General features: G+C 63.6%; 192 protein-coding genes and 2 pseudogenes (2 of these 194 cut by a window edge). 80 read left to right on the top strand and 114 right to left on the bottom strand.

Going from position 1 to position 230,686, the window contains the following annotated elements:
* Positions 1 to 200, top strand: partial view of a VCBS domain-containing protein gene (locus K3F49_RS03185; protein WP_234679436.1) — the end only. It extends 3,145 nt beyond the left edge of the window; the window shows 200 of its 3,345 coding nt (coding positions 3,146-3,345); its start codon lies beyond the left edge, outside the window; the stop codon is at positions 198 to 200.
* 42 nt (positions 201 to 242) lie between these two features.
* On the opposite strand, the gene K3F49_RS03190 is transcribed toward K3F49_RS03185, so the two are convergent.
* The 5 genes from K3F49_RS03190 to fliL all read right to left on the bottom strand — a co-directional run bounded on the left by K3F49_RS03190 (position 243) and on the right by fliL (position 3,963).
* The gene (locus K3F49_RS03190) at positions 243 to 440 is read right to left on the bottom strand and encodes a hypothetical protein (RefSeq protein WP_234679437.1); all 198 of its coding nucleotides are present in this window, start codon (positions 438 to 440) and stop codon (positions 243 to 245) included.
* Between the two features lie 578 nt (positions 441 to 1,018).
* Entirely contained in the window at positions 1,019 to 1,777 is a 759-nt protein-coding gene (locus K3F49_RS03195) for a MotE family protein (protein ID WP_234679439.1), read from the bottom strand.
* Positions 1,778 to 1,786: 9 nt separating this feature from the next.
* The gene (locus K3F49_RS03200; RefSeq protein ID WP_234679442.1) at positions 1,787 to 2,233 is read right to left on the bottom strand and encodes a DUF6468 domain-containing protein; all 447 of its coding nucleotides are present in this window, start codon (positions 2,231 to 2,233) and stop codon (positions 1,787 to 1,789) included.
* Positions 2,230 to 3,432: a flagellar motor switch protein FliM gene (gene fliM, locus K3F49_RS03205; RefSeq protein ID WP_234679444.1), complete on the bottom strand. Its 1,203-nt coding sequence runs from the start codon at positions 3,430 to 3,432 to the stop codon at positions 2,230 to 2,232. Before fliM ends, K3F49_RS03200 begins: the two co-directional genes overlap by 4 nt.
* 30 nt (positions 3,433 to 3,462) lie before the next feature.
* On the bottom strand, positions 3,463 to 3,963 hold the full coding sequence (gene fliL / locus K3F49_RS03210) for a flagellar basal body-associated protein FliL (RefSeq protein ID WP_234679446.1): 501 nt from the start codon (positions 3,961 to 3,963) through the stop codon (positions 3,463 to 3,465).
* Positions 3,964 to 4,350: 387 nt separating this feature from the next.
* Here fliL and flgF point away from each other — a divergent pair, with 387 nt between their 5' ends.
* From flgF to flgH, 4 genes are read left to right on the top strand one after another with little or no spacing between them, the layout of a single operon-like run.
* Positions 4,351 to 5,112 carry a flagellar basal-body rod protein FlgF gene (gene flgF, locus K3F49_RS03215; protein WP_234679448.1) on the top strand — a complete coding sequence of 254 codons (762 nt, stop codon included), beginning with the start codon at positions 4,351 to 4,353 and terminating at the stop codon, positions 5,110 to 5,112.
* Positions 5,113 to 5,128: 16 nt separating this feature from the next.
* Positions 5,129 to 5,917: a flagellar basal-body rod protein FlgG gene (flgG, locus tag K3F49_RS03220; RefSeq protein WP_234679450.1), complete on the top strand. Its 789-nt coding sequence runs from the start codon at positions 5,129 to 5,131 to the stop codon at positions 5,915 to 5,917.
* Between the two features lie 10 nt (positions 5,918 to 5,927).
* The gene (flgA, locus tag K3F49_RS03225; protein WP_234679451.1) at positions 5,928 to 7,061 is read left to right on the top strand and encodes a flagellar basal body P-ring formation chaperone FlgA; all 1,134 of its coding nucleotides are present in this window, start codon (positions 5,928 to 5,930) and stop codon (positions 7,059 to 7,061) included.
* A 9-nt stretch (positions 7,062 to 7,070) separates the two neighbouring features.
* Positions 7,071 to 7,835 (top strand): flagellar basal body L-ring protein FlgH, encoded by a 765-nt coding sequence (gene flgH / locus K3F49_RS03230; RefSeq protein WP_234679452.1) that lies wholly within the window; start codon positions 7,071 to 7,073, stop codon positions 7,833 to 7,835.
* 165 nt (positions 7,836 to 8,000) lie between these two features.
* Here the strand turns inward: flgH and K3F49_RS03235 are convergent, their stop codons facing one another.
* The 4 genes from K3F49_RS03235 to K3F49_RS03250 form a co-directional block, all read right to left on the bottom strand.
* A complete protein-coding gene (locus tag K3F49_RS03235) occupies positions 8,001 to 8,780 on the bottom strand; it encodes a 2-keto-4-pentenoate hydratase (protein ID WP_234679453.1) in 780 nt (259 codons plus the stop codon).
* A 430-nt stretch (positions 8,781 to 9,210) separates the two neighbouring features.
* Complete coding sequence (locus K3F49_RS03240) at positions 9,211 to 10,020, bottom strand: phytanoyl-CoA dioxygenase family protein (protein ID WP_234679455.1); 810 nt, start codon at positions 10,018 to 10,020, stop codon at positions 9,211 to 9,213.
* 267 nt (positions 10,021 to 10,287) lie between these two features.
* Positions 10,288 to 10,653: an RNA polymerase-binding protein DksA gene (dksA, locus tag K3F49_RS03245; RefSeq protein WP_008142458.1), complete on the bottom strand. Its 366-nt coding sequence runs from the start codon at positions 10,651 to 10,653 to the stop codon at positions 10,288 to 10,290.
* Between the two features lie 215 nt (positions 10,654 to 10,868).
* Positions 10,869 to 11,480 carry an NAD(P)-dependent oxidoreductase gene (locus tag K3F49_RS03250; protein ID WP_234679456.1) on the bottom strand — a complete coding sequence of 204 codons (612 nt, stop codon included), beginning with the start codon at positions 11,478 to 11,480 and terminating at the stop codon, positions 10,869 to 10,871.
* A 133-nt stretch (positions 11,481 to 11,613) separates the two neighbouring features.
* Between K3F49_RS03250 and K3F49_RS03255 the strand changes: the two genes are divergently transcribed.
* Positions 11,614 to 11,985 (top strand): winged helix-turn-helix transcriptional regulator, encoded by a 372-nt coding sequence (locus tag K3F49_RS03255; RefSeq protein ID WP_234679457.1) that lies wholly within the window; start codon positions 11,614 to 11,616, stop codon positions 11,983 to 11,985.
* A gap of 12 nt (positions 11,986 to 11,997) precedes the next feature.
* On the opposite strand, the gene K3F49_RS03260 is transcribed toward K3F49_RS03255, so the two are convergent.
* Positions 11,998 to 12,411: a flagellar assembly protein FliX gene (locus K3F49_RS03260; RefSeq protein WP_234679458.1), complete on the bottom strand. Its 414-nt coding sequence runs from the start codon at positions 12,409 to 12,411 to the stop codon at positions 11,998 to 12,000.
* A 269-nt stretch (positions 12,412 to 12,680) separates the two neighbouring features.
* Here K3F49_RS03260 and K3F49_RS03265 point away from each other — a divergent pair, with 269 nt between their 5' ends.
* From K3F49_RS03265 to K3F49_RS03280, 4 genes are all read left to right on the top strand, one after another.
* Positions 12,681 to 13,805 (top strand): flagellar basal body P-ring protein FlgI, encoded by a 1,125-nt coding sequence (locus tag K3F49_RS03265; RefSeq protein WP_234679460.1) that lies wholly within the window; start codon positions 12,681 to 12,683, stop codon positions 13,803 to 13,805.
* Positions 13,805 to 14,188 carry a flagellar assembly peptidoglycan hydrolase FlgJ gene (gene flgJ / locus K3F49_RS03270; RefSeq protein ID WP_187434851.1) on the top strand — a complete coding sequence of 128 codons (384 nt, stop codon included), beginning with the start codon at positions 13,805 to 13,807 and terminating at the stop codon, positions 14,186 to 14,188. Before K3F49_RS03265 ends, flgJ begins: the two co-directional genes overlap by 1 nt.
* Before the next feature lie 11 nt (positions 14,189 to 14,199).
* Entirely contained in the window at positions 14,200 to 14,697 is a 498-nt protein-coding gene (locus K3F49_RS03275) for a hypothetical protein (protein ID WP_234679461.1), read from the top strand.
* A 161-nt stretch (positions 14,698 to 14,858) separates the two neighbouring features.
* Positions 14,859 to 15,218 carry a hypothetical protein gene (locus tag K3F49_RS03280; protein WP_234679462.1) on the top strand — a complete coding sequence of 120 codons (360 nt, stop codon included), beginning with the start codon at positions 14,859 to 14,861 and terminating at the stop codon, positions 15,216 to 15,218.
* A gap of 3 nt (positions 15,219 to 15,221) precedes the next feature.
* Here the strand turns inward: K3F49_RS03280 and K3F49_RS03285 are convergent, their stop codons facing one another.
* From K3F49_RS03285 to K3F49_RS03300, 4 genes are all read right to left on the bottom strand, one after another.
* Positions 15,222 to 15,587, bottom strand: coding sequence for a hypothetical protein (locus K3F49_RS03285; RefSeq protein ID WP_234679463.1), 366 nt, complete (start codon positions 15,585 to 15,587; stop codon positions 15,222 to 15,224).
* A gap of 12 nt (positions 15,588 to 15,599) precedes the next feature.
* On the bottom strand, positions 15,600 to 15,968 hold the full coding sequence (gene flaF / locus K3F49_RS03290) for a flagellar biosynthesis regulator FlaF (protein WP_234679464.1): 369 nt from the start codon (positions 15,966 to 15,968) through the stop codon (positions 15,600 to 15,602).
* A gap of 287 nt (positions 15,969 to 16,255) precedes the next feature.
* A complete protein-coding gene (locus K3F49_RS03295) occupies positions 16,256 to 17,830 on the bottom strand; it encodes a flagellin N-terminal helical domain-containing protein (RefSeq protein WP_234679465.1) in 1,575 nt (524 codons plus the stop codon).
* A gap of 244 nt (positions 17,831 to 18,074) precedes the next feature.
* Positions 18,075 to 19,646 (bottom strand): flagellin N-terminal helical domain-containing protein, encoded by a 1,572-nt coding sequence (locus K3F49_RS03300; protein ID WP_234679466.1) that lies wholly within the window; start codon positions 19,644 to 19,646, stop codon positions 18,075 to 18,077.
* A gap of 323 nt (positions 19,647 to 19,969) precedes the next feature.
* Here K3F49_RS03300 and flbT point away from each other — a divergent pair, with 323 nt between their 5' ends.
* Complete coding sequence (gene flbT, locus K3F49_RS03305) at positions 19,970 to 20,401, top strand: flagellar biosynthesis repressor FlbT (RefSeq protein ID WP_234679467.1); 432 nt, start codon at positions 19,970 to 19,972, stop codon at positions 20,399 to 20,401.
* Between the two features lie 73 nt (positions 20,402 to 20,474).
* Here the strand turns inward: flbT and K3F49_RS03310 are convergent, their stop codons facing one another.
* The 9 genes from K3F49_RS03310 to K3F49_RS03350 all read right to left on the bottom strand — a co-directional run bounded on the left by K3F49_RS03310 (position 20,475) and on the right by K3F49_RS03350 (position 34,084).
* Positions 20,475 to 21,971 (bottom strand): pyridoxal phosphate-dependent decarboxylase family protein, encoded by a 1,497-nt coding sequence (locus K3F49_RS03310; protein ID WP_234679468.1) that lies wholly within the window; start codon positions 21,969 to 21,971, stop codon positions 20,475 to 20,477.
* Complete coding sequence (locus tag K3F49_RS03315) at positions 21,968 to 23,203, bottom strand: ATP-grasp domain-containing protein (protein ID WP_234679469.1); 1,236 nt, start codon at positions 23,201 to 23,203, stop codon at positions 21,968 to 21,970. The genes K3F49_RS03310 and K3F49_RS03315 overlap by 4 nt, the downstream gene beginning before the upstream one ends.
* 16 nt (positions 23,204 to 23,219) lie before the next feature.
* Positions 23,220 to 24,824, bottom strand: a complete 1,605-nt coding sequence (locus tag K3F49_RS03320) for a hypothetical protein (RefSeq protein ID WP_234679470.1) — start codon at positions 24,822 to 24,824, stop codon at positions 23,220 to 23,222.
* A gap of 10 nt (positions 24,825 to 24,834) precedes the next feature.
* Positions 24,835 to 25,620, bottom strand: coding sequence for a hypothetical protein (locus K3F49_RS03325; protein ID WP_234679471.1), 786 nt, complete (start codon positions 25,618 to 25,620; stop codon positions 24,835 to 24,837).
* Positions 25,621 to 25,691: 71 nt separating this feature from the next.
* Complete coding sequence (locus K3F49_RS03330) at positions 25,692 to 27,599, bottom strand: flagellar protein (protein ID WP_234679472.1); 1,908 nt, start codon at positions 27,597 to 27,599, stop codon at positions 25,692 to 25,694.
* Between the two features lie 18 nt (positions 27,600 to 27,617).
* Positions 27,618 to 29,498 carry a flagellar hook-associated protein FlgK gene (flgK, locus tag K3F49_RS03335; protein ID WP_234679473.1) on the bottom strand — a complete coding sequence of 627 codons (1,881 nt, stop codon included), beginning with the start codon at positions 29,496 to 29,498 and terminating at the stop codon, positions 27,618 to 27,620.
* A 34-nt stretch (positions 29,499 to 29,532) separates the two neighbouring features.
* Positions 29,533 to 31,797: a flagellar hook-basal body complex protein gene (locus K3F49_RS03340; protein WP_234679474.1), complete on the bottom strand. Its 2,265-nt coding sequence runs from the start codon at positions 31,795 to 31,797 to the stop codon at positions 29,533 to 29,535.
* 239 nt (positions 31,798 to 32,036) lie between these two features.
* On the bottom strand, positions 32,037 to 32,537 hold the full coding sequence (gene msrB, locus K3F49_RS03345; protein WP_234679475.1) for a peptide-methionine (R)-S-oxide reductase MsrB: 501 nt from the start codon (positions 32,535 to 32,537) through the stop codon (positions 32,037 to 32,039).
* A gap of 101 nt (positions 32,538 to 32,638) precedes the next feature.
* Positions 32,639 to 34,084: an NAD(P)/FAD-dependent oxidoreductase gene (locus K3F49_RS03350; RefSeq protein WP_234679476.1), complete on the bottom strand. Its 1,446-nt coding sequence runs from the start codon at positions 34,082 to 34,084 to the stop codon at positions 32,639 to 32,641.
* Between the two features lie 110 nt (positions 34,085 to 34,194).
* Here K3F49_RS03350 and K3F49_RS03355 point away from each other — a divergent pair, with 110 nt between their 5' ends.
* The 3 genes from K3F49_RS03355 (at position 34,195) to K3F49_RS03365 (ending at position 35,755) form a co-directional block, all read left to right on the top strand.
* A complete protein-coding gene (locus K3F49_RS03355; RefSeq protein ID WP_234679477.1) occupies positions 34,195 to 34,731 on the top strand; it encodes a SixA phosphatase family protein in 537 nt (178 codons plus the stop codon).
* Positions 34,732 to 34,787: 56 nt separating this feature from the next.
* The gene (locus K3F49_RS03360) at positions 34,788 to 35,213 is read left to right on the top strand and encodes a universal stress protein (RefSeq protein WP_234679478.1); all 426 of its coding nucleotides are present in this window, start codon (positions 34,788 to 34,790) and stop codon (positions 35,211 to 35,213) included.
* 80 nt (positions 35,214 to 35,293) lie between these two features.
* Complete coding sequence (locus tag K3F49_RS03365) at positions 35,294 to 35,755, top strand: hypothetical protein (protein ID WP_234679479.1); 462 nt, start codon at positions 35,294 to 35,296, stop codon at positions 35,753 to 35,755.
* Positions 35,756 to 35,885: 130 nt separating this feature from the next.
* Here the strand turns inward: K3F49_RS03365 and K3F49_RS03370 are convergent, their stop codons facing one another.
* Positions 35,886 to 36,122, bottom strand: a complete 237-nt coding sequence (locus K3F49_RS03370) for a DUF1127 domain-containing protein (RefSeq protein WP_234679480.1) — start codon at positions 36,120 to 36,122, stop codon at positions 35,886 to 35,888.
* A 186-nt stretch (positions 36,123 to 36,308) separates the two neighbouring features.
* Between K3F49_RS03370 and K3F49_RS03375 the strand changes: the two genes are divergently transcribed.
* Complete coding sequence (locus tag K3F49_RS03375; RefSeq protein ID WP_234679481.1) at positions 36,309 to 37,652, top strand: aminotransferase-like domain-containing protein; 1,344 nt, start codon at positions 36,309 to 36,311, stop codon at positions 37,650 to 37,652.
* A gap of 11 nt (positions 37,653 to 37,663) precedes the next feature.
* Here the strand turns inward: K3F49_RS03375 and K3F49_RS03380 are convergent, their stop codons facing one another.
* Positions 37,664 to 38,263 carry a YdcF family protein gene (locus K3F49_RS03380; RefSeq protein ID WP_234679482.1) on the bottom strand — a complete coding sequence of 200 codons (600 nt, stop codon included), beginning with the start codon at positions 38,261 to 38,263 and terminating at the stop codon, positions 37,664 to 37,666.
* Between the two features lie 166 nt (positions 38,264 to 38,429).
* Entirely contained in the window at positions 38,430 to 39,017 is a 588-nt protein-coding gene (locus tag K3F49_RS03385) for a hypothetical protein (protein WP_234679483.1), read from the bottom strand.
* Between the two features lie 60 nt (positions 39,018 to 39,077).
* Between K3F49_RS03385 and K3F49_RS03390 the strand changes: the two genes are divergently transcribed.
* Positions 39,078 to 39,512, top strand: coding sequence for a hypothetical protein (locus tag K3F49_RS03390; protein ID WP_234679484.1), 435 nt, complete (start codon positions 39,078 to 39,080; stop codon positions 39,510 to 39,512).
* A 6-nt stretch (positions 39,513 to 39,518) separates the two neighbouring features.
* Here the strand turns inward: K3F49_RS03390 and K3F49_RS03395 are convergent, their stop codons facing one another.
* From K3F49_RS03395 to K3F49_RS03405, 3 genes are all read right to left on the bottom strand, one after another.
* Positions 39,519 to 41,918, bottom strand: a complete 2,400-nt coding sequence (locus K3F49_RS03395) for a bifunctional diguanylate cyclase/phosphodiesterase (RefSeq protein ID WP_234679485.1) — start codon at positions 41,916 to 41,918, stop codon at positions 39,519 to 39,521.
* Between the two features lie 105 nt (positions 41,919 to 42,023).
* Positions 42,024 to 43,439: an MFS transporter gene (locus K3F49_RS03400; RefSeq protein WP_234679486.1), complete on the bottom strand. Its 1,416-nt coding sequence runs from the start codon at positions 43,437 to 43,439 to the stop codon at positions 42,024 to 42,026.
* A 139-nt stretch (positions 43,440 to 43,578) separates the two neighbouring features.
* Positions 43,579 to 44,085 (bottom strand): YciE/YciF ferroxidase family protein, encoded by a 507-nt coding sequence (locus K3F49_RS03405; protein WP_234679487.1) that lies wholly within the window; start codon positions 44,083 to 44,085, stop codon positions 43,579 to 43,581.
* 425 nt (positions 44,086 to 44,510) lie between these two features.
* Here K3F49_RS03405 and K3F49_RS03410 point away from each other — a divergent pair, with 425 nt between their 5' ends.
* From K3F49_RS03410 to garD, 8 genes are all read left to right on the top strand, one after another.
* Complete coding sequence (locus K3F49_RS03410; RefSeq protein WP_234679488.1) at positions 44,511 to 45,593, top strand: lysylphosphatidylglycerol synthase transmembrane domain-containing protein; 1,083 nt, start codon at positions 44,511 to 44,513, stop codon at positions 45,591 to 45,593.
* A gap of 110 nt (positions 45,594 to 45,703) precedes the next feature.
* Complete coding sequence (locus tag K3F49_RS03415; protein ID WP_234679489.1) at positions 45,704 to 47,656, top strand: SGNH/GDSL hydrolase family protein; 1,953 nt, start codon at positions 45,704 to 45,706, stop codon at positions 47,654 to 47,656.
* A gap of 239 nt (positions 47,657 to 47,895) precedes the next feature.
* On the top strand, positions 47,896 to 49,236 hold the full coding sequence (locus tag K3F49_RS03420; protein ID WP_234679490.1) for an MFS transporter: 1,341 nt from the start codon (positions 47,896 to 47,898) through the stop codon (positions 49,234 to 49,236).
* 127 nt (positions 49,237 to 49,363) lie between these two features.
* Positions 49,364 to 50,269, top strand: a complete 906-nt coding sequence (locus K3F49_RS03425) for a LysR substrate-binding domain-containing protein (RefSeq protein ID WP_234679491.1) — start codon at positions 49,364 to 49,366, stop codon at positions 50,267 to 50,269.
* Positions 50,270 to 50,396: 127 nt separating this feature from the next.
* Complete coding sequence (gene kdgD, locus K3F49_RS03430; protein WP_234679492.1) at positions 50,397 to 51,341, top strand: 5-dehydro-4-deoxyglucarate dehydratase; 945 nt, start codon at positions 50,397 to 50,399, stop codon at positions 51,339 to 51,341.
* A gap of 26 nt (positions 51,342 to 51,367) precedes the next feature.
* Positions 51,368 to 52,726: a glucarate dehydratase gene (gudD, locus tag K3F49_RS03435; protein WP_234679493.1), complete on the top strand. Its 1,359-nt coding sequence runs from the start codon at positions 51,368 to 51,370 to the stop codon at positions 52,724 to 52,726.
* Between the two features lie 18 nt (positions 52,727 to 52,744).
* On the top strand, positions 52,745 to 54,193 hold the full coding sequence (locus K3F49_RS03440) for an aldehyde dehydrogenase family protein (protein ID WP_234679494.1): 1,449 nt from the start codon (positions 52,745 to 52,747) through the stop codon (positions 54,191 to 54,193).
* Positions 54,194 to 54,317: 124 nt separating this feature from the next.
* On the top strand, positions 54,318 to 55,859 hold the full coding sequence (gene garD, locus K3F49_RS03445) for a galactarate dehydratase (protein ID WP_234679495.1): 1,542 nt from the start codon (positions 54,318 to 54,320) through the stop codon (positions 55,857 to 55,859).
* Between the two features lie 12 nt (positions 55,860 to 55,871).
* On the opposite strand, the gene K3F49_RS03450 is transcribed toward garD, so the two are convergent.
* Complete coding sequence (locus K3F49_RS03450) at positions 55,872 to 56,612, bottom strand: hypothetical protein (RefSeq protein ID WP_234679496.1); 741 nt, start codon at positions 56,610 to 56,612, stop codon at positions 55,872 to 55,874.
* A gap of 6 nt (positions 56,613 to 56,618) precedes the next feature.
* On the bottom strand, positions 56,619 to 57,512 hold the full coding sequence (locus tag K3F49_RS03455) for a MipA/OmpV family protein (protein ID WP_234679497.1): 894 nt from the start codon (positions 57,510 to 57,512) through the stop codon (positions 56,619 to 56,621).
* 350 nt (positions 57,513 to 57,862) lie between these two features.
* Here K3F49_RS03455 and K3F49_RS39145 point away from each other — a divergent pair, with 350 nt between their 5' ends.
* Together K3F49_RS39145 and K3F49_RS03465 are read left to right on the top strand one after the other, a co-directional pair.
* Complete coding sequence (locus K3F49_RS39145) at positions 57,863 to 58,543, top strand: response regulator transcription factor (RefSeq protein WP_234679498.1); 681 nt, start codon at positions 57,863 to 57,865, stop codon at positions 58,541 to 58,543.
* Positions 58,540 to 59,904: a sensor histidine kinase gene (locus tag K3F49_RS03465; RefSeq protein WP_234679499.1), complete on the top strand. Its 1,365-nt coding sequence runs from the start codon at positions 58,540 to 58,542 to the stop codon at positions 59,902 to 59,904. Before K3F49_RS39145 ends, K3F49_RS03465 begins: the two co-directional genes overlap by 4 nt.
* Positions 59,905 to 59,911: 7 nt before the next feature.
* Here the strand turns inward: K3F49_RS03465 and K3F49_RS03470 are convergent, their stop codons facing one another.
* Positions 59,912 to 60,268: a hypothetical protein gene (locus tag K3F49_RS03470; protein WP_234679500.1), complete on the bottom strand. Its 357-nt coding sequence runs from the start codon at positions 60,266 to 60,268 to the stop codon at positions 59,912 to 59,914.
* A gap of 352 nt (positions 60,269 to 60,620) precedes the next feature.
* Here K3F49_RS03470 and K3F49_RS03475 point away from each other — a divergent pair, with 352 nt between their 5' ends.
* Positions 60,621 to 61,763: a hypothetical protein gene (locus K3F49_RS03475; protein ID WP_234679501.1), complete on the top strand. Its 1,143-nt coding sequence runs from the start codon at positions 60,621 to 60,623 to the stop codon at positions 61,761 to 61,763.
* A gap of 30 nt (positions 61,764 to 61,793) precedes the next feature.
* Here the strand turns inward: K3F49_RS03475 and K3F49_RS03480 are convergent, their stop codons facing one another.
* Positions 61,794 to 62,396 carry a DUF2147 domain-containing protein gene (locus K3F49_RS03480; RefSeq protein ID WP_234679502.1) on the bottom strand — a complete coding sequence of 201 codons (603 nt, stop codon included), beginning with the start codon at positions 62,394 to 62,396 and terminating at the stop codon, positions 61,794 to 61,796.
* Positions 62,397 to 62,504: 108 nt separating this feature from the next.
* Complete coding sequence (locus tag K3F49_RS03485) at positions 62,505 to 63,533, bottom strand: NAD(P)/FAD-dependent oxidoreductase (RefSeq protein WP_234679503.1); 1,029 nt, start codon at positions 63,531 to 63,533, stop codon at positions 62,505 to 62,507.
* Positions 63,534 to 63,715: 182 nt separating this feature from the next.
* On the opposite strand from K3F49_RS03485, the gene K3F49_RS03490 reads away from it, so the two are divergent.
* The gene (locus K3F49_RS03490) at positions 63,716 to 64,183 is read left to right on the top strand and encodes an acyl-CoA thioesterase (protein WP_234679504.1); all 468 of its coding nucleotides are present in this window, start codon (positions 63,716 to 63,718) and stop codon (positions 64,181 to 64,183) included.
* A gap of 11 nt (positions 64,184 to 64,194) precedes the next feature.
* Here K3F49_RS03490 and K3F49_RS03495 read toward each other — a convergent pair whose 3' ends face one another.
* Together K3F49_RS03495 and K3F49_RS03500 are read right to left on the bottom strand one after the other, a co-directional pair.
* Positions 64,195 to 64,515 (bottom strand): 2Fe-2S iron-sulfur cluster-binding protein, encoded by a 321-nt coding sequence (locus K3F49_RS03495; protein WP_148775221.1) that lies wholly within the window; start codon positions 64,513 to 64,515, stop codon positions 64,195 to 64,197.
* A 164-nt stretch (positions 64,516 to 64,679) separates the two neighbouring features.
* Complete coding sequence (locus K3F49_RS03500; protein ID WP_234679505.1) at positions 64,680 to 65,024, bottom strand: Hpt domain-containing protein; 345 nt, start codon at positions 65,022 to 65,024, stop codon at positions 64,680 to 64,682.
* A gap of 421 nt (positions 65,025 to 65,445) precedes the next feature.
* On the opposite strand from K3F49_RS03500, the gene K3F49_RS03505 reads away from it, so the two are divergent.
* A complete protein-coding gene (locus tag K3F49_RS03505) occupies positions 65,446 to 71,082 on the top strand; it encodes an apolipoprotein A1/A4/E family protein (protein WP_234679506.1) in 5,637 nt (1,878 codons plus the stop codon).
* A 114-nt stretch (positions 71,083 to 71,196) separates the two neighbouring features.
* Here K3F49_RS03505 and K3F49_RS03510 read toward each other — a convergent pair whose 3' ends face one another.
* Genes K3F49_RS03510 through K3F49_RS03520 form a run of 3 tightly spaced genes read right to left on the bottom strand, consistent with a single transcriptional unit; the run spans position 71,197 to position 74,010 of the window.
* Positions 71,197 to 72,075, bottom strand: coding sequence for an MlaD family protein (locus K3F49_RS03510; RefSeq protein WP_234679507.1), 879 nt, complete (start codon positions 72,073 to 72,075; stop codon positions 71,197 to 71,199).
* Positions 72,076 to 72,091: 16 nt separating this feature from the next.
* On the bottom strand, positions 72,092 to 72,874 hold the full coding sequence (locus tag K3F49_RS03515) for an ABC transporter ATP-binding protein (protein WP_234679508.1): 783 nt from the start codon (positions 72,872 to 72,874) through the stop codon (positions 72,092 to 72,094).
* Between the two features lie 2 nt (positions 72,875 to 72,876).
* The gene (locus K3F49_RS03520; protein ID WP_234679509.1) at positions 72,877 to 74,010 is read right to left on the bottom strand and encodes an MlaE family ABC transporter permease; all 1,134 of its coding nucleotides are present in this window, start codon (positions 74,008 to 74,010) and stop codon (positions 72,877 to 72,879) included.
* 134 nt (positions 74,011 to 74,144) lie between these two features.
* Here K3F49_RS03520 and dgcA point away from each other — a divergent pair, with 134 nt between their 5' ends.
* Positions 74,145 to 75,140, top strand: coding sequence for an N-acetyl-D-Glu racemase DgcA (gene dgcA, locus K3F49_RS03525; protein WP_234679510.1), 996 nt, complete (start codon positions 74,145 to 74,147; stop codon positions 75,138 to 75,140).
* Here the strand turns inward: dgcA and K3F49_RS03530 are convergent.
* Positions 75,110 to 76,306, bottom strand: coding sequence for an MFS transporter (locus K3F49_RS03530; RefSeq protein WP_234679511.1), 1,197 nt, complete (start codon positions 76,304 to 76,306; stop codon positions 75,110 to 75,112). The genes dgcA and K3F49_RS03530 overlap by 31 nt on opposite strands.
* A gap of 75 nt (positions 76,307 to 76,381) precedes the next feature.
* Between K3F49_RS03530 and K3F49_RS03535 the strand changes: the two genes are divergently transcribed.
* The gene (locus tag K3F49_RS03535; RefSeq protein ID WP_234679512.1) at positions 76,382 to 77,734 is read left to right on the top strand and encodes a hypothetical protein; all 1,353 of its coding nucleotides are present in this window, start codon (positions 76,382 to 76,384) and stop codon (positions 77,732 to 77,734) included.
* Between the two features lie 246 nt (positions 77,735 to 77,980).
* Positions 77,981 to 79,762 carry a caspase family protein gene (locus tag K3F49_RS03540; RefSeq protein ID WP_234679513.1) on the top strand — a complete coding sequence of 594 codons (1,782 nt, stop codon included), beginning with the start codon at positions 77,981 to 77,983 and terminating at the stop codon, positions 79,760 to 79,762.
* A 74-nt stretch (positions 79,763 to 79,836) separates the two neighbouring features.
* On the opposite strand, the gene K3F49_RS03545 is transcribed toward K3F49_RS03540, so the two are convergent.
* From K3F49_RS03545 to thiD, 4 genes are all read right to left on the bottom strand, one after another.
* Entirely contained in the window at positions 79,837 to 80,820 is a 984-nt protein-coding gene (locus K3F49_RS03545; protein ID WP_234679514.1) for a threonine/serine dehydratase, read from the bottom strand.
* Positions 80,821 to 80,918: 98 nt separating this feature from the next.
* Complete coding sequence (locus tag K3F49_RS03550) at positions 80,919 to 81,977, bottom strand: glycosyltransferase family 4 protein (RefSeq protein ID WP_234679515.1); 1,059 nt, start codon at positions 81,975 to 81,977, stop codon at positions 80,919 to 80,921.
* Positions 81,977 to 82,789: a UDP-2,3-diacylglucosamine diphosphatase gene (locus K3F49_RS03555; protein WP_234679516.1), complete on the bottom strand. Its 813-nt coding sequence runs from the start codon at positions 82,787 to 82,789 to the stop codon at positions 81,977 to 81,979. Before K3F49_RS03555 ends, K3F49_RS03550 begins: the two co-directional genes overlap by 1 nt.
* A gap of 217 nt (positions 82,790 to 83,006) precedes the next feature.
* A complete protein-coding gene (gene thiD, locus K3F49_RS03560; RefSeq protein WP_234679517.1) occupies positions 83,007 to 83,807 on the bottom strand; it encodes a bifunctional hydroxymethylpyrimidine kinase/phosphomethylpyrimidine kinase in 801 nt (266 codons plus the stop codon).
* Between the two features lie 306 nt (positions 83,808 to 84,113).
* Here thiD and K3F49_RS03565 point away from each other — a divergent pair, with 306 nt between their 5' ends.
* The gene (locus tag K3F49_RS03565) at positions 84,114 to 86,093 is read left to right on the top strand and encodes a hybrid sensor histidine kinase/response regulator (protein WP_234679518.1); all 1,980 of its coding nucleotides are present in this window, start codon (positions 84,114 to 84,116) and stop codon (positions 86,091 to 86,093) included.
* Between the two features lie 115 nt (positions 86,094 to 86,208).
* Positions 86,209 to 86,454, top strand: coding sequence for an Lrp/AsnC ligand binding domain-containing protein (locus K3F49_RS03570; RefSeq protein WP_015684892.1), 246 nt, complete (start codon positions 86,209 to 86,211; stop codon positions 86,452 to 86,454).
* 45 nt (positions 86,455 to 86,499) lie between these two features.
* Here the strand turns inward: K3F49_RS03570 and K3F49_RS03575 are convergent, their stop codons facing one another.
* Positions 86,500 to 87,426 (bottom strand): c-type cytochrome, encoded by a 927-nt coding sequence (locus K3F49_RS03575; RefSeq protein ID WP_234679519.1) that lies wholly within the window; start codon positions 87,424 to 87,426, stop codon positions 86,500 to 86,502.
* A gap of 153 nt (positions 87,427 to 87,579) precedes the next feature.
* Between K3F49_RS03575 and K3F49_RS03580 the strand changes: the two genes are divergently transcribed.
* Positions 87,580 to 87,999 (top strand): CHRD domain-containing protein, encoded by a 420-nt coding sequence (locus tag K3F49_RS03580; protein WP_234679520.1) that lies wholly within the window; start codon positions 87,580 to 87,582, stop codon positions 87,997 to 87,999.
* Positions 88,000 to 88,071: 72 nt separating this feature from the next.
* On the opposite strand, the gene K3F49_RS03585 is transcribed toward K3F49_RS03580, so the two are convergent.
* Positions 88,072 to 88,338, bottom strand: a complete 267-nt coding sequence (locus tag K3F49_RS03585; protein ID WP_234679521.1) for a class I SAM-dependent methyltransferase — start codon at positions 88,336 to 88,338, stop codon at positions 88,072 to 88,074.
* On the opposite strand from K3F49_RS03585, the gene K3F49_RS03590 reads away from it, so the two are divergent.
* Positions 88,337 to 88,726 (top strand): VF_A0006 family four-cysteine protein, encoded by a 390-nt coding sequence (locus tag K3F49_RS03590; RefSeq protein WP_234679522.1) that lies wholly within the window; start codon positions 88,337 to 88,339, stop codon positions 88,724 to 88,726. The genes K3F49_RS03585 and K3F49_RS03590 overlap by 2 nt on opposite strands.
* 7 nt (positions 88,727 to 88,733) lie before the next feature.
* Here the strand turns inward: K3F49_RS03590 and K3F49_RS03595 are convergent, their stop codons facing one another.
* The 3 genes from K3F49_RS03595 to K3F49_RS03605 form a co-directional block, all read right to left on the bottom strand.
* Entirely contained in the window at positions 88,734 to 90,017 is a 1,284-nt protein-coding gene (locus K3F49_RS03595) for a cystathionine gamma-synthase family protein (RefSeq protein ID WP_234679523.1), read from the bottom strand.
* Between the two features lie 191 nt (positions 90,018 to 90,208).
* Positions 90,209 to 90,658 carry a cytochrome c gene (locus K3F49_RS03600; protein WP_234679524.1) on the bottom strand — a complete coding sequence of 150 codons (450 nt, stop codon included), beginning with the start codon at positions 90,656 to 90,658 and terminating at the stop codon, positions 90,209 to 90,211.
* Positions 90,659 to 90,754: 96 nt separating this feature from the next.
* Positions 90,755 to 93,064 carry a xanthine dehydrogenase family protein molybdopterin-binding subunit gene (locus tag K3F49_RS03605; RefSeq protein ID WP_234679525.1) on the bottom strand — a complete coding sequence of 770 codons (2,310 nt, stop codon included), beginning with the start codon at positions 93,062 to 93,064 and terminating at the stop codon, positions 90,755 to 90,757.
* Positions 93,065 to 93,296: 232 nt separating this feature from the next.
* On the opposite strand from K3F49_RS03605, the gene K3F49_RS03610 reads away from it, so the two are divergent.
* A complete protein-coding gene (locus tag K3F49_RS03610; RefSeq protein ID WP_234679526.1) occupies positions 93,297 to 94,826 on the top strand; it encodes a hypothetical protein in 1,530 nt (509 codons plus the stop codon).
* Between the two features lie 25 nt (positions 94,827 to 94,851).
* On the opposite strand, the gene K3F49_RS03615 is transcribed toward K3F49_RS03610, so the two are convergent.
* The 8 genes and pseudogenes from K3F49_RS03615 to K3F49_RS03650 all read right to left on the bottom strand — a co-directional run.
* A complete protein-coding gene (locus tag K3F49_RS03615; protein ID WP_234679527.1) occupies positions 94,852 to 95,454 on the bottom strand; it encodes a class I SAM-dependent methyltransferase in 603 nt (200 codons plus the stop codon).
* The gene (locus tag K3F49_RS03620) at positions 95,454 to 96,491 is read right to left on the bottom strand and encodes a glycosyltransferase family 2 protein (RefSeq protein WP_452100715.1); all 1,038 of its coding nucleotides are present in this window, start codon (positions 96,489 to 96,491) and stop codon (positions 95,454 to 95,456) included. The genes K3F49_RS03615 and K3F49_RS03620 overlap by 1 nt, the downstream gene beginning before the upstream one ends.
* A 405-nt stretch (positions 96,492 to 96,896) precedes the next feature.
* Complete coding sequence (locus tag K3F49_RS03625) at positions 96,897 to 97,289, bottom strand: DUF1127 domain-containing protein (RefSeq protein ID WP_234679529.1); 393 nt, start codon at positions 97,287 to 97,289, stop codon at positions 96,897 to 96,899.
* Positions 97,290 to 97,550: 261 nt separating this feature from the next.
* Positions 97,551 to 99,077, bottom strand: a complete 1,527-nt coding sequence (gene murJ, locus K3F49_RS03630; protein WP_234679530.1) for a murein biosynthesis integral membrane protein MurJ — start codon at positions 99,075 to 99,077, stop codon at positions 97,551 to 97,553.
* A gap of 47 nt (positions 99,078 to 99,124) precedes the next feature.
* Positions 99,125 to 100,276 (bottom strand): DegT/DnrJ/EryC1/StrS family aminotransferase, encoded by a 1,152-nt coding sequence (locus K3F49_RS03635; RefSeq protein ID WP_234680562.1) that lies wholly within the window; start codon positions 100,274 to 100,276, stop codon positions 99,125 to 99,127.
* Positions 100,277 to 100,328: 52 nt separating this feature from the next.
* Entirely contained in the window at positions 100,329 to 101,333 is a 1,005-nt protein-coding gene (locus K3F49_RS03640; RefSeq protein WP_234679531.1) for a Gfo/Idh/MocA family protein, read from the bottom strand.
* 182 nt (positions 101,334 to 101,515) lie between these two features.
* Entirely contained in the window at positions 101,516 to 102,928 is a 1,413-nt protein-coding gene (locus tag K3F49_RS03645) for a mannose-1-phosphate guanylyltransferase/mannose-6-phosphate isomerase (protein WP_234679532.1), read from the bottom strand.
* A 52-nt stretch (positions 102,929 to 102,980) separates the two neighbouring features.
* A pseudogene (locus tag K3F49_RS03650) lies at positions 102,981 to 103,247 on the bottom strand (NAD-dependent epimerase/dehydratase family protein); the annotation flags it as partial.
* Between the two features lie 270 nt (positions 103,248 to 103,517).
* Here K3F49_RS03650 and K3F49_RS03655 point away from each other — a divergent pair.
* Together K3F49_RS03655 and K3F49_RS03660 are read left to right on the top strand one after the other, a co-directional pair.
* Positions 103,518 to 104,477 (top strand): lysylphosphatidylglycerol synthase transmembrane domain-containing protein, encoded by a 960-nt coding sequence (locus K3F49_RS03655; RefSeq protein ID WP_234679533.1) that lies wholly within the window; start codon positions 103,518 to 103,520, stop codon positions 104,475 to 104,477.
* 8 nt (positions 104,478 to 104,485) lie between these two features.
* The gene (locus K3F49_RS03660) at positions 104,486 to 105,481 is read left to right on the top strand and encodes an MraY family glycosyltransferase (RefSeq protein ID WP_234680563.1); all 996 of its coding nucleotides are present in this window, start codon (positions 104,486 to 104,488) and stop codon (positions 105,479 to 105,481) included.
* Here K3F49_RS03660 and K3F49_RS03665 read toward each other — a convergent pair.
* The 6 genes from K3F49_RS03665 to rfaD all read right to left on the bottom strand — a co-directional run bounded on the left by K3F49_RS03665 (position 105,469) and on the right by rfaD (position 113,411).
* On the bottom strand, positions 105,469 to 106,416 hold the full coding sequence (locus tag K3F49_RS03665) for an NAD-dependent epimerase/dehydratase family protein (RefSeq protein ID WP_234679534.1): 948 nt from the start codon (positions 106,414 to 106,416) through the stop codon (positions 105,469 to 105,471). The two genes, K3F49_RS03660 and K3F49_RS03665, sit on opposite strands and share 13 nt — an antisense overlap.
* A gap of 2 nt (positions 106,417 to 106,418) precedes the next feature.
* Complete coding sequence (locus K3F49_RS03670) at positions 106,419 to 107,633, bottom strand: glycosyltransferase family 4 protein (protein ID WP_234679535.1); 1,215 nt, start codon at positions 107,631 to 107,633, stop codon at positions 106,419 to 106,421.
* Between the two features lie 2 nt (positions 107,634 to 107,635).
* On the bottom strand, positions 107,636 to 109,549 hold the full coding sequence (locus tag K3F49_RS03675; protein ID WP_234679536.1) for a nucleoside-diphosphate sugar epimerase/dehydratase: 1,914 nt from the start codon (positions 109,547 to 109,549) through the stop codon (positions 107,636 to 107,638).
* A gap of 85 nt (positions 109,550 to 109,634) precedes the next feature.
* Positions 109,635 to 110,921: an O-antigen ligase family protein gene (locus tag K3F49_RS03680; protein WP_452100353.1), complete on the bottom strand. Its 1,287-nt coding sequence runs from the start codon at positions 110,919 to 110,921 to the stop codon at positions 109,635 to 109,637.
* Positions 110,918 to 112,402, bottom strand: coding sequence for a D-glycero-beta-D-manno-heptose-7-phosphate kinase (gene rfaE1, locus K3F49_RS03685; RefSeq protein ID WP_234680565.1), 1,485 nt, complete (start codon positions 112,400 to 112,402; stop codon positions 110,918 to 110,920). Before rfaE1 ends, K3F49_RS03680 begins: the two co-directional genes overlap by 4 nt.
* A gap of 28 nt (positions 112,403 to 112,430) precedes the next feature.
* Entirely contained in the window at positions 112,431 to 113,411 is a 981-nt protein-coding gene (rfaD, locus tag K3F49_RS03690) for an ADP-glyceromanno-heptose 6-epimerase (RefSeq protein WP_234679537.1), read from the bottom strand.
* A 174-nt stretch (positions 113,412 to 113,585) separates the two neighbouring features.
* On the opposite strand from rfaD, the gene waaF reads away from it, so the two are divergent.
* Both waaF and K3F49_RS03700 read left to right on the top strand, forming a co-directional pair.
* On the top strand, positions 113,586 to 114,656 hold the full coding sequence (gene waaF, locus K3F49_RS03695; protein WP_234679538.1) for a lipopolysaccharide heptosyltransferase II: 1,071 nt from the start codon (positions 113,586 to 113,588) through the stop codon (positions 114,654 to 114,656).
* Positions 114,649 to 115,179 carry a D-glycero-alpha-D-manno-heptose-1,7-bisphosphate 7-phosphatase gene (locus K3F49_RS03700; protein WP_234679539.1) on the top strand — a complete coding sequence of 177 codons (531 nt, stop codon included), beginning with the start codon at positions 114,649 to 114,651 and terminating at the stop codon, positions 115,177 to 115,179. Before waaF ends, K3F49_RS03700 begins: the two co-directional genes overlap by 8 nt.
* 96 nt (positions 115,180 to 115,275) lie before the next feature.
* On the opposite strand, the gene K3F49_RS03705 is transcribed toward K3F49_RS03700, so the two are convergent.
* Positions 115,276 to 116,313 (bottom strand): glycosyltransferase family 4 protein, encoded by a 1,038-nt coding sequence (locus K3F49_RS03705; protein WP_234679540.1) that lies wholly within the window; start codon positions 116,311 to 116,313, stop codon positions 115,276 to 115,278.
* A gap of 125 nt (positions 116,314 to 116,438) precedes the next feature.
* Here K3F49_RS03705 and galE point away from each other — a divergent pair, with 125 nt between their 5' ends.
* The 3 genes from galE to K3F49_RS03720 all read left to right on the top strand — a co-directional run bounded on the left by galE (position 116,439) and on the right by K3F49_RS03720 (position 120,112).
* A complete protein-coding gene (galE, locus tag K3F49_RS03710) occupies positions 116,439 to 117,452 on the top strand; it encodes a UDP-glucose 4-epimerase GalE (RefSeq protein WP_234679541.1) in 1,014 nt (337 codons plus the stop codon).
* Positions 117,453 to 117,571: 119 nt separating this feature from the next.
* A complete protein-coding gene (locus K3F49_RS03715; RefSeq protein WP_234679542.1) occupies positions 117,572 to 119,374 on the top strand; it encodes an ABC transporter ATP-binding protein in 1,803 nt (600 codons plus the stop codon).
* A gap of 36 nt (positions 119,375 to 119,410) precedes the next feature.
* A complete protein-coding gene (locus K3F49_RS03720) occupies positions 119,411 to 120,112 on the top strand; it encodes a fumarylacetoacetate hydrolase family protein (RefSeq protein WP_234679543.1) in 702 nt (233 codons plus the stop codon).
* 57 nt (positions 120,113 to 120,169) lie between these two features.
* On the opposite strand, the gene K3F49_RS03725 is transcribed toward K3F49_RS03720, so the two are convergent.
* From K3F49_RS03725 to K3F49_RS03760, 8 genes are all read right to left on the bottom strand, one after another.
* Positions 120,170 to 121,510, bottom strand: coding sequence for an MFS transporter (locus tag K3F49_RS03725; protein WP_234679544.1), 1,341 nt, complete (start codon positions 121,508 to 121,510; stop codon positions 120,170 to 120,172).
* A 126-nt stretch (positions 121,511 to 121,636) separates the two neighbouring features.
* Positions 121,637 to 122,095, bottom strand: a complete 459-nt coding sequence (locus K3F49_RS03730; RefSeq protein WP_234679545.1) for a YybH family protein — start codon at positions 122,093 to 122,095, stop codon at positions 121,637 to 121,639.
* A 107-nt stretch (positions 122,096 to 122,202) separates the two neighbouring features.
* Positions 122,203 to 123,132, bottom strand: a complete 930-nt coding sequence (locus K3F49_RS03735; protein ID WP_234679546.1) for an aspartyl/asparaginyl beta-hydroxylase domain-containing protein — start codon at positions 123,130 to 123,132, stop codon at positions 122,203 to 122,205.
* A 144-nt stretch (positions 123,133 to 123,276) separates the two neighbouring features.
* Positions 123,277 to 123,432: a hypothetical protein gene (locus K3F49_RS03740; RefSeq protein ID WP_014493894.1), complete on the bottom strand. Its 156-nt coding sequence runs from the start codon at positions 123,430 to 123,432 to the stop codon at positions 123,277 to 123,279.
* A 149-nt stretch (positions 123,433 to 123,581) separates the two neighbouring features.
* Positions 123,582 to 125,042, bottom strand: a complete 1,461-nt coding sequence (locus tag K3F49_RS03745; RefSeq protein ID WP_234679547.1) for a flavin-containing monooxygenase — start codon at positions 125,040 to 125,042, stop codon at positions 123,582 to 123,584.
* Positions 125,043 to 125,202: 160 nt separating this feature from the next.
* The gene (gene ahcY / locus K3F49_RS03750) at positions 125,203 to 126,624 is read right to left on the bottom strand and encodes an adenosylhomocysteinase (RefSeq protein WP_234679548.1); all 1,422 of its coding nucleotides are present in this window, start codon (positions 126,622 to 126,624) and stop codon (positions 125,203 to 125,205) included.
* A 119-nt stretch (positions 126,625 to 126,743) separates the two neighbouring features.
* The gene (metK, locus tag K3F49_RS03755; RefSeq protein WP_234679549.1) at positions 126,744 to 127,940 is read right to left on the bottom strand and encodes a methionine adenosyltransferase; all 1,197 of its coding nucleotides are present in this window, start codon (positions 127,938 to 127,940) and stop codon (positions 126,744 to 126,746) included.
* Positions 127,941 to 127,999: 59 nt separating this feature from the next.
* Positions 128,000 to 129,355 (bottom strand): hypothetical protein, encoded by a 1,356-nt coding sequence (locus tag K3F49_RS03760; RefSeq protein ID WP_234679550.1) that lies wholly within the window; start codon positions 129,353 to 129,355, stop codon positions 128,000 to 128,002.
* Between the two features lie 175 nt (positions 129,356 to 129,530).
* Between K3F49_RS03760 and K3F49_RS03765 the strand changes: the two genes are divergently transcribed.
* Positions 129,531 to 131,249 (top strand): caspase family protein, encoded by a 1,719-nt coding sequence (locus K3F49_RS03765; protein WP_234679551.1) that lies wholly within the window; start codon positions 129,531 to 129,533, stop codon positions 131,247 to 131,249.
* A gap of 171 nt (positions 131,250 to 131,420) precedes the next feature.
* On the opposite strand, the gene K3F49_RS03770 is transcribed toward K3F49_RS03765, so the two are convergent.
* From K3F49_RS03770 to K3F49_RS03795, 6 genes are all read right to left on the bottom strand, one after another.
* Positions 131,421 to 132,539, bottom strand: coding sequence for a cobalamin-independent methionine synthase II family protein (locus tag K3F49_RS03770; RefSeq protein ID WP_234679552.1), 1,119 nt, complete (start codon positions 132,537 to 132,539; stop codon positions 131,421 to 131,423).
* 18 nt (positions 132,540 to 132,557) lie between these two features.
* Positions 132,558 to 133,277: an ABC transporter ATP-binding protein gene (locus K3F49_RS03775; protein WP_234679553.1), complete on the bottom strand. Its 720-nt coding sequence runs from the start codon at positions 133,275 to 133,277 to the stop codon at positions 132,558 to 132,560.
* Positions 133,270 to 134,025 (bottom strand): ABC transporter ATP-binding protein, encoded by a 756-nt coding sequence (locus K3F49_RS03780; protein ID WP_234679554.1) that lies wholly within the window; start codon positions 134,023 to 134,025, stop codon positions 133,270 to 133,272. The genes K3F49_RS03775 and K3F49_RS03780 overlap by 8 nt, the downstream gene beginning before the upstream one ends.
* A complete protein-coding gene (locus tag K3F49_RS03785) occupies positions 134,022 to 135,050 on the bottom strand; it encodes a branched-chain amino acid ABC transporter permease (RefSeq protein WP_234679555.1) in 1,029 nt (342 codons plus the stop codon). Before K3F49_RS03785 ends, K3F49_RS03780 begins: the two co-directional genes overlap by 4 nt.
* A gap of 8 nt (positions 135,051 to 135,058) precedes the next feature.
* Positions 135,059 to 135,928: a branched-chain amino acid ABC transporter permease gene (locus K3F49_RS03790; RefSeq protein WP_234679556.1), complete on the bottom strand. Its 870-nt coding sequence runs from the start codon at positions 135,926 to 135,928 to the stop codon at positions 135,059 to 135,061.
* A gap of 167 nt (positions 135,929 to 136,095) precedes the next feature.
* Positions 136,096 to 137,286, bottom strand: a complete 1,191-nt coding sequence (locus K3F49_RS03795) for an ABC transporter substrate-binding protein (protein WP_234679557.1) — start codon at positions 137,284 to 137,286, stop codon at positions 136,096 to 136,098.
* 532 nt (positions 137,287 to 137,818) lie between these two features.
* On the opposite strand from K3F49_RS03795, the gene K3F49_RS03800 reads away from it, so the two are divergent.
* Positions 137,819 to 138,103, top strand: coding sequence for a hypothetical protein (locus K3F49_RS03800; protein WP_452100362.1), 285 nt, complete (start codon positions 137,819 to 137,821; stop codon positions 138,101 to 138,103).
* 45 nt (positions 138,104 to 138,148) lie between these two features.
* Here the strand turns inward: K3F49_RS03800 and purU are convergent, their stop codons facing one another.
* Positions 138,149 to 139,012, bottom strand: coding sequence for a formyltetrahydrofolate deformylase (gene purU / locus K3F49_RS03805; RefSeq protein WP_234679559.1), 864 nt, complete (start codon positions 139,010 to 139,012; stop codon positions 138,149 to 138,151).
* A 145-nt stretch (positions 139,013 to 139,157) separates the two neighbouring features.
* On the opposite strand from purU, the gene K3F49_RS03810 reads away from it, so the two are divergent.
* Together K3F49_RS03810 and K3F49_RS03815 are read left to right on the top strand one after the other, a co-directional pair.
* Positions 139,158 to 140,000, top strand: coding sequence for a uroporphyrinogen-III synthase (locus tag K3F49_RS03810; RefSeq protein WP_234679560.1), 843 nt, complete (start codon positions 139,158 to 139,160; stop codon positions 139,998 to 140,000).
* A 119-nt stretch (positions 140,001 to 140,119) separates the two neighbouring features.
* Entirely contained in the window at positions 140,120 to 141,376 is a 1,257-nt protein-coding gene (locus tag K3F49_RS03815) for an MFS transporter (protein WP_234679561.1), read from the top strand.
* Here the strand turns inward: K3F49_RS03815 and K3F49_RS03820 are convergent.
* Positions 141,373 to 142,047 carry a Crp/Fnr family transcriptional regulator gene (locus tag K3F49_RS03820; RefSeq protein WP_234679562.1) on the bottom strand — a complete coding sequence of 225 codons (675 nt, stop codon included), beginning with the start codon at positions 142,045 to 142,047 and terminating at the stop codon, positions 141,373 to 141,375. The genes K3F49_RS03815 and K3F49_RS03820 overlap by 4 nt on opposite strands.
* A gap of 338 nt (positions 142,048 to 142,385) precedes the next feature.
* Between K3F49_RS03820 and K3F49_RS03825 the strand changes: the two genes are divergently transcribed.
* The 6 genes from K3F49_RS03825 to K3F49_RS03850 all read left to right on the top strand — a co-directional run bounded on the left by K3F49_RS03825 (position 142,386) and on the right by K3F49_RS03850 (position 149,630).
* Positions 142,386 to 143,207 (top strand): ABC transporter ATP-binding protein, encoded by an 822-nt coding sequence (locus K3F49_RS03825; protein ID WP_234679563.1) that lies wholly within the window; start codon positions 142,386 to 142,388, stop codon positions 143,205 to 143,207.
* The gene (locus K3F49_RS03830) at positions 143,204 to 145,135 is read left to right on the top strand and encodes a long-chain fatty acid--CoA ligase (protein ID WP_234679564.1); all 1,932 of its coding nucleotides are present in this window, start codon (positions 143,204 to 143,206) and stop codon (positions 145,133 to 145,135) included. Before K3F49_RS03825 ends, K3F49_RS03830 begins: the two co-directional genes overlap by 4 nt.
* A gap of 211 nt (positions 145,136 to 145,346) precedes the next feature.
* Positions 145,347 to 146,240 carry a branched-chain amino acid ABC transporter permease gene (locus tag K3F49_RS03835; protein WP_234679565.1) on the top strand — a complete coding sequence of 298 codons (894 nt, stop codon included), beginning with the start codon at positions 145,347 to 145,349 and terminating at the stop codon, positions 146,238 to 146,240.
* Between the two features lie 3 nt (positions 146,241 to 146,243).
* Entirely contained in the window at positions 146,244 to 147,317 is a 1,074-nt protein-coding gene (locus K3F49_RS03840; protein ID WP_234679566.1) for a branched-chain amino acid ABC transporter permease, read from the top strand.
* A gap of 43 nt (positions 147,318 to 147,360) precedes the next feature.
* The gene (locus K3F49_RS03845) at positions 147,361 to 148,644 is read left to right on the top strand and encodes an ABC transporter substrate-binding protein (protein ID WP_234679567.1); all 1,284 of its coding nucleotides are present in this window, start codon (positions 147,361 to 147,363) and stop codon (positions 148,642 to 148,644) included.
* 146 nt (positions 148,645 to 148,790) lie between these two features.
* The gene (locus K3F49_RS03850; RefSeq protein ID WP_234679568.1) at positions 148,791 to 149,630 is read left to right on the top strand and encodes an ABC transporter ATP-binding protein; all 840 of its coding nucleotides are present in this window, start codon (positions 148,791 to 148,793) and stop codon (positions 149,628 to 149,630) included.
* Positions 149,631 to 149,695: 65 nt separating this feature from the next.
* On the opposite strand, the gene K3F49_RS03855 is transcribed toward K3F49_RS03850, so the two are convergent.
* Positions 149,696 to 150,847: an AGE family epimerase/isomerase gene (locus K3F49_RS03855; RefSeq protein WP_234679569.1), complete on the bottom strand. Its 1,152-nt coding sequence runs from the start codon at positions 150,845 to 150,847 to the stop codon at positions 149,696 to 149,698.
* Positions 150,848 to 150,933: 86 nt separating this feature from the next.
* On the opposite strand from K3F49_RS03855, the gene K3F49_RS03860 reads away from it, so the two are divergent.
* The 7 genes from K3F49_RS03860 to K3F49_RS03895 all read left to right on the top strand — a co-directional run bounded on the left by K3F49_RS03860 (position 150,934) and on the right by K3F49_RS03895 (position 162,796).
* Entirely contained in the window at positions 150,934 to 152,157 is a 1,224-nt protein-coding gene (locus K3F49_RS03860) for a phenylacetate--CoA ligase family protein (RefSeq protein WP_234679570.1), read from the top strand.
* A 1,032-nt stretch (positions 152,158 to 153,189) separates the two neighbouring features.
* Positions 153,190 to 156,255, top strand: coding sequence for a M10 family metallopeptidase C-terminal domain-containing protein (locus K3F49_RS03870; RefSeq protein ID WP_346657294.1), 3,066 nt, complete (start codon positions 153,190 to 153,192; stop codon positions 156,253 to 156,255).
* A 1,114-nt stretch (positions 156,256 to 157,369) separates the two neighbouring features.
* Positions 157,370 to 158,545 (top strand): putative sugar O-methyltransferase, encoded by a 1,176-nt coding sequence (locus tag K3F49_RS03875; protein ID WP_234679573.1) that lies wholly within the window; start codon positions 157,370 to 157,372, stop codon positions 158,543 to 158,545.
* Between the two features lie 430 nt (positions 158,546 to 158,975).
* Positions 158,976 to 159,386, top strand: coding sequence for an IS66-like element accessory protein TnpA (gene tnpA, locus K3F49_RS03880; RefSeq protein ID WP_234679574.1), 411 nt, complete (start codon positions 158,976 to 158,978; stop codon positions 159,384 to 159,386).
* A complete protein-coding gene (gene tnpB, locus K3F49_RS03885; RefSeq protein WP_234679575.1) occupies positions 159,383 to 159,730 on the top strand; it encodes an IS66 family insertion sequence element accessory protein TnpB in 348 nt (115 codons plus the stop codon). Before tnpA ends, tnpB begins: the two co-directional genes overlap by 4 nt.
* 14 nt (positions 159,731 to 159,744) lie before the next feature.
* Positions 159,745 to 161,279 (top strand): IS66 family transposase gene (tnpC, locus tag K3F49_RS03890; protein ID WP_234680566.1). Its coding sequence is split into 2 segments (ribosomal slippage): positions 159,745 to 161,089 and positions 161,089 to 161,279, totalling 1,536 coding nucleotides; the frame shifts between segments, so codons are not numbered across the junction.
* Positions 161,280 to 161,797: 518 nt separating this feature from the next.
* Complete coding sequence (locus tag K3F49_RS03895; protein WP_234679576.1) at positions 161,798 to 162,796, top strand: hypothetical protein; 999 nt, start codon at positions 161,798 to 161,800, stop codon at positions 162,794 to 162,796.
* A 220-nt stretch (positions 162,797 to 163,016) separates the two neighbouring features.
* On the opposite strand, the gene K3F49_RS03900 is transcribed toward K3F49_RS03895, so the two are convergent.
* From K3F49_RS03900 to K3F49_RS03945, 10 genes are all read right to left on the bottom strand, one after another.
* Positions 163,017 to 163,871 (bottom strand): NAD-dependent epimerase/dehydratase family protein, encoded by an 855-nt coding sequence (locus tag K3F49_RS03900; RefSeq protein WP_234679577.1) that lies wholly within the window; start codon positions 163,869 to 163,871, stop codon positions 163,017 to 163,019.
* Positions 163,868 to 165,091: a class I SAM-dependent methyltransferase gene (locus K3F49_RS03905; protein ID WP_234679578.1), complete on the bottom strand. Its 1,224-nt coding sequence runs from the start codon at positions 165,089 to 165,091 to the stop codon at positions 163,868 to 163,870. Before K3F49_RS03905 ends, K3F49_RS03900 begins: the two co-directional genes overlap by 4 nt.
* Positions 165,088 to 165,639 (bottom strand): dTDP-4-dehydrorhamnose 3,5-epimerase, encoded by a 552-nt coding sequence (gene rfbC, locus K3F49_RS03910; protein WP_234679579.1) that lies wholly within the window; start codon positions 165,637 to 165,639, stop codon positions 165,088 to 165,090. The genes K3F49_RS03905 and rfbC overlap by 4 nt, the downstream gene beginning before the upstream one ends.
* Positions 165,636 to 166,721 (bottom strand): CDP-glucose 4,6-dehydratase, encoded by a 1,086-nt coding sequence (gene rfbG, locus K3F49_RS03915; RefSeq protein WP_234679580.1) that lies wholly within the window; start codon positions 166,719 to 166,721, stop codon positions 165,636 to 165,638. The genes rfbC and rfbG overlap by 4 nt, the downstream gene beginning before the upstream one ends.
* Positions 166,721 to 167,488: a glucose-1-phosphate cytidylyltransferase gene (rfbF, locus tag K3F49_RS03920; RefSeq protein WP_234679581.1), complete on the bottom strand. Its 768-nt coding sequence runs from the start codon at positions 167,486 to 167,488 to the stop codon at positions 166,721 to 166,723. The genes rfbG and rfbF overlap by 1 nt, the downstream gene beginning before the upstream one ends.
* A gap of 179 nt (positions 167,489 to 167,667) precedes the next feature.
* Positions 167,668 to 173,250, bottom strand: a complete 5,583-nt coding sequence (locus tag K3F49_RS03925; protein ID WP_234679582.1) for a rhamnosyltransferase WsaF family glycosyltransferase — start codon at positions 173,248 to 173,250, stop codon at positions 167,668 to 167,670.
* Complete coding sequence (locus K3F49_RS03930) at positions 173,243 to 174,610, bottom strand: ABC transporter ATP-binding protein (RefSeq protein ID WP_234679583.1); 1,368 nt, start codon at positions 174,608 to 174,610, stop codon at positions 173,243 to 173,245. Before K3F49_RS03930 ends, K3F49_RS03925 begins: the two co-directional genes overlap by 8 nt.
* Positions 174,600 to 175,418, bottom strand: a complete 819-nt coding sequence (locus K3F49_RS03935) for an ABC transporter permease (RefSeq protein ID WP_234679584.1) — start codon at positions 175,416 to 175,418, stop codon at positions 174,600 to 174,602. The genes K3F49_RS03930 and K3F49_RS03935 overlap by 11 nt, the downstream gene beginning before the upstream one ends.
* 360 nt (positions 175,419 to 175,778) lie before the next feature.
* Complete coding sequence (locus K3F49_RS03940) at positions 175,779 to 176,873, bottom strand: hypothetical protein (RefSeq protein WP_234679585.1); 1,095 nt, start codon at positions 176,871 to 176,873, stop codon at positions 175,779 to 175,781.
* Positions 176,874 to 177,376: 503 nt separating this feature from the next.
* On the bottom strand, positions 177,377 to 178,309 hold the full coding sequence (locus K3F49_RS03945; protein WP_234679586.1) for a glycosyltransferase family 2 protein: 933 nt from the start codon (positions 178,307 to 178,309) through the stop codon (positions 177,377 to 177,379).
* 136 nt (positions 178,310 to 178,445) lie between these two features.
* Here K3F49_RS03945 and K3F49_RS03950 point away from each other — a divergent pair, with 136 nt between their 5' ends.
* The 6 genes from K3F49_RS03950 (at position 178,446) to K3F49_RS03975 (ending at position 184,933) form a co-directional block, all read left to right on the top strand.
* Positions 178,446 to 179,774: a hypothetical protein gene (locus tag K3F49_RS03950; RefSeq protein WP_234679587.1), complete on the top strand. Its 1,329-nt coding sequence runs from the start codon at positions 178,446 to 178,448 to the stop codon at positions 179,772 to 179,774.
* 405 nt (positions 179,775 to 180,179) lie between these two features.
* Entirely contained in the window at positions 180,180 to 181,292 is a 1,113-nt protein-coding gene (locus tag K3F49_RS03955) for a CgeB family protein (protein WP_234679588.1), read from the top strand.
* Between the two features lie 107 nt (positions 181,293 to 181,399).
* A complete protein-coding gene (locus tag K3F49_RS03960; RefSeq protein ID WP_234679589.1) occupies positions 181,400 to 181,846 on the top strand; it encodes a cupin domain-containing protein in 447 nt (148 codons plus the stop codon).
* Entirely contained in the window at positions 181,843 to 182,964 is a 1,122-nt protein-coding gene (locus K3F49_RS03965; RefSeq protein WP_234679590.1) for a DegT/DnrJ/EryC1/StrS family aminotransferase, read from the top strand. Before K3F49_RS03960 ends, K3F49_RS03965 begins: the two co-directional genes overlap by 4 nt.
* Entirely contained in the window at positions 182,961 to 183,728 is a 768-nt protein-coding gene (locus K3F49_RS03970; RefSeq protein ID WP_234679591.1) for a class I SAM-dependent DNA methyltransferase, read from the top strand. Before K3F49_RS03965 ends, K3F49_RS03970 begins: the two co-directional genes overlap by 4 nt.
* A complete protein-coding gene (locus tag K3F49_RS03975) occupies positions 183,725 to 184,933 on the top strand; it encodes a glycosyltransferase family 4 protein (RefSeq protein ID WP_234679592.1) in 1,209 nt (402 codons plus the stop codon). Before K3F49_RS03970 ends, K3F49_RS03975 begins: the two co-directional genes overlap by 4 nt.
* 9 nt (positions 184,934 to 184,942) lie before the next feature.
* Here K3F49_RS03975 and K3F49_RS03980 read toward each other — a convergent pair whose 3' ends face one another.
* The gene (locus tag K3F49_RS03980; protein ID WP_234679593.1) at positions 184,943 to 186,523 is read right to left on the bottom strand and encodes a lipopolysaccharide biosynthesis protein; all 1,581 of its coding nucleotides are present in this window, start codon (positions 186,521 to 186,523) and stop codon (positions 184,943 to 184,945) included.
* A gap of 20 nt (positions 186,524 to 186,543) precedes the next feature.
* Positions 186,544 to 187,245, bottom strand: a complete 702-nt coding sequence (locus K3F49_RS03985) for a hypothetical protein (RefSeq protein WP_234679594.1) — start codon at positions 187,243 to 187,245, stop codon at positions 186,544 to 186,546.
* A 306-nt stretch (positions 187,246 to 187,551) separates the two neighbouring features.
* Here K3F49_RS03985 and K3F49_RS03990 point away from each other — a divergent pair, with 306 nt between their 5' ends.
* The gene (locus tag K3F49_RS03990) at positions 187,552 to 191,151 is read left to right on the top strand and encodes an autotransporter domain-containing protein (RefSeq protein WP_234679595.1); all 3,600 of its coding nucleotides are present in this window, start codon (positions 187,552 to 187,554) and stop codon (positions 191,149 to 191,151) included.
* 66 nt (positions 191,152 to 191,217) lie between these two features.
* On the opposite strand, the gene gspM is transcribed toward K3F49_RS03990, so the two are convergent.
* From gspM to K3F49_RS04035, 9 genes are all read right to left on the bottom strand, one after another.
* Positions 191,218 to 191,811: a type II secretion system protein GspM gene (gene gspM, locus K3F49_RS03995; protein ID WP_234679596.1), complete on the bottom strand. Its 594-nt coding sequence runs from the start codon at positions 191,809 to 191,811 to the stop codon at positions 191,218 to 191,220.
* Complete coding sequence (locus K3F49_RS04000) at positions 191,808 to 192,845, bottom strand: PilN domain-containing protein (protein WP_234679597.1); 1,038 nt, start codon at positions 192,843 to 192,845, stop codon at positions 191,808 to 191,810. Before K3F49_RS04000 ends, gspM begins: the two co-directional genes overlap by 4 nt.
* A gap of 1 nt (position 192,846) precedes the next feature.
* Positions 192,847 to 193,821, bottom strand: coding sequence for a type II secretion system minor pseudopilin (locus K3F49_RS04005; protein WP_234679598.1), 975 nt, complete (start codon positions 193,819 to 193,821; stop codon positions 192,847 to 192,849).
* Positions 193,818 to 194,525 (bottom strand): general secretion pathway protein GspJ, encoded by a 708-nt coding sequence (locus K3F49_RS04010; protein WP_234679599.1) that lies wholly within the window; start codon positions 194,523 to 194,525, stop codon positions 193,818 to 193,820. Before K3F49_RS04010 ends, K3F49_RS04005 begins: the two co-directional genes overlap by 4 nt.
* A gap of 20 nt (positions 194,526 to 194,545) precedes the next feature.
* A complete protein-coding gene (locus K3F49_RS04015) occupies positions 194,546 to 194,944 on the bottom strand; it encodes a type IV pilus modification PilV family protein (RefSeq protein WP_234679600.1) in 399 nt (132 codons plus the stop codon).
* Positions 194,922 to 195,446: a prepilin-type N-terminal cleavage/methylation domain-containing protein gene (locus tag K3F49_RS04020; RefSeq protein WP_234679601.1), complete on the bottom strand. Its 525-nt coding sequence runs from the start codon at positions 195,444 to 195,446 to the stop codon at positions 194,922 to 194,924. The genes K3F49_RS04015 and K3F49_RS04020 overlap by 23 nt, the downstream gene beginning before the upstream one ends.
* A complete protein-coding gene (gene gspG, locus K3F49_RS04025) occupies positions 195,409 to 195,864 on the bottom strand; it encodes a type II secretion system major pseudopilin GspG (RefSeq protein WP_234679602.1) in 456 nt (151 codons plus the stop codon). The genes K3F49_RS04020 and gspG overlap by 38 nt, the downstream gene beginning before the upstream one ends.
* 23 nt (positions 195,865 to 195,887) lie before the next feature.
* The gene (locus K3F49_RS04030; protein WP_234679603.1) at positions 195,888 to 197,099 is read right to left on the bottom strand and encodes a type II secretion system F family protein; all 1,212 of its coding nucleotides are present in this window, start codon (positions 197,097 to 197,099) and stop codon (positions 195,888 to 195,890) included.
* Between the two features lie 215 nt (positions 197,100 to 197,314).
* Positions 197,315 to 199,000, bottom strand: a complete 1,686-nt coding sequence (locus K3F49_RS04035; RefSeq protein ID WP_249794630.1) for a GspE/PulE family protein — start codon at positions 198,998 to 199,000, stop codon at positions 197,315 to 197,317.
* A 138-nt stretch (positions 199,001 to 199,138) separates the two neighbouring features.
* Between K3F49_RS04035 and gspD the strand changes: the two genes are divergently transcribed.
* Together gspD and K3F49_RS04045 are read left to right on the top strand one after the other, a co-directional pair.
* Entirely contained in the window at positions 199,139 to 201,517 is a 2,379-nt protein-coding gene (gene gspD, locus K3F49_RS04040; RefSeq protein WP_234679604.1) for a type II secretion system secretin GspD, read from the top strand.
* 4 nt (positions 201,518 to 201,521) lie between these two features.
* Positions 201,522 to 202,118, top strand: a complete 597-nt coding sequence (locus K3F49_RS04045; RefSeq protein ID WP_234679605.1) for a prepilin peptidase — start codon at positions 201,522 to 201,524, stop codon at positions 202,116 to 202,118.
* Between the two features lie 135 nt (positions 202,119 to 202,253).
* Here K3F49_RS04045 and K3F49_RS04050 read toward each other — a convergent pair whose 3' ends face one another.
* Positions 202,254 to 202,799, bottom strand: coding sequence for a tetratricopeptide repeat protein (locus K3F49_RS04050; protein WP_234679606.1), 546 nt, complete (start codon positions 202,797 to 202,799; stop codon positions 202,254 to 202,256).
* A 345-nt stretch (positions 202,800 to 203,144) separates the two neighbouring features.
* Between K3F49_RS04050 and K3F49_RS04055 the strand changes: the two genes are divergently transcribed.
* Both K3F49_RS04055 and K3F49_RS04060 read left to right on the top strand, forming a co-directional pair.
* Positions 203,145 to 203,357, top strand: coding sequence for a hypothetical protein (locus K3F49_RS04055; RefSeq protein ID WP_346657295.1), 213 nt, complete (start codon positions 203,145 to 203,147; stop codon positions 203,355 to 203,357).
* 159 nt (positions 203,358 to 203,516) lie between these two features.
* The gene (locus K3F49_RS04060; RefSeq protein ID WP_234679608.1) at positions 203,517 to 204,710 is read left to right on the top strand and encodes a CaiB/BaiF CoA transferase family protein; all 1,194 of its coding nucleotides are present in this window, start codon (positions 203,517 to 203,519) and stop codon (positions 204,708 to 204,710) included.
* A 31-nt stretch (positions 204,711 to 204,741) separates the two neighbouring features.
* On the opposite strand, the gene K3F49_RS04065 is transcribed toward K3F49_RS04060, so the two are convergent.
* From K3F49_RS04065 to K3F49_RS04095, 7 genes are all read right to left on the bottom strand, one after another.
* A complete protein-coding gene (locus K3F49_RS04065) occupies positions 204,742 to 206,259 on the bottom strand; it encodes a tripartite tricarboxylate transporter permease (protein ID WP_234679609.1) in 1,518 nt (505 codons plus the stop codon).
* A gap of 11 nt (positions 206,260 to 206,270) precedes the next feature.
* The gene (locus K3F49_RS04070; protein ID WP_234679610.1) at positions 206,271 to 206,813 is read right to left on the bottom strand and encodes a tripartite tricarboxylate transporter TctB family protein; all 543 of its coding nucleotides are present in this window, start codon (positions 206,811 to 206,813) and stop codon (positions 206,271 to 206,273) included.
* 72 nt (positions 206,814 to 206,885) lie between these two features.
* Positions 206,886 to 207,872, bottom strand: coding sequence for a tripartite tricarboxylate transporter substrate binding protein (locus K3F49_RS04075; RefSeq protein WP_234679611.1), 987 nt, complete (start codon positions 207,870 to 207,872; stop codon positions 206,886 to 206,888).
* A 130-nt stretch (positions 207,873 to 208,002) separates the two neighbouring features.
* On the bottom strand, positions 208,003 to 208,800 hold the full coding sequence (locus K3F49_RS04080) for an enoyl-CoA hydratase/isomerase family protein (protein ID WP_234679612.1): 798 nt from the start codon (positions 208,798 to 208,800) through the stop codon (positions 208,003 to 208,005).
* Between the two features lie 41 nt (positions 208,801 to 208,841).
* Entirely contained in the window at positions 208,842 to 210,041 is a 1,200-nt protein-coding gene (locus tag K3F49_RS04085) for a pyridoxal-phosphate-dependent aminotransferase family protein (RefSeq protein ID WP_234679613.1), read from the bottom strand.
* Positions 210,042 to 210,151: 110 nt separating this feature from the next.
* Positions 210,152 to 211,435, bottom strand: coding sequence for an MFS transporter (locus K3F49_RS04090; protein ID WP_234679614.1), 1,284 nt, complete (start codon positions 211,433 to 211,435; stop codon positions 210,152 to 210,154).
* A 54-nt stretch (positions 211,436 to 211,489) separates the two neighbouring features.
* On the bottom strand, positions 211,490 to 212,692 hold the full coding sequence (locus K3F49_RS04095) for a pyridoxal-phosphate-dependent aminotransferase family protein (RefSeq protein WP_234679615.1): 1,203 nt from the start codon (positions 212,690 to 212,692) through the stop codon (positions 211,490 to 211,492).
* A 133-nt stretch (positions 212,693 to 212,825) separates the two neighbouring features.
* On the opposite strand from K3F49_RS04095, the gene K3F49_RS04100 reads away from it, so the two are divergent.
* The 3 genes from K3F49_RS04100 (at position 212,826) to K3F49_RS04110 (ending at position 217,067) form a co-directional block, all read left to right on the top strand.
* Complete coding sequence (locus K3F49_RS04100; protein WP_234679616.1) at positions 212,826 to 213,563, top strand: GntR family transcriptional regulator; 738 nt, start codon at positions 212,826 to 212,828, stop codon at positions 213,561 to 213,563.
* Positions 213,564 to 213,670: 107 nt separating this feature from the next.
* Entirely contained in the window at positions 213,671 to 216,646 is a 2,976-nt protein-coding gene (locus K3F49_RS04105; RefSeq protein ID WP_234679617.1) for an FAD-binding and (Fe-S)-binding domain-containing protein, read from the top strand.
* A complete protein-coding gene (locus K3F49_RS04110; RefSeq protein WP_234679618.1) occupies positions 216,639 to 217,067 on the top strand; it encodes a GlcG/HbpS family heme-binding protein in 429 nt (142 codons plus the stop codon). The genes K3F49_RS04105 and K3F49_RS04110 overlap by 8 nt, the downstream gene beginning before the upstream one ends.
* Before the next feature lie 2,089 nt (positions 217,068 to 219,156).
* On the opposite strand, the pseudogene K3F49_RS04115 reads toward K3F49_RS04110, so the two are convergent.
* Positions 219,157 to 221,094: pseudogene (locus K3F49_RS04115) on the bottom strand (ParB/RepB/Spo0J family partition protein); the annotation flags it as partial.
* A gap of 145 nt (positions 221,095 to 221,239) precedes the next feature.
* Positions 221,240 to 222,157, bottom strand: a complete 918-nt coding sequence (locus K3F49_RS04120; protein WP_234679619.1) for an ArdC family protein — start codon at positions 222,155 to 222,157, stop codon at positions 221,240 to 221,242.
* Positions 222,158 to 223,753: 1,596 nt separating this feature from the next.
* Here K3F49_RS04120 and K3F49_RS04125 point away from each other — a divergent pair.
* Entirely contained in the window at positions 223,754 to 224,992 is a 1,239-nt protein-coding gene (locus K3F49_RS04125) for a site-specific integrase (protein WP_234679620.1), read from the top strand.
* A 47-nt stretch (positions 224,993 to 225,039) separates the two neighbouring features.
* On the opposite strand, the gene K3F49_RS04130 is transcribed toward K3F49_RS04125, so the two are convergent.
* Positions 225,040 to 225,822, bottom strand: coding sequence for an enoyl-CoA hydratase/isomerase family protein (locus tag K3F49_RS04130; protein ID WP_234679621.1), 783 nt, complete (start codon positions 225,820 to 225,822; stop codon positions 225,040 to 225,042).
* A 132-nt stretch (positions 225,823 to 225,954) separates the two neighbouring features.
* On the bottom strand, positions 225,955 to 228,045 hold the full coding sequence (locus K3F49_RS04135) for a molybdopterin oxidoreductase family protein (protein ID WP_234679622.1): 2,091 nt from the start codon (positions 228,043 to 228,045) through the stop codon (positions 225,955 to 225,957).
* On the opposite strand from K3F49_RS04135, the gene K3F49_RS04140 reads away from it, so the two are divergent.
* The 4 genes from K3F49_RS04140 to K3F49_RS04155 all read left to right on the top strand — a co-directional run.
* Positions 228,044 to 228,211, top strand: a complete 168-nt coding sequence (locus K3F49_RS04140) for a hypothetical protein (protein WP_234679623.1) — start codon at positions 228,044 to 228,046, stop codon at positions 228,209 to 228,211. The two genes, K3F49_RS04135 and K3F49_RS04140, sit on opposite strands and share 2 nt — an antisense overlap.
* A gap of 86 nt (positions 228,212 to 228,297) precedes the next feature.
* Complete coding sequence (locus K3F49_RS04145; RefSeq protein ID WP_234680568.1) at positions 228,298 to 229,254, top strand: tripartite tricarboxylate transporter substrate binding protein; 957 nt, start codon at positions 228,298 to 228,300, stop codon at positions 229,252 to 229,254.
* Between the two features lie 13 nt (positions 229,255 to 229,267).
* Positions 229,268 to 229,738 (top strand): (2Fe-2S)-binding protein, encoded by a 471-nt coding sequence (locus K3F49_RS04150; protein ID WP_234679624.1) that lies wholly within the window; start codon positions 229,268 to 229,270, stop codon positions 229,736 to 229,738.
* Positions 229,735 to 230,686 carry the 5' portion of a xanthine dehydrogenase family protein molybdopterin-binding subunit gene (locus K3F49_RS04155; protein WP_234679625.1) on the top strand. Its footprint extends 1,178 nt past the window's final position, so the window shows 952 of its 2,130 coding nt (coding positions 1-952); the start codon lies at positions 229,735 to 229,737; the stop codon falls past the right edge of the window. The genes K3F49_RS04150 and K3F49_RS04155 overlap by 4 nt, the downstream gene beginning before the upstream one ends.

Genomic DNA, 230,686 nt, shown 5'->3' on the forward strand with positions numbered 1-230,686 from the left:
CTGATTTCATCAACCCGGAGCCGGAGCACGCCGCGGCGTGGACGCGAGCTGGTGCGGACGCCGAAGCACACCAAAGGTCGACGACGCAAACGAACGAGCTGTCGGTGCACTGGCACGAGGCGGCCGAAGCGTCCGCCACCGAGCCACGACATTGGGGATTTGGCGCGGCTGCGCACGCAGCGCACGACCTGATCGTGTGATGGTGCCCCGGGGCGACGCGACCCTGCAGAGTGCGACACCGCCTAATCCAGCTCTCGGATGCGATCCGCCGCAGCGGAATTGTCCTGCGAGAAAACTTCGCCGGCGCCATCGGTTTCGTCCGGGGGCGGCAATACGTGCTGATGATTCAGCGTGGATGTCCAGGCGCACGTCATTGCAGCGATGAGCAGACGGTTGACGGCCTCGATTGCGCGTTCCGCTGCGGACGAGCAGTAGTTCATTGCTCCCTCCCGCGCCGCTGATTTACGAATGCGTCAAGCTAGGACTGCCCGCACAAAACAAGTGTATTTCAGTTCACATTTGCACGCGTCAACTCATCGCACCTTTACAAGGTGAAGCTCGCATCCACTGCATCCGCAACGCGAATCTGCGGCACAGCTCGGCTCGCAGCGACGGCGAACTGATCAACGGGGTTGGTGGATTGCCGCGCGCGCCTCGTACAACCCCCGAGCCATTGCGGACAATGAGCGACTCAGAACGAGATGATGACGTCGCCGCGACGCGAATTCGGATTGGTCATTGGGGGTCGATCGATGCGCGGAGAAGCCGATTGCATTGTGTGCAGCAGAGCGAGAGCACTGGTGGGCGTCGTTCCAATCGCTGGCGGATACGCCATGAAGCTTTATGAATGCGCGGACTGCCACAGCACGCTTAGTCTCGTGACCCGGGTCGCGAACGTGGCGTTTGTCAGCCCGCAATTGAAGACGGCTCTTCCCGGCAAGGCTGGGCTGAGCTGACGACGGCCAACCCGGTCGCACGCACCGCTCACCCGGCGCCTGCGAAGTAGACGCGCAAGCCCTCAATTCGGCTTTTGCGTCGGCTTGCCGTCGATCTTGGGGAGATCACCGGCGGAAGCAGCCTGATCGCCGCCTCCATTGGCGCGGCGGGCCATCTCGACGGTCAGCCGCTCGGCGGCTTCCGACGACATCAGTCCCAGGATATCGGACATCTTGCGCGGGGCGATCGCCGAGGCGATCTCGATCAGCACACCCATTTCCAGGCGGTCGAACACCCGCGCGGCGTCCTTGGGCTTCATGCTCTCATACATGGTCACGAGGCCCTTCAAGCGCTGGGCCTCGGCGGCCTTCTGCTCAGCCTGGGTCGCGGTGATGCGGGATTCCACCGCCTTCATCTCCTCGACCTTGCCCTCGATGCGCTTCTCGGCAGACTTCAACAGGTTTTCGCGGATATCGATCTCGCGCTGGCGGGACTCGATCTCCTGGCGGCGCGCCTGCAGGCGTTCCAGGATCGCGCGCTCCGAGGCCGAGACCTGCGGCTGGGCCTCGTCCATCTTGACAGGGGTGCCCTCGAGCTTGGTCTCGGGCGCGGCCGGCGTCGGCGCTTCCTTCGGCGCTCCCTGCGTCGAGCCGGTGATGTCGGGGTCCTCGCCTCCGGGAAAATTCAAATTCTCCTGCGCCCAGGACTTCTTCAGCGCTTTCGGCTGGTAGTCGAAGACATAGCCGCCATTGATCACGAGGCCCGCCACTTTCAGCGTGGCGAGACCTGCGACCGCAACCAGGACGACCGGAATGACGCGGATGTTACGGAAGGACTTCATATCCTGACTTTATGCGGCAAGACCGTTGGACCTTCGGCGCTCCGAGAAGGCCTCAGCGGCCGCGGCCACCGCCTTCGCCGCCGACGGCTTGGCGACAGGGGCGGCTGCGGCTTCCGGATTCGTGACGGGGCGCGCCGCGATCGCGATCTTGGAGAGGCGGCGCACCACGTTGTCGGCTTCGCCGAGCTGTTTGTGGAGCTGGTCGGACATCTGCGTGGCGGCAGCCAGCTGGCTGCCGAGATTCTCGTTGACGTCGCGCACCGCGAGCTTGAGTCCGCCGATCGCGCGCTCGGCGATCTCGGTCGCGGTGATGAGCTCGCCGATGACAGCCTTCAGCGAATGCTCATCCGCCTTCAGCCGCGTCAGCCGCTTGTTGAGCAGGATGCAGTAGCCGATCGTGAGCATCAGCAGGATAGCCACCAGCGTCTCGATCGCCATTCCTAGGGAGTGGTTCATGGGGCCTCCATCAGCTTGTTCTGTTCGTCCACCTTCTCGAACATCGCAAGTGTCGTACTTGGCTTGCGCAGGGGTTTCGTCACGCGGATCGCAACGCGCTCTCCGACCCGACCCATGCGTCCTTCGGTGATCGTGACGTCGCCGCAGCGCACGGTGACGTTGGCATCGGCGCGCATGTCCAGCGGCAGCGTGTCGCCGACCTTCAGCCGCATCAGCTGCTTGAGCGGAATATCGGCCTCGTAGAGCACGGCGTCGACGGAGATCTCGGCCTGGTTGATCTCGGTGGCAAAATGCCCCTCCCAGATCGTGTCGCGGCCAAACTTTTCGCCCATGAACATCTGGAGCAGGACGGCCCGGATCGGTTCGATGGTGGCGTAGGGAAGCAGCAGCTCGATGTTGCCGCCGCGATCTTCCATGTCGATGCGCAGGCGCACCAGGATGGCAGCGTTGGCGGGACGGCTGATCGCGGCGAAACGCGGGTTGGTCTCGAGCCGGTCGATCGTGAAGGTCACCGGCGACAGCGGCCGGAACGCCTGTTCGGCATCGGCCAGCACCACCTCGACCAGGCGCTTGACCAGCTCGGTCTCGATCGTGGTGTAGGGCCGGCCCTCGATGCGGAGCTGGCTCGCGCCGCGGCGACCGCCGAGCAACACGTCGATCATCGAATAGATCAGGCTGGAGTCGACCACCGCCATGCCGAAATTGTCCCACTCCTCGGCCTTGAACACCGAGAGCACGGCAGGCAGCGGGATCGAGTTCATGTAGTCGCCGAAGCGCACCGAAGTGATGCGGTCGAGCGAGACTTCGACGTTGTCGGAGGTGAAATTGCGCAACGAGGTCGTCAGCAACCGCACCAAACGGTCGAAGACGATTTCGAGCATCGGCAGGCGCTCGTAGGAGACCATCGCCGAATCGATGATCGCACGGATGCCGGAATGGTCGTCGAGCGTGACGTCGCCGACGGTGAAGCCGAGGAGATTGTCGATCTCCTCCTGCGACAGCACCCGCTCGCCGGAATTCTTGCCAGTTCCGAGATCGCGGCTGCCATCCTCGACCATGGCCGCCCATTGCAGGGCCATGGTCTCCGAGAGTTCGTTTTCGGCAGCAGCCTTCGCGGCCTCCGCGGGATCCTCGGAATCGAGCGACGCCTCCCATTGGGCGGCAATCGCATCCTGGTCCATCTGCTCGTTGCCGGCCATGACGCTAGCCCGTACCCTTCCGCAGCATCCTCACTGGAGCACGACTTCCTTGAACAGCACCGCGCTGACCTGGACCGGCGCGACCGCGGCGTTGACGCGCTTGGTCAGCTCTTCCTTGAGGCGGAAGATGCCGGCCGAGCCGTTGAGGTCGGAGGAGCGCAGCTCGCGCACATAGGTCTGGAAGATGTCGGTGACGCGCGGCATCGTCGGCTTGATCGCCTCGACCTGCTTCTCTTCCTTCAGCTCGAGCACGATCTTGAGCTTCAGATATTGCACGCGTTCGCCGGGCGCGCCGGCGAGGTTGACCATCATGTCGGGCACTTCGACGAATACCGGCGGCTTCGGCGGGAGCGCGGCCTCGGCGTGATGCTCGGCGTCGCCATGACGGAAGAACAGGAACCAGGTCGCCGCACCGCCGCCAAGCACGAGCAGCGCGCCGACGAGGATCAGGATCAGCTTGAACTTGCTCTTGGGGGCAGCGGCTTCCGCGCCTTCGGCGGCTGCGCCGCCTTCCGCTTCATTCTCTGCCATGATCGTCCGGGCTCGCTCATCTCAAAAAGTGCGAAAGAGCGAAGCCTCCTGGCAGACAGTGACGCGATACAAATGCCCCAGCGCAAAGCGCTCCTCTTACAAGCAAACGCTACGGTAATAATGGTTAACGGAACCTTTCGATTGGGCCTCAGCTAGGAAAAATCTGCCGGGCAAACATGGCTAACAGAACCTTTCTGCCCCCCGCCCGCGCCGCCGGAAAACAGCCAAACCATTGTAACTCCATATTATTTCGAGTTGGCACGGCTTTCGCTGAGAGAGAGGGGCGAGACCGAACGGTTTGGGAGAACCCGACGGCCTCGTTCACGGGATCGGCCAAGGCGCTTGGGAGAGCGAAATGGCGGATCTCACGCAAGGGGAGATTGACCGATGCAGAATGCGCTTCTGATCGGCTTGTCACGGCAGATGACGTTGGAACGGCAGATGGATGTCATCGCCAACAACGTCGCCAATGCCAACACCAACGGCTTCAAGGCCGACCATTCGCTGTTCGAGGAATACCTCAACTCGAACGCGCATGAGGACAATTTCGTCAGCTCCGACCGCCGGGTCTCCTATGTGCAGGACCGCGGCACTTACCGCGACGTCGGCCAGGGGCCGATGGAGGCGACCAACAACCCGCTCGACATGGCGATCAACGGCAACGCCTTTTTCGCCGTGCAGGCCAATGGCGCCGAGCGCTACACCCGCGACGGCAAGTTCGCGCTGAGCAGCACCGGCCAGCTCATGACCTCCGACGGCAATCTCGTGCTCGGCACCGGCGGCCCGATCGTGTTCCAGCCGACCGACCACGACATCAACGTCGCCGCCGACGGCACCGTGACCGTGCTCGAAGGCACGGCCAAGATCGACTCGATCCGCGGCAAGATCCGCATGGTGACGTTCGACGATCCGGCCAAGCTGATCAAGCTCGGCGCCAATCTCTATGGCGCCGGCTCCGCCAACCAGCAGACCGACAGCAAGTCCACCCTGCAGCAGGGCTACATCGAGAAGTCGAACGTGAATTCGGTCGGCGAGATGAGCCGCATGGTCGAGGTGATGCGCAGCTACACCGCAGTCGCCAACCTGCTCCAGCAGCAGAGCGACCTCCACAAATCGGCGATCGAAAAGCTCGCCGACGTTCCGGCCTGATTAGGGGACCATTGACATGCAAGCGCTCCACACCGCTGCGACCGGAATGGCGGCACAGGAACTGAACGTTCAGGTGATTTCCAACAACATCGCCAACCTGCGCACCACCGGCTTCAAGAAGCAGACCGCGGCGTTCCAGGACCTGATCTACGAACACGTCCGCCGCGTCGGCGCGCAGGCCTCGGACCAGGGCACCATCCTCCCGGTCGGCGTCGACATCGGCGGCGGCGTCAAGACCGTCGGCACTCCGCGCAGCATGACGCAGGGCACGCTGTCGCAGACCGGCAACGACCTCGACCTCGCGATGTCCGGCGAAGGCTTCTTCAAGATCCTGATGCCCGACGGCACCTACCAGTACACCCGCGACGGCACGTTCCAGATGGACAACCAGGGCCGCATCGTCACCGCCCAGGGCAACCCGGTGCAGCCGACCATCACGATCCCGAACAACGCCTCGGGCATTACCGTCAACGAGCAGGGCCAGGTGACGGTGACGCTGCCGGGCTCGTCGAGCAACACCGTTCTCGGCCAGATCGGCGTGACCCGTTTCATCAACAAGGCGGGCCTGCAGCCGGTCGGCAGCAACCAGTTCACCGAGACGACCTCGTCCGGCGCGCCGCAGGACGGCACCGCGAACTCCGAAGGCTACGGTAAGATCACGCAAGGCAGCCTCGAGCAGGCCAATGTCGACGTCGTCTCGGAAATGAGCGACCTGATCGCCGCGCAGCGCGCCTACGAGATGAACGCCAAGGTCATCAGCGCCGCCGACCAGATGATGCAGTCGACCACGGCGTTGTTCCGCTGAGGTGATGACCATGATCCGCACCACACTCATCACCGTCTCCGCCCTGCTCGTGCTGGCATTGCCGGCGCAGGCCGCCGACGACGGCATCGCCGTGCCGACGCTGCGTGCCAGCGTCACCGTCACTTCCGACGTGGTGCGGGTCGGCGACCTCATCGACAACGCCGGCTCGGCCGCGCTGATCGCGGTCTATCGCTCGCCCGATCTCGGCACCACCGGCGCGCTGCCGGTTGCCCAGGTCCTCAGCGTGCTCCGCGCCAAGCAGGTGATCGGCGTGATGACCGGCGACATCAAGGAAGTCCAGGTCACGCGGCTTGCCCGCACCTTGGCCAACAAGGATCTCGAAAACGCGGTCGCCTCCGCGCTCGAGCGCCGCTTCGGCCTTGGCGACGCCGCCAACATCGCCGTGACCTTCGACCGCGGCGTTTCCGACATGCGGCTCGATGCCTCCAACACCGGCGCGCTGCAGCCGGTCGCGACCCGCTACGACGCCCGCAGCGGCCGCTTCGACCTCGCCTTCGAGATCAACAACGACAGCAACCCGGCGCCGACCAAGCTGCGCTTGACCGGCACTGCGATCGAGACCGTGGAAGTCGCCGTCCTGACCCGCGACATCGAACGCACCGAGGTGCTGAAATCCTCAGACGTCGCGCAGGAGCGACGGCCAAAGGCCGAAGTGCCGGGCGAGGCCGCCACGCGCGACCGTACCGTCGGCATGCAGCTCCGCCGTCCCATGCGCGCCGGCACGCCGATCCGCGCCGCCGACATCGCCAAGCCCGAATTCGTATCGCGCGACCAGAGCGTCACCGTCATCTACCAGGTCCCCGGAATCTACCTCACCACCCGCGGCAAGGCGATCGAGAGTGGCGCCGAGGGCGACACCGTGAGCGTGCTCAATCTGCAGACCAAGCGTACGCTGACCGGCGTCGTCACCGCCCGTGGCCAGGTGACCGTGCAGGGCGCCAGCCAGTCAGCGCCGATGGAGACTGCGGTCGAGCAGACCTCCTCGCTCAGGCGTGACGAAGCGCCCGCCCCCGTCGACACCGCAGCTCTCCTCCGAAATCTGGTCCAGGCGCCAGCGTCGCCGGCCCAGATCGCAGAGGCCCAGGTTCCGCAAGCTCGCGTCGCGCAAGCTCCAGCCAAGTAAGAGTAAGTCATGTCCGCTTTCAGTTCGGGTTCCCGTCTCCCTCGCGTCATGCTCTCCGGCCTGCTGCTCGCCACTTGCGCGCTCGCAAGCGGCTGCTCCTCGATCGACCGCCTGTCGCAGATCGGCGAGCAACCGAAACTGTCGGCGATCGACAATCCGACGACGCAGCCCGGCTACAAGCCGGTGCAGATGCCGATGCCGAAGCCGGAAGTCGCCTCCTACAATCCGAACTCGCTGTGGCGGAACGGCAGCCGCGCCTTCTTCAAGGATCAACGCGCGACCCATGTCGGCGACCTCCTGACGGTGACGGTCAACTTCACGGACAAGGCCAACATCGCCAACGAGACCCAGCGCAGCCGGACCAGCAAGGAAGATTCAGGGGTCACCGACTTCATCGGCAGCCAGACGATCACGCAGCCGCTGAAGATCCTGCCCGGCCGTATTCTCACCACCGACTCGACGTCCTCCGCTGACGGCAAGGGCTCGGTTCAGCGCCAGGAAGCCTTGCAGACCAACGTCGCCGCCGTCGTGACCCAGGTGCTGCCGAACGGCAACCTCGTGGTCGAAGGCAAGCAGGAGATCCGCGTCAACTACGAAATCCGCGAGCTCGTGGTCGCCGGCATCGTCCGTCCCGAAGACATCCAGAGCGACAACACCATCGATTCCAGCAAGATCGCGCAGGCCCGCATCGCCTACGGCGGCCGCGGCCAGATCACGGACGTGCAGCAGCCGCGCTACGGCCAGCAAGTCATGGACGTGCTGCTGCCCTTCTAAGTCTCTCCCGAGCTCCCACATCGTGTTCGCGAACCTAGGCGCGAACGACGATGTACGACGCGGCCCTCGCCAGCTCCCCTGGCGAGGGCCGCATGTATTTTGGGGTGGCGTTGCCTCAAATGCCGTCATTGCAATGACGGAGAATGTCGGAGCGCTGTGCGCCCCTTACGTAAACTCCGCCTCCACCGTCCCCAGCCCATCCAGCTCCATCCGCACCTTGTCGCCGGCTTTCAGCCACAGCGTCTTCACCAGGCTTCCGGTCAGCACGAGCTGTCCCGCATGCAAACCCTTGCCTTCGGCGGCGAGGTGGTTGGCGAGCCAGGCGAGTGCGTTGTGGGGATGGCCGAGCACGTCGGCGCCGGTGCCGTGGCTGACCTCCTCGCCATTGACGAGGGCGCGGCCCTTGACGGCCTTCAGGTCCGGCACCGACGAGCGCGGAACGGAGGCGCCCAGCACGCAGCCGGCAGCGAAGAAATCGTCGGCGATCAGCGTCGGCGCGCCCATCGTCTCCCATTTCACGTAGCGGTCGTCGACGATCTCGATTGCGGGATGATAGGCCTCGACGGCCTCACCGACCCACTCGGCCGTGAACGGCGCCTCGCCGGCGGCGAGGTTGCGCTTGAGCCGCACGGCGATCTCGCACTCGACGCCGACACGGACATAGTCGGAGGCCGTGAGCTTGACGCCGCTGTCGTGCAGGCCCTTCTGGAACACGCCGCCGCCGCAGGGGTGCGGGATGCCGATATAGTCCTGCATCACCTGGCTTGTGCAGCCGATCTTGTAGCCGACGAGCGGTCCGACATTCTTCAACAGAAGATCATGCAGCGCGCGCTGAACCTCATAGCCCTCGGCTTCATCGGCCGGCGGAACCTCGAGCGCCGCGAGCGGCGCATGGTTGCGCCGCGCCAGCGCGATCGCCTTTGCGGCTTCGAGAATTTTGTCCATCGGCGCCGCCTCCCACGCTACGCACTCCAGAGCGGCACTTCAGCACCCCCGCCCGCGCCTGACAAGCGCCGCTCACCCCTTTACCGGGACGATTACGGGACGCCACCGGCGCTTAAGGAAATATTGAGTTGGTCCAGGGCTTATGGAGAAGCGCACCTTGGCCGTCTCGCCGGTGCCACACGAGGCCCTCAGTGCAGCGATGCGTGAAGCCGCTGCACCGCCGCCTGAAGATGCCGGTCGATCTCCTTGATGCGACTCGCAAAACCTCCCGCATCTAAAGTTAAGGCTGTTTCTCATCCGAACTCATGTGAGCTCCCAGGAGTAGACCTTAGGTCCTTGATCGCGATTCGCTTTTGCGATCCGCGAAGAGGTGCGCCATGTCGTAGCGCCTGAACCGGCACCACGACATGACGACCTCAATCTGGCCGCCTCAGTGGCGGCCAAGCGCGATACGGATCGCGATCTCGACTGGCGAGTAATCGCCATCGGAGCGTTCGAGCCGGTACGGCTCGGCCGGAGGCAGATCCGGCTGCGCCATGAAGCGCGGCGTCTTTCCGCGATGCTTTTGCGCAGCATGCACCAGGAAGGGGTGACACAGATAAACCGTTCCGGCCTCGCCGGTCGCCAGCGCGAGCGGGCAATCGGCGCCCATCTCGTCCAGAACCATGCGCGACCGTCCGGCCTCGCCCGCAGGCGCCAGATAGCGCGCCATCGGCATGTGCGAGCCGACCCTTATCCGCGTCGGCGCATCGTTCTCGCCGACATCAGAGAAAAGGAACAGCATCAACAGCGCGCGGCCGCGCGAGACAATATTGGCCCGCCACGCCGAGAAGTCGCGCCGCTCGTTCGGATCGCAGTCCTCACCGGGAAAGCTGAGGTCGATATGCCAACCGGCGTCGCCGGGATCATCGGGATGCGGGAAGCGCACCGCGAAGGTGCCACCGATGTCCCTGCGCGGCCGCCAGCGGCCGGGTCCGACGATCTGGTCGAACGCGCGATGCAGCACCTTTGTGTTGGCGATCTCCGGAAACGGCGGATTGCCATAGCCGGAGAGCCGGATCACCGGACGCGTCCAGGTCAAGGGATCGTGCTCGCTGCACGGCAGATCGCGCCACAGGATGGCGCGGCCCTGCTCGGCGAGCGCGCGGGGAAAGGCGTTGTCGATTCGGACAAAGCCCTGTTCGATGAATTGCGCAATTTGTGCAGCGCTGAGCGCACGCGAGTCGTCTCGATCGGTCATGATTGTCTCTCAAGCTGTCGCCAGCGGTCGTCGGTCCACGTCATGCGGAACCTGGCCGGCTCATTCGGTTCACTGGAATCCCGCGCGCGAACGCTAGCGGGCTCGATCAGCGCTTCCGTGCGGAAGCGGGATCAGCCCAGGAAGAAAACCGAAGCGATATTGAGAGTGCAAATCATCATGGCGGCGCGAATCTACGCGCCAAACCAGCGGCGCTCAAGCGGCACCGTGAGCCCAAAATCAAAGAGCCGCATCGCTGCGGCCCGGACTCTATTCGTCGCGATAGACCTTCTCGCGTTTCTCGTGGCGCTCCTGCGCTTCCACCGAGAGCGTCGCGATGGGCCGGGCTTCGAGCCGCTTCAAAGAGATCGGCTCGCCGGTGTCCTCGCAATAGCCGTAGGTGTTGTCCTCGATGCGCTGGAGCGCGGCGTCGATCTTGGCGATCAACTTGCGCTGGCGGTCGCGGGCGCGGAGTTCGATGGCGCGGTCGGTTTCGGACGATGCCCGATCGGCGAGATCGGGATGGTTCACGTTCTCCTCCTGCAGAGCCTGCAGGGTGAGCTTGGACTCTTTGAGGATCTCATCCTTCCAGGCGAGGAGCTTCATACGGAAGTACTCCTTCTGCCGGTCGTTCATGAAAGGCTCTTTTTCGGTCGGTCGGTAGTTTTTCAACTTTTCCAAGGGCGGCCTATCTTCTTAAGCAACGACTCGTGAACGGAACGGGGTCCGCTGAGCCGGGGCTTATATAGCTACCCCATGTGACAGACAATATTTCCTTAATAGCGCAGTTAGCGCCCCCAAGCCCTTGCACAGGAAGGTTTATCCGCAAGAGCCCGGGGGCGGTCAAAAGCCTAGTAGCCGACCGTGAAACGCTGCCCCAGATGGGCCGGCTTCTCGATCTCATCGGCGAGCGCGATGGCGTAGTCGGCGAAGCTGATCCAGCTCTTGCCGTTCGCATCTGCGAGAAGCTGATCGGTCCCAAGCCGGAACTTGGTGGTGCGCTCTCCCTCGATGAACAGCGCCGAGGGCGAGAGGAAGGTCCAGTTCAGCTCCTTTTCCTGCCGCAGCAGGTCGAGAAAGGCCCCACCCGCCTCCGCCTCGGCCTTGTATTGGGCCGGAAAATTGGGGGTTGTGACCAGTTTGACGCCGGGAGCGACCTCCAGGCTGCCGGCGCCGCCGACGACCAGGTAGCGCCCAACCTTGGAATCCTTGGCCGCGCCGATCAGCTTGTGCGGATCGCTCGCGAGGAAGTGGACGGAACTGATGGCGACATCGTGCCCGGCCCAGAGCTTGGTCAGGCCGGCCTGGTCGAGCACGTCACCCTTGGCTGGCGTGACGTTCGGCAGGTCTGCGATCTTCTCCGGGTTCCGGGCAATGGCGGTGACGTCATGGCCGCGGCGGGACAGTTCCTTGGTGATCTCCGAACCGGCCCGGCCCGAGGCGCCGGCAACTGCGATTTTCATGGAAGGCTCCTTCGCTTTTGTAGTAACCAATGGTGACTAGATATCGCAAAGGATGCTGGTGTTAAGAGAGCACTTTGTGCTTACCTGATTACGCAGGAGTTACCGTCAAGAACGTCGAGCATGAGGAATTGAGATGAAACCCAACGTCTATGCCGCCGATTGCCCGACGCGCCAGATCCTCGATCGCGTCGGCGACAAATGGGCCGTGCTGATCCTGTTGCTGCTGCGCGAGGAGCCGATGCGCTTCAATCAGTTACGCCGCACGATTGAAGGCATCTCGCAGAAGATGCTGAGCCAGGTTCTCAAGTCGCTCGAACGCGACGGCCTGATCAAGCGCCGCGCCATCGCGACCGTGCCGGTGACGGTCGAATATTCGATCACGCAGCTTGGCGTGACTCTCGCCGCCGCGGTCGATCCGTTGCGCGATTGGGCCGAGGAGAATCTGAAAGACGTGCTCGCCGCCCAGCGCCGCTACGATTCGCAGCAGAAGGAGGAAGCGGCGTAAGGGGGATGACGATCAGCCCTGCCCGGCCTTCGCCAGCTCGACCTCGACGCGCAGCTCGATCTCGGACAGCACGGAATCGAGACCGGAATCGCCGGAGGACGATTTCAGGTTCGCAGCCGCATCGCGCAGCCGCATCACCGTCGACGCATCGAGATTGCCGGACAAGAGTCCCATCTTGAGATCATCGAGCACGTCGAGCGCGGTCTTGCCGCGGGCGACCGAGCGCTTGCGGCGCTCGATCGGATCTTCCTCGATACCTTGCAGCGCGAGCAGCCCGTCGATGTTGGTGGTGGCCTTCGGTGCGCCGGTGCTGCGCGTCTCCTGCGCCGACGACGTGTCGGGCAGCACGAAGGTGCCCGAGCTCGTTCGCCTGGCCTGGCTGGCCGGCGTTCCAAGCGTGGTGCCATTCGGTCCGTAGATGCGCATCGAAGCAATCCGGGTGATCGATGCGCCACATTCGCCGCTTTATGGTTAACGGGACGTAAACGGCCCGGCAAAATCTGCCGGGAGGCGGCAGTTTCGCTCCTCAAGGCGAATGCCGGCTGGCGCAATCCGAAGAGATTTATTTCAACCTATTCAATCGACTAACCCATCTGCCCCGTGTTGGCACAGCGCTCGCAAGGAAAGCGTCGGACCAGCTCGTCATGGGAGTGTCGCAGATGGTCCGAGATATGGGGAGCCTCGGGGAGCAGAGGATGCCAGGCGTTCGTTGGGTGAAGATTCTTGGGGTGGCCTGCGCCGCGCTGTCAGCGCTGGCGCTCTCGGTCGCGTCTGCGAGTGCGACTTCGCGCATCAAGGATCTCGCCAATATCGAAGGCGTGCGGCAGAACCAGCTCATCGGCTACGGCCTCGTCGTCGGCCTTAACGGCACCGGCGACACCCTCAACAACATTCCCTTCACCAAGCAGTCGCTGCAAGCGATGCTCGAGCGCATGGGCGTCAACATCCGCGGCGCCACCATCCGCACCGGCAACGTCGCCGCCGTGATGGTGACCGGCAATCTGCCGGCCTTCGCCACGCAGGGCACGCGCATGGACGTCACCGTCTCCGCGCTCGGCGATGCCAAGGATCTGCGCGGCGGCACCCTGCTCGTCACCCCGCTCCTCGGCGCCGACGGCAACGTCTATGCGGTCGCGCAGGGCTCGCTCGCGATCTCCGGCTTCCAGGCCGAAGGCGAAGCGGCGAAAATCGTGCGGGGCGTTCCGACGGTGGGCCGCATCGCCAACGGCGCCATCATCGAGCGCGAGATCGAATTCGCGCTGAACCGGCTGCCGAACGTGCGGCTCGCGCTGCGCAACGCCGATTTCACCACGGCTAAGCGCATTGCGGCGGCGATCAACGACTATCTCGGTGTCAAGAGCGCCGAGCCGATCGATCCCTCGACGGTGCAATTGACGATTCCGCCGGAGTTCAAGGGCAACGTGGTCGCCTTCCTGACCGAGATCGAGCAGCTGCAGGTCGATCCGGATCTCGCCGCCAAGATCGTCATCGACGAGCGCTCGGGCATCATCGTGATGGGCCGCGACGTCCGCGTCGCCACCGTCGCGGTTGCGCAAGGCAATCTCACGGTGACGATCTCCGAGAGCCCGCAGGTGAGCCAGCCCAACCCGCTGTCGCGGGGCCGGACCGTGGTCACGCCGCGATCGAGCGTCGGCGTCACCGAGGACGGCAAGAAGTTCGCCGTCGTCAAGGACGGCGTCTCGCTGCAGCAGCTCGTCGACGGCCTCAACGGCCTCGGCATCGGCCCACGCGACCTCATCAGCATCCTCCAGGCCATCAAGGCCGCGGGTGCCATCGAAGCCGACATCGAGGTGATGTGATGCAAACCGGCATGCTCAACACCGCGCACGTCGTCACCGCTGCGCTCTCGAACCCCGCCTTCTCCGTGGAAAGCCGCAACGGCCGCCCCGATTTCGAGCTCGCCGCAGCGTTGCAAAAGGTCTCGCCGCAGCAGCAGGCGAAGACGCAGAAGACCGCCACTGACTTCGAGGGCATGTTCCTCAACAGCATGTTCGCGCAGATGACCTCGGGGCTGAAGGGCGAAGGCCCGTTCGGCGACACGCCGGGCACCGGCGTCTGGCGCTCGATGCTGACCGAGCAATATTCCAAGAACTTCGCCAATGCCGGCGGCGTCGGTGTCGCCCGCGACGTCTACCGCACCCTGATCATGCAGCAGGCCAAAACCACTCTTCGTACGGCATAAGGTCAAACGAGATGAACCACTTCAACGCGTCCCGTCAGCCGATGCCAGCGCAGCGCCCGCACAACACGCCCGAGAGCGCCGCTGCGCGCAAGGTCGCCGAGGACTTGATGGACGCGATGAGCGCCCTGCTTGGCCTGATCGAGCGCGAAACCGAGCTCGTCCGCGCCGGCAAGGTCCGCGAAGCGATGGCGATGGAGAGCCAGAAACAGGAGCTGTCGCGGCGCTACGTCGGCGCCGTCAGCCAGTTGAAGGCGAACCAGGCGCAGCTTTCGAAATCCGCGCCCGAGCTGCTCTCGACGCTGCACCGCCACCATGACGCCTTCCGCGCCATGCTTCAGGTCAATCTCACCGTGCTCGCGACCGCGCATGCGGTCTCCGAGAGCGTCGTGCGCGGCGTCAATGCCGAGATCCAGAAGCGCAACGTGCCGAACACCTATACGGCGGCGGGACGCCGCGCCACGCCTGGCCCTCGTCACATCACGCCGCTCGCGGTCAGCCGCACGCTCTGAGCGCAGACAAAAGAACTCCATCCAATTTTACGAAAAACCACGCGGGCAAAGCGTCGCACGGTTAGTCACGTTTGCTTACCCGGTGTTCAATCCTGGTGTTCCATGGTTGCGTATTGAGAGGGGTTGGGATTTGACTCACACGAGGCAACCAGGAGGCTGCCATGAGTACAGATTTCAGCATCAGGCCGGTGGGGATACCGGCCCCGGTACAGATCGTCACGACGTCGAATTCGGCGGCGAACGATGCCGTGCAGACCGATTTGCCGGCGAGCCAGACGGTCGCCGCGAGCGATACCAGCGCGGCTGCGAGCAATGATCTGCAGAGCAATGCGAACATCTCGCGCCAGGTCGTGTTCGACCAGGCGTCCGCATCCATGGTCTTCCAGGTCGTCAACGACCGGACCGATGCCGTGGTCAATCAGTTCCCCGACGAGGCGATGCTGCGCCGGCGAGCCTATTTCCATGCACAGGATCTGAAGTCCGAGCCCACGCGTCCGCTCAATACGGACCTCAGCGCTTGACGATCACGTAGCGCGGGTCGCCACCGCCGTATCGAGATAACTTGAGCCGGTCGCGGGATCAGTCACGACGTTCCTGACCTGTGCCTTGCCGTCACCCGTCAGAATGAACTTCGTGTTGCCGAAGCGAAACGACGAATCCTTGATCAGCACCTGTTGGTACTGCGACGTACCGGCGCTCTCGTAGTGGACCTGTGCCCGAAAGCCGCTGACCTGTGAAATGTTGAGCGAGAACTTCTTGCCGTCGGGATAGGTGCCGGTCCAGTTGCCCTGATAAAGCGTGGAATCGACCGCCGCATATTTCGTGTTGCTCGGGACCGACATGCCGGCCGACTTATACGAGCTCGACAGAATGCTCATCAGGTCAGCCACGACAAACCTCCGTCACGCGCGGCCGGACAGACCAGCAGCGATATTCCTGTTGATCTCGATCAGCGGACGGAAGTGATCGAGCTGCGGGCTCATCTGGAGCGCTGCAGTCTGGCTCAGCACGAACACGCTGATGTTGGCGATCTTCTGCCGGACGTCGAGCGGCTGCGGGTTGTTCTCGCGCATGGCTTCGCTGAGGAAGATGGTCCAGAGCTTGCGATTGAACATCAGCGCCTGCGTGGTCTGCTCACTGAAGGGATCAGCGGCGTTGATCGCGTCCTGGAGCTTGTTGGCTGCCTTCAGCAGGGTCTGCGCCTCGACGTCACGAGGAGATGCGGTGGTCGTTGCAACACGCGCGTAGGCCGAGGCAGCGGAATTCGACATCAATCACCCTGGAAGTTACCTAGCCCATTGAATGCGCTTAAGGATTTCTCGCCCAACCCTAAGCAGCACCGCTTAAAAATTTGCTTACGTGCACAGTTGGAAGCACTCCGGACTATTACGGGTCAGAGAGTCTTCTCGCGAGGTTAGATGCAAGCATGCACACTGTAAACTTGCGTGGCGTGATACGCATCAATCTCGACTAACCCTGTCTTAGCGGTCTCGCTCAAAAGAGCGGCGGAGCATTAGCCCCGCCGCGATATCTCGTAGTGCGATCTTGCGCTGCGGTATTAGCGTAGCAGCTGCAACACGCTCTGCTGCGACTGATTGGCGAGCGACAGCGCGGAGACTGCGATCGATTGGCGGGTCGAGAGCGCCTGACTGTTGGCTGCTTCCTCGTTGGTGTCCGCAAGCGTCAGGTTCGAGGAGCCGGTCTGCAGCACGTTGATCAGGTTCTTGGAGAAGTCCTGGCGGATCTGCACGATCGACAGGTTCGAACCGAGCGACGACGCTTCCGAACGCAGAGTGGTACTGGCCGCGTTGAGCGAAGTCAGAATGGAGTTCGCCGAATTCGAGTCCAGGAAATCAACGCCCTGGTTCAAGGGCGCAAGGCTGAGTCCGGCGTCGTTGAGAGTCACGCCTTGAATGGTCAAGGTCGAACGTCCCGTTTCGTTGAACACGAGCTTGAGCGTATCGCCGTTCAACAGGTTCACGCCGTTGAAGGAGGAGTCTTGTGCAGTGGTGTTGATTTGTGCGAGCACGTTGTTGTACTGCGCGACGAGATTGGCGCGCGTCGCCTGCGAATTCGCGTCCACAACGGGCGGCTGCGCGATCAGACCATAGAAGGGCTGACCGCTCGCCGCCGCCGTGCCGCCGATTGCGCCGATCGTCAAGGAAGCGGCATCGTTGGAGGTCACGATGTTGAGGTGACCCGTCGGGTCGATCGTCGCTTGCAGGTTGTTCGACGCCAGCGCCGCATTGAGCTGATTGAGCGTGGACACCTGCCCGGTGCCGGCGCCGAAGGTGATGCTGGTGGCGGTGCCGCCGCCGGTCGGGCCGATCGTCAAGGTCTTGCCGCTGAGCGGCGGCGGGACGCGGGCGGTGGTGCCGGAGGCGAGGCCGAGCGCCGTGAGCACGTTGCCCGAGCCGGAGATCGCCAGATCCTGGTTCGTACCGGTGCTGAGCACGAGTTGGCCGCCGGAAACGGTCGAGGGCGTCGCAGTTCCGGTGATGCTGTCGATCGCGCTCAGCACGCTCTGCACCGTGAGGGTGCTGCCGGTGCCGATGCCGATCGTGACGTTACCGAACGAGTCGGTCGTTGAAGTGGTCTGCGCGTTCGAGAAGGTGATCGTGTGGCCATCGACGGTCAGGACCGAGCCGTTGACGACAGCGGTGTTGAGGTTAAGCAGCTGGGTCGTCGGCGTAATGTTTGCGCTTCCGCTGTCGGTGACGGTAGTGCCCGTGACCGTGGCGTTGGTGTAGGCACTGCCCAGCAGGTTGTTGGCGGTTGCGCCGGTGATTGCGGCCGCCGTCACGTTGGACTTGGGCGAGTAGCCCGTCGGGCTTTGCAGCACCTGGCTGGCGATCGACTTGGCGCTGTCGACCAGCTTCTGCAGCGAAGTGATGCCGGTATTGGCCGCCTGCAGCACCTGCACGCCGTTGTTGATGCCATCAAGCAGATTGCTGATGTCGCCGGCACGATTGTCGAGCCCCTGGGCGGTGAAGAAGTTGGTCGGGTTGTCCAGGGCCGTATTGACCTTCTTGCCGCTCGCGAGGCGCTGCTGCGTGGTAGCGAGCAGGTCGGCTGTCGACTGCAGAGACAACAGGTTCTGGCGAACTGATGCCGAGAGAACGATGTTGGACATTGGCGGATCTTCCTCTTGAAGCGCGACGCTATACGAATCGGGGGCTCGCCGATCGGGAATCTACTTTTGTCCAGTTTTAGGGGATGTCCTTTAAATTAAGGTTAACGGCGGCTTAAGCCACAAGGTTAACTAGGCGTTAACGCGCCGCGGTTCCCTCGCCTCGCGCGAGCCGCGCCGCGGAACAAAAAAAGCGGCGGGGCCAAAGCCCCGCCGCGATGCAGTGAGTAGCGATTTTGGTCGCGTATCAGCGCAGGAGCTGCAACACGCTCTGCTGCGACTGGTTCGCCAGCGACAGCGCCGAAACCGCGATCGACTGGCGGGTCGACAGCGCCTGGCTGTTGGCCGCTTCCTCGTTGGTGTCGGCCAGCGTCAAGTTGGACGAACCGGTCTGCAGAACGTTGATCAGGTTCTTGTTGAAGTCCTGGCGGATCTGCACCACCGACAGGTTCGAACCCAGCGTCGACGCTTCCGAACGCAGCGAGCTGCTGGCGGTATTGAGCGTGGTCAGGATCTTGTTCGCCGAAGCGTTGTCCAGGAAGTCGGTGCCCGAGGCGAGGCTCGAGATGCCGAGACCGGCGGTGTTGAACGTCACACCGGTGATGCTCAGCGTCGACTTGCCGGTTTCGTTGAACGTCAGCTTCAGCGTGTCACCATTCAGGAGGTTGACGCCGTTGAAGGACGCGTCCTGAGCGGTGGTGTTGATCTGCGCGAGCACGTTGTTGTACTGCGCGACCAGGCCGGCGCGGGCGTTCTGCGAGTTGGTATCCTGCACCGCGTTGGCGAAGGCTCCTGCGCCGAACAGCTTGCCGGAGCCGATCGCCGTGCCGCCGATGATGCTGCTCGTCAGATTCTGCGAGGCTTCATCGTTCGTGGTGGTGATGGTCAGCTGGCCAGTCGTGCTCAGCGAGGCGGTCAGGTTGCTTGAAGCGAGCTTGGTGTTGAGCGCGTCGAGCGTATTAACCTGGTTGGCGCCTGAACCCAACGTAATGGTTTGGGCGGTGCCGCCGTCGATCGAACCGATCGTCAGCGTTTGGCCCGAGAAGGACGACGTCGGCGCCGTGGTGCCAGCGGAGAGGCCAACCTTGGCCAGCGCCGTACCGCCCAGCGTGATGCTGCTGGAGGTGTTGCCGGCGGTGAGCGTCAGCTGGTTGCCGGCGATGGCCGCCGCAGCGGTGCCGCCGCCAAGAGCCGTCTTGATCGCGGCGGTCAGGTCGTCCGTGGTCGCCGCCGTGGTCGCGGTGGTGTTCAGATTGATGGTGCCATCCGCAGCCGTCGTAGAGGCAGCAGTACCAGCGCCGGCAGCCGTGATCTTGATGGTCGTGCCGTTCACGATGATCGTGTCGCCAGCAGCAAAGCTACCGCCAGCCGCTGCCGTCAAGGCCGAAGCGGCGGCAAGAGTGCCGGTCGCGGTGCCGGTCAGGGTGGCGGCGGTGTCCGGGGTGCCGACCAGATTCGCGGCGGTCGCGCCCGCGATAACACCCGAGGTGAAGCTCGACTTAGACGAGTAGCCCGTCGGGCTCTGCAGCACCTGGTTGGCGATCGACTTGGCGCTGTCCACCAGCTTCTGCAGCGAGGTGATGCCGGTGTTGGCAGCCTGAAGAACCTGAACGCCGTTGCCAATACCATCGAGCAGATTGCCGATGTCGCTGGCGCGGTTGTCGAGGCCCTGAGCGGTGAAGAAGTTGGTCGGATTGTCGAGAGCCGAGTTCACCTTCCGGCCAGTCGACAGACGGGACTGGGTGGTGGCGAGGAGGTCGGCTGTGGACTGGAGGGAGAGCAGGTTCTGGCGAACCGAAGCGGAGAGAACGACGGACATACTGTTACCTTTCTGGTAGCTATGCGTCCTATCTGACCTTGATTGGCCAGACGACCGCCGGACCGTGCGTCCAAGCCTCTAACAATCCGTGAAATGAACCCCGCCAGTTTTTCCGCGCCGGCGCTCGACACCCCCTCGTGAGTGCAACGGACGAACCGGGACGCCACCCAAAGTATTGAGATCGCTTTTCTTTTCGCCGCACCGGACGTCGTTTACGACCCGTTAACTATGTTGCGCAAGGATCGGCTCCAAATCACGGCCGATCGCCCTCAATGCGCGAGCACGGCGACGGTTCGTTAAAACAGGGTTGATGGAGAACTGGCATGGCCCTCAAGGTCGAGCTCAGGCCGCACGAACGCATCATCGTCGGCAACTGCGTTATCACCAACACCGACCAGCGCGCCCGCCTTCTGATCGACGGCGACAACGTGCCGATCCTGCGCGAGCGCGACATCCTCACGCCCGAGACCGCCGACACACCGGCCAAGCTCGTTTATCTCGCGGTCCAGCTCATGTACATCTCGCCGGACCCACAAACCCAGCACGGCACCTACTTCAACCTGGTGCGCGACATCGTCACCGCCATACCGAGCGCCTGGCCGATCATCGAAGAGATCAACAACCACATCATGAGCGGCGATCTCTACCGGGCACTGAAGGATGCCCGCAAGCTGATCGCGTATGAAGCCAAGCTGCGTGAGCAGTTCGAGGCTGCCCATCCCAAGGGCGAAGGTGACGTCAGCTCGGCCGCCTGAACGCTCCACCTACCCCAACGAAAAACGCCCCGGACGAGGTCCGGGGCGTTTTTGTTTCCGAAGCCTTCGCTCGTCACTGCGCCGCGAGCGGCGGCGCCTCGACGTCGATCAACCCGCCGGTCCGCCGCCTACCAAACCTGATCACGGCCGACACCAGCGCGTCGATATCCGTCTCCGCGGTGCGATGATTGACGATCGCCGCGCGGATCGCGAACCTGCCGTCCAGCGTCGTGCCTGACGGTGCGGCCATGCCCGACTCCTGGACATCGCCGACGATCTCCCGGTTGATCGCATCGTCGGCGCGATAGCGGAAACAGACGATGTTGAGATTGACCGGCGCGAGCAGCTCGAGCCGGGGCTCGGCGAGCACGCGCGTCTCGAGATATCTTGCGAGCGCGCAGCTGCGCGCGATCGCCGCACCAAGCCGGTCGGTACCGAATGTCTTCAGTGTGAACCACGTCTTCAGCGCGCGGAAACCGCGCGACAGATCCGGACCGAGATCGCACGGCCAGACAGCACCGCCCGCAAGCCCCCTCGCCTCGCGGCTCAGATAGGCCGCCGGCTGCGCGAAGGCCTGCCGATGCCGTTCGCCGTCGCGCACCAGCAGGAAGCCGGCGTCATAGGGCACCTGCCCCCATTTGTGGAAGTCGAGCGCGATCGAATCCGCAAGTTCGATCCCCTCGAGCAGCGGCGCAAGCTCAGGCGAGAGGATCGCGAGCGCACCGAAGGCGCCATCGACGTGGAACCAGAGGCCTTCTTCGCGGCACAGACCCGCGATTGCCTTGAGATCGTCGATCGCACCGATGTCGACCGTGCCGGCGGACGCCGTGACCAGGAACGGCCTGAAGCCGACTTCGCGATCGATCGCGATCTGCGCGCGCAGCGCGGCGACATCGATGCGATGATCGGCATCGACATCGATCTTGCGCAGCGTATCGGTGCCGAAGCCTGCGATGTCCATCGCGCGGGAGATGCAGCCATGCGCGGCCTTTGACGCGTAGGCCGTGAGCAGCGCGCCGTCATTGCCGATGCCGTGCTGCCGCGCCAGCGCGCCGAGCGCGCTCGTGCGCGCAACCAGCACGGCCATCAGATTGGCCATCGACGTACCGGTGACGAAAATGCCGCTCGCACCTTGCGGAAAGCCGAACAGGCCGCGCATCCACTCGACGAGCTGGCGCTCGATCTCGATCGGCATGTGATCGCGGCCGCCGAGATTGGCGTTGAGGCCAGCCGCGAGCATCTCCGCGACCATGCCGACGGCGGTGCCGCCGCCATGCACCCAGCCCATGAAGCCGGGATGAACGTTGCCGGTCGCGTAAGGCGCGACGTGCTCGGAGAATTCGCGATAGACGTCAGCGAGAGAAGTTGCTTCACGCGGCACGTCGGTCCGGACTGCCGCGCGAACCTCGTCGGGGATCGGCTGCCAGACCGGACGCGCGCGGACATTGGCGATGCCATCGATCGCCTCGTCCAGCATGCGATGGGCCAGTGCACGAAACTCGCTCCAGTCCTGCGGATCGAGCGATCCGCTCGTGACAGATGCCTGCGTGTTGCGGATGATCTCGTTCATGCTGCAGTCACCACGGCCGCTTTTGCGCGCCGCGACAGCATCGCCGTGAACGCGGCAAAAATCTTGCGCATCTGCGGCGGCTTGTACGGAAACACCACCGGCGAATCCATATTGTGGACGACGGCGGTGTTGTCGGCCTCGAACACCAGAAGCTCGCCATTCTGGTTCTCGGCGCAATCGACGATGAAATAATCGAGGCCGACGCGCCGGCTCATTTCGTCGAGCGCGTTCTTGTGACGTGCTGCGAAGGCGCGATCGAAGTCTTGCATGAAGATGGCTTCTTCAGCGCGCTTCTCCTCGCTGAACGCCATGTAGGCGTTGAGATACCAGATGTCCCAACGATCGGCGATCGCCATATGGCAGGCATAAGGTTTGCCGTCGACCACGGTGAGACGAATTTTGCGATAGAGCCCATCGGGACCCGCGTAATTGACGAAACGCGCGACGAAGAAGTCCTGCTCCTGCCGCTCGGCAAGATAGGCTGCCAGCGCCGCCGCATCGTCGACCTTCGCAAGCCCGACGCCGGCATGCGTGCCGCGCGGCCGTGCGATCATCGGAAAGTGCAATTCGCCCGAGATTTCCGCGCAAGCGATCCGTCCTTCCGAGAGAGCCGTCAATTGCGCACGGGTCGCGTTGGCGGTCACTGGAATATCGAGACCGGGGATATCAGCCAGCAACCGATAGAGCTTGTCGCGATCGAGATTGCCGATCAGTTCGGGGCGATTGAGCAGCGGCCGCGGCCAGCGCGACGCGGCTTTCTCGATCGACGTCAGCGCTTCGCGGCATTCCTCGGAATCGGATGCGACCACGATGGCAACGTCGTGATCAGGCAGCGTTTCCGGCAGACCCTTGTCCTTGGTCACATAGAGCGTCAGGAGCTCGATATCGGAGCCTTCGAGCAAGAATTCGATCGGCGTGTTGCCGCCCATGTCGATGTCGGCCGCAAGCGCAAGCACGCGCAGGCCCGGCTTCGGAGCCGCAGAGGGCGTACGAAACAATTGGTGGAAGGAGAGCACCTCGGACTGGATCACGAGCCCGGCTTCCTTCTCGCCCATCAGCTGGGCAATCAGCGACAGATCGAGGCCCTCGCCCGCCTGCGCCGTCCCCTCCGCGATCCGCGCCAATAGTCGCTCGCGCAATGGGTGCAGATCGATGCCCTCGAAGGCCTGGCGGGTCAAATGCGCAAAGCCGATACGGTCGGCAAAGTTCGGCGCGGCAAGCGGATGCAACATCTCACACCTATAGAGGCTACGCCGGCACAGCGGCGGTATGGTCAAGCAGCAGCTCGGTCTTCACCAGGACGTGGGCGATGCGATCGAGGATGTGCTGCAGATTGCGTTGCGCTTGCGCGCTGTCGGACGACCAGGCGTCGGTGACGAGCCGTGCGCCGATGCACAGACGCAGCGCAGCCTGCGGCACACCGTCCGGTTGCTCGAGCCGCACCGGCTGGCCGACGAGACACCGTTGTGCGACGACCTGCCGGTCGGCTGCGCTCCCGACAATGTCATCGTTCATGTCACGCGCCAGCGCGCGATGGACGGCGCTGGTGTCGGCGATGGACACCGGCTTGCCGTTACGTATCGGGATGAATGGAAAGATCGTAGGCTGCGCGAATTCCTCGTCATCCGCATCCGCCTTGTCGAAGGCTGCCGGTACGGCGCGCAGCGACGGCGACAGCGCGATCATGCTGTCGATGCCGGCCGCAAGCTCGGCCAGCGCCCTGGCGCGGAACGCCCCGGGCACGGCATAGTAGTTGCCGATCTCGGCCAGCGCTGCTTCCCAGCGCAACCATTGGCCGAAATTCGGACGGCGTTCGAAGCGCGAGCGCAGCGCCGTCCAATTCATCGGCCAGTCGCAGCGGCCGACATAGTCGAAGAAGCCCGGCGCAATTCCCTCGATCCGGTCGAGCGCGCGCGACAAACCCTTCGGCACCAGCAGTGCACCGCTGAAGGCAGGCCCGCCAAAGAACTTCGAACCGGTGATCAGCACCATGTAGCCGCGATCGAGATAAGACCGCAGTCGGCGGCGGCCGAGTCGCGCCTGACAGGCATCGACCACGACCTGAACCTTTCGCGGCCAGCGCCGCGCGATCTCATCGAGACAGGCGGCACTCGGCGCGCGCCAGCCGAGCTTTGACGAATCCATGGTGTGCAACAAAACGCGCCGGCCTTGCGCGAGGCTGTCCTCGATTGCACGCATGACCGCGGCATCCGCGTCGGTGCGCATCGCGGGGCCCGACGTGGCGTCGAGCAGCGGTATGGCGATGCTGTCGCCGGAGAGGCCCGCGATCGCAGCGTCCTTGCGCACCGCAGCGCCGCTCGCCGTCAACGCACTGAAGTGGTGCCCGCGCGCGGTATGCGCCGTGCCGCTGCCGGTCTGGTCGGCCCCGACCACGATGGACACCGGCGGTCCGCCGAGCGCCGCGCGCGCCAGGAACAGGGCATGGAGCTGGGAATCGGTACCCGATGGCGAGAACACGACATCGACGCGCGGGGGGAGCTGGAAGTGCCCACGCAATTCGTCGCGCATGTCCTCGCAGCGCCGGTCAAAGGCGATCTCGACTTCGTCGAACAGCGATTTGTGGACCAGCTCTTCGCGCGCCAGCGCGGCACGGTCATAGCCTGCCTGCGAGATCGTCGATGCGGTAGATGAAGCGAAATTCCAGATCTCGGGTTCGGGCGACGGCGCGCAGCCATAGGCATTGACGCGTTCCTTCGGGTCGAGCGCCAGCCGCTGGTCGCCGCCGGAGACGAGCAGCGTATCCAGCGGCGTGAAGAGATCACGCAGGCGATAGCGCGAGCCGCCCTCGAACGCTCGCTCGATCTCTGCGAGGTGGGATGTGCCGATGCTCATCCCGACAGGCTCACGCCGCGTCGGCCGCCGCCGCTGCGGGCGCGGCTGCGAATTGCGAGGCGATATCACCATGGAACACCGACGGACCGACGTGGTCGAGCGAGCTCTGGATGTCGGCCCAGATCTCGCCGCCAATATCGGTCCAGCGCTTGCAGAAGGCGAAGTCTTCCGAGAGATACGTGCCGGTCGCCGGATCGATCATGCATTCGAACAGCGCGAACCGGTTCTGGCTCGCGACCAGCGTGTCATGCGAATGCTCGCGGAAGAATTGCAGATTGGCGTAGTCCGGATGACGGCACATTGCCTCCAGCGCCTGGCGCCGGATCATCAGGAAGCCGGTGCCGGCATAGCGCACCCGGGTGAAGCCGTTGACCACCACGATGCGATCGGGATCCTCGATCTCGAGCACGTAGTCGAGCGAGGCCGCCGTGACGTCGGTCCGTCCCGCCTTGATTGCGCGGGTCGCCTTGTCCCAATTGACCCGCTTGATCGGATAGCACCCGGCGACAACGTCGGCGCCGGATTCGATCAGCCTGAACACCTGCTCCGGCCTGAAGCCGATATCGGCGTCGATGAACAGGAAATGCGTTGCGTCCGGATCGTCCAGGAACATCGCAACCAGATTGGCCCGCGCGCGCGTGATCAGCGCGTCGCCGTCGCGCAAGTGCACCTTGAGCCCGAGATTGGACATGCCGTGTACGGCGCGCTGGAGCGCGAAGATCGAGCTCGCGTAAATGCTCGACACCTGCCCGCCGAAGCAGGGCGTCGCTACCACCAGTTGCATCTTGTCCGACATCGACGGCTCCGCGCGCCCCAAATCCTCACCAAGAGGTAAAGAAGCATGGTTAACGGCGCCTTAATGCGCCCTTACAGGAACTTGACCAGCGAGAGCTGCGCGAGGTTCGCGGTCGTCTGGTAGGACGCCTGGAGCGCGTTCTGGAGCGACAGGATTTCGCTCGCGACCTGGTCGGGCGAGGCCGACTCCGCCTGATCGACGATGCTCTGGAGCTGCGCCTTGGCCTGGGTCTGGCGCGTGCTCGCGTCCTTCATGGTGTTCTGGGCCATCGCAATGTCGGTCTGGATGTCCTCGATCTTCTGCTGCCCGGCCTGCGGAGTCAGCGCCTGCGTCGTGCGCAGGCTCAGCGCTGCGACTTGCGCGCCCGAATATTGCCCGGTCGGCGAGGTCGAGAACGTGCCGTACACGGCGATCGCCTGCAACTGCTTGCGGATCGCGTCCTCGTCGGCCTGCGCGCCATATTGCACCGTGACGGAATCGTCGACCCGCGCCACCGCGGTCGAGCGCGCCGAGCCCGGACCGTCATTGCCGGTGTACCATTTCACTGTCGTGGCCGAGCCGTTGACAAGCGTCGTCGCCGAGCTTGCCGGCGACGAGCCGACCCGCAGCGGCGGCTGCGTGGCGGTGATCGGCGTTGAACTGAAGCCGAGCGCGCCGAGCGCGGCGGTCGCGCCCGGGGTCGAGCCCGAGATGCTCAGGCTCGCGGCATCGTCGGTGTTGATCGTGATCGAGCCGCCATGGATCGTCGACGGCCGCGAGGTGCCCGTGATGGCGTCGATCTTGCTCATCAGGGTCTGGATGCTGTCGGTGACGTTGAGCTGGTTGCCGGTCGCGCCCGCGGCGACGAAGCTCAGCGTGGTGCCGTTGACGGTGATGCTGTCGCCGGCGGAGAAGCCCGGCGCAATCGAGTTCGAGGGCGAGGTGCCTGACAGCGCGGTGGTGCCGCTGATCGGTGCCGCCGCCTGGCTGGTCTTGGCAGCGCCGATCGCCGAGCTGTCGGTGTTGAAGAAATTGTCGCCGGCGGTGACGGCCGATGCCGCCACCAGCGAGGTGTTGGCGAGCTTCGTGATCGCGGTGTTCAGGGCCGCATTGAAGTTCGTCGCCGTAGTAACTGGGTTGGGTGCAACGGGCGGAACGGCAGTGGGATTGCCAGTGTCGATCGCAAAGCTGCCGACCGGCACCGGTGTCGCAGTGCTCGCGGTCAGGTCGACCTGTTCAGTCGAGCCGTCCGGCAGCGAGAACTGAACACTGATCTTGTCGCCGTTATTGGGGGGCGTGGCGCCGAAACTGACCGAGAACGACACCGGCGAGCCGCTCGGACCGGTGACCGTCGCGCCCGTCAGGGTCGACGAAACCGCGGATATCTTCAGCCCGAATGGCGATGCCGGGCTGTCTTCCGCGACCTGCACCGAGGTCGTGCTCGGCTGCGACTGCACCAGCCGCCCCATGCCGTTGGCGCCGAGGTCGGCGGCCTGGCGCTCCGCCATGACGGCCTTCAGGCCCGCCTGCGTCGTGGTGCCGTTGATGATGTCACTGGCATTGGCGACCGACTGCGTGTTGTAGGCGGTCCCGGAGAACAGATAGCGGTTGCCCGACTGCGTGTTGAGGACGCCGACCATCGAGCCGAACTGCGCGGCGGCGGTGTTCTGCGCCACCGTCTGACCGTTGACGTTGAGATCCTGCGACGAAGTGGACGAGCCAGTCTGCACCGTGTTGCGGATCGTGGTCAGCGACTGCAGCGCGGTGTTGGCGAGGTTGATGTTGACGTTGACGTTGGTGATGGTGTCGGTATAGGCGGCGATGTTCGAAAGCTGCGCGCGCGAGGCGATCGCAAAACCTTCGTTGGTCCCCATGCCGGAATAATTCTGCGACAGCTTGCCGGTCGAGAGCTGCGTCGACAGGTCGGTGAGCTGCTGATTGATGTTGCGAATCTGCGCGCCGAGGACCGATGAACCGTAATTGATGCTGCTGATCGACATGTTTCAGAGCCCTACTGATTACCCTTGAGCCTGGATCAACGTGTTCATCATGCTCTGCACCACCGACATCACGTGGGCGTTGGCGGCATAGGCATTCTGAAGCTGGATCAGGTTCGACATCTCCGAGTCCAGATTGACGCTGGAGGTCGAGTTGAACTTGGCTTGCAGCGTCGAGACCACGACGCTCTGGCCCTGCTGGAGCGCGGTCGCCTGGGTCGAGGCGTTGGCCTGCACGCTCAGGAATTGCTGCAGATAGTTCGAGACGCTGCCGCTAAACGGCTGGCTCGCCGAACCGAGACCGGTCTGCGGCGAATAGGAAAACACCGTGTTGGTGAGCTGCGAATAGAGATAGTCCGAGCGCGTGGTATCGCCGGTGGGCGTCACCGGCGAGGTGCTGTAGACCGACAGCTTGGTCGGATCGGTGACCAGTGACGGGTTGACCGAAATGCGTCCGGCAAGGCCGGTCATCTGCGAACCCGACGCGGTGATCGCACCGGTGTAGAGCGCCGTGCTGCCGTCGGTGAACAGCGGCAGTTGCGGGCTGCCCGAGGTCAGCGACGAGACCGTCTTGGTGCTCGATGCCGAAGTGATCTTGGCGAGGCCGCTGTTGTCATCCGTGACGCGCAGCGTCGTCGCGGTCGCAGGCGACGGAGCCGCGGAAAAGGTCAGGTGCGAGCCCGGCAGCGCGCCGTTGAGCGCCGCCGCGATCGCGCCCATGCCGCCCGAAAAATTGACGCCGACCTGCATCGGATTGGAGTTGGTGGCGTTCTGCAGCGGCAGCGCCGCCGGATCGGTCACGTTCACCAGCGTGATCTGGCGCTGGGTGTTGGTGGAGTCCGTATAGGCGATGTTGACAGTGTTGCCCGGCTGCGCGCCAGCGAGATCGACGTCGAAGCCGGCAGGCGGACCGGACACGGTGGCGCCCGCCGTGGTCTTGTCCGACAGCGCGCTCGACATCGTCGCGGCGAGCTGGTCGACCTGGTTCTGCGCCTGCACCAGCGTCTGGTCGCGCAGCTTCAGGTCGGCCGCGATCTGGCCGGAGGAGACGACATTGTTGGCGGCGACATCGATGGACGAGCCGTTCGGCAGCTTGATGGTGAGCGCACCGACCCCGGACTTTGCCGGATCGATGTTGTAGAGCGACGTCGCCCCCAGCGTCCCGGCAGATGTGAAGGAGAATTGCGAGGCAAGCCCCGCGCCGACCAGCTGGATGCCTGTGGTGGTGTAGATGTTGGTCTGGTTCGATCCGTCGGTGGTGACGCGGACGTCGACATATTTCGAGAGCGTGTTGATGGCCTGATCGCGCTGGTCCATCAGGGTCGCCGCGGACGGATCGGTCGGCGCCAGGCCCTGGAGCTTGGTGTTGATGTCGGCGATCTGGCTCATCGCCGCGTTAGCGGCTTGCGACGAGGTGCTGAGATCCTGCTCGACGTTCGAGCGCAGCGACTGGATGCCCTTGGTGGTGACGTTGAGCTGCGTCGCCAGCGACTGCGCGGCGCCGAGCGCGACCGTCTGCGCCGACGACGAGCCTGCGTTGGTCGAGAGCGCCTGGAGCGAAGAGGTGAAATTGTTCAGCGCTGTTTCGAGCGTGCCGCTGTTGCCGGGCGTGCCATAGACATTCTGAAGCTGCTTCAGAATGTTGGCCATCTGGTCGGCATAGCCGCTGCCGCCGGTCTCGGTGCGCAGCTGGTTCAGCACATAGCTGTCGATGTCGCGGCTGACGCCGGTCGTCTTCGCCGTCGAGCCGAAATCACCGGTGGTGACTTCGATCTGGTTCGCCGTCTGGGCAACGTAACCCGGCGTCTGCGAGTTTGCGACGTTCGACGAGACGATCGACAGCGCGGCCTGGTTGGCACGCAGACCGCTCATCGCACTGGCAAGGGCTGAACTCAAACCCATCTTACTTGCCGCCTTTGGTTACGTTACGCGCCAATCAGCGCAACACGTTCAGGAGGTCCTGGACCATCGAGTTCGCCGTCGTGATCACCTTGGTGTTGGCCGAATAGGCCTGCTGGGTCACGATCAGCTTGGTGAACTCGTCGGCGATGTCGGTGTTGGATCCCTCCAGCGACGAGCCGCTGATGGTGCCCGAGGCGCCGGCGATCGCCGGACCCGATTGGTCGGTGACGGCATAGGCGCCACCATCCATCGCCTTGAGGTAGTTGGTGCCGTTGAAGTGCGACAGCGTCACCTGCGCGAGGTCGAGATTCTGGCCGTTGGAGAATGTGCCGACCACCAGACCGTTGTTGCTGACGGAGACCGAACGGAGCTGGCCAGCGGCGTAGCCGTTCTGCGTGATTGTGTTGATGGTGACCGCGCCGCTGGTGCTCGCGTATTGCGTCAGGCCACCCGAGGAGATGTTGAGAGCAACCGAGCCGAGCGATTGCCCGCTGACGGTGACGTTGCTGAGCGTGATGCCCGAACCGGCCGGTGAGGAGAGCGAACCGTCAGCCGCGAAAGTGAACGACTGTCCCGCGTTCACCCAGCCGACCGTCGTGCCGGTCGCATTCGGGTCGGTCTGGTAAAACAGGTTCCAGCTATCGGTATGGCCGGCGCCCAGCGATGCGCTGTCCGTCTTGGCCCAGCGCAATTGCAGATTCACCGGCGTGCCCGCCGCGTTGTATGCGGTCACCGCGCCACCGCTGATCGATTCCTTGGTGAAGGTCGCAATGTCGTTGCCGACCACGGTGCCCGTGCCGGCGGTACCGCCGCCGCCGCGGCTCTTGGTGATGGTCGACGTGAAGCCGAGCGCGGCGAATGCGCTGGCGTTGGAGCTGGTCACCGACAGGTCTTTGACTGTACCGGTGTTCAGCGTGATCACGCCGTTTGAGATCGAGGAGCCTGTAGCGCCGGTGAGTCCGTCGATCTTGAGGAGCAAGTTCGAGATATTGTCGGTGGTGCTGATCTGGTTGGCGCCGGAAGGGGTCGCGGGCGGGGCAACGAAGGTCAAAGTCTGGCCGTTGATGGTGATGGTATCGTTGTTGGCGAAGGCCGACGAGAGGACCTCCGTACCGCCGGCCGTCGCGGCGCCACTCAGCACGGTTGAGCCGGTGATCGCAGGCGTGGACAGCACATTGCCGCCGCGTGTCACGGAGCTGATGCCGAGCGTGGTGGCCGCGGCGCCGCTGATCGCCACATCGACGCTGGTGCCGCTTGATATCTGGATGTTGCCACTGGCGGTCAGCGTAGCGTTGACGCCAGTGCCACCGGCGTTCTTGATTGCGGTCAGGATGCTGTTAACGGTCGTGCCGGAGCTCGCCGCCATACCGATCGTGGTGACCGCGGGGGGGCCCGCCACGTTCGTCACGCCTGAGGCGCTGCTGTCGAACGCGATCTTGGTGCCGTTGATAGTCATGAATGTGCCGTCAAGCGCAGTGAGCATGGCCTGATTGAGGTGCGAACCCTGTGTACTGTCGAGGGACGTACCCGTGCCTGCCGCTGCCGAGGCATTGTCCTGCAGCGCAACTGAGCCCGTCGCAATCGTCGACGTATAGGCCGAGCGCGTGTTGCCGGTGGCGGCAGCGCCGGAAGCCGCTGCACTTGTATAGGGTGCGGGCGGAGTGCCCACCGTCAGCGGGTTCGAGGCATAATCGGACGGATTGAGTCCACCAGCAGCCAGCAGCGTTCCGCTCGGCGCTGTCGAGCTCGCCACCGTGTTCGGCTGGGACGGCAGGTTCGCCGCGTACTGGATCGAGGTCGTCGCCTGCGCCGGGACGAAGTTGTTCTGGAATTGCAGCACGGTCGGCACGCTGCCGGTCGGGTTGCCGGTCTTCGGGTCGACCGCGACGCCCATCAGATAATAGCCGGCGCCGTTGACCAGGTTGCCGTTGGCGTTGACCTGGAAGTCGCCGCGACGCGTGTAGTAGTTGACGCCGTCGAACACCGGCACGTTGTCGACGACGCCGCTTGCCTTCTGCACCGAGAAGAAGCCGTCGCCGGTGATCGCCATGTTGGTGGCGACGCTGGAGGACGAGATCGTGCCCTGGGTGGTAATGGTCGCCTGCGCGTGCGCAGTGACGCCGCCGGCGACCTGCTTGCTCGGCACCGAGGCGTCCGGGATCAGATCCTGGAAGCTGGTCCCGATGCCCTTGTAACCGGTGGTGGATGAGTTCGCGATGTTGCCCGAGATGTTCTGAAGCGCGTAGGACTGCGCCTGCAGGCCACCCACCGAGGTGTTCATTGCATCGAAGATACCCATAACTTTGTCTCCAAATCCGATCTCGGCGGCCGGCAGACCAAGGGCCGCAGTCGGAGGAGACGTCGCAAGGCCTATGCCAATGCGGGTACTCGCAGGAAATCAATGGCTTAAATAGAAAGGCCCCGGTCGGATGACCGGGGCACAATTGCCGGGCCGGCAACAATTGCCGGGATGCCATGGCGTTTTCGAGCGAAGTGGCTACCGGTTCGCGTGAAGAAAACGCGTCAAACTAAAGAACCTCAGGTAGCCGAGGCCGACGCCGGGTGGAAGACCAGCCCGAAACCGTCGATGCAATAGCGCAATCCGGTCGGCTTCGGACCGTCGTCGAAGACGTGGCCGAGATGACCGCCGCAGCGCCGGCAGTGCACCTCGGTGCGCACCATGCCGAAGGTGCGGTCCTCGGTCTTGCCGACATTGCCCTCGATCGGCTGGTAGAAGCTCGGCCATCCCGTGCCGCTCTCGAACTTGGTCTCCGAAGCGAACACCGGCAGGTCGCAGCCGGCGCAGGCGAAGACGCCTTTGCGATGCTCCTTCAGCAACGGGCTGGTGCCCGGCCGTTCGGTCCCCTCCTTGCGCAGGATCTCATATTGCTGCGGCGTGAGCTGGGCGCGCCATTCTGCGTCGGTCTTCTCGATCTCGAACTTCTCGGCCGCCTGGGCAGGCGTTGCTCTCAGCCAGCGGTAGGCCGAAAGGCCAAACAGGCCGGCGACGGTCGTCAACAGGATGCGGCGGTCAAACATGTCTTTCTCCGTGCGCAGGAAGTCCACGCCCTGAGATACGGGTTCTAACGGCGGACGTTACACGTCCAGGCGGGAATTTTCTCAACTTATTGCGAGACGCCCTACTCCTGGGCGGCGGGTTCCGCCTCCTCTGTCGCAGGCGGCTGCGGCGCCGGAGCCACCCGCGGCCGAACCCCGGGCGGCGGACGGCGCGGACCGGTGCCGGCGGCCCGGTTGGCCTCGGCCAGCCGCGCTTCCCGTTCCCCGTCCTTCACCCGTGCCCGCTCGCGGTAGCGGGCCAGCGAGCCCGCGGCGGCGGAACTCGCCCTGCCCCAGATGCCGACCAATTGGCCCGCGACCCGCCCGGTGGGGCCGCCGGCCCAAACCAGCTCGAACGGCGAGAACAGCCTCCAGCGCTCGTCGCCCCACAGGATGCTGCGCGCGATCAGCTGCCCGGCCATGGCGGAGGTATTCATGCCCTGGCGGCCGAACCCGCTCGCCACCCACAGGCCTTTGCGCAGTTGGCCGATCTGCGGCATGCCATGCACGGTCTGGCCGGTGGCACCGCCGAACGTCTCGGTGATCTCGACATTGCCGAGCTGCGGGAAGATCGTGCGGATCCGACGCCCGACGCGACCTGCAAAGCGCTGCGGCCGCGCCGCCCACGTGGTCTCGGGGCTCTCCCACATCAGGCGATCACCATCGACGATGCGGAAATGATCGACGCCATCGGAATCCATCACCGATCCCTTGAAGCCGATGACCTCGTGCACCCGCCCGCCAAGCGGCGCGGTGATACCGGCGTAGCGCCAGACCGGCAGCAGCGTCTCCGACAGCCGCCGCAAGGGCGCGCCGAGATGGATGTTGCCGGCGAGCACGATGTGCGTCGCACGCAGCCGCGCCGACGGCGTGACGATACGCTTGCGAATGCCGGAATGGTCGATGCTGACGACCGGCGTATCCTCGAAGATGCGGGCACCGGCCCGCCGCGCCAGCGCGGCCAGGCCATGCACATATTTGCGACCATCGACCTGGAACGCCTTGGGATAGTAGACGCCGTGGAAGTAACGATCGGTCTTGAGCGCCTCGCGGACGCGATCGACCTGCCAGCCCTCGGCCTCGGTGTCGAAATCCTCGTTCAGCATCTGAAGCCGGCTGATCAGGCGGTCGCCGGCATCGACATTGGAGACCTCCAGCACGCCGTCGGTAAGGCCGATGCCCGGCATGTTCTCTTCGGTGGCGTTGGCCCGGACGAACTCGGCGCCCTCCTTCGAGAGCGTCCACAATTCGCTGGCGTCCTCGAAGCCGATGCGCTCGATCAGCTCGGTGAGCGGCAGCGCGAAGCCCGGCGTCACGGCGCCAAGCTGGTTGCCCGAGGCGTTCCAGCCGATATGACGGCCCTCGAGCACCGCGACGCTGGCCCCGAGCCGGGCCGCCTCCAGCGCAATGGAGAGGCCGGCAAGCCCCGCTCCGATCACGCAAATGTCGGCGTCGAGATCGAACGACAGCCGCGCACGTTCACGAAAGCCGGCTTCTTCCTGGGACACGCTTGTGAAAGTCTCGCTCATGTCGTTTTGTCAACGGAGCAATCTTCTTAAAGGACCAATCGGGCGCTTGTCACCTTGTCCTCAACCGGCGCCTGTAGATTATTCTGGACGTGGAACGATTCGAGAATGCCATGCGCCGTTTGATGCTGCTGCGTCACGCCAAGACCGAGACTGACGCGCCGAGCGGCCGCGACCAGGACCGCCGGCTCGACGACCGGGGCCAGCGGGATGCTGCCGAGATGGGCGACTGGATCGTCGCCCATCCGCCCGCGCCCGAACTGGTGCTGGTGTCGCACGCTGCCCGCGCCCGGCAGACCTGGGACATTGCCTGGCAGGCGATGAAGGACCGCGCCGCGGCGCCGCAGGTCGAGGTCCTGCCGGAACTCTACGGCGCCGATCCCGCGCAGATCCTCGAAACCATTCGCACTGCAACCGTCGCGACCAATCCCAGGCAATTGCTGCTGGTCGGGCACAATCCGGGCATGCACGAGGCCGGCCTGATGCTGATGGGCAGCGGCGATCCGGCCGGTGCCAAGGCGCTTGCCGACAATCTTCCGACCGCGGGGCTTGCGATCCTCGACTTTGACGTCAAGGATTGGGGGCACGTGGCCTACCGCCGCGGCAAACTGGTGCTGTTCGTCAGCCCCAAGTTGCTTCGACTGCGATGAGACGCGCGGGCGCTGTCTCGACCGGTTGATCCAGCTTGGTCATTAGGGAGGCGCAGATGTTCAAGTCCATTCTCGTGCCCATCGACCTCGCCGACACCGATCTGGCGAAGCCTGCGATCGCAACCGCGACGACGCTGTCCCAGAACTGGAGCGGGTCAGTCCGGCTGCTCAACGTTCTGCCGATGACGCCGGTGATGCTGGCCGAATACGTCCCGGCCGACTTCGACGAACAGCAGCGCCAGACCTCGGAAGAGGCGCTCGCCATCGTCGCGCGCGAATCCGGGATCGAGGCCTCCCACATCTCCAGCGTCGTGCGCCAGGGCGGCATCTATCACGAGATCCTGGAGGAAGCCGCGCACATGAAGGCCGATCTGATCGTGATGACCTCGCACCGGCCTGCGATGCGCACCTATTTTCTCGGCTCGAACGCCGGGCATGTGGTGCGCTATGCGAAGTGCTCGGTGCTGGTGGTGAGGCACTGAGCTCTCGCCACGAACTCCGTCATTGCGAGGAGCTCATGCGACGAAGCAGTATGGTCAAACACTCACCTCGGAGCAATGTCGTGAAGCAATGGTGGCGGAGATGGACCTACGAGGTCCCGCTCGCAATCGGCGATGCGCTGTGGGAGGTGCTGGTCGTGCAATTCGCCGCGCTGCTGGACAGGCTGACGGTGCGGAAGGTCATCGCCTTCATCCCCATCGTCATCCTCATCGGCGCCTACTATCACAGCATCCCGATTCCGCCCGAGCTGATGCTGATCGGCGACTTCCTCGCCTATATCGACATCTTCTCGGTGCTGTTCCTGGTCGGCGTCCTGAGCCGCATCACGACGATTTTGTTCGTCGTCAAGCAAGCAGCGGCGCGCATCGCATCGCTCGCCGGCAGCGTCGTCGCGCACTTGCAGCGTCTCGATGTCCGGCATCGGCGCCAGCGCGGCGCTCCGACGCGGCCGCGCCGCAAGCCCGACCAGTCCGAGGACGATCGCGCTTATGGCGGCATGTGGGGCCAGGTCGCGTTGGCTTGATCGCGATCCGGACTCTGATCTCGTGCCCCGGACGCAGCGCAGACCTACTTCAGCGGTGCGCTGCAGAGCCGGGGCCCATGCATCAGCATATCCTGTGGCTTCAGCGCGTCCGGGACACAGGCGATGGCGCTCACAGATACCGCGTCAGCTCGGCTTTGAACTGCCCGTAGACGGCGTCCTCGATCTGGCTGCGGCTGATCCCGATGTCGCGCAAAGCGCGCTCGTCGAGCTCGTTGAGCGTCTTGACGGCGGAGCGGCGCTCCAGGCGGTCGAACAGGGCATAGGCGGCGTTGACGAGCGTGGCAAAAAATCCGCTCGACGAGGATGGGCGTAAACTCCGCCCGGCAGTTTGCGAGATCGTGGTCATGTTTCTTCTCCGGCCGATTGTCCCGCGCGGCGAAGCAGATGCCGTTGGCGCAAACGCTGCGAGCGTCTGCACCTCATTTGCCATCGGAATGCTCTCGCTATCCTCGGCTCAATCGCGGGCCTTGATGGAACTTAAATGCTCCAGTACATTTCTCGGAGCAAGAAAAACATTGCTCTCGGTGCAATAATGTCCAAGTTCGAGTACGTGAAGCTTGCGGATGCCATTGCCGCAGATATCTCTAAAGGCACGTTAAGACCCGGCGACAGGCTGCCGCCGCAGCGCAATTTTGCCTATGACCGTGGCATTGCGGTCTCGACCGCGAGCCGTGTTTATACGGAGCTGCTGCGCCGCGGGCTCGTGGTCGGCGAGGTCGGCCGTGGCACCTTCATCTCGGGCGACATCAGACGCGAGGTCGAGACCATCACCGAGCCGCGCGATGCGCGCATCGATTTCGAGGTCAACTATCCGCTGCTGCCGCAGCAATGGGCGATGATCGCCAAGAGCCTCGCCGGACTCGAGCGCGTCGATGCGCTGGAAGCCGTCCTGCGCTCGTCGACCAGCACCGGCACCAAGAGCGCACGCAACGCGGCCGCCGCCTATCTCGCGCGGAAAGACTTCACGCCGCAGGCCGAGCAGATCCTGTTCACCGCCAACGGCAAGCAATCGCTCGCGGCCGCGCTCGCGGCGCTGGTGCCGACCGGCGGCCGTTGCGGCGTCGAGGCGCTCACCTATCCCTACGTCAAGAGCATCGCCGCGCGGCTCGGCATCACGCTGGTGCCGATCCCGATGGACGAATATGGCGCGCGGCCGGACGCGATCCAGAAGGCGCATCGCGAAGCGCATCTGTCGGCGCTGTATCTGCAGCCCATCATCCAGAATCCGCTCGGCGTCACCATGAACGCGACGCGGCGCGCCGACATCATGCGCGTCGCCGAGAAGCTCGACCTCACCATCATCGAGGATGCCGTCTACGGCTTCCTCGCCGACGATACGCCGCTGGCGGCGCTCGGGCCGGAGCGCTGCATCGTGCTCGACAGCCTGTCAAAGAAAGTCGCACCGGGTCTTGCGCTCGGCATCCTCGTCGCGCCCCCACATTTGCGCGAGAGCGTGATGAGCGCGGTCCGCACCGGTGGCTGGATCGCCTCGGGCCATGCGCTCGCGTCCGGTCAGCGATTGATGGCCGACGGCACCGTCGCCGAGCTGACACGGCTCAAACGGATCGACGCCGCACGCCGCCAGCAAACCGCGGCACGACTGCTCGCCGGTTACCAGATCGCCGCGGATGCGCGCTCCTATCATCTCTGGCTGACGCTGCCGCCGCACTGGCGCTCGCAGACATTCGTTGCTGCGGCGGCCCGGCGCGGCATCGCGCTGACGCCGTCCTCGACATTCGCGGTCGCGCACGGCCATGCCCCGAACGCGGTGCGGCTGGCGCTCGCCCCACCCTCGTTCGAGCAGCTCGATTCCGGCCTGCGCACGATCGTCTCGCTGCTCGGCACCAAGGAAGAGGATTTCGACTCGACGGAGTAGCCCCTCGCCGGTCAGTGCTCCGGCCATTCCGCGATGAAACCCCTCGCCCTGTACGGCGCGATCTTGTCCCATTCGTGCAGCACGCGGCGACGGAATTCGGCGTCGGTATGCCAAAGCATGCGCGGCGTCGCAAAACTGTCGACGGTGAGCAGCAGCTTCGTCACCTCGGGCCAGTGCCGGTGCAATGTCATCGGATAACGCCGCGCGGTCCAGGTGTTGCCGAGGCAGATCACGCTGCGGATATTGTGCAGTCCCAGCGCCGCATCGATGACCGGCAGCGACAACATCACGTTCTCGCCGGTGTTCATCGCCGAATGCTCCTCGAGGATCCGGTCCGCCGGAATGCCCGCCTCGACCATCGCCGCCTTGATGATCGTGCATTCGGATTGCTCCGAGCCGGGCGTCACGCCGCCGCTGACAATCGACCAGCGGAAAAAGCCCTCACGCCAGAGCCGCGCGGCGGTCTCCGCGCGGAGCGCAACGTCCTCACGGGTGCCGAACAGAAACAGCAAGTCGGCCGGCCGAAGCGGCGTATCGATCAGATGGGTGCGATTGATCTCGGCGATCTCGTCCGCCGTCGGCAGGCGCGCGCTGCGATCCGTGATTGTCATCGTGGCACGATGCGGGACCGGCGCGCAGCGGCGAAGTCAATTTTGATTGCGGCCGATTGCAACCACTAAAGCGCGATGAGATTAGGATGAATCGTCACCGCGCTTTAGGTTGTTGTTTGAGCATGATCTTTTCGGAAAACCGCTGCGCACTTTTCCGGATCATGCTTCAGGGCAGCAAGCCGGCCGGCAGCCGATCGAAACTGTAGCTGCGCGGCTGGTTGCGCCGGACGAAGCCGCCGACCTGCCAGGCGAACAGTGCGGCGAAACCGAGGATGAACAGGACGCCGGCGAACTCGCCGATCATCAGCGCGCGGATCAACAACCCGGCCATCGCCACGGCCAGCACCGCGAGGAACGCCAGCACCGCCGCATAGGTCTTGCGACCAAGGCCGGCGGTCAGCTCGGCGCGGCTACCGGCCTTCGCCATGCGCGCGTGCAGCTCGCGGAGAAAATCGCGAAAGCCTCTGTCCTGCGGCGCCATCAACGCAGCAGTCTGCCAGCTCGTCGACAGGATCGCGATGCGACCGCCACTGGCACGGCTGACATCGGCGCGAAAGCGATGCTGCTGCATCGAGACCGGGCGGAACGACAGCCGGATCGCACTGATCTCGTCGTAGCGCCAGACGCCCGAGCGGCCGGCGATGTGCCAGGACAATCCCTCATCGGTCAGCTCGAAGCGATGCGCCGAGCCGATCAGCGACGCCTTGTAGGCATAGCTCGTGACCGACCGGCCCTGCCCGTCCGAAACCTGCATCTGTCAATCCCGTTCGCGATCGGCTTGCGCGATCGCCCTCCCCCATCCTACAAGCGAGGCATGGCTGAGACGATCTATTTTCCGCGCCACCTGATTCTCGGGGCCGCCATGATCTCGGGCGTGCTGCTCGCGCTCGCGGTGCACATGCTTGGCGCGCGCTACGGGCTCGACCTCGGCGGCCTCTGGCGCTCGGACACGCATGAGTTCATGCCGACGGGCGCGGCGGTCGCCTGGTGGCTGATTGCGACCGTCGGATTCTCCGGCGGTTATTTCACGGCGACGTTGATGCAAAGCGCCGTCTCCGGCCAGATCCCGCAACGGATGCGCCAATTCCTGATCGCGGTCGGCGTGCTCCTGCTCGCTGGCGCCGGACAAGCGGCCTCGGCGCCGAGCCCGATCCCGACCATTTCCGGCGTGCTCGCCGGCCTCGCGGCGCTGTGCCTCGGCGCCGTGATGGCGTTTTGCGGCGCGCATTTCGCGCTGCGCCGCGGCTAAGCGTTTTCAGGCCGAGGCAAGCAGCCGCGGGCGTTCCAGCATCATCGCGACCTCGGAAGCGGGCCGCGGCATGCTGAACAGATAGCCCTGCGCCTGGGTGCAGCCTTCGCGCCTGAGCAGCTCGAGCTGCGCGTCGTTTTCGACGCCCTCCGCCGTGGTGATGATGCCGAGGCTGCGGCCGAGGCCGGTGACGGCGCGGATGATCGCCACCGAATCTTCGCGCGTGGCGAGCTCGGACACGAACGAACGGTCGATCTTGATCTTGTCGAAGGGGAAGCTGCGCAAGTAGCTCAGCGAGGAATAGCCGGTGCCGAAATCGTCGAGCGAGATGCGCACGCCCATGGCGCGCAACTCGTGCAGCGTGGTCAGCGTCGCCTCGCTGTTCTGAAGCAACACGGATTCGGTGATCTCGAGCTCGAGGCGACGCGCCGCGAGCCCGGATTTCTCCAGCGCCTCGGTCACGGATGCAATCAGGTTCGGATTCTTGAACTGCACCGGCGACAAATTGACGGCCACGCCAATGTTGTCGGGCCAGGTCGCGGCATCCGCGCAGGCTCTGTGCAACACGAGCTCACCGAGCTGGATGATGAGGCCGGTCTCCTCAGCTAGCGGAATGAAGTTGATGGGCGAGATCAGGCCGCGCTGCGGATGGTTCCAGCGCAGCAGCGCCTCGAAGGCAACCACGCGATCGCTCGCGACGTCGCGGATGGGCTGGTAGTACGGCTGGAATTCGTCGCGCTGGAGCGCCGCCCGCATATCCATTTCCAGCAGGCGCCGGGCCTGCGCCCGCGCATCCATGCCGGTCTCGAAGAAGCGGTAGGTGCCGCGGCCGTCGGCCTTGGCGCGGTACAGCGCGAGGTCGGCGTTCTTCAGCAGCTCGTCGGGATTGCTGCCGTCCTGCGGCGACAGGGAGATGCCGATCGAGACGCCGATCACGATCTGATGGTCGTCGATCTCGTAAGGCGCGGAGATCACCTCGACGAGGCGGCCGGCGAGCGCTCGCGCGGCAGCCTCTTCCGAGCGGCCGATCTGGACCACGGCAAACTCGTCGCCGCCGAGGCGGGCCACGGTGTCGTGCTCGCCGACGGTGGCCTTCAGCCTGCGGCCGACTTCTTTCAGAAGGGCATCGCCAATGGGATGGCCGAGGGAGTCGTTGATGTCCTTGAAATGGTCGAGGTCGAGGCAGAGCACCGCGAGTTGGTCGTTCGCACCCGCCCGGCGCAGCCCCTGTTCGAGCTGCTCGTGGAACAGTACGCGGTTCGGCAGATTGGTCAGTGCGTCATGGCGCGCCATGTGCGAGATCTTGGCCTGCGCCTCCAGCCATTCGGTGATGTCCTCGAAGGTGGCGACCCAGCCGCCGCCATGCATCGGCTGATTGACGACGCGGATCGAGCGGTCGAACCGGGTCACGACCTGGCTGGTCGTGCGGCCCTCGCGCGCGTCGGCGACGAGGCGCGCGAAGAATTCGCTTGCATCGCCTTGCCACTGGCCCCTGGCCTGCTCTTCCCGCAGCACGTCGACGAGCAGTCGGCCGGTGAGCGGAATGTCGGTGCGGCCGAGCATCGCGGCGTAGCGCTCGTTGAACAGTTGGATCTTGCCGTCCGCATCGAACATGCACAGCCCCTGAGACATGTTCTCGAGCGCGGTATCCAGCACGACCTGCTGCCGTCCCAGTTCGCCCTTGGCGCGGCGGTCGAGCAGCGCCGCAACCAGCGCGATCGCGATGATTGCGACCGCGGCACTGGCGGTGAGGAAGGACATCGAGGCCGGCGGAATCGACAGCCCGCTGATCGCGAGCATCGGGTCCGGCGTCAGCAGCACCGCGCCCATCGCGGTGAAATGATGCGCGACGATGGCGAGCGTCAGCAGGCCGGTCGCAGCCAGCGCATGGGAGCGGTCGTCGCGTCGCGCCGCGACGAGCAGCGCGAGCGCCGCAAAGACAATACCGAACAGGACAGAGGCGATGACCGTGCCTTCGACCCAGCTCACGCGCGCGGGAATCTCCAGCGCCGCCATGCCGGTGTAATGCATCGCCGCCACGCCGCCGCCGACGATGGCACCGCCGAGGACGACCCACAACGTCCGCAAGGACGATACCGCGATGCTCAGTCCGACAAAGGTGACCGAGATCGCGAAGATCAACGACAGGATCGTCACCGGAATGTTGTAGGCACCACCGTTGCCCGGCCCGTAGGCCAGCATCGCGATGAAGTGTGTCGCCCAGATGCCGCAGCCGCTGACGACGGCATCCAGCGAGATCCAGACCAGTCGCCCGGGTCCTTGCGTCGCACGCGCCCGGTGAAACAGGCTGATTACCGCCGCGCTAGCGAGCAGACACACCGCCCCACCGAGTGCGACCAGACGCCAATCATGCTGATCCGTGAGACAAAACAGAACTTGATACATTGCCGGCCCCTATTCCATCAGGCACTAAAACCGGCAGAAATGGACAGTCGGTAACCGGCTATGCGCCGATTGCCGGAATGGTGAACAGGGAATGCGTGCGGTTACTCATATTGTTCGCCCGCCCGCCTTTGCACCGAGGCCGATCAGGCCGGCGGCCAGCAGCAGCACGGCCGCCGATATGATGAGCGACTGGTGAAGGCCAGTCATGAACGCGCTGTCGGACGCCACCAGCGCCCCGAACAGCGCAACGCCAAGGACGCTGCCGGTCTGCCGCGTCGCGTTGAGCACACCCGCAGCGATACCGGAGCGCGCCTTCTCGACGCTCCCGAGCAAGGTCGAGGTGAGAGGCGGCACCAGGAGCCCAAGTCCACCGCTGATCGCGATCATCTGCGCAAAGATCGCCCAATAGCTCGTCCCCACCTCGATCCCGACCAGACCAAGACAGCCAAGCGCCGAGATGCAGGCGCCGACGACGATGGTCGGGCACGCGCCGATACGCTCGGCAATGCGCGGCGCCAGCAGATTGACCGGCAACACCGCGCCCATCATCGGTACGAAGGCGAGCCCCGTCCACCAGGCTGACAGGCCGTTGATCCGCTGGAAGTAGAGGCTGAGCACGAAGATCAGGCCATAGATCGCGATGTTGACGAGGAGGCCGACGACCGTGGTCAGGGTAAACAGCCGGTGACTGAACAAAGACAGCGGAAGCATCGGCTGCGCCGTGCGGCTCTCGCGCCAGACGAACAGCGCGGCCAGGACCGCGGCCGCCGCGAAGGCCGAAAGCACGAGCGGATGCTGCCAGCCAAGCCCGCCGCCCTCGATGATCGCGCCCGCGAGGGCTCCGAGCGCGCCGATCGCCGCGAGCTGGCCGGGCAGATCGATCTCGCGCGAGCGCGCCCGCGTGGTCTCGGTCGCATAGCGCCGGCTCAGCCACAGACCGGCGAGGCCGATCGGCAGATTGACGAGGAAGATCGCACGCCAGCCGACCAGCGTGATCAGCGCACCGCCGACGAAGGGACCGGCGGTCAGCGCCAGGCTGGCGCCCGCGGCCCAGACCGCGACGGCACGGCCGCGCGCGCGGTCGTCCGTATAGGCATGATTGAGCAGCGCCAGCGAATTCGGCACCAGGATCGCCGCTGCCAGCCCCTGGACCAGCCGCGCGCCGATCAGCACGATGGCGTTGGGAGACAGCGCGCACGCCAGCGAGGCTGCGGTAAAGATTGCGAACCCTGCTATGAAGATGCGCTTGGCACCGATCCGGTCGCCGAGTGCGCCGGCCGTCAGGATGAAGGCGGCAAAGGCGATGGTGTAGGCGCTCACCACCCATTGCAGCTCGGCAACGCCGCCGCCGAGCGTTTTTCCCATGGCGTCGAGCGCGGTATTGACGATGGTGACGTCGAGCTGCACCACGCCATAGCCGAGGCTCATCGCTGCCAGCGTGAGCGAGGTCGCAAGGCGCGATGCGGTGCGCGGGGCGCCATTGGCGCCGACAGTTTCATATTTGATGGTGTTGGCTCGCATGCTGCCACCTCGATTGCAGCCCCATGCGACATATACGCTCCAGACCCTCCATCATGCTTCGACAATGACCGAAGGATGAGTGTCGCTGATAACGAAACGCCGCGCGTCGACCGCGCGGCGTTTCGCTTTTTGGCCTGCGCTAGCTCGCAGCGCGCAGATTGATCTTGCTCTCGGCAAGCGAGGTCAGCTTCTTGTCGGTCGCCTTTTCTTCCTCGAGAGTCTTGGCTAGCACGGCGGCACAGTCGCTGCGGCCGAGCTGCTTGGCCCAGGCGATCAGGCTGCCGTAGCGTACGATCTCGTAATGTTCCGCCGCCTGCGCCGCGTTGATCAGAGCAGCGTCAAGCACCGCCTTGTCCGCGACTTCGCCCGCGGTCTCGTCGGCCTCCTCGATGATGCCGTCGATCGCCGGGCAGTCGACCGCCTTCACCTGGGCACCGTGCATCTTGAACACTTCCTCGAGCCGCGTGACGTGCTGCTTGGTTTCCTCGAGGTGCGTCAAAAAGCCCTGCTTCAGCTGCGGGTCGGTCGCCTTATCCGCCATTTTCGGCAGCGCCTTGGTGAGCTGCTGCTCGGCGTAATAGACGTCCTGTAGCTGATGCACGAACAGGTCGTTCATGGTCTTGATGTCTTTTGTGAACAGTCCCATCGTTCCGATCCTCGAGGTTTCGGGAACACGACGGCACCGGCTCGTACGAAAGCCGCTTGTTTCGCCGTGTTCGATTGCTGATGGGGCGCTAACCTGCCCACGGCGCCGTCGTTCCAAACAAAGCCCGCAGCGTTTGCTCGGGAACAACGCTTACGGGCGCAGGATCTGAAATCATCTGAACGGAGGGACGCACGATAAAGGCCCGGGTCTCGACTCGTATGCTTAACGCGCGCGCCATGTGAACCACTTATGACAAAACAGCCGGTCCGGTGCAGAACCTGTCGTTGTCAAGGGCTGCACAAGTCGCTGTTTTTGCCTTAAATGAGCTACATCATGCCTAGCGATCGACGCCCATTTCGGGCAGTGATCGCAACCGACCGGCCAATGTCTGGCCTGGTTGGTCTTGCCCCCCGCCGGGAGGATGAATGCACGGATTGCTGCCCGCGCTGAAACGCGGTTTCAAGAGATGGATCGGCTGGCGACGGCTCGGTGTTGCCGCGAGCGTGATGATCATCGCCTTCGCGGTTACCTCGCTGCTGCGGACCCTCAAGGGTATCGATACCGGCGTCATCCTGACCGCATTGACCGATATTCCCCGCGGGCATATCGGCTTGGCCGCGATCTGCGTGTGCCTCGCGTTCTGTACGCTGACCTTCTACGACTTTTTTGCACTGCGAACGATCGGCAAAAAGCACGTGCCTTATCGCATCGCAGCGCTGTCGAGCTTCACGTCCTATTCGATCGGACACAACATCGGCGCCACCGTGTTCACGGGCGGTGCGATCCGTTTCCGAATTTACTCGGACTACGGGCTGAATGCGATCGATGTCGCCAAGATCTGTTTCCTCTCCGGCCTGACCTTCTGGCTCGGTAACATCTTCGTGCTCTCGATCGGCATGTCCATCCATCCGGATGCGGCCTCGTACATGGATCAGCTGCCGTCGTCGATCAACCGGCTGATCGCGTTCGGCGGGCTTGCCTCAATCGGCGCCTATCTTGTCTGGCTCTGCATGGGCGAGAAGCGCCGCGAGCTCGGCCAGAAGGGCTGGAAGGTCGTGCTGCCGTCGGCGCCGCTGACGCTGGTGCAGATCCTGATCGGGGTGGTCGATCTCGGCTTCTGCGCGCTGGCGATGTACCTGCTGATGCCCGCCAATCCGCCGATCGACTTCCTGTCGCTCGCCGTAGTGTTCATCCTGGCAACGCTGCTGGGCTTCGCCAGCCATGCCCCGGGCTCGCTCGGCGTGTTCGACGCCGCCATGCTGGTGGCGCTGCCCGAATTCGGACGCGAGCAGCTGGTGGCGACCCTGCTGGTCTTCCGCATCCTCTATTTCGTGATCCCGTTCGGCCTCGCCATCTCCATCATGGGCACCCGCGAGCTCTGGATGAACGTGGTTCGGCCTTGGCAGGAGCGGCGGCGGCTGGCGGAAGCCTGCGCGCAGGCCAACCTGCCCAAGGAGGTGACGCCGATGGAGCGCGAGCGGCTGGTGCGCCAGGCCAGCAAGCGATAAGGCCAGCAAGCGGTCACGCCGGCAGCCGCAAAGGCGGCAGACAAAGGTTGCGGGGCGGAGAGCTATGCCCTCTTATTTCCGCCTCAACTTTGCCGTTGAAGACGCGGGCCATGATCCCTGTTTCCCTTTGCCGTTCTCTCTCGGGCGCCCTGCTGCTGGCCGGGCTCCTTGCCGTTTTGCCGCTTCAGCGCGCCGTCGCGCAGGATGCCGGCGCCATGCAGATCAATTGGGAGGTCCGCAACCGCTTCCGCCTGTTCCGCGAGGAACGCGACTTCCTGCTGCATGTCGAGAATGCGCGTAACCGCAGCATCCTCGCCGCCGAGCAGTCGCTGGAGCTGCAGAGCGAGGGTCGCGGCTGGGCCCGCAACATGGTCAACCGGCTCTGCATCGATCTCCAGGGCCGGGTCAACCAGCCCTGCACGCGCGACAACGTCAAAGAGAACTACATCACGCCGATCGACCACCCCATCACCGTGCGCCTGACCGGCGCGGTGCCGGTAGGCGCCACCTGCGCCTGGTCGTTCGACGACGGCGACGGACCGCAGAGCTCGACATTCGACTGCGCCGAGCCGGTCAATCTGCGGGTCCGCTACGGCAAGCAGACGGTCGCGAGTGTCGACGTCTCCTCCGGCTCCGATCCGAGCCAGCGCATCCAGACTGAGATCCAGGTCCGAGACATCTTCATCGCCGGCCTTGGCGACAGCATCGCCTCCGGCGAAGGCAATCCGGACCGGCCGCTGGCGCTGTCGGACGAAGGCTTTTGCTTCCGCTCCTATCTCGGCACCGCCGGCGGACAGTATTACCGACCGAGCCGCGCTGGCTTCAAGGGCGGTCGCGCCTGCGAGGCACCGGATACGCTCGCCAACTGGCAGCGCTACAGCGCGCTCTGGTTCAACTCGCCCTGCCACCGCTCGCTCTACAGCTACCAGGCCCGCACGGCGCTCGCGCTCGCAGTACGCTACAGCCATATCGCCGTCACCTATCTGCCGCTCGCCTGCACCGGCGCCAGCATCAGCGACGGGCTGCTCGGCTCGCAGCGCGCCCGCGAATGTCCGCCCGGCAAGAGCGGCGTCTGCAACACCAGCGTGAATGCCCAGGTCGCAGAGTTGCGCGAGGCGCTTGCCGCGGCCAAGAAACGCCAGCCGGATCGCAATCTCGATCTCGTGCTGCTCTCGATCGGCGCCAACGACGTCTACTTCTCCGGCCTCGTCGCCGACGTCATCGTCGAAACCGCAACCGAACGTGCACTGTTCCGCCGTTCCGGCGTGATGGCGAGCGTCGACGATTCCCGCGATGCGCTCCAGCGCGAACTGCCGCAGAACTTCGTCAAGCTGCGCGAGGCGCTGAAGCCGCTGGTCGGCGGCGATCTCTCGCACGTGGTCTATGTCTCCTACGCCAACCCGGCGCTGGCCGACGGCGGCGTACCCTGTCGTGGCGGCCGCGCCGGCTTCGACATCCATCCCGCCTTCAATGCCGATCCTCAGCGCCTCGCCCGCGTCTCGACCTTCGTCGACACCGAGTTCCTGCCGCAGTTGAAGGGACTTGCCACGTGCACCCACGGCGCGCTGTGCCGCGATCCCGAAAGTGACAGCATGACCTTCGTCGACACGCATCAGGCGGCGTTCGCCGATCACGGTTTTTGCGCTCATTCCGGCAATGATCCCGAATTCGATCGCACCTGCTTCGCCGAGAACGGCCAGAGCTTCAATCCGGATATCGTCAGTGCGGCCAGCCAGCCGATGCTGTGCGGCCGCGGCGCCTCGGAATACCGTGCCTACCTGCCGCGCGCGCGCTGGATCCGCGATGCCAATGACAGTTATTTTGCGGCGATGACCTATCCGCAAGGGTTGCCGGCGGCGAGTCAGCCAAACGACATCCACGACGCGACCTGGGGCGTGCTTTCAGCCGTCTATGGCGGCGCCGTGCATCCGAGCGCCGAAGGCCACGCGGCTATGGCGGACGCCACACTGCCGGCCGCAAGCGCGGTGCTCGGCCTGGATGCCGCGCCGCCAGGCGTCACGCGCGGACTGTTGGCTCCGTTGCTGCCAGGCGCCCAGCGGTAGTACACGCTGCCACCACGTCATTGCGAACGCAGCTAAGCAATCCAGGGTCCCATCGCGGAAAGATTCTGGATTGCTTGGCTGCACTCGCAAAGAAGAGTTTGCGGTCACGTTCCCGCGACTTGCCGTTCCATCAATTCAAAAACGGCATCAATCGATACTCCCTTGAACTTGGACACTTTCCCGCGTGCGCCTCTAGGAGTCGCATTGAGGAAACAATTCGAGTTCTAAGGAGGCGCCCGATGAGCGCAGTGGTGTCCGCAACAGACGTGAGGAGGTCTCGCGTCAGGCTGTTCATCGTGACCATGCTGTTCCTGGTCACCACCGTGAATTACGCCGACCGCGCCACGCTCTCGATCGCGGGCGCCGCGCTCTCCAAGGAGCTTCATCTCGATCCCGTCGCCATGGGCTGGATCTTCTCGGCCTTCGGCTGGTCCTATGTCGTAGCCCAGGTGCCGGGCGGCTGGCTGCTCGACCGCTATGGCTCGCGCCTCGTCTACGCCTTCAGCATCATCGTCTGGTCGCTGTTCACGATGATGCAGGGCTGGGTCGGCTTCTTCAGCGCCGGCGCCGCCGTCACTGTGCTGTTCGCGCTTCGCCTTCTGGTCGGCGTCGCGGAAGCGCCGTCCTTCCCAGCCAATGCACGCATCGTCGCCGCCTGGTTTCCCGGCAATGAGCGCGGCACCGCATCGGCCTTCTTCAATTCCGGCCAGTACTTCGCCACCGTGATCTTCGCACCCCTGATGGGCTGGATCGCCCATGATTACGGCTGGCGCTACGTGTTCTTCGTGATGGGCGGGCTCGGCGTCATCATGGGCCTCGCCTGGATCAAGACCGTCTATGGGCCGAAGGAGCATCCCGGCATCAACGAGGCCGAGTTCGACTACATCCAAGAGGGTGGCGCACTGGTCGATCTCGATGCGCCCAAGGACGAGCGCGCGCCGGACTCCGGTCCGAAATGGGACCATATCCGCCAGTTGCTCTCCAACCGCATGATGCTCGGCGTCTATCTCGGCCAGTACTGCATCAACACGCTGACCTATTTCTTCCTGACCTGGTTCCCGGTGTACCTGGTCAAGGAGCGCGGCCTCTCGATCCTGCAGGCCGGCTTCGTCGCGACGCTGCCCGCGCTGTGCGGCTTCATCGGCGGCGTGCTCGGCGGCGTCATCTCCGACGCCATTCTGCGCAAGACCGGATCGCTGACCATGGCGCGCAAGATCCCGATCGTCGGAGGCATGCTGCTGTCGATGTCGATCATCGCCTGCAACTACGTCGACGGCCAGGCGCTGGTGGTCGGCTTCATGGCGCTCGCCTTCTTCGGCAAGGGCATCGGCGCGCTCGGCTGGGCGGTCGTCTCCGACACTTCCCCCAAGGAGGCCGGCGGCGTCTCCGGAGGCCTGTTCAACTCCTTCGGCAACCTCTCCTCGATCACCACGCCGATCGTGATCGGCTACATCGTGGCCGCGACCGGCTCCTTCAATGGTGCCTTGGTGTTCGTCGGCATCAATGCGCTGGTGGCCGCGGTCGCCTACCTCGTCGTGGTCGGCAAGATCGAGCGGGTGGTGCTCAAACGTTCCTCCTGAGCGCTCCGAGTGATCGGAGCGGGACAGGCAACTCAACGGCGGCCCTCAAAAGCCGCCGTCTTTGTTTTGGGGATGATCGATGCTAGAAGTGCCGGGGAAACGCCTTATTCATCTAAGGCATGTATCGATGTTCGACCTCAACCAGCTCCGCTGTTTCGTCACGGTGGCCGAAGAACTGCACTTCGGCCGTGCCGCGGCGCGGCTCAACATGACCCAGCCGCCGCTGTCCCGGCAGATCCAGGTGCTGGAGCACATCATCGACGCGCCGCTGCTGGAGCGCACCAGCCGCTCGGTGCGCCTGACGCCGGCCGGGCGCAGCTTCCTGCCCGAGGCCAGACGCATCCTGAAGCTCGCAGAAAGCGCCTCGCAGGTCGCCCGCCGTATCGCGCTCGGCAAGACCGGCTCGCTGAAGATCGGCTTTACGGCAGCTGCCGCCTACGGCTTCCTGCCCGAGCTGGTCGCGGCCTGCCGCGCCAAGCTGCCGGAGGTCGATTTCTCGCTGAAGGAGATGGTCTCGGGCGACCAGTTCGAGGCGCTGACCTCGGGCCAGATCGATGCCGGCCTGCTGCGGCCGCCGATCGCGCGGCCTGAGCTGGCCAGCCGCCGCGTCGTCGCCGAGCCCCTGCTCGCCGCGATCCCGAAGAAGCATCCGCTGGCGAATGCGGAAAATATCACCATCAAAGACTTCGACAACCAGCCCTTCGTGATGTATTCGCCCTATGAGAGCCGCTACTTCCACGATCTGCTGGTGGCGCTGTTCACTCGCGCCGATATCCTGCCGCGCTATGTCCAGCATCTCAGCCAGATCCACTCGATCCTCGCGATGGTGCGCGCTGGCCTTGGCCTCGCCATCGTGCCGGCCGCAGCTGCCGGCCTGAAAATCTCCGACGTCCGCCTGCGTCCTCTGAAACTGCGCACACGCGTTCCCGTCGAGCTGTTCATGGTCTGGCGCCGCGACAACGAAGATCCGCTGCTGGCGGCGCTGGTCAAAATCGCAGGTGAATTGTCCTCAGCCGAGCTGGTGGAAGATTGATGCTCAATCCGCATCGGTCGATATAGGCTTTGGCTTGGACGCGCATCGAACGGTTGCCTAAACAACCGCGCATGGACGCGCGGCCTTGTTGCGTCCTCCACAACACGAGAAACAGGGAGCAGCGCCCATGAGCAAGATGACCCCGCAGGAAATGGCCCAGAAGATCGGATCTGGCCTCCTGTCCTTCCCCGTCACGCCGTTCAAGGCGGACTATTCCTTCGACGAGACGACCTACCGCGCCAACATGGATTGGCTGTGCGGTTATGATGTCGCAGGTCTGTTCGCCGCCGGCGGCACCGGCGAGTTCTTCTCGCTGACCCCGACCGAAGTTCCGCAGGTGGTCAAGGTTGCCGTCGAGGAGACCAAGGGCCGCGTGCCCGTGCTCGCCGGCACCGGCTATGGCACCGCCACCGCCCGCGAGATCGCGATCGGCGCCGAGAAGGCCGGCGCTGACGGCCTGCTGCTGCTGCCGCCCTATCTCACCCATTCCGAGCAGGAAGGCCTTGCCGCCCACGTCGAAGCCGTCTGCGCTGCCGTGAAGATCGGCGTCATCGTCTATAACCGCGACAACGCCATCCTCCAGCCCGACACGGTCGCCCGCCTCGCCGAGCGCTGCCCGAACCTCGTCGGCTACAAGGACGGCATCGGCGATATCGAGCTGATGACCCGCGTCTACACCAAGCTTGGTGATCGCTTGACTTATGTCGGCGGCCTGCCGACCGCCGAGACGTTTGCGCTGCCCTATCTCGACATGGGCGTGACGACCTACTCGTCGGCTGTGTTCAACTTCGTGCCGGAATTCGCCACCAATTTCTACGCCGCGGTGCGCAAGCGCGACCATGCGACCATCCACGCCGGCCTGAAGGATTTCATCCTGCCGTTGATCGCGATCCGCAACCGCAAGAAGGGCTATGCGGTCTCGATCATCAAGGCCGGCATGAAGGTGATCGGCCGCGATTCCGGCCCGGTCCGCCCGCCGCTGACCGATCTCACCGAGCAGGAGATTGCGGAACTGACCGCGCTGGTGAAGAATCTGCCCGCCGCAGGATCGACACAACAGGCGGCAGAATAAAGCAAGACAACAGGGAGGAGCGTGCGATGGCCCAGACTGACATCTCCGGCGCGTCAGTCGCCGGCGCACCGGTCGTCACAACGATGCAGGTGATCCCGGTCGCGGGCCGCGACAGCATGCTCCTCAATCTGAGCGGCGCGCACGCGCCGTTCTTCACCCGCAACATCGTCATCCTCACCGACAATGCCGGTCACACCGGCGTCGGCGAGGTGCCGGGCGGACAAAAGATCTGGCAGACGCTCCAGGATGCCCGCGATCTCGTGATCGGCAAGACCGTCGGCGCGATGAACAACATCCTCGCAGATGTTCGCACGGCCTTCGCCGACCGCGACGCCGGTGGCCGCGGCAAGCAGACGTTTGACCTTCGCGTCATGATCCACGCGGTCACCGCGATCGAATCCGCGCTGCTCGACTTGCTCGGCCAGCACCTCAATCTTCCCGTCGCGGCGCTGCTCGGCGAAGGCCAGCAGCGCAAGAGCGTCGAGACACTCGGCTACCTCTTCTTCGTTGGCGACCGGCGCAAATCCAAGCTCGACTACGTCAAGGGCGAGACCGGCAAGCCCGACTGGTTCAACCTGCGCCATCAGGAGGCGATGACGCCTGACACCGTCGTGCGGCTGGCGGAAGCGACGCAGGACCATTACGGCTTCGCCGACTTCAAGCTCAAGGGCGGCGTGCTCCGCGGCGAGCAGGAGATCGAGGCCGTCACGGCCATCGCGAAACGCTTTCCCGATGCGCGCGTCACGCTCGACCCAAACGGCGCCTGGTCGCTCGACGAGGCCATCAGCCTGTGCAAGGACATGCACGGCATCCTCGCTTATGCCGAAGACCCATGCGGCGCCGAAGCCGGCTTTTCCGGCCGCGAGATCATGGCCGAGTTCCGCCGCGCCACGGGCTTGCCGACCGCAACCAATATGATTGCGACCGATTGGCGCCAGCTTAGCCACGCGCTGCGCCTGGGCGCGGTGGACATTCCGCTGGCCGATCCCCATTTCTGGACCATGCAAGGCTCGGTGCGCGTCGCCCAGACTTGCCGTGACAACGGCCTGACCTGGGGCTCGCACTCCAACAACCATTTTGACATTTCGCTCGCCATGTTCACCCATGTCGGCGCCGCGGCTCCCGGCAAGGTCACCGCGATCGACACGCACTGGATCTGGCAGGATGGCCAGGCGCTCACCAAGGAGCCGCTCCAGATCAAGGTCGGCAAGATCGCGGTCCCGGATCGTCCGGGCCTCGGCATCGAGATTGACCGTGCGGCCATCGAGGCCGCACATGAACTCTACAAACAGCATGGACTCGGCGCCCGCGATGACGCTACTGCCATGCAGGACCTGATCCCCGGCTGGACCTTCGACGACAAGCGTCCCTGCCTCGTGCGCTAAGAAACTCTGGAGGACTCTATGACTGCGATCCTGAAAAACTTCATCGGCGGCGACTGGGTCGATGGCTCCGGCGTCACCAAGAACATCAACCCCTCCAACACCAACGATCTCGTCGGCGAATACGCCAAGGCCGACAAGGCGCAGACCGAGAAGGCGATTGCCGCCGCAAAGGCCGCCTTCCCCGCCTGGGCGCAGTCGACGCCGCAGGTGCGCTACGATGCGCTGAACAAGATTTCTCTTGAAATCATCGCCCGCAAGGAAGAGCTCGGCCGCCTACTCGCCCGCGAGGAAGGCAAGACGCTGCCCGAGGGCATCGGCGAGGTCGCCCGCGCAGGCCAGATCTTTGCGTTTTTCGCCGGCGAAGCGCTGCGCCTGATCGGCGAGAAGGGCGCCTCCGTCCGTCCCGGCCTCGACGTCGAGCTCACCCGCGAGCCGGTCGGCGTCATCGGCATGATCACGCCCTGGAACTTCCCGATCGCGATCCCGGCCTGGAAGATCGCGCCCGCGCTTTGCTACGGCAACACCGTCGTGTTCAAGCCGGCCGAGCTGGTGCCGGGCTCCGGACATGCGTTGTCCGAGATCATCGCCCGTTCCGGCATTCCGGCTGGCGTGTTCAACCTCGTGGTCGGCTCCGGCTCCGTGGTCGGCCAGACGCTGCTTGAGCACCCCGACGTTGCCGCGATCTCCTTCACCGGTTCGGTGCAGACCGGCCGCAAGATCGCGCAGGCCTGCGTGCTCTCGAATCCGATGAAGAAGTTCCAACTCGAGATGGGCGGCAAGAATCCGCTGGTCGTTCTCGACGACGCCGACCTCAAGACCGCCGTCGAGGTCGCCGTCAACGGTGCCTATTTCTCGACCGGCCAGCGCTGCACGGCGTCTTCCCGCCTGATCGTCACCGAGGGCATCCACGACCGCTTCGTCGCGGCGGTGGCCGAGCGCCTGAACGGCCTGTCGGTCGACGACGCACTCAAGGCCGGCGTCCATATCGGCCCGGTAGTCGATCAGAGCCAGCTCGACCAGGATCTGCGCTACATCAAGATCGGCCAGGACGAAGGCGCCAAGCTCGCCTTCGGCGGCGAGCTGCTCAAGCGCGAGACGCCCGGCCACTATCTCCAGCCGGCGCTGTTCACCGAGGCCAACAACAACATGCGCATCGCGCGCGAGGAGATCTTCGGGCCGGTCGCGGCCGTCATCCGCGCCAAGAACTACGAGGAAGCGCTGGCGATCTCCAACGACACCGAGTTCGGTCTCGCTTCGGGCATCTGCACCACCAGCCTGAAATACGCCTCGCACTACAAGCGCAACAGCGAGTCCGGCATGGTGATGGTCAATCTGCCGACCGCCGGCGTCGACTATCACGTGCCATTCGGCGGCCGGAAGGGCTCGAGCTACGGCGCCCGCGAGCAGGGCTCCTATGCGCGCGAGTTCTATACGACGGTGAAGACGGCCTATACCTTCCCCGGCTAACCACGGGGAAGATATCGTAGGGTGGGCAAAGCGAAGCGTGCCCACCGCTTACGTTCGGTATGAAGCATGGTGGGCACGGCGCGTAGCGCCTTTGCCCACCCTACGGCTTCGGAGGCAAGCGCAGATGGACCAGGACGTCGCAGCGAAAGAGCAGCCCCGTTACATCAAGCTCAACGAACGCGACAATGTCGCGATCGTGGTCAATGATTTCGGGCTTCCCGCCGGCTCCCGCTTTGCCTGCGGACTGACGCTGCGCGCCTTCGTGCCGCAAGGACACAAGACGGCGCTGGTCGACATCGCACATGAGCAGCCGATCATCCGCTACGGCGAGGTGATCGGCTACGCGCTGGCGCCGATCCTGGCTGGTGAGTGGGTGGATGAGGCGCGCATCCGGATGCCGGAGGCCCCTGCCCTCGACAAGCTCGAAATCTCCACCGCCGTGCCTGCGCCGCTGCCGCCGCTCGAAGGTTTTACCTTCGAAGGCTTTCGTAATCCCGACGGCTCGGTCGGCACCAAGAACATTCTCGGCATCTCCTCCTCCGTGCAATGCGTCAAGGGCACGATGGAATACGCGGTCAAGCGCATCCGCGCCGAGCTCTTGCCGAAATACCCGAACGTCGACGATGTCGTGCCGCTGACGCATGCCTATGGCTGCGGCGTGGCGATCACCGCGCCGGATGCCGTGGTGCCGATCCGCACGCTGCAAAACCTCGCGCTCAACCCGAATTTCGGCGGCGAGATCCTTGTCATCAGCCTCGGCTGCGAGAAGCTTGCGCCCGAGCGGCTGGTGCCCGAAGGCATCAGCAACGCCATCGTGCGGATGCAGGACGAAGCCTTCGACGGCTTTGGCGCGATCGTCGACGCGATCATGACCCAGGCCGAGGCCCGCCTGAAAATCCTCAACAAGCGCACCCGCGAGACCTGCCCGGCTGCCGATCTCGTGATCGGTCTGCAATGCGGCGGCAGCGACGCCTTCTCCGGCGTCACCGCCAATCCCGCCCTCGGCTTCGCCGCCGACCTTCTGGTGCGCGCCGGCGCCACCGTGATGTTCTCCGAAGTCACCGAGGTGCGCGACGCCATCCAGCTCCTCACCCGCCGCGCCATCAACGAGGACGTCGGCCGCGCGCTGGTGCGCGAGATGGCCTGGTACGATTCCTATCTGGCCCGCGGCGGTGCCGATCGCAGCGCCAACACCACCCCCGGCAACAAGAAGGGCGGCCTCGCCAATATCGTCGAGAAGTCGCTTGGCTCGATCGTCAAGTCCGGCTCGAGCGCCATCACCGGCGTGCTCTCGCCCGGCCAGAAGGCGACGCAGAAGGGCATGCTGTTCGCGGCGACGCCGGCGTCCGACTTCATCTGCGGCACACTCCAGCTTGCCTCCGGCATGACCTTGCAGGTGTTCACCACCGGCCGCGGCACGCCTTACGGCCTCGCGGCCGCCCCCGTGATCAAGGTCGCGACCCGCACCGAGCTGGCGCGCCGCTGGAAAGACCTGATCGATTTCGACGCAGGCGGCATTGCCACCGGCGAGAAGACCATCGAGGAAACCGGCTGGGACCTGTTCCGCCTGATCCTCGACGTCGCCTCCGGCCGTACCAAGCCGTGGTCGGATCGCTGGGGTATCCACAACGACCTCACGCTGTTCAATCCGGCGCCGGTGACCTGAGGCCGAGCGGCTTCACTGACTGTCGATCAGGTGCATGTCGCCCAGCGTGACCGGCAGGCTTCGCGTGATGAGATCGGTGATCGCCGCACGCAGCCGTTCGCTCGACGCCGGACCTTCGAACGTCTCATCGACCGCCCCGCTCGGCCCGGCCAGCCGCAGGGTCCCGGTATTGTCGAGCGGCGCGGCGGCCCGCTTCTCGATCACGTCAAACGACTTGCCTTCGATCAAGCGGACTTCGTAGAGCGCGTGGATCAGGCCGTAGTCTGCAAGCAGCGTGCGATATTGGGCGAGCCCGACACCCTCGACCATGCGGCCGTTGCCGAGCTTCGACTTCGCGCGGGTGATGACAACGTAAGCGTCCAGCCCCTGCGGGGCAACATCGCTGCGAACCAGTTCCTTGAACGGATCGCTGCGGAGCAGATTGACGGGCGCAACCGCCGAATCCCTGATCGCGGCGAACGCGCCGCGCCTGTAGGTCACCGGCTGGACGCGAAACCGTCCGCTCAAGAGCTTTGTCGCTTGCTGGACGATCATCTCGTCCAGCCCCCACGCACTGATCGATACGCTTTGTCCCGTGGCGCCCAGCGCCGTCAAGCCGGCTTGCGTCAGGCTCATCTCCTCGCCGATGGCCGAGACGATCCCGACGGTCTTGATCGCCTGCACCCGCGTCGCGCGTGTCTCGAACGCCGCGGCGGCACCGAGAGCAACGGATGCGACCGCGAGGCCGAGCCATAGAATGACAATGCGGCGCATGGCGACCTATCGGATCCTGAAGTCGAACGAATAGGACGCGCCGAGGCCGATCGTCGTCTGGTTCGACGAGCCCCGCAACTTGATCAGCGGGCTGTCGGCGGCATCGCCGAGCAGCTTCTGGTACTCGACATAGGCATGGACCTCCCATTGCGGATTGACGCGATAGGAGATCTGGCTGCCGAAGCCGACCGAATGCGCGCCGCCCCTGGCATCGTACATCGGTAAGCCCGACGCCAGCGCCTGCGCGGCGTCGACGCCGAAATATGGTTCTGTCGCTTTGGTGCTTTTCCAGGTGAAGCGCGGGCCGGCCGAGATCGTGAGCCTTTGGATCAGCGGCACGATGACGTCGGCGGAGACATCGGCGACCGTCCCGGTATAACCGCCCACGCCCTGGCGTAATTCGCTGCGCAGGCGCAGCCAGTCGACCGGAAAATATTCAACGAAACCGCCGAGTTCGTATGCGGCCTTGACGTCGCCAAGACCGGTCAACTCGACATATTTGTCGCTCTTGCGCGAGGCGACGTATTTGAACGCAGGCCCGGCGCGAAAATTACCGACGTCGAGCACCGCAATGCTGGCGCTGTCGCGGGGCCCGCGAAACTGGTCGATCGATCCGGCGCGGCGGATGGTGAAGATCGGGATCGGGACGAACTTGCCGTTCTTCGAACCGACGAAATCCGGCGTGTACTCTCCGCCGATACCGACCATGACGGTCCAGTTGCCGGAGGGCGAAGGCAGCATCGGCACGTCGAACGGCGGGGCCGGCAGCGTAAACGCGGTCTGCGCCGATGCCGGCTGAGAGATCGCCATGACCGCGCCGAGTGCGGCAAGGAATGCGATCAGCAAGGTCTGCTGCGCGCTCGCCGCGGGATCGAGGGCGGCTTCGTCAAAATGCTTCATTACAGGGCCCCGGACCGGCCTTGCTGGCCTGGTCGACTCGTGTTGGTTAGGAGCCCAGCATGTGGTCCGGCAAAATTGCCCCAAGATTGCAAGACGAAAATCGCTGCTCAATCCATTCCCGGGTGGGGTGCGCCAGATGCCCCGCCGGATCAACATTGCCCGAACATTGCCGCGCCGTGGGCACGCCCCCGAACTTTGGCTGCCGAGGCCGCTCAGCGCTCTCGTTCCTGCCTTTTATTCGCCAAGCTCGCTGCCTTAATGGGAACCCTGCGCCGGAGCCGACTTCGGCCAGGGAGCGTCACGCTCAGGGTTTTGTTTTTGTTGCCCCAGCAGAGTCAAGGACGTCCCGCGTGCGCTCCCTCGTGATCGAAGACGAACCGCAGATCGGCGCCTATGTCAGCCGCCTGCTCGGGCAGTTGCACGGCATCGTCGACCTCGTCGGCTCGATTGCCGATGCCCGTCAGGCGCTGGACAATTTCAAATATGATCTCGCGATCGTCGACCGGATGCTGCCCGACGGCGATGCGCTCCAGGTGGTCACGGCGCTGAGCCAATCGCAGGAGCGCCCCGCGATCATCATGCTGACGTCCAAGGATGCCAAGGAGGACGTGGTCGATGGCCTCAATGCCGGCGCCGACGATTATCTCGGCAAGCCGTTCGAGCCGCAGGAGCTGATTGCGCGGGTGCGCGCCGTGTTGCGGCGGCCCCGGCTGCTCGCACCCGCGGTGCTGTCGCTCGGCAATGTCGAGCTGCATCTCGGCAGCAACGAGGCCGTGGTCGCCGACACCAAGATCCTGCTGCGGCGGCGCGAGGCGCTGATCCTCGCGGCACTGTTGATGCGGCGTGACCGCGTCATCACCCGCGCCGCCCTGATCGAGGAAATCTACGGCTTCGACGACGAGATCGAGTCCAACACGTTGGAAGCACAGGTCTCGCGCCTGAGAAAGAAGCTGACCGCACTCGGCGGCGACGTCGAGATCCGCAGCATGCGAGGCATCGGCTACATCCTGCGGCTGGCAACGTCACGATGACCTCGATCGCCCGGACCTTTGCGCTGTCGCTCGGCATCGCCGCGACCACGATCTTCCTGATCATGCTCGGCCTCTTCATCTGGCGCTATCCGGTGGAGGAGCGCGAATTCAGGGCTTGCCGGGTCGTGGTAGCCGTTCTTGGTCGCGCCACCGTGGTCGAAGGCCAAAACCTGACGGTTCGCCCGACCCCCGCCCTCGAGGAGCTCAAGGCGGACAGCCCGAACCTCTGGTACGTCGTGTCCGCAGGCGACATGGTCAGCGAGTACGGCAGCGAACGCCGGCCGGCCCTCCCTTTCGCGTTTCCCTATCACGGACCCGTCGGCTCATCGGTCTTCAGCACGCTCGACCAGAAGAGCACCTTCTGCCTCGCCGTCATGCAAAGGGGTTCGTTGCAGCTCGCGATGATGGTCGGCGAGCCCCAAGTCCGTTTCGGCCGGATGGCAAGAAACTTTCTCATCCGCAGTGTCTTTTCGATTACGCTGTTGGCGTTGGCCTTTGCCGCGACCGTTGCCGTCGGCGCGGCGCTGGCCGCACGTTTCGTCTCACGGGGTATCGAACGGGTGGCGCTTCGCGCGCTTGCGATCGACCCATCGGCCCCACAGGGCCTGATCTCCCTGTCCGAAGTTCCTCGGGAGCTGAAGCCATTGGTAGAGGCGCTGAACCGCGCCTTCGGCGAGATCGACGCCTATATCAAGATGCAGCGCCGCTTCCTCGGCAATGCCGCCCATCAGCTCCGCACGCCGCTGACTCTGCTGCGCGCGAAGATCGAGGATGTGCCCGAGCCGGCACTGAAGGTCGAGCTGGTGCGCGACGTCCGCCGCCTCACCTCGCTGGTTTCCGCCATGCTCGACCTCGCGCGGCTGCAAAACCACGCGATCGAGAAGCGGCCGATCGATCTTGCCCAGATAACGCTGGACGTGCTGGCCGATTTCGGCCCCTCGGCGCTCGACGGCGGCATCGAGCTTGCACTGGAGCGCGAAGGGGAAGGTCCGCTCCTGGTGCAAGGCGTGGACGCCGCCGTTCGCAGCGCGCTCGCCAATCTCGTCGGCAACGCACTCGTCCACGCCCATGGCGCGCGGCGCATCGTCGCCACGCTCGGTCGCGGCAGCGTCTCGATCGACGACGACGGCGCGGGCTTGCCCGACAGCGCGGAGCAGAAGCTGCTCGAGCCGTTCCAGACCGGCAACAGCGCGGGCGACGGCGCGGGTCTGGGCCTCTCGATCGTGCGCGAGATCATGGCCGCCCACGGCGGCGAGCTGGTCATTTCCTCGGCGCCCGGCCGCGGCACGACGATGAGCCTGCGCTTTTCCGAGGCCGGCGCGGCGGTCAGACTTGCGCAGCTCGATCTGCAAACAGGTTGACGAGCCGCTACGTCATGCTGCCCGGCATGAAGCACCGCACCCGCGGGTGGCCGTCGATATAGTGCTTCCACACCATGGTGCGGCCGATCTTGTTCGGCTCGTTGATCACCGCGCCGTCGGGCACGACGACCCATTCGTCGTCGAGATGCACGCGGTAGTGTCCCTTGTCGGACTCCCAGTCGACATCGGCGACGACATAGCCGTCGGCATCCGAGCAGCACTGTCCGTATTCGCTGCGCAGACTCTCGAACCAGGGTTTGAGTGGCGAGTTGGCATAGCGTCCGTCGTCGCGGGCCATCACCGATGTCGCCAGCGGCAGCATCAGTCCCGCCAGCGTCGCTGCACGCAGTCTTGCAAGTCTCATAGCGTCATCTCACGGGTCGAAGTCAGCACCGCGAGGAACAGGCGACATCGCTCACGCCCTTGATCAGGCGTGGCAGCGGCGACTCATTCCTCCGGCAGATTTGCCGACAGCTATGCAAATCCAGCGCCAGCGCGCATTCCGGGGAACTACTGGCGCGGCAGCCTTGCTCGATCTGCCTTGACGTCTTGCATGTGTGATGTGCCGACGGTCCGCCGCCCCTCGCTTCGGAGGCTTTCCTTGTCGTGTCAGGACGTGTACGAAGCTCGCGCGGATGCGACCGCTATCCGCTTAACCGACTGTTTCGAATGGAAGAATTGGGTATCGGCGTGACAGGCTTTGGACCGTCAGCGCTATGAGTGACTCCAGGGACCTGCTTCCCGGTCAAGAGGACCCGACCGAGTTGCCCGCAAACCAGGTGCAGTTTGCGCTGGTGATTTCACGCATGCTCGAGACGGTGAAAGACGATGCCGAGGCCCGGCGGCAGATGGTCTACGATCTCGCCCGTTACAAGCTCCAGGAACAGTTCACCTACGCCGACGCGAAAAACATCGACAAGATGAAGCAGGCCCTTGAGGTCGCGATCGACGAGGTCGAGAAGTTTTCGCGCGAACAGGCACCGCTGGAGCGCTTGCCGTCGCAACAACTCACCCCATCCAAGGTGACCGAAGCAGGCACTCTTCTGGTGTCCAGCGATACAACGGTTTTGCCTTCGGGGATCAAGTCCCGCAGCAAGCTGCCAGCGGTCTCTGGTCCGCTCTGGCCGGTGATCAAGCGTACGGCGGCCATCCTGCTTGTCGTTGGCGCAACCATCGTGATCGTCTCGCAGCGAGACAGGATCGCCGGGCTGCGCCGACTGATATCGTCACAGGCCCCGGAGATCGCGCAGGTCGCGCCCAAGCCGGAGACGACGATCGCGGTCGCCAAGCCGGAAATGGTCCCCTCTGCTCCGCCTCCACCGGCGCGCGTGCTTCCAAGCGATTACGGCATCTATGCCTTGATCGACGACAAGTCGCTGGCTGAGCTGAACGCGGCCAGTGTGATGGCGCCGGACATGCGCATTGCGATTTCACCGGAGTTCAAGAAACCCGATCGGCCGCATCTGCCGAATGGCCACGTCAAGTTCATCGTGTTCCGTCGGGACATTGCTAACGTGATCCCCGAGCGCGTCGAGGTCCGTATTGTCGCGAAGGTCAAAGAGTTCTCGACCGATGCTGCAGGCAAGACGGCGAGTGGCGGAGACGACGTCGGCGTGATCCGCAACTTCTCCTATCCGTTCCGGATCTCGCCGATTCCGGGGAAAGCCGAAATGTACGAGCTTCACGCCAGCGATGCCGAGCTCGAGCTTCCGCCGGGACAGTACGTCCTGAGCCTCGGATCGCAGGCCTATTATTTTCAGGTCGACGGCGAGATCACCGATCCCCGACAGTGCCTCGAGCGCGTCGTTGCCGGCAACGGCACGTTCTACGCGCCTTGCAAGAAGGCGCGTACGTATTGACGTCGGTCGCCCGGGCGGCGTGAAAGCAGCCTACTTCTTCGCTGCCGGCGCCATCATCATCGCGCCGCCTTTCTTGGCCGCGGGCGCTGCCTTCGGCGCGGTCGCGGCGGCTTGTGCGGGGAGATATTTGGCGATGATCGCGGGATCGACCTCGGCCATGTTGGCATCCGGCAGGCGCTGCCAGGTCTCGTCCTTGCCGAACAGGGAAATGCCGAGGAACCCGCGCATGGTCAGGACCTGACCATCCGGGCTCACCGTCATCTTGGCCTTCCAGATGTTGCCGTCGCGCGGATTGACGACGTTGCCGCCCTCATACTTCAACCCGTCGCGCTTCATGTCGCGGATAAAGGAGAGCCCGAGCACCGGCTGGTTCTTGCGATCGTCCGTGCATTTCGTGCAGGCCTCGTTTGGGTCGTCACCAGCGCGCGGGAAAGTCTTGGCGATGACGCCTTCGAAGATGCCGTTGTGGTCGATGAAGAGGAACCAGCCCACCGTCTTGCCGTCCTCGACCTTCTGCCAGAGGCCCGCAGCGGTTGGCTGCTGCGCTTGCGCCGCAGCCGGGCTCACCGCATTGAGCGACAGCGCGAGCGCGAGGAACGGGAGCAGCCGAAAGCTGGACAAGAGTTTCCGCATCATGATCACCTTGCTAAGCCGCCACTGCAATGGCCGCAGACTACGGCGATTTCGCGAACGATTCCAGCACCAGAAACATGGGGCATCGCCCGTCCGCTTCCGTCGCGATCAGTTGACACCGAGCTTCTTTTGCAGGCTGGAGGACGAGGTCGTGTACTGGAACACGAGCCGCTTCTCCGGATAGACGTAGCGGTGGGCTTTTTGCGACATCAGTGCGCCCTCGTGGAAGCCGCACAGGATCAGCTTGATCTTGCCGGGATAGGTGTTGATGTCGCCGATGGCGAAGATGCCTGATACGTTGGTCTCGAACGCTGAGGTCTCGACCGGCACCAGATTGTTCTCCAGCGCAATGCCCCAGTTCGCGACCGGACCGAGCTTCATGGTCAGACCGAAGAACGGCAGCATGGTGTCGCAGGCAACATCGCTGACATTGTTGTCGTTGCCCTTGACGGTGGCGCCGGTCAGTTGGCCATCGGCGCCTGAGAGCGCGGTGACCTGGCCGAGCCGCAGATCCATCTTGCCGTCGGCCACCAGCGCGCGCATCTGCTCGACGCTGTGGGGCGCGGCACGAAAATCGTCGCGCCGGTGCAGCAACGTGATGCGCTTGGCCAACGGATGCAGATTGAGCGTCCAGTCGAGCGCGGAATCGCCGCCGCCGACGATCAGAACGTTCTTGTCACGGAACGTCTCCATCTTGCGCACGGCGTAGTGTACCGAGGTGCCTTCATAGGCCTCAATGCCCGGCACCGGCGGGCGCTTCGGCTGGAACGAGCCGCCGCCGGCCGCAATCACCAGCACCTTGCATTCGAACACCTTGCCGGCATCGGTGGTGCAGCGGAACGCAGGATCGCCGATCTTCTCCACGGTCTCGATCATCTCGCCGAGGTGGAAGGTCGGGTGGAACGGTTTGATCTGCTCCATCAGCGCGTCGGTGAGTCCCTGCCCCGACACGTGCGGAATGCCGGGAATGTCGTAGATCGGCTTTTCCGGATAGAGCTCGGCGCACTGGCCGCCGACCTTGTCGAGGATGTCGACGAAATGCGCCTTCATGTCGAGAAGGCCAAGCTCGAAGGCGGCGAACAGACCGCAGGGGCCCGCGCCAATAATCAGCACATCGGTTTTGATCACGTCGCTCATGTCGTCTCTTTATCGATCGTTATCGGTTGGACGGCGCCCGGAGGGCAGAGGTGACCCTGCCTGTCTAGCCAACGGGGATGGATCAGGGAAGGCATAAAAGCGGGAGCGCCCCGCAGCCGCGCCCACTTGCCGGGTCAAAATAACTGGGCTGTAACGAGGTTGGATATGACGGAGATCAATCGGTGAACGCACCAAGCCGCCTCGATACGACGCCGCGCCTGGAGGACTTCCCTTTTCGCCTCGGCGACAACGTCCGCTTCGGCGATCTCGACCCGAACCAGCACGTCAACAACGCGGTCTACGCCACCTATTTCGAGACCGGCCGCGTCACGCTGATGAAGAGCCCGGAATACGGGCTGACACCGCCGGGGCTCGCCTGGATCATGGTGCGGCTCGACATCCATTTCCGCGCCGAGCTGCACTGGCCGAACACGATCGAGCTCGGCCTCGGCGTGGTGAAGCTCGGGCGAACGTCAGTGACCTTCGAGCAGGTCGTGTTTTCGAACGGGAGGTGCATCGCGTCGGCGACGTCCGTGGGCGTCATGCTCGACGAGGCGACGCGCCGGCCAGCACCACTGACCGCAGAGGTGATCGAGAAATTCAGACCCTGGCACAAGCGCGGCATCGAGGTCGCGCCGCCGAGCACCTAGGCGAGAAGTGTTTAGGCCTGACGTTCCGGCGTCGACACCACGAGCCCGTCGAGCTCGTCGGCGACCTTGATCTGGCAGGACAGGCGCGAGTTCGGGCGCACGTCGAAGCCGAAGTCGAGCATGTCCTCTTCCATCGGCGTCGGGCTGCCGACCTTCTCGCGCCAGGCTTCATCGACATAGACATGGCAGGTCGCGCAGGCGCAGGCGCCGCCGCACTCGGCTTCGATGCCGGGAATGCTGTTGCGGATGGCGGCTTCCATCACGGTCGCGCCGTTCTCGACGTCCACCGTGCGGGTTTCGCCCTTGTGATCGACAAAGTGAATTTTGGCCATGTGTGCTCGTGCTGTCGCGATCTGGGGAAAAGGAGGGTCCGGGCTGTCCTATAACGGGTCGATCCGGACCGCGCCATAGCGTTTTCAAGCGAAATGGATACCGGTTCGCGGGAAGAAAACGCGTCAAAACAATGCGCAAGCCCCGACTTCCGCGGTGCGCCGGCCTAGTGCTTGAGGATCGCCGCAATGGCCACGCGAACCTCGGCGACCGCCTCTTTCAGCGCGGCGAAGGCGTGGGGCTGGTTGTGGCCAATCCGGATCGCGGTTTCCAGGCTGGCGGCGGCATCCGCGACCGCAAACGCGCCGATCCCGCGCGCCGAGCCTTTAAGTTTGTGCGCGAGCGCAGCGGTCTCGGCCGGCAGCGCCGTCATCGCCGCGATCAGCCGAACCGCCTGCTCGGCGAACATCGCAAGCACTTCCTGCTCCAGCTCGGAATCGCCGAGCGTCATGCGCGAGAGGTGGTCGAGGTCGAGTGGGTGGTCGATGGGCGCAAGCGGGGGCGAGGGCATCCAGTCCATCCGTTGCAGTTCAGGCATCATGGCGCTGGCCCCGGCATCGCGCGACGGTCCGCCGGTCCGGCGGTTCGCCCCACCGAAGCATGGAAATGGTTAACGAAGTGTTTGGGTCGTTTTACGTAAATCCGCCCGTTTATTGACGAAAAGTTGCCGCAATTGGCCGGGTTCGGCGGAGAAATTCATGTAGAGCTAAGGCGTTACGGCGTGTTCCTGTTAACGATGATTAAGATTGTCTTAATCGCAGCCATTTCATTCGCGACGCTCTGCCAATAGGATGTTTCGGAAATTGGCGGACAAGCCGTCCGGGTGGGGACGGCTCGGAGATCCGCGCAAGCGGCATGATCCGGTCTGTGGGCTTGCGTAGCGCGCAGGGCTCGCGGGGGGACGCGTACAAGTAACGAGGGCTCGACTGAACATGGCCAACACTCCCAAAAAGGTCAAAGATCCCACAGAAGTTGCGCTTTCTGCGATCCAGGAAGCCCTCAACATCAGCGACACGGCTGCCGATACCAGCCGCAACGCATCGATGCGCAACGAAACGGCGCCCCAAGTGGCGCCTCCCGTGTTCGACGAGCCGACATTCGAGCCGCGCCCTGCCGCCAACGAGCGCGCCGTGTTCGATCCGATCGAGGAACCGCGCACCTCGCGCCGCGCCGCCAATGACGATCGCGAGACCATCGGCCAGCTGCTCCAGTCGCTGCAGACGGGCCGCCCTGCCCGCAATATCTACACTGGTGCGACCATCTTCACCGTGGTCTGGCTCGCCGCCTGCGCCGCATTGACGGTCGGCTTCCTGCCCTCGATCCGGGCCGCCATGGGCGAGAGCGGCGGCGTGCTGGCGATCGCCGGCCTAGCCACGATGTTCTTCGCGCCGATCATGCTGTTCTACTTCCTCGCGAGCCTGGTCTGGCGCGGTCAGCAGATGAGCCAGGTCGCGCAGGCGATGGCGCAGGTCGCGATCCGCTTCTCCGAGCCGGAAGGCTCAGCGTCCGATTCCATGGTCACCGTCGGCCAGGCCATCCGCCGCGAGGTCGCGGCGATGGGCGACGGCATCGAGCGCGCCATCGCGCGCGCCGGCGAACTCGAGACGCTGGTCGCCAACGAGGTCGCAGCACTCGAGCGCGCCTATTCCGACAACGAAGTGCGCATCCGCGCCCTGCTCCAGGACATCGCGCATCAGCGCGACAATTTGGTCGGCCAGGCCGAGCAGGTGCGCAGCGCCATTTCCGGCGTGCAGATCGACCTCCGCCACGACATCGCGCTGATCTCGGACGCGATCGCCTCGCGCGTCGACGAGGTCGCGAAATCCATCACCGGCGCGCTGGAAGAGCGCGGCGCCCACATCACCGGCGCGCTGAGCCACGCCGGCGACAACATGATCCTGGCGCTCGGCGAGCGCGGCGGCGACCTGCTCGACCGCCTCGAGGAAGCCAGCGCCGAGACCACCCGCGCGGTGCTCGACGCCAGCGAGCGGCTCACCACCAGCCTCAACTTCAAGACCGGCCACGTCCACGACGAGTTCGTCGACCTCGCCGACCGCGTCCACGAGATGCTGAATGAGCGCATCGACCGCATCACCGGCGAGTTCGAGCAACGCTCTTCGGCGATCGTCGACGGCATCTCCGACCGCACCGAGCAGGTGCATGACAGCCTGAAGAACTCGTCGGACTCGCTGTTGCTCGAGCTCGAGCTGCGCTCCAACGACCTCTCCGCCAAGATCGACGACGCCGGCAACCGCCTCGCCGGCCAGATCATGACCTCCGGCGACAAGGCGAGCGAAGCGCTCGACGCTACGGTCAACACCCTCGTCGCCAAGGTCGTCAGCCAGACCGAGACCGCGCACGACTCGCTGTCGCTGCAGATGAGCGCGTTCGACGAGCTGGTGAAGAACCAGGGTTCCGAGCTGGTCGAGAAGTTCGCCCGCGATTCCGGCACCCTGGGTGCCCTGATCACGCGCCACATCTCCGAGTTCGACCGCACCGTGAAGACCTTCGGCGGCGAGATCGTCGAGCGCATGGGCCAGCGCACCCACGACATCCATGAGTCGCTGAAGACCTATGTCGACAATTTCGACACCCGCTTCACCTCCAACGGCGGCGCGATCACGGCCGTGCTCGACCAGCGGCTGGTGCAGTTCGAGACCACGATCGGCGAACGCGTCACCAACTTCGACGCCTCGCTGAACGGCAAGATCGCGAACCTCGACGACACGATCGAAGGCCACATCAAGACCTTCGACGAGCGGCTCGTCGGCCGCGTCGCCGCGCTGGAAGAGTCGTTCGACACCCGCGCCAAGTCGGTCACCGAAACCATCGACGGGCGTCTCAATACGCTCGCGATGTCGCTGACCGATGGTGCCGCTCAGGCGATCCAGTCGGTCGACACGCGCCTGACGCACCTCACGACGACGCTGACCGACGGCGCCTCGCAGACGATCCAGGCGATCGATACGCGGCTGACGCATCTCACGACGACGTTCAACAGCGGCGCATCGCAAGCGCTGGAGTCCGTCGACAGCCGCTTCACCTATCTGACGACCGCTTTGACCAACGGCGCCTCGCAGGCCGTTCAGTCGATCGACACCCGCCTCACCCTGCTGACATCGACGCTCACGGACGGCACGGCTCAGGCGATCGAGGCGGTCGACCGCCGCATCACCGGCGTCGCCGACCTCATCGACGGCCGCAGCACGCACCTGACCGACACGGTCACGGCGCGCTTCCAGGACATCCACCAGGCGATCGAGACCAAGGTCGGTTCGGTTGCCAACGACATCGACGTGCGCGTGGCGCAGTTCGAAGACCTGCTCGGCTCGCGTGTCGAGGCCGTCGCCGGCCGCATCGAAAGCAGCGGCCGCCAGGCCAGCGAGGACATGATGTCCCGCGCCGAGATGATCTCGACCGCGATCCGCTCGCATGTCGAGGACGCCGAGCGCTCGCTCACCAACCTCGTCGTCAACACCAGCGAGACGATCCAGACCGGTGCGCGCACTGCGCAGCAGTCGCTGATGACGGTCTCCTCCGACGTCAACGCCCAGCTCAAGATGACCTCCGCCGAGGTCGAGCGCGCACTGACCGCTGTCGGCACCGGTGCTGCCAACTCCATCCTGACCAGCGCCCGCGAGGCGCAGTCCTCCCTGGTCGCGGCCTCGGGCGACGCCTCCAACCAGATCAAGGGGCTCGCAGCCGACGTCGAACGCACGCTGTCCGCAGCCGGTTCGGCCACGGCGGCCTCGATCCTGGCCGGCGCCCGCGAGGTCCAGACCACGCTCGTCACCGCCTCGTCGGACGCGGCCAACCACGTCAAGACGCTCACCGCCGACGTGCAGCGCTCGCTGTCGCTCGCCGGCACCAGCACGGCGGAATCGATCACCGCCGGCGCCCGCGATGCGCAGGGCACGCTGATCGCGGCCTCGACCGAGACCGCCAACCAGATCAAGGCGCTGTCCTCCGACGTCCAGCGCTCGCTCTCGATGGCGGGCACCTCGACGGCCGAGACCATCATGACCGGCGCGCGCGAGGCCCAGAGCACGCTGGTCAACGCGTCCTCGGATGCGGCGAGCCAGGTCAAGTCGCTCGCGTCCGAAGTGCATCGCTCGCTTTCGCAGGTCGGCCAGTCCACCGCCGAGACGATCACGGCGAGCGCCCGCGACGCCCAGAGCACCCTGCTCGCGGTTTCTGCCGAGCAGACCGGCCAGGTCCGCTCGCTCGCAGCCGAGATGCAGCGCGCGCTGGCGACCGCCGGCGGCGCCACCATCGAGGCGCTCACCAGCGGCGTGCGCGAGGCCCAGGGCACGCTGATATCAGCCTCGACCGATGCGGCCAGCCAGATCAAGTCGCTGACGACCGACATCGAGCGCACGCTGACCGCTGTCGGCGCCGACACCGCCTCGACCATCCTCAACAGCGCACGCGAGGCGCAGACCTCGCTGACCTCGACCTCGGCGGACGCCGCGAGCCAGATCCGCACGATCTCGACCGAGATCGAGCGCGCGCTGAGCACGGCGACCGCGAACGCGACCAACGACATCCAGACCAGCGCGCTCAACGCCCAGAATGCGCTGATCAACGCCTCCAACGAGGCGAGCTCGCGGGTCAAGTCGAGCTCGGCCGACGTCGAGCGCTCGGTGCTCTCCGCCTCGAGCAGCTTCGGCCAGGCCATGACCGGCAAGACCGACGAGATCGTCACCTATGTGCAGCAGCAGGCCGACCGCCTGTCGAACATGATCGATGCCAAGCGCGGCTCGCTCGTGGACGCAATCGGCTCGAAGGCCAGCCAGCTCACGCTCGACATCGACCGCGTCACCTCCGACGCGCTGAAGTCGATCGAGACCCGCGGCACGGCCTTCTCGCAGACCATGATGGGCAACGGCAACGATGTCGCCCGCACCATCAACGCGGCGAGCGAAGTCGCGACCAGCGCGGTCGGCAAGTCACTCAAGGACCTCGAGACCGCCTCGCGCGCGGCGATCGACCAGTCGCGCCAGGTCTCGATCGCGGCCGTCACCGAGATGCAGGAGACCAGCAAGATCCTGCGCACCGACACGGTCGCCCTGTTCGAGCGTCTGCGTGAAGGCAACATCCTCCTCCAGGAGGTGCTGACCGGTGCGCACGACAACCTGAACTCGCTCGAGCGGGCGCTGGTGACGCGCGTCGCCGACTTCGTCTCGGCGATGAACGACGTCACCTCGCGCAACGGCACTGCGACGCAAAACCTGGAAGACCAGCTCAACGTCTTCAACACGAAGACCACGCGGGCGCTGCAGGATCTCGGCGAGCTGTCGACGCAGTTCGACGCACATGGCAAGGCGCTGGTCGATGCCGCGCAGGTCGTCGAACAGAGCAACAAGAACACCACCGCCTCGCTCGCCGAGCGCAAGCAGGCGCTGGAATCGCTCGTCACTACCATCGACCTGCGTACCGCCGATCTCGACCAGCGCCTGTCGCGCTTCACCGGGCTGCTCGATGAGTCGCTCGCTGCAGCCGAAGAGCGTGCCCGCGACATCGCTCGCGTGGTCGCGGAGACTGCCGGCGCAGGCTCGGCCGCGATCACCCGCCAGTTCGAGGCGGTGCGCGCGGCGTCCGAGGAAGAGCATCGCCAGACCGTCGAGTCCATGCACGACATCTATCGCCAGACCACCGACGAGGCCGATGCGATGTTCAAGCAGTCGACCGAGAAGTTCGGCAACCTCGTCTCCAGCATGAAGCAGATGGCGTTCGAGATGCACAACGAGCTCGAAGCCACCCGCAACGAGCTGCGCCGTGGCGTGCTCGAGATGCCGCAAGAGGCCGCCGAGAGCACTGCACAGATGCGCAAGGTGATCGTCGACCAGATCGAAGCGCTCGCCGAGCTCAACCGCATCGTGGCCCAGCACGGCCGCGGCCTCGACGTCACCACGACGGGCCGTGCTTCTGTCGCCGCCCAGCGCCAGGAAGAGCCGATGATGGCGGCCGTCGGTGGTCGCAGCAGCGAAACGCGCATCCGCGAAAGCGCCAGCGCCTCGACCCTGCCGCCGCCGGATCTCGGCGTGCCCGCCTCGCGTCGCACCGAGGCACCGCCGGTTGCCCCCGGCGGCAACGACCAGGGTCGCGACGGCTGGCTCTCGGATCTGTTGAACCGCACGGACGCCAACCAGGCTGCTCCCACGGGACGTGAAGCTCCGCGTGGCCGCCAGGCTGCACCCGCTCCGCAGCCGCAGGCTCCGCAGAGCAACGGCAATCCGCTGGAATCGCTGTCGCTGGACATCGGCCGGCTGATGGACCGCAACCTCGCCACCGAGATGTGGGACCGCTACCAGCGCGGCGAGAACAAGGCCTTCACCAAGCGCCTGTACACGCCCGCCGGTCAGAAGGCCTTCGATGAGGTCGCCCGCAAGTATCGCGCCGACCGCAACTTCAAGGGCACGGTCGACCGCTATATCGGCGAGTTCGAACGCCTGCTCGACGAAGTCGCCCGCGACGGCCGCGGCCCGCAGGAGCTGCGCAGCCACCTGACCTCGGAGACGGGCCTGGTCTACACCCTGCTCGCTCACGCGGCCGGTCGGCTGGGGTAAGTTGAGGCCCGCGAATAGCGAATAAAAAAACGGAGCCCTCGCGGGCTCCGTTTTATTTTGGACCGATGCGGCGAGCAGAACCTATTCGCTATTCGCCACTCACCATTCGCCCGTTCACTGCCGCTTGCGCTCGCTGGCCGGTGCCGGCTTAGGCGCCTCGGCCGGCGGAGCAGCTGCCGGCGCGTTGTTGCTGGCGCCGAACAGCACGCGGGTCGGGTTGCGGTCAAAGTTGTTCACCGCGCGGCTGATGTCGCCGAGCGTGCGGCGGCCGTCGGTCATCAAGGCACCGGAGCGCTTGTCGAAATCCTCGGCGAGTTCGCGGATCGATTTCACCGTCAGGAACAGCTCGCCGCCGTCCTTGCCGCCGGCCAGCGTGTTGAGGCCGAGCATGAGGCTGTCGGCCTTGAGCATCACGCCGTCGACCTTGGCCATCACGCCGTCGATCTTCTCGGAGTTGCGGGCGAGCGAGTTGGTGAAGGTCTCGAGGTTCTTCAGCGAGTTCTTGACCGACTCCTGGTTGTCGGCGACGATCTTGTTGATGTTCTGCAGCGTGCCGCGGATCGCCTCGGTGACGTCCTGGAGCTTGTTCGGATCGGCCGTCAGCGTCGGGATGCCGTCTTCGTCGAGCGGCGGCGGTGGCGCTGCCTCCTCGCCGCCCTTGAGCGAGATCGCGGCCACACCTGTCAGGCCCTGGAATTCGAGGCCGACCAGGGTGTCCTTGCGGAGCGGCGTGTTGTTCTCGATCATGGCGAGTGCGACAACCCGCCGCGGGTTGTCGAGCTTCACCGAGACCACTTCACCCACCCGGATACCGTTGAAGTTGACGCTGCCGCCGTTGCGCAGGCCCGCGGCCGGGCCCTCGAACACGACGCGAAAGGGGCTGCGCTGCTTGGTGGTGTGCAGCGACTGGAACCACAGCACGAAGCCGATCGCAGCCGCGAGCACCGCCAGCGTGAAGGATCCGATCAGTACGTAGTTCGCCCGCGTTTCCATCAGCTGCTCCGGCTACTCAAGTCACGACCGCGCGGGCGCGCTTGCCATGGAAATACTGCCTCAGCCAGGGATGCTGCGAGGCCTGCATGTCGGCGATCGACCCTGCCGCAATGATCTTACCGTTTCCTAAAACGGCGATCCGATCACAGGCGGTGTAAAGGCTGTCGAGGTCGTGGGTTACCATGAAAACGGTCAGCCCCAAAGTCCGCTGCAGCGTCCTGACCAGATCGTCGAAGTCGCCGGCACCGATCGGATCGAGGCCGGAGGTCGGCTCGTCCAGGAAGACCAGATCGGGATCGAGCGACAGCGCGCGCGCCAGCGCGACGCGCTTGATCATGCCGCCGGATAGTTCCGAGGGGAAACGCTCGGCCACTTCCGGCTTGAGGCCGACCATGGCGAGCTTGGCCATGGTGATCTCGTCCATCAGCCGCTGCGAGACGCGCAAGTATTCGCGCATCGGAAACTGGATGTTCTGCCGCACCGTGAGCGAGGAGAACAGCGCGCCCTGCTGGAACAGCACGCCCCAGCGCCGCTCGACGTTGCGGCGCTGCGACGTGTTGGAGGAATCCAGGTCGACGCCGAACACCTCGATGGAGCCTGCGACCTTCGGCACGAGACCGATGATGGTCCGTGTCAGCACCGATTTGCCCGCGCCCGACGGGCCGACAAATCCCAAAATCTCGCCGCGCTTGACGTCGAGGTTGAGACCGTCGAGCACGCGCGTCGCGCCGAACTGCACGGTGATGTCGCGGACGCGGATGATAGGGTCTTGAATCGCGTTTTGGATATCTTGCGCCATCGTCACATTCCGATCGAGGCGAAGAAGATGGCGAACACGCCGTCCATCACGATGACGAAGAAGATGCCCTTCACCACCGACGCGGTCGTGTGCTGTCCGAGTGATTCCGCGCTCCCCTGCACCGCGAGCCCCTCGACGCAGGCGACGATGCCGATCACCGCGGCCATGACGGGCGCTTTCACGATGCCGACGATGAAATGATCGATCGAGATGGCGTCGCGCAGGCGCAGCAGAAACGCCTCGGGATCGACGCCGCCATAGAGCCAGGCGACGAGGCCGCCGCCATAGAGCGCGGCCATGGCGCCGAGGAAGGCGAGGATCGGCAGCGCCAGCACCAGCGCCAGCATGCGCGGCAGCACCAGCACCTCTATCGGGTCGAACCCCATGGTGCGGAGCGCGTCGATCTCCTCGCGCATCTTCATCGACCCGAGCTCGGCGGTGTAGGCGCTGCCCGAGCGGCCAGCGACCATGATCGCGACCAGCAGCACGCCGATCTCGCGCAGCACCAGCACGCCGAGCATGTCGACGACGAAGATGTCGGCGCCGAAGCGGCGGAAATGGAAGATGCCTTGCTGGGCGATGATGCAACCGATCAGGAAGGTGATCAGCACGATGATCGGCACCGCGCGCCAGCAGACCTGCTCCAGATGATGCACGGTCGAGGTCAGGCGGAGCGAGCGCGGATGGATCAGCACGCGCCCGCCCGCCGCGAGCACAGCGCCAAGCATGTCGATCAGGCCCGCAACCGTGCCGCCGAGGCCGGCGACAGTGCGGCCAATTTGCTCCAGCATGCCGGTGATGGTGATCGTGCTGCTGTCGATCACCGGGGTCGCGCGGACCCGGCGCACCTCGTCCACGAGGCTCGAATAATTGGCGGACAGTCCGGCGATCTGCGCCTCGACGGCGCCTTGAGTGAGGCTGCGGCGCAGCCGTTCGATTAGCCAGGCCCCAAACGTGTCGAGCTTGGCGACCTCGGAGACGTCGATGAAAATGCTTTGGGGACCGCCGGCGAGCTTCTCGGCGTCGGCCACCATCCGCTCCAGCACCGGCGCGAAGCTCGCGGTCCAGGTTCCGGTGGCGCAGAGGGCAAGCGCGTTGCCTTTGGCTATCCGCTCCAGCTTCGGATCGCCGTTCAAGATGTCCGCTCCCGTGCCGGGGCGGAGGAAATCAGATAGTTGCGCACGCGCCCTTACCCAGAAAAGGTATCCCCAACTGGTTAATGTTAGTTGCTAGAGGTAACCAGCAGGTTCAGATTTCGCCAGAGTTCAAAATGACTTCCAGCAAAGTTCCAGCCCTTGCCGCGCGAATCGAGCGGTTTCCCATCGCCGGCAGTTTCACGATCAGCCGGGGCGCCAAGACGGAAGCCGTGACCGTTGTGGCCGAGATGAGCCAAAACGGCCTGATCGGCCGCGGCGAATGCGTGCCCTATCCCCGCTATGGAGAGACCCCCGAGGCAACGCTGGCCGCGATCGAGGCCATGCAGGCGATCGTGGCGGGCGGGCTGACACGGCAAGCCCTGCAGGCCGCCATGCCGCCAGGAGCAGCCCGCAATGCGCTGGATTGCGCCCTGATCGACCTTGAGGCCAAGGCGGCGGGCCTGCGGGCCTGGAACCTGCTGGACCGCCCGATCCCGGGCGAGCGCACCACCGCCTACACAATCTCGCTGGGCACGCCTGAGGCCATGGCGGCGGCAACCGCGAAAGCGGCGCACCGGCCGCTGCTCAAGATCAAGCTCGGCGGCGACGGGGATCCGGAGCGGATCGCAGCCGTGCGCAAGGCGGCCCCGGAGTCCGAGCTGATCGTCGACGCCAACGAGGCCTGGACCGAGGCCAATCTGGAGGACAACCTCGCCGCCTGCGCCGCCGTCGGCGTCACCCTGGTCGAGCAGCCGCTGCCAGCCGGCAAGGACGAAGTGCTGGCGCGGGTCAAGCGGCCGCTCGCGGTCTGCGCCGACGAGAGCGTGCATGATCGCAACTCGCTGGCGCCCTTGCGCGCGCGCTACGACGCCGTGAACATCAAGCTCGACAAGACCGGTGGTCTCACCGAAGCGCTTGCGATGGCGGATGCCGCGCAGGCGCTCGGCTTCGAGATCATGATCGGCTGCATGGTCGCGACCTCGCTGTCGATGGCGCCTGCCATCCTGGTGAGCCCGCAGGCGCGCTTCGTCGATCTCGACGGCCCCTTGTTGCTGGCGCGCGATCGCGATCACGGACTGCGTTATGATGAGAGCCTGGTTTATCCGCCTGACGCTTCGCTCTGGGGCTGAGCCATGAGCCGATGCCGCGCCGACCAGATGACAATCGCGCCGGCCGCCGCCATCGCCGCCATGACGTAATAGAGGCTGTCGCCGATGCGGGCGTAGATCGCGCCTGAGGCGATCGAGGTCACCGCGCCCAACAATCCGCTGCACGCTGCGAGGTAGCCCTGCCCGCGCGCGATTTGATGCGACGGCACGCGCTGCACCAGCAGATTCATGGTGCCGACAACAGTCATCCCGAAGGAGAGGCCGTGACCGAGCTGCGCGATCGCGAGCAGCGCCAGCGACGGCTCCTGCGCCGTGACGATCCAGCGCAGCACCGCGCTGACGCCGCCTATCGCCATCAGCGACGACGGATGCAACGAGAAGCGCGGCGACAGTGCGAAGACGATGATCTCGGCGATCACACCCAGCGTCCACAGCCCCGCGATGGTCAGCCCGCTCAGACCCTGGATCTGCCAGTTGATGGCGGAGAATATGTAGTAGGCGGCGTGACTGCCCTGGATCAGCGCAGCCGAGGCGATCACGGCCCAGAAGCCGCCATCGCGCAACAAGGCCTTGCCGGCCGGCGTCTCCGTCGTCTTGCGCCTGGCATCGTCGAGCGGCTGAAGCAGCATGCTGGCAAGCACCGCAACCACCGCCCATGCGACGATGATCCAGATCAGGTTGCGCGCTGCGATGCTGTCCACGAGGTAGCCGCAGGCCAGCGAGCCGGCGGCGAAGGCCGCCGAGCCCCACAGCCGCAAGGGTCCGTAATCGAGCCCGTAACGCGCGACGCCGCGCAGTGCATAGGCGTCGGTGAGCGGCGTCGTCGGCGTCCACATCACGCAGGTGAGAGCGTAGATCAGGAACAGCGCCAGCGGCTGTTGCTGCAAGCCGAGGGCCGCAAGGCCGATCGCGGTGGCCAGCACCGAGATCATGATGCCGGCGCGAATCGCGTGTCGCTTTTCGGCAAAGGCGGTGATCTGCGGCAGCGTGGTGAAGCGCATGAGCGACGGCAGCGCGTTGATGATCCCGATCCAGGCCGCATCGACGCCGACCGCCTTGAGCCAGACCGGGAAGAACGGCAGATGCGTGCCCGACACCGCGAACACGGCCGAGTAAAACAGCGCGAGACGCACGGCGAATCGCCGCTTGACTGATGTCGCGATGGGGATTTGTGATTCGCCTGCCATCAAACCAATTGCGATTCGGTCGATATCGTGGTGATCGTTACAGTAACGCGCGGTGATTTGCGCGACGAGATTGTCATGGCCAACGAAGCATTCGCCCTCTCGCCCATGTCTGCCCGCGCGGCCGAGCCGAACGAGCAGGATTACGACGCGATCCGCGAAGCCTTCATGGAGACCGCGCGCGGCCGCTGGTTCCTCGGCGAATACGCCAAACGCAACCGCAATGCCGACACGCGCATGGTGCTCGACGCGGTCGCCAAAATCGAAGAAACCCTTGCAGCACAGCGACAATCCGTCGTCGAGGACCGCCTTCCCGAAGCGCTGGTCGCGATCCGCCGCGCCGTCGAGGACGCAGAAAGCGCCGCCGGCAAGACGTTCGATCCGGCCGCGCTCGAGGCGAGCCTCGCGCCGATCCCGCGCGGCGTGCGCATCATCAAGGAGATCTCCTGGCGCTGGCGCGAGATCGGCGCCGACGGGCGAATCTGCGACCTGATTGATTCGCAGCTCGCCTCGATCGAAGCGGCCTGCACCCAAATTTCGACCATCGACCCGCGCGGCGACCTCAAGGCCGCCTTCGATCTGCTCAGGGACCGGGTCGAGCAAACGAACGCTGACGGCGTCGCAGCGCCGCAGGACACGGTTCGGCCGGCGTCTGCGCAAGCCACGCCGCCAGCGGCGGAAGCGCCGGTTACTGATGCGCCCGCCGCGATGGCGAGCGAAGCATCCGCGGCTTTTGCGCAGACACCGCAGGACATCGCGCCCGAGGCGACCGCTGACGCGAGCGGCATTGCCGAGGGAGCGGTGATGGACGTCGCGATCGAGTCCGAGGTCGCCGAAGTCCACGCCGCCGGCGAAGAAAGTTTTGCTGCGGTCGAGGACAGCCTCGCCGATCCCGCATCCATCGCCGAGATCACCGACGACTTCTCGCTCGATGCCGCTGCGGAGGCCGAAGACGACGCCGTGCTCGCGCGGATCGCGATGGAGATGGCCGCGCCCGATCCGGAGTTCGACGAGATCGTCGAGCCCATGGAGATCGAAGCGGCTATTCCCGAGCCGATGCCGGAACCCATAGTCGCGGAGCCGGTGGCGGCGGAGGCGCCAATCGCGCCACATGTCGAAGAGCCGTTTGTTGAGATGCCGGCGGTTGTCGAAGCCCCGATCGCAATGGAATCGCTGGCACACCTCACCGACGCCATTGCGGAGGCCGCCGCCGAAGTGATGGAACAGCCGGCCCACGCCATGGTCGCCGCGGCGAGTTTCGGTGCGGCACCGGCCGCGACATTGCCGATGCCGTCGCCCCTGCCCGAGCCCTCGCTCGGCGCGACCATTCTCGCCAGCGGCATCGTGCAAAAGCCCCGCACTGCGGCCAACGACGCCCTCGCCCCGATCCGCCGCATGACCCAGGCCGAGAAGATCGCGTTCTTCTCGTAAAGGCGGCTTGGTTCCCGTGCGCAATAATTTCGCAGCAGTCGTAGCGCTGGCCGTGCTTCGCGACGACCGGACCACCTCAGGATTACAAGTTTCGCTCGAATATTGCCGAATTGCCTCTACGCTCTCTGCGTGATTTGGATCACACACCGCGCCAAGGTGATCGCGATCACGGACGCCAGGGCTCGAACGCGGTCAAGCTTCCTCGCAACCAATCTCGCATCGAGATGAGTGCCAAAGGAGCACGCCATGTTCCGCCTGAAATCCGCCCTGATGACTGCCGGCCTGCTGGGAAGCCTGTTCGGCTTCGCCTGCGGCCCGGTTGCCGCGCAAGTCGCCCCTGTCGAACCCGCCCCGACTGCACTGCAAGGCCCGGAGCAGCGGGTGGCGCTGGTGATCGGCAATTCGAACTACCGGAACGCACCGCAACTCGCGAACCCCGACAACGACGCGCAGTCGATGGCGCAATTCCTCAACTCGGCCGGCTTCGAGGTGATCTCGGCGACCGACCTCGGCCAGAATGACATGCTGCGCGTGGTGCAGGACTTTTCGGCAAAAGTGTCCGCGCGCGGCCCGAACACGGTGGCGATGGTCTATTACGCCGGACACGGCGTGCAGCTCGCCGGCGAGAACTATCTCGTCCCTGTTGACGCGAAGGTGTCGAACCAGAGCGAGCTCGTCAACGACTCGGTCCGCCTGGTCGACGTGATGTCGACGCTGGAGACGATCCCGAGCCGGATGCGCATCGTCATCCTCGACGCCTGCCGCAACAACCCGTTCCCCAACGTCAATGACGCCGGCCGCGGCCTCGCCATCGTCGATGCGCCGAACGGCTCGATCGTCGGCTATTCGACCGCGCCGGGCGCCGAAGCGCTGGACGGCAATGGCGGCCACAGCCCCTATACGCAGGCCTTCCTGAACGTCGCGCGCGAGCCCAACGTGCCGATCGAGCAGCTGTTCAAGCGCGTGCGTCTCCAAGTCAACCAGACCACCAGCGGCGCGCAGATTCCGTGGGAGAGTTCATCGCTGACGAGCGACTTCACCTTCTTCGGCGACACGGCGGTGGCTGCCAACCGCGCGCCGGTGAACGCACCTGTGGTGCAGATGGCCGCGAACCTCCCGAGCCGTTCGACGCGCCAGGCCTATGACTACGTCGTGTCCGAGGGACGGCCGGAGTACTATCAGGAGTTCATCCAGATGTATCCGCACGACCCGCTGTGCGATCACATCCGCTGGCTGCTGTCGAACCTTCTGCTCACGCAGGCCTGGCACCAGGCGGTGCTGGCGAACTCGCCGATCGGCTACCAGACCTTCTACAACAGCTACGGCAACAGCCCCTACGCGCAGATGGCGCACAAGCTCGAGACGCAGCCGAAGCTGATCCCCCTGATGCAGGCGACGAAGTTCCTGGCTCCGCAGAACATCGCCCCGACGCTGAAGATCGGCGGTCTCGGCCAGCCCAAATACATGCCGCTGATCCAGCAGGGCAATGGCTCGCAGATGAACGCCAATTTGCCGGTGGCGCAGAAGCCGGGCGAGGGCAACGTCATCGGCAAGCTCGGCAATGGCGGCCAGATCACCAACCTGCCGGCAGGCAATCCGCAGTCCGGCACGTCGTCGCAGACCCCGGGCAAGATCGTCACCCTGCCCGCACCAACCAACACGACGACGAACAATGGTGGCAACGGCAAGATCGTGACGCTGCCGGTGACCACCACCACGCAGACCACCGGCAACAACAATGCCGGCCCGGCGGGCAAGGTCGTGAGCATGCCGGTGACTATCGGCAAGGGCGTCGACGTCAAGACCACCGACGTGAAGACGACGAATGTTCAGACCCAGAACCAGCCGATCCGCATCAACAACGGCGTGAAGCTCAACAACAATCCAGTGAACAAGATCCAGGTGCAAAACAACCGCCCGCAGTTCAATGCGATGGGCAATGGCGGCGGCAACAACTTCCGTCAGTCGATGAACCAGTCGTTCTCGATGGGTGGCGGCGGCGGTCACCACGGCGGCTTCATGCACTGATCGCGGCAAGCGTACACGACAAAGGGGCAGAGCGAAAACGCTCTGCCCCTTCATCATGTCAGAAGCTCAAAAACTCAAGCCACCAGCTCGGCGAACAGATCCGCATCGACGTTGCCGCCAGAGAGCACGATGACCACGTTCTTGCCGGCGACGTCGAGACGGCCAGCGAGCAGCGCGGCAAGGCCGACCGCGCCGCCGGGCTCAACCACGAGCTTCAGCTCGCGATAGGCAAAGGCAACAGCCGCGCCGACTTCCTTGTCCGACGCAGTCACGCCGCGCGCGAGCAGCTTGCTGTTGATCGCAAAGGTCATCTCGCCGGGGATCAGGGCCATCAGCGCATCGCAGATGGTGCGGCCCGCCGGCGGATGCGGCTCGCGATGGCCTGCGGTCAGCGACAGGCCGTGATCGTCGAAGGCCTCGGGCTCGGCCACCACGATCTGGGCTTGCGGATAGCGCGCCTTCACGGCCGTCGCGACGCCCGCGATCAGGCCGCCGCCGGAGGCCGGTGCGACCACGATGTCGGGTGAGAGGCCGAGCGTTGCCATGTCCTCCGCAATCTCGCGGCCGGCCGTGCCCTGCCCCGCGATCACGAAAGGATCATCATAAGGCCGAACCAGCGTCGCACCGCGCTTCTCGGCGATGCCGCGCGAAATCGCCTCGCGATCGTCGCGGTCGCGATCATAGAGCACGACCTCGGCGCCATAGGATTTGGTGCGCTCGCGCTTCGACAGCGGTGCGTCCGCCGGCATCACGATGGTCGCCTGCATGTCGAGGATCTTGGCCGCCGCCGCCACGCCCTGGGCGTGATTGCCGGAGGAGAACGCGACGACGCCGCCGGCGCGCTTGTCCTGCGGGATCGAGAACACTTTGTTGAAAGCGCCGCGGAACTTGAAGGAGCCGGTGCGCTGGAGCATCTCCGGCTTCAGGAACACTTTTGCGCCAACGCGCTCGTTGAGCACGGGAAAGGACAGCAAGGGCGTGCGGACGGCGAAGGGCGCGAGCACGCGCGCTGCGGCATCGATATCGGCAGGGCCGATCGGAAGGGGCTGTTCGGACATGGGACGATGTTATCGCGTCGGATGAGGCGCGAGCAAGACACCTCCGCGCGAGGGTTTGGGTACCGGTTCGCGCGAAGAAAACGCGTCAAAACAAGAAACTAGGCGACGAAGCGCGGCTGTTCCGCCCCAGTCCGGCCGGGCAGCACCGCGCCGACCGCCCGGATACTGTCCACAAAAGCCCTCGCCGAGGCTTCCCAGGTGTAATTGGAGGCGAATTGGACGCAGGCCTGCCTGGAGATATCGAGCGCGGCGAAGCAGGCGTTGCGCAGGTCATGATCCAGCGCGCCGACCGGCGCATCGCCGAGGACGTCGCGGGGCCCCTTCACCGGGAAGGCCGCGACCGGCAGGCCGCTCGCCAGTGCCTCGAGCAGGACCAGGCCGAACGTATCGGTCTTGCTCGGAAACACGAAGACATCCGCCGCCGCATAGATATCGGCCAGCTCCTCACCGTGCTTCTCGCCCAGAAAAATCGCGTCATGATAGGTCTCTTCCAGCGCGTTGCGCGCCGGGCCGTCGCCGACGATCACCTTGGTGCCGGGCAGATCGAGGTCGAGAAACGCCTCGAGATTCTTCTCCACCGCGACGCGGCCGACCGAGAGGAAGACCGGGGCCGGCAGGCAGAGGTCGATGGCGCGAGGATGGAACAAATGGGTGTCGACGCCGCGCGGCCACAACACGACATTGTCGAAACCGCGCTCGCCGAGCTCCCGGGCCAGCGCGGGCGTCGCCGCCATCACGGCGCGGCTTGCGCTGTGGAAACGCCGCAGCGCCCGCCAGATCAGGGATTCCGGAACCGGCACACGAGCGCGGACATATTCGGGAAAGCGGGTGTGGAAGCTGGTCGTGAACGGCAGCTTGCGCTGCCGGCAATAGCGGCGGACCATCAGGCCGATCGGCCCTTCCGTTGCGATATGGACGCTGTCGGGCCGCGCTTCCTCGATCAGCTTCGCGATCCGCGCCGGGCGCGGCATCGCGAGCCGCACGTCGCGATAGCTCGGCATCGCGAAGGTACGGAACGATTGCGGCGTCAGGAATGTAAACTCGACGCCAAGACCTTCGACGCGAAGCGTCTTGGCCGCGTCAGCGAGCTTGGTCAGCGTCCGAACCACACCGTTGACTTGCGGGTGCCAGGCGTCGGTCGCGACCAGGATGCGCATCAGGCCGCCCTTGCTGCCACCTGCGGTACGGCTGCAGGCTTTTGCGCATGATCCGCCCAGGTGATGATCTCGAAACGACCGTCATCGTGCTCGACGAGCGCAGTGCAGCTCTCGACCCAGTCGCCGCAATTCATGTAGCGGATGCCGTTCTCGTCGCGGATCACGGCGTAGTGGATGTGGCCGCAGATCACGCCGTCGGCGTCATGGCGTCGTGCTTCGGCGGAGAGCGCCTGCTCGAACGCGCCGATATAGTTGACCGCGTTCTTGACCTTCTGCTTGGCCCATTGCGACAGCGACCAATAAGGCACCTTGAACATGCGCCGGAAGAAGTTGACGAAGCGATTCATCTGGATCGCGAAGTCGTAGGCCTTGTCGCCGAGATGGGCGAGCCAGCGCGCGTTCTGCACCACGAGGTCGAAGATGTCGCCGTGGATGACGAGATAACGCTTGCCGTCGGCGCCGGTGTGGACGGTGTTCTCGACAACGTCGATGCCGCCGAAATGCGTGCCGTAATAGTTGCGCAGGAACTCGTCGTGATTGCCGGGCACGTAGATGATCTTGGCGCCCTTGCGCGCCTTGCGCAGCAGCTTCTGCACCAGATCGTTATGCGATTGCGGCCAGTGCCAGCTGGATTTCAGCGCCCAGCCGTCCACGATGTCGCCGACGAGATAGATGGTGTCGGCATCGTGGTAGCGCAGGAAGTCCAGCAAAAGGTCGGCTTGCGAGCCGCGGGCTCCGAGATGAACATCGGAGATGAACAAGGTGCGAAAGCGCCTTTCAGGGCTCTCGTCACTCATATCGTAACTTCCCATGCGACAGCCTGTAACAATGTCCCGTGACAGGGGGATGACCAATTGAACCTTTGAGGCACCCTCAGATACGAATCAAACCTCGCCTCGCCCTCCCCGCGAATATCAGTCGCATGCGACAATCAGGCGACATGAGGCGGCATTGGTCGTCCGCAAAAGCGGGGAACACCAGGGTCTCACCGGTTAACGGCGGTGAGCTGCACGCAGCTCGAAGCCCGCGTCAGTAAAACCTGTGGAAATGATGGATCGGTCCGTGGCCGTGACCGACGCTGAAGCGGTCGGCTGCCGCGATCGCCGCGCTGATCCAGCTCTTGGCGTTGCGCACGGCCGTCTCGAGATCCTCGCCCTTGGCGAGGCCCGCCGCAACCGCCGAGGACAGCGAGCAGCCGGTGCCGTGGGTGTTGCGGGTGACGACACGCGACGCGGCAAGCGCGATCGTTTTGTCGGCGCTGACGAGATAGTCGATGCTCTCACGGCCTTCGCCGTGGCCGCCCTTGATCAGCACCGCGCGGCAGCCGAGCCCGAGCAGACGACGCCCCTGGCTTTCGATCTCGGCCTCGCTTCGCGCGATCGGCTCGTCCAGCAGCGCAGCCGCCTCCGGCAGGTTGGGCGTGATCACCGACGCGAGGCGCATCAGCTTGGTGCGCAACGCCTCGACAGCTTCCGCGGCCAGCAGGCGATCCCCCGAGGTTGCGACCATCACGGGATCGAGCACGATATGACGAGGCTTCCAGCGCGCCAGCGCCGAGCCGATCGCATCGATGCTCTCGGCTTGCGCCACCATGCCGATCTTCACCGCGCCGACATCGAGATCGGAGAACACCGCATCAATCTGCGCAGTGACGAACGCGGCGGGTACGGCATGAATACCGGTGACGCCCTTGGTGTTCTGCGCCGTCAACGCCGTGATTGCGGATGCGCCATAGACGCCAAGCGCGGCAAAGGTCTTCAGGTCGGCCTGAATGCCGGCGCCGCCGCTCGAATCCGAGCCGGCAATGGTGAGCGCCACCGGTGTCGTCATCGCGGGATACACTTGCTTGAAGAAATCTTCGCCATAGCCTGTCCTAGCGCGCCCCCGGAGCCCCAGCAAGCTGGCCCTGCCGCCGTGGCGCTGATTCGCGACACCGCCGGGCGCGCAGCGGCGAATCACGGTTGCGCCGCCGCATGGCATTGTCGTCCCGAAAGCGTGCACATCCCCGAAAAATACAACCACGGCATAGCCCGGCCTTGGCGCCCGTGCGTGCGAGTGACACGTTAGCTGGTGGATTCGTCCAGCGACGCCAAATTGCGGGCCCTTCTCGGCCCGCAACCCTCTCGGGAAGAAATCATGTGGGCCTTTTTTGAACGTCTCCTCGATTCGTCGATGCTTTCGCCGCACGGCATCTGCCTGTTGTGGGAGCCCGAGCTGATCTGGCTCCACGTCGCCTCCGACGCCATCATCGCCGCGGCCTATTTCTCGATCCCGTTCGCTCTCACCATTCTGGTCACCAAGCGGCGCGACCTTCAATTCGGTTGGGTCTACTGGGCGTTCGCGGTCTTCATCATGGCCTGCGGCCTGACCCACCTGCTGTCGATCTACACGCTCTGGGTCCCGATCTACGGCATCGAGGGCATCGTCAAGGCGGTCACGGCTGCGGCCTCCATTTTCACCGCCGGTGCACTTTGGCCCCTGCTGCCGAAGATCCTGACGATTCCCTCCCCGTTCGAGTTGCAGAAGGTTCAGGCCGCGCTGGAAGAGGAGGAGATCAAGAGCCGGGATGCGACGCTGTTGCTCAAACAAGTCGGCGACGCCCAGCGCGCGATGCGCGAGAGCATGACGCGCCTCACCGCCGTGGTCGAGACAGCGGTGGACGGCGTCATCCTGTTCGATGCGCAAGCCCGCATTCTGCTGTTCAACCCCGCCTGCGAACGGTTGTTCGGCTATCGCGCCGACGAGGTCATGAATATCGACATCGGTATGCTGATGGCCGACGAGAAGAAGCTCCCATCCACCGGTCATGCGCGGCGTTTCGCAACCGGGGAAGCCGCCGGCCTGCGCAAGGACGGATCGACCTTCCCGATGAACCTTTCGGTAGGCCAGGCCTGGCAGGATGGCGAGCTGATCTACGTCGGTATCGTTCACGACCTGACCAGGCGCAAGCTGACCGAGCAGCAGCTCCAGCAGGCGCAGAAGATGGAGACGGTCGGCCAGCTCTCCGGCGGCATCGCCCATGACTTCAACAATCTCCTCACTGTCATCATCGGCAACGCCGAGCTTCTCAGCGAACAGCTCAAGGCGCAGCCCAATTTGCGACAATTTGCCGACGACATCTGCGAGTCCGGCGAACGCGGCGCGGAGCTGACGCAGCGACTTCTGGCATTCAGCCGCCGCCAATTGCTCCAGCCAAAGGCGATCGATTGCCGCGAGCTGCTGGCGTCCATGCTCAAGTTGCTCAAGCGCACGTTGCGCGAAAATATCGAGATCAAGACTGCGTTCGGCCCTGGCACCATCGAGGCCTTTGCCGACCGCGCCCAGCTCGAATCCGCCGTGCTGAACCTTGCGCTCAACGCGCAGGACGCGATGCCATCCGGCGGCCATCTGACGCTGAGCACCGAGTTCGCCGCAATCGACGAGGACTATCGCGCCCTGCATCCGGAAGTGGCATCCGGCACCTACGCGCTGATTTCCGTCACCGACGATGGCGAAGGCATGACGCCCGAGGTCATCGAGCACGCCTTCGAGCCGTTCTTTACCACCAAGGAGGTCGGCAAGGGGTCAGGGCTCGGACTGAGCATGGTCTATGGCTTCGCAAAACAATCCGACGGCCATGTCTCGATCTACAGCGAACAGGGCCTGGGGACGACGGTCCGGATCTACCTGCCGCGCGTCGGCGGCGGACAATCGCCGGCCGACGTGCTGGACAGCGATGACACCGCGCCGCGCGGCCACGAGACCATCCTGATTGCCGAAGACGATCCGTTCGTGCGCTCCTCGGTGATCCTCCGGGTGGAAGCGCTCGGCTATCGCGTCGTCGCCGCCGTGAATGGACAGGAGGCCCTGCAGCGGTTGCGCGCCGATCCCGGCATTGACATGCTGTTCACCGATATCGTCATGCCCGGCGGGATGAGCGGCTGGGAGCTCGCGGACCAGGCGCGGCGGATTCGGCCGGGCCTGCCGGTCCTGTTCACCTCGGGCTATGCGCTGGAGACCCTGGTCGAGCAGGGCCGTGCGCAGGCGAAAGCAGTGGTCCTGACCAAACCCTATCGCAAGGCCGAGCTGGCCCAGCGCCTCAGGGACGCCTTCGCCGCAGCGACGGCGATTTCGTAGGGCAAAACCGGCATTTGCCCGCGGGCGGCTTATCCCCGGAGACAGCAAGTCCGCTTGCTAAATCCGGTCGGTTTTGGCCTATTAGCCGGCAAGATATGCTTTCGGAGTGACTGCAATGGTTCCTTTCTTCGTCCAGATCAAATGCAAGCTTGGCCAGTCCTATACGGTCGCCAATGCGCTTGCCGAAGCCGAGATCGCCTCCGAGATCTACTCCACGGCCGGCCATTACGATTTGCTGGTGAAGTTCTATGTCGATAACGACACCGACATCGGCCACTTCATCAACGAGAAGGTGCAGGTGCTGCCCGGCATCCAGGACACGCTCACCATCATCACCTTCAAGGCGTTTGGCGCCAAATAGCAGGCGCGATTGGCGCAAGCCGCGATGTTGCGCAGTTGGCCTGATTCAGCCGCCACCTTCCTTGCGTTTGGGCGGCGTCGGGCCGTCGATCGGCGGCAGCGACTTCAGATAGGCGGCCATCGCGGCGCGATCCTCTGGCGTCAACTGCGCGAGGTTCTTGATCACCGGCCGCATCGAGCCCGACGCGCTGTCGCCTTCGGGCATGTCGCCGGTCTCCAGGAAGTCGGCAATATCCTTCTCACTCCAGCCGCCAAGACCCTTCTGCGTGATGTTCGGCACCCAGCCCTCGCCTTCGGGATTGGGACCGCCGGCGAAGCGCTCGCCCCGGTTGATCCCACCGAGGGCGTTGCGCGGACTGTGGCATTCGGCGCAATGGCCAAAGCCGTTCACGAGATAGGCGCCGCGATTCCATTGCGCGGAACGCGTTGCATCCGGCATCAACGGCCTGACATTCATGAACAGCAATTTCCAGATGCCGACATTGCGGCGGATGTTGAACGGAAACGGCACATCGTGGTCGCGCACCCGGCCCGACACCGGCGGCAGCGTTTTCAGATATGCAAAGAGATCGCGGACGTCGTCGACTTTCGCAATGTGATAGGACGTGTAGGGAAACGCCGGGAAGTAGTGCGCGCCTTCGGGCGAGATGCCGCGCATCACGGCGTTGACGAAATCGGCCTCGCTCCAGCGGCCGATGCCGTAGGTCGGGTCGGGGGAAATGTTCGGGACATAGAACGTGCCGAACGGCGACCCCAGCGCCAGGCCGCCGCCGAGCCGCAGGCGGTCGGGCTGGTTGGGCACCGCATGGCAGGACGAGCAGCCGCCGGCGTTGAACAGCTCCTGCCCGTTGGCGAGATCAGGCCCGCGCGTCGGCGCCGGCAAGGCCAGAGCGGTCGGCGCGCTCAGCCACCAGTAGACGGCAAAGGCTGCGACGGCAGCAATCAAAATGACATAAATTGTTCGTCGCAGCATTGAGGATCCCATGGGGCTTTCGCGAATTTACGGATCATCCCGCAGCCGCTCCAGCCACGAATAATTTAGATGGTTTGATCGGAATCCGGGAATAAAGTCGGAACCGCACTGTTTGCAAGTTGACAGCAATCAGGCGTCAACAGGGAGAGACCCATGAACAAAGCGCTTTTTGCCACGCTGGCGCTCGGAGCCGCCGTCGCATTCGCCGGCTCGGCCAGCGCGGAGAAACTGAAGGCGACGCTGGACGGCAAGTCAGAGGTGCCCGCTAACGCCAGCAGCGGCACCGGCACGGCGGATCTCGACTATGACGCCGCCACCAAGAAGCTATCCTGGAAGCTGACCTATTCCGGCCTCTCCGGCCCCGCCACTGCCGCTCATTTCCATGGCCCCGCCGAGACCGGCAAGAATGCCGGTGTCGCGGTGCCGATCCCGGGTGCTGCCAACAGCCCGGCTGAGGGCTCGGCGACGTTGACCGACGCGCAGGCCGCCGATCTCCTCGCCGGCAAGCTCTATGTCAACATTCACACCGCGGCCAACCCGGGTGGCGAAATCCGCGGCCAGGTGACCAAGTAAGTTTTATAGCAATTTTTTCCGCGAAGGCCGGGCGCAGGAGCGTCCGGCCTTTTTGATTCCGGGCAGCGCGCGTCAGGCGGGACGCTTGCGCACCGCGATCTGGTGGCTCCCGAGGATCACCTCGGCATCGTCGTGCGAGGCGAGAAATGTGTCGACAGCGGGCGTCACGCGCTCCGCGTCGGGATTGTCCGGCTTCCAGGTGTCGTCGTCCATCAGCATCACGCCGCCCTCGCGCAGCACGCGCCAGGCACCGAGACAGTCGATCATCACGTCGTCGCGCTGATGGCTACCGTCGATCTGACGCTCTATGATCGTCTCCAGAGCAACGAGGCGCAACATGACCACTCCCAACGCGAATGATCCCGCCTTCTCCGATAAACTATCGCGCCAAGGCGCCCGCCGGAAGCCTGCTCGCACATCATGGCATGGTCTGGCCGGTGTCTTCGTTGCCGCAACGATTATTGCATTCTCCGGACCGGTCGTCGCGCAGACCGACATGGAAAGGCAGGCTCAATGCGAGCTGTCGGCGATCCGCGACACGAGATCGCCGCTTGCAGTCCAGTATATCCGCTCGGCCTGCAATTGGCTTGCGGTCAATGGCGACTCCCTGCTGAACGCCTCCAGCAAGGGCTATTATATCTGCCTCGTGCGGCAGCTCTCGGGTGCACAAAGCAACGAGGCAGCCGCGGCTATCATGTCGGCATGCCGCACATCCAATCCGCTTTGAGGTGCGCTCAGGCCGCGCTCAGCGCATGCTCGAGGTCCGCGATCAGGTCCGACGGGTGTTCGATGCCGATCGACAGCCGGATCGTGCAATCGAGCACACCGATCTTGCGACGGATGTCGGCGGGGACGCCGGAATGCGTCATCGTCGCCGGCAGGCTCGCCAGCGACTCCGTTCCGCCAAGGCTGACCGCGAGCTTGAAGATCTGCAGGCCGTTGAGGAATTTCTCCGCCGCCGCCTGGCCGCCGACGATGTCGAACGAGAACGTCGATCCTGCGCCGAGACATTGCCGTGCGAACACGCGCCCCGCAGGCGAGGTCTCCTCGTGGTGACCGAGATAGTGGACCTTCGCCACCTTGGCATGGTCGCGCAGATAATCCGCGACGAGGCGCGCGTTGCTGTTGGCCTTCTCCATGCGCAAGCTCAAGGTCTCGAGCGAGCGGTTGATCATCCAGCAGGAATGCGGATCGAGCTGGGTGCCGATGGCGCCCCGCAGTGCCTTCACGCCCTTCATCACCGCCTTTGTGCCGAGGGCTGCGCCCGCGATCAGGTCGGAATGACCGCCGACATATTTGGTCAGCGAGTACAGCGAGAGGTCCGCGCCGTGCTCGATCGGCCGCTGAAACACCGGTCCGAGCAGCGTGTTGTCGCACGCGATGATTGGCGTGTGACCCTGGGCCTTGCCAATGGTGTCGGCGACGCGGCGCATCAGCGCGATGTCGACGAGGCCGTTGGTCGGGTTGGCCGGGGTCTCGATCAGGATCATCGAAACCCGGCCCTTGCGCATCGCCTCCTCGGCGGTCTGGCTGACCGCCGTTTCGTCGATGCCGTCCGCAAAGCCGACCGCGCCGATCGAGAAACGCGCCAGCGTGTTGGTCAGCAGCGTTTCCGTGCCGCCATAGAGCGGCTGCGAGTGCAAGATGACGTCGCCGGGTCGGACAAAGGCCAAAATCGTCGTCGAAATCGCCGCCATGCCGGACGAGAACAGCGCACAGCTCTCGGTGCGCTCGTAGATGGCGAGCCTGTCCTCGACGATCTCGCTGTTGGGATGGTTGAAGCGCGAATAGACCAGGCCCGCGCCCATGCCTTCCGGCGGTTCGCGACGGCCCGCGACGAAATCGAAGAAGTCCTGCCCGTCCTCGGCCGTTTTGAAGACGAAGGTCGAGGTCAAGAACACCGGCGGCTTGATGGCACCTTCCGACAGCTGCGGATCATAGCCATAGGTCAGCATCAGCGTTTCCGGATGCAGCATATGGTTGCCGATATGGGTTTTCGACGGAAACGGTTTTGCCATGGCCTGTCTCGCTGTTCACTGAGATCGTCGCCGCGCGTCGCAACTCCGGACGTCGCGACGTATCAACGTCGCGACGGCGCCAGCAAACATAACCACTCTGACGGCGATCCGTCAGGCCATGGAACGAGAAATTGGTGCCGTGCTGCGCGACTCGGAGACTGGTCACGCGTCAAGCATACCAGCTGCAACGTCTACTTCAGCTTCAACCGATACGTCTCGTGGCAGTCGGTGCAGCGGTCGTTGACCGCCGTGTAGGCGGCCTTGAGGCTCGCCACATTGGTGATCTTGCCCTTGACGTCCGCGATCGCCTTTTGCACCGGCGGAATCTTGGAGTCGAAATCGGCCTTGTTCTGCCAGACCTTCGGCGACGCCCCGTAGGTTGCGTTGACCACGTCCTGCTTGGGATTGACCTCGAACGTCTTCGCGATCTTGGCGACGTCGGTCTCGAGACTGGCGATCGCCTCGTCGACCGCCTTCTGGTTGTAGGGGATGTCGCCCTTCGTCATCTTCAGGATGACGGTGTAGAGGCTCTTGGCCTGCGAGCGCATCAGATTGTCCTGCTGGACGGCAACCTCCTGCTGCGCCATCACGGCGCCCGCCCCCAGAACTAGGGTGCCCGCGACCATCAAAATTCGTTTCATCGGCGTGTTTCTCCGGCTCGCAAGTCGGTTTGGGGGAAGGTCAGTCATGGTTAGAACCCGGCGGCGGGCGATTATTCCCGCCGCGGGCGCTACGCCTTACAGGCTATGGCGGCGGTGGTGCTCGCTGATCGCGATCCAAACACGTTCTGGTGTCGCCGGCATGTCGATGTGGTCGATCTTGTATTCGCGCCAGAGCCCGTCGACAATGGCATTGACGACGGCCGGACAGGAGCCGATCGCGCCGGCCTCGCCCGCGCCCTTCACGCCCATCGGATTGGTCGTGCAGGGAATGTTGTTGGTCTCGAACACGAAGGACGGGCCATCGGCTGCGCGCGGCAGCGCGTAGTCCATGAAGGTCGCGGTGATGAGCTGACCGTCGCCCGCGCCATAAACCACCTGTTCCATCAGCGCCTGGCCGATGCCCTGCATGGCGCCGCCATGCACCTGGCCTGCCAAAAGCAGCGGATTGAGTGTCTTGCCGAAATCGTCGACGATCACATAGTTGACGACTCTGATGATGCCGGTCGCCGGATCGATCTCGACTTCCGCGACATGCGTGCCGTTGGGATAAGTGCCGTCGGCGCTGGCAAACGTCGCGCTCGCATTCAGCTTCGACGGATCGGCACCCGGTCGCTTGGCGAGATCGGCAAACGAAATCGAACGGTCGGTACCGGCGATGCGCACGATGCCGTCAGCGATCTCGAGGTCACCGGCGCTGGCTTCGAGCGCCTGTGCCGCGATCTCCTTGAGCTTTTGGCCGAGCTCGCGCGTGGCGCGCTCGACGCTGACGCCGCCTGAGGGGATCGAGGCCGAGCCGCCGGTGCCGAGGCCCGTGGCGATCATGGCGGTGTCGCCCTGGTGGACGTGCACACGCTCCGGCGCGACGCCGAACTGCTCGGCGACGATCTGCGCATAGGCGGTCTGGTGCCCCTGCCCGCTCGACTGCGTGCCGATCAGAACGGTGATGTCACCATTGGGGTCCATCCGCACTTGGGCGGTCTCCTCGCCCATGGTGCCGCAGACCTCGACATAGCTGGCAAGCCCGATGCCGCGGATCAGGCCGTTCTTCTTGGCCGCCTTGGCGCGCTTGGAAAACTCCTTCCAGTCACCGATCTCCATCGCGCGCTTGAGATGCGCGGCGAAGTCGCCGGAATCGTAGACCTTGCCGGTCGCCGTCTTGTAAGGCAGCGCCTTCGGCTGGATGAAGTTCTTGCGGCGGATCGCGTCCGGCGTCATATCGAGTTTTCGCGCGCAGGCGTCGACCAGGCGCTCGATGACGTAGGCCGCTTCGGGCCGACCCGCGCCACGATAGGCATCGACCGGCACGCTGTTGGTGAAGATGGTGCGCACCCGGCAATGGAACGCCTGGATGTCGTAGAGGCCCGGCAGCATGCCGGCGCCGCCATGCGGAATGTAGGGCCCGAAGGTCGACAGGTACGCGCCCATGTCGCCCATCAGGTCACAATCCATCGCAAGGAATTTACCGTCCTCGGCCATCGCCATTTTGGCAGTGGTGACGTTGTCGCGGCCCTGCGCATCGCCCATGAAATGTTCCGCGCGATCGGCCGCCCATTTCACCGCTTTCTTCAGCTTGCGCGCTGCGACCGCCACCAGGGCGTATTCACGATAGGGAAACAGCTTCGTGCCAAAGCCGCCGCCGACATCGGGGCAGATCACCCGCATCTTCTCGGTCGGGATGTTCAGCACGTTCTGGCAGAGGATGTCGCGCAGCCGGTGGCTGCCCTGGCTGCCGATTGTCAGCGTGAGATGATCGTTCTTGGCGTCGTATTCGCAGACCGCCGCGCGCGTCTCCATGAAGCTCGCGACCACGCGCGGATTGACGATGGAGATCTCGGCCACCGCATGCGCCTTGGCAAACGCAGCTTCAGTCGCGGCCTTGTCGCCGATCGAGACATCGAACAGCACGTTGCCGGGCTTGTCCGGCCAGACCTGCGGTGCGCCCTTTTTGACGGCGTTGACGAGGCCGGTCACCGACGGCAGCGGCGCCCATTTGACCTCGATCGCCTCGATCGCATCGCGGGCCTGGTCGATGGTCTCGGCGACGACGAAGGCGATGGAATCACCGACATGGCGCACCTCGTCCTTGGCGAGGATCGGGTAAGGCGGGCCGGTGAACGGGTCTGTCTCGAGATTGAACAGGCAGGGCAGATTGCCGAGATCCCCAACCTCGGCGGCAGTCAGGATCAGCGCCACCCCGGGAAGGGTGCGGGCGCGGCTGGCATCGATGGTGAATTTGGCATGCGCATGCGGCGAGCGCAGCATCAGGCAGCGCAAGGCGGCCTGCGGCGCGTAATCGTCGGTATAGCGGCCCTTGCCGCGGATGAGCGCGTCATCCTCCTTGCGCAGCACGCTTTGGCCAACGCCGAACTTGATGGGAGCCGCCATTTTCTTATCCCGTCCTATGGTTGTTTTGCCGGCATATTGCCGTGGAACGAAGGGGAGCGCAAATGGCTTTAGCAATTGCCTGCGCGGGCTTTCCACGCCCAGCGTCCGTTCAATCAGGTCCCCAAAATCGCCATGAGGCCTTCCGGCACTGCGACGGGGCCTTGGTTTGCCGCGAAAGTCACTCGTTAACGCACCTCAGTTAACGTGGGGCGTTTTCTCGCAGGATAGGCCCATGAGATCGGAGATGAGTTCGGAGATCGGAGACGTTTCCCGCCACGCGCGCGTCAGCCCGCATGACCGCGAACGGCCGGCCCCGATGCCTTGGCTGCTGATCGGCGCAGTGTTTGGGTTCGCAATCCTGATGCGGACGTTGGTTCCGCTGAATACCGACGTGAGCTGGCTGCTCGTGGTCGGCGAACGCATGCTGGATGGCCAGCATCTCTACGGCGATATCATCGAGATCAATCCGCCGATGGCGGCGTTTGCCTATCTGCCCGGCGTTGCGCTCAGCCGCCTGCTCGGCATCGATCCGCGACACGTCATCGATGCTCAGCTTCTGTTGCTGGCAATGGCTTCGCTCTATGCCGTATCGCGGATCGTGCGGCTGTCGCCGGCATGGGCGCGGGCGAACTGGGGACCGTTCGCGATCTGGGCCGCGGCCGTCGTGACCATCTTGCCGATGCACGTGTTCGGCCAGCGCGAACATATTGCAACGCTGACCTTCCTGCCCGCGATCGCGGTTTATGCGCTGCGCAGCGATCGCCTTTCGGTTCCGCTCTGGGCGATCCTGATTGCCGGCCTGGGGGCCGGGATCACGCTCGCCTTCAAGCCGTTCTTCGCCGTGCCGGTGGCGTTGTGCATGCTGGCCAGCGCCGTTCGCGCGCGCTCATGGCTTGTGTTGTTTGCGCCGGAAAACATCATCGCGGGCGTGCTGGTAGCCACCGTCAGTATCGGCACCTACGTTCTCTATCCCGAATACTTCACGGTGACCTATCCTCTGGTGCGCGACACGTATCTGTCCTGGTCGATGCCGCTCTCCGTCATCTTCCTGAATGCCGCCTCGCTGCTGTTTGCCGTCGCGATGCTGTCGGTGCTGTTGACGACGTGGGGACGAACGCCCGACTCGCTGCTGCTCGCGGCCGTTTGTTCCGCGAGCGGATTTGCGATCTCGTTTTTCCTGCAGCGGCGCGGCTGGGCCTATCATTCCTATCCGATGGTGGCGGTCGCCCTGCTCGCGATGGGATACGCGTTGCTGGTCGAGGGCGACGCGCCGTCGCGCCGCCGCTTTGGCCTGGCGGCGCCGCTGGTCCTGGCCGCAACCTTTTTGTTCGGCGCGCAATGGTTCAACGTCACCGTCTATGTCGGCCCGGTAAGGCAAGCGATCGAGGGCCTCATGCCGCATCCGCGGATCCTCGTGCTGAGCGGCGAGGCCGCCATTGGTCACCCGCTGGTGCGGGATGTCGGCGGCGTCTGGGTTTCTCGTCAGGAGAATCTTTGGCTTAGGGTATTCGGGCGGCTGACGCGCGAAAAGACCTCGGTCGACGCCGCGACGGCCGCCCGGCTGAACGACTATCTGGCGCTCGAGCGCAAATGGCTGATCGAAGATTTCAGGAAGTTGCCGCCCGACATCGTCCTGGTTGACAATTTGCGCGACGGATGGGGCGACTGGGTGCGCGCCGATGCCGAACTGTCGCAACTTCTCAAACCGTATTCGCTGGTACGAACCGTCGAGGGGATCGACATCCTGCGGCGGGCTGAATGATCCGTGTTAGCCGGCGCGCCGGCCGCTATTTCTGAGCGACGCCGATGGCGAACGTATAGGGCAGGCGCGACAAGTCTTCTCGGATGGCGAGTTTCACCCTGGCAAACGCGTTGCCGAGCACCCTGGAGTAGCCGTCCTGATCGCGGATAAACTCACCGCGGTCGTTGTCGAGCAGCCATTTCGCGATCGGCGACTGGCCTTCGCGATAGCAGGGATCGGTCGTAAACAGGACGCCATCGTCTCTCAGGACGTCGCGGATGTTGGCGAGCGTGGACCTCAGATCTTCGTCGCCGATATGGTGCAGGACGCCGTTCATCATGACGAGGTCTGCGCCGGCGAATTCCCGGGCGGCGGCCGCATCGAAATAACGGCAATGAAAGGTGCCGAGATGGCCGAACGATCGCCTCGCATAGGCGATGTAGGTTTCGTCGATGTCGAAGCCGTTATAGTTGGTGCCTTCGGGCAGATATTGCAGGATATGACCCGGTCCGCACCCGATGTCGATCACCCGCATGCCCGGCCGCACGGTCAGGTAATCCGCGATCGCCTTGATCCGGGCGCCGAAGAAGCCGCCGGCAGCCTGATAGGCCTGATAGAGGGCGGGATTTCTTAGGATCATCGCCTTCATCAGGAGGCCTCATATATTTCGCTGCGCCGGTTCGATTGCGACTGGGCCAGCAACGTCAACGGCGCCGTTTCCTGATCGTCCCGGCCGTCGGTCGCGCTGTGCGGCAGCCGTCCTCGCCGGTGAATGTGCGAGATCAGGAACAGCGGACGGTTCTTCGATTGAATGTAGATGCGGCCGACATATTCGCCGATAAGCCCGAGCACGAGAAGCTGGACCGAGGAGATCATCACGACCAGCAGCGTCAGGCTGGTCCATCCCGGCACGGTGCCTGAAAAGATCCAGCTGATGACGGCGCCGATACCGACAAAGCTGAGGACGGTGGTCAGGAGCGCGCCGACATAGGTCGCAATCCGCAGCGGCACCATCGAGAAACTGACCAGTGCGTCCGCCGCAAAGCCGATCATCTTCGCCAGCGGGTATTTGGTGCTGCCGGCATAACGCGGATTGCGGTCGTATTCGTAGGCGACCTGCTTGTAGCCGAGCCAGGCCACCATCCCGCGGATGAAACGATCATGCTCCGGCATCTGCACGAGCTGGTCGGAGATACGGCGGCTCATCAGGCGGAAGTCGCCGGTATCTACGGGGATGTGGACCCGGGTGATCCGGGCGAGGAGACGATAGAAGGCCTCGGCCGATCTCCTCTTGAAGCGAGTTTCGCCGGCGCGACTGCGTCGCAGGCCGTAGACGACGTCGGCGCTTTCCCGCGCCATCATCTCGTACATCGGCGTCAGCAGTTCCGGCGGGTCCTGCAGGTCGGCGTCGATGACAAGCACGAGGTCCCCGCGCACCGTGGAAAGCCCCGCCGTCAACGCCAGTTGATGCCCGTGGTTGCGGGAGAGCCTTACCGCGACGACGTTGCGGTCTTCCGCCGAGAGTTGGTTGATCAGCTTCCAGGTGTTGTCGGTCGAGCCGTCATCGACCAGGATCAGCTCGAACCGTTGACCGCACAGCGCGCGTGCCGCGGCCGTCATCTGATGGTGGAATTCGCGCAAGCCTTCCTCTTCGTTGTAGCAGGGTACAACGATGGACAGAAACATCCTGCCGGAGCGTGGCGTCCCGTCCTGAATTTCCATGGGTTTGGCAGCCTGTCCGGCAATGAATCGGTGCGAAGTGCTGCCTGCGATAATCAACGAGGCCCGGTTAATTGTTCATCAATTTTTAAAGCCGCAGAGGTTCGATTCGTCGAAGCCGCCGCAGCTAAATTAATCAAATGTTTAAGCGCTGTCTAAACGTTGCGTCACGATGCACCCCCCGTTCGCAGCCATCGGGCAGGCCGGCGTCGTTCGGAAAACCTCAATCGCCGACAGGGACACGGCCGAATTCGGCGTTGCGGCCACCGGCGAGGGCCCGGCACGGACCGCGAAGACGCGCCTGAGAACAAGCCGCCGCCCTTACTGACCGCCGCTTGCTTTCAGAGCATGTCCACTCTCGCAGGTGATCATTTACATCCCGCCGCGGCTCAAGAGATACCTCGTGTTGTCTCTCAGCGTGTCGATCGCCCGCTGAGGCGTAAGATAGTCGATCTCACTGCGCGTCAGGCCGATATCCAGCAATTCCCTGTCACTCAGGTCCTGCAAGCTGAGCTGTGGGTTCTGGCGCCGTTCTTGAAACGCCCGCCAACATCGCTTGAGCAAGCCCAGGATGCTTCGCGTCGAAACGGCCGGAGCAGCCTCCTTTTCCGACAAAGCGTTGTCCAGCGCTGCAGCGGAGGCCTTGAGGCGTGCTGCCAAGGCCTGGTCGACCGCGCTCTTCGCCGACACGATGGAGAGGTTGAAGCCGCGCCTTGCGGCATCGCCCTCAATCCCGGGTGAGATGTTCGTCAGTTGGGGTGGCATCGTATGCTCCTGCTGCTGTGCCGGCAGGGAGCGTGGCCAAACAAAAGGCCCCGTCCGATGCCGGCGAGGCCTGGTGGAAAAGATGTCGTCGACGTATTCCTAGCGCGCGACTCCTTCCACGGCCCAGCCGAAGCGGGTCATGTGGTTGAAGTTGATTTTGCGCGACGATCTAATCATGAGCCGCTGATACCACGGCAATCGCACAAAATCAAGAGATGTGCAGAGTTTGGCTACACCCTGCAGGCGAGCCCTTCGCTCCATCTAGCCACGCACCAGCGAGACCAGCCAGTTGCGGCCGAACAGGACGAGGATCGCGAGCGCGTACACGATCGCGCCCCCGACGGCCAACAAGACCAGCGTCAGTTCGTCCCGGAAGTGCATCGCGCCCAGCGAAGAAGCGCTGATGCGCGCGATCAACCAGAAGGCGGCGGCGAGGATCGATCCAGTCAGCAGGAATTTGGCGAGCGAGTGCAGCCAGGCGCGGTCGAGCATGAGAAAACCTCGCCGTACAGCGAAGAACAGCACCAGCAGCAGATTGGTCCAGACACCGACGGCGGTTGCCAGCGCCAGGCCGATCTGGGCGAACGATCCCATCAGGGCGAGTTTCAGCGCAACATTGACCGCGATGCCCGACAGCGAGGCCCGAACCGGCGTCGCCGTATCCTTGCGCGCATAGAAAGTCGCGACCGCGCTGCGGATCAGCACGAAGGGGATCAGGCCGATGGCATAGGCTGCGAGCGTGCTGCCTGCGGCAACCGCATCGGCCTTGGAGAACGCACCGCGGGCGAACAGCGCGCGCATGATCTCGTTGGGCACGGTGAGGAAGGCCGCAACGAACGGTACAGAAAACAGCAACGTGAAGTCAAAGGCGCGGCGCTGCGCCTTCATGGCGCCGTCGTGGTCGTTGGCGGTGATCCGCCGCGACATCTCCGGCAGCAGCACCGTGCCGATCGCGATGCCGATCACGCCGATCGGCAGCTGGTTGAGGCGATCGGCGTAATAGAGCGCCGACAGCGCGCCTGCCGGCAGGAAGGTCGCGATGATGGTGTCGGCGAACAGCGCGACCTGCGTGCCCATCGAGCCCAGCGTCGCAGGGCCCAACGCCTTGAAGAAGCCGCGGACATCTTCATCGAGCTTGAGCGGCGCAAAGCGCGGCAGGCCGCCATGGCGCGCGAGATCGCCCGCAAGCAGGAAATATTGCAGGAAGCCGGAGATCAGGACGCCCCAGGCCGCGGCGTGGCCCGCAGTCGGAAACCAGGCAGCGAGCGCCAGCGTCATCATCATCGCGACGTTGAGGAAGATCGACGCGGCGGCGGCGCTGGCAAATCGCTGCATCACGTTGAGCATGCCGCCATAGAGCGTCACCAGCGTGATCAGCAGGAGATAAGGAAAGGTGATCCGGGTCAGCTCGATCGCGAGCTTGCGCTGCTCGGCGTCCTCGCTGAAGCCGGGCGCCAGGATGCTCATGGCCTGCGGCATGAACAGCCAGGCGACGATCAGCAGCACGACCTGCGAGGCCAGCAGCAGCGTGAAGATGCGGTCGGCGAACAGCCGTGCCGCCCCCTCCCCGCGCTCGCCATGGACATGGGCATAGGCCGGCACCCAGGCGGCGTTGAAGGCGCCCTCGGCAAAGATCGCGCGGAAATGATTGGGCAGCCGCAGCGCCACAAAAAAGGCGTCGGCCACCGGGCCGGCGCCGAGGATCGCCGCGAGCATGATGTCGCGGGCAAATCCCGTCAGCCGCGAGAGCAGCGTGTAACCACCGACCGTGAAGATGCGTCCGAGCATGCGTCCCTTCTAGAGGAAGAGACGGCTCGCTGCAAAATCAGGGCAGATCAGGCCGATAGCGCGCCGCGCACGGCGGCGATGATTCGCTCCTGGTCGGCTTCGGTCAGATAGGCATGCATCGGCAGGCTGATCACGTCCTGCGACAGGCTCTCGCAGCCCGGCAGGCCGCCATCGGCGACCGGATACTGCCTGTAGGCGGTCTGCTGATGCATCGACTTGCCGTAATAGATCGCGGTCGGTACGCCCTGGGCTTTCAGCGCGGCAGCGAAGCCATCCCGGTCGGTCCCCTCAGGGAGACGGATCGTGTACTGCGCCCAGACCGAGGTATTGCCGGGGCTGAGACGCGGCACGGTCACGACGTTGGACAGGCCTCGCGCGTAGCGCTCGGCGACCTTGTTGCGGGCGGCGATCTCGTCGTCAAAGATCTTCAGCTTCTCGATCAGGATCGCGGCCTGCATGGTGTCGATCCGGCCGGTCAGGCCGAGGCGAACATTGTCGTATTTGTCGACGCCCTGCCCGTGCACGCGGATGCTGCGCAGCGTGGCCGCGAGCTCGTCGTCATCGGTGAGGATCGCGCCGCCGTCGCCGAAGCAGCCGAGCGGCTTGGCCGGGAAAAAGCTGGTCGTGGTGGCGAGCCCGAAGGTACCGAGCTTGCGACCCTTGTAGCTTGCGCCAAAACCTTGCGCGGCGTCATCGATCACGAACAGGCCTTCGGCCTTTGCGATCTCGGCGATGGCATCGTGGTCGGCAGGCTGTCCGAACAGATCGACCGGAATGACCGCAACGGGATTCAGGCCCGCCTCGCGCGCGGCCGCAATGCCGCGCTTGAGCGATTCCGGGCTCATGTTGAAGGTCGCTTCATCCACATCGACATAGACCGGCGTCGCACCCATCCGCGCCGCGGGCGACGCGGTCGCGATGAAGGTGAACGACGGGCACAGGACGGCATCGCCGGGACCGACGTTCTTCGCCATCAACACCATGAGAAGCGCATCGGTACCGCTGGCGCAGCCGATGACGTGCTTGGCGCCGCAATAGGCCGCAAGCTGCTTTTCGAGCTCGGCGACCTCGGGTCCGTTGACGAACTGGCAATGGTCGAGCACGCGCTTGACCGCGGCATCGAGCTGGTCGCCGAGCCGGCGGCGCTGCGAGGCCACGTCGATGAAGGGAATGGGTTCGGAACGCAGATGCTGGTTCATGGCCTGGATCTTGGCGCCTTGCGGGTCTTGAGCGGTCGACATGGAAAGGGTTTTAGCCGGCGACGCGACGCGGGCCCTTGCGGGCGGGCGACGTGGCGGCGGGCCGCGATGGCGTCTCGAGGCACTGCGTCGCGATCTCGAGGCTGGCGACGCCCTCATCGCCCGTGACCGCCGGCGTCTCGCCGTGACGTACGGCCTTGAGGAAGGCGATCAGCTCGGCGCGGAGCGGCTCGTCATGGCCGACCGGCAGATGCCGCATCGAGTAGCTGCCGTCAGGCTTGAAGCCGAAGCATTCGGTGACCTGGCGGGTCAAGAGGTCGCCCATCACGTATTTGCCGCGGGTCGCGACCGTGACGCTGCGCGCCTTGAACGGCGTCAGCCAGTTGGTGTTGATGTGCGCGAGCACGCCGTTGGCGGTGCGGAACTGGAGGAGCGCGATGTCCTCGCGCTCGGCGACCGCGCTCGACAGCTGCGGCTGCACCTCGACGATGTCGGATTCGGTGAACCAGCGGATCAGATCGATGTCGTGCACGGCGAGGTCAATGACGACGCCGACATTGGACATGCGCGGCGGGAACGGACCGACGCGTGTGATCGCGATGGAAAGAATGTCCTCGCCCGCGATGGCTTGCTTGACGGCCGCGACCGCCGGATTGAAGCGCTCGACATGGCCGACCATCAGCGTGACGCCGGCCTTTTGCGCGGCGGTGACGATCTCGCGGCCCTCTTGCACCGTGGATGCGATCGGCTTCTCGACCAGCACATGGATGTTCTTGGCGATGCAGGCGAGCGCGACCTCGTGATGCAGATGGGTCGGTGCCGCGATGGTGACGGCATCGACGCCTTCGGCGAAGAGTTGGTCGAGCGTCTCGAAGCTCGCGCAATTGGCGAGCTCGGTCGCGCGCGCCCGATGCGCCGGCGAAGGATCGACCACGCCGATCAGGCTGACGCCGGGCAGACCGCTCAGCACACGTGCATGGTTGCTGCCCATCACGCCCGCGCCGATGACGCCGACGCGCAAGCCGGCCGTTACCGGTTGTGACCCTTTGGAACTCATCTGATCAAACCCCGATTCAACGCAAATCCCCGGGCCGCTTCTAGCACGGGTGCCACATTTGTGGCGAATGCCGGCAAAACTGCCCGGACACGATTTGATTCAAAAAGTTACACGTTCTCCGGGCCTTAAGCCGCTTAAAGCGGGCTTTTCAGGCCCGGATCCCGTGATTCGGAGTCTGCTGGTTACGACCTTTGATAGTCGTCTTCAATCCGGATGATGTCGTCTTCCCCGAGATAGGAGCCGGTCTGGACCTCGATCAGTTCCAGCATGATTTTGCCGGGATTCTCCATCCGGTGGACCGCGCCCATCGGGATGTAGATCGACTCGTTCTCGTGCACCGTCTTCACGGTCTCGTTCACGGTGACGCGGGCGGCGCCGCGGACCACGATCCAGTGCTCAGCGCGGTGATGATGCTTCTGCAGCGACAGACGTCCGCCCGGCTTGACCACGATGCGCTTGACCTGATGGCGCTCGCCATTGTCGACCGATTGGTAGCTGCCCCAGGGCCGATGCACCTTGAGATGCTCCTCGGTCACCTTCGGCGCGACCGCCTTGAGCTTGGTCACGAGGCGCTTCAGGCCGTTGGCATCCTGCTGGCGCGAGACGAGAACGGCGTCCGCGGTTGCCACGACGACGAGATCGTCGACACCTTCGAGCGCGACGAGTGCATGATCGGTCGTGACGTTGCAGTTACGCGAATCCTCGAACACGGCGGTGCCATGCGCCGCATTGCCTTGCGTGTCCTTGTCAGACAGCTCCCACACCGCGCGCCACGAGCCGACGTCGGACCAGCCGCAGGACACCGGCACAACGGCTGCGCGCGAGGTCTTCTCCATCACCGCATAGTCGATCGAGATCGCGTTCGCCGCGCCGAACGCCTGCGGCTCAAGCGTCACGAAACCGAGATCGCGCCCCGCATTGGCAACCGCGTTGGATACCGCCTCCACGCTCGCCGCATCGACCTTGCGATATTCGTCGAGCAGCAGGGCCGCGGGAAACATGAAGTTGCCGCTGTTCCACAGATAGCCCGAATTGACGTAGTCGGCGGCTTTCACGGCATCCGGTTTCTCGACGAAGCGCGCGACCGCGTGCACCTCGCCGGTGATCACCTCGCCCGGGCTGATATAGCCGTATTCGGTCGCCGGCCGCTCCGGCTTGACGCCGAAGGTGACGATGCGCCCGGTGCTCGCGGCAGCGAGGCCCTCGCGGCACGCCGCGACGAAGGCGGCATTGTCCTGCACCACGTGGTCGGCGGCGAGCGCGAGCACGATGGCTTCACTCGTACGGTTCTGCGCGAACACCGCGCCGGCGGCGATCGCGGGACCGGAGTCGCGCCGCATCGGCTCGAGGATCACGTCGGCCTCGATGCCGATCTCGGCGAGCTGCTCCAGCACCATGAAGCGATAGGATGCATTGGTGATGACGATCGGCCGGTCGAACAGCGATGCATCTGAAACACGCAGCAACGTGTCCTGGAAGGTCGAGCGCGCGCCAAACAGCGGCAAAAACTGCTTCGGGCGCACCTCGCGCGACGCCGGCCACAGCCGGGTGCCGGCGCCGCCGCACATGATCAGGGGGATAACGCGTTTGTCCATCGTCATTTCAAACCTTGTAGCGGTCGCGATATCAGGTGACAAAATTGTGGATGACCGCCGCCCGACCCAGCTGCCGCTCCAGAAGTCCGACGAAATGCATCAGCTCTTCGGGGCGTTGATTTCCGACATTGTAGACCCGAGACGGCGCATCTGCGGCAGCCGGATTGTCCGCAGGCACGAGATCGATCAGCTTGGATACTACACGGGTCACGTCGTCAATATAGGTGAAGTCGCGGCGCATTTTGCCATGGTTAAAGAGCCGGATCGGCTGGCCCGCCATGATGGCGTTTACAAACAGAAACGTGGCCATATCAGGCCGTGGCGAGATCGGCCTGGACAAAGGAGAAACGGCACTCGTTGCCGAGCAGCGAAAGGCCCGATCCGCCATCCTGTTCCCAAGCGATCCCCAAAGCCAGCCCGCGGCGCCTCTTTAGCCGATATCGAGCGGGGCGCGATAGGCTGCCGCCCACCACGACAACTTCCATGACAGCTATTGCAAGATCGGCGCCAAAACCATACCAAAGCGGCCTAATTCGACGCCTCGCGTCGGGTTGTCACGAATCTTCGCAAACCCCTTCAAGCGGACGAGATGCGCCGAATCCTGCTGTCGACGGCCAAAATCCTGATCTCCGCGGCGCTGCTCTATCTGGCACTGCGCAAGGTCGATCTGACCGAGCTGTTCTCGCGCTTCAACGCGACCAGCCTGTTCTGGATCGGCATGGCGATCGCGGTGACGTTCCTGCAGATCTTCGTCGGCGTGCTGCGCTGGCGCGAGGTCAGCGCCGCATGCGGTGCGCCGCTCGAGGTTGGCCGCGCGATGCGCTACAACGTGATCGGCTCCTTCTTCAATCAGACCCTTCCGTCCGCGATTGGCGGCGATGCGGTCCGGCTATGGCTGGTGGCGCGCGCCGGCGCCGGATGGCGTGCGGCGACCTATTCGATCTTCGTCGACCGCGCGATCGGCCTCGTTGCGCTCGCCATCGTCATCGTCGCGAGCCTGCCCTGGAGCTACACACTCATCACCGATCCGCACGGCCGTTCGGCGCTGCTGCTGGTCGACTTTGCAGCACTTGCCGGCGGCATCGGCTTCCTGATCTTCGGCGCGCTGAAATGGTCGTGGCTGAAGACCTGGTGGGCCACCCACCACCTCCACGCCTGCGCCGTGATCGCCAACCGCGTGATCTTCAACCGCGCGCGCGGACCTGTTATCGCGATCCTGTCGCTGCTGGTTCACGTGCTTGCCGTCGTCATCGCCTGGTGCGTGGTGCAGTCGATCGCAGCACCGGTCAGCTTCGCGCAGGTCTTCCTGCTGGTACCGCCGGTGATGCTGATCACACTGATGCCGATCTCGATCGCCGGCTGGGGCGTCCGCGAGGCGAGCATGGGGCTGGCGTTCGGCTTCGCCGGGCTGGCAGCCAATGAGGGCGTCAACGTCTCGCTGCTGTTCGGCGCGGTCTCCTTCATCGTCGGCGCATTCGGCGGCCTGGTCTGGATCCTCAGCGCGGAGAAAGCCGCGCAGGACTCGGAGCCGATCGGGGTGCCGGAGTGAACGTGGCCATGGTGGTGCCGTCGCTGCTTGCGGTCGCGATCGCCGCGCTGATGTCGGCGCTCATCACCTGGATCAGCCGCCCCCTACTCCAGCGCTACGCACTGGCACGACCGAATGCGCGCTCCTCGCATCGTATCCCCACCCCGCAAGGCGCCGGTATCGCGGTGATAGCAGCGACACTCGTCGTCGCATCGGCGTGGGCGGCCTGGGTGAACGTGGCGATTCCGCCGGCGCTGGTCATTGCAACGGTCGTGATCGCGCTGGTCGGGTTCGCCGACGACGTCGTGTCGCTCCCAGTACTCGTGCGGCTCGTGCTGCAAGCAGCCTGCGTTGGCGCCGTGGTGGTTACTGCGCCCGACGACGCGCGCATCGTGCCGACCTTGCCGCTGGTGCTCGAGCGCGGTTTGATCGTCCTGGCCGGGATCTGGTACGTGAACCTCGTCAACTTCATGGATGGGCTCGACCTGATGACGGCTGCGGAGGTGGTGCCGGTCACCGCGGCGCTGCTGCTGTTCGGCCTCCTCGGCGAATTATCCTGGCCGGCGATGTTGATCGCTACCGCGCTGTGCGGCGCGATGCTCGGCTTTGCGCCGTTCAACAAGCCGGTCGCAAAAGTGTTCTTGGGGGACGTCGGCAGCCTGCCGATCGGCCTTCTGCTCGGCTGGTGCCTGCTCGAGCTGGCCTGGCGCGGACAGCCAGCCGCGGCGCTGCTGCTACCGGCCTACTATCTCGCAGATTCGACCATCACGCTGTTCCGCCGCATCGCAAGGCGCGAACCATTCTGGTCGGCGCACCGCTCGCATTTCTACCAAGGCGCCACTGACAACGGGTTCACGGTTCCGCGCGTCGTCGGTGAAGTGTTCGCGCTCAATTTCTTGCTGGGATTGCTTGCCCTTGGCATCATCAGCGCTGGATCGGCGGCGGCCACGTCCCTTGCATTGCTCGCCGGCGCGATCGCGATCGGTTTTATCCTGTGGAGATTCTCCCGCCATCAAGGCTTTTGAGCCAACAGCGCGAGCCGCAAGCCCTCGTCCAACGAGACCTGCGGCTGCCAGCCGGTACCGATCGCCTTGGAGATGTCGAGTTCGAGCGAGCCGAGCAGACTGTCACAAGTTTCCTGCCGTCCAATCAGGCTGAGAAGCGAGCTGAGCAATCTTGGCGGCACGCGGAAGAGCCTGGGACGCGTGCCCGATGCTTTGGCAAGATGCGAGATAAATTCTGGAGTCGAGATCTGCTCTTTGTCAGCGACCAGGAAGGTCTCGAAATTGTTGATGGTATCTGGGTAAGTAAGTCGATGAAGAATAAAAGAGGAGAGATTCTGTACAGCGATAAACGAACGCTGATTGTGAATTGCGGCTAAAGGCAGTGGAAGGCCTAAGCTGACCGCACGTGTCAGCAACGCAAAGTTGCCTTTTGCCCCAGCACCGTAGACCAGTGGCGGTCTGATCGTCGAGATTTGCATGTCGGTCTCGGACGCCAACGCCTTCAGCCCCGCCTCGGCCTCAGCCTTCGACACGCCATAGACACCATGGGGCGTCAGAATATCCTCCTCGCGGAACGGCGCGCGACCTCCATTGCTGCGCCCATGGACAAGAACTGTGCTGATGAAGATAAACTGGCGCACACCAGCCTCCGCCGCACTGCGCGCCAGTTGCAGCGTGCCGGCGCAATTTATTGTCTTATAAAGGTCAGCCGCGTGCTCTTCACGCTTATGATGTACGCGCGCGGCAAGGTGGACGACGGCATCGACATCGGCAAGCGCCGTCCGCCAGACGGTTTCAGGCCCAATCGACGGGATGACAACCTCCCCGTCGAGACCGTCCGGTATGCGAACCGCACGGCGGACGGACCATCCCTCGCGCACTAACATCGGAATTATATGGCTGCCGACGAAGCCGCTCGCTCCCGTTACCAGCACGATCGGCTTCCGCTCGATCATCGTTACTCCGAAAGGTTAGGGTGGTGCAACAATTCTCCGATCAGGGCCGCATAGGCGTTCATAGCTGCTGCGCGATCGAACCGTGACGCCACCGTCACTGCCCGATACGCTAGGCCGGCTGCGTCCGAATTGGAGGCCGCCCGGATGGCGCCTGCGAGCTGGTCGGCACGGCCCGGCGTTACCACCCAGCCAAGTCCGTTCTCCACCACCGTCGAAGCAGCCTCAGCCTCGGGCTCCGAGACAAGCACAACCGGCCGACCGACCGCCAGCAGATTATAGAAGCGGCTCGGCACCGATACCCCGGCCACGTTCTTGCGGTACGGGATGATCCAAAGGTTGGCCGCGGCCAGGAACGCCTCGAGCTCGGCATCCTCGACCCGCGCCACGAAGGAGACATTGGCGAGGTTCGTCTCGGCCTGCAACTGCTTCAGTCGCTCGAAACCGATGCCCCAGCCGGAGAGCAGGAAGTGAATGTCTGGCTCGTCCTCGAGCAAGCGCGCCGCCTCGAACACAATCTCCGGATCGTGGGTGAAACCGAGATTGCCTGATAGCCCGACGACGAAGCGGGCCGCCAGCTTCTTGCGGAACGGATTGTCCGATGTCACCGGCCTCACCGCCGGCACGAGCGTCGCCCAGTTCGGGATGAAGCGGATTTTGTTCCGCGTCATCCCGGAATAGCCCAGCAGCGGCCGCTCCGCGTCGCGGCCGATGGTGATGACAGCATTGAGCGCGCGGAACATCAGGCTGTTGGCGGCGCGCATCGCGCCCGCCACGATCGAGCGTGGCTTCAACAGGCCTGCCATCACCAGCACGTCGGGAAACAGGTCGTGCATGACCAGCGCCGAGCGCGCGCCCTTGAGCCACGCCGCCGCCGCGACCGCGTAAGGCAGCATAAATGGCGCGGTGACAGTGAGCACGACGTCGCCGCGCCGCAACTGCCGCAACAGCATCACCAAGATGCGCAACACGAATAGCAGCTCGGACAGGCCGCGCCGAACCAGCGCCGCCTTTCCTGCCATCCGGTTCCTGACGGCGACGACGCGCGGCTTGCCCGCGCCGGTCTGCGCAGCCGACAGCGCGCCCGATGAGCCCGACAGCACCACGACCTCGTGCTCCCCGGCGAGACGGCAGGCGATCTCGGCCATGATCGCCGCGGTCGTGCTCGGATCCGGGGGATAGTGCTGGCTCGCAACGACGATCTTGCCTTGAGGTTGCATGGTCAGGCCGCGGTCGACCCGAACTCAGGGACCGCATCCTTCAGGATGGTCCTGATGGTCGCCCGATCGTCGCGTGCGATCGCCTGATCGAGCGCCGCGATCCATTTGCGCAGGGTATGCATTGGCGGCTCGTTCGGCTGCGCGGCCGTGATGCCGGCGACGCCGATCTCGCGGGTCGGCTCCTCGGAGGCGAACAGGATTTCGTGCAGGCGCTCGCCGGGGCGCATCCCCGTGAATACGATCTCGATGTCGTAGCCAGGTTGCAGGCCGGAAAGACGGATCATGCGTTCGGCGAGATCGACGATCTTAACCGGCTGGCCCATGTTGAGCACGTAGACTGAGACGTCAGGCCGCTGCGTTCCAAGCGCGTGCGCCGCCGCCGTGATCACGAGGTCGCAGGCCTCGCGGATGGTCATGAAATAACGGACCATATCGGGATGCGTCACGGTGACCGGACCGCCGGCCTCGATCTGCGCCTTGAACTTCGGCACGACCGACCCGTTCGAAGCCAGCACATTGCCGAACCGGACCGAGATGAAGCGCATCGCAGACTTGCTGCCGCCGGCCTGCGACACGAGGTCATGGTCGAGCGCCTGGCAATACATCTCCGCGAAACGCTTGGTCAGGCCGAGCATCGAGACCGGCTCGATCGCCTTGTCGGTCGAGATCATCACCATGGCCTCGGCGCCCGCTGCAAGCGCGGCGTCGGCCACGTTGATCGACCCGAAGATATTGGTCTTGACGCCCTCGCTCCAGTCCCGCTCCAGGATCGGAACGTGCTTGAGCGCGGCGGCATGGAACACGATGTCCGGCTTGAACTCCGCCATCAGGCGCGTGATGCGCTCGCGGTCGCGGATATCGGCGATCCGGCCTTCGATCTCGGCGCCGGAATCGCGCGCGGCGAGCACCTCGGTGACCGCATAAAGGGCCGGCTCCGAATTTTCGACGATCAGCAGGCGCGCCGCGCCGAACGCAACCACGCGCTCGCAGATCTCCGAGCCGATCGAGCCGCCACCGCCGGTGACGATGACGCTCTTGCCGTTGATCAGGGCTTCGAGACGCGCGTAGTCGATCGTCTCGCTCGGCCGCAGCAGCAGGTCCTCGACCGCAACCGAGGTGAGCCGCGGCACATCCCCCTGCTCGAGCGACGGCAGGCGGCTGACCATCACGCCAAGCCGCCGCGACCGCATCAGCACGGATTCGGGATGCGAATCCGGCTCGAAGGCGGACGGCGTCATCACCACCCTGGCGATCGATTTGTTGCGCTTGGCAAAACTGCCGATGACATCCTCGATGTCGTCGATCGCGCCCAAGACCGGCACGTTGCGGATGAGCTGGCCGAGATCGGCCCGGGACGGCGACAGCACCCCGACCGGGCGGAGGTGCTTGATGGCACCGCTCTCGACGCCGCGCAGCACGACCTCGGCATCGGCGGCGCGCCCGATCAGGAGCGTCGGCGCGGCATTTTCGGTTCTGACGTGATGCATCACGCGGGTATAGCGGAAATAGCGATAGGTCAGCCGCAGCGCGCTCAGCGCGGAGATCTCGAGGAACCAGTAGAGGACGATGGTGATCTTGCCGAGAAAGAAGGCGCCGTGCACGTTCGGCGCGACGAAGATGTAGTCGAGCACGAGAAGCGCGACGGTGAGCACCGAGGCGACGCGGATGATGTTCAGCGCATCAGGCAGCGAGATGAAGCGCCACTTCGTTGTCGTCAGGTTGAAGACGTAGAAGACGACCACGCTGAAGGCGAGGAAATAGGGCAGGATCTGCAGCAGCAGCGGCAAGCGGGCCGCGAAACCCGCGCCACCCTCGAAGCGCAGATAGAACGCAACAAACAGGGCCACGGCCGTCGCCACCACGTCGTGCAGCGCGATCAGGAAATTACGCAAGGTAAGATGCGAAAGACGCGTCATCTGCCGGCCGACTATATCCAGTTCTTCAACACAACCTGATCGCGCTGATAACCCATCTGTCCGCGACTTGCCAGCGCTCCGAAGCTCAGCTGCGAGCTTCTCCCGGGCTCGGGCCGTTCCGGCGCGAATTGAGCACCATGCCGCCGGCCACGCCGACACCGAGAACGTACATCCACCCTTCATGGAAGTCGAAAAGATGGGAATTGAACAGCGAGGTGAATACGTTTTGGACAACGACCAAAAGTCCTATCCAGTTGGCGAGATCGTCACCGCGGAACAGGAGGAGATGCACCGCCCACATCGCATACAGGATGATGATGCCGACAACGCCCCATTGCACGGCCACGTTCAGGGTCTGGTTATGGGGATTACCAATGACCTCGCTTGAGGCCTTGTAGGGGCCGCCGGTCGCAGCCTGCTCGAACAAGCCGCGGGTCGAGCCGGTTCCATGACCGACGAGCGGCGCCTCGGCAAAGAAACCCAGCGATTTGCGCCAGAACTCGAGCCGAAGTCCGATCGATGTCGGGATGCCCTTGTCCTTGTACAGTTCGTACTGCACGGAGAATGTCTCAATCGTCGTGTGCAGCTTCGACGAGGTCTGCCATGCCAGCGCGGCGAGGGCCGCGAGCGCCGCGAAGATGATCAGGACGCTGCGCCATTTCAAATGCAGCAGCCCGAACACCGCCAGCATGATCGGTACGGTCACGAGTGCGGTGCGCGAGATCACCACAACGGCCATGTTGACGAAGAAGCTGAGCGCGATCGCCCCAAGCAGCGCGGCCAGCCAGACCCTCCTCTGCTGCAGCAGCTTCACGATCGGGAACGCGAGCGCGACCGCGCACAGCGTGAACTCCTGGCTCTGGTCGATATAATTCTTGACGAAGATGCCGCGCGAGTTGGGTTCGTCAGGCTTCAGCGTGAGAGCAGGATGGAAAAAGACCAGCCAGGACATCACCGACAGCAGCGCGCACGACACGAGAAACGCGATAAACACGAGGTGCCCGCGCGACGAGCGTTCGAAATGATAGATCAGGATCGGGAGCACGAGCAGCTTCGCCGTCGGGTTCACGGCGTAGAACCGCGCACCCCAGGACGCCCCCGACCACAGCGTGCCGACCAGCGCGAGCAGGAATAGCGCGATCGGCAGTGCGCAGATCGGCCGCTTCAGCGACTGCAGAAAGTCCCTGACGTCGAGAAACGGCACCATGCAAACCAGCATCAAGACATTGAAGATCGCCGCCAGCGACGTCGACCACGGCAGCGAGGCCGCCGTCAGGATGGCAAACAGATCAACCGTCTCGGACCATGCCGCCGGACTGCGCAGGCGCCGGAGCGTCGTCCCCCACATGGACTCGCGCGTGAGCTCCGTCACTTCGTCTCTCCGCGCGCGCGATGAACCAGCGCGGTCGTGCTGAAACCTTGGAGAATGTCGATCAGCACGACCGTTCCGCCGGCGGCCTCGACGACCTCGTGGCCGACCACCTGCTCGCGGGTGTAATCGCCGCCCTTCACCAGCACGCTCGGGGTGATACGCGTGATCAGGTCGACCGGCGTGTCCTGCTCGAAGATCACGACGAGATCGACGGCTTCGAGCGCAGCCAGCACCTCGGCACGCGCCCGCTCGTCCTGGACCGGGCGATCCGCGCCCTTCAGCCGCCGCACCGAGGCGTCGCTGTTGAGGCCAACGATCAAGCGGTCGCAGGCGGCGCGCGCCGCGGTCAGCACCTTGACGTGGCCGGGATGCAGGATGTCGAAGCAACCATTGGTGAAGCCGACGCGCAGCCCCTGCCCCTTCCATTCCGCGAGCCGGGCCTCGAGCGTATCAGGCGCGCTCACGACCTTCTCCTCGGCCGCGAGAGTGGCATGCGGCAGGATCTTTCGCCGCAGCTCGTCGGCGCTCACGCTGGCGGTACCCTGCTTGCCGACCGCGACCGCGGCGGCCGCACTCGCCATCCGCAGCGCCGTGTCCCAATCCGCCCCCGCCGCGATCGAGACCGCGAGCGCGGCCGCCACGGTATCGCCGGCGCCGGAGACGTCGCGCACCTTCACCGGGAAAGCCGGAACATGGACGGCCTCGCCATTGCGCGGCACCAGCGTCATGCCGTGCTCGCCCTGGGTGACCAGGATCGCCTCGCAATCGGCCAGCCGCATCACGTCCTCGCTGGCATCGATGATGCTCTGCGGCGTGTCGGCGCGGCTGCGGGTTGCTTCCGAAAATTCCTTGCGGTTCGGCGTGAGCAGCGTGGCGCCGCGATAGACCGCCCAGTTCAGGCTCTTGGGATCGACGATCACGGGCTTGCCGAGTTTTCGCGCCGCGTCGATGGTGTGGCGGATCACCCGCGCGGTCAGCACGCCCTTGGCATAGTCGGACAGCAGCACAATATCGGCGCGCGCGATCTGCGGCACGATCGCCTCGATCAACTTCGCCTCGATTTCATCGGAGGCAGGCACCGCCTGCTCCCAATCCGCACGTAGCATGTGCGTGGAAAAATGCTCGGAGACGAAGCGGACTTTTCGCGTGGTGGGCCGCGACGGGTCGCATACCAGCACGCTCTCGATGCCGGCATGGTTCGCCAGCGCGGCCTTGAGCCGCGCCCCCGCCTCGTCCTCACCGACGAGACCGACGAAGACGCAGCGAGCACCGAGCGAAGCGATATTGCGTGCGACGTTGCCGGCGCCGCCGATATGGATCTCGCTGCGCTGGGCCGCGATGACGGGGGTCGGTGCTTCCGGCGAAATCCGCGACACCTCGCCGTAGACGAACTCGTCCAGCATGATGTCGCCGATGCAGAGCACCGTGCGGCCGGAGATGGCTTGCGCGAGGGCATCGAAATCGAGAATGGGCGTCGGCATGGTCATTGGGCCTCAGATCCTTGGGGCCTTAACGGAAGCGGTCGGGCCGGTCGAGATAGTCGGCGACATAGGCCTTCACCGCGTCCTCGAGCGTCGTGAAGCCGCCGTTATAACCGGCGCGGTGGAGACGATCGACCTTGCTCTCGGTGAAATACTGATAGCTGCCGCGGATCTGCTCGGGCATGTCGACATAGTCGATGTTGGGCCTGGTGCCGAGCGCGGCATAGGCAGCCAGCATCAGCTCCCGGAAGCTGCGCGCCTTGCCGGTGCCGACATTGAACAGCCCCGACACCGCAGGCGTCGCCAGCAGCCACAGGATCACGCGCACGACGTCGTCGACATAGATGAAATCGCGTCGCTGGTCGCCGTCGGCGATGCCGTCGCGATGCGACTTGAACAGCTGCACGACGCGGCCCGCCTTGACGTCGTCGAAGCGGCGCGCCAGCACGCTCATCATCGTGCCCTTGTGGTATTCGTTCGGGCCGAACACGTTGAAGAACTTCAGGCCCGCCCATTGCGGTGGGAGCCGATCGCCGTTCGCTGCGCGCCCGGCGACGGCAAGATCGAACAGCTGCTTGCTCCAGCCGTAGAGATTCATCGGCCGCAGTTTCTTCAGCGCCGGCAGCGAGGCATCGTCGTCAAAGCCTTCCGCGCCGTCGCCATAGGTCGCAGCCGAGGAGGCATAGATCAGCGGCACCGCATTGGCCGTGCACCAGTCGAGCAGGCGCATCGAGAAGCGGAAATTGGTCTCGATCACGAGATCGCCGTCGGACGCGGTGGTCTCGGAAATCGCCCCGAGATGGATCACGGCGTCGAGCTTGCGGCCCTTCAGCCAGTCGGGCAGCTCGGCCGGGGGGACGACATCCGCAAGCTGCCGCTTGGCGAGGTTGCGCCATTTGCCGTCGCTGCCGAGGAGATCGCAGGCCGCGACGTCGCTACGGCCGGCGTCGTTCAGCGCCGCGACGACATTCGATCCGATAAAACCGGCCCCGCCGGTCACCAGCAACATTCCAACCACCCTGCCCGATTTTCGAGCCCCGCTACCTGCCCTAGCGCATCATCTGCCAAAGTGTAAGCATTTTGGGCCTGACGCTTCTGGACCCGCGCTTCTGCCGGCTTTACCTGCCGGCCGGGAGCGGCTAACCGAACCGCCACATCAGAGCGCCCGCGGCACAATTAACGAATGAACACCGATTCGCAATTTGTCGGAAATGAGGATCGGAGCGACACCCGCCCGATCCTGATCGTCCCCTATATGTGGATCGGCGATTTCGTCCGGAATCACACCGTTGTCCGGGTGCTGAAGGAGCGATGGCCGAATCGGCCGGTCGATCTCCTGACCACGTCCCTTTGCGCCCCACTGCTCGACTACATGCCCGGCGTTCGCGCTGGGCTCGTCTGGGACCTGCCCCGCGGCCGCCTCGCCGTGGGCCGCCAGCTCGGCCTGGCGCGGCTCCTGCGCGAGCGGAATTACGGCACCGCCCTGGTGCTGCCGCGGACCTGGAAGGCCGCCATTGCGCCGGCGCTGGCCGGCATCCCCGAGCGGGTCGGCTTCGTCGGCGAATTCCGGTTCGGCCTGCTCAACCGCTGGCGCTGGGGCGAGAAGAAGCTGCCGCGCTTCATCGACAAGAACGCCGCGCTGGCCCAGCCCGACGGCGCGCCCCTGCCCCCGGAATGGCCGGTACCGCAATTGCGGGTGTCGGCCGAGGAGATCGTCCGCTGGCGACAGGCCAATGGTCTCAGCGCCGGGGCCGCCGTTGCGCTCGCCCCCGGCTCGGTCGGGGCGTCAAAACGCTGGACCTATTATCCGGAGGCCGCCCGTCTGCTCGCGGAGCGCGGGCTCGAGGTCTGGGTCGTCGGCGGCCCCGCGGAAAAGGGCCTCGCCCAGGAGATCGTCGCCGCCGGTGGCCCGCGGGTGCGGGATCTCACCGGCAATGACTTGCGCAACGGCGTCCTCGCCATGGCCGCAGCCGGCGTCGCGATCTCGAACGATTCGGGGCTGATGCACATCGCGGCCGCGCTCGATACGCCCACCATGGGCATCTTCGGCCCGACCAACCCCTATCTCTGGGCCCCCCTCAACGGCCTTGCCGCGACCGTGGTCCAGACCAGGAGCGTGCTCGCCTGCCAGCCCTGCCAGAGCACAATTTGCAAGATGAACGACCACCGCTGCATGCGTGACATCGCGGCGCAGGACGTGGTCGAGATCGCACGAGAAGTGCTGGCCAGGACGCAGGGACTTGCAAATGTCTGACGGCCGCGCGGCGAAGCCCGCAGCATTCCTCGATCGCGACGGCGTCATCAATCACGACGATGGCTATATCGGCACGCCAGACCGCATCCGCTGGATGCCCAACGTCGCCAGGGCGATCCGACGCCTCAACGAGGCCGGCTATTTTGTGTTCATCTTCACCAACCAGTCCGGCGTGGCGCGCGGCCTCTTCACCGAAGCGGATGTGAACGGGCTGCACGGCTGGATGCGCGACGAGCTCGCCCGCGACGGCGCAGGGATCGATGACATCCGCTTCTGTCCCCATCATCCGCAAGGGACGGTCGCCGGCTACATCGGGGAGCATGACTGGCGCAAGCCTGCGCCCGGCATGTTGCGCGATCTCGTCCAGCACTGGCCCGTGCAGCTCGACGGCAGTTTTGTGATCGGGGATCAGGCCAGGGACATCGAGGCCGGCCAGGCGCTCGGACTGCCGGGCTTTCTCTTCTCCGGCGGCGACCTCGACGCGTTCGTGAGCGGGGTGATTGCGAAGATCAGGCGGGGGTAGAGAGCTGCGATCCGGCCGAAAACGCGAAAACAACCCCATGCACAGTAGCCCGCAGCAGCGAAATCAACGACTTACCGTCGCACGCGACGCACTCGCTCAAATCAGCGGACGATAGACCTCGCCGATCCGCGCCGCCTCGGCATCGAGGCTGAACTTTTCGAGCACGCGCTCGCGACCGCGCTCGCCCATCGTGGTCGCTTTGGTCACATCGCGCATCAGCGGCTCGAGCGCCGCCGTCAGCGCCTCCGCATCACCGGTCGGGATCAGCACGCCGCTCACGCCATCCTCGAGCACGAGCTCGGCCGCACCGGCGCGCGCAGCAACCAGCGCGCTGCCGGCCGCCATCGCCTCGATCAGCGTCAGGCCAAAACCTTCGTTGCGCGAGGTGAAGGCGTAGATGGTCAGCCGCTGATACCAGCGCTGCACCTGTTCGATCGGCAATTCGCCGGTGATGACGATACGCGATTGCAAGTTGGCTGCTTCGATGCGCTTCTTCAGATCGTTCGCAAATGGCGTCTGCTCGGCCGTGACTTGTCCGACGATAACCGCAGTAAAATCCGGGTAGCGCGGCAGCAAGCGGCACATCGCATCGACGAACACATCGGTCCCCTTCTGCGCGCGCACGCGACCGAAGCAGCCGATGGCGTAACGGCCCGGCAAGCCGCTTTCCGCGAACGCCGCGGCGCGATCGACCGGCGGCGCATAGACATCGGTGTCGACGCCGTGCGGAATCACGGTCGATTGCACTTTGAGGAACGAGGCCGAGATGTCCGATGTCGCGATGATCGCGTCCATCTGCCGGATCAGCCAGCGCGTGATCCAGCTGTGATGCCGCTGCGCCGCCGAGGTGAACACCAGCTTGAGCGGCCAGCCGAGCGCGCGCAGCACGACACCTGCGATCATCTCGTTGTTGCGGCGCGCGTGCCAGATCAGAGGCGACTTGCGGCGCCATAATTTCAGGACATCAGCGCCGCTCAGCCGCGAAATCCCCTCCGGCGCATCCGATCCGAACCATGCGGCGCGATAGAGTTTTGCCAGCCGCGGTGCGACCATCCGGTTGGTCGCGGTGACTCCGGAATAGCGCCTGTGCAGATTTGGCACGATCACTTGCAGATCGCCCGGGAAATTCGCCACGTCATGCTCCGTTTCGCAAAGTCCTATACGCAACATTAAGCATAGTGACCAGTTCAGCCGAGCCGAAACCCCCTCTTCACCGCGCAAACGTTAACTTGGTGCGTTGATCGAAGACGGGTGAGATCATGACTGTGCTAGTCACCGGCGGCGCCGGCTATATCGGAAGTCACACGGTCCTGGCGCTGGCGGAAGCCGGCGAGGACGTCGTCGTGATCGACGATCTCTCGACCGGTTTCTCCGCCTATTTGCCGGAAGGCGTGCCGCTGTTCATTGGCGATGCCGGCGACGAGAACCTGCTCGAAGGCGTGATCGCCCAGCACAACATCGAGAGCATCATCCATTTCGCAGGGTCCGTGGTCGTGCCGGAGTCGATGCGCGATCCGCTCGGCTACTACCGCAACAATTTCATGACCGCGCGCAACCTGCTCAACGTCGCAGTCAAGCGCGGCATCAACCGCTTCATCTTCTCCTCGACCGCCGCCGTCTACGGCAATCCGGACCAGGTGCCGGTGCCCGAGCACGCGCCGACGCGGCCGCTGTCGCCCTACGGCTCGTCGAAGCTGATGACCGAGATCATGCTGCACGACGTCGCCGCCGCCTACGGCATGCAGTACGTGACGCTGCGTTATTTCAACGTCGCCGGTGCCGATCCGCAGGCGCGCATTGGCCTTGCCACCGTCGGCGCCACGCATCTGCTCAAGATCGCGGTTGAGGCCGCGACCGGCCAGCGCGCCAAGATCGACGTGTTCGGCACCGACTACCCGACCCAGGACGGCAGCTGCATCCGCGACTTCATCCACGTCACCGACCTCTCGCAGGCGCATCGCTCGGCGCTGGGCTACCTGCGCAATGGCGGCGCCTCGACGACGCTGAACTGCGGCTATGGCCGCGGCTATTCGGTGCTCGAGACCATCGACGCCGTGCGGCGGGTGTCGGGCCGCAGCTTCGCCGTGCAATACGCCCCGCGCCGGCCCGGCGACATCATGACCATGGTCGCCGACACCAGCCGCATTCGCGGCCTGCTCGACTGGAAGCCGCAATATGAGGACCTCGAGACCATCGCGGCGCACGCGCTGGCCTGGGAGGACAAGCTGTTCCGCGAGCGCCACGGCGAGCTCCACCACGCCGTCTCGGCCTAGATTCCATCCCGGCGCAAGCCCTTAATTGGGCTTGAAAACCTCAGCTTTAGCGGGCACAGAGGCCTTTCGATCCCTGACGCGCGGGCAGGCTTTTCGCCTTGGCCGTCAATGGACTACGGATGGCCCAGTTTCCAAAGAAAATCACCGACGATCCCTATGCGGCAATGGTCCTCATTCGCCGCCTGGTCATGGAACAGGGCGTCGTCTACTGGCGGCGCTACCTCGTTGCCTTTGCGCTGATGGCGGCGGCCGCCAGTGCGACCGCCGGCGCGACCTACGTGCTCGGCCAGGTCATCAACCAGGCCTATGTCGACAAGAACATCCCGGGCATCGCGATGTTCTCGGGCATCACCGTGATCCTGCTGTTCATCAAGGGCGTGGCGACTTACGGCCACATGGTGATCCTGACCAAGATCAGTAACGCCATCCTCGCCACCAACCAGCGCCAGCTGTTCGCCAAGCTGATGCGCGAGAGCGTCGGGTTCTTCTCGGAGCGGCATTCGTCCGAATTTCTGGCCCGGCTGACGGCCGGCGCCAAGTCGATCACCGACGTGCTCAACATGCTCGTCAACGCCGTCGGGCGCGACCTCATGATGCTGCTCGCCATGATCGGCGTGATGGTGTGGCAGGATCCGCTGATGTCGCTGATCGGCCTCGTCGCGGTGCCGCCGGCGATGCTGGTGCTGCGCAAGCTGGTCAAGCGCATCAAGGGCCTCGCCTACAACCAGTTCACCGGCACCGCCGACATCCTGGAGACCATGCAGGAATCGCTGCAGGGCATCCGCACGGTGAAGGCGTTCACGCTCGAAGACACCATGCAGAGCCGCATCGACGAGAACATCGCGATCGTCGAGCGCAACGCCAACAAGATGGCCCGCGTCGCCAACCGTTCCAACCCGCTGATGGAGATGCTCGGCGGCTTCGCGGTTGCCGGCTGCTTGCTTTACGGCGGCTACAGCGTGGTCGCGCTCAACGCCACGCCCGGCGCGTTCTTCTCCTTCATGACCGCGTTCCTGATGGCGACCGAGCCGGCCAAGCGGCTGGCGCGGCTCAACATCGACCTCAACAGCCAGCTCGTCGGCGCGCGCATGCTGCTCGAAGTCGTCGACAGCCCGGCGAGCGAACATTCCGACGACGACAAGCCGGCGCTCAAGCTCTCCGATGCACGGATCGAGTTGCGCGACGTCAGCTTCTCCTATCGCGCCAACGAGACCGTGCTCAACCGGATGAGTTTTGTCGCCGAGCCCGGCAGGGTCACCGCGCTGGTCGGCCCGTCCGGCGGCGGCAAGTCGACTGTGCTGGCGCTGCTGTTGCGCTTCTACGAGGTGACGCAAGGCGACATCGTGATCGACGGCCAGTCGATCGGCGCGGTGTCGCGCAAATCGCTGCGGGCGCAGACCGCCTATGTCGGCCAGGACGTCTATCTGTTCCGCGACACCATCCGCAACAACATCGCCTTCGGCAGACCTGGCGCGAGCGAGAACGAGATCATCGAAGCGGCGAAAGCGGCCTGCGCGCATGATTTCATCATGGGCTTCCCGCTCGGCTACGACACGCCGGTCGGCGAGCACGGCACGCAATTGTCGGGTGGCCAGCGCCAGCGTATCGCGGTGGCGCGCGCGCTGATCAAGAACGCGCCGATCATCCTGCTGGACGAAGCCACCGCCGCGCTCGATTCCGAGTCGGAGCGGCAGGTGCAGGAGGCGATCGAGCATCTCTGCCAGAACCGCACCACCATCGTGATCGCGCACCGCCTGCACACCATCATGTACGCGGACGCGATCCTGGTGGTCGAGGGCGGCGAGATCGTCGAGCAGGGCCGGCACGACGAGCTGCTTCGCCGCTCGGGCCGCTACGCCTCGTTCTTCCGCCTGCAACATCGCGACGCCGGCGCTCTGGCGCCGATCAGCGCAACCGCATAGAGTTCCTTCACCCACCAAGAGCAGCGAGATCGCTTCATGAACGCCGCCTCCTATGTCATTCCGCTTCCGCCCCAGGCTTCGCTTCCCGTCGTCGGCGAGGCCGGCCGCTATCCGGTGCGCCGCATCTGGTGCGTCGGCCGCAACTATCTCGAGCACATCCGCGAGATGGGCAATGACGAGCGTGCGCCGCCGTTCTTCTTCGCCAAGCATGCCGACATGCTGGTGCCCGATGGCGCCACGATTCCCTATCCGCCGCTGACCAAGGATCTGCATCACGAGGTCGAGCTGATCGTCGCGCTCAAGAGCGGCGGTCTCAACATCCCCGCCGACAAGGCGCTCGACCACGTCTACGGCTACGCCGTCGGCATCGACCTCACCCGCCGCGACCTCCAGATCGCCTCGCGCAAGAAGGAGCGTCCGTGGGAGATCGGCAAGTCGTTCGACGGCTCGGCGCCCGCCTCCGCGGTGCAGCCGGCCTCGAAGATCGGCCATCCATCCAAGGGCAAGATCTGGCTCACGGTCAACGGCAAGGAAGCCCAGACCGGCGACCTGGAGCAGATGATCTGGAACGTGCCGGAGACGATCTGGCAGCTGTCCCAGCAGGTGAAGCTCGCCGCCGGCGACATCATCATGACGGGCACGCCGGCCGGCGTGTCGCAACTCCAGCCCGGCGACAAGCTCGAATGCGGCGTCGACGGCATCGGCACGCTGAAGGTAAGCATCGGTCAGCCGGAATAGGCGCAAAGCGTAAGGTGCGGATTAGCGTGGCGTAGTAATCCGCCCTACGCGGCGGCCTCACGCCCGCGAACCGTGCGCATCCGCGGCATTGATGTCTTTGCCGGTGTAGTCGGTCATCAGCGCGGTCGCGACCAGCGTGATGACCGAGCACACCGCGATGTAGGCCGCGATGGCCGTCGCCGAGTGGAACGTGCCGAACAACCAGGCTGCAATCAACGGCGCGGGGCCACCCGCGATCACGGATGCAAACTGATAGCCGAGCGAGGCGCCGCTGTAGCGCAGGCGTCCGGTAAAGCTCTCGGCAATCAGGGCAGCTTGCGGACCGTACATCATGTCGTGCGGGATCAGCGACAGGACGATCGCGAGGAAGATGACTGTCTCCAATCCGGTATTGAGCATCGCGTAATAGACGAAGCCGAAGATGCCGGTGACGAGCGCGCCGGCCATGTACATATTCTTGCGGCCGATCAAATCGGACAGATGACCGCAAACCGGAATCGTCACGAATGACAGCACCGAGGCCGACAACACCGCGGTCAGCAGGAAGTCACGCGAGAGGTGCAGCGTGCCGATGCCGTAGGAGAAGACGAACGCGGTGAAGATGTAGAACGGTGCCTGCTCGGCCATGCGCGCGAAGGCTGAGAGCAGGATTTCCTTCGGATGTTGCCTGATCACCGTCAGCATCGGTGTGCGGTCGATCCGGCGCTCCGCCAGCAATTTGGAGAACACCGGCGTTTCGAGAATGCCGAGCCGGATGTAGAGACCGACGCCGACCAGGATGAGACTGAGCGCGAACGGTATGCGCCAGCCCCAGGCCAGGAAACGGTCGCCCGCCATCTGGCTGAAGGCCAGCACGGCGAGGTTGGCAAGGAACAAGCCGCAGGGCACACCGAATTGTGGCCAGGACGCGATCAATCCGCGCGAGCGGTCATTGCGCGCCCATTCCATCGACATCAGCACCGAGCCGCCCCATTCGCCGCCGACGCCAACGCCCTGAATGAAGCGGAGCACGGTCAGGATCACCGCGCCCCAGATGCCGATGCTCGAATAGGTCGGCACCACGGCCACCGCGGCGGTCGCCAGGCCCATCAGCAGCAACGTTGCAATCAGCGTCGATTTGCGGCCGATCCGATCGCCATAGTGCCCGAAGATCGCAGCACCGATCGGACGCGCGATGAAGCCGACCGCATAGATGGCAAATGCTTCCAGCGTGCCAACCCAGGGGTCGGAATGCGGGAAGAACAGTTTTGCGAAGACCAGCCCCGTCACGGTGCTGTAGAGGAAGAAATCATACCATTCGATCGCAGTCCCCACGGTGGAGGCGATGATGGCACGGCGGAGCTGGAGTTGATGTTCGGATGGAGTCAGTTGGGCGGCGTCGAGGCCGAGCGTTGTCATGGGAGCGTCTCCTTCTGACGCGCCCCCCCGATGGTCGTTTGAGCACCAACTTTCTTGCGCGCCCAAGGGTTCCTGCAACCGTATAGAACTATCGTAGGGCGGATGAGCGATTTGTCCGCCCCAAGCCTACCAGGCCTTCACCGATCGGCTGGCGTGAGACGCCTGGGGGATGCCGCGGTTGAGCGACATGTGGGAGTGAACGCACAGCCAACTGCCGGCAGTCTTCGCGAACACCATCGTTGCCCGGCCCGGTCGCGGAAACGAACTGCCATCACTATGGTACCCGGTGCTCGTCCACGGCGCGATCACGGTCGCCATCGTGCCATCGGGAGACGCCAGAACCGAGGTCTGGTCGAGCACGAAGCGGAAGTCGGTCGTCTTGGGCCAGACGTTGTCCCATTGTGTCGTGACCCACTGATCGAGACCCGGGATGACATCGTTATGCGTGCCGAAGGCCAGTACATCAGGGTGGAAGAGTGGCCGCGCCGAGGCGTAGTCGACCTCGCGGACATAGCTCGCAAAGGTATCCAGCCAAGCGCGGAAGAATTGCACGGTCTCGGTGTTCGCAAGTGGCAACGGGGCCATTTCCTGCTCCATGTTCGGCCGCTAAATCGCGGTAACCTTGTTGCCGCGGATGTCGAACACGATTGCGGAGCTCGAGAGGCTGCTGATCCGCCCTACGCGCCTCGGCCTTATCGCAGCGCCGAAAATACGATCAGGCCAACAACCACCGCCGTCATCGAATACTTCAGCGTGTAATACACGTTGCGATTCCACTCCTTGACCTTGCGGCTGCCGAGATGGATCTCGTAGAGCTTGCCGAACACCTTGTTGAGCACACCCACGCTCTCGCCGTCGACGTTCTGGGTTGCCGACGCCTTGACGATGTGATGGCTGACCCAGCGATTGATCGCGGTCATGAAGCCGTACCTCATCGGACGCTCGACATCGCAGAACAGGATGATGCGATTGACGTCGGTCGCGTTCTCCGCGCTGTGGATGAAAGTTTCGTCGAACATGAAGGCATCGCCGTCACGCCAGACGCATTCGACGCCGTCGACCAGAATTCGGCACTTGTTCGAGTTCGGCGTGACCAGGCCGAGATGATAGCGCAGCGAGCCCGCGAAGGGATCGCGGTGCGCGCCGAGCTTGCCGCCCGGCGGCAGCATCGCGAACATCGCGCCGTGCACGCTCGGGATCGACTTGAGCAGCTCCACCGTCTTCGGGCACAGCGTGTTCGCAGACGGCAGGAAGTCATCATACCATTTCAGGTAAAAGCGTTTCCAGCCGCTCTTGAAGAACGAGTAGAAGCCCCAATCATTGTTCTTCGCTGCCGCGCGGATAAAACCTTCGTCGAACAGGCGGACGGCCTCGTCGCGAATGGTCTCCCAGTTCTCGCTGAGCGGCTTCAGCTCCGGAAATTGCTCGACGGAGATGACAGGCTTGTTCGGCACGGCCGAGCCGGCATACATCAGCACATTGTAGGGGGCGAGGTAGGTTGAGTGATCACCGAGCTGGCGCGCGAAGCGCAGCCGTTGCTTGCCGCGGAAGTGAACGTAAATCGTCGAGGCCGCAAGCACATACAAAATGACAAGTTGCGGTGCAAAAAGCTGCTTCAGCATTTCCCCAAGTCCCGAGTGACCCAGCCGGGGACGTGATCTAACGCGACCCAGCCCGAGCGGCAAGATATTCACCGCTGGGTTGCAGTCACGCTGGGGAAAGCGCGGGACTACAGATTGGGCCGAAACGGGCCGAAACCAGCCGACTCACGCCCGCGACAGCGCCTGAAGGCCCTTGAAGGTCAGGCGCTTGGGGTCGGTGACGCCGGCGAGATAGAGCCGGCGAATAAAGGCGATGACGGCGTCGCGGTCGCAATCGGTCAGCGCGACGACGGCGTCGACCGCGATCTTCTGGGCTTCCATTGGGCTCACCTCGGCCTTGCGAGTAACCCCGGCCGACACAGGCTAGGACTCAACCGTTAATCCGGCGTTAACCGTTCGGAACCATCGCCGATTCAACCCAGCGGCCGTATACGCAAAACAACGCATTGGCCGTAGAACCGGCGGCGTGATCAGGAATATCGCATCACGCCGTCGTCGATCCGGCCGAAGCGCAGGGTCACGATGTCGAGGGCGTAGTTCTGGTACAGCCGCCACGGCTGCTTCGAGCCTTGCTTCGGCATCTTGGCGACCGAGCGCTGCACGTAGCCCGAGGTGAAATCGAGCGACGGCTGCGCGGTGATCTCGGGGTCGTCATTGTGCGGCATCGCCTGCCGGAAATTATGCCGGTCCATGTAGTTGATCAGACGGCAGACATATTCGCAGGTGAGATCGCATTTCAGCGTCCAGGACGCGTTGGTGTAGCCGAAGGCCGACGCCATGTTGGGCACGTCGGCATACATCATGCCCTTGTAGGTCAGCGTGCTGGCGAAATCGACGGCGCGACCGTCGACGCTGATCTCGAGGCCGCCGACGACCTGGAGCACCAGACCCGTCGCCGTCACGATGATGTCGGCGGCAAGCTCGCTGCCATCCTTCAGACGGATGCCATCGCGCGTAAAGGTGTCGATCTCGTTGGTGACCACTGCGGCGCGCTTTTCGCGGATCGCCTTGAAGAGGTCGCCGTCGGGCACGAGGCAGAGCCGCTGGTCCCAGGGATTGTAGCGCGGCGTGAAATGGGTGGCGATGTCGTAGTCCGGCCCGAGCGCCATACGCACGCCGCCGAGGATCAGGTTCTTCACCTTGTCCGGCCGCCGCCGGCTGAGCTGGAAGAAGAACATCCCCCACATCACGTTGCGCCAGCGGATGACATGATAGGCAAGGCGCGTCGGCAGATTGCGGCGCAACTTGTTAGCGACTGGGTCGTGCGCCGGGCGTGACACCACGTAGGTCGGCGAGCGCTGCAGCATGGTGACCTGGGCTGCGGTCTTGGCGAGCTCCGGCACCAGCGTCACCGCGGTCGCGCCCGAGCCGATCACGACGACACGTTTGCCTGAATAGTCGATGTCCTCGGTCCATTTCTGCGGATGCACGATGCGGCCGGCAAAATCCGCAACGCCGTTGAACTCTGGCGTATAGCCCGCCTCGTATTTGTAATAGCCCGCGCACATGAACAGGAAATTGCAGGTGATGCGCACGACCTCGGTCGCGCCCTCGCCCGCGATGCGCTCGACCTCGACGGTCCAGCGCGCCTCCGGCGTCGACCACGCCGCACGCTTGACGCGATGGCGGAAGCGAATGTGCTTCTCGATGTCATTCTCGGCCGCGGTCTCGCGCACATAGTTCAGGATCTGCGGCCCGTCCGCGATCGCCTTCGGATCGGTCCACGGCTTGAAGGAATAGCCGAGCGTGAACATATCGCTGTCGGAACGGATGCCGGGATAGCGAAACAGGTCCCAGGTGCCGCCGATGCAGTCGCGCCCCTCCAGGATGACGTAACTCTTGCCCGGACACTTGTTCTGCAAGTGATAGCCCGCGCCGATGCCTGATAGCCCGGCACCGACGATCAGCACGTCGAAATGTTCTTGTTGCATGGTTTCCTCCGCCACCGAGGATTGTCGGCCCGTCGCTGCTGGCCGTCAATTGGCAAACAGCCGTGGAGCAACTGCAAAGCGAGTTGAATTCCATGCGTCGAAACTACAAAGCCCCGGATCGCTCCGGGGCTTTGCGTCGATGATCTCTGTGATCAGCGTCTCAGTAGCGGTAGTGGTCGCTCTTGTACGGGCCTTCCTGCTTCACGCCGATATAGTCGGCCTGGTCCTTGCGAAGCTCGGTGAGCTTGACGCCGATCTTGGCGAGATGCAGACGCGCGACCTTCTCGTCGAGCGTCTTCGGCAGCACGTAGACTTCCTTCTTGTACTTGCCGTCCTTGTTGTTGGCGAACAGCTCGATCTGCGCCAGCGTCTGGTTGGTGAAGGACGCCGACATCACGAAGGACGGGTGGCCCATCGCGTTGCCGAGGTTCACGAGGCGGCCTTCCGACAGCATGATGATGCGGTGCTTGTCGGGGAACTCGATCTCGTCGACCTGCGGCTTGATGTTGGTCCACTTCAGATTGCGCAAGGACGCGATCTGGATCTCGTTGTCGAAGTGACCGATGTTGCAGACGATGGCGCGATCCTTCATCGCGCGCATGTGCTCGATGGTGATGATGTCCTTGTTGCCGGTCGCGGTGACGAAGATGTCGGCGCGGGGCGCGGCGTCTTCCATGGTGGTGACTTCATAACCCTCCATCGACGCCTGCAGCGCGCAGATCGGATCGACTTCGGAGACCATGACGCGGCAGCCGGCCTGGCGCAGCGAGGCCGCCGAGCCCTTGCCGACGTCGCCGAAACCCGCGACCATCGCGACCTTGCCCGACATCATCACGTCGGTGCCGCGGCGAATGCCGTCGACCAGCGATTCACGGCAGCCGTAGAGGTTGTCGAACTTCGACTTGGTGACGCTGTCGTTGACGTTGATGGCGGGCCACAGCAGCGTGCCGGCCTTCTGCATGTCATAGAGGCGATGCACGCCCGTGGTGGTCTCTTCGGAAACACCCTTGATGCTCTTGGCGATCTCGGCGAAGTAGCCCTTCGGCTTTTCCTTGAGCTGCTTCTTCAGAAGCGCGAAGAAGACTTCCTCTTCTTCCGAAGCCGGCTTGTCCAGGAACGCGGTGTCGCCGTTCTCGGCGCGCAGGCCGAGATGGACGTACATGGTGGCGTCGCCGCCGTCGTCGAGGATCATGTTCGGGTGACCGCCACCGTGCCAGTCGAACAGTTTTGCGGTGTAGTCCCAATATTCGGTCAGCGTCTCACCCTTGACCGCGAACACCGGAATGCCGGCGGCGGCGATCGCAGCCGCGGCGTGGTCCTGCGTCGAATAGATGTTGCAGGAGACCCAGCGAATGTCGGCGCCGAGAGCTGCCAGCGTCTCGATCAGCACGCCGGTCTGAATCGTCATGTGCAGGGAGCCGGCGATACGCGCGCCCTTCAGCGGCTGCTTCGGGCCGTACTCTTCGCGGGTGGCCATCAGGCCGGGCATCTCGGTCTCGGCCAGCGAGAGTTCCTTGCGGCCGAAATCGGCGAGCGAGATGTCCTTGACGATGTAATCGGTGAAGCCGGGCTTCGCGTTCATTGCGAGTGTCCTATTGTTGAACGGGCATTTTCGGGACGCCTCCAAGAGGGGCCCCGGAATCGCGACGTGAGGGTGAAGGATTCCGGGTCCGCGTACGAACCCGGAATGACGCACAAAAATCAGACCGCGCGCTTGAGCGCCTCGACGAGATCGGTCTTCTCCCAGGAAAAGCCGCCCTCGTTGTCGGGCGTGCGGCCGAAATGGCCGTAGGCCGACGTGCGCGCGTAGATCGGGCGGTTGAGATCGAGATGGCTGCGGATGCCGCGCGGGGTGAGATCCATCGCCTTGGCGGCAGCCTTCTCGAGCTGGTCCTCCGACACCTTACCGGTGCCGTGAGTGTCGATGTAGATCGACAGCGGACGCGCCACGCCGATGGCGTAGGCGAGCTGCAGCGTGCAGCGGTCGGCGAGACCGGCAGCGACGATGTTCTTGGCGACGTAGCGCGCAGCGTAAGCCGCGGAGCGGTCGACCTTGGTCGGATCCTTGCCGGAGAACGCGCCGCCGCCATGGGGCGCCGCACCGCCGTAGGTGTCGACGATGATCTTGCGGCCGGTCAGGCCGGAGTCACCATCGGGACCGCCGATGAAGAATTTGCCGGTCGGATTGATGTGCCAGATGGTCTTCGGCGTGATCCAGTCCTTCGGCAGCGCCTCGCGCACATAGGGCTCGACAATGTCGCGGATCTGCTTGGACGAGATGTCCTCGACCAGATGCTGGTGCGACACCACGATCTCGCGCACGCCGACCGGCTTGCCGTTCTCGTATTGCACGGTGACCTGGCTCTTGGAGTCCGGACCGAGCACCTTCTCCTTGCCGGAGTGACGGGCTTCGGAGATGAGACGCAGGATCTTGTGGGCGTAGAAGATCGGCGCCGGCATCAGGTCGGGCGTCTCGTTGGTGGCGTAACCGAACATGATGCCCTGGTCGCCCGCGCCCTCTTCCTTGACTTCGCCCGGCTGCAGCGCGTCGACGCCCTGCGCGATGTCGGCCGACTGCGGATGCAGCAGGATCTCGATGTCGGCCTTCTGCCAGTGGAAGCCGTCCTGCTCGTAACCGATGTCCTTGATCGCCTCGCGCACGACACTTTCGATCTGCTCGTTGGTGACCGACTTCGGACCGCGGGTCTCGCCGGCGATCACCACCTTGTTGGTGGTCGCCAGCGTCTCGCAGGCCGCGCGGATCTGCCAGGGATCGATGCCGGCCTTCGGCCCTTCCCGGTAGAACAGATCGACGATTTCATCGGAAATCCGGTCACAGACCTTGTCCGGATGGCCTTCGGACACGGACTCGCTGGTGAAAAGATAGGACGCGCGCATCAGTAACCCCTTGTTCCGCCGCTTCAGGCGGAGTTTGCGATGTTTACCCTTGGATGATGTCAATCACGCCGGCGCGAGATGACGTAGGATTCGTCGAGAAACCAGAGCCCGTTGTACTTTCGCAGCACATCCCTGGCGGCATCCAGAGTGCGGCCGTTTTGAGTCATGTCTGTCAACCGGTCGTCCTCAATCTGAGCGACATACACCGCCGCATTCCAGGCTGCAAAGGCCGTCGAGGTTCCGATGGTACCCGTCACCTCGTTGGGCAGCGCTTCCATATCATACCTGAAGATCGAACGGTTATCCGCGTATGCATTAAAATTTAAGTCGCGGCCCAACGACCCGAGCTCGTACTTAACGGCGCGCAATAGCTCATGACGGCTCACCGAGAAAGGATTTTCTCCGGGCCAGATCGCCTGGATCATTTCCATGCCGGGATCGTGACCGTGGGAGTGAATACCGATCAGGCGACCGCCCGGGCGCAACGCCCGCGCCAGCGGTGCAATGATCCGCTTGGCCCGGAAATTGACCGAGGACAGCGCCCGGTATGGCTGGGATGCGATAACGAGGTCGAAATTGGCCTCGGTCTGGCCCGGCCGCGGAATGGTCGAATCCAGCAGGAACCGGTGGTCCTCGCGGTAGAGCACCAGCACGACCGGCCGCTCATACAGCGGCATGGCCGTGCGCGGGCTGATCGCGGCGCGCCAGTTCTGCTCCAGGAACGGCCGCAGCTCGGCGATCTGCTGCTCGAATTCGCCTGATGAGGCGCCCCGCAGCGGAACCTCGTGCCAGACGGTGGCAGCGGCGGCCGCAGGCGATGCCGGCGTCAGCCAGGGCGCCTCCGAATAGAACATGTTGGTGAAGACGAAAACCGATGCCGGGTGCTCGAAAATGCGGTCCGGGACCTTCTCAAGCGTCAGGCGCAAATCCTCGAGGCTGAGCTCCTTGCCGGCGACATAGAACGGCATGTGCGGGTAGCGCTGGTGGGTGGCCCGCAGCACCCGCGCCAGCACCGTGCCGTCGCCGACACCGGCGTCGAAGATGCGCAGGGCGGGCGGCCTCGGATGGATGCTGGCGAGTTCCAGCGCGACGCGCTCCGCAACCACCCGCTTCTCGCTGCAGGTGTGGACAAACAGCAGGTACTTCTGGCGGTTCTCGAAGAAGCGGAAATTGCCGCGCGGATCGCGCTTTTCCGGAGGCACCTGTAGCCCCCGCAGCGGCGGCAGGCCGCCCGTCGTGGACGCGGCGATATAGGCCTGGATCCGATCCAGCGTGTCGATGGTGATGCGCTTGCCCTCGCGCAGCCGGTGCACGAGCTTCCCATCGTTCACAGCACGCCGGCCAAACGTCGATTCCGCCATGTCCGCCTTGCGGCAGAACTCGGTGATTTGGCTCAGGATTTCGTCGTTTTTCATGAGTGGGACAGCGGTGGGCAGGAAAGTTGGGACCCGTCTCCTAGCAAATTCTGCCCACTCAGGGAATACCTGAGTCGAGCTCCGAACCAGCCATGTCGCGATAACGGGAGCGATGAACCCCGGCGCACCGCCAGACAACAAACAAGCGCCTCCCCTCAAGTCCGGGACCATCGCTATGCGCCGCCTGTTCTTGGCATTCTGCCTGCTCGCCGCCGCGCTATGGTCGGCGCCTTGCTCTGCCCAATCGCGCCGCCAGCTCGGGCCGCTCTGCACCACCGAGACCACGCCGGCGGACCAGATGGTCGACGCCTGCAGCAAGATCATCGCGCTCAAGGTTTTCAAGGGCGAGCAGCTCGCGACCGTTTATTTCTGGCGCGCGGTGGGCTGGAACAAGAAAGGCGACTACGGCCGTGTCATTGCCGACGCCACCGAAGCGATCCGGTTGCAGCCGAGCCAGGCGGTCTACAACATGCGGGGCTCGGCCTATTACGACAAGGGCGACTACGACATCGCGATCGCGGATTTCGACGATGCGCTGAAGCTCGGGCCGCCGAGCGGCATCATCTTCCACAACCGCGGCAATGCCTGGCGCGGCAAGGGCAACTACGCCAAGGCGATCGCCGATTACGACATGTCGATCAAGGCCGATCCGAGATCGGCGTTCTCGTTCCAGAACCGCGGCATTGCGAAGGAGGCGCTCGGCGATCTCGATGGCGCGCTCGCCGACATCAACCAGGCGATCCGGCTCGATCCGACGCTGCCGCAGCCGCTGATCAACCGCACCGCGATCTGGCGCGCGAAGAACGATCTCGATCGCGCTATTGCCGACGGCTCCGAGGCGATCCGGCTTGCCAAGGACAAGCCGCCGGTCAACATCATGACGCCGCCGAACAGCGTCCTGATCTCCGCCTACACCCATCGCGCGCTGGCCTATGAGGCCAAGGGTGACTACGCGCGCGCGAAGGACGACTACAACGCCACGCTCGCGATCGTGGCCTCGGACGCCGGCAGCAAGGCCAATCAGGCCACCGCAAAAGTGCGGCTGTCGCTGGTGGCGGACGCCGCCGCGCCGATCCCGCGCGATGCACCCGCCCCGTCAGGACAACAGCAGACCACGTCCACGCAGCAGCAGGCTAACGCCGCGCCTGCGCCCTCACCTGCCCCCGCAACGCCCGGCAAGCGCATGGCGCTCGTCATCGGCAACGGCGCCTATGCCCATGTGAAGGCACTGCCCAACCCGCCCAACGATGCGCGCGCCATCGCCAAGAGCTTGCGTGACATCGGCTTCATCGTGTCGGAGGGCGTCGATCTCGACCGGGCCGCAATGCAGAAGATGACGCGCGAGTTTTTGCGTGATGCAGCACGGGCGCAGGTAGCACTCGTCTACTATGCCGGTCACGGCGTGCAGGTCGACGGCCGCAACTACCTCATTCCCGTCGATGTCGAGCTCAAGCCGGGCACTAGCATGACCGAGGCCATGATCGACATGGATACGATCATGGCCGGCCTCGACGACCAGGTCCGCACCAACATCCTGATCTTCGATGCCTGCCGCAACAATCCGATGGCGCAGCAGGTCGCAAGCGCCGGCAGCAGTCGCGGCATTGAGGGCGCGTCAGGCCTCGCAGCGCCAACGAGCCTCGGCTCCGGCGCGACACTAGGGGCCGGCACGCTGATCGCATTCGCGACCGCACCGGGCCAGGTGGCGCTCGATGGCGAGGGCGCCAATTCACCGTTCTCGGCCGCACTGTCCCGCCATCTCGGTACGCCGGGGCTGGAGGTGCAGCAGATGCTGACGCGGGTGCGGGCCGAGGTGGTCTCGGGCACGAAGAACAAGCAGGTGCCGTGGTCGAATTCGTCGCTGCTGGGCGAGGTCTATCTGGCGGAGAAGTGAGGCGCGTTTGCGCGCTGCTTATGAGCGCCGTGCCACTTGCCCAACACTCAGCTGTCATCGCCCAGCTCGACCGGGCGATCCAGTATTCCGAGAGGTCTGTGGGTCATCGAGAAGCCGCGGCGTACTGGATTCCCCGCTTTTCGCGGGGAATGACGGCGAGCTAGCGGGGGCTCAATTGCCCCACACTTCCTTCGCGATCTCGACCGCAAGGGCCAGCTTCGCCCACTGCTCTTCCTCGGAGAGGATGTTGCCCTCCTCGGTCGAGGCAAAGCCGCACTGCGGCGAGAGAGCGAGCTGCTCCAGCGGGGCAAACTTGGAGGCTTCTTCCAGGCGACGCTTGATGTCGTCCTTCTTCTCGAGCTCGCCGAACTTCGAGGTGATGACGCCGACCACGACCACCTTGTTGCCCTTGGGCAGGAAGCGCAGCGGCTCGAAGCCGCCGGCGCGGTCGCTGTCGTATTCCAGGAAGTAGCCGTCGTAATTGGTGCCGGCCAGCATGGTCTCCGCCACCGGCTCGTAGCCGCCCGAAGAAATCCAGGTCGAGCGGAAATTGCCGCGGCAGACGTGTGTCGTCACCACCATGTCGGCGGGCTTCTCGGCCAGCGCGTAGTTGATGACACGCGCATAGATCTGCTGGAGACCGTCCGGAGTGTCGCCCCGCTCGCGCGCCTTCTGAAGCTCGTCCGGCGAGCAGAGATAGGCCCACACGGTATCGTCGAACTGGAGATAGCGGCAACCGGCGTCGTAAAACGCCTTCACGGCCTTGCGGTAGGTCTTGCCGAGATCCTCGTAGAAGGCCTCGAGATCGGGATAGACGTCCTTGGAGATCGCCTTGCGACCGCCGCGGAAGTGCAGCACGGCCGGCGAGGGGATCGTCATCTTGGCGGTGACGTGGGCTTGATCAGCGTTCTTCTTGAGGAAGCGGAAGTGGTCCAGCATCGGGTGGTCGTCGGGGAAGTCGAGCTTGCCGATCACACGCACCGCGTCGTGACGGGTCTGCACGCCCGCGAACTGGATGCCGGCATCGGGGTGGAACAGCTCGCAGCCGGTGAGCTTGGCCAGGAAGTCGAAATGCCACCAGGAGCGGCGGAATTCCCCGTCGGTCGCGAGCTTCAGGCCGACTGAGGCCTGCTTGTGCACGACCTTCTCGATCTCCATGTCCTCGATCTTGCGCAGATCGTCGGCCGAGATCTCACCCTTCTCGAGTCGGCTGCGGGCTTCCTTGATCTTGGCGGGGCGCAGGAGGCTGCCGACCTCGTCGGCGCGGAAGGGGGCTTTGGTTCGCTGCATTCTTGAACTCCCGAGAATTTATGAGTGGGCCGCCGCCCCTGCGACGCCGAGATAGCGCTCCAGAACCGACGGGTCGGCCTTCAGCGCGGCGCTCGGGGCGTCGTGGACGATCGTTCCGCGCTCCAATATCACAACACGGTCGGCGAGCCCCAGAATCTTTTGCGCGTTCTGCTCGACGATGATCGAGCAGATGCCGCCCGCCCGGGTAATGGTCCCGATCGCCTTCAGAAGCTCCTCGACGATGATGGGGGCCAGGCCCTCGGTCGGCTCGTCCAGCAACAGAACCTTTGGGTTGAGGGTCAGCGCACGGCCGATCGCCAGCATCTGCTGCTCGCCGCCGGAGAGCTGGTTGCCGAAATTGCTCCGCCGCTCCTTCAACCGCGGGAACATCTCGTAGACCTTCTCGACGGTCCAGGGACCGGGCTGCGCCACCGCGGTCATGTTCTCCTCCACCGTCAGCGAGCGGAAGATGTTGCGCTCCTGCGGCACCCAGCCGATGCCGGCGCGCGCCCGCCGGTCCGGCCGCATGGTCGTGACGTCGGTGCCGCCGAGGATGACATTACCGGCGAAACGGCGGGTGACGCCGACGATGGAATTGATCAGCGTGGTCTTGCCGGTGCCGTTACGCCCGAGCAGCGCCAGCACCTGCCCCTCGGCAAGACGCAGGGACATGTTGGGCAGCACCACGGCCTCGCCATAACCGGCGCGAAGTGAGTCGATTGCGAGCAGGTCAGACATTGACCGCCTCCTCGCCGAGATAGACCGCCTTCACCTGCGGATCGCGCGCGACCCGGTCGGGCGGGCCTTCGGTCAGTAGCGCGCCGGAGACCAGCACCGAGATGCGGTCGGCAAAGGAGAACACGAGATCCATGTCGTGCTCGATCAGGAGCACGGTCACGTCGCGTGGCAGGCTACCTACGACGGCGAGAATGTCATGACGCTCGCTTTCCGGCACGCCGGCGGCGGGCTCGTCGAGCAGCAGCACGCGCGGCTTGGCAGCGATCGCGACCGCGATCTCGAGCAGGCGCTGCTTGCCGTAAGGCAGCGTCACCGTCTCTTCGTTCATGACGTCGAGCAGATGGAAACGCGTCAGGAGATCGGCGATCTCGTCATTGACATCGTTCCGCGTGCCCATTCGCCGCCACCAGTCGCCGCCATGGCCGAGGCGCTCGGAGACGGCAAGGCCGATGGTCTCCAAGGGCGTGAGATCAGGATAGAGCTGGTTGATCTGGAAGGTGCGCGACAGGCCGCGCAGCACGCGCTTGTGCACGGGCAGATCGGTGATGTCCTCGCCTTCGAGCAGGATACGGCCCGAGTTCGGCTTGAGCACGCCGGTGAGCTGGTTGATCACAGTGGTCTTGCCGGCACCGTTCGGGCCGATCAGTGCATGGCGAGCGCCCTGCTCGATCTTCAGCGACAGGTCGCGGGTGACGCGCAGGCCACCAAACGTCTTTTCGAGATTTTGCGTTTCGAGCGCGATGGTCATGCGTCGCTCTCCGGCACAGCGACGACGGCCTTGCGTCCGGCGACCTGCTTGATGACCAGATTCGGGACGTACAGCACCCAGCGATGCAGGCGCTGGCGGCCGACCAGCACGATCACGACCAGCACGAGGCCGATCCAGAACTGCCAATATTGCGGGGTGATGGTGGAGAACACTTCCTGGAGGATACGGAAGATCACCGCGCCGATCAGCCCGCCATAGAGATAGCCGGCGCCGCCGATGACGAGCACCAGCATCAGATCGGCGGAGCGGTCGAAGGCGAACACATCGAGTGAGGCGATCGCCGTGGTCTGGGTGAACAGCGCGCCTGCGATGCCTGCGTAGAGCGCCGCGAGCGTATAGATCGCGATCAGGCGGCGGTTGACCGGGATGCCGATGGCAGCGGCGCGGAGCGGATTGTTCTTGATCGCACGCAGCGACAGGCCGAACGGCGAATGCACGATGCGGCGGGCCAGAAGGAACAACACGAACAGCACGGCCAGCGAATAGAAGAAGCCGGCCTTGCCGAACATGTCGAACGGAATCTCGCCGAGGATCGGCTGCATCTCGATGCCCTGCAGGCCGTCGGTGCCGCCGGTGATGTTGGAGAAGCGCTCGGCGAGTGCCTCCAGCAGCAGCGCAATGCCGAGCGTCACCATCAGCCGGGTCAGGTCGACGCCGCGGATCACCAGGAAGCTGGTGGCGAAGCCGAGCACCATCGCGGCGAGGCCTGCGGCAATCAGCGCCAGCACCGGCTCGTTGATGATGCCGTGCAGCGCGAGCAACCCTGCGGCGTAGGCGCCGACGCCGAAGAAGGCAGCGTGGCCGAGCGAGACGATGCCGGCATAGCCGAGGATGAGATCGAGCGACATCGCAAACAGCGCCAGCCGCAGGATGTCGGTCATGATCAGATAGCGCGTGGGAAACACAAAGCCGCAGGCGAGCACGGCGAGCCAGAAGGCGGCCTCGCCATAGTGCCAGCGCGCCTGCCGCTGGGCGTAATGACCGACGTCGGAAGAGGCGTTCATCGGCAAACTCAGCGTGCGGCCGTGCGGCCGAACAGGCCGTTCGGGCGCCAGATCAGGATCACGATCATCATGGTGTAGATCACGAAGGGTCCCATCTTCGGCACGTAATATTTGCCGGCGACGTCGCCGATGCCGAGCAGGAGCGATGCCAAGAACGGGCCGGTGATCGAGGACGAGCCGCCGACGGTGACCACGATCAGGAAGTAGATCATGAACTTCAGCGGGAAATACGGATCGAGGCCGAGGATCTCGGCGCTCAGCGCGCCGCCGAGACCGGCGAGGCCACATCCAAACGCGAAGGTAAAGGCAAACACCTGCGGCACGTTGATGCCGAGGCCGCTCGCGGCGCGCGGGTCATCGACGGCGGCGCGAAGGCGGCTACCGAAGCGGGTCCTGGCCAGCACCATTTGCAGACCGATGGTGAGCAGGCCGCAGATCACGATGATCATCAGCCGGTAGCGGCCGATGCCGACGCCGAACACGTCGAACTGGCCCTGCAGCGCGGCCGGCAGATTGATGAAGACGCGCGACGAGCCCTGGATGTAGTCGACGGCCGCGACCGACATGAACGTCAGCCCGATCGTGAACAGCACCTGGTCGAGATGACTGCGCGCGTAGAGATGGCGATAGAGCGTACGCTCGAGCACGATGCCGATCGCGGCTGCGGAGACGAAGGCGAGCGGCAGCGCGGCGAAGAACGGCCACCCCATCCTGTTGACCAGCACCATGCAGACATAGCCGCCGGCCATGGCGAAGGCGCCATGGGCGAGGTTGACGAAGTTCATCAGGCCGAGCGTAACCGCGAGCCCGCAGGCGAGCACGAACAGCAGCATGCCGTAGGCAACGCCATCGAACAGGTTGGTGAGGATTGAGGTCATCGTCTCAGCTTGGAGTTAGGTCGTCATGGCCGGGCTCGTCCCGGCCATCCACGTTCTTGTCTGGGCTTTCGCGTGGATGCCCGGGACAAGCCCGGGCATGACGCTAAGCGGCTGGCGAGATCCCCGATGCGCGCTAAGCGCGCTCGGGGATGACGCGCTTTCGCGCGTCACTTCTTGGTCTTGCCGAGATCTTTGACGGCCTCGAAGGTCGCGAACTCGACGTTGTAGAGCTCGCCGTCGACCTTATCGACCTTGCGGATGTAGACATTCTGGATGATGTCGCGCGTCTCCGGATCGATCGAGATCGGGCCGCGCGGGCTCTCCCATTTCTGCCCCTTCATGGCTTCGACCAGCTTGGTGCCGTCCGTGTCGCCATTGGTCTTCTTGAGCGCCTCGTAGATCAGGTGGATGCCGTCATAGCCGCTCACCGCCATGAAGCCGGGACGCGTGCCGTATGCCTTCTTGTAGGCGGCGACGAAGTCCTTGTTCATCTGCGAGGGGTGCGCGGCCGAGTAGATGTGCGCGGTCACCGTCCCGAGCACGGCGTCGCCCATGTTGTTGAGCAGGTCGTCGTCGGTGACGTCGCCCGGTCCGATCACCTTGATGCCGGCCTTGTCGAGGCCGCGCTCGGCATATTGCTTCATGAAGTTGCCGCCCTGGCCTGCCGGCACGAACACGAAGATCGCGTCGGGCTTGGCATCCTTCATGCGCTGCAGGAACGGCGCGAAGTCGGGGTTGGCGAGCGGTGTCTTGACCTCTTCGACCACCTCGCCGCCGCCCGCGGTGAAGTGCTCCTTGAAGAAGTTGAGCGCGTCATTGCCCGGCGCGTAGTCCGAGGTTAGCGTCGCCACTTTCTTGATGCCGTTCTTCACCGCCCAGTCGCCGATGATGGTCGAGGACTGCGCCAGCGTGAAGCTGGTGCGCACGATATAGGGCGAGCGCTCGGTGATGATGGAGGTGCCGGCCGCCATCACGACTTCCGGGATCTTGGCTTGCGTCGCCAGCGGCGCGGCCGCGAGCGCCGCCGGCGTCACGCCGAAGCCGCCGATGAAATTGACCTTGTCGTTGACGATCAGCTCCTGCGCGGCGGTCTTGGTCTTGTCCGGGATCGCCGCGTCGTCCTTGACGATGATCTCGATCTTCTTGCCGGCGACGGTGTCGCCCTTCTGCTGCATGTAGAGCTTGATCGCGTTTTCGATCTGCTTGCCGGTCGAAGCCTGCCCGCCGGTCATCGGCAGGATCAGGCCAACCTTGACGGTGTCTTCCGCCTTGGCCGGTGCGACGGCGGCAAGGCCCGCGACGGCAGCAAGCGCGGCCGCCCAAGAGACCGTTTGCGTAAACTGTTTGCGTTCGAACATCAGATGTCCCTCCCCTTCATTCCTGACCTCTTGTGCGCCGGACCGAGTGCCCGGTCCTTGCCTCACTTTAACCCACACACGAGCGATGTCGCGCGTCACAAGGCGTCTTTCGCGCCCTCATTGTCAATCGGACGTTCGGCGACCATTCGGCGCAAGCCGCGCGTCCCGATGACCAAGCGCAGAGCGCGATGTTGCGGTTACGCCGGGGTAACCCGAGCACCTTGGTCCCGGTCGCGCCCATTTGTACGATTGTACAAATAAAATGGACCTGTCAACGAAAAAGCCCGGTCTCCGACCAAGCCAGATTGTCGCGAGCCGGTGGCCGCAGTCTAGAAATGCGACCTGGCGGGTGGATGGAGGATTTCGTCTTTCATTTGCAGAATTTGAACATTAGCGAACAAGGCACCCATCCAGTTCGGTATTGTGATACCCACCTCGAATAAGCCAATTTTACCTTGTTGAAGGCTATCGTTGCTGACCCGCTGGTTATCCGGCGTCCGATCATCCCCGCTCCGAACCCGGCGCCCGCACGATGTCCATGCGTTACCATTCTCTCCTGCTTCTCGTCGGGCTTTCCGCGGGGCTGACCGGCTGCGGCACCGTCAACGAGAAGCTGTCGGCCGGCATGGGCGACTATGTCCCGCAATGGGCCGGCGGCCTGCCCGCCGACGCCCCACCGCGACCAAGCACGCCACAATACGACGCGTGGATGAAGGAACGGGAGCAGAAGCGGCTGATGCCGGCGGTCGATCGCGCGAAGGAAGAACAGGCGCAGAAGGGCGCGACCGGATCGACGTCCGGCGACGCGGTGCGCTAGGCCGGTGCGTTACCTCTCCCAGCAAGAGAGGACAGTTAGAGCAACTCAATCCACAAACACCACGGTCTTGCGGCCGTTGAGGATGACGCGGTCGTCGAGGTGATAGCGGATGGCGCGCGCCAGCACGCGGCGCTCGATGTCGCGGCCCTTGCGGACGAGATCTTCCGGCGTGTCGCGATGGCTGATGCGCTCGACGTCCTGGTCGATGATCGGACCTTCGTCGAGGTCGCGCGTAACGTAATGGGCGGTGGCGCCGATCAACTTCACGCCGCGCTCATGGGCCTGGTGATAGGGCTTTGCGCCCTTGAAGCCCGGCAGGAACGAGTGATGGATGTTGATGCAGCGCCCTGACAAGTTTACCGAGAGATCGTCGGACAGGATCTGCATATAGCGGGCGAGCACCACGAGATCGGTTTCGGTCTTGCCGACGAGGTCGAGGATCTGCGCCTCCTGCTCGCGCTTGGTCTCCTTGGTGACCGGCAGATAGTGGAACGGGATGCTGCCGAAATCGAGCCCGGCATAGACCTCGCGCGGATGGTTGGAGACGATCGCGGCCAGGGTCATCGGCAGCTCGCCGGTGCGCCAGCGATAGAGGATATCGACCAGGCAGTGGTCGGACTTCGACACTAGCAGCATCACCTTGCGATGCGCGGCGCGGTCGCGCATCTGCCACTCCATGCCAAAACGCTCGGCGATCGCGGCAAAGCCGGTCTGGAGCGCGGCCAGTTCCACGGCGAGATCGGCCGCGGTGAACACCACGCGCATGAAAAATTTCTTGGTCTCGACGTCGTCGAACTGCTGGGCGTCGAGAATGTTCTGTCCGTTATGGGCCAGGAAGGTCGACACCGCCGAGACGATACCTGGACGATCCGGACAGGACAGCGTCAGAACGTATTGATGATCGGGCATCGCTCTTGATGACGGTTGGTGCAAAGGCCGCGGAATGATCCGCGATTTGCGTCCTGCTCTAGCACCGACGCGGCCCTTGCGCCAATCCCTACGACGGTGTCAAGATGAGCGGACGATTGCGATTTTTGCTCACTGGAGCACGCCCATGGCCGACCGTTTGACCGGCACCCGCATCCTGATCCTGGAAACCCGCGAGGAGGCGCAATTCTCAAAACTCCTGGCCGAGCAAGGCGCCGAGGTCGTGCAGTGCCCGATGTTCACCATTCAGGATGCGCCGGACCCTGCTCCGGTCGAGGCCTGGATCCGCCGCGCCATCGACAAACCCCTTGACGACCTCGTACTGATGACCGGTGAAGGCCTGCGGCGGATCATGAAACTCGCGCGCGCGCGCCAGATCGACCAGGCCTTCGTCGCAGCGCTGGTCAAATCGCGAAAGTTCGCCCGCGGCCCGAAGCCCGGCAAGGCGCTGCGCGAAGTCTCGCTCGAGGCGCAGCAGACCACGGAGAAGCCGACCACCGAGGGCGTGATCGAGATGCTGGGCAAGCTCGACCTCAGGGGACGGCGCCTCGGTCTTCAGCTTTATCCGGACAAGGATCACAGCACGCTGACCGGTGCATTGGCCGCGCAAGGTGCCGAGGTCGATACCGTTTTGCCTTACGTCTACGATTCCAAGGCGGCGGACGCCAACATCGTCACCGCCATCGACGACATGGCGGAGGGACGGATCGATGCCATCGCGTTGACCAATCTCGGCCAGGTCCGCCGGCTGATCGAGGCCGCCAAGGCCCACGGCAGCGAGGCGAAGTTGCGCGCGGGATTCGAGCGCACGTTGATTGCCTCGGTGGGACCGGCAGTCTCAGGCGAGCTTGCCGCGCACGGCCTGCGCACCGACATCTCGCCAGCCGACGACGCCTATTTCATGCGTCCACTGATCCGGGCGATGGCTGCGGCGCTCGCAGAGGGGAAGCCGGGAGCAGCAGTGAGATAAGAGCCGAACGCAGGGGCGGCCCGCAAGGGCTGCGATTGACACGCGGATCGCCGGCGCTACGTTGCCGAACAAGAAGAAACAACAAGGGCAGGAATCGCCGTGACACGAGTCATCGCGTTGTGAGCACGACTACGCGGCGTTCGGCGCTCGCACCATTCCGCATCCGCAACTATCGTTTCCAGTGGCCGTCCGACCTGCTCACCTCCTGGGCGTTCGAGATCGAGACACTCGTGCTCGGCTGGTACATCCTGGTCGAGACCGGCTCCGTGCTGCTGCTGACCATTCTCGCCTCGCTGCAATATGTCGGAACGCTGGTCGCACCGGTGCTCGGAATGGTCGGCGATCGTATCGGTCACCGCGACCTGCTGGTGATGCTGCGTCTCACCTACACAGTGCTTGCTTCGACCATCATGGTGTTGGCGCTGACCGGCCATCTGGCGCCGCTCAACGTCATGGTCATCGTGACGATCATGGGTTTGATCCGATCGTCGGATCTCGGCCTTCGCAGCGCCTTGCTCGCCGATATCATGCCGGCCGAGCAGCTCGTAGGGGCGATCAGTCTTTCGCGCACGACCCAGGACAGCGCGCGCATTGCCGGGGCACTGACCGGAGCCGGGCTGTTCGTGACCTTTGGCATCGGCAAGGTCTATATGGTGATCGCCTGCCTCTATTTCGTGGCCGCGATTCTGATGTTCTGCTTGACCCGACCCGCGAAGTCCGCGGAACATCGCCTGGTGGAAAGCCATTCCGGCTCGCGGCTGCTGCGCGATCTCAAGGAAGGCATCGTGTATTCCTGGAGCGGGCCGGCAATGGGAGCCGCGCTTTGCGTCGCATTCCTGGCCAATCTCACCGCGTTTCCGCTGACGAATGGATTGCTACCCTATATCGCACGCGACATCTTTCATACCGACCAGACCGGCCTCGGTTATCTCTCTGCGAGCTTTGCCCTGGGCTCGTTGACCGGCTCCATCACGCTCAGTCTCGTCAGTGGGCTGCGCATTGCCCGGCTTCTGATCGGCGCCACACTGGCCTGGTACACGCTGCTGCTGGTGTTCGTAGAAATCAGAACCATGCCCGTGGCGATGGCCTGCCTCGTGCTCGCCGGAATCGCCCAGAGCATGTCGATGATATCGGCAGCCGTGATCCTGATGCGGACGGCGAGCGCACATCTGCGCGGCCGCGTCATGGGCGTGCGCATGATGGTCATCTATGGCTTGCCGATCGGACTGCTCGCGGCCGGCAGCCTCATCGACATCATCGGCTATCCCGCGACGGGCTCGCTCTATGCAGCTGGGGGCTTCGTCGCGATGCTGGCGATCGCGTTTCGCTGGCGCGCCGACCTCTGGCCGGCGCACGCGCCCGCCAATGCACGCTAATCCCCGTATCCGCGCAGCCGCTCAACATTGAGAATGGTGACGCCGCCGTACTCCAGCCGCAGCAGTCCCTCCTTCTCCAGCCGGTTCAGCGCGCGGTTGGCGTTCTGCCTGGACATGCCCGAGAGCGCACCGATCTCCTCCTGGGTGATCTCCAGATGTGCGGTCGATTCCGGATAGAGGATCGGGTTGAACAGCGAGGCAATGCTCCGGGCAAGCCGAGAGGTCGCATCGAGCGTGCGGTTGACCTCGAGCATGCCGATGAACTGGCCGAGCCGCTCGTTGAGCTGACGCACCAGGAAGCGGTTGAAGCCGACGCTGTTCTCGAACAGCCACATGAAGGCCGAGCGTTCCATCAACGCAACGCGGCTGTCGCGCAGCGCGACCACGTCGTAGCGGCGCGGCTCGTTCTTGAGCACGCTGCCCTCGCCGAACCAGGCGCCCGCCGTGAGCCCCGCAAGGCTCGTCTCCTTGCCGTCGCGCGAAACCCCGCCCATGCGGGCAAGGCCGCTCACCATGCCGGCCCAATAATCGAATTTGTCGCCGCGCATGAACACGGTCTCACCGGTGCCGTAGGACCGCTCCGTAATCCCGGCGCGGGCCACCTCGATCTCCGCTGGCGTGAGCTCGCGCGCCCAGGCGGCGACGCGCTTCAGTTGATCCTCTGAAATCATGACCCCGAAGCCAGTCGCACCGTTTCTTCACCCCGTCCTTCTGTTGCACTGCAACACGATCATTCCGGCCACCATCCGACGAAAGGTGTAGGGCCACGGCCGCCCGAAAAACTTTGTCGCAGAATTGTCAGGCCGAAGACATTTCAAAATAGCGCTTTCCCCTATTGAGAGCCACCTCGGGTGATGCGGCTTTTGATCCCAAACGGGTACGAAAGTGGCGCGGCTCCTGACGAGACCATGTGCTGCATGGCCTCACAGTCATGACCGTACTAGGATTGCCCGAGAGGAACAGACGAAGAGCGCCACTCAATGCGCCATCACCGGGAGGGATTTGTTTGGTGGCTACCAGTCTCGAAGTGCGCGGCGTGTCCTTGCGGTTCGGCGGCGTTCGCGCGCTGACCGACGTCAGCTTCGCCATCAACGAGGGCGAGCTGTTCTCGATCATCGGCCCTAACGGGGCCGGCAAGACCTCGATCGTGAATTGCATTTCCGGGCGCTACAAGCCGACCGAAGGCCACCTGTTCTACCAGGGCCGCGACATCACCGGCCTGACGCCGAATGCACGTCCCAAGCTCGGCATCGGCCGCACCTTCCAGAACCTCGCTTTGTTCCACCACATGAGCGTGCTCGACAACATCATGGTCGGCCGCCATCACCTCCTGAACAATAATTTCCTCACGGGCTCTTTGTACTGGCTCACCGGTGCGCGCAAGGAAGAGCTGGAGCATCGCCGCAAGGTCGAGGAGATCATCGACTTCCTCGATCTCCAATCGGTGCGAAAAGCGCAAGCCGGCACCCTCTCCTACGGCCTGCGCAAGCGCGTCGAGCTCGCCCGCGCCATGGCGCTGGAGCCGCGCCTCATCCTCCTGGACGAGCCGATGGCCGGCATGAACTTCGAGGAGAAGGAGGACATGGCCCGCTACATCGTCGACCTCAACGAGGAGTTCGGGATGACGGTGGTGATGATCGAGCACGACATGGGCGTGGTGATGGACATCTCCCATCGCGTCATGGTGCTGGATTTCGGCCGCAAGATCGCCGAGGGCGATCCCGCCGCCGTGCTCGCCGATCCCCACGTCAGGCGCGCCTATCTCGGTGAGGAGGACGAGGTGCTGGTCGATCCCGACGACGCGCCGCCGGCGCAGGAGAGCGCGGCATGATGGATTACGCAGGCCGCGTTGCGCAGGCCGACACCTATCCAAAGATGCTCCGGCTCAATGCGAGGGAGCATGGCAACGAGATCGCGCTGCGCGAAAAGGATCTCGGCCTCTGGCGCCCTTTTACCTGGAACGACTACCAGGCCCGCGTGCGCGATTTCGCGCTCGGGCTGGTCGAACTTGGCCTTTGCCGCGGCGATGTCATCGGCATCATCGGCGACAACCGGCCGGACTGGGTTGCGGCGGAAGTAGCCGCCCACGCGATCGGCGGGTTGAGCCTCGGGCTCTATCGCGACGTGCTCGATGAAGAGGCTTCATATCTGCTCAATTACGGCGAGGCCCAGCTCGTCTTCGCCGAAGATGAGGAGCAGGTCGACAAGCTGCTGGCGCTGGCCGAGCGCGTGCCGCGACTGAAGCACATCATCTATTCCGATCCGCGCGGCATGCGGAAATACGACGACCCCAGGCTGATGTCGGCGGAAAGATTCGCCGGACTTGGCCGAACGCGTGCCACACGCGAGCCGGAGCTTTACGACCGGCTCGTCGACGCCACCGAGGGCGAAGACGTCGCGATTCTCTGCACAACCTCAGGCACCACATCTCAGCCAAAGCTCGCGATGCTCGCCGCCGGCCGCGTGCTCAGCCACTGCGCGACCTATCTCGCTTTCGACCCCAAAGGCCCCGACGATGAATACGTCTCGGTTCTGCCGCTGCCGTGGATCATGGAGCAGGTCTATGTGCTCGGCAAAGGCCTGCTCTGCCGGATGAAGATCAACTTCGTCGAAGAGCCGGACACCATGATGAACGATCTGCGCGAGATTGCGCCGACGTTCGTGCTGTTCGCGCCGCGCGTCTGGGAATCGATCGCTGCCGACGTCCGCGCCAAGGTGATGGACGCAACGCCGTTCAAGCAGCGGCTGTTCGATATCGGCATGAGGTCGGGCCTCGCAGCGCTCGAGCAGGGCAAACGCTCGGGCTTTGCCGATGCGATCCTGTTCCGCGCCCTGCGCGACCGGCTCGGCTTCACGCGGCTGCGCTCGGCCGCCACCGGCGGCGCGGCACTCGGGCCCGATACCTTCAAGTTCTTCCAGGCCATGGGCGTGCCGCTGCGCACGCTCTATGGGCAAACCGAACTGCTGGGAGCCTACACGCTGCATCCCGCGGGCAAGGTCGATCCTGACACGACCGGCGTGCCGATGGCCGACAGCGTCCAGATCCGCATCGACAATGCCGATATCCACGGCGTCGGCGAGATCGTGGTGAGACATCCCAACATGTTCCTCGGCTATTACAAGAACCCGGAAGCGAGTATCGCCGACATCCGGGACGGCTGGATGCTGTCGGGTGACGCTGGCTACTTCAACAACAATCAGCAGCTTGTCGTCATCGACCGCATCAAGGATCTCGCCGAGACCTCGCGCGGCGAGCGCTTCTCGCCACAGTTCATCGAGAACAAGCTGAAATTCTCGCCTTACATCGCCGAGGCGGTGGTGCTGGGCGCCGGCCGCGACGCGCTCGCGGCGATGATCTGCATCCGCTACTCCATCATCTCGAAATGGGCGGAGAAGAACCGCCTCTCCTTCACCACCTACAGCGACCTCGCCTCGCGGCCCGAGGTCTATGCGCTGCTCCGCAAGGAAGTCGAGACCGTCAATTCCACGCTGCCGCCGGCGCAACGCATCTCGCGCTTCCTGCTGCTCTACAAGGAGCTGGATGCCGACGACGGCGAGCTCACCCGCACGCGAAAGGTGCGCCGCGGCGTCATCAACGAGAAATACGAAGGCATCATCGACGCAATCTATCGCGGCACCGCCGACATCCCCGTCGACACCGTGATCCGCTTCCAGGACGGCACCACGCAGAGGGTGCGAACTACGTTACGGGTGGTGGATCTCGGCGGATATGGCCCCATGGCGGAGGCCGCGGAGTGAAATCGCTTCCAGTCCAGCACGCGCTGCCAGTCGATGCGCCCTCTCCCCTTGTGGGCGAGGGCATCTCCGCCGTCAGCCTCACCCTCACTCGGGTGAGGGGTGCTCTCTCCGCACCGTCACCCCTCACCCGTCTTCGCTTCGCGAAGCCACCCTCTCCCACAAGGGGAGCGGGTGCACCGTCATCGCTTCTGCATCCTGCGCGGACATCGACATGAACACCGCCTTCCTCATTCAGCTCCTGGTCAACGGCCTCGTGGTCGGCACGCTCTATGGCGTGGTCGCGATGTCGTTCGTGCTGATCTACAAGGCAACGCAGGTCGTCAATTTCGCGCAAGGTGAATTGCTGCTGGTCGGCGCCTGGGTATGCTGGACGCTGCTCGCCAAATACCAGGTGCCGTTCTGGATCGGTATGCCGATGACGCTGGTGTTCATGTTCGTGTTCGGCATCGCGATCCAGGTGCTGATCCTAAGGCCGATGATCGGCGAACCCATCATCGCCGTGATCATGGTGACGATCGGCCTCTCCACCGTGCTGCAGGCGGCGCTGAAATGGATGTTCGGCGTCAACCCGCAGCCGTTCCCGCGCGTATTCGAGAGCCAGTCGGTCGGCCTGTTCGGCCTCCAGATCCAGACCGTCTATGTCATGAGCCTGGTGGTGTCGGTCGCCATGATGATCGGCATGGCCTGGTTTTTCCGCGCCTCGAAATACGGCCTTGCGATGCGCGCCACTGCGTTCAACCAGCAGGTGGCGCAGTCGCTCGGCATCTCCGTGAAGAGCGTGTTTGCGATGGCCTGGGCGATCTCGGCCACCGTCTCCGCGGTCGCGGGCGTCGTCGTCGCCGTGGTGAACGGCGTATCCTCGGGCCTGGCCGCCTACGGCATCAAGGTGTTTCCGGCGGCAATCCTCGGCGGGCTCGACTCGGTCGGCGGCGCTGTGCTCGGCGGCATCATCATCGGGCTGCTCGAGAACATCGCGCAATATGTCGACAGCGAATATTTGCACTGGGGCAATCTCTACGAGATCGCGCCGTTCTACGTCCTCATCATCGTGCTGATGATCAAGCCCTATGGCCTGTTCGGCACCCACGACATCGAGCGGATCTGATCCATGGCCGGCCCTGCCCTCATCCCTGCTGGTGATTTCCGCACCTCTTACGCGGCCGACACCACGATCTTCCCGACCACGACCAGCCGCAACTTTGCGATTGTCGGCGTGCTGCTGCTCTGCCTCGTGCCGCAAGTCCTCGGCGGCTACTGGCTCAGCATCATGATCCAGATCGGCATCTTCTCGATTGCGGCGCTGGGGCTGAACATCCTGGTCGGCTTCACCGGTCAGATCTCGATCGGGCACGCCGCCTTCTTCCTGCTCGGCGCCTTCACCTCGGCCTACATCTCCAACAACGCGCCGATCCCGGTGTTCTTCGCGATCCCGCTTGCGGGTGTCGTCACCGCACTGGTCGGGCTGATCTTCGGCATTCCGGCGGCGCGGCTGAAGGGTCTTTACCTCGTCATCGCGACGCTGGCCGCCCAATATATCCTGCTCGACTTCTTCTCCCGCGCCGAATGGTTTTCCGGCGGCTCCGTGCCGGCGAGCGCCGAGCCGTTCTCGATCTTCGGCTATACGCTTCGCGGCGACCGGCAATATTTCTACGTCGTGCTGGCCTATGTGCTTGCGAGCTACATCCTCGTCACTAATCTGATGCGCACGCGCGACGGCCGCGCGCTGGTGGCGATCCGCGACCATTATCTCTCCGCCGAGATCATGGGCATCAACCTCACCAAATACCGCACCCTGTCGTTCGGCCTTGCCGCCTTCTTCGCCGGCATCGCCGGCGCGCTCTATGCGCACTATCAGAACGTGGTCTCGCAGGAAGGTTTCGGCATCGAGCGCTCGATCCTGTTCCTCGCCATGATCATCATTGGCGGCACCGGCTCGATCATGGGCACGCTGATGGGCACGGCCTTCGTGGTGCTGCTGCCGGAATCGATGGAATTGCTCAGCCTGTACCTGAAGGGCGGCGCGATCGACAAGGCCCTGTCGCTCAACAACAACATCACCTTCCTGCGCGAGATCGCGATCGGGGTCATCATCATCGCGTTCTTGATGTTCGAGCCTGACGGGCTCGCCCATCGCTGGCGGCAGATCAAGGCGTACTGGAAGCTCTACCCGTTCTCGCATTGAGCGCGGAAACTTCATTTAAACAATAAACCGGAGGAACCGACCCATGAAGATGAAGGCCCTTTTGAGCACCGCATCGCTCGCGATCGCGATTGCCGCATTCTCGGCCACCGCGCAGGCGCAGATCGCCATCGGCCATCTTGCCGATTATTCCGGCGGCACCTCCGATGTCGGCACGCCTTACGGCCAGGCTGTCGCCGACACATTTGCCTGGGTCAACAAGAACGGCGGTGTTGGCGGCAAGCAGCTCAACGTCGACACCAACGACTACGGCTACCAGGTGCCGAAGGCGATCGCGCTCTACAAGAAGTGGTCGGCGCCCGACAGCAAGGTCGCGGCCATCATGGGCTGGGGTACCGCCGACACCGAAGCGCTGACCGGCTTCCTCGCCCAGGACAAGATCCCCGACCTCTCCGGCTCCTACGCCGCAGCCCTGACCGATCCCGAAGGCACCAGCGGCAAGGCGAAACCCGCTCCCTACAATTTCTTCTACGGCCCGAGCTATTCGGATTCGCTCCGCGCGATGCTGATCTGGGCGGCGGAAGACTGGAAGGCCAAGGGTAAGCCCGGCAAGCCGAAATTCGTCCACATGGGCGCCAACCATCCCTATCCGAACGCGCCGAAGGCCGCCGGCGAAGCCATGGCGCAGGAGCTCGGCTTCGAGGTGCTGCCGCCGCTGGTGTTCGCGCTCGCGCCGGGTGACTACAGCGCGCAGTGCCTGAGCCTGAAATCGTCCGGCGCCAACTACGCCTATCTCGGCAACACCGCGGCCTCCAACATCTCGGTGATGAAGGCCTGCAAGACCGCCGGCGTCGACATTCAGTTCATGGGTAATGTCTGGGGCATGGACGAGAACGCCGCCAAGACCGCGGGCGACGCCGCCGACGGCGTCATCTTCCCGCTGCGCACCGCGGTGAGCTGGGGCGGCGATGCGCCCGGCATGAAGACGGTGATGGAGATCTCCAAGATGTCCGATCCCACCGGCAAGGTTTATCGTCCCGTGCACTACGTCGCGGCCGTCTGCTCGGCGCTGTACATGAAGGAAGCGCTCGACTGGGCCACCAAGAACGGCGGCGCCACCGGCGACAACGTCGTGAAGGGTTTCTATCAGAAGAAGGACTGGGTGCCGGCCGGCATGGAAGGCGTCTGCGCGCCCTCGACCTGGACCGACAAAGACCATCGCGGCACGCTGAAGGTCGAGCTCTATCGCACCAAGATCTCGGGCGCGACCGACGGCGATCTCAACGACCTCATGGCCAAGGGCACCATCAAGCTCGAGAAGGTCAAGACCGTCGAGCTGCCGCGCAAGCCGGAACTGCTGGGCTGGTAATGTAATCAGTGTCATGGCCGGGCAAAAGCGCGAACCGCGTCTTCGCGAAGATGTCCCGGCCGTCCACGCCTGACCACTCGGCACGAAGTACGTGGAGGCCCGGGACAGGGCCGGGCATGACCAGCGGAGCAATTGGCAGTACACGAATGACCGACATCCTCGAAGCACCTCACGCCAAGCCAACCGCCGTGGCCCCCGCGCCCCTCCTCGCCGTGCGCAACATCGAGGTCGTCTACGACGACGTCATCCTGGTGCTCCGTGGCCTCAGCCTCGACGTCCCCAAGGGCGCGATCGTGGCGCTGTTGGGCGCGAACGGTGCCGGCAAGTCGACGACGCTGAAGGCGATCTCGGGGCTGCTCAAAACCGAAGACGGCGAGGTCACGCGCGGCGAGATCCTGTTCGAGGGCGAGCCTATCGCTGGCATCGATCCCGACAAGATCGTCCGCCGCGGCATCTTCCAGGTCATGGAGGGCCGACGCATCGTCGCCGACATGACGTCGCTGGAAAACCTCAAGCTTGGCGCCTTCACCCGCAGGGATCGCGGGGTCGACGCCGACCTCGAGATGGTCTTCGACTATTTCCCGCGCCTGAAGGAGCGCACGGGACTGGCCGGCTATCTCTCCGGTGGCGAGCAGCAGATGCTCGCGATCGGCCGCGCGCTGATGGCGCGCCCGAAGATGATCTTGATGGACGAGCCGTCGATGGGCCTGTCGCCGCTGCTGGTGAAGGAGGTGTTCTCGATCATCCAGAAGATCAACCGCGACCTCGGCGTCACCATCCTGCTGGTGGAGCAGAACGCGCGCGCCGCGTTGTCGGTGGCAAGCCACGGCTACATCATGGAGCAAGGCAAGGTCGTGCTCGACGGCACCGCCGACGAGCTGCGTGACAACGAGGACGTCAAGGAGTTCTACCTCGGCGGCGCCGGCGACCAGCGCAAGAGCTTCAAGAACCTGAAGAGCTTCAAGCGCCGCAAGCGCTGGCTTTGACAGAGCGTTTTCAAGCGAAGTGGGAACCGGTTCGCGTGAAGAAAACGCGTCAAAATAAAAGAGTCCTATTCCAAAACCTGCTCCGCTTCCGTGACTGCGCAGAGAACATGATAGAACGACGACGCAGGAATGGTGTCGATCAGCGATTTGCCGTCGCTGTCGAACTGGTCATACCAGCCGCCCCGCACGGGATGGCTGAGGTAATGCCGTTCGAGCCGCACCAGGGCCGCGCGCGCCTCATCCGCCGCGCCCGCCTCGCCGGACTCGGCCTGCGCAATCCACGCTTTCGCGATCTCGGTCTGCGGCCACAGCCGGCGCGTCGAGCGACGGATGTTGCCGGTGTCGTCGCCCTCGTCGACGAGGCAGCCGGTCGCCGTGTCGCGATAGCGCAGCGCGGTCGCGAGCAGCTCGGCGCGCCGCTGTCCGGTCGGGCAGCCTGTGATGCGTTCAAATCCCTTCAGCAACCAGACCCATTCCGCCTGGTGACCAGCCTCGACGCTGACCGGCTCGATCTTCGACCAGTCCTCCTCGAAATATTCACCGAGCGCACACTTCCGCTTGTCGTAGAGATTGGCGAGGAACAGCGCGAAGAATTCGCCGGCGCGATTCTGGAACGACAGATCATGGGTCGCGTCGAAGCACGCGATCATCGCCTCGAGCAGGTGCATATGCGGATTCTGCCGCCGCGGCAGCGACACCGGCAGGCTCTCATGCACGCCGCCATGCGGCGAGCGCAAATGGCCATCGAGGAAGGCGAGCAGCGCGTCGATCTCGGCGCGCACTTGCGCGTCCTTGTCGAGCGCATAAACGGTCGCCAGCGCAAACAGGATGAACGCGTGGTCGTAGGCGTCGCGCCGCGAATCCAGCACCGCGCCATCCGGCGTCAGCCGGTGCACGTAGCCGGGCCGTCCATCGGGCGCCTTGGCCTTGGCCAGCAGGTGCTCGAGCCCCTTCAGAGCGATGGCGCGCCCCTCGGGATACCAGCCCATCTGCGCCGCCTTGGCGTAGCAATAGATCTGGCGGGCCTGCACGAACACACGCCGCGGCGCGGCCGTATCCGCCGTGCCGTCGCGGTGCAGCCGGTCGATGAAGCCGCCCGTTTCTTGGTCCCAGCCGACGGTCGACCACAGCGGGATCGCGTCCTCGATCATGCGGCGCTTCAGGCGCGCGACGACGTCGGCCGCCTCTTCCGCCGGAATGATGCTCTCGTCCGCCATTGCGTCCTCTCCACGCCCCGCCAATGGCCGTCTGATACCCATGCGAGCGGCGGCGTGCAACGGATGCCAACCCGGAAAGACCTGTCATGACCGCCCATTACGACGCCCTCGAGACGCGCGAGCCAGCGGCGCGCGAGGCCGAGCTGTTCGCCCGCCTGCCAGGCGTCCTGCGCAGCGCGATGAGCGCGCCCGCCTATGCCGAGCGGCTGAAGGGCATCGACCCCGCCTCGGTGACCTCCAGGACGGCGCTGGCGGCCCTTCCCGTGCTGCGCAAGTCCGAACTGCCCGCCCTGCACAAGGCCTCCCAGCCCTTCGGTGGCTTCGTGGCGGCGGCGCCGGGGTCGTTCGCCCGCCTCTTTACCTCTCCCGGCCCGATCTTCGAGCCGGAGGGGCGGCAGGCCGATCCCTGGCGCGGCGCGCGAGCGCTGTTCGCGGCCGGGTTCCGCCCCGAGGACGTCGTGCTCAACACCTTCAGCTACCACCTCACCCCCGGCGGCTTCATTTTCGACGCCTCCGCGCGCGCACTGGGCTGCGCGGTGATCCCCGCTGGCCCCGGCAATACCGAGCAGCAGTTCGAGCTGATCGAGGCCTACCGTCCCGTCGGCTACAGTGGCACCCCGGACTTCCTGAAGATCCTGCTCGATGCCGCAGCGACCGCGGGCCGCGATGTCTCCTCGATCAAGCGCGCGCTGGTCTCCGGCGCGGCATTCCCGCCCTCGCTCCAGGCCGAGATCAAGGCGCGCGGCATCGACGCCTACCAGGCCTTCGGCACCGCCGATCTCGGCCTCATCGCCTTTGAGACCGGGGCGCACGACGGCATGGTCGTGAATGAGGATCTGATCATGGAGATCGTCAAGCCCGGCACCGGCGATCCCGTGACGCCCGGCGATGTCGGCGAGATCGTGGTGACCTCGCTCGATCCGCACCACCCCTGGATCAGGCTGGCGCTCGGCGACCTCACCGCGGCGTTGCCGGGCTCGAGCAAATGCGGCCGCACCAACATGCGCATCAAGGGTTGGATGGGCCGCGCCGACCAGACCACCAAGGTCAAGGGCATGTTCGTGCGCCCCGAACAGGTCGCCGAGATTGGCAAACGCCATCCCGCGCTCGGACGGCTGCGCCTCGTCGTCACCCGCCAGGGCGAGGCCGATGCGATGACGCTGAAGGCCGAGGCGGACACGTCAGGCGATGCACTGCGTGAGGAGATCGCAGGCACCCTGCGGGCTGTGACCAAGCTCGGCGGCGCAGTCGAACTGGTCAGCCCCGGCGCGCTGCCGAACGACGGCAAGGTGATCGCGGACGAGCGGTAGAGCTCAAGATTTTATCCCCTGGGCAACAGGGAATTTACAGGGAAAACACAGCGCTCGAGTCGGCGATCAGCGTGAACCACCGCGAGGAAGTGCCATCGAAATAAGCCATTTTGGATACTGAAGCGACAAAGCTGGATCAGGGAAGTCTTGGGGGCGATCAGGGAAGGGGCGCGCTCCGATCAAGGAATGCGGTATCGACAAGGCGGTGCTTGGGATCTTCCTCTGGCAAACAGCCGCCGCGAGCCGCTCTAGAAGCGTCGACACTAACCCTGACCCCCGCGGCAACGGCGCGACAATCGCATGGAGCTCTTGGCTTGGCCGACTCGAGCCGTTCGGAAGGAGCAAATCACCGTCACCTCGCGTTTAACGACATAATCTTCAAGCTGTCATCACCGATCAAATGGGCCGTCTCGCCGATCATCAAATTGAAAGGCTGTAGACAAGCGCAGCGAACCGTCGGCTGGGCCGCATCTTTCCCCTGCCATCATTCTCACGCGGTACTATTGGACCAAGGAACGGCAAGGGGATCAGCGGGGGAGTCGCCGCAAATCTGCGCGAGCCCTTTCTGCAAGGGGATCGTCACTGTGACGCGTAATGAACAACTCAAGCGCCGCCGCCGTACCCGTGCGACGAGCCAGTTCGTACTCCTCGGCGACTGCTGCGGAAGGGTCGCGGGCCGGTGGAACCGAGGGCGCGCGCAACGCCTTGCTGCTGTCGTCCGCGTTGGCTTTTTCGACCATAGCAGGCCATCCTCCTGGGGACAGGTGATTTAGCCAGAAAAACGCAACCAGAGCGCCGAGAAGGCCAGCTGGGAGCAGGTGTGGTTTCATAGGTTCCCTCGCGGATCACGACGGGACTTGAGGACCCGGCATGGTCATCCCTGTCCGTATGTCTACTTTATAAGATCTTTAACAAGACATTGCGGACCAGATCGGGCCGTGCCGCCAAACTTAAACCAAACCTATAGGTCTCAAGCTAGAATCACCTGTCCTCACCCCGAATCGGCTGGGGACCGCTGTCTCGGAGATTTCATTGGCTACCTCTGCCAACGTTAGTGCAACCAACAACGCGGACATAGATGGCCTGCTGGCGGGCACCAAATGGTCCGGCACGATCAGCTATAGCTTTCCCACGTCGTCCAGCACCTATGCCAATCCCTACTCCGGCGGCGACGGCGAACCGACGACATCGGGGTTTTCGGCAGCGCCGACCCAGATGCAGGCCGCGATCAACTACGCCATCGCGCTGATCAAAAGCTACACCAACGCCAGCATCACTTATAGCGGCACGGGCTCCGCCGACATCATGGTCGCGCAGTCGCCGGCCGCCAATCCGACGTCCTACGCTTATTATCCCGGCAATTACGCGGCCGGCGGCGACGTCTGGTTTGGCACGCAGTACGACTACACACAGGCACAGCTCGGCAATTATTATTTCACGACAGCGCTGCACGAGCTCGGGCATGCTCTGGGCCTCAAGCATAGCCAGGAGACCGGCGGCGTCGCCAATGTCGCGGTGCCGAGTGCGCATGACGACAGCGAATACACCGTCATGAGCTATCGCAGCTATGTCGGTGGGCCGCTGACCGGCTACACCAATGAAGCCTACGGATATCCGCAGACCTATATGGCCAACGATATCCTGGCGCTCCAGACGCTGTATGGCGCGAACTACACAACACAGAGCGGCAACACGGTCTACACGTGGAGCCCGACCACTGGGCAGGAGTTCATCAACGGTGTCGCACAGCTCGCGCCGGGGGGCGGCGTCGGCGGCTCCGCCAACCGCATCTACGAGACGATCTGGGACGGCGGAGGTGTCGATACCTACGATCTGTCCAACTACACGACGAACCTGAGCATCAATCTCAATCCCGGCGCGTCGTCTGTGTACTCCTCTACGCAGCTAGCCTATCTCGGCAACGGCCACTACGCCTCTGGCAACGTCTACAACTCCTATCTCTACAACAACGACTCCCGTTCCTACATCGATAACGCCATCGGCGGATCCGGCAATGATGTAATCGTCGGCAACGCCATCGCGAACGTGCTGAATGGCGGCTCGGGCAACGACACGATCACCGGTGGCGGCGGCAACGACACTATCATCGGCGGTGCCGGCACCGACACCGCGGTGTATTACGGTAGCGAGGCAAACTACCTTTTCGCCTACAATGCGAGCACGCAGACCTTCACCATCACGGATCAGCGCTCGGGCTCGCCAGATGGTACCGATACCCTCACGGGCGTGGAGAATTTCCAGTTCGCCGATGGCACGATGACAAGCTCTTTGGTGGTGAGCCTGCTCACACCCGTTGTCGTTGAGGCGTCCGGTGCGACCAGCCTCGTACAGGCTGGGACCAACTATTATCTTGAGACGGCGGTCGGGAGCATCGGCGGACCGGAGCTGAAGTTTGGGGGAGCGGCGCTCACGGCCGGTCAGTTTGGCAGCTCTTGGAGCATCCTCGGTGCAGAGGCTGTCAGCGGCGGCTACGACGTTGCCTGGAAGAATACTGCCACTGGTCTCTACAACATCTGGAGCGCCGACAGCAGCGGCAACTATGTCACAGATCTCCTCTCGAGCGCCTCGCCAAACAGCGGATCGCTGGAGTCATTCGAGACGATCTTCCATCAGGACCTCAACGGCGACGGGACGATCGGCCCTGTCGTGGCAACGATCGAGGCACTTGGTGCGACCAGCCTGGTACAGGTTGGAGCCAACTATTATCTCGAGCCGGTCGGGAGCAACAGCGGACCGGTGCTGACGTTTGGCGGGGCGACGCTTACGGCCGGTCAGTTTGGCAGCTATTGGAGCATCCTCGGTGCAGAGGCCGTCAGCGGCGGCTACGACGTTGCCTGGAAGAATACTGCCACCGGCCTCTACAACATCTGGAGCACCGATAGCAGCGGCAACTATGTCACAGATCTCCTCTCGAGCGCCTCGCCAAACAGTGGATCGCTGGAGTCATTCGAGACGATCTTCCATCAGGACCTCAACGGTGACGGTGCGATCGGCCTCGTCGGGACGACGATCGAGGCCCTTGGCGCGACCAGCCTGGTGCAGGTTGGGACCAACTATTATCTCGAGCTGGTCGGGAGCAACAGCGGATCGGTGCTGAAGTTTGGGGGGGCGGCGCTCACGGCCGGTCAGTTTGGCAGCTCTTGGAGCATCCTCGGTGCAGAGGCCGTCAGCGGCGGCTACGACGTTGCCTGGAAGAATACTGCCACTGGTCTCTACAACATCTGGAGCGCCGACAGCAGCGGCAACTATGTCACAGATCTCCTCTCGAGCGCCTCGCCAAACAGCGGATCGCTGGAGTCATTCGAGACGATCTTCCATCAGGACCTCAACGGTGACGGTACGATCGGCCTCGTCGGGACGACAATCGAGGCCCTTGGCGCGACCAGCCTGGTACAGGTTGGGACCAACTATTATCTTGAGCCGGTCGGGAGCAACAGCGGATCGGTGCTGAAGTTTGGGGGGCCAGCGCTCACTGCCGGTCAGTTTGGCAGCTCTTGGAGCATCCTCGGTGCAGAGGCTGTCAGCGGCGGCTACGACGTTGCCTGGAAGAATACTGCCACTGGTCTCTACAACATCTGGAGCACCGATAGCAGCGGCAACTATGTCACAGATCTCCTCGCGAGCGCCTCGCCAAACAGCGGATCGCTGGAGTCATTCGAGACGATCTTCCATCAGGACCTCAACGGCGATGGTACGATCGGCCCTACTTCTACCTCGAGCGCCGCGGATGCGCTTTCCCAATTGCTGGATCAGAATTTCCGGAATGATTTCCGTTTTGTCGACGACCTGAACGCTGGGGCGCTCGCAGCAAGTCCGCACAGCAAAAGCGAGAGCTCACCATTCTATCGTGTTGCGCACGACAGTTTCGTGTTCACGCCGACACTTGACCAAAGCGGCCTGCATCTCGAAGATTCGAGGAATGCACTTCAATTCGATAAAGGTGCCGATCCAAGATCCTTGTTGGCCATCAATCACGATGATGCGTCGGTCAAAGGCGCTCCTGGTGACGCCATCACCCTCCAGCATTTTGCAATTGCGCAGTCGCTGGTGCATCAAGGCGATTTTCATTTGGTCTAGGGACACTCGGCAACACTCAAAGGCAAGCGCCCGCATAGGAGGTGGAACGACCGAGGTCAATAACAACCTCGCCTCGCATCCCAAATTCCGTCCACGAACGGGTCTGGACGGCGCGAGCCGCGCCGGTCCTTTTGACTGCCGCTTTCAACTGGATTTCCGCGTCCATCAGGTACCATCTTCGTGACGAGCACTGCAACACCACACCATTTCTGATGTTCCCCTCGCCGGCACGAGGGCCAGGCCGTCGGCGACTTCCTTCGGCTCCGGACGCGACGACAAGCCATCGCACCAGCAATGAGCGCGGAGCGCCATACCGCCGCACATTGACGCGACTTGGTACCGCGCCTTTAAGGTCTCCAGGACGATCTTTAGCTTCTCATGCCCGGACCAGAGCCTCCGCCGGTCCGTACCCACCACCTCAGCCGTTCGACTTTGGGCACTCCGCCTATCACTGTTCATAAGGACAATTCTCGAGCAAAACGCCTCATTCCCAAGGCGGCCTTCGCCTGACGGATACACATTTGCTCGGGATAGGACGGAACGAGGCTACAAGCCGAGGGGGGCCGTAAGCGAAGACAAAGATCCCACGCTGCGCCCTAGCGCAGAAACGCCAGTTGCGCCATCGCGAACGCGAGATCGTCAGAGGGATTCCCGAGCAGGTGTTTGAACGGTACCTAGGGTAGATGGCCGATCACACACAAGACCGCCAATCCACGAGCGAATAGACTCGCTGTTACCCATCACACAAAGCGCCCGGCCGCAATTCACCGGATTGTAACTAGAGGCTCGTGAATGCAATCGGTTCAGAATTGTGTGACACTACGACGTAGCATGCCCGTAACTTTGCTGCCTCAGCCGGCGGGTATATGCGATGCGCAGCTGGCAGTTGCCTTTCTGTGCCAATCGGTGCTGGACTCATCATTTGAGCTGACGGGAGGCTCCTCGGCCTTCCGTTTCCTCCAAGCCCTTTGATTCTACCGGGCGGTCGCTGAATAAGGTCCTGTCCACTCCGAGAGAATTGACTATTGTCCCCTCAACCTCGACCACACTTGGTCGGATCATGTAGACACGAACAGGCGCACGGCCTTGTAAGGGAACTTAGGAAATGCAATTTATGCGTCGTTTGATTGCGCGCTCCTCAACGGAAGAGGCGCCCCCCGCAAAGCCAAACCTTGAGCATTTCGCTTGGCTTCTCAACGGCGCCCCGTCCGCACCACCGGCGCCTCTTGTTTATTCACCCTCCGCAGACCCTGCGGACGATCTTCCTTTAGTGGCGCGCGTGATGGAATCCTATAAACAGTCATTTGGTCGGCATCGTCCGGCGTCAGATTCCATGTGGGAGCGCGATCTTACGATCATTAAGAAAGAAATTCATGACGCGCTCAGTGGATCGGATATTCAAAAAGCGGCAAGGCTTCTGCGCAATCCTGCCGAGACCACATTCTTTTGGGGCTTTGACGCTATAGCAAAGGCGCCACCTGGCTCGGTGGAGCCACATGAGAACGTAATCAAGCAGCTGAACAAATCAGAAGATTGGAAGTCTCTCTATTCGCTTTGGCTAATGAACGGATTAACATCTGTTGCAGAAGCACTTGGAACGCGCCGCGTTCCCTACCTCGAAACCGATCCGCAGCAGGTAGGCCTGCACGAGAAGGCAGCACAATCGACGGATCAGGTTCTTGATCAGATCGAGGCGGCCCTCGGCGTCAATCTAGAGTTCCCGAACCCATTTCCTGGAGAACTCGGCTTACCGTCGAGCCGGGGCATAGTTGGCTTCCGTTCGGTTCACGCCATCTATCAGGCATGGCGGATCGCGCAGATTGCGAAACAACGCTCAGGCTTTAGGGTTTTGGAAATTGGCGCCGGCCTCGGGCGGACGGCTTATTTCGCAAACCTGCTTGGTGTTAAAGACTACACGATTGTCGACATTCCCTTGACTAATGCAGCTCAGGCCTACTTCCTAGGGCGCGTGCTTGGGCCCAATTTTATTCGGCTCAGTGGCGAACAAGAAAGTGCGCACATCAAGATCATGTCTGCATGCGATATCGGACCAAGCGCTGGCCACTTTGACCTGATCGTCAACATTGATTCGTGGACTGAAATGTCCCGCGACACCGCGGAGGCATATTGGGATTTCGCGCGGTCGGCGACGAACGCTGTCCTTTCCATCAACCACGAACACAATGGTTTTACGGTCCGCGATCTATACTCAAAAGACGCGGCGGTAACTGCCACTCGTTTCCCATATTGGACGCGACGCGGCTACGTCGAAGAGTACTTGACCTGGTAGCTCGGAATGGCGCTTCTTCGTCGGGACCGCCGCGGAGCGGGGCTGGAGGATTTGGCGCCAATTCCGCGCGGTATGCCACTATCGGAGGCTTGGTCCCGAATATTAAAGCGGCAGAGCCGCTACGGCGCCGCCAGCTAAACGTGACGGCCCTACGTTGCGTATCAAGCTCGTAGCCTTGATCGTGATTCCACCACTTGCGTTCGGCGTGGAACCGCTTGACCGATTGGGCCACCGTATTCAGTTACGTGTTGAACAGGTCGGCAGCGGCGGCCGCCGCCTCCAGACGTTTGACAAAGGCGCATTCTTGTGCACGTTCATCCGGTCTCTCTTGGAACACTGAAGCTTCCCAACCTCAGCCTCCTCGGTTCAGACGTATCCGTCCGGTGAAGGCCGCCTTGCCGAATGAGGCGTGTTGTTGAGAACTGTCCTTATGGACAGTGATGGGCGCAGTGCCCAAGTCGAACGGCTTGAGGTGGTGGACACGGGTCGGCGACGGCGCTGGTCCGAGGGCGAGAAGCTCAAGATCGTCCTGGAGAGCTTACAGGCGCCGCGCCAGGTTGCGGCAACAGCGCGGCGGTATGGCGTTTCGCGCTCATTGCTGCTGCGATGGCGACGCTCGTTTCGGCCCGAGCCGAAGGATGCCGCCGATCAACCTGGCTTCGTACCGGCGATGGTGGTCGCGGAGTCAGTGCCGACGCCTTGTCCAGTCGCGCCGGCCAGCAGCGGCGGGGCGATCGAGATCGAGTTTGCGACCGGAGCTCGGATGCGGATCACGGGTGCGGTCGACGCGGCGACGCTGAAGGCCGCCGTGGCGGCGCTGGCAGATGGGCGCCTACGGTGATCCCCATTGCGTCGTGCGTGCGGGTGTGGATTGCGACCGGCCACACCGATATGCGTCGCGGCATGAACTCGCTGGGCTTGCTGGTGCAGGAAGCCTTCAAGCGAGACCCGCACGGCGGCGACCTCTATGTGTTCCGTGGCAAAAGCGGAAAGCTGATCAAAATCCTCTGGCACGATGGGCTCGGCATGTCGCTCTACGCCAAGCGGCTGGAGCGGGGCCGCTTCCTGTGGCCGTCGTCGGCTGATGGCGTAGTGACGATCACACCAACCCAGCTTGGCTACCTGCTTGAGGGCATCGACTGGCGGATGCCGCAACAAACCTGGCGACCGCAGGCGGCTGGCTGATCGCTGGGATTTGAATCGGTAGCAGGATCAGCGGTTCGGACAGAGACCGCGTCTTGTTGGCCGCGGAAGCCGAGGCCCAGGCGGGGAGCTTGCTGATCGAGAAGCTCAAGTTCACGATCAAGAAGCTGCGGCACGAGCAGTTCGGACAGTCCTCCGAGCGCGGCGCATTGCTGGACCAGCTCGAGCTGCAGCTCGCTGACCTGGAGGAGAACGCGGCGCAAGCTGAGACCGCGGCGCAGATGGCAGCCGAGAAGACTGCGGTGCCATCGTTCGAGCGTCGCAAGCCAGCCCGCCGGCCGCTGCCGGAGCATTTGCCGCGGGAGCGCATTGTTTATCCGGTGCCTGCCATCTGCCCATGCTGCGGCGATAGCCGATTGCGCAAGATTGGCGAGGACGTGACCGAGACGCTGGAGCTCGTTCCGCGCCAGTGGAAGGTCCAGCACGTGCGCGAGAAGCTCGTCTGCCGGGCCTGCGAAGCGATCACCCAGCCGCCGGCTCCCTCGCATCCGATTGCGCGCGGTCGTGCAGGGCCCAAGCTGCTGGCCCATGTCCTGTTCGCCAAGTACGGCCTGCACCTGCCGCTTCATCGTCAGAGCGGCGTCTACCAGCGTGAAGGCATCGATCTCGATGTATCGACGCTCGCGGACTGGGTAGGTGCCTCCGCGGCAACCCTGATGCCTTTGGTCGATGTGATCCGGAGCCACGTCTTCGCAGCCGAGCGCAACCACGCGGATGACACCACGGTGCCAGTCCTGGCTAAGGGCAAGACCCGGACCGGCCGGCTCTGGACCTACGTGCGCGACGACCGTCCGTTTGCTGGCCCAGATCCGCCGGCGGCCGTCTTCTTCTATTCGCCCGACCGTGGCGGCGCGCATCCGGAGCACCATCTGGCGGGCTATGCCGGACTGATGCAGGCCGACGCCTACGCCGGCTTTGGCAGGCTCTACGAGGCCAATCGTAAGGGCGGCCCCATTATCGAAGCTGCGTGCTGGGCGCACGGCAGGCGCAAGTTCTTTGATCTCGCGCGGCTCAGCAAGGCGCCGATCGCGGCCGAGGCAGTCAAGCGCATCGATGTCCTGTTCGCCATCGAGCGCGAGATCAACGGTCCTACTGCGCAGGAGCGTTTGCGTGTGCGCCAGGAGCGTAGCCGTCCCCTGATCGCCGACCTGGCGGCGTGGTTACGCGAGCAGCGCGCCAAGCTCTCCAGGAACAACGACACGACCAAAGCGATCAACTACTGCCTCAGCCGCTGGGATGCATTTAGCCGCTTCCTTGATGACGGACGGCTTTGCATGTCGAACAATGCTGCCGAGCGTGAGCTACGGGCGGTCGCCGTGGGGCGAAAAAATTGGACCTTCGCGGGTCCGACGAGGGTGGCCGGCGTGCGGCTGCCATATACAGCCTCATCGCCACCGCCAAGCTCAATGACATCGATCCACAGGCTTGGCTCGCCGACCTGCTGGCGCGCCTACCAGATCACCCTGCCAAGCGCATTGACGAACTGCTGCCTAGGAATTGGCAGCCTCAGAGCGTCGCTCACGCCGCTTAAGCGCGATCAGCCTTCCACCACAAAGCGGCCTATCTAGGGGCCTTCGCCGGATGCGTACGTTCAGACCAGATGGACTGAGACACCACACATGCATTCCGTGGCGCGGGCTCCGCCCCCTCCCGCATCCTAGGGCCGTCTTTGATCGACTCGGTTCCCCGCCTGATCTCCGTAAACTCTTTTTCCTAGAGCTTTCGGACACACATAAGGTGTAGTACTAGCGGCGTTCGGGCATCGGCTAGGTCGCACGTGCGGGATATGCTCGGCAGCACAACTCAAGTTCGCTAAAACCTCATTTCCAGTGTCCGAACTCGTGATTGATCGGGGGCCACGATATCGGCCAAAACGTTCTACCGCTTAATCTTGAGTTCCGCGAAAACCTCGGAGCAAACGCAATAATTTCGCAATACGCTATTCGGCATTAAGCGACACACGCATGAGCGCGCTGGGAAATCTAGCTGAGGCTGACACCGTTAAAGGTTATGATGACAGATTCCAGGCTTTCGTTGAAGAAGGCGAACATGTCAATTGGGGTTATTTATCTGGCTCGGTACGCTGAGGGGCCGGAACCGATGCTGCGGTTTGTTGAATCGTACGAACGATACCCAGCGGGGATCGATCACGACCTGATCATCGTTTACAAGGGCTTCCCGCGCTGGTCTCCTAGCTTCAGAGGTATATTCCGGCGGATTAAGCATCGCGCGCTCGCAATGGCTGACGAGAGTTTCGACATTGGTGCCTATCGCCTCGCCTCAGAACAGATTTCACATCAACTGATCTGCTGCTTCAACACCTTCACCGAGATCGAGTCCGGTGATTGGCTAAGAAAACTTCATGCAGCTTTGGCGGAGCCGAGCATCGGCATCGCCGGAGCTACAGCCTCATACGAGAGCTTCCGTGAGAGCGTTAGGGCTATATCGAAAGCAGTCTGGTTTGCTATCCATGGCACTCCATTCGATGCCGAGGTAGCTGAGCTTTGGGGGCACGAAATCATAAAGCACGCTCCAAACCCGGACTCTCCGATCTATGGAGCTGATGCCGTCACGATCGAAGCAGAATTTGAACGTGCATGGAATCTGACCAACCCTGCGGTTTTGACTATGCCCGGCTATCCAAATCCGAACATTCGTTCAAACGGGTTTATGATGGCTCGAAACGACTTCCTCAACTTCACACCGAAGATCATCACGACTAAAGAGCATACATATGGAATCGAGAGCGGGCACAATAGTTTGACTGCCAGGATCGTTTCGCGCGGACAGCGCGCTGTAGTCGTTGGCGCCAATGGCCTGATCTATGATCAACAAGACTGGCCCAACAGCGATACGTTCCGCAGAAACAGACAGCGTAACAAGCTATTCTCCGACAACCAAACCCGTGACTACGACAAAATGAGTCCAGCACGAAAACGGCTTATGGAACAATGGACCTGGGGAGAACAGTTCGTCGAGGTCAAACATATTACCCGCCTGCCTAATTGGTGGGAGCCTCTCCCGTTCTCCCCTGGATGGTTTGTATAGCGCTGCCCCTAATTGTAGCGAGGCCGAGCCTTGGACACCTAAAACTAGAATTTTGCGCCTCTTATAATACTTCGCCGCGACCTACCATTGGAAGAAATACGAGGTTGCACGTCGCGCACGCCGGTCTTCGGATATCAGCACCAAACGAGTGGCACACGCGCGCAAGCCTCTGATCTTTCGCTCCAGAACTCCCATGAACTTGCGACCTGATAGTCCATCGCTAAAGGGCGGCCGCTGGCAAATCATTCAGTTTTGAAGGCGCCCCCCAGAATGCTAACGGCTCGTAGTCAGGATAGGCGTAGTAACCCCGCTGTAGTTCGATATCGCTGGCTCGCGCTTGGCAACGCTGCAAAACCAGATCCAGAACCGAGATCGGCTTCCCGCTACAACAATTAATGACACCGTTGCAGGCTTCCGAGTTCTCGAGCGCGAGGACAAAATTGGCAGCCACCTCCTCGACTGGCAAGTAGTCCCGCAACTGATCGCCAGCCGACATTCTAAACAATGGCGCCCGTTCGTCGATCGCGCGATCAAGCTGCGCCAACAGGCTCTTTGGGCTTTGTCCCTCGCCATACATGTAGAACAGCCGCATCCATTGCAGGATGAATGGCTTTTTCTGCTGTAAGAACTGCAGAGATTTCCGGAGAGAGTCCTTGGCAAAGCCGTACGTCGTGATCGGCGCGGTTGCGGCCCGTTCGGTCAGTGGCCCGTACTGCATTCCATATTCAAGACAGGTGCCCGCCACCATGATTTGCGACACGCCCGCATCCACGGCGGCTTCCAGAAAAGCCAAGTCAGCAGGGAGATTTCGGCCGAGGTGAAAGAAGTCGCGATAGTTTGGTAGACCGGGCCAAGCCAGATGGATCAACGCAGCGGGTCGAAGATCCTCAGAAAGTAGTGGTCGGAAGTCGCCGTGAAGGTCGCAAGAGACAAAGTGGACCCGCGTAAACCACGGCATCGATCGTGCTTTGTCAGCATTGCGGGCGACAGCGGTGACGGAATGACCTTTGGCGAGCAGCGCGCTGACGACATGCCGCCCGACAAATCCCGTTGCGCCTGTCACCAAAACCTTCACGGCAGAACCTTCAGTTCCGGAACGGCGATGACGAATTTGGTGCCAGAACCCAAAACCTGCTTCTGCTGCTGGACCACCTCATCGGCGATATTCCAGGGAAAGATGACAACCCAATCGGGCTTGAACTTTGCAAGTTCGAACGGCGGCAGGATGGCGAGATGATTGCCCGGCATATAGTTGCCTTGTTTTGAGATCGCGGCATCGCAGACGAAACTCACGAGGTCGTGCTTGACCCCCGCATAGTTCATCAGCGTATTCCCCTTCGCCGCAGCACCATACGCCGCGACCGATTTACCTGCGCGCTTTTGAGCAATCAGGAATTCAACAAAATCGTCTTTGACCTTGTCCGCCTTCTGCTGAAATCCATTGTAAATGGCTAGGTCACGCAAGCCATAAGCATTCTCTTTCTCCAGCGCATCCATCACGACAGACCGCGTCTTCCGCGGGTCGCTTTCGTGGCATCCGTAGATGCGCAGGCTACCGCCGTGGGTCGGTAGTTCCTCCAGGTCGAAGATACGCAGTCCTGCCTTTGCAAATATGCCAACGACGGCGGTCAAGGAAAGATACGAAAAATGCTCATGATAGACCGTATCGAATTGATTGAACCTGATCAGGTTCATCAGATGGGGAAACTCGAGGTTGATCGTACCGCCCTGTTTGAGTGCGATCCGAAGGCCATCCGTGAAGTCGTTGATATCAGGCACGTGCGCGTAGACGTTGTTACCGCATATCAGGTCGGCGCGTTTGCCCGCTTCCGCTAGCTCCATCGCCGTCGCCACGCCGAAGAACTTACGCAGCACCGGAACGCCAATTTTTTCCGCTGCGTCGGCGGTGCTGGTGGGCTCAACACCGAGGCATGGGATCCCGGCCGCGACGAAATTCTTCAGCAGATAGCCGTCATTGGAGGCGACCTCGATCACGAAACTGTCGCGGTTCAGCTTTAGGATTTCAGTGATCTTCTCCACATAACGCGCCGCGTGCTGCAACCAACTGAGCGAGGTCGAGGAGAAATACGCATAATCGCGAGAAAACAATTCATCCGCCGCCGTGTAGTCCTCCGTCTGGACCAACCAGCAATTGTCGCAGACGTAGAGCCGCAGCGGGAACGTCGTCTCTGGCGCTCGCAACTGGCTCGCCGAGAGATAAGCGTTCGATGGAGGAGCGTGACCGAGATCGAGAAAGACGTGTTCGAGTTCATGATGGCAATGACGACATTTCATACCGCTATTCCTTCGAAATTGTTGTCGAGAAGCGGATGATGGAGGTCCCTCTCGGACAGGTCGGTCGGTGTCAGTGGCCAATCCACGCCAATCAACGGATCATCGAAACGAACTCCGCCTTCTGCTTTAGGGGCATAAAACGCGGTATGCAGATAAAGCAGTTCGGAATCCGGCTCTAGCACCTGGAAGCCATGGGCACATCCTTCGGGGATAACCAGAGCCCGGCTATTTTCTGGCGTGAGCTCAAGCGACATCCACTTTCGAAACGTTGCCGACCCCTTGCGCAAATCGACAGCCACGTCGAACACACGCCCCCTAAGGCAGCGCACAATCTTCATTTCCGCATGTGGAGGCACTTGGTAATGCAGCCCCCTGAGCGCGCCCACGCTTCGGGTGATGGAGTGATTTATCTGAACGATCAATCGCGATCCGATGATGTCTTGTTGCTCGCGCGAGCAGAACAGTCTGGAAAACCTTCCGCGCTGGTCTTGATTGGCAATACTCTCTGCAACCCAGACACCTTCGATGCCGGTCCGCTCGAGCTTCATGAGGCCTCCCCCTCGGCCCACGCCAGCTCCCGGGCGTTAGCGCGTGCCACATAGCGCTCGAGTTGCGCGCGGCTGACGACGTCGCCTCGTTCGAGCCAGGCTTGATACCATTCGGCAGTGGCACTTACACCTTCGTCGAAGGTCCACACCGGCTGCCATTGCATTCGCTGACGGGCCTTGTCGCTGTCGACCTGAAGCAGATGCGCTTCGTGCGCGTGAGCCTGGCCAGGGGCATACCATTCCGCGGCCGACCATTGCCGCTTGATCGTGTCGAGGACCTGCCGAACTTGGCGATTGCCTTCCCGATCGGGCCCGAAATTCCAGGCCTCGGCAAACGTGGAATCGCGTCCGATTAATTTCTGTCCGAGCATGAGATAACCCGATAGGCACTCGAGCACATGCTGCCAGGGTCGCGTTGCCGTTGGCGATCTGATCTCCACAGGCCTACCGTGCTGGATCGCACGCACCAAGTCCGGGATCAGACGATCTTCCGACCAGTCGCCCCCCCCGATCACATTGCCAGCGCGCGCCGTGGCCAGCAGTGGCGCGTCAGGCGAGTTGAAGAATGATTTCCGGTAGCTCGCGGCAACCAGTTCGCACCCAGCCTTTGACGCGCTGTAGGGATCATACCCTCCTAGACGATCGGTCTCTCGATAACCCCATACCCACTCGTTGTTCTCGTAACACTTATCGGTAGTCACCACGATGATCGCGGTGAGGCGCCTAGCCTCACGACATGCCTCGAGCACGTTTGCGGTCCCCATGACATTGGTGGCCCAAGTCTCAAGGGGCGCGCGATAGGAGCGGCGCACCAGTGGCTGAGCGGCCATGTGGAACACGACCTCCGGATCAGACTCCCGTATCTGATCACGTAGCGGTCTCTGATCGCGAATATCAATGAAGTGCGACTCGATATCGAGATTTAGTTGGCCGAAGTGGTTGGGATCGGTCTCCGGCGGAAGTGCGATTCCCGTGACCTTTGCGCCTAGCTCCTTGAGCCACAGGGTCAGCCAGCTTCCCTTGAAGCCGGTATGTCCAGTAACCACCACATGGCGGCCGTTGTAGATATCGCCGAACATCATCACCAAATCTTCCAGGGCGCCCTTCCTGACGACCACAATTCCTCAAGATGATTTTTGTCGCGAAGCGTGTCCATTGCCTGCCAGAAGCCGCTGTGTCGATAGGCGGTCAATTGGCCCTCGGCAGCCAGCCGCTGCAGGGGTTGTTGTTCCCATACAGTGTTGTCACCGTCGAGATAGGAAAGCACACCAGGCTCAAGTACAAAAAATCCGCCGTTGATCCAGGCGCCGTCGCCAGCCGGCTTTTCTTGAAAATGATGAACCGTCTCGTTTTCGATGTGGAGCGCGCCGTAGCGGCCGGGCGGCTGGATCGCAGTCACCGTCGCCAGTCGCCCAGCCTCACGATGCTTGGCGATGAGCGCTGAAATATTTATATCCGCCACACCATCGCCGTAGGTAAAGCAGAACGATTCGTTGTCGAGATACGGGGCGACCCGCTTCAATCGGCCACCGGTCATCGTGAGTTCGCCGGTATCAACCAGCGTCACACGCCAAGGCTCGGCGAACTTTTGATGAATCTCCATGCTATTTTCGCGCATGCTAAACGTAACGTCGGACGTGTGCAGGAAGTAATTGGAGAAATACTCCTTGATGAGGTAGCCCTTGTAACCAAGGCAAATCACGAAATCATCAATTCCGTGTCCCGAATACATCTTCATGATGTGCCAAAGAATTGGCTTACCGCCGATTTCAATCATCGGCTTCGGCTTGAGATGGGACTCTTCGCTGATGCGGGTTCCCAATCCACCGGCAAGAATAATCGCTTTCATTCTCTCTCTCTTCAATTCCCGACGGAATTGGCCGCTTCGGGTCCGCCGCTCGAGAGCGGCGCGTCCTTATGCACAAATCCAAGCACCGCCCTTATTGGGAAAGTACTCAAAAGCCATCCTAGCATGCTCGGTTGAAATCAGGAAAACCGCTATCTATCCGTGCATCAGGAACGCTCGTCTCACCTGCTATCGCTGCAACCGAGAGTTATCCCATATCTAACTAACGCTTGGCTTTTGTTCCGGAAAGCGGCGGCTAAGAGACGAGCGTTGCCTGTGTCGTTTAGCGACGCGATCCCACTCCGCGCCCGCACAAGGGGCGAGAACGCAGTACTCCAACCTCCCCCCGCCAACCGAAGACATATGTCGGACACTGGCAAATTTCCATCTAATTCGAGCGGCCAAAGGCCGACCCGCTTCAATGACGCGACCCGAAAAAACGCTAGCAAATCACCGGTTGTGGTCACCGTCTGAGGTTTCAGGCCCAATGCATACGGGCCTGACCAGGCCACGCTTCGGCCCAGCCACGGCGATTCCAGCGAACCGGCACGGTTGACCATGCTGCATCCATCCACCACGCAGTCGTCTGGCCCAACTACGACGCCGCCTACGGCACCGACCGTAGGATGTAGCTCGAATAGGCGAACGGCTTCTGTGATAGTCTGCTGGGATTGAACGATGACGCCCGCTGCGGCGAACACTAAGATTGCGTCGGAATTAATCGTCTCAACGCTAGTGACGTCGCCTATCCAAATCAGTTGCGGCAAGTGATCCGCCTTGCGCGCAATGTACAGCTCACGCGCACCGCGATATTCCGGCCAGTCCGCAACGCAGAACCGGTGGGACTCGGCCATTCGGGCGATCTGGCGCTCGAGGACATGCCTGACCGATTCGATCGAACGCTCATCTCCTTCAGGTCTGTTTGTCGTGGAAGCAGCATGTTGTCGCCAGTGATAAAGCACTTCCCCTATGTGCTCGATTCGGCCGCCAGCACTGGCTACCCGCATCACGCTATCCCAGTCGTGACACCATGTGGCGCCGGGGTCAGTATAAAGGCCAAGCGTTAAGGCCGTCTGCCGCTTGATGGCGCACAAATGCCAGATATACGAACTGTCAAGATTGAGGATCGGATCGAACGTAGCCCGCAGGTAGGGCGACGTTGGCGTGCCTTCGACAAGCGTGTCCTCATCGGAAAAGATCAGATCCGGCTGCTCCAATCGGGATATTGAACTCGCCAGAACCTGCAGGGCATCCGAGGCAAGCACGTCATCCGCGTCCACCGGCACTATGTAATCGCCTTGAGCGAGATTTAGCCCGCGATACATTGCGCCTATGATGCCAAGCGGCGCCGGTTCGACTATCACCCTTGCGTTCCAACGATCGGCGCCGTGGTGCACCAGGTGAGCTAATGCGTCCGGGGCGATCGGGCCGTGCGCCACAATGACCCATTCCGCCGGCCTCATGCTTTGTCCTGCGATTGATGTCGCCAACTCATCGAGCAACTCGATGCTCGTGCCTTCATACACCGTTGTGATGATGGTGATGGGGACAGACCCGGCTGGAAGCGGATAGCGCGATTGCCGCGCGGCAATATGCATGTCGAGCCACTCGGGGTATTTTAGAAGGCTTGCGCGTAGACGCATGACGTGCCCGCGATTGGCGTCCGGATGCACTTCCCGATAGGCAGATTCGCGCTCAAGGCCCAGTCTTGGGGAATAGACCCGCTGGTCTGGAATCAGCGACCAAAAGCGCGATAACCAACGTGTGAGGTCCGGGGGAGCAATCTCCGTCGCCCGTTCAACGTGGGCTCGCATGAAAGGCGAATAGACAACGCGCCTTCCCGCCTCCGCGGCCATCGCGCCAAGCCAGGGGCCAAGCATCTCGATTGCAATTTTTTCGCGCCGCAGTTCACTCAGGCACTGCTTGAGAAAGGACGTCTTGATGACGCAGTGCGCCGTTGGGACCGCCGAAGCCGTATGCGGCTTCCACATTCGGGCCCCATAGCCCGGGTCCGAAAGCGCACGCCCCTGATCCGGACAGCCGCAGCCATCGCCGAAGCCGAACACGCGTGGACCATCAACGATCACGGATCTGTCGTGCAGCATGCCACCGACCATTACCGCATCTGCAAACAATTCAAGGAGCGCCATGGCCTCCCAGCGCCACTCATCATCGAGCGGCAAAATGCCCCGCTGTTGCAAATGAATGAGATCACTGTCGATACTGTCAACGGCATCGGCGAACTCGACGACATTTCCGTGCCTCAGCACGATCGTCGTCGGGTCTGCTACCGCCTCCACGGCTTCATCGGCTGCGCCAAACAGAATCGTCCGGATCGATTGCTCATTCGATCGCTTTCGCCGAAACCACCAATCTACATTGTACTGAAACAGCGGACTGTTCACGAGCTCGATGTTCGCTGCACCGGAGCGATCCAGAAAGCTCTGCAGCGTCCGACGGTGCGACTCGGTAATGTACGACTTCGATTCGATGTTTCCGGATGTCGATGCACCGTGCATCCGCCAACTGTAGAGTACTTCCGGAACATGCTTCGGCTTCTTACCCGCTAGCATAAAACGGATGAAGCTGTCCCAGTCGTGACACCCTTCGGCAGAAGTATCGCTGTACAAGCCAAGCTGAATTGCCAATCCGCGGTCAATGGCGCAAAGATGCGCGATATAACACGAGTGCAGAAACAGCACGGGATCCCAGTCTGGCTTGAGATACGGCGAATGAAACCGCCCCGTGTCCACCTTGTCTTCGTCTGTAAAAAGCAGTTCAGGATAATCATTGTCCTCAATGAAACGGGTGAGGACGTGGACGCAATCAGGCTCGATCAGATCGTCGGAATCTAGCGGTAGAATATAGCGCCCCGACGCTCGTTCGAGGCAGTACCGCATTCCCCCGATAATGCCCAGATTGCTCTCGACGCGTTCAAGCCGCACACCAGCATGCCTTGCAAGCCTCGCGAGGGCGCGACGGGTACCCTCCTCCGAGGAGCCGTTGTCAAGGATCAGCCACTCGAAATGCATTCCGCCGTCCTGAAGAAAAACGCTGTTGCCAAGCTCTTCGAGAAACAGAGGATCGGTATTATAGACGGTGGTTATAAACGAAAGCAGGCCAGGCGTCTGGCGGTACATTCCATCTCGGCGACGACGGGCAAGGCTTATTTTGCGATAAGTCTCGTAGTCACTCTTCGCCACGTAGGGCATGCCAGGCACAGCCGATTGCGCCATTTCGCGCTCGCGCATCTCTCCCAAGCGCGCAAGCAAATCCGTAACGATTCTGTTGAGGCTCTGATCCCAGTCCGTCGGCAATGCGATTGTGCCGGAGGAATCGTAGCTCGGTAATCCACAGTTGATCCGTCCGGCGGCTCTCTCGATAGCCTGCCCGACGCTTTCGGCATTCGGCTCAGCAACAATAATATTGGGCGAGAACGCCCGCATGCGTTCCGCCGTCTTAACGGCGAAGCTGTTGGTGACAACCAACTTGCCCGACGCAGCCATCTCTAACGGCGGATAGCTCGGATGCGGTGACAGCATGAGCGACAGCATCAGATCTGCGGTGCGCACGCGTCTGGCATATTCGTCGAAGCTCATCCATGGCAAAGGATTGAGCATGACGCCGCCGCCAAGCGCGATTGGCGGAATCTTTTCGCCCATCGCCCAGACTTCCCAGTTGCCCTTGTCGATTGCACCGGAGGCGACGGCGCGACGCAGCGCGACTAAGCCAATTTCGAACAAGTTGCGGCGGGCAACGCTAGGGCGAGCGTAGAACAGCAGCACCTTCTTGCCGGATGGCCCGCTGGCCGCAGGAAAATAATGGGTGCGATCGAAAGCTGGATTGAACCATAGCGCATCGGCCGCGAATGCTGGGTCTGCAAAGCGCCCAACGCCTTCCCTCACCAAATGGTCGAGCAGCAGTTGGGTATTGATCACTGGGATATGTGGCAGCCCGTAAGTTTCAAGCGCGCGGGCCTGAAAAGTGGAGCCCTCGTGTAGAATCGCCTCGAAATCCTGAATCAGGTAGATAAAATTCTTGTGAGCAGTATTGGCGACGGCGTATTTCGCAATCTGGGCAGTCCACCAGGCAGTTGCGAAAAAGACGTCGCGAATGCCGATCGAGATTGGTCTGGTGCGGTCGAAACCATCGACGATTTCAATGCGGTCCCTGGCTACGGGCCGATTTAATAGCCGCTCCATGTAAGGAAACAGCGCCTTTTCTTCACCTTCCAGCGACACATCGCAGGCGATCAGCCGAATATGCTCACCGTGCTCAGCTAGCATCGACGCAAGTAGCAGGGCGGTGTTGGGACCGCCGGACATGTGCTTGAGCCGAAGGCTTGGCAAAAGCACGTTGACACAGGGGCGAACGGCGAGATCGGCCGCTACCTGGAAATTCAGTGGAGGGCATAGATGATATCCTGGCACCGGCGAAAGGAGCTCAGCGTCCAACGCGTGGGTGGGTTGGGAAGCAGCTATGGGGGTGCCATGCGGGAGCAAACTCGTATAGACCTCGAAGGAGCTGATCAGCCCGCGATCACGAATATACTGCCCGATAGAACGCCCCAGCTGGGTCTGCCTCATGTGCTGTTGATAAAACGCGAAACCGCGCCGCAGAACGAACTTACGAAGACGTTCGACTGTCCCCGAATTGTCATTTAAAAAGGAGCGCCTTAGCGACTTCACGCGAGCGCCGAGTATCGGACGAAGACTAGAGATCCGGAAGGCCTCGAACTCCAGATTTCGCACGCCACTTAGAAGGCGCCGTGGCACTGCCATTATGCGCCAACTGGTCGATCCTAGAATATCATCCAGCCGATTACTTAGCTGTTCGCTTCTCTGCTCAAGATCCGCGATTACCTCGGCCGACGTGGCGAGATCGCGCTTAAGATCCGCGATGATGTCGGATGACGCAGTAAGCTCGCGCACCACCTCAGAGAGATCGGGCGAAGAAGATAGATTGCTCCAGATATTCTGGGTCTGATCGAAGGACGGATCCATTTTGTACGGAGCGCCGTTCCATTCCTTATTGGCAGGAAGAACCAGCGCCGAGCGGCCGGAAATAACGCGCAGACCTAAGCTGTTCTTTGCAGCGGCCGCCTTCCTCACGATGCACATCGAGTTGATGAATTCGACCGAATGGACCAGCGCTAACGTTTCTTCATCCAGCCCGCACCCGTATTCCTTAAATATGCCGCGCAGAACTTCGCCGCGGGCCTCGGGCACTCCCCAGTGCTCATGGTTGATGACATCGGCAAGGCGTTTGAAAAAATGGATCGAGGAGAAAGGATGGTGGAGTCCGCCTTCGAAGCGATCCCAGTAGCTGCAATGCAAATCCTCGGCGATGAAGAGCCCCCCCTCCGAAAGATTCGGAAAATAGAGCGCGAAGGTCTTGACGATATCGGTGGACAGGTGTGAGCCGTCGTCGATCACGATGTCGAACTGTCCCGACCGCTGGAGAATCGACTGGTGCGTCTGCGGATCGTTCACGTCGCCGATGACGACGCCGATGCGTGGATCATCATACGCCAGTATCTTGCAATCCTGATTGATGTCACAGCCGACGATCACCTCTGCATTCGGAAAGAACTGAGACCAGATCTCGAGCGAACCGCCGTTCTGGACGCCGATCTCAAGGATGCGAACGGGACGATCCCGTAGGGATGAGAATAGGCGATCATATTCATCGAGATAGAGCGACCACTTGTCGGAAGTCTTTCCGGTGTGGTTGGCGTAGAGCTCGTGGAGCGTCCGTTTAATCATTCTTAACCTGCAACTCGACTCGTTCGAACGGAATGCCGACAAGTCCGTAACGAACCTTGCTAGAAGCGACGTTGACGATCAGCGCGTCATGCATCCAATGATGCTGGATGTTGTCATGGCGATCCCCGTCTGCGAGGGACGCCATGACGGCATATTGCCCGTTTGGGAGCATCGGTAAACGGAACTCAAACACGGCTTCAAATATCGTGTCCGACTTGATGCCTACCGGTATCCGGTCGGTGAACGGAAAGGTATTCTCTCCGAATAGATCCTGCCCCAAACGGTCGCGCATCAAAAATCCAATGACCGGCTTGTCGAGCGGACCATGTGCTTTGGCGCGGACAGTCATGCGAACAGGCTCGCCGCCCTCGTAGACCCCCTCGGGACCGCCAGACAATTTTGTCAAAGAGACCGACTGAATTTCGGCGCGGCCGGTCTTCCAGCCGGTAGCTGCTTTGGTGTTGTCCTGTACGCTGGCGACCGCGCCATAATCCACGATTGGGACTGGGTGGGGGTCCACTATCGATGTATGAGTCCCCGGGCCTCTCGCCGGTTGGTCTGACGCAACGGACATTAACTTGGCTTCTTCGCCGTAGACCTCCTGGAGCGTGAACTGGAGGTAGCTTTCGGAAACCTCTCTGGACTTGCCGGTCATCTGGACCCGGCCATGCGATAACCAGATTGCCGATTCACACAGGTTCTGTACGGCAGCCGTATCGTGGCTGACGAACAGCAAGGTGCCACGCTTTTGAAATTCCCTGATGAACCGCATGCATTTTTGGGTGAACACCGCATCACCGACTGCGAGCGCTTCGTCGACCAAGAGAATGTCGGCGTCGACATGTGCAATGACTGCAAACGCCAGACGGACATACATGCCGCTTGAATAGGTCTTGACCGGCTGCTCGATGAAGTCACCAATATCGGCAAATGTAGCAATCTGCTCGAAACGGCTGCTGATCTCGGCCTGGGTTAGACCGTAGAGCGTCGCGGCCATATAGACATTCTCGCGCCCAGTGAATTCCGGATGGAAACCGGCCCCCAATTCCAACAGAGCAGCTACGCGACCGTTGACCTTAATCGAGCCACCGCTAGGATTCACGGTTCCGCAGATCATCTGCAGCAGGGTGGATTTTCCGCTGCCGTTGCGCCCGATAATACCGACGGTTTCGCCCTTCTTGACCTCAAAGGAAACGTCTCTTAGAGCCCAGAACTCACGAAAATACTGTTGCGGCGGCCTGCCGGTCATCGTTCGCAGCCGCGGAAACAAGGACTGCTTCAAACGATCGTGCGGCTTGTCGTAGATCTGGTAGCATTTGCTGAGGCCCTCAACCTTAATCGCAGTTTCGCTAGAGAACATCGGCGAATCCTCGACGAGTCTTCTGAAACCACACAAAACCACACCACGCGACAAGGGCGCCGCCCAAAAGATAGATCAGATACATCGACGAGTCTGGCGCCTTGCCCCAGAACAACACGTCCCGCGCCTGCTCGATCGCGGGCGTCATAGGATTGAGGAACAGAAAACTGCGATAGCTCGCCGGAAACGCATTCACCGGATAGAAGATTGGCGACAGAAACATCAGAACCGTAGTGACCATGCTCATGAATTGCGCCACGTCGCGCAGATAGACGCCCAGTGAAGCAAGAAACCAACTCACTCCAAGGGTAAAAAGCAACAGCGGCAGCAAGACGAGTGGTATCAGCACAACGGTGAGGTGCGGGACCCCAAACAAGATCAAATACGCAATCAACCAGACGCACATGCTCACCGCAGCATGAAAGATTGCCGAGCCGAGCGCAACGCAAGGCAGTATCTCCAGTGGGAAAATCACCTTCTTCACGTAGTTCGCGTTGCTCAGGATTAGGCTGGGCGCGCGGTTGAGGCACTCCGAGAACAGCGTGAACACGACTAGTCCCGGAAACAACACCATCGCAAACTCAGTCTTCGAGTCGCTCGCAACATTCCAGCGCATCTTGAAAACCACGCTGAAGACGAAGGTGTAGATGACGAGCATCAGGATCGGATTGAAGAATGACCAGAAGAGGCCGAGCACGGATCCGCGATAACGTCCAACTACCTCCCGGTGCACCAAGGCGGCTATTAAGCCGCGCCTGCGCCAAAGGCTTGTCAGCATGTTCAGTGGAACAATTGAAAAATCTTGCATCAGTCAAGAACCACTGCAGCATCCGCTCGCGGCTTTTAGGCCCTTTTGCTGCGCAGGCTGACTGAGCCGCCGAAGACGCCGCGGCGCTGCATCGAGCCGGCCGCGGCCCGCGACGCCGCGATTAGCGGAGCCCGATCCCAGGGCCGCCCCATCGGCGGGAAGTGACAGCAATTGCGCATGACAGAGCTTCGCGCGAACGACGTACATTCATGTCTCCAGGAAACTGCGAATATCGCTTCCAGATCGATTAAGCTACTGGAATGCCAACTGGAACCCACCCAGGCAGATCAAGCGGGGTTGTTTACCAACATGCGCTACGCAGTACAATCAACCGGGCGCGGATTGTTGGTAGTATAGTACCTATGATTGAGGGGTCTCTTGCACTCCGGAACCCGCCATTTGACGGCTTCTGCCGTCACCCCAAGTCATTGTCGTGAACGCGCGCTTCTCGGCCGCACTCATGTTCTGGAATGCGCGGGTCTGATTGTCTTTGACGAGAAGATTGTGCTGGTCTCCAAGGCGAAATGTACCACTATCGCCCCATTCCTCCATCGCGTACACACGCCCGTTAGCCCCCACCACCACCACTTTCAACCCGCGCAGAAGAATTTGCTGTGTCAGCCCGTCGGGACCGCTCTCAAACAAGTAAGAATCGTTTTTGGTTTCGAGCGAATCGGGCAGCACATTGAGAAAGAGCTTTCGTTCAATCATGAAAGCATTCGTTCTGATGTGTGGGTTTGGAAACACCTTCATGTCCTTCAGGCGCGCCAGCGCGCCGCCGGGTCCGATCTGATTAGCCCAGTAGGCCTCGAATCTGTCGTCCAGCGCTTGGTCGCAATTGGCGCGCGACGAGCGTGCCGAGAAATAGGAAACCACGAGAGACACCAATTTGGTTGCCAACCATTTTGGTAAGCGCCTTCTGATGGCCTGCAGCAATCGCAGCGCGCCGGCTGGATTTGGAATCCCCTTGCTCTGAAGCAGCCACCACCCCTTCTGAACGTGCTTCATGCTGCTGAGAGGGCTTTCATAGGAACCGGTAGCTCCGGCGATTCCGACCTCCGTATCGGCAAATGCCGAATCAAGCTTGCGCAGCCAGCCGTCCGCCGCGATTTCCGAAAATGTGTTAAGGAAAACCACGCGACGATGTGGAAGCTGGGCCGCAGCGTCAGCATAGGCAGCGATATCGAATCCGTCATCAGACAATGACACGGAATGGGGAAATGCACGCGCCAAGCTTTGGTCGAGCGCGGTTTTCCCAGAGGGGAAACCTTTTCGGATAACCACACGATCATGCGCAATCCCAGGCGAACGACGCTCGAGGGACTCGATGAAGTTCATGACCGGTCTTGTTCCTTCAAGATAGCGCGCCAGATAGATGACAGCTAAATCGCTGACAAATGCCGAGCCCTCTCGAGGAACGACGCCGTCCTTGCCGGTAAATCTGCGAAACATCATGAGAGTTACGGTACGATAAGAGAGGCCTCACCGGGCCCTCGGCGAGGTCAAGACGTATCGCCGATAAACGCTCTTTCCCACGCCGCGCCAAGACGCCCAGCTGGATCTCTATCTGCAAAGCCCCGCGGAATCCAGAGTTGTTTCCAGTTTGCTGCTGACAGCTTTGCCCCGACGTGAACACCTCACCTAGGCGAGCCCGCCCGACTCGATAGAGGGCCACATCCAGGATAGCGTCGCCCGAGGTGACGGAACGTACCAGACAGATGGGTTACACTTTCCGCCTTTGTTCTGCGGGCGGTGTGGATGCTGTGGAACGCCAGTTTTGCGATGGAAGAGCGCCTGCGCTTTTGTCGCCAGGCTTCTGGATGTCGAAGCACAACGGAGGTATGCGAGACGTTCGGCGCTCCAAAGCGTCCGGATGGAGCGCGGACAAGGGACGTTCGGGCGATATCAAGGCAGTGCTCGCCGCCTATACCGAGGATGTACAGGCGGTCGCGCAAGCGCTATATCCGTCCGAAAAGGGCACCGACATACATCACGATTGTCTCAGTCACGTTCTGTCGATACACGCCCGAACGCCACAACAGCTTTATCCGATCGGCCAATTTGCTTCGTCGTGCGAGCGAAAAGTCGTCGAGCGTCGCCAAAGCCGACGGTGTGAACAAGCCCCTGATTGATCCAAGAGCCGTGAGGCTTACGTCATTCCAGCCTCTCCAGCGTCCACTTCCAAAGGCCATCGTCCGAGTCAAACGCGGACGTATGCCCCTGTTCGATCCGATTAGATTTTGCGAGTGCTGACGATATCTTACCGACGGTAAAGGATCATAGAACGCGCTTCCACCGGCAGCCGTCACCAGTTGGTAGGTCCACCAGTCGTGCGCGATGAGGATTACGGTCTTGGGTGTCTGTGCAAGCAAAGCTCTCGCTGGCCTATTCATAACCATCGTATTCCCGCCCCCGATATTCTGCACGAGGGCGTTTTGAAAACTCGTCTGGCGGGAGAACAACGCCGAAAAACCAATCGGGCTTCCAGCCTCATCAATCAACTGTGTCCTTGCGAAGTAGAGGGCCGGCCTCTCTTGCCCGGCCTTCTCGAACCAATTGGTGGCCCGTTCAAGCTTTTCAGGCAACCAAACGTCGTCCTGATCGCAATATGCAAAGAGGTCACCCTGTGCTTGCCCTGCCTCGCTTACAAGCCCAAGGAAGTTCTTCCAAAAACCTTGCTGCGGTCCTTTGATTATGGTGACCTTCTGGGATATTGCTTGCGCAAAAAGTTGAACGATCTCGCGGGTCCGATCCTCGGAACCATCATCCGAAACAATCAGCTCCCAGTTTGCGTAGGTCTGCGAGGCCAACGACTGTAGCTGCTCTTCGATATGCTCCGATCCGTTGTACGTCGCCATCAGAATGATAATTTTGGGGCCCTGAGACTTCATTTCATCCGAAACTCACGTTCCCAAACATCAACACCGCAAGTCACATTGAGTTTTTAGGTCGACAACCTAATCAGAGCAAGTGTTCGGGGCCCCAATGCAAACTCATCCTACGATTGAACCCCCACTCGCTCGCAGGATGCCACAGTTCGGCAAGACTGAAAAGCGGCTCACGATATTGGTCGCTCTTCACATTGCAATCTGCTGCATCTCATTGATTGTAATCGCAACCGCAACCCCCAAGACCCTTATAGATGCTGATGTCTTCCACATTCATTTCCGACTTGATGCACTGTGGATTGCATTGCCGACCGTCGCGCTGTTTTCAGTCGTCGTGGGCTGCCTATTCATCTTCTATCCTTTCTCCATCGGCTATTTCGTCGGCTTTTACTTTTTCAGCATGACGTCGTGCTTTCTGTGGCTGACCTGTTTCAGTGGGTTTCCGTACGATCATTTGCGCGCTGGTTGGTCGGCTGCGATCTCCTGCGTTGCATTTCTGCTTCCTGCGCTCCTACTGGGCAGGTCGTCGAAACTTTCGCTGGAGGTCTCGATCACGACCTTTGATCTCATCGTCTCTCTTGCCATCTGCTTGGCCGCGATCGCTATTGCATCAGGAGCCTACCATAATTTTTCTATCCCTCTCACGGGAGGACTCGCCGATGCGCGCGAGACCATTCTTGTTCCAAGACCGATCGGGTATCTGATCTGGATTAGCTCTAGCGCACTCCTACCATTTGCCTTTGCCTATTCTCTAGCGCGCCGTTGGTACAAACGCCTTGCAATCGTAATCTTGCTGCAGCTTCTGCTTTTCCCGGTCACCTTAACTAAGACCGCTCTCTTTGCTCCGCTTTGGCTCACGTTTCTTCATTTACTAACAACAAGAACATCGTCGAGATACGCAGTTGTACTCTCGTTGCTTTTACCGATGAGCCTCGGCCTTCTTCTTTTGCCTTTTGGATTCCCCACTGCTGGTCAACCATTCTCGATAATAAACTTTCGTATGGTTGCGATCCCCGCACTGGCGATGGACATTTATAACGATTTTTTTTCGCACAACGAGCTCACGCATTTCTGTCATGTCTCCCTCCTAAAGACCGTGCTGACTTGTCCCTACAGCGACCAGCTTTCGATCATCATGCATCATGAGTACCGCCTGGGCTACTTCAATGCGTCCTTGTTCGCGACAGAGGGAATTGCGTCAGTTGGCGTGTGGCTCGCCCCGGTTTCAGCATTCGTTTGCGGCATAGTCATCGCGTTTGCAAATCGAGTTTCAGCCGGCTTGCCAAACGCCTTTATCTTGGTTTCGGGCGGCATGCTTCCGCAAGTCTTGCTCAACGTCCCCCTCTCCGTGGCCATCGCTACTCATGGCGCAGCCCTCTTATGTCTGCTTTGGTATTTAACACCACGGCAACTGTTCATATTCGCGGCACCACCCAAAAGCCTGAGTTCAACACAGCCAACCCCATGATTGAATAGGTCCCCAAGATTGCCATCTAGGATGAACCGCTTGCGGGCTCCTCAAACCCTGTCGTTCGCAGCGAACTCCACATGAAGTTTCCTTTTCGGCACGTCCTCGTTCGAATTCCCCGACCGTTCAACGTTCCTCCAGAAAATCTCGACGAGCAGCTAAAGGACATCGCGAAGCCCAAGCCCCGTCCGAGCTCAAATTCAGGTCGGAACCAGCACCACTACGAACGAGGCTCCATTTGCGCGCATTCACATTCGATACTCGCGAAGGCATCGCAATCGTCAAATAGGCTCTATAATTAGTCCATCGCAGGCGAGACAAAGGGCTCCTAAGGAAATGCGCATCGTTATTCTGAATGCGGACTATCCGCGCTTTCTTTCTTGGATGTATCGGCGAGAGCCCAACTTGAAGACTGCCTCCTATGCGGTTCAGATGGCCGGTCGCAATGCGAGCCTGTTTGGGGTTGCGGATTTCTATTCGCGCAACTTTGCTGCACTCGGCCATACGGCGATCGATATCCACGTCAATAATCCGTGGATGCAATCCACTTGGGCACGCGAGCATGGCCTTAACTTTGAAGTGCCGGCTCCAGACGATATTGTTGCACGAGACGCTTTTCCGGGTTGGCTGCAACGTGCCATCGCGCCGTTCAAGCCCGCGCTGCGGCCGCTGGCGCGCAAGATCGGATTGAGCCCGCGTCTTGATGCGCAATCGGAGCAGATTCTCCTGGCGCAGATCGAGGACTTCAAGCCGGATCTCGTGCTTAACCAGGACCTGTTTCACGTCGACACGCGCTTGGCGCGCCGGATCAAGCAAATCTGCCGCCCCACCATGGTCGGCCAGGTCGGAATCGTGCCCTCTCGAGGTGAAGACTGGTCGGTTTATGATCTCCTGATCTCGCAAATCGCCGCGGTGGTGGATTTCTTTCGCCAGCAAGGCGCCCGCTCAGAGGTCAACCATCTCGGTTTCGAGCCCGCGATCCTCGACGTTCTTCCTCCCGCACCGTCGCGCAGCATCGACGTCTCGTTCGTGGGCGCCGTATCGGCCGATCATCAGCGGCGAGTCGCGCAGTTGGAAGCCGTCTCGCGGCGCCACGATCTGAAACTGTTCGGCAGCGGTCTGCACACATTGCCCGCCTCGTCGCCCCTTCATCGCTGTCACCAGGGCGAGGTTTGGGGCGTTGAGATGTATCAGGCGCTACGCGCATCGCGCGTGACGCTCAACTCGCATATCGACATGGCCGGCCCCGAAGCCGGCAATGCGCGCCTGTTCGAAGCAACCGGTATCGGCGCCTTCCTGCTCACGGACTTCAAGGACAATCTCCACACGCTGTTCGAGCCTGGCCGCGAGGTCGCGACCTGGCGTTCGGCCGACGACTGCATCGCGCTGATCGATCGCTATCTCAAGGATGAGCCCGCGCGCCAGGCGATCGCTGTGGCCGGGCAGGCACGCACGCTCTCGACCCACACGTTCCGCCAACGCGTGGAGACTATCCTGCGGCTCGCCGAGCGGACCTAGCAGCGCTCCCCCCATTCGCTTGATCTTGACGGTCCCCGCCAAAATGGCCAAAGTGCTCCTGCGTGACGCTATGTCACTATAATTGCAGCGCTTTTGTCGAGGCTCAGATGGAACACGTCGAACATGTTCGATTCGGCGACCAGCTCTATGCGATCATTGTGCGCGCCTCGTTCCGCGAGCCGGGTATCCACTTCTTTTCGTCGCCTGAACTATCGCAGCAGCTCGCCTATATGAGCCATCCGAAGGGCAAGAGCATCGAGCCGCATCGCCACAACAAGGTGACGCGGGAGGTGCACTACACCCAGGAGGTGCTCCTGATCCAGAAGGGCAAGCTCCAGGTCGATTTCTACACGGTCGAGGAAAAATATCTGGAAAGTCGCGTGCTCGGTGCCGGCGACATCATCCTATTGTGCAGCGGCGCGCACGGCTTCCACGTGCTCGAGCCGGTCGAGATGTTCGAGATCAAGCAGGGCCCCTACTCCGGCGAGAACGACAAGACCCGCTTTGCCGAGGTCGCGCAGTCGGAAATCCGGATCAAGGGTCTGAATCCGTGACGTCGCCGTTCATTCCCGTCAACACGCCGCTGCTCGACGGCAACGAGGCCGACTATCTCGCCGAGTGCATCCGCACCGGCTGGATCTCGTCGGAGGGACCGTTCATCAAGCGCTTCGAGCAGGCGATGGCGGAGGCCGCCGGACGGCGCCACGGCGTCGCGGTGAGCAACGGCTCGGTCGCGCTCGACATCGCGGTCCATGTGCTCGGCCTCGAGGCAGGCTCCGAAGTCATCATCCCGACCTTCACGATCATCAGCTGCGCTTCAGCCATCGTGCGCGCCGGCCTTGTCCCGATCGGGGTCGACTGCGATGCCGCAACCTGGAACATGACGGTCGAGGGCGTCGAGGCCGCGATCACGTCGCGCACGCGCGCGATCATGCTGGTGCACATCTACGGCCTGCCGGTCGATCTCGAACCGATCATGGCGCTTGCGCGCAGGCATGATCTGAAAGTGATCGAGGACGCCGCCGAGATGCACGGGCAGACCTATCGTGGCGCGCCCTGCGGCAGTTTCGGTGACGTCTCGACCTTTAGCTTCTATCCCAACAAGCATGTCACCACCGGCGAAGGCGGCATGATCCTCATCGACGACGACGCGCTCGCCGAGCGTCTCGCGGGCTATCGCAATCTCTGCTTCCAGCCGCAGCAACGCTTCGTCCACGAGGAGTTCGGCTGGAACGCGCGCATGACCAACCTGCAGGCCGCGCTCGGCGTCGCCCAGGTCGAGCGGCTGCCGCGCACGGTCGAGCTCAAGCGCCGGATCGGCCGGCTCTATGACGACCATCTCGCCGGCGTCGACCGCATCCGCCGCCCGGTCGCCCGCACCAACTATGCCGACAATATCTACTGGGTCTACGGCGTCGTGCTGGACGACAGCGTGCCGTTCGACGCCAAGGAGGCGATGCGCCGCCTCGGCGAAAAGGGCATCGGCACGCGGCCGTTCTTCTGGTGCATGCACGAGCAGCCGGTGCTGCGCCGGATGGGCCTGATGCGCGATGAATCCCATCCCAACGCGGAATACATTGCCCGTCGCGGCTTTTACCTGCCGAGCGGACTTGCCTTGACCGACGACGAGATCGCGCGCGCCGCCCAGGCGCTCAAGGAGATTCTGGCGTGACGGTGTTCGCCGACTACGCGCCCTGGTATGACCTGCTTTATCGGGACAAGGATTACGCGGCCGAGACATCGTTCGTCGAAGCACGCTTGCGCGACCATGGCGTTTCCTCCGGAAAACTGCTCGATCTCGGCTGCGGCACCGGCCTGCACGCGCTGGCGTTCGCGCGTCAGGGCTGGAACGTTGCCGGCATCGATCTCAGCCATGAGATGATCGCGAGCGCCAAGGCGCGCGCCACGCAGGCCGGGCTCTCGATTCCGTTCCGACAGGGCGATGTCTGCGAGACAGGCCCGGAACGGGACTACGACGCGGTGGTGTCGCTGTTCCACGTCGCCAGCTATCAGACCGGCCGCGATGCGCTGGCGGCGATGTTCCGCACGGCGCATGCCGCGCTGAAGCCGGGCGGCATCTTCCTTTTCGACTACTGGTATGGCGGCGCCGTGCTGGCGCAAGGCGTCGAGACGCGCGTCAAGGTGATCGAGCAGAAGCCGCTGCGTCTGACCCGGATTGCGCAATCCGACCATGACGAACAGGCGGCGACCGTCACGGTGAACTACACGCTGTTCTGCGAGGACACGGATCGCGCTACGATCCGTCGCGTCGATGAAGCGCACCACATGCGCTACTGGTTTCCGTTCGAGATCGACGCAGCGCTCGCAGCGAGCGGCTTTGAGCCCGCCACACATGCCGCATGGCTGACGCAGGCCCCCCCGCACTCGAAGAGCTGGGCGGCCTACACGGTCGCCAGAAAGAGCGGCAGGCCGTGAGACCGCTGCGGCTCGCCGTGATGCTGGAGCAGGCGCTGGAGGTCGGCGGCGGTTTCCAGCAGCCGCTTAATGATTTGCTCTGGCTGCGCGACTGGGCAGGCAAGTCCGGCAACGAGATCGTGGTGTACTCCCCCTATCCGAAGACGCTGGATATCCTGAAGGAGTTTCGCGTCACGGCACGTCTGCTCAAGTTCGGCGTGCTCGACTATCTCTTCCTGTTCCTGAAATATTGCGGGCCGTTCGATCTGGTCCAGATCGCGCTGAAGCGGAAATCGCCGTTCGAGCGCGCGCTGATCCGCGACGGCATCGACGTCGTGCATTTCACCTCGACCTCGAAGCGGCACCTGCTGCTCTACGAGCTGCCCTTCATCATCACGATATTCGACGGCTGCCATCGCGATGCGCCGGAATTTCCGGAGGTCCGCACCTTCGGCGAATTCGAGCGCCGCGAGACCCTGTTCGGCCTTGCGAGCACCAAGGCGGCAGTAGTGATCGTGAATGCCCCCGAGCTGATCGACGATCTCTCTCGCCGCTACGCCATGGAGCGGGATCGCGCGGTCTGCATACCGTTCTCTCCCTCGGCCTATGTCAGCCAGTCCGCGCCTGCCGCCGTCGATGATGCGGAGGTGCTGGCAAAGTACCGGCTCGAACCTGGCTATCTGTTCTATCCGGCGCAGTTCTGGCCGCACAAGAACCACATGACGCTGCTCGCAGCGCTGGCAGGCCTGCGCGAGCGGGGCATCACCGAACGGCTGGTGCTGTGCGGCTCGGATCGTGGCGGTCGCGACAAGATCGATGCGGCGATCCGCACCTATGGCCTGTCGGACCAGATCTCCATCATCGGCTTCGTCGAGTCAGCCGAGCTCGGTGCACTCTATCGCGGCGCCGCTGCACTGGTGATGCCAAGCTATTTCGGTCCGACCAATCTGCCCCCGCTGGAGGCCTGGGCGGTCGGCACGCCCGTCATCTATCCCGAAGCCTTCAAGGCCCAGGCCGGCGACGCCGCGCTCCTGTTCGACTATGACGATCCGCGCTCGCTGGCAGATGCGATCGTCACCCTTCGCGCCGAGGGCACACGCGAGCGCCTGAACAATGCCGGCCATCTTCGGCTCGCGCAGTTTGCCGAGGAGACCAAGGCTGGCCACCAGGAATTCGCCCGTCATTTGGAACGGCTGAAGCACCGGCTGGCGCTGACTGCACGCTGAGATCATCAGCTACGCTGGAATCAGCGCCCGCAACCGCTCGCGCAGCGCCGTGTTCAATAGCGGGCTTGCGAGCCCGCCGACCACCGCCATCCAGATCGCGCACTCCAGGACGAAATGCACGAGCCCGCTCCCCGGCAGGAGTGTTGTGATCGCGAGCCCGATCAGCCAGCCTGGTGCCACGATCCCCGCGGCCGTGAGCATCAGGAACGCGACGTGCCTGAGCGGGTGGCGCAGGGTCTGCCATATGATCACCAGCGTGATCAGCCCGAACTGAACGAGAATATCGCTCGCGACCACCGCAAGCGCCGCGCCGAGCGGTCCGAGCCTCGGTATCAACACGAAGGCCAGCAGCAGGAATACGACGAACTGAAGCCCTTTGGTCCGGATCAGCAGCGGACCGCGATCGCTGTGATTGGCAAAGACCAGCGCCATCAGCGAGGGCGCGCCCGCGGCCGAGCCGAGCAGCAGCGTCACCGCAAGCAGCCCGTCATAGGGGATGCTGCCATGGGTCCACAATGCGAAGAAATCCGGCCAGAACGGCAGAAAGCCCGCGACGGTCAGGCACGCGAGCCCGGTGACGAACACCGATCCATAAGCGTAAAGATGGCGGAGCCGCTCCTTGTCGCCGATGGCATGATCGTGCCCGAGTTCGGCACCGAGCGGCAAGGCGGTCTGGAGACATAGCCCGCGCACCAGGCTCGCGATCACGCGCGTCAATCCCCATTGCACCACCGCGACGCGATCGGACACGAGCGCGGAGACGAGCAGGACCGGAACGTTGACGAGCGCTAGCTCGGTGATGTTGGCGATCGCGAAGGGCAGCGCGCGGCCGAACTGGCCGATGCTCCAGCGCCAGGATGGCGAGACCAACGGCGGCCTTGCGGCACGGCGCAGGAACGGAAAGCGGCGCGGCGCGTCGAAGCCGACGATGAACATCGCAAAGAGGAGCTGCGTCGACACGAAGGCGATCGCCACCGCAAGCAGGCTTCCGAACATGGCGAGCGCGACAAGCTGCGCGATCTGGCCGAGCAGCAGTGCGGCGTTTTGCAGCCACACGGCTCGGCCATACAAGCCGCGGACGCGATAGAGGCCGGAGCAGAGGTTGGCGGGCAAACTCAGGAGCGTTCCCAGCATCATCACCAGCATCGCCGCGTCCAATGTCGGCATCCCGTGAAAACCGAGCACGGCCGACGGCGGCGCGAGATACTCGGCCGCGCAGAGCAGGACGCCGAGCCCGGCGACGATGGCAAGATAGATCCGCAGCATCCCGTGGTAGACGCTCGCCGTGCGCCCGTCGCAATCGACACAGGACTTGAAGGCGAGAAACCGATTGATGGCGCGAAACTGCAATCCCGCGTCCGCCACGATGACGAGACTTCCGGCGGCATAGATCGCAAGCCACGCCGCGAGCACATCGCCGTTCCAGACGTGCAGGAAGGCGGGGATCAGCAGCAACTGCTGGGTCAGCCCCAGCACCATCTGGACCAGATTCGCCGACCAGCCGCGAACGAGCCGGCGGGCTCGCCCGGCACCGCCGGGTCCGCCCGCACCCTCGGCCTTGCCGGGCGCGTCAGTCTGCGTGTCGGTCAAACCGCATCCTTCCCGGCAGCTCAGAGCCCGTCCGGTTGGCCGTTCTTGGGCGTGGACCGCGGCACGAAAGGCGCGAACGACGGGCCGCCCGGGGTCGGCATCGTCAGTTGGCCAGCACCACCGGCGGAAGCGGCTGCCATCCCGGGCGCGCTTGCAGGAGCGGACGCGGGTTCCGGCCGCTGGAGCGCCAGCACCTCGCTGCGATCGCCGTGCTTGAGCGTCACCTCGCGCGGCTGGACCGCGGTTAGCGACCAGCCGTCCAGCGATTCGCCCTGGCGCAGCCGAATGATCTTCTGGTCGGTGCGGTTGACGAGGATCGCGATCGCATCACCCTCGCCCACCACGGCCCCGACCAGCATCAGCGGTGGCGACGCCTCGACCGGCTTCGGTGGCGGCGGCGTTTGGGCCTCTTCGGCCGGAGCGGCTGCAACCGCGCGTGGCGGCGGCCGCCGCGTCGCCGAGAAAATCGGGCGCTCCTGGGTCCCGGTCAGCGCCGACAGCGGCACCGACCAGAGCGGATTGCCGCGAGGCGCAGGCTTGCTCGTCGCCGGCGTGGGCCGGGCAATCGGTCTGACCGCACCGACATCGACGCTCTCGGCAGGACCGCTGGCGGCATCGTCAGACAGGATGTCCATGCGCGACGAGGTGGCGGCCACGCATTCGGTGATGCCGAGGACCGCGCACAACACGGCCAATCCGACCGATCTCAGCCACCCGGACATCGAACTCCCCTGCGATCGGCCAGCGCGCGGCAAGCCAGAGGCCGCAAACTAGTTCTGATAGGCCTCACGATCAACCCGCGTGCAACCTGTTCTACCGGATTGGAGAAACTGGGCTTTCAGCGCTGTTGCCAAACGGCCACGATCGCCGAAATTGCAAGCGAAACAGTCTGGAACTCAACGCAAATGGACTTCCGTTCATTGCAGGACGCCGCGACGCTATGGATTATGGCATCGGCATGCGGCTTCACCACACGCAAGTTGCTGATTTTCTTTGTCGATTTGAGAAGACCTAGGGCTGGACCGACAATGGCGCGTGCAAGGATCGATAACCGACTGCGCTCTGTCGTCCGCCACTCCCTGGCGACCCTGCTCGCGACCACGGCGCTCGGCGTCGTCGCCGCGCACGCCGTGGACGCCACTTGGAACGGCGTCAGTACCGACTGGACCGATCCCGCCAACTGGAACCCGGGCGTACCGGACGTGACCGCGACGTTTGCCAACACTGGCACCACATCGATCGACAATCTCAACGGCATCGTCACCATCGGTACGCTGCAGTTCACCAACACCGCGCAAGCCTACGCGGTCACGCTGTTCAACCCGTTCATCATCAACGCAACGGGCATCATCAACGATTCGGGCAACACGCAGACGTTCGAGGTCACGTCCGGCAACAATCTGGTCTTCCAGAACAGCAGCACCGCGAGCGGCGGCACCGGAGCCGTGACCATCACGAACGATGCCGGCGGCACCGTCAACTTCATCCAGAACAGCACGGCTGGCACCGCAACCCTCATCAACAACAGCTTCGTCACGTTCGAGGATTCCAGCTCGGCCGGCAGCGCCCACATCACCAGCAACCTCCACGGCCAGATCGATTTCTTCACCAGTGCCTCGGCTGGCACCGCGACGATCAGCAATGCCGCGGGAGCGTCGCTCTTCTTCCACAACAACACCACCGCCGCCAGCGCGGCCATCACCAACGACGGCACGGTGACCTTCGACGGCTCCGCTACCGCCGGCAATGCCACGATCACCACCGACAACGGCGCAACCACGAACTTTAACGACACGTCGACCGGCGGCAGCGCGAAGTTCGTCACCAATGCCGGCGGCACCGTCGACATCTCGGGCCTCACCAGTGGCGGGATGACGACCGGGTCGATCGAAGGCGCGGGCAGTTACGTTCTCGGCGCCAACACGCTCACCACTGGCAGCCTCAACACCTCGACCCAGGTCGACGGCGTGATCTCCGGCACCGGCGGCGGACTGACCAAGGTCGGCACCGGCAAGCTGACGCTGACGGGCTTCAACACCTACACCGGGGCGACGACGGTCTCGGCCGGAACACTGGCGCTCTCCGGCTTCGGCAGCATTCTCTCATCCAGCGTCGTCACGGTGAATGGGACGCTCGATACGACAGCGGCCTCGTCGTACACCGGGATCACGACGCTGGCCGGCAACGGCGTCGTGCAGATGGGATCAACCTACGGGCTGTTCATTTCCAACGGCTCGACCGAGTTCGCAGGCAGCATCAGGACCACAGGGAATGCCGGCCTCGAGATTGGCGGCGGCGTGCAGACGCTCTCGGGCGTGAACACCTACACCAATGCAACCCAGATCGATCCCGGCGCGACGCTGGCGCTCAAGGGCAACGGATCAATCGCGAATTCTCTGTACGTCGCGTTCGGCGGGGCAGGCGCCACGCTCGATATCTCCCAGACCAACTCCGGCGCTTCGGTGGGCGCGCTGTTCTCCTTCGGCAACACTGACGTCGTCGCGCTGGGATCTAAGACGCTGACGATCACCTTGGCCAGCGGCACTTTCTTCGGCGGCGTGATCCAGGACGGCGGCATCGGCGGCGGCACTGGTGGCAGCGTCGTGATCGCGAGCGGCGTCGGGCAGATATTATACGGCACCAACACCTACACCGGCACGACGACCATCGCGAGCGGCGGCGAGCTCGATCTCGGCAACGGCTTAGGCCACGACGGCAGCATCGCGACCTCGAGCAACGTCATCGCCAACGGCTTCTTTGACATTACGGGCCTGACCAACGGTGGCACCTCGATCAAATCGCTGTCGGGCTCCGGCAATGTCAATCTTGGTGCCAACACGCTGACGATCACCAACGGCAACGGCACCTTCGCCGGTGTCATTGACGATGGCGGCGCCGGCGGCGGCCTCACCATGGCCGGCGGCACGGAGACGCTGACCGGCGCCAACACCTATACCGGTGCCACCACTGTGAACGGGGGCAAGCTTGTCGTCGACGGCTCGATCGTCAGCGCGTCCACCGTCAATGCCGGCGGCACGCTGGCTGGCACCGGCAACGTCAGCAGCGTCGCGGTCAACGGCGGCACGCTTGCACCGGGCAACGCGGCGAACCCGACCGGGACGCTGACGATCAACGGCTCGCTGAGCTTCACCGCGGCCTCGACCTATCTGGTCCAGGTCTCCTCCACCAACGCCAGCCTCGCCAATGTCACGGGCGCAGCCACCCTCGGCGGCGCGACGGTGAGCGCGATCTTCGGCTCCGGCACCGTCAAGAAGCAGTACACGATCCTGACCACGGCCACGGGCTTCGGCGGCACCCGCTTCAATTCCGCGGTCGTCTCCAACATGCCGTCGATCAACGCGACGCTGAGCTACGACTTCAACAACGTGTTCCTCAATATCGGCGTCAACTTCACGCCGAGCGGCGGCGGCCTCACGGTCAACCAGCAGAACGTCGCCAACACGCTGACCAATTTCTTCAATTCGACCGGGGGCATTCCCGCCGCCTTCGCCGCGCTGGCGCCTGCGGGGCTGACAACGGCCTCGGGCGAGCTCGGCACCGGCATCATCCAGTCCGCGATCAACGCCGACGGCCAGTTCCTCAGCCTGATGCTCGATCCAACCGTCGTCGGACGCTCGAGCGGCTTCACGAAGGCCGGTAGCATCGCGCAATTCGCCGATAGTGACGACGCTCCCGCCTATGCGTCGATGCGCCCGGCAACGACGCGCGAACGCGAGGCCTATGCCATGGCGACCAAGGCGCCGCTGCTCTCGTCGCAGCCGATCAACCGCTGGAGCGTCTGGGCGGCCGGTTATGGCGGCTCGGCGCAGGTCGGCGGCAACGCCGCGGTCGGCTCGCAGGACCTCACTGCGCGGGTCTGGGGCGGCGCGGCCGGCGCCGACTACAGGATTTCGCTGGACACGCTCGTCGGCTTCTCGCTCGGCGGCGGCGGGCTGAACTACTCGCTTGCCAACGCGATGGGCGCGGGCTCCGCCGATCTGTTCCAGGCCGGCGTCTACGGCCGACACAATTTCGGCCCGGCCTATATCGCCGCCGCACTGGCCTATGGCTGGCACGACGTCACCACCACCCGCACTGTCGCACTGGCCGGCGCCGACCAGCTCCAGGGCCGCTTCAGGGCCGACACCTTCTCGGCCCGCTTCGAGGGCGGCTATCGCTTCGCGACGCCGCTGATCGGCATCACGCCCTATGCGGCCGCGCAGGTGACGAATTTCAACCTGCCGAACTACTCCGAAGTCAGCCTCAATGGCGGTGGCCTGTTCGCGCTGAACTATGCCTCGCAGTCGCTGACCGACACCCGCTCCGAGCTCGGCCTGCGCACCGACAAATCCTACGCGATGCAGAACGGTGTCCTGACTTTGCGCGGCCGCGCGGCCTGGGCACATGACTACAATCCGAGCCGCGCCGTCACCGCGCTGTTCCAGACCCTGCCCGGCTCGAACTTCGTCGTGAACGGCGCCAGGGCCGACGCCGATTCCGCCCTTGTCAGCGCCAGCGCCGAGATGAAATGGCTGAACGGCTTCTCCGTCGCCGGCACCTTCGACGGCGAATTTTCCGGCAACGTCACCAGCTATTCCGGCAAGGGCGTGTTCAAATACAGCTGGTGAGCTCGAGCATGATCCGGAAAAGTGTGCAGCGGTTTTCCGAAAAGATCATGCTCAAACAACAACGCCCTACTTCCCCGCCTGCCACTGGCCGGAAACACCCAAAATCACCCTGACGCGGCCGGTACTGGCCTCGTTCAGCGACGTGGCCTGCGGTACCTGTACGTCGAGCTGGTCGATGAACAGGAACGGCATGCCGGCCTCGAGATCGTAGAGCAGCTTCTGTAGCGCGGGCTGCTCCAGCTCACAGCTGACAACGAGGCCGACGAAACCGTCCTTCACTTGCGCGCCCGAGACATCGACCTGCGAAGACTGCACCGAGCCGCCGACATTGCCGACCGCGGCCGCAACCCGCTGCAGCAAATTGGCGCCTGCGACCGTCACCGTCGGTCCTTCCAAGAACGGCGTGCCGGGATGTTCGGCCGAGATGGCCGCGGCATTCTTGGCGGCGCCCTTGCGGCCGCGCAGCTGGTCGAGCAGGTCGGAGGTCTGGGCCAGTGCCTGGCGATGGGCGATGACGTCGGCGATCGACAGGCCCGCCGTCAGCAGCAGCCCTGCCGTCACTGCGAGGTAGAGGGTGACCGCGATCAGCGGCGAGCCGCTCAACCACCGCGCGACCGTGTTTCCGCTCGCCATCGCGCTGCTGTTCATGCCGCTTGTCATGGGGCGTTCCTCGGTTCGATCTGCGCCTCGATGTGAAAGCGCTCGCCGGGATCGCTAGAGCTGCGCGTGGTCGGAGCGTAGAAGGTCGCGCGGGTGAAGTGCTGGGACTGCTCGATCAGCGGGATCAGCGAGGGCGCATCGCGGGTGATGCCGACGATCTGGAGCTTGTTGCCGACCATATGCATCTCGGTGACATAGGTGTGGTCGGGCAGCAGGCGGCTCAGCGATTCCAGCACGATCACGCTCGCCGGCGTGTCGTATTTGCGCCGCTCCAGCAGCGCCAACGGCGATCGCTCGCCGCCGTCGGCACCACGGATCGCGGCGCGGCGCTGGGTGATCTGTTGCTCGAGCTCGCTCTCCTGCGTGCTCAAACTGTCGGCGAGATAGCCCGCGCCGATCGAACCGAGTACGGCGGCGATCGCCGCGATGGCCAGCACCGCCTGCAGCGTCCGGCTCAACCGCACCGGGTCGATCGCGCCGCGCGACTTCTGCTCGAAAACCTTGATGCGCCCGCCCTCCGCTGGCTCGGTCAGAACCGCGATCGCCGACGGGTGAAATCCGGACACCGCCTCGACATAACCCATCGCCAGCCGGCGTGGCGCGGCCGCGATCATCGTGGTGATGCCCTCTGCGCCTTGCGCCACCGGCGCGCTGCAACCGAACACGGCATCGCCCGCGCTCCACGGCGTCAGCCGATCGATCTGCGCCCGCACGATGCCGTCGAGGAAATCGGCCGCACGCGCCGGCAGCTCCAGCGGACGGAACAGGAAGCGCGCCGGCCGCAGCACGATCTCGACCCGGCAGCCGCGGACGATGGGCGCGAGATTGGCACCGGTGAACTTGCCGTCCTCGAACGCGATCTCCTTCGCCGCGTTTTCCGGCTTCGCAACCTCCAGCGCGAACGCGCCGGTCTCGCCCTCGATCAGCCGCACTAGGCGCGGCGAGACCATTCGCTCCAGTCCGGCCACGGCAGCACTGGCCACCGTGCCGGTCCAGGCATCGAAGATCGCGCGAAGGGAATAGAGAGAACTCATCTCACAGAGGCTTTCCAGCAGAACCGTCGAAGGCGTTGTGCCACGACAATACACGATAGGGCTCATCGCCGCTTTCGAGAAGCAGGATGACGATCTCGGCCGAGCTCTGCCGGTGCGACGGCGCCTCGGCGACGACCGTCACACGGTAGGCCTTCGAGCCCTCGATCGTCGCGCTGGCGCTGCCGGCGAGCCCGATCAGGGACCGCGGGTCCACGTTGGGATCGGCACGGTCGCGCAGCAGGCGTTGCAGGGTCTCCGGCGTCACATTCGGCAGCGCCGCCACCACCTGCGGCGCAGCATCCAGCACGTTCACGGTGCGCATGTTGCTGAACACGGTGACGAAGGGCAGCACGCGCTCGATCACCGCTGACGGGATGCCCCGCACCAGCCACAGCTCGTCGCTATGCGGAAACGGCGCGTGGCGTGGCAGATAGGGCGCGCCGAGCGTGCGGTAGTAGGAATCTTCCGGATTGTCCTGACCTGTCTCCGTCGACGACCGCCACGCCAGGATCCGGTCGGCGTAGTCAGGCGCATCCGACGCGGGGACGCCGAGCCCGGTCATCAGGCCGGCGAGGACGGCTTTCGGCGCCATGTTGAGATCGATGCGCGCGGCCTCCGAGCGGAACGTCACGACCACCCTTCCCGCCCCGACCCGGGCATTGAAGGTGCCGCTGGTCGGGCGTGTCGCCTCGCTCTGTGCGGTCAGCCGATAGGCCGCGAGCTCGAGGCCCGCATTCATCAATGCGTCGGCCTGCAAGCGGTCGGTGTTGACGGCGACCGTAACCGCGGTGTTGGTGACATAGGTCAGATAGATCAGCGCGAGCGTGGCGAGCGCAGCCAGCATCCAGAGCACCACGATGACGATGAAGCCGCGGTCATCGCCGAGTGTTTTTTGGCCGAGTGTTCCTTGGCCGAGTGTTCCTTGGCCAAGTGCTCCCTGACAAAGCGCGTCCCGATCATGCGCCGTGCCGCTCACAGCTGCTGCTCCTCTTTTTTCTCCGCCTGTTGCGGCGCTGTGCCCCCGGTGACGCAGGTCGTTGGATTCTTGGCACGCGCGCATTCGGCCGGCGCCGTAATGTGCGGCAACACCGCGGCCGAAACAGCCAGCACCTGACCGGTGGCGCCGTCACGCACCGTGATGCGGATGCGATCCGGCAGTTGCGATTGACCGTGCCAGATCGGCTGCCACTGCCTGTCGGGCCCGGCATAGGCGAAGCTGACGCGGAATGGCGCGCGGATCAGGACCACCTGATCGACGAAGCGGATCTGCCCGTCGGTCGGCATCGGCTGGAACGGCGCGCGCTCGCGCACCAGCGCCAGCCCCTGCGCGTCAGCCTTCTCGATCAGGCGGATGAATTCCAGGCCCGGACGCGCGCTCGGGCCGAGCGCGGTGCGCAGGAAGGTCACCGACAATTCGGCGCCGTCGAACAGCGGCACTCGGGCGTCGCCGTTCACGGTCATCTGCTCGGCCACGGAGAGATCGGCGACGATGCGGTCGAGCCCGGTGGCGAGGCGCTCCGCACGCTGCACCCGCGCAATGCCGCGATTCCAGTTCGGCAGCCACTGTGCCGTCACAGTCGCGAGCGCGGCCAGGATCACGGTCATCAGCAGCGTCGCCAGCAGCACTTCGAGCAGGGTGAAGCCCGCCTCGGAAGCGAGCGCACGGCGCAGGGGTTTCATGACGCGTTTCATGACGCCGGTCATTGCGTCGACCTCGGCACCAGCTTCACCGTCGTGACCTGGATCGCGCTGCCGTCGGCGCGCTGGAGGCGCAAATTGACCGCCAGTGGCACGAAGCGATCGGTGGCGGGATTGCCGCCGGCAACATTCATCGGCGCAATATCGACGCGCCAGCGGCTGCCGGCGAGCTGCCCGCTCTGCCGGCCGGGTTTCAGCAGTCCGCGCGCCGGCAAATCCGCTAGCAAGGTCTCGGCCGTGCTGGCCAGCGCAAGGTGCTGGTCGATCGAGCGCGTGCCCCTGGTCGTGACTGATATGACCGAGCCGATGGTTCCGAGCACGATGGCGATGATCGCAAGCGCAACCAGTGCCTCGATCAGCGTGAAGCCGGCGGCGCCGTCAGAGCAGCTTCTGCGGGACAATCTCGACGCCTCCGGTCAACCAGTTGACGCGCACCTCGTAACCCATGCCGGGCCGCGCCAGCGCGATCGTCCCGCCGCACGACATGCCTGACGGAAAGAAATCGATCGACCGCCCCGTGGCGCGATCGGCGCAGCGCGACGCCAACGTCGCCTGCACGATCACGTCGCGCGGCAGGCGGATGGTCTGTCCGGTGACGCCGGATCGGATCGCGCGTGCCTCCGCATCGACCTGGGTTGCGACCCTGACCTGGCGGCGCAGCGCGCTGTTGCGATCGGATTTCAACAGTGCCGCGGTTTCAACCGCGTAGCTCTCGAGCTTTGCCCGCGTCGTCGAGCGCGGAATCGCCGGCAGGATGATGGCGGCGAGCAGGCCGATGATCGCAAGCACGCACAGGATCTCGATCAGAGCGAAGCCTTGTGCATCCAAGGCTTGCGCATCGAAGCCTTTCGCACCACGAGCTGGCTCAGCGCGCGCCGCTGACAATGTCGGCTGCCGTTCCACTGCCGCCTTCCTGACCGTCCGATCCGAGCGAGATGATGTCGTAGGGAGCGCTCGCTCCCGGCGACCGATAGACATAGACGTGGCCCCAGGGATCGGTCGGCACCACGCCACCGCGCAGATACGGCCCGTTCCAGCCGGCCTGGTTGTTGCTGCGCGCCAGCCCGGTGAGACCCTCATTCGACGTCGGATAGCGGCCGAGATCGAGATAGTAGAGATCAAGCGCGCTGGAGAAACTCTCGATCTGGATCTTTGCCGCCTTGGCCTTGGACTCGCTGAGATAGTTCAGCACCCGGGGACCGACCAGCGCCATGATCATCCCGATGATGGTGATGACGACGAGCATCTCGACCAGGGTGAAGCCGGCCTCCCCTCGGTCTGCGCGCCGCCGGCTGCGCCTTGACGATGCATGTTTGGTCACTCGAACCCCTCCCCTACTTTACCCTAACCGACAATCTGGCTCACCGACATCAGCGCCGTCATCACCGACGTAATCAAGCCGCCGACGACGAGCGAGATCGCGATGATCGCCGCAGGCCCCGCAATGCCGACGGCGCGGTCGAGCGTACGCTGCAGCTTGACCTCATAGAACTCGGCGACCCGGCCGGACAGCATCGGCAACTGCCCCGTCTCGTCGCCGAGTCTCAGCATGCGCACCGCCATCGCCGGCAGCGCGTCCGTTTCGGCAAGCGCATCGGAAAGCTTTGAACCATGGCGGACGCGGTCCGCAGCATCGCTCCAGACCGCGGACGGGCCCGTCGTTGCCATCATATCGATCAGGATCCGCAGCGTGGTGGTGAGGTTGACGCCGCTACCAAGCAGCAGACCGAGATTGCGGCAGAACAGCGCCGTGCGGTACGAGCGCATCACGTTGCGGATCGCCGGCAGCCGCGTGATCGCATTGGTCATGCCGCTGCGGACGCGCTCCTGACGCAACAGCAACCACGCGGCGGCGATCGTGGCAGCAAGCCCGGCCAGCACTGCGTCGGAATTGCCCCGCAGGAAAGTCGAGATGTTCAGGAACACGCCGACGATCGGATCGACCTTGGCGCCGAAATCCTGCAACACGCTGGCAAACTGCGGCAGCACGAAAGTGAGGAAGAACAGCAGCACACAGCCGGCCGCGCCCAGCACGAAGAGGGGATAGCGGATCGCATCCGTCAGCCGGCGCTTCAGCGCCTCGCCGCGCGCGCGCTCACCGGCCAGCACCTCGAGCACCTGATCCAGCGATCCCGACGCCTCGCCAACCCGCACCAGCGCGATATACATCGGCGGGAACAGCCCCTCATGCCGTACCAGCGCCTCGGCAAAACTCTCGCCGGAGACAACGCGCGCGCGGATGTCGGCGACGACCGGCCGCAACCTTCCGAAATCGGGATCGGCGGCGAGCAGCTCCAGCCCGTCATTGATGCGGGCGCCGGCCCGCAACAGCAGCGCGAGGTCACGGGTGAAGATGGTGACGTCTTCGGCCTTCGGCCTGTTGAAGAGGCTGAGCGCACTGCGCGCCGCGCCGCCCTCTTCCGGCGTGACGTTGTCGACCAGCACCAGGCCGAGCCGCTCGATCCGCTGCGCCACGTCGCCGGGCGCAGACGCGGCGATGGCCCCGGAGACCAGTTCGCCGTTGGCATTGAGCGCGCGGTAGCGATAGTTCGGCATGGTTAGCGCAGCATGAGCTTGAGTTGAATCGATTGACCGCGGGGTCGGTGCACCTCTCCCGCTTGCGGGAGAGGTCGCGCCGGAGGCGCGGGTGAGGGTTCTCTCCCCTTGGGGGTTCTCGATTGCGGAGATACCCTCTCCCCAACCCTCCCCCGCAAGCGGGGGAGGGAGAGCACCTCCCTCGTTGCAGCTTTTGAACCTAATCTCATCATGTTCTACCGCACCGTCGTGACGCGGAAGACCTCGGGCACCGTCGTCAACCCGGCCCGGCATTTGGCGACAGCATCCTCGAGCATCGTCGTCATGCCGCCCCGCATCGCAGCGGCGTCGATGGAGTGAGAGTCGGTCTGCGGCCCGATCAGCGTACGGACCTCGTCGGACATTTCGAGGATCTCGAACACGCCGTTGCGGCCACGATAACCGGTACCGCCGCAGCGTTCGCAGCCGCCGGCTTCGTGCACGACCTCGCCGCATTTGAAGCCGATCACGGCAAAGCGCGGGTCCTTGGCGAGATCGGCCTCGGTCAGCGCGTGCGGCACCTTGCAACGGTCGCACAGCATACGAACCAGCCGCTGCGCCACCACCGCACGCAGCGTCGACTTGAGCAGGAAACCCTCGATGCCGAGATCGATCAGGCGCGGCACGGCAGCAGCCGCGGTCTCGGTATGCAGCGTCGTCAGCACGAGATGGCCGGTGAGCGCGGCATGGATCGCGATATGCGCGGTCTCGGCGTCGCGGACCTCGCCAACCATGATCACGTCGGGGTCCTGGCGCACGAAAGAGCGCATGGCGGAAGCGAAGGTCAGGCCGATCGACGGCTTGACCTGAGACTGGTTGATGCCGGGGATCTCGTACTCGACGGGATCCTCGATGGTGAGGATCTTGCGCGTCGGCTCGTTGAGAATCGACAGCATGGTGGCAAGCGTCGTGGTCTTGCCGCTGCCGGTCGGTCCCGTGACCACGATCATGCCGTGCGGCATCGCGAGCAGCCGCGTCATCACGGCCTCATCGCGCGCGCCGAGCCCGAGCTTGCTCATCTCGAGCAGGCCGCGGTCTCGGGGCAGCAGGCGGATCACCGCGCTCTCGCCATGCTGCGTTGGCATGGTGGCGACACGGACGTCGAGCTCGCTGCGTCCGACGCGGACACGTGCCGCGCCGTCCTGCGGCAAGCGCCGTTCAGCGATATTGAGGCTGGCGAGAATCTTGATGCGGGAGATCAGCGCCTGCGGCGGGATGCCGTGCGGCGACGGTAGCGGGCGCAGCAAGCCGTCGACGCGCATGCGCACTACGAGACCAGCGCGGAACGGCTCGACATGAATGTCGCTGGCACGCAGATCGACCGCGCGCTCCAGCAGATCGTTGAGCGCACGCACCACCGGCGCACCGCTGGCGAGATCGCGCAGGCTCTCGATGTCGTCGTCGGATTGCCCCGCGCGGCCGGTGCTATGGTCTGCATTCGCATCGTCGGCATCGGTTCGCTGATCCAAGACCGTCGTAATGTCCTCATATGACGCTACGACGACATCGACCGGCGTTCCGAACACGATTTCGGCGGCACGAATGGCCGCGGTGTCGGAGGGATCGGCAACAGCCAGGCGAAATCCGCCATCCGGCGCGCCAAAGGGAAAGATGGTGGATTCTCGCAGAAATCGCCGCGAAAACCCCTCGAGACGGGGCGTGGTCGTGAGCAGCTGCGGAAGGCTCATCCGCGGCAGAGCAAAATAATCGGACAGCTCGTCGGCGAATTCCGCCGCCGACAGATCGGTGGCCTCCCAGAATTCGCGCAGTGGACGCGTCAGCGCCGTATTGGCTGACCGTTCGACACGGACATGCGCCCGCGGCGGCAGTGAATATTTTTCCAGGAGATGCTGCCTGAAGCTATCGGCGGAGCGGTCGCGCATCGCATTCACGGCGTTGACCTTGTTACTTGAATACAACAGCTTCGATGGAGCACGGAAGGTCCTTTGCCCTTGACTTATTTCTTAGCAAAAACATAATCGTGCCGCAAATAATTGCGCGTCCGAGCCAAGGGGGATCGGATGCTTTTTTCTCACAGCGTTGGTAGGCGTATCTTGTTTGAAGTGGTCCAGCCGCTTTTGCGCCTGCGCTCAGCATTGACTGGAACGCTCGTTCTTTTGTCGTCCGCGTTCCTGCTCACCGCCTGCATCGTCACGGCCGACCAATCGGTCGAAGCTGACCCCAAGGATCCGCGCGCCCAGGATCTCGTCGACAAGATCCGTTCCCTCGACCTCCAGCCCCGGCAACCTGCGGATGCAGGGGCAAGCGGCGTGGGTCAAGCGAAATCATCCAAGCCCGCGATCTATCTCAGCGATGGTGCAACGCCGCAGGGCGGCGCGCTTGCCGAGCGCGACGATGGCGGCGGCAGCGGCTACGACCTCAACTTCGAGAACGCCCCCGTGGCGACGGTCGCAAAGGTCATCCTTGGTGACGTACTCAACGTTGGCTACACCATCGATCCCCGCGTGCAGGGAACCGTGACGCTGGCCTCAGTGCGTCCGGTGCCCAAGGCGGACGCGATCTATGTGCTCGAGAATGCGCTGCGCATGTCAGGCGTGGCGCTGGTGCGCGACCGTACCGGCTATCGCCTGCTGCCGGCGCCGGAAGCCGGCCCCGGCGGCATCGACCGTTCGGCAAGCACGGAAGCCGGCCAAGGCATCACCGTCGTGCCGCTGCGCTATACGTCGGCGCAGAACATCTTCAAGCTGCTCGATGCTTTTGGCGTGAAAGCCTCGACCATGCGCCCCGACAATTCCCGCAACACGCTGATCGTCAGCGGCAGCGGAACGGACCGGGCAAGCGCAGTCGACACAATTCTGTCGTTCGACGCCGACTGGATGCGTGGACAATCGGTCGGCATCTTCCCGGTGCGCAATTCCTCGCCCGAGCCTGTCATCGCCGAGATCGAGAAGATCATGGATTCCGGCGATGGCGGCATGGGCCAGAACGTCATCAAGCTGCAGCCGATCGCCCGGCTCAACTCGATCCTCGTGGTGAGCCAGAAGCCGGAATATCTGAAGCGCGCGCAGACCTGGATTGCGCGGCTCGACCGCTCCGATACCGATGGCGTGAACCTGAAATCCTATCCGTTGCGCTACGGCAATTCCAAGCTGGTCGTGTCGATGCTCAACGAGATGCTGTTCAACCAGAGCGCGGCGAGCAACACGACGCTCGACAGCGCGTCGAGCCAGGTCGCGCCCGGCGCGGGAATTTCGTCGTCGACCTCACCTAATCCTGTCGCCTCGCTGAGCGCATTGCCGACAGCTGCGTCCGGCGCCGCGACCCCGGTCACCGGAGCGCCCGGATCATCATTCGGCGCCCGCCCCGCGCCTGCGGCGTCCGCCACGCCGGCGCAAGACAACAACAGCTTCGGTGCTCCCAACGGCAATGGCTCGAAGTCCATCAACGGCATTCTCCAGAACGTGCGTATCACCGCCGACGTCACCAACAATGCCGTTCTCGTCTATGCCAACCAGGACGCGCAGCGCGTCGTCGAGCAGACCATCCGCCAGATCGACCGGCCGCAGCGCCAGATCGCCATCGAGGCGACGATCGCCGAGGTGACGCTGAACGATCAGTTGAACTATGGCGTGCAGTTCTTCCTGGCGAGCCAGAAGGGTTCGATCTCCAACACCATCTCCGGCGTCAGCAATGCCGCGACTGTTGGCAGCGGTGCCGTCGAAGCGGCATCCAACGCGGTCAACGCCGCGTCCGGTGCGCTGCTCGGACGCGTCTTGCCGGGCTTCAACTTCCTGATCGGCTCGGAGAACTCGCCGCGTGTCATTCTCGACGCGCTGCATGGTGTCACCAACGTCAAGGTGCTGTCGAACCCGTCGCTGGTGGTGCTCGACAACCAGCCGGCGACCTTGCAGGTCGGCGATCAGGTGCCGTTCTCGACCGGCACCGCGACGGTGCTGACCGCCAACAACACCGTCGTCAACACCATCGACTACAAGAACACCGGCATCATCCTGCGCGTGCTGCCGCGCGCCAATGCGAACGGCAATGTCGTGCTTGATATCGAGCAGGAGATCTCGAGCGTGGCCGCCGGCAGCGCCAACTCGCTGACGCCGACGATCTCGCAGCGCCGGGTCAAGAGCTCGATCGCGGTGACGAGCGGACAAACCGTGCTGCTCGCCGGCCTGATCAGCGAGACCGAGAACAAGCAGCGCCAGGGCGTGCCGATCCTGGACTCGCTTCCGGGCGTAGGCGACGCCTTCTCGCACCAGACCACCGCACGCGGCCGCACCGAGCTGATCCTGTTCATCCGCCCGACCGTCATCAAGGACGGCGTCGATGCCCATGTCATCGCCGAGGAGATGCGCAGCAAGATGAACAGCCGCCTGGTCGGGACCAGCAATCCCGTGGTCACCGTCAGCCCGCCCAGGGCCGCGCGCTGACGGCGTGACCGGGGAAGATGCGCATGACGGGATCCGCGCTCCGCTCGTCCTCAGCCTCGTGCTGCTCGTCACCGTGCTCGCAAGCCTCGTCATGGCACCCGCCGCGGAAGGCCTGTATGGCGCGTTCCTGGCCGCTCTCATGCTCGCCATCGCCGCGAACGATGCCAGCCATTATCTGATCCCGAACGAGCTGACCGGGGCCGCCTTCGCGCTCGCCCTGCTCCGCGCCGCCGCTCTTGTGCCCGACATCGGTGCCGAGGCGCTGCTCTGGCCGGTCGCACGCGCCGTCGCGGTGGCGCTTCCACTGCTGCTGCTGATGCTGGCCTACCGGTACTGGCGCGGCCGCGACGGCCTCGGGCTCGGCGACGTCAAGCTCGCGGCGGTGGCCGGAGCCTGGCTCGATCTTGCGACGGTGGTTGCGGTGATCGAGGCGGCGGCTCTCGCCGCGATTGCCGTCTACATCGCAAATGCTGCGTTGCAGAGGAAACCGCTGCGCGGGACCGCGTTCCTGCCGTTCGGGCTGTTTTTGGCGCCGTCGATCTGGATCGGCTGGCTGGGCGAGACCTGGTATCTGAACTGGCTCGGCGGCTGGCCCGGCTAAAGCCCGACGCGCTCAGGGTGAAATCTCATCGCCGCACAACTTTCCCGCCCCGACCTCGTACCGTGCACGGTGTTGTTTTCGGGTTTTTTGTCGAAGGGCCGCTGACGCCGATCGGCCCCAGCGAGCCAATGGGCGTCAGCGCTCGCGGCTCGGCGCCCATTCCAGCGCCCGCAGGCGGGCCTGGGCGATCTCGCCACGCGTCATCTTCGTGGTGACGGCGTCGCGGATCCGGGCCCTCGCCTCGCGCACCCGCGGCGGCGATGCCGCGGCCGACAGGTTCAGCCATTTGGAGGCTTCGACGATGTCCTGCGGCACGCCAAAGCCGCGGTCGTAGAGCAGCCCCAGCGAATATTGCGCCCGGGGATCGCCCTGCTCCGCCGCTCGCCGGTACCACATCGCAGCTTCCGTGTAGTTCTGCGGCACGCCGCGGCCGGTCTCGAACAGGAAGCCCAGATAGGACTGCGCCGCCACGTTGCCGCGCTCGGCAAGCGGAATGAAGCTGCGCGACGCCGTCACATAGTCCTGCCGCTGAAAGGCGGAGATGCCTTGGCCGAAGGATTGGGCGTGGGCGGGGATTGCGGGCAGGAGCAGGAGCGCGACGGCAGCAAGGGCCCATCCGGCCCGTCGCAAAAAGCCGGCTTGGCGCCGGCATCCAACATCGCATCCGTCGAGAGACTTCATGCCGCCCATTCTCCGCATGCGCGCAAGACTAGTCTGACGGCGCGAGGGAATCCAGAGCAGCCATAAGCCAATCGTGGCGCTGCCATTGCCGAACGCCGTCGTCCTGATGTTCCATGAAGTCAGCCGTGACACGCAATTTGTGACTATTGAAATCGATCGAGCTTTTGCGCAATTGTGCACTTTCACACAATCGGTCCGACGGAGTTCTATCGGCACAGCTGCGCGGCTCGTGACAAGGTATCGCACAATTTCGAGGCTGCGAAGGAAACCATGAAGATATTTCGACTGTCAGCCTGTACTCTCGGTGCGCTGTACGCCCTCGCCAGCTTTGGAGGATCGCCCGCTATGCATTCCAAAGCGAATGCGGCTGAAAGCGCCCGCGAGAAGCGCTCGCCGACGGTTCCACCCGCTCGGGACCCTTCTGTCGCCGTGGCGGAGGAGTACGACACCGCCCGCCGCAAAAACACAGTGGAAGCCTACAAGCTTTTCATTGCGCGCCATGGTGACGACCCGCTTGCCGCGAAGGCGCGCGCCGACCTCTGGCGTCTATCGCGCTAGGCGGCATCGCTCGTGCGACGTCGCCGGCGCCGGGTTCTCAAAGACCCATGCCGGCAGATTTTTGGTCCCCCGCGCATGGCTGGCTATCCCAGCCGACGCTTGCCGCATGACCTTTCGGCACTATGGTAGGCCCGCAATCTGTTCCCGGAGCCACCCACGATGCCCTTTACTCACGCCTCCGAAGCCCTGTCGCGCTTCACGGTGCTCGATCTGACCCGCGTCCGCTCCGGACCCACCTGCGTGCGGCAGCTTGCGGATTGGGGCGCCACGGTGATCAAGGTCGACGCGCTCACGGAAGATGCCGGCGGCGAGCAGCCGGGCGGGCCGCGGCGCGGGTCCGACTTCCAGAATTTGCACCGCAACAAGCGGGCGATGACGCTGAACCTGAAGGACGAGCGCGGGCTTGCCGTCTTCAAGCGCCTTGCGGCCAAGGCCGACGTCGTGGTCGAGAATTTCCGGCCCGACGTGAAGAAGAAGCTCGGCATCGACTATGAGAGCCTGCGCGATATCAACCCGCGCATCGTCTATGGCAGCATCTCCGGCTTCGGCCAGGACGGCCCCTATCACAAGCGGCCGGGTTTCGATCAGATCGCACAGGGCATGGGCGGGCTGATGTCGATCACGGGTGCGCCAGGCGAAGGCCCGATGCGGGTCGGCATTCCCGTCGCCGACCTCACCGCGGGCCTGTTCTGCGCCATGGGCATCCTCACCGCGCTGCTCGAGCGCGAGGTTTCGGGCAAGGGCCAGTGGGTGCAGACCTCGCTGCTCCAGGCGCAGATCTTCATGCTCGACTTCCAGGCCGCGCGCTGGCTGATGGAAAAGGAAGTAGCCAAGCAGGCCGGCAACAATCATCCGACCAGTATCCCGACCGGCGTGTTCAAAACCTCGGACGGCTACATCAACATCGCCACGACGGGCGGGCGGATCTGGGAGCGTTGCGCGCAGGCGATCGGCGCGCCTGAGCTCTATAGCCATCCCGATTATGCGACCGCCCCTACCCGTTCCAAGAACCGCGATGCGCTCAACGCCGAGATCGAGAAGCGCACAGTGACGAAGTCGACCGAGACCTGGGTCCGCGAATTCAACGAGGCGGGCGTGCCCTGCGGGCCGATCTACACCATCGACCAGATGTTTGAGGACGCCCAGGTCAGGCATCTCGGCATCGCCCAGGAAGTGCCGAACGAAGAAGACCGCCATATCCGCCTAATCGGCCAGCCCTTCACGCTATCGCGTACGCCCAGCAAGATGGTGGCACGGCCGCCCGAATTCGGCGAGCAGACTGACGAGGTGCTCACCGAGTTCGGTTTCAATGCCGAGGAGATCGCGAAGCTAAGGCAAGCCAAGGTGGTCTAAGCGATTGACCTGAGGCCATCGTCCTGCCGTTTCAACCCGAGGCGGCTTTGGTCCGCCCCGTCAAAGCAAGACGTCCGAGAAGTGCATCGATTAGCGGCCAGAACAGCAGCACGATCGCCAGCGTCGCAATCGAGCCGACCAGTCCGTTCGACCAGAATACCTTGAGGTCACCGCCGGAGCCGATCATCGACAAGCGGAAGGCGTCCTCGGCGCGGTTGCCGAGCACGAGCGCCAGCGTGAACGGCGCCAGCGGGATGCCGATCTTCTTGAAGACGTAGCCGACGACACCGAAGCCGAGCATCAGCCAGATGTCGAACATCGCATTCTGGATCGCGTAGGCGCCGATCGCACAGGACACCACGATCATCGGCGCGACGGCCGCGAACGGCACGCGCAGGATCGAGGCGAAGATCGGCACCGTGGTCAGCACCAGCACGAGGCCGACGACGTTGCCGAGATACATCGAGGCGATCAGGCCCCAGACGAAATCCTTGTGCTCGACGAACAGCAGCGGTCCGGGATTGAGCCCCCACACCATCAAGCCGCCGAGCAGGATCGCAGCCGTGCCGGAGCCGGGAATGCCGAGCGCCAGCATCGGCAGCAGCGCCGAGGTGCCGGAGGCATGCGCGGCCGTCTCCGGTGCGAACACGCCCTCGATGCGGCCCTTGCCGAAGCTCTCGGGATCCTTGGCGAAACGCTTGGCGAGATTATAGCCCATGAAGGACGCGGCGATCGCGCCGCCCGGGGTAATGCCGAGCCAGCAGCCGATGAAGGACGAGCGCAACAGCGTCACCCAGTATTTCGGCAGATCCTTCCACACGCTCAGCACCACGCGCAGCGAGATGCTCGCCGCGTGGCCGCGCAGCGCCAGCCGCTCCTCCATCGTCAGCAGGATCTCGCTGATGCCGAACAGGCCGATGACGGCGACGAGGAAGTTGATGCCGCGCAACAGCTCGGACGAACCGAAGGTCATGCGCAGCTGGCCCGACACCGTGTCCATGCCGACGCCGGCGAGCAGAAGCCCCAGCGACATCGAGATGACGGTCTTGTGCTTGGCCTCGCGCCCGAGGCCGACGAAGGAGCAGAAGGTCAAAAGATAGACCGCGAAGAACTCGGGCGGGCCGAACTTCAGCGCAAAGGACGAGATCATCGGCGCGAGGAAGGTGATGAGCAGCACCGCGACCAGCGAGCCGATGAAGGAGGACGTGAACGCCGCCGTCAGCGCCTCCGCCGCCCTGCCCTGCTGCGCCATCGGATAACCGTCGAAGGTGGTCGCGACCGACCAGGCTTCACCGGGGATGTTGAACAGGATCGAGGTGATCGCACCGCCGAACAGCGCACCCCAATAGATGCAGGACAGCATCACGATCGCCGAGGTCGGATCCATCGTGAAGGTGAGCGGCAGCAGGATCGCGACGCCGTTGGGGCCGCCGAGGCCGGGGAGCACACCAACGAAGATGCCGAGCACGAGCCCGACCATCATCAGCACGAGCGTCTTCCAGGTCAGCAGGACGGCGAAGCCGTGAAGCAGGAGACCGAAAGCTTCCATCGCGGGTCCGCCTAGTAACCGAAGGCCGCTTCGAGCGGTCCCTTCGGCATGATGACGTCGAAGGCGATGTCGAAGGTGACGAACATGATCGCCGTGAACAGGAAGGCGGTGAGCAGCGACTTCCACAGCGCGATCTTGCCGACCGCCCGCATGAAGCCCGCGATCAGCAGGAAGCTCGCGACATAGAGGCCGAGGAACTGCGTCACCAGGCAGAACAGCAGCGTCGGCACGAACACCGCCATCACCCGGCGCGCCTGCGCGCGCGTGACGAAGGTGTCGGCAGCCCCGCGACGCGCGATGAGCGCGGCGATCAAGCCGTAGACGCTGCTACCGCCGAGGATGATGGAGAGATAGAACGGGAAATAGCCGGGCTCGGGCCCGGTCGAATCCCAGGATGCCCCGGTGCGCCAATTGTCGTAGCCGAGGATCGCGGCCAGCGCGAGCAGCAGCAGGCAGACGATGATTTCGACCGTGCCGGAGCTGGTGACCGAGGGAGAGTTTTCCTCAGGCGCAGTCGGATCGTCGACGACGATTTCAAGATCGGTTTGAGACATGCTCTGTCAGGGACGGAGTGCGGTCAATTCTCCCTCGCCCCGCTTGCGGGGAGAGGAAGGAGGGAAGAGCATTTACTTCGCGACGAATCCGGCTTCCGTCATCAGCGACCTGTTGGTGGCGTCGTCCTCCTCGAGGAATTGCACCATGTCCTTGCCGGTGAGGAAGATCGGCTTCAAGGCCTGCTTCTCCATGTAGTCCTTGTATTCGGCGGTCTGCGTCACCTTGTGGAACAGCTCGACATAGAACGCCTGCTGCTCCGGCGTCACCTTGCCGGGCAGGAACATCGCGCGCAGCATCAGATACTGGACGTCGACGCCCTCCTCCTTGCAGGTCGGGATGTCCGCCCAGGACTGCGTGTCGGTCACCTTGCTGGTGTAGGCGATGCGCTCCTTGTCGAACACGCAGAGCGGACGCACCTGGCCGGCGCGCCAGACTTCGAGATTTTCAGACGGGTTGTTGACGTTGGATTCGGTGTGGTTGCCGACGAGCTGGGTCGCGGCCTCGCCGCCGGACTTGTAGGGCAGATAGGAGAATTTCGCGCCGGTCTTCTGCTCGAGGAAGACGGTCAGCACGTGATCCTCGCGCTTGGAGCCGGTGCCGCCCATCTTGAACGGGGCGCTCGCAGCCTTCGCGGCGTCGACGAACTCCTTCACCGTCTTGGGGCCGGCGCTGTTGTCCCACAGCACGAACTGGTCGAGCGCGATCACCGAGACCGGGGTCAGCTCGCGCCAGTTGAACGGGATCTTGGCCGACAACGGCAGCATGTAGATCAGCGAATAGGCGATCAGCACCTTGTTCGGATCGCCCTCGCTGGACTTCATGTACATCAGCGCTTCCGCACCCGACGCGCCGCCCTTGAGCGAGACCACCATCGGCTGCTTCATCAGATTGTTCTTCTGGATCGCGGCCTGCATCATCCGCGCCATCTGGTCGGAGGCGCCGCCCGCGCCGGCGGCTACCACGATCTCGACGGGCTTGGTGGGCTCCCAGCCGGCAAAGGCTGGCGCGCTCAACAACAAGGCCGCCGCAGCTCCAACGGCTTTCACTGAAATTCGCACGAGTTTCGTCCCCTGGTTCTTATTGGCTTTGTGACGCCGGGAAATTGATCGATGCATTGTGCGGACTAAAGATCGCGAGTTCAAGCAGGCGGACATTCCGCCGCATATGACTTTCGGCTGACGAAGCGCGCTACTTGCCCTTCCAGTTCGGCGTGCGCTTGTTCAGGAAGGCATCCATGCCCTCGCGGAAATCTTCGCTCATATAGGCCTTGAGGATCAGGTCCTCGCCCTGTTCGCGCGACAGCGTGGGGCGGATGCGGCGCACCGCTTCCTTCGTCGTTTCGAGCGTCAGCGGCGCGTGGCTCGCGACCAGCTTTGCGGTTTCGTCGGCGCGGCGCTCGAGTGTCTCGACATCAGGGACGATTTCGGTGAGCAGGCCGAGCGACAGCGCTTCCTGCGCCTCGACCAGACGCGCCCTGAAGATCAGGTCCTTGGTGCGGGCCGGACCCACCAGGGAAACGACGCGGCTGATGTTCGACATCGACAGGCAGTTGCCGAGCGTGCGCGCGATCGGAAAACCCATGCGCGTCGTCTCGGTGCCGATCCGGAGATCGCAGCAGGCGGCGATGCCGGCGCCGCCACCGGTGCAGGCGCCCGCGATGGCCGCGATCACCGGCACGCGGCACTGCTCGAGCGTGCCGAGCACGCGATCGATCCGCGCCTCGTAGTCGAGCGCATCCTGCGCCGTCTTGAACGCGCGAAATTGCGAGATGTCGGTGCCGGAGGCGAACGCCTTGTCGCCGGCGCCGGTCAGGATCAGCGCCTTGATCGAACGGTCGGCATTGATCTCCAGGCAGATCTCCGCCATGCGGTCATACATGGCGAAGGTCATGGCGTTGCGCGCCTGCGGGCGGTTGAAGGTGATCCGCGCGATGCCGTCCGTGACGGAGTAGAGCAGGTCTTCGTTGGTCGTCGTCGGTGCGTTCATCGCGCGCTCACTTTCCAGATCAGTTCAAGCCACCCGAGCCTTTAAGCGACCTGGGCTTTGGCCATCGGCACCGCGTCACGCCCCTTCAGGACGTCCATCGCCGCCAGCACGCCGCCGCTCCGGTGCGGAATCTTTGCAAGATCCAGGCCCATCTCGACGCCGGCGAGCGTGCCCATCAGCATCAGATCGTTGAAATGACCGATATGGCCGATGCGGAACACCTTGCCCTTCACCTTGTTCAGGCCGGTGCCGAGCGACATGTCGAAGTTTTCCAGCACCACCTTGCGGAAGGCATCGGCGTCGTGGCCGTCAGGCACGCGCACGCCGGTCAGCGCCGGCGAATGCGCGGCCGGATCGACGCACTGCGTCTCGAGGCCCCAAACCTTGGCCGCCGCGCGGGTCGCGGCGCTGTGGCGCTTATGGCGGGACCAGACGTTCTCGAGACCTTCTTCCTCGAGCATCTTGACCGCTTCGCGCAGGCCGTAGAGCAGATTGGTCGCGGGCGTATAGGGGAAGGTGCCGAGCTTGTTGAAGCTGATCACTTCCTGCCAGTCCCAATAGGAGCGCATGCCCGGATTGGTCTTGGCAACGGCGAGCGCCTTCTCCGAGACGGCATTGAAGCTGAGACCCGGCGGCAGCATCAGGCCCTTCTGGGAGCCGGCGACCGAGACGTCGATGCCCCAGGCGTCGTGCTCGTATTCCATCGAGCCGAGGCCGGAGATGGTGTCGACCATCAGCAGCGCCGGATGTTTGACGCGGTCGAGCAGCTTGCGCACGTCGAGCGGCGGCGTCACGCAGCCGGTCGAGGTCTCGTTGTGGACGACGCAGACCGCCTTGATCGCGTGCTGCTTGTCGGCGCCAAGGCGCTTCTCGATCTCGGCGAGGTCGGCACCATGACGCCAGTCGCTCGGGATGAAGTCGACGTCGATCTTGAATTTTTCGGCGATGCCGCGCCACAGCACGGCGAACTGGCCGGTCTCGCACATCAAGACCTTGTCGCCGGGGGCGAACACGTTGACCATGGCCGCTTCCCAGGCGCCGGTACCGGACGAGGGGAAGATGATCACCGGCTGCTTGGTGCGGAACACCCGCTGCATCGAGGCCAGGACCGCGAAACCGAGCTCAGCGAACTCCGGACCGCGATGGTCCAGCGTCGGCATGTCCATCGCCCGCAGCACGCGGTCGGGCACGTTGGTCGGTCCTGGAATCTGGAGAAAATGCCTTCCAGTATGCACGGTCATAGGCGTCCTTCCCGGTCTAGCCTTGTTTTGATGGCCGCCGAATAGCACCATTTGACCGGCTTGTCCCCTCTCCAAAGGGCTGCTCCCATGCATAGGGACCCTCCGCCGCCCTACTCCGCGGCCACCACCGTGCCGGACGGCACCCTCCCCTCGGCCTCCGTAAACGGGCGTTCGGGGTGCATCAGGAAGGCCGAGAGGCCGCCGAGCAGCAGCAGTCCCATCGACATCAGGAACGGCAGGTACCAGTTTCCGGTCGCATCGATCACGAAGCCTGCGACCAGCGGGGAGACGATGGCGGCAAAGGCCGAGCCTGTGTTCATGAGTCCCGACGCGGTCCCGGAATATTTCGGGGCAATGTCCATCGGGATCGACCACATCGGCCCGATCACCAGCTCTGCACAGAAGAAGCCGGCCGACAGGCACAGCGCGACGATCGTGATGTCGTGGACGAACAGGATCGGGAACAACGAGAGCAGCGCCCCCGCAAATCCCGCAACGGTGACGCTGAGCCGCGCCAGGCGGACATTGCCGGTGCGGTCGAGGATCCTGTCCGAGATCACGCCACCAACGCTGTCGCCGATCACACCCGCGAAGAACACGCCGGAGGCGAACAGCGCCGAGTTCTTGATGTCGAGATTGTAGTTGTTCTTGAAGAACAGCGGCAGCCAGTTGAGATAGAGCCACAGGCACCAGCCGTAGCAGAAATAGGTCAGCGTCACCGGCCACATCCGGCCGAACAGAGGGCCCCAGGGCACGCGCGGCCGCTCGCCGGTCGGGCGCGGCGGCAGCGCCGCAAGCTCGGCTTCCGTGATGGCGGCGTGCTCTTTCGGCTCGTTGCGGAAGTACCAGACCCAGATCACGCCCCAGATCAAGCTGACGAAGCCGAGCACGACGAAGGCGCCGCGCCAGGTCAGCCAGAGGATCAACAGCGCCACCACCGGCGGCGTCACGGCATTGCCGAGCCGGGCGAAGGAATGGGTCAAGCCTTGCGCAAAACCGCGGCGGTTTGCCGGCGTCCAATATTGCATCGCGCGCGTCGCGGTCGGAAACGTCGCGCCCTCGCCGAAGCCGAGGGCGAAGCGCGCGACGAATAGCGCGGTGAGACCATTGACGAAGCCGGTCGAGATGGTCGCGGCCGCCCAGATCATGCCGCACCAGAACAGCGTCTTGCGCGGCCCGAAGCGATCGCCGACCCAGCCGCCGATCACCTGGAACAAGAGATAGGGATAGGCGAAGGCGGAGAAGACCAGGCCGAGCTGCGTGTTCGAGAGAGCGAGCTCCTTCTGGATCTCGCTCGCCGCCGTGCCGATGTTCACCCGGTCGACATAGGTGATGAAATACATCGCACAGAGCATCGCCAGCACGACATGCGTGGCCTTGAACCGAATTCCCATCTCCACCCCTCCTGATCGCTTCTTATGGTTGGCCCTGCGTGTCCCTGCGCAATTTTAAGTGCCGACCACTTTCAGATGCGGCGATGCGTTGCCCTGCGGACGCTGCTCCAGCAGCTTCATCGCGACATCGACGCCGCCGGAGCGGTGCGGCACGCCGGCAACCGACAGGCCCATCTCCACGCCGGTGAGCGCGCCCAGCAGCGTCAGCGCATTGCATTCGCCGAGATGGCCGATGCGGAAGACCTTTCCGGCAACCTTCGACAGGCCCGAGCCCAGAGACATGTTGTAATTCTCGAGCACCACCTTCCGGAACTGATCGGCGTCATGTCCCGGCGGCATCAACACCGCGGTCAGCACCGGCGAGAATTCCGACGGCTCCTGGCAGAGCACTTCGAGCCCCCAATGATCGACGGCAGCACGTGTTGCGGCCGCCAGCCGCTGATGCCGTGCGAACACGTTGTCGAGCCCCTCCTCCAGCAGCATCGCGATCGCCTCGCGCAGGCCGTAGAGCAAATTGGTCGCCGGCGTGTAGGGGAAGAAGCCGTTGGCGTTGGGCTTGAGCATCTCCTCCCAGTCGAAATAGGAGCGCGGCATCTTGTTGGTCTTCGCCGCCGCGCGCGCCTTCTCCGAGATCGCGTTGAAGCCGAGACCGGGCGGCAGCATAAAACCCTTCTGCGAGCAGCCGACGCTGACATCGACCTTCCACGCGTCGTGGCGGTAGTCGACCGAGCCGAGCGAGGAGATGGTGTCGACCATCAACAACGCCGGATGCGCGGCGCGGTCGATCGCGGCGCGAATCTCGGCGATGCGGCTGGTCGCGCCGGTCGAGGTCTCGTTGTGCACGACCATCACGGCCTTGATCGCGCGCGCCGTGTCCTGGGTGAGTTTTGCTTCGACCATGGCCGGGTCGGCGCCGCGGCGCCAGTCGCCGGGCACGAAATCGACCTCGATGCCGAAGCGGCCCGCCATCTGCCGCCACAGCGTGGCGAAATGGCCGGTCTCGACCATCAGCACCTTGTCGCCCGGCGACAGCGTGTTGACGATCGCGGCCTCCCAGGCCCCGGTCCCCGAGGAGGGGAAGATGATGACCGGACCCTTGGTCTGGAAAATTGTTTGGCTGCCTTCGAGCACGGTACGGCCGAGCTCGCCGAATTCCGGGCTCCGGTGGTCGATGACCGGCATGTCCATGGCGCGCAGGACGCGCTCGGGCACCGGGCTCGGGCCCGGAATCTGAAGGAAATGGCGTCCCTGATGCATGAAAACCTCCCTGGCGGCGGACTCTGGCCGGCTTCAGGAGTAATTTTGCATTCATTTTTTGTACTTTCAATCGAAATCTGGTATTCGATTGTGGACATCGACGCGGTTAATCGAGCAAACTATTGTGCTGCAAATGAAATCCACGATTCCCGACACCGGGGTTCCGATCGCCCCACCCGCCACAAATGGCGGCGACCGCGAGGCAGCCTCGCTCCATGGCGAGATCCTGCTGCGGCTGCGCGACTACGTCGTGGAAGGCCACATTCCCGACGGCGGCCGCGTCCCCGAGCGCCAGCTCTGCGAGATGTTCGGCATCTCCCGCACGCCGCTGCGTGAGGCGCTGAAGGTGCTCGCGGCCGAGGGCCTGATCGAGTTGCTGCCCAATCGCGGCGCCCGCATCCGCCAGCTCAGCCAGCGCGACCTGGAAGAGCTGTTCGACGTCATGGCCGGACTGGAGAGTCTCGCCGGGCGCCTGGCCTGCGAGGCCATTACGGATGAGGAGATCACCGCGATCGAGCAACTGCATTACGAGATGTACGGCCACTATTTGCATCGCGACATGCACGGATACTTCCAGGCCAATCAGCGCATCCACGAGAGCATCGTCGCGGCGGCGCGCAACGAGACGCTGAAGACAGCCTACGCCAACTTCGCCGGCCGGATCCGCCGTGTCCGCTACTCCGCCAACTTCGCCCGCAAGCGGCAGCGCTGGGCGGAAGCGATGCGCGAGCACGAGGCGATCCTGGACGCGCTGCGCCGCCGCGCCGCGAGCGAGCTCAGCGACATCCTGTTCCAGCACCTGCGCAACAAGCGGACGGCTGCGATCGAGCATCTGGCCGAGCCCGAACAGGATGCCCCGGCGGCGCCCTAAGAAGCAGCCGGCTTGCTCATTTTGAATTCATAATATACTCGGTCTGATAAAAGAATGAATACTCCAGCTAGGCCGTACTGCCGCGTTGGATCAATCCGGGACCAGGGATGACAAACGCCTCCTCGCTCGAACGGCGCCTGCGCGCGGACGTGACCGGCGACGTCCTGTTCGATCGTTTCAGCCGCGGCCGCTACGCCACCGATGCCTCGTTCTACCAGATCGTGCCATCAGGCGTCGTGGTCCCCAAGACCGTGGACGAGGCGCTCAGAGCCCTGGCGATCGCCCGCGACGAAGGCGTGAAGGTCACCCCGCGCGGCGGCGGCACCTCGCAATGCGGCCAGACCGTCAACGACGGTCTCGTCGTCGACCTCTCAAAGCACCTCAACCGCATCCTCTCGCTCGACGTCGCGGGCCGCACCTGCGTGGTCGAGCCCGGCATCGTGCTCGACGACCTCAACCGCCAGCTCAAAAAGCACGGCCTCTGGTTTCCGGTCGACGTCTCCACGGCCTCGCGGGCTACCATCGGCGGCATGGCCGGCAACAATTCCTGCGGCGGCCGCTCGCTTCGCTACGGCACCATGCGCGACAACACGCTGTCGCTGGAGGCCTCGCTCGCCGACGGCACACTGAGCCGTTTTGGCGAGGTCTCGCGCGATCTCTCCGATCTCGACGCCGGCGACGGCATGCGCGCGCTGTTCCGGGACATGCTCGACCTCGGCTCCCGCGAGGCCGACGAGATCGCGGCGCGATTCCCAAAAGTGCAGCGCCGCGTCGGCGGCTACAATCTCGATGCGCTGACGCCGCGCAATGCGCGCAACAACATGGCGCACCTGCTGGTCGGCTCCGAAGGCACCCTCGCCTTCACCACCAAGGTCGAGCTGAAGCTGTGGCCGGTGATCCGCAACAAGGCGCTCGGCGTTTGCCATTTCGGCAGCTTCTACGAGGCCATGGATGCGGCCCAGCATCTTGTCAAGCTGAAGCCGATCGCGGTCGAGCTGGTCGACCGCACCATGCTCGCACTCGGCCGCGACATCGCGATGTTCAAGCCGATCATCAGTGCGGCGATCAAGGGCGATCCGGACGCCGTGCTGGTGGTCGAGTTCGCGGAGGAAGATCAGGCCGACAATCTCTTGCGCCTCAAGCAGCTCGGCGAGTTGATGGGCGATCTCGGCTTCGGCTGGAACAACGACACGCGCAAATGGGGCGGCGTGGTTGAGATCACCGAGCCCGCGCTTCAGGCCGGCATCGCCGATTTCCGCGCCGCCGGCCTCAACGTCATGATGTCGATGAAGCAGGAGGGCAAGCCGGTCTCCTTCGTCGAGGACTGCGCCGTGCCGCTGCCGCATCTCGCCGACTACACTCAGCGGCTGAACGAGGTGTTTGCCAAACACGGCACCAGCGGCACGATGTACGCGCATGCCTCCGAAGGCTGCCTGCATGTGCGCCCCGTGCTGAATTTGAAGCTGGAGAAGGACGTCAAGGCGATGCGCGCCATCGCCGAGGAAGCGTTTGCGTTGGTGCGCGAGTACAAGGGCTCCCATTCCGGCGAGCATGGCGACGGGCTGGTGCGCTCCGAATTCCACGAGACCATGTTCGGCGAACGCCTCGTCGCCGACTTCAGGGAAGTGAAGCACCGCTTCGATCCCGACGGCGTGCTCAATCCCGGCAAGATCGTCGACGCGCCCAGGATGGACGACCGCTCGCTGTTCCGCTTCAAGCCCGGCTATCGCGTCGCAGACCTCAAGACAAAACTCGACTGGTCCGCCTGGCCCGGCGCCGGCGGCGGTTTTCAGGGCGCGGTCGAGATGTGCAACAACAACGGCGCCTGCCGCAAGCTCGAGGGCGGCGTGATGTGCCCGTCCTATCGCGCCACGCGCAACGAGAAGGACGTCACGCGAGGGCGCGCCAACACGCTGCGGCTCGCGATCTCCGGCCAGCTCGGCCCCGATGCACTTGCATCCGACGAGATGATGGAGACCCTGAAACTCTGCGTCTCCTGCAAGGCCTGTCGCCACGAATGCCCGACCGGCGTCGACATGGCCAAGATGAAGATCGAGGTGCTGGCCGCGCGCGCAACCTCCCACGGCCTGACGCTGCGCGATCGCCTGGTCGGCTATCTTCCGCGTTATGCCGGCCTTGCATCGCGCTTCGCACCGCTGGTGAATTTGCGCAACCACAGCCCCCTGCTGCGAAAGCTGTTCGAGCGTTTTGCAGGCATTAGCGCGCGCCGGGCGCTACCCGCCTTCCGCAACGACGTCTTTGTGCCGCCCGCGGAAACGGTTGGCCCGGAGACCGGCCGCGAGGTCGTTCTCTTCGCCGACACTTTTAATCGCATCTACGAGCGCGAAAATCTCGAAGCCGCATTACGCGTGCTGACGGCTGGCGGTTATCGCGTGCACATGCCCAAGCCCGCGAGCGGCGGCCGCCCGCTCTGCTGCGGCCGCACCTTCCTCTCAGCCGGCCTCGTCGGCGAAGCCAAATCCGAGCTCGACCGGCTCGTCGCCGCCTTCGCGCCCTTCGCCGCGCGCGGCGTACCGATCGTCGGCCTCGAGCCGAGCTGCCTCCTGACGCTCCGCGACGAGCTTGCCTCGTTGCGCAAGGACGATGACGCCAAGGCCGTCGGTGCCCATGCCCTGACCTTCGAGGAATTTCTGGTGCGCGAGGCCGAGACCGGCCGGCTGCAATTGCCGCTCGGCAGCGTCGCCGACAAGGCAGTGGTCCACGGCCATTGCCATCAAAAATCCTTCGGCGCCTTCAAGCCGGTCGAGCAGGTGCTGCGGCTCGTCCCCGGCCTCGAGGTCACAACCATCGAGTCGAGCTGTTGCGGGATGGCGGGTGCTTTTGGTTATGGTGCCGACACCTACGATGCCTCGATCGAGATGGCCGAGCTGTCATTGCTGCCGGCGGTGCGGAACACCGATCAGGCGACGCTGGTCGTCGCCGACGGCACCTCCTGCCGCCACCAGATCCACGACGGCGCGCAACGCGAAGCGCTTCACGTCGCCCGCGTGCTGGCGATGAGCCTCGATCGCGCCGAGACCAATTCCACTTCAACCGCTGTAAAGGAACCCAGCCATGGCTGACCTCACGCTCGACACCGCCCGAAAAATCCTGGACGCCGCATTCGCGAAGGCGACTGAGCTGAAGCTCAAGCCGCTCGTCATCACCGTCCTCGACGCCCGCGGCGTGCTCAAGGTCGCGGCCGCCCAGGACGGCACCAGTCTGATGCGCGCCGAGATCGCCCACGGCAAGGCCTATGGCGCGCTCGCCATGGGTCTGGGCTCGCGCGCGTTATTTCAGCGGGCGCAGGAGCAGCCCTATTTCATCGACGCCATGAACACGATCGCAAAAGGCGCGCTGGTGCCGGTCCCCGGCGGCGTGCTGATCATGGACGGCACGACGTTGCTCGGCGCGGTGGGTATCTCCGGCGACACGTCCGACAATGATGAAGCCTGCGCGGTGGCCGGCATCCAGGCGGCCGGGCTGAAGGCCAACGCGGGATAGCGCTCGTCCAAGCTAACGGAGCGGCTGCGCTCGCGAAGATGTTAAGGATTGTGCCGCCGGGGGCATTTATGGGGGGGTCGAGTCGCTAGACCGCTACAGCCCGACTCCCACTATTTCGGAGGCCCTGTTTTCCTATCGAAGGGCAGCCTAACTCGCGAAGTGAGCCCGTGGTAGTTCGTCAAGAGCCGCCGTTCGTACGCAATTTCTCGCCGGCGAGAAATGGAGCACAAGCAGGTTCAAATCCTGGACATGCAACCATCTCAAATTGCTATTTCAAGCCGTAGCCTGATCGGGAAGGCATTAGGCAAAGCCGTTCACCGCACATAGCGTCCCGAACGCAGTGAAGATCTTCTAAGTTATTGATTTTTCTTGACACAGCATACATTTTCATCCCGTTTTGTTCACGGTCGTTTCACCCAATTCGTTGCGATTTCATTGCGGAGTTTTTGAGAGAGAACGGTCGCCACTGTTGCTTGCCGCATCTCCTGTATGGTGGCGCTCTGTCTATGCCGGAGGATCCAACCGGAAAGTTGGACAATTAGTGCTCGAGACCTGTCCGATCATGGATCAGCGAAACCGCGTCCGGGCAAATGCTCAATGCCGAACCGGCGATAGCTCGCGTCCGATTATCCGGCAGGCGCGGATGAGGTCGCTCAACCTCGCAGAAGGCAATGGTGGCCGACAGCCGCGCAGGCCTTGAACCCGCTACCCTATTGCGACGATCCGTTTCGACGCGGCCCCGTGCACAGTGGCAGGGCAGTCGCCGTCACGCGATGCTTAGGACGTTCGGTAGGCGGGCAAATCAGCAGCGCCTATCACTGCCGTACCCATGATCAACCTTCGAGAATGCCAACGCCGTTGCTGAGAGCGCGGCGCATCTGCTGTGCTCAAGTTGCGGGATCGTGGATTCGGCGGTTTCCTCCCGCGCAGGTCTCCTCGCAAAATGGGATCGGATGACGTGGGACCGTGCCGGAGATCACTGTTTTCCGGCACAACCTTCCTTCTCGAATGCTTCCCGAGTGGTGTAGCGCGGCTTCGGATGGTACTCGCCCAGAACAGCCTCCTCCTGATGGAGCGCCGTTGTCGCAAAGATGCTCCTGGGCCGGAATTGCTCGGAAGGCATCATATGGCGCCAGCCTAGGAAGCCGCCATGTGGATTGCCGATGCCGTCTCCGATACCCCATGGGAGCCAAGCCACCCCGCATTCGGATCGCGCGTTGGCCGGCCGGTCCTCGGGCTTGGACATAACGATGGTCACGACTCCAGACGGATCACGCGGCACCTGTTCGTCATAAAGACAGCTGTCAACGGCAGTATCGGCGAGCGAACGGTACTTGCAGATAGACCAGTAGCGGAGATCGGCCGCCTCCATCTCGGTCGCGCCCATATAAGTTCGCGGCGTGGTCGGTACCCGGCCGCGCATGACAAGCACGTTTCCGAGGCGATTGTCGACGTACATGGACATGTAGGTGTTGTCGATCGTGCTGTAGAATCCGCCGGTACGGGTCTTGTCCTGCTGATCGCGCATCGGTTCGAATTCTGTACCGATGAGCAGGCGGCTTGCCGACAGAGGGGGATTGAAGAACGCATCCCACTTCGGCTCTGCCTGCGCGGGTTGGGCAAGTGAGCGTCCAGGCAATGCAAACATCTCGCTCAAGATGTTCGCCGGCACCTTGACGTCGCGAACGGCGCCGCCCTCCTTGACGATCTCGCGGCACAGCTCTTCACCCTTCATGACGCCCCCATTATCCCGAATCAGAAGCGGCTCCGGGAGCGCGACCCCGCCCCTGGCATCGCGGCCTTTATCGGCGACATAGATGCGATACCAAAGCTGCACGACCCCGCCTTCGTCCGTAACAAACAACGTATTCGGCGTGCGCGTTCGATCGTCGATGCGCGTGTCCGCCTTCACATCGCGCGGCACAATGCTGATCGTGTAGCGCCGATGCGGACTGTTCCGAGCAGCACCTGCCAAAAACGGATTGGGGGCTCCCTCCTCCGGTTTGATCAACGCATCGTTGATCCGATCGACCGGCTGTCCGTTGCCGTCGTAGGCGTTGAACGACATATGGCGGGCATGCGGAAACTCCTCCTTGGCCATGTCGGACTTCTTCAGATGCTCGATCAGTTGCGCCGACGAATCGCCCTTGGCTTCCCGCACCGCCTCCAGAATGCGAGGCTTGGTGACTCGACCGAGATAGTTGTCGATGGTCGGTCTCCATCCGGCCTGAACCATGTCGAGTCCGGCAGCGCGCGCCAGCACGTTGGCCTGGTCGAGACGCGTGCGGACGCCGTGGGCTGAGACGCGACCCTGATTGTAACGATTGGCCGGCTCATGGACCGCGTTGACCGCAAAGGACGCACAGTGGGCGAATAGCGATGCCTGTGCATCACCGTCGAGAGCCGTCAGCGCATCCCAGAGATCGTTCTCGCCCTTCGGCAACCGTGCCTTCCAGGCCTCGTGCCGCACCTCGACGGCCTTAGCCGAGACGCTTTCCCTGAGCCCCGGTGCTTGAGCCGGAAAGGTGGGCGTGCGAAGCCCGATCTCAAGGCAGCTCGCGGACGACGCGAACCGATAAAAGGCCGTCAGCACGAAGTTGTGCAGCACCGCCTGGAACGCGACCGCAGGATTTTCCGCCAGCGCATCCCGCAATGCCAACGTACGGTGCGCCGTCAGTTCGATGATGAGCCGATCCGGCAAGGGCCTTGCCGGGTCTTCATCATCCTCCTCCTGTTCGTTCGATGCTCCGGCGACCGAGATCGCCGCGCGCTGTACGGAAGCACCAGCCTCCGGCCCCTCAGTCGATGACACATCGGCGCCCGGATCGACGTCGAAATCGGCCGCAGGCACCTCATCCTCAGGTCTAACATAGCCCCGATCGACGCAAAGGCGTCCTTCGGAATCGATGCTGACGAAGACGCCGGCCCCTGCAATCTCGGCCGGATCGTAAGTTTCCGGCCTGTCTTCGAGCGCCAGCAGCGCCGCCTCGATCGCGCCGAGACGCTGGTCGACCTCTTCGGGCAGCTCATCCGCATCCTGATATTCGGTTTCGAGCTTCGCCTGCTCGGCGTTGAGAGCGTCGATGGTGGCCTGCTCCTCGGAGGTGAGATCGACAGGCTGGCCTTCCAGCTCGCGCAGGCGTGTCGTGTGGCCGTAGGGGAAGTCAACGGCGACTGAGATCCATTTCCATCCCTCCGCACCAATTGCTTCCGCCTCGGCTTTAAGCTTCTCCGTGACAAGACGGTCGAGCAGAGCGACGTCTTGAAGCCAGCCGCCATCATCGTGCTCGAACAGGTCGCGCACAACGCCGCCACCTGCCTGCTCGTAAACATCGAGCCCGATGAACTGCACACGGCGATCGGACGCCCGCACGGTATTTTCGGTCAGCATCCGCCGGATTTGATAGGGTTCATCGTAGCCTGAGCGGCTGACATTCTCCCAGACCTGTTCCTGCCGCGCATGATCCGCCGTGACCGAGAAGGCCATGAGCTGCTCGAGCGTCATGCCGTCTTCGGCATAGACATCGTGCAGCTTTGGCGAGATGGACGCCAGCCGGAGGCGTTGCTTCACGACGGCCGGAGCCACGAAGTGCCGGGCCGCGATCTCCTCCTCGGACATGCCAGCGCCGCTCAAAGTCTGGAAAGCCCGGAACTGATCGAGCGGATGAAGCCCCATCCGCTCGTCGTTCTCTGCAAGCGAATCGTCTTCGGCAATGCCCCCCTCGCGCACGACACAAGGAACGGCCTGCGTCTTCGCCATGCGCTTCTGCTTGACGAGAAGTTCCAGCGCGCGATAGCGCCGGCCACCGGCCGGCACCTCGAACATGCCAGTCTCATTACCTTCCGCATCCGTGACCGCCCGTACGTTGAGACTTTGCAGGAGCGTACGCTGGGCGATGCTTTCGGCGAGCTGCTCGATCGAAACGCCCGCTTTCACGCGCCGAACGTTCGACTGGCTGAGCACCAGCTTGTTGAACGGAATGTCCCGCGAGGGCGACAGGGTGATCTTTTGGACAGCCTTCGTCATGTCGGTTCTCCACGACGGGCGGCCGGGAGCCTCTCTCTCGGCCTCCAACCCGTCGCGAAAACCGCATCTCCCCTCTCACTCTCGTTTCAAAAGCGGCTGGCGAGATCTTCACGCTGCCTCCTGCTCCCCTCTGTCGGTCGTGACGTCAACAACTGACCCCAGCAGAAAAGCCAAGCAGATAATCCGCAACCTTGCTGGCTTGTGAGGCAGCTCGCACGATCGCGCGATTGTCCTCGCGCAGCACCTCGAGCCGAGACCCGATATAGTCGGCATGTCGCACCGTCGGTACGATACCGAGCGACGTGCAACTAAACGCAGCCGATATCTCCGCGATCAACTCTTCAAAAGCATGCTTCTTGGTGCCGTAGCCGCCTGACAAGTCGCGGTTGAGACGTGACTGATGGCCGCTGGCATGCGCCAGCTCGTGCAAGGCCGTTCGATGCCAATTGATCGACTCAAAATAGGCTTGCGGTGGAGGCACCTGCACATAGTCTTCTGCCGATGCATAAAAGGCACGGTTGCCGCCGATGCGGAAGTTGATGCCGGTCGCCTTGATGAGCTTTTCGACACGCGGCTCGATCAGGCCTGGCGGCGGAGGCGGCGCCGTCGTCGTGATCTTCGAAGGCAGATCGTCGCATTGATCGGTATTAAAGACCGTGAAGCGCTTGAGGAATGGGATGGCCTGCGCTTCGTCGCCCGTTTCGCTCGCGCGCCGCTTTTCGTCAACCGGTACAAAGCGATCGGCATAGACCACGGTCGTCCCGCGCTCGCCCTTGCGGACGTGCCCCCCGAGCGACAGAGCCTGGCGGAGGGTAAGCCAGCTCTGACCCGTGAATGCTCGCTCGGTGGCGGCCCCCCAGAGGATCAGAATATTGATGCCACTGTATTGGCGGCCGGTCGCGGCGCTTTTCGGCATGGCCAAAGACGCCTTCGCCGCGGTGCCCCAAGGCTGCACCCAGGGTAGTCGGCCGGCCTCAAGTTCGCCGATGATCTTGTTGGTGATTTCGTCATAAAGGCTTGCTCGGTTCTCACCGGTACGCGCCCGAGAATAGTGTCTGGACATCGCGGGTCTCCGCGACGGGCGCCGCGAGCCTCTCTCGCAGCCTGTAACCCGTCACGGCAAAACCCGGCCGGCACTCTTACTCTCCGGCTCTGTCCGCGAGGAAACGTCGCCGTGTGATTAACGAGGCCGTTGGCCCTCGCCGCACGCACGACGGTGAGGACGAAGAATCTGCGAAACGAGCCGCCTCCGCTCATTTCTTCATGGGATATGGCCTTGATTGCCTGGGGCCGAAGGCCCTGATCAGGCGTGCGCCACTTGCGCATCGCCCGACTGAAATGGCACCCGGAGAGCGTGAGCATAGCGACCCGAAGGGGCACGCGGGTCCGAGTGCAGCGACGAGACCGGTTAACAGCGGCACCCGGGAACGGGGCAGTGATAGCGATCGCCGAAGGCGAGCCCCTTTCCCGAGTGCCCCCGGCGAGGAGCTCCGCTAGTCTCTGCGCGAGGGATCGAAGCCGGATGGCCGAGACGCAAGGCGGCTCGGTTCACGAGAGCCCGGTGCGGCGAAGCCGCACGTGCGCCAGCAGAAGGAGCAGCTCAGATTCGACTCTGATGATCTAGATTTTTCTCGCGCGCTTGCGCCTGCGCGTCATCGATCCTGATCTGAAGCATGGAAAACGCTTCTTGAGATCCTCTCTACCTGCCCTGGCGCCGTCTCTGGTTGCAAGTTCGGCTTTGAGTCGTCCATCCATCTCAAGTGGGCAACCAACGGCCACTGATGCCTGCAACCATTCCGGCTTCTCTGTGCAGTAAGATGCTCAGGACCGATCATCGCGGTCGAAAAGAGACTAACCGAGCAGTGGTCGAATTGGACCTACATGGATAAGAGTTGTTCTGATGCAGCCTTCACCTTCAAATTCCGACACCAAAAGCTGTCCCGATATATTCAATGCAGGTTCACCGGCGACCTTGTCGGAAAGACCATTGATGATGCATTTAAAGCAGTTGACTGCCTGCTAGCGGTCCACCGACGTCTCGCACGAAGAAACGAAACCATCTCACGCAGGGGGATCTCAAATTGGTCTGCTCGAGAGCTGCTCGCCAAGGCCTCCTTTTCGCGCGCAAAGTCGACCGATCACCGCCAAACCGCGCTGCGCAGTGGAGACGAAAACTACTTCAGCGTAAGAGTTCTCTATGACCCAGTCCGGCTCTAGCTCTACCGACTACAAGCCGAGGGCGATCTAGAGCTCCGAGACTGGACGTCGTCCTTCTGCCAATTCAGCGCTTGTTACACTTAAGCGGTCACGCATCAGTGAGACCAGAAAGTCCATCTCCGGCACGCGCTGCGCTGCCTGCTCGCTACCCACCTGCTGGTACGTGGCCCGCGATGATGAGAGCGGACATGGCAGCGGCGTACCTGGACTTTGAAAATACACGCGATCTCGCGCGCGCGATCCACCGAGGAGATGCACCGCCACCGGTGTGCTATCGCGGAAACGGACGGCTGCGGCAGCCGATCTGGTCGAAAGCGACCCTGGACCACTTTGCGGCACCTATTGGAACAAGAGATGCCAGGGAACCGGAAGACCTCTTATGCCTAGTATGATATCGCTTGATACCGCACCAAGACTTCCTCGCTATTGTCGGCAAAAGCTGTTGGCGACCAATCAGATGGCTTATTATTTTACACCGCCAACCTGGGCTCGTCGACAAGGCTGCGACTTAGGACCGGAAGCGTTAGGAACCGATTGCGCCGCCGCTGTCGAGCGGGTGGAGAAAGTCCTCTTGCCGGCCTTCGATAGTTGGCGCTCGCAAGGCCTCAGTGACATAGTGCAGGCCTCTCCCGAAACCGGCACCTTCGACTGGCTAGTCCACGTCTTCCAAGCCCACCAGAAATGGAACGAAATCGACAGCAACACTCAGCGGCAGTACAGGAAGAGCCTTGCCCTCTTCGCCAATCATGAGTTGAAGGATGGAAGTCGCGTCGGTTCGAAGCAATTGTCCGATTTCACGAAGGCGTTCGTCGACGCAATCTATGGAAAGCTGTTAGTAGTAACGAAAGTCGGTAGCAACGGAGAGGTAACCGTCCGCGAGCGCCGGCGCTATGCAAATGTGGCCATGGCGAGCTGCCGGCGCGCTTGGTTTGTTGGTCATCGCGCTCAAGAAAAATTGGTACCAGCGAGCAATCCGTTTTCACGGATGGGGTTAAAATCACGTGCGCCAGGTCGGCCGATACGGGCTACGCCAACGGCAACTTGGGACGAACTCGTTGCGTTCAGAGATGCGGCGAAGAGGCTCGACTATCACTCGATCGCAACAGCTGCTCTGTTGTCTTGGGAATGGTTGCAACGAGAGCAGCACGTGTTCGGTGCCTTCGACATTTCACACTATCGCCCTAGCGAGCGGCCAAATAGTGTCAGGATTGTGCATCCAAAGAACGGAGAGGAAGCCTGGTGGCCGCTGTCAGACGAAACAGGCGCTCCTCTCTTTCCTGAACTTATGGATGAGCTAGACGAGATTAAAAAAACGTCGCTCCCGGGCTTGGTATTCAGGCGCGACCATGCTCATCGTCGGTCGGCGACCCCGCTTCCTTGGATTACACCACGCAAGGATCTGCGCTATCTGCGCAGCGTGGTAAAAAAGATTATCGCCGAGGCCAGCCTTCGCCCGGAACTTTCCTTTACTTCCTTCCGACACGGAGGATTTACCGAAGGCGCCGACAGCGATCTTACGGATGCAGAATTGCGCGCCGCCGGCCGCCATAGATCGAGCCGCCAACTGCCGACCTACGCCAAGCGCACCGGCAAGCAGCTGATTACAGCCGCAAAGAAGCGTCGGGAGGAGCGGACAAGATCACTCCTTATTCGGCTGAACGCCAATCGTCTCGCTGACTAGAGGTCCGTCGGCCGACCGCAGCATCGAACGTTCGCAGACTTGGCCGCCTATTTTCCCGTCCACAATGGCTTCCTCTTCTCGCTAAACGCCTTCAACCCCTCCTTGGCGTCCTCGGTCATGGCGAGCAGTGCGATCTGGCTTTCGGTGTAGGCAATGCTCTCGTCGAACGACATCGAGGCGATGGCGCGCATGGCGTATTTGCCGCGGCGGATCGCGGTCGGGGATTTGTCGACGATGCGGCCGATCAGCCAGTCCACCTTGGCGTCGAGTTCGGCCGTGGGCACGACGTAGTTGAGCAGGCCCGCATCCTTCGCAGCACTCGCGTCGAACGGCTCGCCGGTGAGCGCCCATTCGTTGACGAGCCGTGGCGGCGCGATCTCCTGCAACAGGCTCAGCACCTGCATCGGAAACACGCCGACCTTCACCTCCGGCAGGCCGAAGATGACATGATCGGCCGCAACCGCCATGTCGGTCATGCAAAGCAGCCCCATGCCGCCGGCCATGCAGACGCCGCCGACGCGCGCGATCGCGGGCTTGGTCGCATTCTGCGACAGGCGCAACAGATCGGCATAATCGACGTTTGGTCTGGAATGATCCATCGCGAAGGCCGCACCGGAGTTCTGCAGATCGGCGCCGGCGCAAAACGCCTTGTCGCCCGCACCGGTCAGCACGATGACGCGGACGTCCTTGTCGTCATGCGCGTCGCGATAGCCGCGTGTGATGCCCGCGATCACATCGCCGTTCAGCGCGTTGCGCTTCTCCGGCCGGTTGATCGTGATCCAGAACGCCTGCCCGCGCTTCTCGGTGATGACGCCTGTGGTGTCGGTCATGACGCTCTATCCTTGCTCCCGGTTTGCAGCCATTTGCGGCAGCTCAGGCGCGTGGTGCAAGGGCAATCTGTCAGATGGCGCGGCTTTAGCGCCTCGACGCAAAATTGCGCGCGATCAAGGTGCGAGCGCGGTTCAGGCAGCAGTCGCCTTCCTGATCCAGACCTTGTTGTCGTGGAACGCAGCGCCGCCGATCGGGGCAATCGTGTCCGCGCCTGTCAGCATGTTGATGCCGCGGCCACCGATATGGTTCCTGTTCGGATGCACGGACTCCGCGATCAGCACCCCGCGCCGCACCCCCTCGAACAGCGCGGCAATCAGCGTGGTCTCGCCACGGGTATTGCCGAGCGTCACAGCGTCGCCGTCGGCGATGTCGAGCGCAGCCGCATCCAGCGGATGGATCATCACGCTCGCCTTGCCCTCGCGCGCCTGCGAGGACGGGGTCTCGTTGAAGGTGGTGTTGAGGAAGCTGCGCGACGGGCTGGTCGCGAGCCGGAACGGATGGGCCCGATCAGTGTGCTCGATCACGGCCCAATGGTCCGGCAGCGACGGCATCTTGTCGAACTCGCCCATGGTCTGGCCGAACGGCGGATGCGTCCAATCCGCCTTGAAATGGAATTTTTTGTCGGGATGAGCAAAGCCATCGAGATAATGCGCAGTGCGGAAGTCCGGCTGCAGATCGCGCCAGATGTCGGCTTCGAGACCGGCGATGTCGCCGTGGTCGCTGAGCTTCAGCGTCGCGTCGATCAATTCGCGCGGCGTCATGTCGAAGCCCGGATGCTTGGCGCCAAGTCGCGGCGCCAGCGCCTGCAACACCTGGTGGTTGGAGCGGCATTCATCGGGCGGGTCGATCAGCTTGGGGCCGACCGAGATGTGCTGATGGCCGCCGCCGTAATAGAGATCGTCATGCTCCATGAACATGGTCGCGGGCAGCACGATGTCGGCCATCTGCGCCGTCTCGGTCATGAACTGCTCGTGCACCGCGACGAACAGATCCTCGCGCGCAAACCCCTGCCGCACCAGCGCCTGCTCTGGCGCGACCGTCATCGGGTTGGTGTTCTGGATCAGCATCGCCTTGACCGGGCTCTTGCCGAGCAGGGCCTCGGCATCGCCGGTGAGGATGCGGCCGATCTGCGACTGGTCGAGCGCGCGGACCGACTTGTCGAGCGCATCATGACCTTCGATGACGGCTTCGTTGAAATGCCACAGCGCGTAATTGTTGAAGAAGGCGCCGCCGCCCTCGTACTGCCAGGCGCCGGTCACCGCGGGAATGCAATTCGCCGCATGCATCTGCGTCGCGCCGTTGCGCGAGCGGGTAAAGCCGTAGCCGAGCCGAAAGAAGGTCCGCTTGGTCTCGCCGACAGCTTTGGCGAAGGCCTCGATCTCCGCCACCGGCACGCCGCAAATCGCAGAGGCCCATTCCGGCGTGCGCGTCTTCAGATGCGCCTCGAGCTCGGCGGGGCAGTCGGTGTACTTGTCCATATAAGCGCGGTCGGCATAGCCGTCGCGGAAGAGAACATGCATCACGCCGCAGGCAAACGCGCCGTCGGTGCCGGGCCGCAGCAGGATCTTGATATCCGCCTGCTTCATGGTCTCGTTGTCGTAGATATCGACCGCCGCGATCTTCGCACCGCGCTCCTTCCGCGCACGTGCGGCATGCGTCATCACGTTGACCTGCGTGTTGACGGGGTTGGTGCCCCAGATCACGACGAGGTCGGACAGCGCCATCTCGCGCGGATCGACGCCGGCGATCTTGCCGGTGCCGATCGCAAAGCCAATGCGCCCGACATTGGCGCAGATCGTCTGATAGAAGCGCGAATATTTTTTCACATGCGTGAGGCGGTTGAGACCGTCGCGCATCACCAGCCCCATCGTGCCGGCGTAGTAGTACGGCCAGATCGATTCCGCGCCGAACTCACGCTCGGCCTGGTTGAAGCGATCGGCGATCTCGTCGAGCGCCTCGTCCCAGGAGATCCGCGCGAACTGGCCGGAGCCCTTCGGTCCGGTCCGGCGCATCGGAAACGTAACCCGCTCCGGGTGATGGATGCGCTCGGCATAGCGAGCGACCTTGGCGCAGACCACGCCGGCCGTATAGGTCTGCTTCTTCGAACCCCGGACGCGGCCAATGCTGCGCCCCTCGACCACCTCGATATCGAGCGCACAGGCCGACGGGCAATCGTGCGGACAGGTGGAGTGGCGGATCTCGATCTTGGCGTGCTGGTTCATGACCAATTTGGTAACATCAAACGACCGGGCAGCCGAGGGCATTTATCCGGCAATGCCCATGCAAAATGCTCAAACCGTGCGCCTGGCCTGTTCCTCCCGCGACCGCGAAATGCCCCACGGCCACACCGAAAACGGCTCGATATTCCGGCCGAAATCGACTTTGTGAGGCGTCGACAGTCTGCGCCCGCTGCCGCTACAGTGCCGGCCAACAAAAACGAGTTCAGGGAGGTGGGTGTGACGGCCCGACGATTGATGCTGGCGCTGGCCGCCGGCCTGCTCACCGCTCTCTCCGCAACTCCGTCCCTGGCGCAAGGTTATCCCGCGCACGCGGTCCGGATCGTCGTGCCCTTCGGCGCCGGCGGCCCGGCCGATGTCGCGGCCCGGCTGATCGGCCAGGTGCTGCAGGAGCGCTTTGGCCAGCCCTTCGTGGTCGAGAACCGCACCGGCGCGGGCGGCGTCATCGGCACGGTCGAAGCGGCGAAGTCGCCGCCCGACGGCTACACGCTGCTGTTGATGTCCAACACCCAGACCGCGAATGAATCGCTGCTGACGCCGGAGCAGCGCAAATACGATCTGATGCGCGACCTCGCGCCGATCGCGCCGGTGAACTATTCCGATCTCGTCATCGTGGTGAACCCGCAAGTCCCAGTGAAGACGCTGCAGGAGTTCATCGCGCTCGCCAAGGCGCAGCCGGGCAAATTGAACTACGCCTCCTCCGGCCAGGGCACGCCCTACCACATGGCGGGCGAACTGTTCAAAGCGATGGCCGGCATCGATGTCGTCCACGTCCCCTACCGCAACAGCGGCGAGGCACGCAGCGGCGTGATCGGCGGCCAGGTACAGATGATGATCGATGCGGTGCCGGCTATGGCGTCGAACATCGGAGAGAGCCAGGTCCGCGCGCTCGCGACCACCGGCCAGCAGCGCTCCGCAGTGCTGCCCAATGTGCCGACTGCCGGCGAGGCCGGCGTTCCCGGCTACGAGGCGACGATCTGGCTCGGCCTGATGGCTCCAGTGGGCACGCCAAAGCCCGTCATCGAAAAGCTCAATTCGGCCGTGAACGCGATGGTGAAGCGGCCGGACATCGTCAAACTCTGGACCGAGCAGGGTGCGGTACCCATGTCGATGACACCGGAGGAGTTCGAGAAATTCCTGCACAGCGACATCGCGAAATGGGCCGATGTCGTCAAGAAGTTCGACAAATCCTGAGGCTTTAGCCGCCATGCCCACCATTCGATTCCAGCTCAACGGCGCGACGGTGGCGGTGGATGCCGATTCCGATCAAACGCTGCTCGATGTGCTGCGTGGCCGGCTCGGCACCACCAGTCCACATTTCGGCTGCGGGGCCGGTGAATGCGGCGCCTGTTACGTGCTGGTCGGCGACCGCGCGATGGCGTCCTGCGACATGCCGATGTGGTCGGTGGCAGACAAGCAAATCGTCACCCTGGAAGGCCTCGGCACCGCCGAGCAACCGCATCCGCTGCAACGCGCCTTCATCTCCGAACAGGCGATGCAATGCGGCTATTGCGTCTCGGGTATCCTGATCAGCGCGGCGGCGCTGCTCAAGCGCAATCCATCGCCGACGGAAGCCGAGGTCAGAGCGGCGCTCGATCGCAATCTGTGCCGCTGCGGATCGCACAACCGCATGGTCCGCGCCGTGCTCCTGGCAGCATCGGAGATAGCGACGTCATGAGTGCGCCGTCCCCTGCCCCGAAACTGCCGGTCAGCCTTGCAGCCAATCCAAAACTGTCGTCCTGGGTGAAGTTCATCGGCGAAGGCCGCGTGGCGGTCTCGCCCGGCAAGGTCGAAATCGGCCAAGGCATTGTGACTGCACTGGCGCAGATCGCGGCGGACGAGCTCGACGTCGAGATCGGCCGCATCGACATGATCCGCGCCTCGACGGCAGCGAGCCCGAATGAGGGTGTCACCTCCGGCAGCCTGTCGATCCAGCAGTCCGGCCGCGCACTGCGCCACGCCTGCGCCGAGGTACGCCAACGCTTCCTCGCGGCAGCATCCGAACGCCTCGGCGTCGATGCGTCGCTGCTCGGCGTCGAGGACGGCACAATCTCCGGGCCCGGCAATATCAGGACCAGCTATTGGGAGCTGTCGGATCACGTTTCGCTCGACCACGATGCCATTGCGGGTATTGTGGCGAAGTCCTCCGCCACACGTAGCGTGGCCGGGCATTCGGTCCAGCGCGTCGACATTCCCGACAAGGTGTTCGCGCGGTCGCGCTTCATCCATGACCGGGCGCTGCCGGGATTGGTGCACGGACGCGTGCTGCGGCCGGACGTCTCTGGCGCGAAGCTGATCGCGCTCGACGAAGGGCTCGCAGGCGCCGTTTCCGGGCTCGTCGCGATCGTCCGCGACGGCGGCTTTGCGGGCGTCGTCGCCGACAGCGAGGCCGCGGCGGAAGCCGCACTGAAAGCCTTGCGCAAGGGTGCGACATGGTCGGCCGGCGAGCCGCTGCCCGATGAAAACGGTCTGGCCGGCTTCCTGAGAAGCCAGCCGATCGAGACCACCGTCATCGACACCAAGGCCGCAGCGACGGCAAAAGCTACGCGCACGCTCCGCCGGCAATACACCCGCCCCTATATCGCGCATGCCTCGATTGCGCCGTCCTGTGCGATGGCGCGATGGG

This window comes from Bradyrhizobium monzae, from assembly GCF_021458635.1.
GTDB lineage: Bacteria > Pseudomonadota > Alphaproteobacteria > Rhizobiales > Xanthobacteraceae > Bradyrhizobium.

What these genes read in the sequence shown, in the direction of transcription:
- K3F49_RS03425 (WP_234679491.1), top strand. Translation starts at nt 49,364, where the DNA reads ATGTTCGACCTCAACCAGCTCCGCTGTTTCGTCACGGTGGCCGAAGAA.
- K3F49_RS03450 (WP_234679496.1), bottom strand. Translation starts at nt 56,612, where the DNA reads ATGCGCCGCATTGTCATTCTATGGCTCGGCCTCGCGGTCGCATCCGTT.
- K3F49_RS03700 (WP_234679539.1), top strand. Translation starts at nt 114,649, where the DNA reads ATGTCTGACGGCCGCGCGGCGAAGCCCGCAGCATTCCTCGATCGCGAC.
- K3F49_RS03830 (WP_234679564.1), top strand. Translation starts at nt 143,204, where the DNA reads ATGATGGATTACGCAGGCCGCGTTGCGCAGGCCGACACCTATCCAAAG.
- K3F49_RS03360 (WP_234679478.1), top strand. Translation starts at nt 34,788, where the DNA reads ATGTTCAAGTCCATTCTCGTGCCCATCGACCTCGCCGACACCGATCTG.
- flaF (WP_234679464.1), bottom strand. Translation starts at nt 15,968, where the DNA reads ATGTCGAATTCCGCTGCCTCGGCCTACGCGCGTGTTGCAACGACCACC.
- K3F49_RS03790 (WP_234679556.1), bottom strand. Translation starts at nt 135,928, where the DNA reads ATGACCTCAATCCTCACCAACCTGTTCGATGGCGTTGCCTACGGCATG.
- flgK (WP_234679473.1), bottom strand. Translation starts at nt 29,498, where the DNA reads ATGGGTTTGAGTTCAGCCCTTGCCAGTGCGATGAGCGGTCTGCGTGCC.
- galE (WP_234679541.1), top strand. Translation starts at nt 116,439, where the DNA reads ATGACTGTGCTAGTCACCGGCGGCGCCGGCTATATCGGAAGTCACACG.
- K3F49_RS03400 (WP_234679486.1), bottom strand. Translation starts at nt 43,439, where the DNA reads ATGCGAGCCAACACCATCAAATATGAAACTGTCGGCGCCAATGGCGCC.
- gspM (WP_234679596.1), bottom strand. Translation starts at nt 191,811, where the DNA reads ATGACAAGCGGCATGAACAGCAGCGCGATGGCGAGCGGAAACACGGTC.
- K3F49_RS03665 (WP_234679534.1), bottom strand. Translation starts at nt 106,416, where the DNA reads ATGATCGAGCGGAAGCCGATCGTGCTGGTAACGGGAGCGAGCGGCTTC.
- K3F49_RS03475 (WP_234679501.1), top strand. Translation starts at nt 60,621, where the DNA reads ATGAGTGACTCCAGGGACCTGCTTCCCGGTCAAGAGGACCCGACCGAG.
- K3F49_RS03625 (WP_234679529.1), bottom strand. Translation starts at nt 97,289, where the DNA reads ATGCCACCCCAACTGACGAACATCTCACCCGGGATTGAGGGCGATGCC.
- K3F49_RS03275 (WP_234679461.1), top strand. Translation starts at nt 14,200, where the DNA reads ATGAACCACTTCAACGCGTCCCGTCAGCCGATGCCAGCGCAGCGCCCG.
- metK (WP_234679549.1), bottom strand. Translation starts at nt 127,940, where the DNA reads ATGCGCGCGTCCTATCTTTTCACCAGCGAGTCCGTGTCCGAAGGCCAT.
- K3F49_RS03485 (WP_234679503.1), bottom strand. Translation starts at nt 63,533, where the DNA reads ATGAGCGACGTGATCAAAACCGATGTGCTGATTATTGGCGCGGGCCCC.
- K3F49_RS03300 (WP_234679466.1), bottom strand. Translation starts at nt 19,646, where the DNA reads ATGTCCGTCGTTCTCTCCGCTTCGGTTCGCCAGAACCTGCTCTCCCTC.
- K3F49_RS03570 (WP_015684892.1), top strand. Translation starts at nt 86,209, where the DNA reads ATGGTTCCTTTCTTCGTCCAGATCAAATGCAAGCTTGGCCAGTCCTAT.
- K3F49_RS03660 (WP_234680563.1), top strand. Translation starts at nt 104,486, where the DNA reads ATGGTGGTGCCGTCGCTGCTTGCGGTCGCGATCGCCGCGCTGATGTCG.
- K3F49_RS03925 (WP_234679582.1), bottom strand. Translation starts at nt 173,250, where the DNA reads ATGATTAAACGGACGCTCCACGAGCTCTACGCCAACCACACCGGAAAG.
- K3F49_RS04145 (WP_234680568.1), top strand. Translation starts at nt 228,298, where the DNA reads ATGCTGGCGCTGGCCGCCGGCCTGCTCACCGCTCTCTCCGCAACTCCG.
- K3F49_RS03610 (WP_234679526.1), top strand. Translation starts at nt 93,297, where the DNA reads ATGAGATCGGAGATGAGTTCGGAGATCGGAGACGTTTCCCGCCACGCG.
- K3F49_RS03575 (WP_234679519.1), bottom strand. Translation starts at nt 87,426, where the DNA reads ATGCTGCGACGAACAATTTATGTCATTTTGATTGCTGCCGTCGCAGCC.
- K3F49_RS04090 (WP_234679614.1), bottom strand. Translation starts at nt 211,435, where the DNA reads ATGGGAATTCGGTTCAAGGCCACGCATGTCGTGCTGGCGATGCTCTGT.
- K3F49_RS03535 (WP_234679512.1), top strand. Translation starts at nt 76,382, where the DNA reads ATGGCCAACGAAGCATTCGCCCTCTCGCCCATGTCTGCCCGCGCGGCC.
- rfbC (WP_234679579.1), bottom strand. Translation starts at nt 165,639, where the DNA reads ATGAAGCTCGAGCGGACCGGCATCGAAGGTGTCTGGGTTGCAGAGAGT.
- K3F49_RS03935 (WP_234679584.1), bottom strand. Translation starts at nt 175,418, where the DNA reads ATGCAAGATTTTTCAATTGTTCCACTGAACATGCTGACAAGCCTTTGG.
- K3F49_RS03405 (WP_234679487.1), bottom strand. Translation starts at nt 44,085, where the DNA reads ATGGGACTGTTCACAAAAGACATCAAGACCATGAACGACCTGTTCGTG.
- K3F49_RS04060 (WP_234679608.1), top strand. Translation starts at nt 203,517, where the DNA reads ATGCCCTTTACTCACGCCTCCGAAGCCCTGTCGCGCTTCACGGTGCTC.
- K3F49_RS03875 (WP_234679573.1), top strand. Translation starts at nt 157,370, where the DNA reads ATGCGTCGTTTGATTGCGCGCTCCTCAACGGAAGAGGCGCCCCCCGCA.
- K3F49_RS03820 (WP_234679562.1), bottom strand. Translation starts at nt 142,047, where the DNA reads ATGATTTCAGAGGATCAACTGAAGCGCGTCGCCGCCTGGGCGCGCGAG.
- K3F49_RS03325 (WP_234679471.1), bottom strand. Translation starts at nt 25,620, where the DNA reads ATGTCGGACAAGATGCAACTGGTGGTAGCGACGCCCTGCTTCGGCGGG.
- K3F49_RS03740 (WP_014493894.1), bottom strand. Translation starts at nt 123,432, where the DNA reads ATGGAAGCCCAGAAGATCGCGGTCGACGCCGTCGTCGCGCTGACCGAT.
- K3F49_RS03640 (WP_234679531.1), bottom strand. Translation starts at nt 101,333, where the DNA reads ATGAGTTCCAAAGGGTCACAACCGGTAACGGCCGGCTTGCGCGTCGGC.
- K3F49_RS03770 (WP_234679552.1), bottom strand. Translation starts at nt 132,539, where the DNA reads ATGCAGCGAACCAAAGCCCCCTTCCGCGCCGACGAGGTCGGCAGCCTC.
- murJ (WP_234679530.1), bottom strand. Translation starts at nt 99,077, where the DNA reads ATGCTCGGACGCATCTTCACGGTCGGTGGTTACACGCTGCTCTCGCGG.
- K3F49_RS03850 (WP_234679568.1), top strand. Translation starts at nt 148,791, where the DNA reads ATGACCGACATCCTCGAAGCACCTCACGCCAAGCCAACCGCCGTGGCC.
- K3F49_RS03200 (WP_234679442.1), bottom strand. Translation starts at nt 2,233, where the DNA reads ATGAACCACTCCCTAGGAATGGCGATCGAGACGCTGGTGGCTATCCTG.
- K3F49_RS03310 (WP_234679468.1), bottom strand. Translation starts at nt 21,971, where the DNA reads ATGAACGAGATCATCCGCAACACGCAGGCATCTGTCACGAGCGGATCG.
- K3F49_RS03800 (WP_452100362.1), top strand. Translation starts at nt 137,819, where the DNA reads ATGTCCATGCGTTACCATTCTCTCCTGCTTCTCGTCGGGCTTTCCGCG.
- K3F49_RS03190 (WP_234679437.1), bottom strand. Translation starts at nt 440, where the DNA reads ATGAACTACTGCTCGTCCGCAGCGGAACGCGCAATCGAGGCCGTCAAC.
- K3F49_RS03495 (WP_148775221.1), bottom strand. Translation starts at nt 64,515, where the DNA reads ATGGCCAAAATTCACTTTGTCGATCACAAGGGCGAAACCCGCACGGTG.
- K3F49_RS03760 (WP_234679550.1), bottom strand. Translation starts at nt 129,355, where the DNA reads ATGAAAAACGACGAAATCCTGAGCCAAATCACCGAGTTCTGCCGCAAG.
- dksA (WP_008142458.1), bottom strand. Translation starts at nt 10,653, where the DNA reads ATGAACGACCGGCAGAAGGAGTACTTCCGTATGAAGCTCCTCGCCTGG.
- kdgD (WP_234679492.1), top strand. Translation starts at nt 50,397, where the DNA reads ATGAGCAAGATGACCCCGCAGGAAATGGCCCAGAAGATCGGATCTGGC.
- K3F49_RS03480 (WP_234679502.1), bottom strand. Translation starts at nt 62,396, where the DNA reads ATGCGGAAACTCTTGTCCAGCTTTCGGCTGCTCCCGTTCCTCGCGCTC.
- K3F49_RS03620 (WP_452100715.1), bottom strand. Translation starts at nt 96,491, where the DNA reads ATGTTTCTGTCCATCGTTGTACCCTGCTACAACGAAGAGGAAGGCTTG.
- dgcA (WP_234679510.1), top strand. Translation starts at nt 74,145, where the DNA reads ATGACTTCCAGCAAAGTTCCAGCCCTTGCCGCGCGAATCGAGCGGTTT.
- K3F49_RS03420 (WP_234679490.1), top strand. Translation starts at nt 47,896, where the DNA reads ATGAGCGCAGTGGTGTCCGCAACAGACGTGAGGAGGTCTCGCGTCAGG.
- K3F49_RS03735 (WP_234679546.1), bottom strand. Translation starts at nt 123,132, where the DNA reads ATGCTGAAGCAGCTTTTTGCACCGCAACTTGTCATTTTGTATGTGCTT.
- msrB (WP_234679475.1), bottom strand. Translation starts at nt 32,537, where the DNA reads ATGTTTGACCGCCGCATCCTGTTGACGACCGTCGCCGGCCTGTTTGGC.
- fliM (WP_234679444.1), bottom strand. Translation starts at nt 3,432, where the DNA reads ATGGCCGGCAACGAGCAGATGGACCAGGATGCGATTGCCGCCCAATGG.
- K3F49_RS03595 (WP_234679523.1), bottom strand. Translation starts at nt 90,017, where the DNA reads ATGGCAAAACCGTTTCCGTCGAAAACCCATATCGGCAACCATATGCTG.
- K3F49_RS03840 (WP_234679566.1), top strand. Translation starts at nt 146,244, where the DNA reads ATGGCCGGCCCTGCCCTCATCCCTGCTGGTGATTTCCGCACCTCTTAC.
- K3F49_RS03615 (WP_234679527.1), bottom strand. Translation starts at nt 95,454, where the DNA reads ATGAAGGCGATGATCCTAAGAAATCCCGCCCTCTATCAGGCCTATCAG.
- K3F49_RS03380 (WP_234679482.1), bottom strand. Translation starts at nt 38,263, where the DNA reads ATGACAATCACGGATCGCAGCGCGCGCCTGCCGACGGCGGACGAGATC.
- K3F49_RS03370 (WP_234679480.1), bottom strand. Translation starts at nt 36,122, where the DNA reads ATGACCACGATCTCGCAAACTGCCGGGCGGAGTTTACGCCCATCCTCG.
- K3F49_RS03720 (WP_234679543.1), top strand. Translation starts at nt 119,411, where the DNA reads ATGAACGCCGCCTCCTATGTCATTCCGCTTCCGCCCCAGGCTTCGCTT.
- K3F49_RS03905 (WP_234679578.1), bottom strand. Translation starts at nt 165,091, where the DNA reads ATGAAATGTCGTCATTGCCATCATGAACTCGAACACGTCTTTCTCGAT.
- K3F49_RS04150 (WP_234679624.1), top strand. Translation starts at nt 229,268, where the DNA reads ATGCCCACCATTCGATTCCAGCTCAACGGCGCGACGGTGGCGGTGGAT.
- flgA (WP_234679451.1), top strand. Translation starts at nt 5,928, where the DNA reads ATGATCCGCACCACACTCATCACCGTCTCCGCCCTGCTCGTGCTGGCA.
- K3F49_RS03675 (WP_234679536.1), bottom strand. Translation starts at nt 109,549, where the DNA reads ATGACGCGTCTTTCGCATCTTACCTTGCGTAATTTCCTGATCGCGCTG.
- K3F49_RS04140 (WP_234679623.1), top strand. Translation starts at nt 228,044, where the DNA reads ATGACCAATTTGGTAACATCAAACGACCGGGCAGCCGAGGGCATTTAT.
- K3F49_RS04030 (WP_234679603.1), bottom strand. Translation starts at nt 197,099, where the DNA reads ATGCCGAACTATCGCTACCGCGCGCTCAATGCCAACGGCGAACTGGTC.
- K3F49_RS03540 (WP_234679513.1), top strand. Translation starts at nt 77,981, where the DNA reads ATGTTCCGCCTGAAATCCGCCCTGATGACTGCCGGCCTGCTGGGAAGC.
- K3F49_RS03510 (WP_234679507.1), bottom strand. Translation starts at nt 72,075, where the DNA reads ATGGAAACGCGGGCGAACTACGTACTGATCGGATCCTTCACGCTGGCG.
- K3F49_RS03895 (WP_234679576.1), top strand. Translation starts at nt 161,798, where the DNA reads ATGTCAATTGGGGTTATTTATCTGGCTCGGTACGCTGAGGGGCCGGAA.
- K3F49_RS03785 (WP_234679555.1), bottom strand. Translation starts at nt 135,050, where the DNA reads ATGAACGCCTCTTCCGACGTCGGTCATTACGCCCAGCGGCAGGCGCGC.
- K3F49_RS03810 (WP_234679560.1), top strand. Translation starts at nt 139,158, where the DNA reads ATGGCCGACCGTTTGACCGGCACCCGCATCCTGATCCTGGAAACCCGC.
- K3F49_RS03775 (WP_234679553.1), bottom strand. Translation starts at nt 133,277, where the DNA reads ATGTCTGACCTGCTCGCAATCGACTCACTTCGCGCCGGTTATGGCGAG.
- waaF (WP_234679538.1), top strand. Translation starts at nt 113,586, where the DNA reads ATGAACACCGATTCGCAATTTGTCGGAAATGAGGATCGGAGCGACACC.
- K3F49_RS03195 (WP_234679439.1), bottom strand. Translation starts at nt 1,777, where the DNA reads ATGAAGTCCTTCCGTAACATCCGCGTCATTCCGGTCGTCCTGGTTGCG.
- K3F49_RS03585 (WP_234679521.1), bottom strand. Translation starts at nt 88,338, where the DNA reads ATGTTGCGCCTCGTTGCTCTGGAGACGATCATAGAGCGTCAGATCGAC.
- K3F49_RS03580 (WP_234679520.1), top strand. Translation starts at nt 87,580, where the DNA reads ATGAACAAAGCGCTTTTTGCCACGCTGGCGCTCGGAGCCGCCGTCGCA.
- K3F49_RS04055 (WP_346657295.1), top strand. Translation starts at nt 203,145, where the DNA reads ATGCATTCCAAAGCGAATGCGGCTGAAAGCGCCCGCGAGAAGCGCTCG.
- K3F49_RS03645 (WP_234679532.1), bottom strand. Translation starts at nt 102,928, where the DNA reads ATGGACAAACGCGTTATCCCCCTGATCATGTGCGGCGGCGCCGGCACC.
- flgH (WP_234679452.1), top strand. Translation starts at nt 7,071, where the DNA reads ATGTCCGCTTTCAGTTCGGGTTCCCGTCTCCCTCGCGTCATGCTCTCC.
- K3F49_RS03375 (WP_234679481.1), top strand. Translation starts at nt 36,309, where the DNA reads ATGTCCAAGTTCGAGTACGTGAAGCTTGCGGATGCCATTGCCGCAGAT.
- K3F49_RS04120 (WP_234679619.1), bottom strand. Translation starts at nt 222,157, where the DNA reads ATGTCCAGACACTATTCTCGGGCGCGTACCGGTGAGAACCGAGCAAGC.
- K3F49_RS04000 (WP_234679597.1), bottom strand. Translation starts at nt 192,845, where the DNA reads ATGAGTTCTCTCTATTCCCTTCGCGCGATCTTCGATGCCTGGACCGGC.
- K3F49_RS03295 (WP_234679465.1), bottom strand. Translation starts at nt 17,830, where the DNA reads ATGTCCAACATCGTTCTCTCGGCATCAGTTCGCCAGAACCTGTTGTCT.
- K3F49_RS03860 (WP_234679570.1), top strand. Translation starts at nt 150,934, where the DNA reads ATGACCGCCCATTACGACGCCCTCGAGACGCGCGAGCCAGCGGCGCGC.
- K3F49_RS03545 (WP_234679514.1), bottom strand. Translation starts at nt 80,820, where the DNA reads ATGTCCGAACAGCCCCTTCCGATCGGCCCTGCCGATATCGATGCCGCA.
- K3F49_RS03440 (WP_234679494.1), top strand. Translation starts at nt 52,745, where the DNA reads ATGACTGCGATCCTGAAAAACTTCATCGGCGGCGACTGGGTCGATGGC.
- K3F49_RS03960 (WP_234679589.1), top strand. Translation starts at nt 181,400, where the DNA reads ATGGAACACGTCGAACATGTTCGATTCGGCGACCAGCTCTATGCGATC.
- K3F49_RS03715 (WP_234679542.1), top strand. Translation starts at nt 117,572, where the DNA reads ATGGCCCAGTTTCCAAAGAAAATCACCGACGATCCCTATGCGGCAATG.
- K3F49_RS03930 (WP_234679583.1), bottom strand. Translation starts at nt 174,610, where the DNA reads ATGTTCTCTAGCGAAACTGCGATTAAGGTTGAGGGCCTCAGCAAATGC.
- K3F49_RS03835 (WP_234679565.1), top strand. Translation starts at nt 145,347, where the DNA reads ATGAACACCGCCTTCCTCATTCAGCTCCTGGTCAACGGCCTCGTGGTC.
- K3F49_RS03340 (WP_234679474.1), bottom strand. Translation starts at nt 31,797, where the DNA reads ATGGGTATCTTCGATGCAATGAACACCTCGGTGGGTGGCCTGCAGGCG.
- K3F49_RS03845 (WP_234679567.1), top strand. Translation starts at nt 147,361, where the DNA reads ATGAAGATGAAGGCCCTTTTGAGCACCGCATCGCTCGCGATCGCGATT.
- gudD (WP_234679493.1), top strand. Translation starts at nt 51,368, where the DNA reads ATGGCCCAGACTGACATCTCCGGCGCGTCAGTCGCCGGCGCACCGGTC.
- K3F49_RS03555 (WP_234679516.1), bottom strand. Translation starts at nt 82,789, where the DNA reads ATGGGAAGTTACGATATGAGTGACGAGAGCCCTGAAAGGCGCTTTCGC.
- K3F49_RS04105 (WP_234679617.1), top strand. Translation starts at nt 213,671, where the DNA reads ATGACAAACGCCTCCTCGCTCGAACGGCGCCTGCGCGCGGACGTGACC.
- K3F49_RS04065 (WP_234679609.1), bottom strand. Translation starts at nt 206,259, where the DNA reads ATGGAAGCTTTCGGTCTCCTGCTTCACGGCTTCGCCGTCCTGCTGACC.
- tnpA (WP_234679574.1), top strand. Translation starts at nt 158,976, where the DNA reads ATGGACAGTGATGGGCGCAGTGCCCAAGTCGAACGGCTTGAGGTGGTG.
- K3F49_RS03395 (WP_234679485.1), bottom strand. Translation starts at nt 41,918, where the DNA reads ATGTATCAAGTTCTGTTTTGTCTCACGGATCAGCATGATTGGCGTCTG.
- K3F49_RS03670 (WP_234679535.1), bottom strand. Translation starts at nt 107,633, where the DNA reads ATGCAACCTCAAGGCAAGATCGTCGTTGCGAGCCAGCACTATCCCCCG.
- K3F49_RS03320 (WP_234679470.1), bottom strand. Translation starts at nt 24,824, where the DNA reads ATGAGCATCGGCACATCCCACCTCGCAGAGATCGAGCGAGCGTTCGAG.
- gspD (WP_234679604.1), top strand. Translation starts at nt 199,139, where the DNA reads ATGCTTTTTTCTCACAGCGTTGGTAGGCGTATCTTGTTTGAAGTGGTC.
- K3F49_RS03730 (WP_234679545.1), bottom strand. Translation starts at nt 122,095, where the DNA reads ATGGCCCCGTTGCCACTTGCGAACACCGAGACCGTGCAATTCTTCCGC.
- K3F49_RS03355 (WP_234679477.1), top strand. Translation starts at nt 34,195, where the DNA reads ATGCGCCGTTTGATGCTGCTGCGTCACGCCAAGACCGAGACTGACGCG.
- K3F49_RS03265 (WP_234679460.1), top strand. Translation starts at nt 12,681, where the DNA reads ATGCCAGGCGTTCGTTGGGTGAAGATTCTTGGGGTGGCCTGCGCCGCG.
- K3F49_RS04035 (WP_249794630.1), bottom strand. Translation starts at nt 199,000, where the DNA reads ATGCGCGACCGCTCCGCCGATAGCTTCAGGCAGCATCTCCTGGAAAAA.
- K3F49_RS04095 (WP_234679615.1), bottom strand. Translation starts at nt 212,692, where the DNA reads ATGCATCAGGGACGCCATTTCCTTCAGATTCCGGGCCCGAGCCCGGTG.
- K3F49_RS03780 (WP_234679554.1), bottom strand. Translation starts at nt 134,025, where the DNA reads ATGACCATCGCGCTCGAAACGCAAAATCTCGAAAAGACGTTTGGTGGC.
- K3F49_RS04010 (WP_234679599.1), bottom strand. Translation starts at nt 194,525, where the DNA reads ATGAAACCCCTGCGCCGTGCGCTCGCTTCCGAGGCGGGCTTCACCCTG.
- K3F49_RS03795 (WP_234679557.1), bottom strand. Translation starts at nt 137,286, where the DNA reads ATGTTCGAACGCAAACAGTTTACGCAAACGGTCTCTTGGGCGGCCGCG.
- rfaE1 (WP_234680565.1), bottom strand. Translation starts at nt 112,402, where the DNA reads ATGCCGACGCCCATTCTCGATTTCGATGCCCTCGCGCAAGCCATCTCC.
- fliL (WP_234679446.1), bottom strand. Translation starts at nt 3,963, where the DNA reads ATGGCAGAGAATGAAGCGGAAGGCGGCGCAGCCGCCGAAGGCGCGGAA.
- K3F49_RS03655 (WP_234679533.1), top strand. Translation starts at nt 103,518, where the DNA reads ATGCGCCGAATCCTGCTGTCGACGGCCAAAATCCTGATCTCCGCGGCG.
- purU (WP_234679559.1), bottom strand. Translation starts at nt 139,012, where the DNA reads ATGCCCGATCATCAATACGTTCTGACGCTGTCCTGTCCGGATCGTCCA.
- rfbG (WP_234679580.1), bottom strand. Translation starts at nt 166,721, where the DNA reads ATGATGTTCGGCGATATCTACAACGGCCGCCATGTGGTGGTTACTGGA.
- K3F49_RS03940 (WP_234679585.1), bottom strand. Translation starts at nt 176,873, where the DNA reads ATGATGTTTCGCAGATTTACCGGCAAGGACGGCGTCGTTCCTCGAGAG.
- rfbF (WP_234679581.1), bottom strand. Translation starts at nt 167,488, where the DNA reads ATGAAAGCGATTATTCTTGCCGGTGGATTGGGAACCCGCATCAGCGAA.
- K3F49_RS03255 (WP_234679457.1), top strand. Translation starts at nt 11,614, where the DNA reads ATGAAACCCAACGTCTATGCCGCCGATTGCCCGACGCGCCAGATCCTC.
- K3F49_RS03565 (WP_234679518.1), top strand. Translation starts at nt 84,114, where the DNA reads ATGTGGGCCTTTTTTGAACGTCTCCTCGATTCGTCGATGCTTTCGCCG.
- K3F49_RS03390 (WP_234679484.1), top strand. Translation starts at nt 39,078, where the DNA reads ATGGCTGAGACGATCTATTTTCCGCGCCACCTGATTCTCGGGGCCGCC.
- K3F49_RS03240 (WP_234679455.1), bottom strand. Translation starts at nt 10,020, where the DNA reads ATGACCGATCGAGACGACTCGCGTGCGCTCAGCGCTGCACAAATTGCG.
- K3F49_RS03985 (WP_234679594.1), bottom strand. Translation starts at nt 187,245, where the DNA reads ATGTCCGGGTGGCTGAGATCGGTCGGATTGGCCGTGTTGTGCGCGGTC.
- K3F49_RS04050 (WP_234679606.1), bottom strand. Translation starts at nt 202,799, where the DNA reads ATGAAGTCTCTCGACGGATGCGATGTTGGATGCCGGCGCCAAGCCGGC.
- K3F49_RS03725 (WP_234679544.1), bottom strand. Translation starts at nt 121,510, where the DNA reads ATGACAACGCTCGGCCTCGACGCCGCCCAACTGACTCCATCCGAACAT.
- K3F49_RS04080 (WP_234679612.1), bottom strand. Translation starts at nt 208,800, where the DNA reads ATGAACGCACCGACGACGACCAACGAAGACCTGCTCTACTCCGTCACG.
- K3F49_RS03280 (WP_234679462.1), top strand. Translation starts at nt 14,859, where the DNA reads ATGAGTACAGATTTCAGCATCAGGCCGGTGGGGATACCGGCCCCGGTA.
- K3F49_RS03950 (WP_234679587.1), top strand. Translation starts at nt 178,446, where the DNA reads ATGCCACAGTTCGGCAAGACTGAAAAGCGGCTCACGATATTGGTCGCT.
- K3F49_RS03990 (WP_234679595.1), top strand. Translation starts at nt 187,552, where the DNA reads ATGGCGCGTGCAAGGATCGATAACCGACTGCGCTCTGTCGTCCGCCAC.
- flgG (WP_234679450.1), top strand. Translation starts at nt 5,129, where the DNA reads ATGCAAGCGCTCCACACCGCTGCGACCGGAATGGCGGCACAGGAACTG.
- K3F49_RS04110 (WP_234679618.1), top strand. Translation starts at nt 216,639, where the DNA reads ATGGCTGACCTCACGCTCGACACCGCCCGAAAAATCCTGGACGCCGCA.
- K3F49_RS03455 (WP_234679497.1), bottom strand. Translation starts at nt 57,512, where the DNA reads ATGAAGCATTTTGACGAAGCCGCCCTCGATCCCGCGGCGAGCGCGCAG.
- flgJ (WP_187434851.1), top strand. Translation starts at nt 13,805, where the DNA reads ATGCAAACCGGCATGCTCAACACCGCGCACGTCGTCACCGCTGCGCTC.
- K3F49_RS03500 (WP_234679505.1), bottom strand. Translation starts at nt 65,024, where the DNA reads ATGCCCTCGCCCCCGCTTGCGCCCATCGACCACCCACTCGACCTCGAC.
- K3F49_RS03350 (WP_234679476.1), bottom strand. Translation starts at nt 34,084, where the DNA reads ATGAGCGAGACTTTCACAAGCGTGTCCCAGGAAGAAGCCGGCTTTCGT.
- K3F49_RS03315 (WP_234679469.1), bottom strand. Translation starts at nt 23,203, where the DNA reads ATGTTGCATCCGCTTGCCGCGCCGAACTTTGCCGACCGTATCGGCTTT.
- flgF (WP_234679448.1), top strand. Translation starts at nt 4,351, where the DNA reads ATGCAGAATGCGCTTCTGATCGGCTTGTCACGGCAGATGACGTTGGAA.
- rfaD (WP_234679537.1), bottom strand. Translation starts at nt 113,411, where the DNA reads ATGTTGCTGGTGACCGGCGGGGCCGGTTTTATCGGATCGAATGTCGTC.
- K3F49_RS04085 (WP_234679613.1), bottom strand. Translation starts at nt 210,041, where the DNA reads ATGACCGTGCATACTGGAAGGCATTTTCTCCAGATTCCAGGACCGACC.
- K3F49_RS04070 (WP_234679610.1), bottom strand. Translation starts at nt 206,813, where the DNA reads ATGTCTCAAACCGATCTTGAAATCGTCGTCGACGATCCGACTGCGCCT.
- K3F49_RS03385 (WP_234679483.1), bottom strand. Translation starts at nt 39,017, where the DNA reads ATGCAGGTTTCGGACGGGCAGGGCCGGTCGGTCACGAGCTATGCCTAC.
- K3F49_RS03745 (WP_234679547.1), bottom strand. Translation starts at nt 125,042, where the DNA reads ATGCAACAAGAACATTTCGACGTGCTGATCGTCGGTGCCGGGCTATCA.
- K3F49_RS04100 (WP_234679616.1), top strand. Translation starts at nt 212,826, where the DNA reads ATGAAATCCACGATTCCCGACACCGGGGTTCCGATCGCCCCACCCGCC.
- K3F49_RS03465 (WP_234679499.1), top strand. Translation starts at nt 58,540, where the DNA reads ATGACCTCGATCGCCCGGACCTTTGCGCTGTCGCTCGGCATCGCCGCG.
- K3F49_RS03415 (WP_234679489.1), top strand. Translation starts at nt 45,704, where the DNA reads ATGATCCCTGTTTCCCTTTGCCGTTCTCTCTCGGGCGCCCTGCTGCTG.
- K3F49_RS04135 (WP_234679622.1), bottom strand. Translation starts at nt 228,045, where the DNA reads ATGAACCAGCACGCCAAGATCGAGATCCGCCACTCCACCTGTCCGCAC.
- K3F49_RS03530 (WP_234679511.1), bottom strand. Translation starts at nt 76,306, where the DNA reads ATGGCAGGCGAATCACAAATCCCCATCGCGACATCAGTCAAGCGGCGA.
- K3F49_RS03635 (WP_234680562.1), bottom strand. Translation starts at nt 100,276, where the DNA reads ATGAACCAGCATCTGCGTTCCGAACCCATTCCCTTCATCGACGTGGCC.
- K3F49_RS03330 (WP_234679472.1), bottom strand. Translation starts at nt 27,599, where the DNA reads ATGTCGATCAGCAGCATCAATTACGGTTCATCGGTCCTCGGCGCGCAG.
- K3F49_RS03605 (WP_234679525.1), bottom strand. Translation starts at nt 93,064, where the DNA reads ATGGCGGCTCCCATCAAGTTCGGCGTTGGCCAAAGCGTGCTGCGCAAG.
- garD (WP_234679495.1), top strand. Translation starts at nt 54,318, where the DNA reads ATGGACCAGGACGTCGCAGCGAAAGAGCAGCCCCGTTACATCAAGCTC.
- K3F49_RS03250 (WP_234679456.1), bottom strand. Translation starts at nt 11,480, where the DNA reads ATGAAAATCGCAGTTGCCGGCGCCTCGGGCCGGGCCGGTTCGGAGATC.
- ahcY (WP_234679548.1), bottom strand. Translation starts at nt 126,624, where the DNA reads ATGAACGCGAAGCCCGGCTTCACCGATTACATCGTCAAGGACATCTCG.
- K3F49_RS03470 (WP_234679500.1), bottom strand. Translation starts at nt 60,268, where the DNA reads ATGAGACTTGCAAGACTGCGTGCAGCGACGCTGGCGGGACTGATGCTG.
- K3F49_RS03505 (WP_234679506.1), top strand. Translation starts at nt 65,446, where the DNA reads ATGGCCAACACTCCCAAAAAGGTCAAAGATCCCACAGAAGTTGCGCTT.
- K3F49_RS03260 (WP_234679458.1), bottom strand. Translation starts at nt 12,411, where the DNA reads ATGCGCATCTACGGACCGAATGGCACCACGCTTGGAACGCCGGCCAGC.
- K3F49_RS03945 (WP_234679586.1), bottom strand. Translation starts at nt 178,309, where the DNA reads ATGAAGTCTCAGGGCCCCAAAATTATCATTCTGATGGCGACGTACAAC.
- K3F49_RS03410 (WP_234679488.1), top strand. Translation starts at nt 44,511, where the DNA reads ATGCACGGATTGCTGCCCGCGCTGAAACGCGGTTTCAAGAGATGGATC.
- K3F49_RS03235 (WP_234679453.1), bottom strand. Translation starts at nt 8,780, where the DNA reads ATGGACAAAATTCTCGAAGCCGCAAAGGCGATCGCGCTGGCGCGGCGC.
- K3F49_RS04130 (WP_234679621.1), bottom strand. Translation starts at nt 225,822, where the DNA reads ATGACCGACACCACAGGCGTCATCACCGAGAAGCGCGGGCAGGCGTTC.
- K3F49_RS03550 (WP_234679515.1), bottom strand. Translation starts at nt 81,977, where the DNA reads ATGCGCATCCTGGTCGCGACCGACGCCTGGCACCCGCAAGTCAACGGT.
- K3F49_RS03855 (WP_234679569.1), bottom strand. Translation starts at nt 150,847, where the DNA reads ATGGCGGACGAGAGCATCATTCCGGCGGAAGAGGCGGCCGACGTCGTC.
- K3F49_RS03515 (WP_234679508.1), bottom strand. Translation starts at nt 72,874, where the DNA reads ATGGCGCAAGATATCCAAAACGCGATTCAAGACCCTATCATCCGCGTC.
- K3F49_RS03765 (WP_234679551.1), top strand. Translation starts at nt 129,531, where the DNA reads ATGCGCCGCCTGTTCTTGGCATTCTGCCTGCTCGCCGCCGCGCTATGG.
- thiD (WP_234679517.1), bottom strand. Translation starts at nt 83,807, where the DNA reads ATGACGACACCGGTGGCGCTCACCATTGCCGGCTCGGATTCGAGCGGC.
- K3F49_RS03600 (WP_234679524.1), bottom strand. Translation starts at nt 90,658, where the DNA reads ATGAAACGAATTTTGATGGTCGCGGGCACCCTAGTTCTGGGGGCGGGC.
- flbT (WP_234679467.1), top strand. Translation starts at nt 19,970, where the DNA reads ATGGCCCTCAAGGTCGAGCTCAGGCCGCACGAACGCATCATCGTCGGC.
- K3F49_RS03590 (WP_234679522.1), top strand. Translation starts at nt 88,337, where the DNA reads ATGACCACTCCCAACGCGAATGATCCCGCCTTCTCCGATAAACTATCG.